Source organism: Streptomyces sp. CCM_MD2014, assembly GCF_000772045.1.
Classification (GTDB): domain Bacteria; phylum Actinomycetota; class Actinomycetes; order Streptomycetales; family Streptomycetaceae; genus Streptomyces; species Streptomyces salinarius.
In genome coordinates, this window is the sequence record NZ_CP009754.1 from 2,685,126 (window position 1) to 2,915,811 (window position 230,686).

Annotated in this window: 200 protein-coding genes, 1 tRNA gene, 4 pseudogenes and 1 riboswitch (1 of these 206 running past the window's edge); of the genes and pseudogenes, 76 read left to right on the plus strand and 129 right to left on the minus strand. The window is 71.5% G+C overall.

Annotated features, from left to right (window positions below; genetic code table 11):
* Positions 1-234 precede the first annotated feature (234 nt).
* From NI25_RS11565 to NI25_RS11600, 8 genes are all read left to right on the plus strand, one after another.
* Positions 235-4,218, plus strand: a complete 3,984-nt coding sequence (locus NI25_RS11565; protein WP_061442374.1) for a nitrate- and nitrite sensing domain-containing protein — start codon at positions 235-237, stop codon at positions 4,216-4,218.
* Between the two features lie 9 nt (positions 4,219-4,227).
* Positions 4,228-4,641: a roadblock/LC7 domain-containing protein gene (locus NI25_RS11570; RefSeq protein WP_003973453.1), complete on the plus strand. Its 414-nt coding sequence runs from the start codon at positions 4,228-4,230 to the stop codon at positions 4,639-4,641.
* 111 nt (positions 4,642-4,752) lie between these two features.
* Positions 4,753-5,151 carry a DUF742 domain-containing protein gene (locus tag NI25_RS11575; protein ID WP_007387727.1) on the plus strand — a complete coding sequence of 133 codons (399 nt, stop codon included), beginning with the start codon at positions 4,753-4,755 and terminating at the stop codon, positions 5,149-5,151.
* On the plus strand, positions 5,132-5,707 hold the full coding sequence (locus tag NI25_RS11580) for a GTP-binding protein (RefSeq protein WP_061442375.1): 576 nt from the start codon (positions 5,132-5,134) through the stop codon (positions 5,705-5,707). Before NI25_RS11575 ends, NI25_RS11580 begins: the two co-directional genes overlap by 20 nt.
* 402 nt (positions 5,708-6,109) lie before the next feature.
* Complete coding sequence (locus NI25_RS11585) at positions 6,110-9,367, plus strand: nitrate- and nitrite sensing domain-containing protein (protein WP_061442376.1); 3,258 nt, start codon at positions 6,110-6,112, stop codon at positions 9,365-9,367.
* A 10-nt stretch (positions 9,368-9,377) separates the two neighbouring features.
* The gene (locus tag NI25_RS11590; protein WP_004983065.1) at positions 9,378-9,791 is read left to right on the plus strand and encodes a roadblock/LC7 domain-containing protein; all 414 of its coding nucleotides are present in this window, start codon (positions 9,378-9,380) and stop codon (positions 9,789-9,791) included.
* Positions 9,792-9,885: 94 nt separating this feature from the next.
* Entirely contained in the window at positions 9,886-10,458 is a 573-nt protein-coding gene (locus NI25_RS11595) for a DUF742 domain-containing protein (protein ID WP_061442377.1), read from the plus strand.
* Positions 10,439-11,020, plus strand: coding sequence for a GTP-binding protein (locus NI25_RS11600; RefSeq protein WP_030216560.1), 582 nt, complete (start codon positions 10,439-10,441; stop codon positions 11,018-11,020). The genes NI25_RS11595 and NI25_RS11600 overlap by 20 nt, the downstream gene beginning before the upstream one ends.
* A 285-nt stretch (positions 11,021-11,305) precedes the next feature.
* Here the strand turns inward: NI25_RS11600 and NI25_RS11605 are convergent, their stop codons facing one another.
* From NI25_RS11605 to NI25_RS11615, 3 genes are all read right to left on the minus strand, one after another.
* Complete coding sequence (locus tag NI25_RS11605; RefSeq protein WP_061442378.1) at positions 11,306-11,503, minus strand: acyl-CoA carboxylase epsilon subunit; 198 nt, start codon at positions 11,501-11,503, stop codon at positions 11,306-11,308.
* A 17-nt stretch (positions 11,504-11,520) separates the two neighbouring features.
* Entirely contained in the window at positions 11,521-13,104 is a 1,584-nt protein-coding gene (locus NI25_RS11610) for an acyl-CoA carboxylase subunit beta (protein WP_061442379.1), read from the minus strand.
* A gap of 154 nt (positions 13,105-13,258) precedes the next feature.
* The gene (locus tag NI25_RS11615) at positions 13,259-15,634 is read right to left on the minus strand and encodes a polysaccharide lyase 8 family protein (protein WP_061442380.1); all 2,376 of its coding nucleotides are present in this window, start codon (positions 15,632-15,634) and stop codon (positions 13,259-13,261) included.
* Positions 15,635-15,781: 147 nt separating this feature from the next.
* Here NI25_RS11615 and NI25_RS11620 point away from each other — a divergent pair, with 147 nt between their 5' ends.
* Positions 15,782-16,339, plus strand: a complete 558-nt coding sequence (locus tag NI25_RS11620; protein ID WP_061442381.1) for a YceI family protein — start codon at positions 15,782-15,784, stop codon at positions 16,337-16,339.
* Here the strand turns inward: NI25_RS11620 and NI25_RS11625 are convergent.
* On the minus strand, positions 16,326-16,901 hold the full coding sequence (locus NI25_RS11625; RefSeq protein ID WP_061442382.1) for a cysteine hydrolase family protein: 576 nt from the start codon (positions 16,899-16,901) through the stop codon (positions 16,326-16,328). The two genes, NI25_RS11620 and NI25_RS11625, sit on opposite strands and share 14 nt — an antisense overlap.
* Positions 16,902-16,905: 4 nt before the next feature.
* Positions 16,906-17,526, minus strand: coding sequence for a TetR/AcrR family transcriptional regulator (locus NI25_RS11630; protein ID WP_061442383.1), 621 nt, complete (start codon positions 17,524-17,526; stop codon positions 16,906-16,908).
* 83 nt (positions 17,527-17,609) lie between these two features.
* Between NI25_RS11630 and NI25_RS11635 the strand changes: the two genes are divergently transcribed.
* Positions 17,610-18,578 (plus strand): DMT family transporter, encoded by a 969-nt coding sequence (locus tag NI25_RS11635; RefSeq protein WP_061446877.1) that lies wholly within the window; start codon positions 17,610-17,612, stop codon positions 18,576-18,578.
* Positions 18,579-18,593: 15 nt separating this feature from the next.
* Here the strand turns inward: NI25_RS11635 and NI25_RS11640 are convergent, their stop codons facing one another.
* The 6 genes from NI25_RS11640 to ureA all read right to left on the minus strand — a co-directional run bounded on the left by NI25_RS11640 (position 18,594) and on the right by ureA (position 26,153).
* Complete coding sequence (locus tag NI25_RS11640) at positions 18,594-19,958, minus strand: hypothetical protein (RefSeq protein ID WP_061442384.1); 1,365 nt, start codon at positions 19,956-19,958, stop codon at positions 18,594-18,596.
* Between the two features lie 156 nt (positions 19,959-20,114).
* The gene (gene cimA / locus NI25_RS11645; protein ID WP_061442385.1) at positions 20,115-21,719 is read right to left on the minus strand and encodes a citramalate synthase; all 1,605 of its coding nucleotides are present in this window, start codon (positions 21,717-21,719) and stop codon (positions 20,115-20,117) included.
* Positions 21,720-22,028: 309 nt separating this feature from the next.
* Positions 22,029-22,631, minus strand: a complete 603-nt coding sequence (locus NI25_RS11650; RefSeq protein ID WP_061442386.1) for a TetR/AcrR family transcriptional regulator — start codon at positions 22,629-22,631, stop codon at positions 22,029-22,031.
* 17 nt (positions 22,632-22,648) lie between these two features.
* On the minus strand, positions 22,649-23,668 hold the full coding sequence (locus NI25_RS11655) for an agmatine deiminase family protein (RefSeq protein WP_061442387.1): 1,020 nt from the start codon (positions 23,666-23,668) through the stop codon (positions 22,649-22,651).
* 77 nt (positions 23,669-23,745) lie between these two features.
* Positions 23,746-25,458 carry an urease subunit alpha gene (locus NI25_RS11660; protein WP_061442388.1) on the minus strand — a complete coding sequence of 571 codons (1,713 nt, stop codon included), beginning with the start codon at positions 25,456-25,458 and terminating at the stop codon, positions 23,746-23,748.
* Positions 25,455-26,153, minus strand: a complete 699-nt coding sequence (gene ureA, locus NI25_RS11665; RefSeq protein ID WP_061442389.1) for an urease subunit gamma — start codon at positions 26,151-26,153, stop codon at positions 25,455-25,457. The genes NI25_RS11660 and ureA overlap by 4 nt, the downstream gene beginning before the upstream one ends.
* A gap of 172 nt (positions 26,154-26,325) precedes the next feature.
* Here ureA and NI25_RS11670 point away from each other — a divergent pair, with 172 nt between their 5' ends.
* Positions 26,326-27,774, plus strand: coding sequence for a cytosine permease (locus NI25_RS11670; RefSeq protein WP_061442390.1), 1,449 nt, complete (start codon positions 26,326-26,328; stop codon positions 27,772-27,774).
* A 57-nt stretch (positions 27,775-27,831) separates the two neighbouring features.
* Here NI25_RS11670 and NI25_RS11675 read toward each other — a convergent pair whose 3' ends face one another.
* The 5 genes from NI25_RS11675 to NI25_RS11695 all read right to left on the minus strand — a co-directional run bounded on the left by NI25_RS11675 (position 27,832) and on the right by NI25_RS11695 (position 33,430).
* Positions 27,832-28,920 (minus strand): branched-chain amino acid aminotransferase, encoded by a 1,089-nt coding sequence (locus tag NI25_RS11675; RefSeq protein WP_061442391.1) that lies wholly within the window; start codon positions 28,918-28,920, stop codon positions 27,832-27,834.
* Positions 28,921-29,259: 339 nt separating this feature from the next.
* Positions 29,260-30,303, minus strand: a complete 1,044-nt coding sequence (locus tag NI25_RS11680; protein ID WP_061442392.1) for a 3-isopropylmalate dehydrogenase — start codon at positions 30,301-30,303, stop codon at positions 29,260-29,262.
* 75 nt (positions 30,304-30,378) lie between these two features.
* Positions 30,379-30,510 carry a hypothetical protein gene (locus NI25_RS40485; RefSeq protein ID WP_061442393.1) on the minus strand — a complete coding sequence of 44 codons (132 nt, stop codon included), beginning with the start codon at positions 30,508-30,510 and terminating at the stop codon, positions 30,379-30,381.
* Positions 30,511-30,816: 306 nt separating this feature from the next.
* A complete protein-coding gene (gene pruA / locus NI25_RS11690; protein WP_061442394.1) occupies positions 30,817-32,457 on the minus strand; it encodes an L-glutamate gamma-semialdehyde dehydrogenase in 1,641 nt (546 codons plus the stop codon).
* A 46-nt stretch (positions 32,458-32,503) separates the two neighbouring features.
* Entirely contained in the window at positions 32,504-33,430 is a 927-nt protein-coding gene (locus NI25_RS11695) for a proline dehydrogenase family protein (RefSeq protein WP_061442395.1), read from the minus strand.
* Positions 33,431-33,595: 165 nt separating this feature from the next.
* Here NI25_RS11695 and NI25_RS11700 point away from each other — a divergent pair, with 165 nt between their 5' ends.
* A complete protein-coding gene (locus tag NI25_RS11700) occupies positions 33,596-34,855 on the plus strand; it encodes a PucR family transcriptional regulator (protein ID WP_061446878.1) in 1,260 nt (419 codons plus the stop codon).
* On the opposite strand, the gene NI25_RS11705 is transcribed toward NI25_RS11700, so the two are convergent.
* Positions 34,836-35,426, minus strand: coding sequence for a TetR/AcrR family transcriptional regulator (locus NI25_RS11705; protein ID WP_061442396.1), 591 nt, complete (start codon positions 35,424-35,426; stop codon positions 34,836-34,838). The genes NI25_RS11700 and NI25_RS11705 overlap by 20 nt on opposite strands.
* Before the next feature lie 84 nt (positions 35,427-35,510).
* Here NI25_RS11705 and NI25_RS11710 point away from each other — a divergent pair, with 84 nt between their 5' ends.
* A complete protein-coding gene (locus tag NI25_RS11710) occupies positions 35,511-37,058 on the plus strand; it encodes an MFS transporter (RefSeq protein ID WP_199560885.1) in 1,548 nt (515 codons plus the stop codon).
* A 54-nt stretch (positions 37,059-37,112) separates the two neighbouring features.
* Here NI25_RS11710 and serA read toward each other — a convergent pair whose 3' ends face one another.
* The 6 genes from serA to NI25_RS11740 all read right to left on the minus strand — a co-directional run bounded on the left by serA (position 37,113) and on the right by NI25_RS11740 (position 47,202).
* Positions 37,113-38,702, minus strand: a complete 1,590-nt coding sequence (gene serA / locus NI25_RS11715; protein WP_061442398.1) for a phosphoglycerate dehydrogenase — start codon at positions 38,700-38,702, stop codon at positions 37,113-37,115.
* Between the two features lie 262 nt (positions 38,703-38,964).
* Positions 38,965-39,963 carry a ketol-acid reductoisomerase gene (gene ilvC, locus NI25_RS11720; RefSeq protein ID WP_019329769.1) on the minus strand — a complete coding sequence of 333 codons (999 nt, stop codon included), beginning with the start codon at positions 39,961-39,963 and terminating at the stop codon, positions 38,965-38,967.
* Between the two features lie 159 nt (positions 39,964-40,122).
* Positions 40,123-40,647: an acetolactate synthase small subunit gene (ilvN, locus tag NI25_RS11725; protein WP_003973483.1), complete on the minus strand. Its 525-nt coding sequence runs from the start codon at positions 40,645-40,647 to the stop codon at positions 40,123-40,125.
* Between the two features lie 21 nt (positions 40,648-40,668).
* Positions 40,669-42,510 (minus strand): acetolactate synthase large subunit, encoded by a 1,842-nt coding sequence (locus tag NI25_RS11730; RefSeq protein WP_061442399.1) that lies wholly within the window; start codon positions 42,508-42,510, stop codon positions 40,669-40,671.
* A 241-nt stretch (positions 42,511-42,751) separates the two neighbouring features.
* Entirely contained in the window at positions 42,752-45,844 is a 3,093-nt protein-coding gene (locus NI25_RS11735; RefSeq protein WP_061446879.1) for a putative bifunctional diguanylate cyclase/phosphodiesterase, read from the minus strand.
* 413 nt (positions 45,845-46,257) lie between these two features.
* Entirely contained in the window at positions 46,258-47,202 is a 945-nt protein-coding gene (locus tag NI25_RS11740; protein WP_061442400.1) for a 2-hydroxyacid dehydrogenase, read from the minus strand.
* 74 nt (positions 47,203-47,276) lie between these two features.
* On the opposite strand from NI25_RS11740, the gene NI25_RS11745 reads away from it, so the two are divergent.
* Both NI25_RS11745 and NI25_RS11750 read left to right on the plus strand, forming a co-directional pair.
* Positions 47,277-48,275 carry an aldo/keto reductase gene (locus NI25_RS11745; RefSeq protein ID WP_061442401.1) on the plus strand — a complete coding sequence of 333 codons (999 nt, stop codon included), beginning with the start codon at positions 47,277-47,279 and terminating at the stop codon, positions 48,273-48,275.
* A gap of 76 nt (positions 48,276-48,351) precedes the next feature.
* Positions 48,352-49,563, plus strand: a complete 1,212-nt coding sequence (locus tag NI25_RS11750; protein ID WP_061442402.1) for a PQQ-dependent sugar dehydrogenase — start codon at positions 48,352-48,354, stop codon at positions 49,561-49,563.
* An 8-nt stretch (positions 49,564-49,571) separates the two neighbouring features.
* Here NI25_RS11750 and NI25_RS11755 read toward each other — a convergent pair whose 3' ends face one another.
* The 12 genes from NI25_RS11755 to NI25_RS11810 all read right to left on the minus strand — a co-directional run bounded on the left by NI25_RS11755 (position 49,572) and on the right by NI25_RS11810 (position 61,742).
* Positions 49,572-49,769: a DUF6191 domain-containing protein gene (locus NI25_RS11755; protein ID WP_061442403.1), complete on the minus strand. Its 198-nt coding sequence runs from the start codon at positions 49,767-49,769 to the stop codon at positions 49,572-49,574.
* 38 nt (positions 49,770-49,807) lie between these two features.
* Positions 49,808-52,930 (minus strand): helix-turn-helix transcriptional regulator, encoded by a 3,123-nt coding sequence (locus NI25_RS11760; protein ID WP_061446880.1) that lies wholly within the window; start codon positions 52,928-52,930, stop codon positions 49,808-49,810.
* 104 nt (positions 52,931-53,034) lie between these two features.
* Positions 53,035-53,220, minus strand: coding sequence for a hypothetical protein (locus tag NI25_RS11765; protein WP_061442404.1), 186 nt, complete (start codon positions 53,218-53,220; stop codon positions 53,035-53,037).
* Positions 53,221-53,415: 195 nt separating this feature from the next.
* Positions 53,416-54,009 carry a hypothetical protein gene (locus tag NI25_RS11770; protein ID WP_061442405.1) on the minus strand — a complete coding sequence of 198 codons (594 nt, stop codon included), beginning with the start codon at positions 54,007-54,009 and terminating at the stop codon, positions 53,416-53,418.
* A gap of 35 nt (positions 54,010-54,044) precedes the next feature.
* On the minus strand, positions 54,045-54,629 hold the full coding sequence (locus NI25_RS11775) for a GNAT family N-acetyltransferase (RefSeq protein ID WP_061442406.1): 585 nt from the start codon (positions 54,627-54,629) through the stop codon (positions 54,045-54,047).
* Positions 54,607-56,859, minus strand: a complete 2,253-nt coding sequence (locus tag NI25_RS11780) for an MMPL family transporter (RefSeq protein WP_061442407.1) — start codon at positions 56,857-56,859, stop codon at positions 54,607-54,609. The genes NI25_RS11775 and NI25_RS11780 overlap by 23 nt, the downstream gene beginning before the upstream one ends.
* 249 nt (positions 56,860-57,108) lie before the next feature.
* Entirely contained in the window at positions 57,109-58,623 is a 1,515-nt protein-coding gene (gene gatB, locus NI25_RS11785; RefSeq protein ID WP_061442408.1) for an Asp-tRNA(Asn)/Glu-tRNA(Gln) amidotransferase subunit GatB, read from the minus strand.
* Positions 58,624-58,638: 15 nt separating this feature from the next.
* Complete coding sequence (locus NI25_RS11790; RefSeq protein WP_030188427.1) at positions 58,639-58,878, minus strand: hypothetical protein; 240 nt, start codon at positions 58,876-58,878, stop codon at positions 58,639-58,641.
* Entirely contained in the window at positions 58,875-60,368 is a 1,494-nt protein-coding gene (gene gatA / locus NI25_RS11795; RefSeq protein ID WP_031039303.1) for an Asp-tRNA(Asn)/Glu-tRNA(Gln) amidotransferase subunit GatA, read from the minus strand. The genes NI25_RS11790 and gatA overlap by 4 nt, the downstream gene beginning before the upstream one ends.
* Before the next feature lie 3 nt (positions 60,369-60,371).
* Entirely contained in the window at positions 60,372-60,668 is a 297-nt protein-coding gene (gene gatC / locus NI25_RS11800) for an Asp-tRNA(Asn)/Glu-tRNA(Gln) amidotransferase subunit GatC (protein ID WP_003973500.1), read from the minus strand.
* A gap of 118 nt (positions 60,669-60,786) precedes the next feature.
* Complete coding sequence (locus NI25_RS11805; protein ID WP_061442409.1) at positions 60,787-61,305, minus strand: cupin domain-containing protein; 519 nt, start codon at positions 61,303-61,305, stop codon at positions 60,787-60,789.
* Between the two features lie 65 nt (positions 61,306-61,370).
* The gene (locus tag NI25_RS11810) at positions 61,371-61,742 is read right to left on the minus strand and encodes a DUF4267 domain-containing protein (RefSeq protein WP_061442410.1); all 372 of its coding nucleotides are present in this window, start codon (positions 61,740-61,742) and stop codon (positions 61,371-61,373) included.
* Positions 61,743-61,827: 85 nt separating this feature from the next.
* On the opposite strand from NI25_RS11810, the gene NI25_RS11815 reads away from it, so the two are divergent.
* Positions 61,828-62,418 carry a TetR/AcrR family transcriptional regulator gene (locus tag NI25_RS11815; RefSeq protein ID WP_061442411.1) on the plus strand — a complete coding sequence of 197 codons (591 nt, stop codon included), beginning with the start codon at positions 61,828-61,830 and terminating at the stop codon, positions 62,416-62,418.
* A 259-nt stretch (positions 62,419-62,677) separates the two neighbouring features.
* Here the strand turns inward: NI25_RS11815 and rmdB are convergent, their stop codons facing one another.
* The 5 genes from rmdB to NI25_RS11840 all read right to left on the minus strand — a co-directional run bounded on the left by rmdB (position 62,678) and on the right by NI25_RS11840 (position 69,794).
* Positions 62,678-64,906, minus strand: a complete 2,229-nt coding sequence (gene rmdB, locus NI25_RS11820; protein ID WP_061442412.1) for a cyclic Di-GMP phosphodiesterase RmdB — start codon at positions 64,904-64,906, stop codon at positions 62,678-62,680.
* Between the two features lie 255 nt (positions 64,907-65,161).
* Entirely contained in the window at positions 65,162-67,369 is a 2,208-nt protein-coding gene (ligA, locus tag NI25_RS11825; RefSeq protein WP_078884597.1) for an NAD-dependent DNA ligase LigA, read from the minus strand.
* A 14-nt stretch (positions 67,370-67,383) separates the two neighbouring features.
* Positions 67,384-68,379, minus strand: coding sequence for a methionine synthase (locus NI25_RS11830; protein WP_061442413.1), 996 nt, complete (start codon positions 68,377-68,379; stop codon positions 67,384-67,386).
* 158 nt (positions 68,380-68,537) lie between these two features.
* Entirely contained in the window at positions 68,538-69,227 is a 690-nt protein-coding gene (locus tag NI25_RS11835; RefSeq protein WP_061446882.1) for an SDR family oxidoreductase, read from the minus strand.
* A gap of 27 nt (positions 69,228-69,254) precedes the next feature.
* A complete protein-coding gene (locus tag NI25_RS11840) occupies positions 69,255-69,794 on the minus strand; it encodes a TIGR00730 family Rossman fold protein (protein ID WP_061446883.1) in 540 nt (179 codons plus the stop codon).
* Positions 69,795-69,889: 95 nt separating this feature from the next.
* On the opposite strand from NI25_RS11840, the gene NI25_RS11845 reads away from it, so the two are divergent.
* Both NI25_RS11845 and NI25_RS11850 read left to right on the plus strand, forming a co-directional pair.
* Positions 69,890-70,222 carry a DUF427 domain-containing protein gene (locus NI25_RS11845; protein ID WP_061442414.1) on the plus strand — a complete coding sequence of 111 codons (333 nt, stop codon included), beginning with the start codon at positions 69,890-69,892 and terminating at the stop codon, positions 70,220-70,222.
* A 37-nt stretch (positions 70,223-70,259) separates the two neighbouring features.
* Entirely contained in the window at positions 70,260-71,039 is a 780-nt protein-coding gene (locus NI25_RS11850; RefSeq protein WP_061442415.1) for an alpha/beta fold hydrolase, read from the plus strand.
* A gap of 37 nt (positions 71,040-71,076) precedes the next feature.
* Here the strand turns inward: NI25_RS11850 and mnmA are convergent, their stop codons facing one another.
* Positions 71,077-72,207 carry a tRNA 2-thiouridine(34) synthase MnmA gene (gene mnmA / locus NI25_RS11855; protein WP_061442416.1) on the minus strand — a complete coding sequence of 377 codons (1,131 nt, stop codon included), beginning with the start codon at positions 72,205-72,207 and terminating at the stop codon, positions 71,077-71,079.
* Positions 72,208-72,267: 60 nt separating this feature from the next.
* Between mnmA and NI25_RS11860 the strand changes: the two genes are divergently transcribed.
* Positions 72,268-72,981, plus strand: coding sequence for an N-acetylmuramoyl-L-alanine amidase (locus NI25_RS11860; RefSeq protein ID WP_061442417.1), 714 nt, complete (start codon positions 72,268-72,270; stop codon positions 72,979-72,981).
* A 28-nt stretch (positions 72,982-73,009) separates the two neighbouring features.
* Here NI25_RS11860 and NI25_RS11865 read toward each other — a convergent pair whose 3' ends face one another.
* The 3 genes from NI25_RS11865 to NI25_RS38470 form a co-directional block, all read right to left on the minus strand.
* Complete coding sequence (locus NI25_RS11865; RefSeq protein WP_061442418.1) at positions 73,010-74,179, minus strand: cysteine desulfurase family protein; 1,170 nt, start codon at positions 74,177-74,179, stop codon at positions 73,010-73,012.
* Positions 74,180-74,269: 90 nt separating this feature from the next.
* Positions 74,270-74,563, minus strand: a complete 294-nt coding sequence (locus tag NI25_RS11870; protein WP_061442419.1) for a hypothetical protein — start codon at positions 74,561-74,563, stop codon at positions 74,270-74,272.
* A 49-nt stretch (positions 74,564-74,612) separates the two neighbouring features.
* Positions 74,613-74,780 (minus strand): hypothetical protein, encoded by a 168-nt coding sequence (locus tag NI25_RS38470; RefSeq protein WP_061442420.1) that lies wholly within the window; start codon positions 74,778-74,780, stop codon positions 74,613-74,615.
* A gap of 135 nt (positions 74,781-74,915) precedes the next feature.
* Between NI25_RS38470 and NI25_RS11880 the strand changes: the two genes are divergently transcribed.
* Positions 74,916-75,542 (plus strand): TetR family transcriptional regulator, encoded by a 627-nt coding sequence (locus NI25_RS11880; RefSeq protein ID WP_061442421.1) that lies wholly within the window; start codon positions 74,916-74,918, stop codon positions 75,540-75,542.
* Positions 75,543-75,554: 12 nt separating this feature from the next.
* Here the strand turns inward: NI25_RS11880 and NI25_RS11885 are convergent, their stop codons facing one another.
* Both NI25_RS11885 and NI25_RS11890 read right to left on the minus strand, forming a co-directional pair.
* On the minus strand, positions 75,555-76,415 hold the full coding sequence (locus NI25_RS11885; protein WP_061442422.1) for a thioesterase family protein: 861 nt from the start codon (positions 76,413-76,415) through the stop codon (positions 75,555-75,557).
* Between the two features lie 25 nt (positions 76,416-76,440).
* Positions 76,441-77,184 (minus strand): TioE family transcriptional regulator, encoded by a 744-nt coding sequence (locus tag NI25_RS11890; RefSeq protein ID WP_061442423.1) that lies wholly within the window; start codon positions 77,182-77,184, stop codon positions 76,441-76,443.
* Between the two features lie 58 nt (positions 77,185-77,242).
* Between NI25_RS11890 and NI25_RS11895 the strand changes: the two genes are divergently transcribed.
* Complete coding sequence (locus tag NI25_RS11895; protein WP_061442424.1) at positions 77,243-78,454, plus strand: erythromycin esterase family protein; 1,212 nt, start codon at positions 77,243-77,245, stop codon at positions 78,452-78,454.
* A 10-nt stretch (positions 78,455-78,464) separates the two neighbouring features.
* On the opposite strand, the gene NI25_RS11900 is transcribed toward NI25_RS11895, so the two are convergent.
* The 9 genes from NI25_RS11900 to NI25_RS11940 form a co-directional block, all read right to left on the minus strand.
* Positions 78,465-79,124: a trimeric intracellular cation channel family protein gene (locus tag NI25_RS11900; RefSeq protein WP_003973517.1), complete on the minus strand. Its 660-nt coding sequence runs from the start codon at positions 79,122-79,124 to the stop codon at positions 78,465-78,467.
* Between the two features lie 78 nt (positions 79,125-79,202).
* Positions 79,203-80,684 carry an ABC transporter ATP-binding protein gene (locus NI25_RS11905; RefSeq protein WP_061442425.1) on the minus strand — a complete coding sequence of 494 codons (1,482 nt, stop codon included), beginning with the start codon at positions 80,682-80,684 and terminating at the stop codon, positions 79,203-79,205.
* Between the two features lie 23 nt (positions 80,685-80,707).
* The gene (locus NI25_RS11910; protein ID WP_061442426.1) at positions 80,708-81,805 is read right to left on the minus strand and encodes an ABC transporter ATP-binding protein; all 1,098 of its coding nucleotides are present in this window, start codon (positions 81,803-81,805) and stop codon (positions 80,708-80,710) included.
* Positions 81,802-82,800: an ABC transporter permease gene (locus NI25_RS11915; RefSeq protein ID WP_061442427.1), complete on the minus strand. Its 999-nt coding sequence runs from the start codon at positions 82,798-82,800 to the stop codon at positions 81,802-81,804. Before NI25_RS11915 ends, NI25_RS11910 begins: the two co-directional genes overlap by 4 nt.
* 108 nt (positions 82,801-82,908) lie before the next feature.
* Positions 82,909-84,711, minus strand: a complete 1,803-nt coding sequence (locus NI25_RS11920) for an ABC transporter substrate-binding protein (RefSeq protein WP_061442428.1) — start codon at positions 84,709-84,711, stop codon at positions 82,909-82,911.
* A 70-nt stretch (positions 84,712-84,781) separates the two neighbouring features.
* The gene (locus NI25_RS11925; RefSeq protein WP_061442429.1) at positions 84,782-85,789 is read right to left on the minus strand and encodes an ABC transporter permease; all 1,008 of its coding nucleotides are present in this window, start codon (positions 85,787-85,789) and stop codon (positions 84,782-84,784) included.
* A 311-nt stretch (positions 85,790-86,100) separates the two neighbouring features.
* Positions 86,101-86,898, minus strand: coding sequence for an enhanced serine sensitivity protein SseB C-terminal domain-containing protein (locus NI25_RS11930; protein ID WP_061442430.1), 798 nt, complete (start codon positions 86,896-86,898; stop codon positions 86,101-86,103).
* Positions 86,899-87,090: 192 nt separating this feature from the next.
* Positions 87,091-87,858, minus strand: coding sequence for an enhanced serine sensitivity protein SseB (locus NI25_RS11935; RefSeq protein ID WP_061442431.1), 768 nt, complete (start codon positions 87,856-87,858; stop codon positions 87,091-87,093).
* 101 nt (positions 87,859-87,959) lie between these two features.
* Entirely contained in the window at positions 87,960-88,628 is a 669-nt protein-coding gene (locus NI25_RS11940; protein WP_061442432.1) for an AAA family ATPase, read from the minus strand.
* Between the two features lie 177 nt (positions 88,629-88,805).
* A riboswitch (glycine riboswitch) is annotated at positions 88,806-88,899 on the plus strand.
* Positions 88,900-89,053: 154 nt separating this feature from the next.
* Here NI25_RS11940 and gcvT point away from each other — a divergent pair.
* The 5 genes from gcvT (at position 89,054) to NI25_RS11965 (ending at position 94,976) form a co-directional block, all read left to right on the plus strand.
* Positions 89,054-90,172, plus strand: a complete 1,119-nt coding sequence (gcvT, locus tag NI25_RS11945; protein ID WP_061442433.1) for a glycine cleavage system aminomethyltransferase GcvT — start codon at positions 89,054-89,056, stop codon at positions 90,170-90,172.
* A 138-nt stretch (positions 90,173-90,310) separates the two neighbouring features.
* A complete protein-coding gene (gene gcvH, locus NI25_RS11950) occupies positions 90,311-90,688 on the plus strand; it encodes a glycine cleavage system protein GcvH (RefSeq protein WP_061442434.1) in 378 nt (125 codons plus the stop codon).
* Positions 90,689-90,702: 14 nt separating this feature from the next.
* Complete coding sequence (gene glyA / locus NI25_RS11955; protein ID WP_061442435.1) at positions 90,703-91,965, plus strand: serine hydroxymethyltransferase; 1,263 nt, start codon at positions 90,703-90,705, stop codon at positions 91,963-91,965.
* Between the two features lie 102 nt (positions 91,966-92,067).
* Positions 92,068-93,435: an L-serine ammonia-lyase gene (locus NI25_RS11960; protein WP_061442436.1), complete on the plus strand. Its 1,368-nt coding sequence runs from the start codon at positions 92,068-92,070 to the stop codon at positions 93,433-93,435.
* 122 nt (positions 93,436-93,557) lie between these two features.
* Positions 93,558-94,976, plus strand: coding sequence for an MFS transporter (locus tag NI25_RS11965; protein ID WP_061442437.1), 1,419 nt, complete (start codon positions 93,558-93,560; stop codon positions 94,974-94,976).
* Between the two features lie 66 nt (positions 94,977-95,042).
* Here NI25_RS11965 and NI25_RS11970 read toward each other — a convergent pair whose 3' ends face one another.
* A complete protein-coding gene (locus NI25_RS11970) occupies positions 95,043-95,777 on the minus strand; it encodes a D-Ala-D-Ala carboxypeptidase family metallohydrolase (protein WP_061442438.1) in 735 nt (244 codons plus the stop codon).
* 182 nt (positions 95,778-95,959) lie between these two features.
* On the opposite strand from NI25_RS11970, the gene NI25_RS11975 reads away from it, so the two are divergent.
* Entirely contained in the window at positions 95,960-96,517 is a 558-nt protein-coding gene (locus tag NI25_RS11975) for a glycoside hydrolase family 25 protein (protein ID WP_061442439.1), read from the plus strand.
* Positions 96,518-96,526: 9 nt separating this feature from the next.
* Here the strand turns inward: NI25_RS11975 and NI25_RS11980 are convergent, their stop codons facing one another.
* Genes NI25_RS11980 through NI25_RS38475 form a run of 3 tightly spaced genes read right to left on the minus strand, consistent with a single transcriptional unit; the run spans position 96,527 to position 97,760 of the window.
* Complete coding sequence (locus NI25_RS11980; RefSeq protein WP_267485594.1) at positions 96,527-97,363, minus strand: NADPH-dependent F420 reductase; 837 nt, start codon at positions 97,361-97,363, stop codon at positions 96,527-96,529.
* Positions 97,342-97,554: an EF-hand domain-containing protein gene (locus tag NI25_RS11985; protein ID WP_061442441.1), complete on the minus strand. Its 213-nt coding sequence runs from the start codon at positions 97,552-97,554 to the stop codon at positions 97,342-97,344. The genes NI25_RS11980 and NI25_RS11985 overlap by 22 nt, the downstream gene beginning before the upstream one ends.
* A 47-nt stretch (positions 97,555-97,601) precedes the next feature.
* Positions 97,602-97,760: a hypothetical protein gene (locus tag NI25_RS38475; protein WP_228955451.1), complete on the minus strand. Its 159-nt coding sequence runs from the start codon at positions 97,758-97,760 to the stop codon at positions 97,602-97,604.
* Positions 97,761-97,832: 72 nt separating this feature from the next.
* Here NI25_RS38475 and NI25_RS11990 point away from each other — a divergent pair, with 72 nt between their 5' ends.
* The gene (locus NI25_RS11990; protein ID WP_061442442.1) at positions 97,833-98,474 is read left to right on the plus strand and encodes a GNAT family N-acetyltransferase; all 642 of its coding nucleotides are present in this window, start codon (positions 97,833-97,835) and stop codon (positions 98,472-98,474) included.
* Between the two features lie 16 nt (positions 98,475-98,490).
* Here NI25_RS11990 and NI25_RS11995 read toward each other — a convergent pair whose 3' ends face one another.
* The 5 genes from NI25_RS11995 to NI25_RS12015 all read right to left on the minus strand — a co-directional run bounded on the left by NI25_RS11995 (position 98,491) and on the right by NI25_RS12015 (position 103,450).
* Entirely contained in the window at positions 98,491-99,105 is a 615-nt protein-coding gene (locus NI25_RS11995; protein WP_061442443.1) for an ADP-ribosyltransferase, read from the minus strand.
* 97 nt (positions 99,106-99,202) lie between these two features.
* Entirely contained in the window at positions 99,203-99,706 is a 504-nt protein-coding gene (locus NI25_RS12000; protein ID WP_061442444.1) for an ATP-binding protein, read from the minus strand.
* Positions 99,707-100,012: 306 nt separating this feature from the next.
* The gene (locus NI25_RS12005; RefSeq protein WP_061442445.1) at positions 100,013-100,780 is read right to left on the minus strand and encodes an enoyl-CoA hydratase/isomerase family protein; all 768 of its coding nucleotides are present in this window, start codon (positions 100,778-100,780) and stop codon (positions 100,013-100,015) included.
* 67 nt (positions 100,781-100,847) lie between these two features.
* The gene (locus tag NI25_RS12010; RefSeq protein WP_061442446.1) at positions 100,848-102,044 is read right to left on the minus strand and encodes a L,D-transpeptidase; all 1,197 of its coding nucleotides are present in this window, start codon (positions 102,042-102,044) and stop codon (positions 100,848-100,850) included.
* A gap of 155 nt (positions 102,045-102,199) precedes the next feature.
* Positions 102,200-103,450 carry a L,D-transpeptidase gene (locus NI25_RS12015; RefSeq protein WP_061442447.1) on the minus strand — a complete coding sequence of 417 codons (1,251 nt, stop codon included), beginning with the start codon at positions 103,448-103,450 and terminating at the stop codon, positions 102,200-102,202.
* Positions 103,451-103,605: 155 nt separating this feature from the next.
* Here NI25_RS12015 and glgX point away from each other — a divergent pair, with 155 nt between their 5' ends.
* On the plus strand, positions 103,606-105,900 hold the full coding sequence (glgX, locus tag NI25_RS12020) for a glycogen debranching protein GlgX (protein ID WP_061442448.1): 2,295 nt from the start codon (positions 103,606-103,608) through the stop codon (positions 105,898-105,900).
* 33 nt (positions 105,901-105,933) lie between these two features.
* On the opposite strand, the gene NI25_RS12025 is transcribed toward glgX, so the two are convergent.
* From NI25_RS12025 to NI25_RS12040, 4 genes are read right to left on the minus strand one after another with little or no spacing between them, the layout of a single operon-like run.
* Entirely contained in the window at positions 105,934-106,635 is a 702-nt protein-coding gene (locus NI25_RS12025; protein WP_324610071.1) for a response regulator transcription factor, read from the minus strand.
* The gene (locus tag NI25_RS12030; protein ID WP_228955447.1) at positions 106,625-107,878 is read right to left on the minus strand and encodes a sensor histidine kinase; all 1,254 of its coding nucleotides are present in this window, start codon (positions 107,876-107,878) and stop codon (positions 106,625-106,627) included. The genes NI25_RS12025 and NI25_RS12030 overlap by 11 nt, the downstream gene beginning before the upstream one ends.
* A 26-nt stretch (positions 107,879-107,904) precedes the next feature.
* Positions 107,905-108,666, minus strand: coding sequence for an ABC transporter permease (locus NI25_RS12035; RefSeq protein ID WP_061442451.1), 762 nt, complete (start codon positions 108,664-108,666; stop codon positions 107,905-107,907).
* The gene (locus tag NI25_RS12040; protein WP_061442452.1) at positions 108,663-109,565 is read right to left on the minus strand and encodes an ABC transporter ATP-binding protein; all 903 of its coding nucleotides are present in this window, start codon (positions 109,563-109,565) and stop codon (positions 108,663-108,665) included. Before NI25_RS12040 ends, NI25_RS12035 begins: the two co-directional genes overlap by 4 nt.
* Before the next feature lie 192 nt (positions 109,566-109,757).
* Here NI25_RS12040 and NI25_RS12045 point away from each other — a divergent pair, with 192 nt between their 5' ends.
* The 7 genes from NI25_RS12045 to NI25_RS12075 all read left to right on the plus strand — a co-directional run bounded on the left by NI25_RS12045 (position 109,758) and on the right by NI25_RS12075 (position 121,977).
* Positions 109,758-111,674, plus strand: a complete 1,917-nt coding sequence (locus NI25_RS12045) for an ABC transporter ATP-binding protein (protein ID WP_061442453.1) — start codon at positions 109,758-109,760, stop codon at positions 111,672-111,674.
* The gene (locus NI25_RS12050; protein WP_061442454.1) at positions 111,671-113,560 is read left to right on the plus strand and encodes an ABC transporter ATP-binding protein; all 1,890 of its coding nucleotides are present in this window, start codon (positions 111,671-111,673) and stop codon (positions 113,558-113,560) included. Before NI25_RS12045 ends, NI25_RS12050 begins: the two co-directional genes overlap by 4 nt.
* On the plus strand, positions 113,557-115,395 hold the full coding sequence (locus NI25_RS12055; RefSeq protein ID WP_061442455.1) for an ABC transporter transmembrane domain-containing protein: 1,839 nt from the start codon (positions 113,557-113,559) through the stop codon (positions 115,393-115,395). Before NI25_RS12050 ends, NI25_RS12055 begins: the two co-directional genes overlap by 4 nt.
* Positions 115,392-117,149, plus strand: coding sequence for an ABC transporter ATP-binding protein (locus tag NI25_RS12060; protein WP_061442456.1), 1,758 nt, complete (start codon positions 115,392-115,394; stop codon positions 117,147-117,149). Before NI25_RS12055 ends, NI25_RS12060 begins: the two co-directional genes overlap by 4 nt.
* 294 nt (positions 117,150-117,443) lie before the next feature.
* Positions 117,444-119,492: a M4 family metallopeptidase gene (locus tag NI25_RS12065; protein WP_061442457.1), complete on the plus strand. Its 2,049-nt coding sequence runs from the start codon at positions 117,444-117,446 to the stop codon at positions 119,490-119,492.
* Between the two features lie 254 nt (positions 119,493-119,746).
* Complete coding sequence (locus NI25_RS12070; RefSeq protein WP_061442458.1) at positions 119,747-121,396, plus strand: M4 family metallopeptidase; 1,650 nt, start codon at positions 119,747-119,749, stop codon at positions 121,394-121,396.
* Positions 121,397-121,467: 71 nt separating this feature from the next.
* Complete coding sequence (locus NI25_RS12075; RefSeq protein WP_061442459.1) at positions 121,468-121,977, plus strand: DUF1990 family protein; 510 nt, start codon at positions 121,468-121,470, stop codon at positions 121,975-121,977.
* Between the two features lie 40 nt (positions 121,978-122,017).
* On the opposite strand, the gene NI25_RS12080 is transcribed toward NI25_RS12075, so the two are convergent.
* Positions 122,018-124,636, minus strand: a complete 2,619-nt coding sequence (locus NI25_RS12080) for a glycosyltransferase family 1 protein (protein ID WP_061442460.1) — start codon at positions 124,634-124,636, stop codon at positions 122,018-122,020.
* A 369-nt stretch (positions 124,637-125,005) separates the two neighbouring features.
* Between NI25_RS12080 and NI25_RS12085 the strand changes: the two genes are divergently transcribed.
* The 4 genes from NI25_RS12085 (at position 125,006) to glgB (ending at position 132,655) form a co-directional block, all read left to right on the plus strand.
* Complete coding sequence (locus tag NI25_RS12085; protein WP_061442461.1) at positions 125,006-127,069, plus strand: alpha-1,4-glucan--maltose-1-phosphate maltosyltransferase; 2,064 nt, start codon at positions 125,006-125,008, stop codon at positions 127,067-127,069.
* A complete protein-coding gene (gene treS / locus NI25_RS12090) occupies positions 127,066-128,766 on the plus strand; it encodes a maltose alpha-D-glucosyltransferase (protein ID WP_061442462.1) in 1,701 nt (566 codons plus the stop codon). The genes NI25_RS12085 and treS overlap by 4 nt, the downstream gene beginning before the upstream one ends.
* Before the next feature lie 96 nt (positions 128,767-128,862).
* Positions 128,863-130,257 (plus strand): maltokinase N-terminal cap-like domain-containing protein, encoded by a 1,395-nt coding sequence (locus tag NI25_RS12095; RefSeq protein ID WP_061442463.1) that lies wholly within the window; start codon positions 128,863-128,865, stop codon positions 130,255-130,257.
* Positions 130,258-130,297: 40 nt separating this feature from the next.
* Positions 130,298-132,655 carry a 1,4-alpha-glucan branching enzyme gene (gene glgB / locus NI25_RS12100; protein ID WP_078884598.1) on the plus strand — a complete coding sequence of 786 codons (2,358 nt, stop codon included), beginning with the start codon at positions 130,298-130,300 and terminating at the stop codon, positions 132,653-132,655.
* Between the two features lie 3 nt (positions 132,656-132,658).
* On the opposite strand, the gene NI25_RS12105 is transcribed toward glgB, so the two are convergent.
* The 4 genes from NI25_RS12105 to NI25_RS12120 form a co-directional block, all read right to left on the minus strand.
* Complete coding sequence (locus NI25_RS12105; protein ID WP_061442464.1) at positions 132,659-134,926, minus strand: HelD family protein; 2,268 nt, start codon at positions 134,924-134,926, stop codon at positions 132,659-132,661.
* 148 nt (positions 134,927-135,074) lie between these two features.
* The gene (locus NI25_RS12110; protein ID WP_061442465.1) at positions 135,075-135,389 is read right to left on the minus strand and encodes a thioredoxin family protein; all 315 of its coding nucleotides are present in this window, start codon (positions 135,387-135,389) and stop codon (positions 135,075-135,077) included.
* Positions 135,390-135,400: 11 nt separating this feature from the next.
* Positions 135,401-135,799 carry a MerR family transcriptional regulator gene (locus tag NI25_RS12115; RefSeq protein WP_061442466.1) on the minus strand — a complete coding sequence of 133 codons (399 nt, stop codon included), beginning with the start codon at positions 135,797-135,799 and terminating at the stop codon, positions 135,401-135,403.
* 160 nt (positions 135,800-135,959) lie between these two features.
* The gene (locus tag NI25_RS12120; protein ID WP_061442467.1) at positions 135,960-137,360 is read right to left on the minus strand and encodes a cation:dicarboxylate symporter family transporter; all 1,401 of its coding nucleotides are present in this window, start codon (positions 137,358-137,360) and stop codon (positions 135,960-135,962) included.
* 154 nt (positions 137,361-137,514) lie between these two features.
* On the opposite strand from NI25_RS12120, the gene NI25_RS12125 reads away from it, so the two are divergent.
* Positions 137,515-139,179 (plus strand): sensor histidine kinase, encoded by a 1,665-nt coding sequence (locus NI25_RS12125; protein ID WP_061442468.1) that lies wholly within the window; start codon positions 137,515-137,517, stop codon positions 139,177-139,179.
* On the plus strand, positions 139,176-139,868 hold the full coding sequence (locus NI25_RS12130; RefSeq protein WP_061442469.1) for a response regulator: 693 nt from the start codon (positions 139,176-139,178) through the stop codon (positions 139,866-139,868). The genes NI25_RS12125 and NI25_RS12130 overlap by 4 nt, the downstream gene beginning before the upstream one ends.
* Before the next feature lie 18 nt (positions 139,869-139,886).
* Here NI25_RS12130 and NI25_RS12135 read toward each other — a convergent pair whose 3' ends face one another.
* Entirely contained in the window at positions 139,887-140,426 is a 540-nt protein-coding gene (locus tag NI25_RS12135) for a hypothetical protein (RefSeq protein ID WP_061442470.1), read from the minus strand.
* A gap of 34 nt (positions 140,427-140,460) precedes the next feature.
* Here NI25_RS12135 and NI25_RS12140 point away from each other — a divergent pair, with 34 nt between their 5' ends.
* From NI25_RS12140 to NI25_RS37550, 3 genes and pseudogenes are all read left to right on the plus strand, one after another.
* The gene (locus NI25_RS12140) at positions 140,461-140,739 is read left to right on the plus strand and encodes a hypothetical protein (protein ID WP_078884599.1); all 279 of its coding nucleotides are present in this window, start codon (positions 140,461-140,463) and stop codon (positions 140,737-140,739) included.
* Positions 140,736-140,960 (plus strand): helix-turn-helix domain-containing protein, encoded by a 225-nt coding sequence (locus NI25_RS12145; protein WP_199560886.1) that lies wholly within the window; start codon positions 140,736-140,738, stop codon positions 140,958-140,960. The genes NI25_RS12140 and NI25_RS12145 overlap by 4 nt, the downstream gene beginning before the upstream one ends.
* 89 nt (positions 140,961-141,049) lie before the next feature.
* A pseudogene (locus NI25_RS37550) lies at positions 141,050-141,343 on the plus strand (tyrosine-type recombinase/integrase); the annotation flags it as partial.
* 89 nt (positions 141,344-141,432) lie between these two features.
* Here NI25_RS37550 and NI25_RS12155 read toward each other — a convergent pair.
* The 3 genes and pseudogenes from NI25_RS12155 to NI25_RS12165 all read right to left on the minus strand — a co-directional run bounded on the left by NI25_RS12155 (position 141,433) and on the right by NI25_RS12165 (position 144,255).
* Entirely contained in the window at positions 141,433-141,825 is a 393-nt protein-coding gene (locus NI25_RS12155; protein WP_061442471.1) for a hypothetical protein, read from the minus strand.
* 113 nt (positions 141,826-141,938) lie between these two features.
* A pseudogene (locus NI25_RS12160) lies at positions 141,939-143,489 on the minus strand (polymorphic toxin-type HINT domain-containing protein); the annotation flags it as partial.
* Positions 143,490-143,751: 262 nt separating this feature from the next.
* Positions 143,752-144,255 carry a sensor histidine kinase gene (locus NI25_RS12165; RefSeq protein ID WP_061442473.1) on the minus strand — a complete coding sequence of 168 codons (504 nt, stop codon included), beginning with the start codon at positions 144,253-144,255 and terminating at the stop codon, positions 143,752-143,754.
* A 282-nt stretch (positions 144,256-144,537) separates the two neighbouring features.
* Between NI25_RS12165 and NI25_RS12170 the strand changes: the two genes are divergently transcribed.
* From NI25_RS12170 to NI25_RS12195, 6 genes are all read left to right on the plus strand, one after another.
* A complete protein-coding gene (locus NI25_RS12170) occupies positions 144,538-145,389 on the plus strand; it encodes a helix-turn-helix domain-containing protein (RefSeq protein WP_061442474.1) in 852 nt (283 codons plus the stop codon).
* Positions 145,390-145,405: 16 nt separating this feature from the next.
* Complete coding sequence (locus NI25_RS12175; protein WP_061442475.1) at positions 145,406-145,603, plus strand: hypothetical protein; 198 nt, start codon at positions 145,406-145,408, stop codon at positions 145,601-145,603.
* Between the two features lie 92 nt (positions 145,604-145,695).
* Positions 145,696-147,072, plus strand: a complete 1,377-nt coding sequence (locus NI25_RS12180) for an extracellular solute-binding protein (RefSeq protein ID WP_199560888.1) — start codon at positions 145,696-145,698, stop codon at positions 147,070-147,072.
* A complete protein-coding gene (locus NI25_RS12185; RefSeq protein ID WP_061442476.1) occupies positions 147,069-148,016 on the plus strand; it encodes a carbohydrate ABC transporter permease in 948 nt (315 codons plus the stop codon). Before NI25_RS12180 ends, NI25_RS12185 begins: the two co-directional genes overlap by 4 nt.
* A gap of 1 nt (position 148,017) precedes the next feature.
* Complete coding sequence (locus NI25_RS12190) at positions 148,018-148,884, plus strand: carbohydrate ABC transporter permease (RefSeq protein ID WP_061442477.1); 867 nt, start codon at positions 148,018-148,020, stop codon at positions 148,882-148,884.
* Between the two features lie 139 nt (positions 148,885-149,023).
* Positions 149,024-149,737, plus strand: coding sequence for a helix-turn-helix domain-containing protein (locus tag NI25_RS12195; RefSeq protein WP_061442478.1), 714 nt, complete (start codon positions 149,024-149,026; stop codon positions 149,735-149,737).
* Between the two features lie 14 nt (positions 149,738-149,751).
* On the opposite strand, the gene NI25_RS12200 is transcribed toward NI25_RS12195, so the two are convergent.
* Complete coding sequence (locus tag NI25_RS12200) at positions 149,752-150,777, minus strand: ATP-dependent 6-phosphofructokinase (protein WP_030402682.1); 1,026 nt, start codon at positions 150,775-150,777, stop codon at positions 149,752-149,754.
* A gap of 257 nt (positions 150,778-151,034) precedes the next feature.
* On the opposite strand from NI25_RS12200, the gene pta reads away from it, so the two are divergent.
* The 3 genes from pta to pyk all read left to right on the plus strand — a co-directional run bounded on the left by pta (position 151,035) and on the right by pyk (position 155,853).
* The gene (gene pta, locus NI25_RS12205) at positions 151,035-153,128 is read left to right on the plus strand and encodes a phosphate acetyltransferase (protein ID WP_061442479.1); all 2,094 of its coding nucleotides are present in this window, start codon (positions 151,035-151,037) and stop codon (positions 153,126-153,128) included.
* A complete protein-coding gene (locus tag NI25_RS12210; RefSeq protein WP_061442480.1) occupies positions 153,125-154,348 on the plus strand; it encodes an acetate kinase in 1,224 nt (407 codons plus the stop codon). Before pta ends, NI25_RS12210 begins: the two co-directional genes overlap by 4 nt.
* A gap of 74 nt (positions 154,349-154,422) precedes the next feature.
* Positions 154,423-155,853 carry a pyruvate kinase gene (pyk, locus tag NI25_RS12215; protein ID WP_061442481.1) on the plus strand — a complete coding sequence of 477 codons (1,431 nt, stop codon included), beginning with the start codon at positions 154,423-154,425 and terminating at the stop codon, positions 155,851-155,853.
* 117 nt (positions 155,854-155,970) lie between these two features.
* On the opposite strand, the gene NI25_RS12220 is transcribed toward pyk, so the two are convergent.
* The 4 genes from NI25_RS12220 to NI25_RS12235 form a co-directional block, all read right to left on the minus strand.
* Positions 155,971-157,365 (minus strand): hypothetical protein, encoded by a 1,395-nt coding sequence (locus NI25_RS12220; protein WP_061442482.1) that lies wholly within the window; start codon positions 157,363-157,365, stop codon positions 155,971-155,973.
* Complete coding sequence (locus NI25_RS12225) at positions 157,355-158,002, minus strand: DUF6114 domain-containing protein (protein ID WP_061442483.1); 648 nt, start codon at positions 158,000-158,002, stop codon at positions 157,355-157,357. Before NI25_RS12225 ends, NI25_RS12220 begins: the two co-directional genes overlap by 11 nt.
* A 117-nt stretch (positions 158,003-158,119) precedes the next feature.
* Entirely contained in the window at positions 158,120-158,752 is a 633-nt protein-coding gene (locus NI25_RS12230) for a DUF6230 family protein (RefSeq protein WP_061442484.1), read from the minus strand.
* A 653-nt stretch (positions 158,753-159,405) separates the two neighbouring features.
* Positions 159,406-160,386, minus strand: coding sequence for a co-chaperone YbbN (locus tag NI25_RS12235; RefSeq protein WP_061442485.1), 981 nt, complete (start codon positions 160,384-160,386; stop codon positions 159,406-159,408).
* A 253-nt stretch (positions 160,387-160,639) separates the two neighbouring features.
* Here NI25_RS12235 and NI25_RS12240 point away from each other — a divergent pair, with 253 nt between their 5' ends.
* Positions 160,640-161,284 carry a TetR/AcrR family transcriptional regulator gene (locus NI25_RS12240; protein ID WP_061442486.1) on the plus strand — a complete coding sequence of 215 codons (645 nt, stop codon included), beginning with the start codon at positions 160,640-160,642 and terminating at the stop codon, positions 161,282-161,284.
* A 158-nt stretch (positions 161,285-161,442) separates the two neighbouring features.
* On the opposite strand, the gene NI25_RS12245 is transcribed toward NI25_RS12240, so the two are convergent.
* From NI25_RS12245 to NI25_RS12265, 5 genes are all read right to left on the minus strand, one after another.
* On the minus strand, positions 161,443-163,143 hold the full coding sequence (locus NI25_RS12245) for an acyl-CoA mutase large subunit family protein (protein WP_061442487.1): 1,701 nt from the start codon (positions 163,141-163,143) through the stop codon (positions 161,443-161,445).
* Between the two features lie 93 nt (positions 163,144-163,236).
* On the minus strand, positions 163,237-163,578 hold the full coding sequence (locus NI25_RS12250; RefSeq protein WP_059301499.1) for a DUF3817 domain-containing protein: 342 nt from the start codon (positions 163,576-163,578) through the stop codon (positions 163,237-163,239).
* A 99-nt stretch (positions 163,579-163,677) separates the two neighbouring features.
* A complete protein-coding gene (locus NI25_RS12255) occupies positions 163,678-164,187 on the minus strand; it encodes a MarR family winged helix-turn-helix transcriptional regulator (protein ID WP_030402693.1) in 510 nt (169 codons plus the stop codon).
* A 76-nt stretch (positions 164,188-164,263) separates the two neighbouring features.
* Positions 164,264-164,557: an MTH1187 family thiamine-binding protein gene (locus tag NI25_RS12260; RefSeq protein ID WP_003973587.1), complete on the minus strand. Its 294-nt coding sequence runs from the start codon at positions 164,555-164,557 to the stop codon at positions 164,264-164,266.
* Positions 164,554-164,898: a DUF3817 domain-containing protein gene (locus NI25_RS12265; protein WP_003973588.1), complete on the minus strand. Its 345-nt coding sequence runs from the start codon at positions 164,896-164,898 to the stop codon at positions 164,554-164,556. The genes NI25_RS12260 and NI25_RS12265 overlap by 4 nt, the downstream gene beginning before the upstream one ends.
* A 184-nt stretch (positions 164,899-165,082) precedes the next feature.
* On the opposite strand from NI25_RS12265, the gene NI25_RS12270 reads away from it, so the two are divergent.
* The 4 genes from NI25_RS12270 to NI25_RS12285 all read left to right on the plus strand — a co-directional run bounded on the left by NI25_RS12270 (position 165,083) and on the right by NI25_RS12285 (position 167,716).
* Entirely contained in the window at positions 165,083-165,715 is a 633-nt protein-coding gene (locus NI25_RS12270) for an AIM24 family protein (protein WP_061442488.1), read from the plus strand.
* On the plus strand, positions 165,715-166,365 hold the full coding sequence (locus NI25_RS12275; protein WP_061442489.1) for an AIM24 family protein: 651 nt from the start codon (positions 165,715-165,717) through the stop codon (positions 166,363-166,365). Before NI25_RS12270 ends, NI25_RS12275 begins: the two co-directional genes overlap by 1 nt.
* On the plus strand, positions 166,362-167,138 hold the full coding sequence (locus NI25_RS12280; protein ID WP_061442490.1) for an AIM24 family protein: 777 nt from the start codon (positions 166,362-166,364) through the stop codon (positions 167,136-167,138). Before NI25_RS12275 ends, NI25_RS12280 begins: the two co-directional genes overlap by 4 nt.
* A gap of 101 nt (positions 167,139-167,239) precedes the next feature.
* Positions 167,240-167,716 carry a MarR family winged helix-turn-helix transcriptional regulator gene (locus NI25_RS12285; RefSeq protein WP_003973592.1) on the plus strand — a complete coding sequence of 159 codons (477 nt, stop codon included), beginning with the start codon at positions 167,240-167,242 and terminating at the stop codon, positions 167,714-167,716.
* A 25-nt stretch (positions 167,717-167,741) separates the two neighbouring features.
* Here NI25_RS12285 and NI25_RS12290 read toward each other — a convergent pair whose 3' ends face one another.
* Positions 167,742-169,151: a sensor histidine kinase gene (locus tag NI25_RS12290; RefSeq protein WP_061442491.1), complete on the minus strand. Its 1,410-nt coding sequence runs from the start codon at positions 169,149-169,151 to the stop codon at positions 167,742-167,744.
* Positions 169,148-169,867 carry a response regulator transcription factor gene (locus tag NI25_RS12295; protein ID WP_061442492.1) on the minus strand — a complete coding sequence of 240 codons (720 nt, stop codon included), beginning with the start codon at positions 169,865-169,867 and terminating at the stop codon, positions 169,148-169,150. Before NI25_RS12295 ends, NI25_RS12290 begins: the two co-directional genes overlap by 4 nt.
* 134 nt (positions 169,868-170,001) lie before the next feature.
* Between NI25_RS12295 and NI25_RS12300 the strand changes: the two genes are divergently transcribed.
* Entirely contained in the window at positions 170,002-170,742 is a 741-nt protein-coding gene (locus NI25_RS12300) for a PepSY domain-containing protein (protein WP_061442493.1), read from the plus strand.
* On the opposite strand, the gene NI25_RS12305 is transcribed toward NI25_RS12300, so the two are convergent.
* The 3 genes from NI25_RS12305 to NI25_RS12315 all read right to left on the minus strand — a co-directional run bounded on the left by NI25_RS12305 (position 170,679) and on the right by NI25_RS12315 (position 174,389).
* Entirely contained in the window at positions 170,679-171,971 is a 1,293-nt protein-coding gene (locus NI25_RS12305) for an MFS transporter (RefSeq protein WP_061442494.1), read from the minus strand. The genes NI25_RS12300 and NI25_RS12305 overlap by 64 nt on opposite strands.
* A gap of 171 nt (positions 171,972-172,142) precedes the next feature.
* Positions 172,143-173,099: a methylmalonyl Co-A mutase-associated GTPase MeaB gene (meaB, locus tag NI25_RS12310; RefSeq protein ID WP_061442495.1), complete on the minus strand. Its 957-nt coding sequence runs from the start codon at positions 173,097-173,099 to the stop codon at positions 172,143-172,145.
* 57 nt (positions 173,100-173,156) lie between these two features.
* Complete coding sequence (locus NI25_RS12315) at positions 173,157-174,389, minus strand: acetyl-CoA C-acetyltransferase (RefSeq protein WP_061442496.1); 1,233 nt, start codon at positions 174,387-174,389, stop codon at positions 173,157-173,159.
* A gap of 149 nt (positions 174,390-174,538) precedes the next feature.
* Here NI25_RS12315 and mce point away from each other — a divergent pair, with 149 nt between their 5' ends.
* From mce to NI25_RS12350, 7 genes are all read left to right on the plus strand, one after another.
* Positions 174,539-174,979: a methylmalonyl-CoA epimerase gene (gene mce, locus NI25_RS12320; protein WP_061442497.1), complete on the plus strand. Its 441-nt coding sequence runs from the start codon at positions 174,539-174,541 to the stop codon at positions 174,977-174,979.
* A 233-nt stretch (positions 174,980-175,212) separates the two neighbouring features.
* A complete protein-coding gene (gene scy / locus NI25_RS12325) occupies positions 175,213-179,193 on the plus strand; it encodes a polarized growth protein Scy (RefSeq protein WP_061442498.1) in 3,981 nt (1,326 codons plus the stop codon).
* A gap of 207 nt (positions 179,194-179,400) precedes the next feature.
* Entirely contained in the window at positions 179,401-180,333 is a 933-nt protein-coding gene (locus tag NI25_RS12330; RefSeq protein WP_061442499.1) for a hypothetical protein, read from the plus strand.
* A 109-nt stretch (positions 180,334-180,442) separates the two neighbouring features.
* On the plus strand, positions 180,443-181,432 hold the full coding sequence (locus NI25_RS12335; RefSeq protein WP_061442500.1) for an ABC transporter ATP-binding protein: 990 nt from the start codon (positions 180,443-180,445) through the stop codon (positions 181,430-181,432).
* Positions 181,433-181,434: 2 nt separating this feature from the next.
* Complete coding sequence (locus tag NI25_RS12340) at positions 181,435-182,205, plus strand: ABC transporter permease (RefSeq protein WP_199560893.1); 771 nt, start codon at positions 181,435-181,437, stop codon at positions 182,203-182,205.
* Between the two features lie 125 nt (positions 182,206-182,330).
* Positions 182,331-183,611 (plus strand): ABC transporter ATP-binding protein, encoded by a 1,281-nt coding sequence (locus tag NI25_RS12345; protein WP_061442502.1) that lies wholly within the window; start codon positions 182,331-182,333, stop codon positions 183,609-183,611.
* Positions 183,608-184,477, plus strand: coding sequence for an ABC transporter permease subunit (locus NI25_RS12350; RefSeq protein WP_061442503.1), 870 nt, complete (start codon positions 183,608-183,610; stop codon positions 184,475-184,477). The genes NI25_RS12345 and NI25_RS12350 overlap by 4 nt, the downstream gene beginning before the upstream one ends.
* A 17-nt stretch (positions 184,478-184,494) precedes the next feature.
* On the opposite strand, the gene NI25_RS12355 is transcribed toward NI25_RS12350, so the two are convergent.
* Positions 184,495-184,827 carry a hypothetical protein gene (locus tag NI25_RS12355; protein WP_061442504.1) on the minus strand — a complete coding sequence of 111 codons (333 nt, stop codon included), beginning with the start codon at positions 184,825-184,827 and terminating at the stop codon, positions 184,495-184,497.
* A gap of 256 nt (positions 184,828-185,083) precedes the next feature.
* Here NI25_RS12355 and NI25_RS12360 point away from each other — a divergent pair, with 256 nt between their 5' ends.
* On the plus strand, positions 185,084-186,112 hold the full coding sequence (locus tag NI25_RS12360; protein WP_061442505.1) for an LLM class flavin-dependent oxidoreductase: 1,029 nt from the start codon (positions 185,084-185,086) through the stop codon (positions 186,110-186,112).
* 82 nt (positions 186,113-186,194) lie between these two features.
* Here the strand turns inward: NI25_RS12360 and NI25_RS12365 are convergent, their stop codons facing one another.
* Positions 186,195-186,587 (minus strand): SCO5389 family protein, encoded by a 393-nt coding sequence (locus tag NI25_RS12365; protein ID WP_003973607.1) that lies wholly within the window; start codon positions 186,585-186,587, stop codon positions 186,195-186,197.
* Positions 186,588-186,877: 290 nt separating this feature from the next.
* On the opposite strand from NI25_RS12365, the gene nucS reads away from it, so the two are divergent.
* The gene (gene nucS / locus NI25_RS12370; RefSeq protein WP_061442506.1) at positions 186,878-187,549 is read left to right on the plus strand and encodes an endonuclease NucS; all 672 of its coding nucleotides are present in this window, start codon (positions 186,878-186,880) and stop codon (positions 187,547-187,549) included.
* A gap of 101 nt (positions 187,550-187,650) precedes the next feature.
* Here nucS and NI25_RS12375 read toward each other — a convergent pair whose 3' ends face one another.
* The 4 genes from NI25_RS12375 to NI25_RS12390 form a co-directional block, all read right to left on the minus strand.
* A complete protein-coding gene (locus NI25_RS12375; protein WP_061442507.1) occupies positions 187,651-190,266 on the minus strand; it encodes an ATP-binding protein in 2,616 nt (871 codons plus the stop codon).
* A 233-nt stretch (positions 190,267-190,499) separates the two neighbouring features.
* Positions 190,500-190,823, minus strand: a complete 324-nt coding sequence (locus tag NI25_RS12380; protein WP_003973611.1) for an STAS domain-containing protein — start codon at positions 190,821-190,823, stop codon at positions 190,500-190,502.
* Positions 190,824-190,992: 169 nt separating this feature from the next.
* Positions 190,993-191,841 (minus strand): 3-hydroxyacyl-CoA dehydrogenase family protein, encoded by an 849-nt coding sequence (locus NI25_RS12385; protein ID WP_061442508.1) that lies wholly within the window; start codon positions 191,839-191,841, stop codon positions 190,993-190,995.
* A gap of 136 nt (positions 191,842-191,977) precedes the next feature.
* Positions 191,978-192,619 (minus strand): TetR/AcrR family transcriptional regulator, encoded by a 642-nt coding sequence (locus NI25_RS12390; protein ID WP_061442509.1) that lies wholly within the window; start codon positions 192,617-192,619, stop codon positions 191,978-191,980.
* Between the two features lie 93 nt (positions 192,620-192,712).
* Between NI25_RS12390 and NI25_RS12395 the strand changes: the two genes are divergently transcribed.
* Genes NI25_RS12395 through NI25_RS12405 form a run of 3 tightly spaced genes read left to right on the plus strand, consistent with a single transcriptional unit; the run spans position 192,713 to position 194,851 of the window.
* Entirely contained in the window at positions 192,713-193,498 is a 786-nt protein-coding gene (locus NI25_RS12395) for an ATP-binding cassette domain-containing protein (RefSeq protein ID WP_061442510.1), read from the plus strand.
* Between the two features lie 17 nt (positions 193,499-193,515).
* The gene (locus NI25_RS12400) at positions 193,516-194,265 is read left to right on the plus strand and encodes an ABC transporter permease (RefSeq protein WP_061442511.1); all 750 of its coding nucleotides are present in this window, start codon (positions 193,516-193,518) and stop codon (positions 194,263-194,265) included.
* 13 nt (positions 194,266-194,278) lie between these two features.
* Positions 194,279-194,851, plus strand: a complete 573-nt coding sequence (locus NI25_RS12405) for a cob(I)yrinic acid a,c-diamide adenosyltransferase (RefSeq protein ID WP_061442512.1) — start codon at positions 194,279-194,281, stop codon at positions 194,849-194,851.
* On the opposite strand, the gene NI25_RS12410 is transcribed toward NI25_RS12405, so the two are convergent.
* Positions 194,848-195,036 (minus strand): DUF5708 family protein, encoded by a 189-nt coding sequence (locus tag NI25_RS12410; RefSeq protein ID WP_061442513.1) that lies wholly within the window; start codon positions 195,034-195,036, stop codon positions 194,848-194,850. The two genes, NI25_RS12405 and NI25_RS12410, sit on opposite strands and share 4 nt — an antisense overlap.
* Entirely contained in the window at positions 195,033-195,617 is a 585-nt protein-coding gene (locus NI25_RS12415) for a hypothetical protein (RefSeq protein WP_061442514.1), read from the minus strand. Before NI25_RS12415 ends, NI25_RS12410 begins: the two co-directional genes overlap by 4 nt.
* A 152-nt stretch (positions 195,618-195,769) precedes the next feature.
* Between NI25_RS12415 and NI25_RS12420 the strand changes: the two genes are divergently transcribed.
* The 3 genes from NI25_RS12420 to NI25_RS12430 all read left to right on the plus strand — a co-directional run bounded on the left by NI25_RS12420 (position 195,770) and on the right by NI25_RS12430 (position 199,581).
* Positions 195,770-196,966 carry a sensor histidine kinase gene (locus NI25_RS12420; protein WP_061442515.1) on the plus strand — a complete coding sequence of 399 codons (1,197 nt, stop codon included), beginning with the start codon at positions 195,770-195,772 and terminating at the stop codon, positions 196,964-196,966.
* Positions 196,963-197,604: a response regulator gene (locus tag NI25_RS12425; RefSeq protein ID WP_061442516.1), complete on the plus strand. Its 642-nt coding sequence runs from the start codon at positions 196,963-196,965 to the stop codon at positions 197,602-197,604. Before NI25_RS12420 ends, NI25_RS12425 begins: the two co-directional genes overlap by 4 nt.
* A 147-nt stretch (positions 197,605-197,751) precedes the next feature.
* A complete protein-coding gene (locus NI25_RS12430) occupies positions 197,752-199,581 on the plus strand; it encodes a glycoside hydrolase family 18 chitinase (RefSeq protein ID WP_061442517.1) in 1,830 nt (609 codons plus the stop codon).
* A gap of 42 nt (positions 199,582-199,623) precedes the next feature.
* Here NI25_RS12430 and NI25_RS12435 read toward each other — a convergent pair whose 3' ends face one another.
* From NI25_RS12435 to NI25_RS12560, 26 genes are all read right to left on the minus strand, one after another.
* Positions 199,624-200,070: a DUF2550 domain-containing protein gene (locus NI25_RS12435; RefSeq protein ID WP_061442518.1), complete on the minus strand. Its 447-nt coding sequence runs from the start codon at positions 200,068-200,070 to the stop codon at positions 199,624-199,626.
* Positions 200,071-200,212: 142 nt separating this feature from the next.
* Entirely contained in the window at positions 200,213-200,587 is a 375-nt protein-coding gene (locus NI25_RS12440) for a F0F1 ATP synthase subunit epsilon (protein ID WP_061442519.1), read from the minus strand.
* A 131-nt stretch (positions 200,588-200,718) separates the two neighbouring features.
* Positions 200,719-202,155: a F0F1 ATP synthase subunit beta gene (gene atpD, locus NI25_RS12445; protein ID WP_061442520.1), complete on the minus strand. Its 1,437-nt coding sequence runs from the start codon at positions 202,153-202,155 to the stop codon at positions 200,719-200,721.
* On the minus strand, positions 202,155-203,072 hold the full coding sequence (locus NI25_RS12450) for a F0F1 ATP synthase subunit gamma (protein WP_061442521.1): 918 nt from the start codon (positions 203,070-203,072) through the stop codon (positions 202,155-202,157). The genes atpD and NI25_RS12450 overlap by 1 nt, the downstream gene beginning before the upstream one ends.
* Before the next feature lie 21 nt (positions 203,073-203,093).
* Positions 203,094-204,683 carry a F0F1 ATP synthase subunit alpha gene (gene atpA / locus NI25_RS12455; RefSeq protein ID WP_061442522.1) on the minus strand — a complete coding sequence of 530 codons (1,590 nt, stop codon included), beginning with the start codon at positions 204,681-204,683 and terminating at the stop codon, positions 203,094-203,096.
* A gap of 174 nt (positions 204,684-204,857) precedes the next feature.
* Complete coding sequence (locus NI25_RS12460) at positions 204,858-205,673, minus strand: F0F1 ATP synthase subunit delta (protein WP_061442523.1); 816 nt, start codon at positions 205,671-205,673, stop codon at positions 204,858-204,860.
* A complete protein-coding gene (locus tag NI25_RS12465; protein ID WP_199560895.1) occupies positions 205,670-206,230 on the minus strand; it encodes a F0F1 ATP synthase subunit B in 561 nt (186 codons plus the stop codon). The genes NI25_RS12460 and NI25_RS12465 overlap by 4 nt, the downstream gene beginning before the upstream one ends.
* 42 nt (positions 206,231-206,272) lie before the next feature.
* The gene (gene atpE / locus NI25_RS12470) at positions 206,273-206,497 is read right to left on the minus strand and encodes an ATP synthase F0 subunit C (protein ID WP_030545783.1); all 225 of its coding nucleotides are present in this window, start codon (positions 206,495-206,497) and stop codon (positions 206,273-206,275) included.
* A gap of 74 nt (positions 206,498-206,571) precedes the next feature.
* A complete protein-coding gene (gene atpB / locus NI25_RS12475; RefSeq protein ID WP_078884600.1) occupies positions 206,572-207,396 on the minus strand; it encodes a F0F1 ATP synthase subunit A in 825 nt (274 codons plus the stop codon).
* Between the two features lie 225 nt (positions 207,397-207,621).
* Entirely contained in the window at positions 207,622-208,056 is a 435-nt protein-coding gene (locus NI25_RS12480; protein WP_061442524.1) for a hypothetical protein, read from the minus strand.
* A gap of 262 nt (positions 208,057-208,318) precedes the next feature.
* Positions 208,319-209,623, minus strand: coding sequence for an MraY family glycosyltransferase (locus tag NI25_RS12485; RefSeq protein WP_061446889.1), 1,305 nt, complete (start codon positions 209,621-209,623; stop codon positions 208,319-208,321).
* A 143-nt stretch (positions 209,624-209,766) separates the two neighbouring features.
* The gene (glyA, locus tag NI25_RS12490) at positions 209,767-211,023 is read right to left on the minus strand and encodes a serine hydroxymethyltransferase (protein ID WP_061446890.1); all 1,257 of its coding nucleotides are present in this window, start codon (positions 211,021-211,023) and stop codon (positions 209,767-209,769) included.
* A 248-nt stretch (positions 211,024-211,271) separates the two neighbouring features.
* The gene (locus tag NI25_RS12495) at positions 211,272-211,952 is read right to left on the minus strand and encodes a protein-tyrosine-phosphatase (protein ID WP_061442525.1); all 681 of its coding nucleotides are present in this window, start codon (positions 211,950-211,952) and stop codon (positions 211,272-211,274) included.
* Positions 211,949-212,596, minus strand: a complete 648-nt coding sequence (locus NI25_RS12500) for an L-threonylcarbamoyladenylate synthase (protein WP_061442526.1) — start codon at positions 212,594-212,596, stop codon at positions 211,949-211,951. Before NI25_RS12500 ends, NI25_RS12495 begins: the two co-directional genes overlap by 4 nt.
* Positions 212,597-212,646: 50 nt before the next feature.
* A complete protein-coding gene (gene prmC, locus NI25_RS12505) occupies positions 212,647-213,492 on the minus strand; it encodes a peptide chain release factor N(5)-glutamine methyltransferase (protein WP_061442527.1) in 846 nt (281 codons plus the stop codon).
* A gap of 59 nt (positions 213,493-213,551) precedes the next feature.
* The gene (gene prfA / locus NI25_RS12510) at positions 213,552-214,628 is read right to left on the minus strand and encodes a peptide chain release factor 1 (protein ID WP_059301454.1); all 1,077 of its coding nucleotides are present in this window, start codon (positions 214,626-214,628) and stop codon (positions 213,552-213,554) included.
* Between the two features lie 107 nt (positions 214,629-214,735).
* Entirely contained in the window at positions 214,736-214,957 is a 222-nt protein-coding gene (gene rpmE, locus NI25_RS12515) for a 50S ribosomal protein L31 (RefSeq protein ID WP_015657814.1), read from the minus strand.
* Positions 214,958-215,081: 124 nt separating this feature from the next.
* Complete coding sequence (locus NI25_RS12520; protein WP_061442528.1) at positions 215,082-216,230, minus strand: LCP family protein; 1,149 nt, start codon at positions 216,228-216,230, stop codon at positions 215,082-215,084.
* A 349-nt stretch (positions 216,231-216,579) separates the two neighbouring features.
* On the minus strand, positions 216,580-218,367 hold the full coding sequence (locus tag NI25_RS12525) for a trypsin-like serine protease (protein WP_061442529.1): 1,788 nt from the start codon (positions 218,365-218,367) through the stop codon (positions 216,580-216,582).
* Between the two features lie 217 nt (positions 218,368-218,584).
* Entirely contained in the window at positions 218,585-220,669 is a 2,085-nt protein-coding gene (gene rho, locus NI25_RS12530; protein ID WP_061442530.1) for a transcription termination factor Rho, read from the minus strand.
* Positions 220,670-221,101: 432 nt separating this feature from the next.
* Complete coding sequence (gene thrB / locus NI25_RS12535; protein ID WP_061442531.1) at positions 221,102-222,031, minus strand: homoserine kinase; 930 nt, start codon at positions 222,029-222,031, stop codon at positions 221,102-221,104.
* Between the two features lie 394 nt (positions 222,032-222,425).
* The gene (gene thrC, locus NI25_RS12540) at positions 222,426-223,484 is read right to left on the minus strand and encodes a threonine synthase (RefSeq protein WP_061442532.1); all 1,059 of its coding nucleotides are present in this window, start codon (positions 223,482-223,484) and stop codon (positions 222,426-222,428) included.
* A 6-nt stretch (positions 223,485-223,490) separates the two neighbouring features.
* Entirely contained in the window at positions 223,491-224,783 is a 1,293-nt protein-coding gene (locus NI25_RS12545; protein WP_031043233.1) for a homoserine dehydrogenase, read from the minus strand.
* A 171-nt stretch (positions 224,784-224,954) separates the two neighbouring features.
* A complete protein-coding gene (lysA, locus tag NI25_RS12550; RefSeq protein WP_061442533.1) occupies positions 224,955-226,346 on the minus strand; it encodes a diaminopimelate decarboxylase in 1,392 nt (463 codons plus the stop codon).
* An 18-nt stretch (positions 226,347-226,364) separates the two neighbouring features.
* The gene (gene nrtL / locus NI25_RS12555; protein ID WP_061442534.1) at positions 226,365-227,558 is read right to left on the minus strand and encodes an ArgS-related anticodon-binding protein NrtL; all 1,194 of its coding nucleotides are present in this window, start codon (positions 227,556-227,558) and stop codon (positions 226,365-226,367) included.
* Between the two features lie 89 nt (positions 227,559-227,647).
* A complete protein-coding gene (locus NI25_RS12560; RefSeq protein WP_061442535.1) occupies positions 227,648-228,115 on the minus strand; it encodes a response regulator in 468 nt (155 codons plus the stop codon).
* 181 nt (positions 228,116-228,296) lie between these two features.
* Between NI25_RS12560 and NI25_RS12565 the strand changes: the two genes are divergently transcribed.
* Positions 228,297-228,368 (plus strand) — tRNA-Arg (locus NI25_RS12565).
* A 247-nt stretch (positions 228,369-228,615) separates the two neighbouring features.
* On the opposite strand, the pseudogene NI25_RS12570 reads toward NI25_RS12565, so the two are convergent.
* The 3 genes and pseudogenes from NI25_RS12570 to NI25_RS12580 all read right to left on the minus strand — a co-directional run.
* A pseudogene (locus NI25_RS12570) lies at positions 228,616-230,017 on the minus strand (tyrosine-type recombinase/integrase).
* A complete protein-coding gene (locus tag NI25_RS12575; protein ID WP_061442536.1) occupies positions 230,014-230,226 on the minus strand; it encodes a helix-turn-helix transcriptional regulator in 213 nt (70 codons plus the stop codon). The pseudogene NI25_RS12570 and the gene NI25_RS12575 overlap by 4 nt, the downstream one beginning before the upstream one ends.
* A pseudogene (locus NI25_RS12580) lies at positions 230,216-230,686 on the minus strand (replication initiator); it runs 899 nt beyond the window's last position. The gene NI25_RS12575 and the pseudogene NI25_RS12580 overlap by 11 nt, the downstream one beginning before the upstream one ends.

Genomic DNA, 230,686 nt, shown 5'->3' on the forward strand with positions numbered 1-230,686 from the left:
CCTGCCCCACGGGCCTTGTTGGAGATCCTGCACTGTGCTGGAATTCCACGGACCGCCGCAGGATCGAGCCGGCGCACAGGGGGCGCACACCAGCGCCGAGCGGCGGCGAGAAGGGGGAACCAGCGCCGGTCACTCACGACCAACACAGGGGCGTATTCAGGGCGCCCCTTTGACGCCGACACCGTGCCCGGCCGTTCACGCGGAGGGGCGCCTGGTCCAGAGGTTGCGACGCTAGTGCAGGGACGTTTCAAGAGGGATGGCAGCGCTTCGGCGGAGCCGGAGCCGCAGGGCGGGACTGGCCCCAAGGCCGTCAGCTCCTCGCCCCAGCACGCCCAGAACCCGGGTCAGACCCAGCCCGGGGACGGCGGGGAGCGCGCCGGTCAGGCCGCCGACCCGTCCGCGCCCGGCCAGCAGCCGCCCGCCAAGCCGGCCAAGGGCCCGACCGGCCCCGGCCCGCGAATAGCCCTGCGCAACTGGCGGATCTCCACGCGTCTGGTCTCGCTGCTGGCGCTCCCGGTGGTCGCGGCGACCTCGCTGGGTGCGCTGCGCATCAACCAGTCGATCGACGACATCCAGCAGCTCGAGAACATGAAGCTGCTGACCGAGATGACCAAGCAGGCCACCGAGCTGGCGCACGCCCTCCAGGAGGAGCGCGACCAGTCCGCCGGCCCGCTGGCCCACGGCTCGAAGTCCAGCGCCATCGCCGTCAAGGGCGACCGCGAGCAGACCGACCGGGCCCTGAAGAACTTCCTCGACAAGTCCGAGCAGATCGACGCGGCCAGCAAGGACGGCCAGCTCGTCGGCGTCCGGGACAGCCTCGTCGGCATCGCGAGCGACCTGAACGACCTGACCAAGATCCGCAGCACGGCGTACACGGCGAAGGACAACTCGACCCAGACGGTCGAGTCCTACCACCGCCTGATCACCCACCTGCTCGACCTCTCGCAGGACATGGCGGAGGCGACCAGCAACTCGGAGATGATCCAGCGCACGCGCGCCCTGTCGGCCTTCTCCTCGGCCAAGGAGTACGCCTCCATCCAGCGCGCGGTCCTCGCCGCGGCGCTCCCCGCGAACAACACGGACAAGGGCGACCTCGCCGAGAACGACCGGCTGTACGCCCAGTCGGCGCTGCAGAGCCAGACCTCCGAGATCCGCAGCTTCAGCAGCATCTACGGCGAGGGCGCGGAGGACCTGCTCAAGCCGATCACCGAGGGCAACCCGGTGATCGAGGCGTCCGACCAGTACGCGGGCCGCGCCCTCGGCAAGGAACACGGTCTGGAGAGCCTGAAGTCCCGGTCCTACCAGGACTGGCTGGACGACAGCTCGACCAAGATCCAGCAGATGAAGAACATCGAGCTGAAGCTGCTGGAGGACATGGAGCAGCAGGCCCGTGAGCTGCGCAACGAGTCCGAGCGAGAGGCCATCATCTCCGGTGTCCTCATCCTGCTCGTGCTCGGCGTCTCCCTGGTCGGCGCGTTCGTCGTGGCCCGGTCCATGATCCGCTCGCTGCGCCGCCTGGAGGACACCGCGACCAAGGTCGCCCAGGACCGCCTGCCCGAGCTGGTCAAGCAGCTCTCCGAGACCGACCCGCAGGACGTCGACACCTCGGTGGAGTCGGTCGGCGTGCACTCCCGGGACGAGATCGGCCGAGTGGCCGCGGCCTTCGACGACGTGCACCGCGAGGCGGTTCGCCTCGCCGCCGAGCAGGCCCTGCTGCGGGGCAACGTCAACGCGATGTTCACCAACCTCTCGCGCCGCTCCCAGGGCCTCATCCAGCGTCAGCTCTCGCTCATCTCCGAACTGGAGTCCCGCGAGGCCGACCCGGACCAGCTGTCCTCGCTCTTCAAGCTCGACCACCTCGCGACGCGTATGCGCCGTAACGGTGAGAACCTCCTCGTCCTCGCCGGTGAGGAGCCCGGCCGCCGCTGGACGCGTCCGGTGCCGCTGGTCGACGTGCTCCGCGCCGCCGCCTCCGAGGTGGAGCAGTACGAGCGCATCGAGCTGGCGTCCGTGCCGAGCACCGAGGTCGCCGGCCGTGTGGTCAACGACCTCGTGCACCTGCTCGCCGAGCTGCTGGAGAACGCGACCTCGTTCTCCTCGCCGCAGACCAAGGTCAAGGTCACCGGCCACGCGCTGCCCGACGGCCGCGTGCTGATCGAGATCCACGACACCGGCATCGGCCTCTCGCCCGAGGACCTCGCCGCGATCAACGAGCGGCTCGCCTCGCCGCCCACCGTGGACGTCTCCGTCTCCCGCCGCATGGGTCTGTTCGTGGTCGGCCGCCTGTCCCAGCGCCACGGCATCCGCATCCAGCTGCGCCCCTCCGACTCCGGCGGTACGACCGCGCTGGTCATGCTGCCGGTCGACGTCGCCCAGGGCGGCCGCAAGCCGCAGCCCAAGCCCGGCCAGCCCGGCGCGGGCAGCGGCGGTCCGGCCGCCGCGCAGGCGGCAGCCGGTGTCGCCGCGGCCCGCCGCGGCGGTCAGGGCGGCGGCGCCCTCGGCGGTGGCGGTGCGTTCGGTGGCGGTGCTCCCGGCGCCGGTACGCCGGGCGGACGGCTCGGCGCCGGTCAGGGAGCGCGGGCCGCACTGCCCGGGCGCGACGCGGGCGGTCGCCCGGGTGCGCCGGGTGGCGCACCCGGACCCCAGTCCCCGGCGGGTCCGGGCCGGCAGAACCGTCCGGCTCCGGCCGGTGCGGGCGCCGGTGCCGGTCAGGCGCCCGGTGCTCCGCAGGGCCTGCAGGCCGCGGGCCTGAACGCGCCGCAGGGCAACGCGCCGACGAACAACGCCTCGCAGGGGCAGGACATGTTCGGCGGCACCCGCACTCCGGCCGCGCCCCCGCAGCGCGGCAAGCGCGGAACGGGCGGCGACGCCGACCAGGGCCGTCGTCCGCAGCTGCCCCCGCGCGGCGGTCCCCGGGCCGAGCTGCCCGGCGGCAACCCCCAGCCCCGCGTGCCCAGCTGGAGCGACGAGAACGCGCAGCCGCCCGTGCCGCGCGCCTCGCTGGACGCCCCGCGCGGCCACGACGAGCCGGACAGCTCCCGCACCGACCTGACCCCGCGCCTCGACGAGAGGCAGGGTCCGGGCTCGACCGCGGAGATGCCGGCGGTGCCCCGGTTCGGCGAGCCCCAGTCCCCCGCCGCCACGGCCGAGTTCGCCCGCCCCGACTTCGACGCCCCGGCGCCGCGACGGGACGAGCCGCAGGACACGGGCCAGTTCGCCCAGCCCGGCCAGAACCAGTACGACGGCCAGAACCAGTACGACGGGCGGAACCAGTACCAGGACCCGTTCGCACAGGACCGGTTCGGGCAGGGTCAGTACAGCCAGGGCGGGCCCGGCCAGGGCCAGTACGACGGGGGCCGGTACGACGGCGGCCGGTCCGGCGAGGAAGCCTCGCGGGGCGACCAGTTCGCCCGGCCCGAGCCGGCCGCTCCGCAGCAGGACGGCGGACCCTTCGTCCGCTCGGACGTCTTCGGCGGACAGCCCGGCCCGGCGGCCCCGAACGGGCCCTCGGCCGACCGCTTCGCCGGCGCCCAGGGTTACGACAACGGCTCGACCGGACAGCACGACCTGCCGGCCCGTCAGAACCCGGCGGCCACCGGGCAGTTCGAGCGTCCCCAGGTGGGCGGCACGCAGGGCGGCAACGACTTCGGCGCCCCGCGTCCACCGGCCCCGCAGCGGCCGGCCCAGCCGGAGTCCGTGGGCCAGAACACCAACGGAACTCCCCCGCAGCGGCCCCAGGACGGATGGGCCCTGCCCCCGGCCTCCGGTCCCGGTGACGGACGTACGCCGCTGTACGACACGCTGGAGACCAACTGGTTCCACGGGGACCGCGAGTCGAGGGCGCCGCAGGCCGCCCCGGCCGCCGCCCCGGAGCCGCAGGCCCCCCAGCCCCAGACCCCGGCGGCCCCCCAGCGACCGGCCACCTCCTCCTGGCGCAGCTCGCCGAACGACGATCTCGTCCGGCAGGCGGAGCGCGTCAGGCAGCCGGCCGCGGGCGGGGTCACCACCTCCGGCCTCCCGCGCCGGGTGCCCCGGGCCAACCTCGTCCCGGGGACGGCTCAGCAGCAGTCGCACCAGAGCGGTCCGGCGGTTTCGCGTGCGCCCGACGACGTGCGCGGCCGGCTGACCAATCTCCGTCGGGGAATCGCACAGGGCCGGCAGGCCGGTAACAACCAGACCGGCAGCTACCCGCGGCCCACTCACCAGCAGGAGCGTTAGTTGAGCCCGATGAGCCAGGCGGCACAGAACCTCAACTGGTTGATCACGAATTTCGTGGACAACACCCCGGGGGTGTCCCACACCGTCGTCGTGTCCGCCGACGGACTCCTCCTGGCGATGTCCGAGGGCTTCCCTCGTGACCGCGCCGACCAGCTCGCGGCCGTCGCCTCGGGGCTGACCTCGCTGACCGCCGGGGCGTCCCGGATCTTCGAGGGCGGCAACGTCGCGCAGACGGTCGTGGAGATGGAGCGGGGCTTCCTCTTCCTCATGTCCGTCTCGGACGGCTCGTCCCTGGCCGTCCTCGCGCACCCGGAGTGCGACATCGGCCTCGTCGGCTACGAGATGGCGCTCCTGGTCGACCGCGCGGGCGCGGTCCTCACACCCGACCTGCGCGCCGAACTACAAGGCAGTCTGCTCCACTGATCGGCCCCGGCACCACCCGAGTTACCAAATCACCGTCCGGCCGCCACAATCCCCCCACCGGCCTCGTCAGACGGCACGACTGACCAACCTGCTGTCCCGCCCGGAGGATTCATGACCCCGCCCACCGCCTCTCATGATCCGTACGCGGAGCCGTACGAGGACGAGGGCGACCAGCCGCTGGTACGTCCCTACGCGATGACCGGTGGCCGGACCAGGCCGCGCTATCAGCTCGCCATCGAGGCACTGATCAGTACGACGGCCGACCCGGCAGCGCTCATGGGGTTGCTCCCCGAGCACCAGCGGATCTGCCACTTGTGCCGCGAGGTGAAATCGGTGGCCGAGGTGTCGGCCCTGCTGGCGATGCCGCTGGGCGTGGCGCGGATCCTGGTCGCGGACCTCGCGGAGGCCGGGATGGTCGCGGTCCACCAGCCCGGCGGCGACGAGAACAACGGCGGTGCGCCGGACGTGACACTGCTCGAAAGGGTGCTCAGTGGACTTCGAAAGCTCTGACGGAGGGCGGGCGACCACCTCCGCGAAGATCGTGGTGGCCGGCGGCTTCGGCGTCGGCAAGACCACGTTCGTGGGCGCCGTCTCCGAGATCAACCCCCTGCGCACCGAGGCCGTGATGACCTCGGCCAGCGCCGGGATCGACGACCTCACGCACACCGGGGACAAGACGACCACGACGGTCGCCATGGACTTCGGCCGCATCACGCTCGACCAGGACCTGATCCTGTACCTGTTCGGCACTCCGGGCCAGGACCGGTTCTGGTTCATGTGGGACGACCTGGTGCGCGGCGCCATCGGTGCGGTCGTGCTGTGCGACACCCGCCGTCTGGCCGACTGCTTCCCTGCCGTCGACTACTTCGAGAACAGCGGTCTGCCGTTCGTCGTCGCGCTCAACGGCTTCGACGGGCAGCAGCCGTACACGCCGGACGAGGTGCGCGAGGCGCTGCAGATCGGTCCGGACACGCCGATCATCACGACCGACGCCCGGCACCGGGCCGACGCGAAGTCCGCACTGATCACGCTGGTCGAGCACGCGCTGATGGCCCGCCTGCGGTAGGCCCGTCAACCGTCGCAGCCAAGTCGGCGGAGCGCTACGGCACTTGTCGTAGACGGTTCGGAGCCGACTGTGTCCTTTGACACGGTCGGCTCCGCTGTTCATAACGTTTCGGCAGAGGAATCGGGTGGTACCGACACGCGACGCGGTCAGGTGGTCTCGCTGCGCGCACGAACGCCCCGTCTTTTGACGGGCCTCGCTCTTTATGACCGTTTTACGTGGGGCTTACATCACGTGTAACCCCCGCGTTCCACTGTTTGGAAGAGCGCTGGTCGCCGTGCTGGAATGCCAGAACTGCCCAATGGTCAAAGACGTACTCAGCAGTAGCGCGTACTCGATGACGGACTGGGTTCTGAGACACAGCGGCACGACACAGGTGCCGACCGCCGAGAGGTTGTTGGTCGAGTGAGGCGAAGCAAGAACAGTCCCGAGCCATCGGCCCGGGGCAACTTCACCCCGCCGCCGCGCACAGCGGCGTCCGCCCCCGCCCCCGCTGCGGAACCCCAGCCCGAGCCCGCCTCCAGTGGTGGCCGTTTCACGCCGCGGAACTGGCGGGTGACCACCCGGCTGAACGCGATCCTGCTCATACCCGTGCTGGTCGGCCTGGTCATGGGCGGCTTCCAGGTGAAGAGCTCGATCGACACCTGGCAGGACGCCGAGGACGCCGAGAGCACGGCGCGTCTCGTGCGCGCCTCCCTGGGTTACGCCACCGCCCTCTACAACGAGCGCGACGTCACGGCGGCCCCGCTGCTGCAGGGCAAGGGTGAGAAGGACGCCGCCGTCGTCAAGGCCCGCCAGGCCACCGACGAGGCGGCCGACACCTTCGACCAGGCGGCCCAGGGCATGCCCGACAAGGCGGGCCTGGAACGCCGGCTGAAGGTGTTCCGCGAGCAGGAGCCCAAGCTCCAGACGCTGCGGGCGGCCGCGTACACCTCCAAGCTCAAGGGCGTGGAGACCGAGGAGGGTTACACCGGCGTCGCCCACCCCTTGATGGAGTTCGCCAACGAGCTCGGTCTGGGCACCGGCAACATCACCTCCTACGGCCGGACCGTCTACGCGATCTCGCTGACCAAGGCCGCGCTCTCCCTCGAGCGCTCCATCGGCATGCACATGCTGGTCAAGCCGGGTCCGGAGCCCGGCCACCTCGCCAGCCAGCGCGTCGCGCTCTCCTCGTACGCCTACCTGGAGCGCATCGCGGTCGAGGAGTACATCGGCGGCGGCACCGAGGCGGACGCGCAGAAGCTCGAGGACGCCGAGGCGAAGCTCAAGGAGGACGGCGCGGCCATGGCCAAGGAGGCCAAGGCCAAGGACCCGGACTACGTGCCGCCGCCGTCCAACCCGACGACGATGATCTCCGAGCTGGCCGGACTCGAGTCCACGGACACGAGCGCGCGTGCGGAGCTGGCCCAGCAGGGCATCACGCCGGAAAACTGGTGGGCGGTCAACACCCTCAAGTTCGACGCTTACCAGAAGATCGAGTCGGACCTCGCGGACAAGGCGGTGTCCGAGGCGTCCACGATCGCCGACGACGCCGAGCGCGACGCCTACATCACGGGTGCCGCGGTCGTGACCGCGCTGCTCGCCGCGTTCGTCCTGGCCGGCATGGTGGCCCGCGGCATGAGCCGCTCCATGCGCCAACTGCGCAACGCCGCCTTCGGCATCGCCGAGCAGCGCCTGCCGATGCTGGTCGACCAGCTCTCCCGCACCGACCCGGGCCGGGTCGACACCAAGGTGCAGCCGATCCCGATCACCTCGACCGACGAGATCGGCGAGGTCGCCCGCGCCTTCGACCAGGTGCACCGGGAGGCGGTCCGGCTCGCCTCCGAGCAGGCCCTGCTGCGGGGCAACATCAACGCGATCTTCACCAACCTGTCGCGCCGCAACCAGTCGCTGATCGAGGGCCAGCTGAGCCTGATCACCGACCTGGAGAACAACGAGGCCGACCCCGACCAGCTGGAGAACCTCTTCCGGCTGGACCACCTGGCCACCCGTATGCGCCGCAACGGCGAGAACCTCCTGGTCCTCGCCGGTGAGGAGCCCGGCCGCCGCTGGGACCAGCCGGTGCCGCTGGTGGACGTGCTGCGCGCCGCCTCCTCCGAGGTGGAGCAGTACGAGCGCATCGAGCTGTCCGGTGTGCCGGAGGCCGAGATCCACGGCCGCGCCGTGACCGACCTCGTGCACCTGCTCGCCGAGCTGCTGGAGAACGCCACCACGTTCTCCTCGCCGCAGACCAAGGTCCGCGTCACCGCGACCCGGCTGCCCGACGGCCGCGTGATGGTCGAGATCCACGACAAGGGCATCGGCCTGACCGCCGAGGACTTCGCGGACATCAACCACAAGCTGGCCAACCCGCCGACCGTGGACGCCGCGATCTCGCAGCGTATGGGCCTGTTCGTGGTCGGCCGGCTGTCCGACCGGCACGGCATCCGCGTCCAGCTCCGCCCCTCGGGCGAGCAGGCCGGCACCACCTCGCTGGTCATGCTCCCGGACGCCATCACCCACGGTGGCGGTGGCGAGCAGCAGCAGCGCGACGAGTTCACGGTCTCGCAGATCATCCCGGAGCAGAACTTCCGGGGCGAGAGCTTCGCGCAGGTCGGCCAGCCCATGCGGACCGCGGCCGAACTGGGCTTCGACGACAGCCGCTACGCCGAGATCCCCGACGACATCCGCGAACTCGACCCGGTCGGCCGCTCGCTGATGCGCGAGGAGCGCCGCGCGGCCCTGGAGGCCCAGTCGCAGCCCGAGCTGCCCGGCCCCGCGGACCCGGTCGAGGGCGGGAACACCGAGGCCACCGGCTTCCAGGACCAGTTCACCGGACAGCAGCAGGGCTACGACCAGGCTCTCGACGGCTACCAGCAGCAGCCGAACGGTACGTACCAGGAGTCGCCCAACGGCACGTACCAGGAGTCGCCCAACGGCGCGTACGGGGAGTCGCCCAACGGCGCGTTCGACCAGCAGGCGTCGTACGCCGACCAGCAGCAGGCGTACCGCGAACCGCAGCAGGCGTCGTACGACGAGCAGTACTACGCGCCGAACGGCGGCCTGCCGGAGAACGGGAACCACTCCCCCTTCGAGCAGCGGCGCCACCAGGACGACTGGCCGCAGCAGGACGGATACCAGAACGGATATCCGGACCAGTACTCCGCGAGTGCCCCGCAGGCGCAATCCGCCCAGGCCGCTGACGTGAACGAGGCGGACCGCGTAGGCTTCGACCGTCCGGGGCCGGCCCCCTCCGCCGCCCACGAGCTGACCGACGCCGGTCTTCCCCGCCGCGGATCCACCGCGAGCGGCGCGGGCGATGCGGGGCACGTGGGCCAGGAGACGCCGGCCGCCGCACCGGGGGCGGGCGGCGAGGGCACCTGGCGGTCGGCCAACGACGACCGCTGGCAGCAGGCTTCGGCGCTGCGCAGGCCCAAGGCGGGCGGGGTGACCTCCTCGGGGCTGCCGCGGCGGGTTCCCAAGGCCAACCTGGTCGAGGGCGCGGCCGAGACCACTCCCCAGGGAGGCCCCCAGGTCTCCCGCGCTCCGGAGGACGTCCGGGGCAGGCTGAGCAACCTGCGGCGCGGCGTCGAACGGGGCCGCAACGCAGGCAGTGAAACGAACGGCCAGGACACAAGGAATGAGCACCGTGGTCCTGACAGCACCTACAACCAGGAGCGTTAGTGTGAGCCCGATGAGCCAGGCGGCGCAGAACCTGAACTGGTTGATCACCAACTTCGTGGACAACACCCCGGGGGTGTCCCACACGGTGGTGGTCTCCGCCGACGGACTCCTTCTGGCGATGTCCGAAGGGTTCCCCCGCGACCGAGCCGATCAGCTCGCGGCCGTCGCCTCCGGCCTGACCTCGCTGACCGCGGGTGCCTCGCGCATCTTCGAGGGCGGCAGCGTGAACCAGACGGTTGTGGAGATGGAGCGCGGATTCCTCTTCATCATGTCCATCTCCGACGGCTCGTCCCTCGCGGTTCTCGCACACCCCGAGGCGGACATCGGTCTCATTGGGTACGAGATGGCCCTTCTGGTGGACCGTGCGGGCACGGTTCTGACCCCTGATCTGCGGGCGGAGCTCCAAGGGAGCCTTCTCAACTAAAGGACAGACGGTGCGTTTTGGCGTCCCGTGGCCGTAAAGTTTCGGGACGCGGCTCCACAGCGATGGGTGCCAGGCACAGTCGGAGGAGGAAGAAGTGGCAACACCCCCAGGCGGTCCGTCAACGGGCAACTGGTCGTACGGCCCCGGTCAGGGCCAGGGCGACGGCTCGGCGAACGGGTACGGCTACCCCTCCGTGCCGAACCACCGGCAGCCGTACGCGCCGCAGGGCCCCGGCCCTTCGCCGTACGACCAGCCGCAGGCTCCGCGCATCCAGCCCGTGCAGCCGCAGCGCCGCACCCCTGAGCCGGCGCCCGCCGGGGCGTCGAACAACCCCCTGGTGCGCCCGTACGCCATGACGGGCGGCCGCACCAGGCCCCGGTACCAGCTCGCCATCGAGGCGCTGGTGCACACCACCGCGCAGCCGCACCAGATGCAGGGCCAGCTGCCCGAGCATCAGCGGATCTGCAACCTCTGCCGGGAGATCAAGTCGGTGGCCGAGGTCTCGGCCCTCCTGACGATCCCTCTCGGCGTGGCCAGGATCCTCGTCGCCGACTTGGCGGAGGCGGGACTGGTCGCCATCCATCAGCCCGGCGGCGACGAGAGCGCCGGCGGCCAGCCAGACGTGACACTGCTCGAAAGGGTGCTCAGTGGACTTCGCAAGCTCTAGCGGCGGTCCTTCCCGCTCCACCACTTCCGCGAAGATCGTGGTGGCGGGCGGCTTCGGCGTGGGCAAGACCACGTTCGTCGGCGCTGTCTCGGAGATCAATCCGCTGCGCACCGAGGCCGTGATGACATCCGCGTCGGCGGGCATCGACGACCTCACCCACACGGGGGACAAGACGACCACGACGGTCGCCATGGACTTCGGCCGCATCACGCTCGACCAGGACCTGATCCTGTACCTCTTCGGTACGCCCGGCCAGGACCGGTTCTGGTTCATGTGGGACGACCTGGTGCGCGGCGCCATCGGCGCGATCGTGCTGGTCGACACGAGGCGTCTGGCCGACTGCTTCCCGGCCGTCGACTACTTCGAGAACAGCGGCCTGCCGTTCGTGATCGCGCTCAACGGCTTCGACGGGCAGCAGCCGTACCAGCCGGACGAGGTCCGCGAGGCCCTGCAGATCGGCCCGGACACGCCGATCATCACGACGGACGCGCGGCACCGGGCCGACGCGAAGTCGGCGCTCATCACTCTCGTGGAGCACGCCCTGATGGCCCGCCTGCGCTGACGCGCCGCCGAGCCTGCGGCAGGCGTGCCGCGCCCCAGCCTGCGGGCAGTCGTGCCTCCCCCAGTGCCTTAAGGGCCTGGGAGGCGTCCCCAGGGCGGCACGGGTGGGCGCAGACGGCACCCCCCGCCCGCTGGCGCCGGGTTGCGCGACGCCCCCTGCGGCCACCGGGCTGCCGGGGGCGGTTTCTTTGCCGGGTGCGGGCAGTCCGTGGCCGGTCGCGCAGTTCCCCGCGCCCCTGAACGAGCGAGGCCCCTCCTGGCGGAGGGGCCTCGCTCGTGTCTCTGGTCAGCGCCAGCTGTGCGGCGCCCTGAAACCCGGCTCGCGTTCCAGGCGGCGCCAGCCCGCGCGGGCGCGGCCGCCGCCGTGGGCCGGGGCGATCTCGGCGGGGCGGGCGGCGGCGCGGGCCAGGAGGAGGGCCGTGATGGCGGCGACTTCCTCGGGCTCGGCGTGGCCCTTCTCGACGCGGATGTCGGCAGGGGACATGGAAGTGGCTCCTCGGGTCACTGCGGCGGGTTGCCGTGCTTGCGGGAGGGCAGGTCGGCGTGCTTGGTGTGGAGCATCGCCAGGGACTTGACCAGCACCTCGCGGGTCTCCGCGGGGTCGATGACGTCGTCGACCAGCCCGCGTTCGGCCGCGTAGTAGGGGTGCATCAGCTCGGCCTTGTACTCCTTGACCATGCGGGCCCGCATGGCCTCGGGGTCCTCGGCGTCGGCGATCTGCCGGCGGAAGATGACGTTGGCGGCACCTTCCGCGCCCATGACGGCGATCTCGTTGGTCGGCCAGGCGTAGGTGAGGTCGGCGCCGATGGACTGGCTGTCCATGACGATGTAAGCACCTCCGTACGCCTTGCGCAGGATGAGCGAGATCCGGGGCACGGTCGCGTTGCAGTACGCGTAGAGCAGCTTGGCGCCGTGGCGGATGATGCCGCCGTGCTCCTGGTCGACGCCGGGCAGGAAGCCGGGTACGTCCAGAAGGGTGATGATCGGAATGTTGAAGGCGTCGCACATCTGGACGAAGCGGGCCGCCTTCTCCGACGCCTCGATGTCCAGGACGCCGGCCAGCGCCTGCGGCTGGTTGGCGACGATGCCGACGACCTGGCCGTCCAGGCGGGCCAGGGCGCAGATGATGTTGCGGGCCCAGCGCTCGTGCACCTCGAGGTACTCGCCCTCGTCGACGAGTTCCTCGATGACCTTGGCCATGTCGTACGGACGGTTGCCGTCCGCCGGGACCAGGTCGAGGAGCACGTCCGAGCGGCGGTCCACGGGGTCCGACGACTCGTGGCGGGGCGGGTTCTCCCGGTTGTTCTGCGGGAGCAGGGAGAGGAGGTAGCGGACCTCGGCGAGGCAGGTCTCCTCGTCGTCGTAGGCGAAGTGGCACACGCCGGACGTCTCGGCGTGCACGTCCGCGCCGCCCAGGCCGTTCTGCGTGATCTCCTCGCCGGTGACGGCCTTGACCACGTCGGGGCCCGTGATGAACATCTGCGAGGTGTCGCGGACCATGAAGACGAAGTCGGTGAGGGCGGGGCTGTAGGCCGCGCCGCCCGCGCACGGGCCGAGCATCACGCTGATCTGCGGGATGACGCCGGACGCCTTGGTGTTGCGCTGGAAGATGCCGCCGTAGCCGGCGAGGGCGCTGACGCCCTCCTGGATGCGGGCGCCGGCGCCGTCGTTGAGGGACACCAGCGGGGCACCGGCCGCGATGGCCATGTCCATGATCTTGTGGATCTTCGTGGCGTGCGCCTCGCCCAGCGCGCCGCCGAAGATCCGGAAGTCGTGGGCGTAGACGAAGACCGTGCGGCCCTCGACCGTGCCCCAGCCGGTGATGACACCGTCGGTGTACGGCTTCTTGCTCTCCAGGCCGAACCCGGTCGCCCGGTGCCGTCGCAGCTGCTCGACCTCGCGGAAGGAGTCCGGGTCCAGGAGCAGCTCGATCCGCTCACGCGCCGTCAGCTTGCCCTTGGCGTGCTGCGCCGCCGTCGCCTTCTCGCTCGGTCCGGCCAGCGCCTGCGCACGGATCTCGTGCAGCTCGGCCACTCGCCCGCGCGCGTCCGTCGGCTCACCCGGCGCCTCATCCAAAACGGTCATGTAGCGACTCTACGAAGCCGACCAAGGATTGCGAGCCGTCGACTCCGTACAGTCTCCGGCCCGTTTTCCTGGTAGCACTGAACAGAACCCCCATCCCATGCAGCCCTTTCGACTGTTCAGAGGGCCTCTGGCTTGTAGGGGTCACACAAACCCGTCAGCTGAGAGTCACCTCACATTCATGGGTGGTACATGCCATCCCTGGAGTGACGCGGAGGTGCAGTCGGCGGCCCGTCGCGAGGATCTCGACCGTCTCGTCGGCCCGCGCCACCGCGCTCACCGGGTGGTCCCAGACGATCTCCAGTGGCTGTCCCGTGCGCGGCGGTTCGCTCACGCTGAGCGTAGCGGTACGGCCGCTGCGGCGGACCAGCACGCTCGCCCCGGCGGACGCGGTGAGCGGACCCGCGGTGCCGGCCTGCCAGAAGTCGGCGGCCGTGAGGCCGAGGGAGGGGACGGTGACCGCCTGGCGGCGGGCGTCGTTGGCGAGGACCTTCAGCCAGCGGTGGTCGGCGGCCCGCCGGGCCACGGCCCCCCGGGAGGCGCCCGGCATGACGATGTAGACGTAGCCGGCGTCTGCCGGGTCGGTGCCGTGGTCGAGCCAGAGGGTCTGCCAGCGCCGGGTGCGGCGCTCGGTCGTGCTGGTGGTGTTGATGTCGGACCAGGCGCCGGTGCGGTCCTCGCGCAGCGTCCGCAGGCCGCCCTCCGGCACGATCCAGCCGCCGTGGCCCTCCAGGTGGGCCCAGTGCCGGCCGCGTACGAGGGTCTGGGTGCCGCCCTCCCCCAGGTTGCGGTTGTCCACGACCGTCTCGACCGGGACGCCGTCCGCGCACGTGATCCCGGCGCCCAGACAGACCACCGCGTCGTCGAGGAAGAACCAGGACTTGCGCGCCTCGAGGGTGGAGCCGAGGCCCTTGAGGTGCTGGCCGACGGCCGCGTAGGTGCCGTCGGTCGTGCCCCCGACCCAGCGCACGTCGGGCTTGGGCTCGCCCCATTCGCCGCCCGCGCGGTCGGGCAGGCGCTTGGTGGAGACGGTGGTGCCGGGCAGCCGGTACCAGTCGACGGTCGGCCAGAACCAGTCCGTGTACTGATCGGCCCGAGCGGCCCGAGCGGCCCGAGCGGCCCGACCGGGCCGGTCCGCGCCGCTCCCGTTCGCCCACCAGGTGAGCATCCCCGCGCCGGTGTGCCAGCCGCGCGGGTTCTCGCCGTTGCCGCACTCGTAGTGGGCGATGCGGTCACTCGCCATGGCGAGGCCCGCGGTGAAGGCGGGGCGGCGGTGGACGGCGCGGTCCATGGCGGCGAAAAGACGGTGCCCGACGGGTTCGGGGGCGGCCTCGCCCGGGGTGTCGGCGATCGCGTGCAGCCGGGCCAGGTCGGCGACCGGGAACTGGGGCGCGGTGAGGAGCGGGGTGACGGTGTCCCGTTCGATCCAGCTCTTGATCCGGGCGTACCAGCGCTCGCGCTCGGCGTCGCTCGCACCGCCGGCGAGGACCGCCATGGCGGCGATGATCTGCTGGCCGTGGAAGTGGTCGCTGCGCATGACGTGCAGGTCGTCGCTCTTGAGGTAACCCCGGCTGATGGCCCGCCCGTTGACGATGTCCATGACCAGTCCGTCGTGGATCAGGGGCGCGTAGGCGTGCTCGACGCTGTCGAGGACGATCTGCCTGCCCGGGTCCTTCACCTCCCACTCGGAGCCGGCCAGCAGGGTGAACAGCCGACCCAGTCCGTCCAGCATGACCTGGCCGTACGTGCCCGAGTAGGCGACCCAGGTGTGCTGGACGAACGAGCCGTCGGCGTAGAGGCCGTCGCCCTTGGTGACGTACGGGAAGACGGGCGAGAGGGCGTCGCGAGCGAGGGCGATCTTGTCGGGGGCCCGGCCCAGGATGCCGCGCAGGGCGACGGAGCGGCACAGGTCGACGCGGTTGGCCCCGGTGGAGGTGCCGGAGTAGTCGCCGAGCATCGCGTCGGGGACGAAGTGGTCGACGGCCGCGCAGGCGGCGGTCACCCGGTCGGTGCCGAGGTGGTCGTACAGGGCGGCCGTGATGTCCATCAGGAGCCGGGGGCTGCCGATCTGCCATTCCCACCAGTTGCCGTAGCGGGTGGTGGCCGGGTTGTAGACGGTGGCCGAGAGGTGGTCGAGGCCGCGCAGGATGTCGGCGAGGAGGGCGGGATCGCCGGTGGAACCGGTGCCCTCCTGGACGTACGCCTGGGTCATCGTCCACAGGCGTCCGTAGGCGAAGGTGATGCCGGCGGGCGGGTCGAAGGGGTGGCCGGGCCACAGGGAGGTGGGAGTGGGGGCCATGGTGGCGCGGTGGTCGCGGGCGCGCCCGCCGGTCTCGGCCAGGCGGGAGGCGTACGGCTCGGCGGCCGGGTCGTAGCCGGTGCCCAGGGCGATCCCGAGCCAGCGCCGGCGGAGGGTGTCGTAGGGGTCGGCCGCGGCTGCCGCGGGGCGGGGGACGGCCGTGAGGGCGGCGGTCGCGGCCGCCGCGAGCAGGATCGCGCGGCGGGTGGGTGCGGTGGGGCGCTGTGGGGTCATGCTCATGCCATCTACCACGTCGAGGACCGGAGGGGAACGGCGCCGCGACACGTGCCGCGAAGCGGTTGATGGCGGCCTGGAATAGGTCTACAGTCGATCCCGTTGGACTGGTTGAACATTCAACTTCAAGGGTTCCCGGAGGACACCATGACCACCACCCCCGACCTCTCCACGCTGACCGGCGACTACACCGTCGACCCCGCCCACACGACGATCGGCTTCACCGCGCGCCACGCCATGGTCACCAACGTCAAGGGCAAGTTCCTCGACTTCACCGGCACCCTCCACCTGGACGGCACCGACCCGTCCCGGTCCACCGCGTCGCTCGACATCACGATGGACAGCATCGACACGGGCTCCCCCGACCGGGACGGCCACCTGAAGAGCTCCGACTTCTTCAACACGGGCGAGTACCCGACGATGACCTTCCGCTCCACCAAGGCGGAGTCCCTGGGCGGCGACGACTACCGCATCACCGGCGACCTGTCGATCCTCGGCACGACCAAGCCGCTCACGATCGACCTGGAGTTCAACGGCGCGGCCAAGGACCCGTTCGGCAACGAGCGCGTCGGCTTCGAGGGCAAGGCGGAGATCAAGCGCTCGGAGTGGGGGCTCACCTGGAACGCGGCCCTGGAGACGGGCGGCGTACTGGTCTCCGACAAGATCAAGCTGAACTTCGACATCTCGGCGATCAGGCAGGCCTGACGCCCGGTGCCCCCTCGGGGGCGGAGAAGTCCACATCGGCGGCGGCCCGGACCCGGATACGGCGGCCGGGCCAGCCGATCATGCGGTAGACGGCGTTGCACTGCGCGATCGAGCGGTCGGCCGGGACGAGGTCGACGTCCTCCTCGGTCCGCACCGACGTGGTGTGCCCGTCGGCGACGACGACCAGGTCGTAGCCCCGGCTCAGCGCCTGCCGTGCCGTGGTGTCCACGCAGACCTCCGTGGCGAACCCCGTCACGATCACCTCGGTGACGCCCAGCGCCCTCAGGGTCTCGTCGAGGCCGGTGCCGAGGAAGCTGTCCGGGGTCGTCTTGTCGACGACCGTTTCCCCCTCCCGCGGGGCCAGCGCGGGCACGATCTGCCAGCCCTCGGTGCCGGGCACCATGCCCTCGCCCCGCTGCCGCACGGTGACCACCGGCACTCCGGCCGCGCGGGCCCGCTCGCTCAGATCCGCGATCGCGGCGACCGTCTCGGCGGCCCGGTGCGCCATGGCGACCGTGGTGTTCTGCATGTCGATGACGAGAAGCGCGGCGGTGGACGGCATGCCCTCACTCTAGGGGTGCGCCCCGCCCGGATGCCGCCGCATTCTCCAGCAACTCCCGCGCCTGGCCGAGGGCCTGGCCGAACGGGTCGGGCAGGATCCCCAGCCCGTACGAGACCAGGGCGCCCTCGTGCAGCAGCATCAGGGTGCGCCCGAGGCGCTCCGCGCCGGCCGTGTCGATCTCCCCGGCCAGGCGGGTGAACAGGCCGAGCATCCACCGCTTCTGCCCCGTGATGACCGGGTACGCCGGATGGGCCGGGTCGCTGATCTCGGCGTGCGCGTTGATCATGCTGCACCCCTTGCGCCCGTACTCCCCGGCCCACGTGCGCGAGGCCTCGAACACCTCCAGGATCCGGGCGGCCGACCCCTGCTCCGCGACCGCCTCCAGCCGGCCGGCGAGCAGTTCGCGCCAGCGCTCGTCGCGTCCGGCCAGGTACTCCACGACGATCTGCTCCTTGGAGCCGAACCGGTCGTACAGCGTCTTCTTGGTCACCCCCGCCTCGGCCGCGACGAGGTCGACGCCCACGGCGTGGATGCCGTGCTCGTAGAACAGCCGCTCGGCGGCCTCCAGCACCCGTCGGGCGCCGGGCGTCATCCGGACGCGGCGCGGTTTCTCTTCTGGACCCATGACGCCAAGTATACCGGTCTGTATAGTGGGCATCCGAGGCGAGTAAACCGATCTGTCTACTCCGGACTCTGGATGTGGTCCACGTGAACGCCCTGCTCTCGGTCGCCTTCGTCCTGTGCTGGAGCTCCGGCTTCATCGGCGCCAAGCTCGGCGCGGGAACCGCCGACGCGAGCACGCTCCTGATGTGGCGCTTCCTGCCGCTCGCCGCGGTCCTGTCGGCAGCCGCGGCCTTCTCCCGCCCGGCATGGCGGGGCCTGACGATCCGTGACGCCGGCCGCCAGATCGCCGTCGGCGCCCTCTCCCAGAGCGGCTACGTGCTCGGCGTGTTCTACGCCGTCCAGCTCGGCGTCTCCAGTGGCACCACCGCCCTGATCGACGGCGTCCAGCCGCTCGTGGCCGGCGCGCTCGCGGGGCCGCTGCTGCGGCAGTACGTCTCGCGCCGGCAGTGGCTCGGTCTCTGGCTGGGCCTGGCGGGCGTCGCCACGGTCACCCTGGCCGACGCGGGGGCGGCGGGCGCGGAGGTGCCCTGGTGGGCGTACTTCGTGCCCTTCCTCGGCATGCTGTCGCTGGTGGCGGCCACCTTCCTGGAGGGCCGCTCGTGCGCGCCGGTGCCGCCCCGGGTGTCGATGACGATCCACTGCGCGACCAGCGCCGTCCTCTTCTCGGTCCTGGCGGCCTCGCTCGGGACCGCCGTCCCGCCCGCCGACTCCTCGTTCTGGCTGGCGACCGGCTGGCTCGTGGTGCTGCCCACCTTCGGCGGTTACGGCCTGTACTGGCTGATCCTGCGCCGGTCCGGCATCACCGAGGTCAACACCCTCATGTTCCTCATGGCCCCCGTCACGGCGGTGTGGGGTGCCCTCATGTTCGGCGAGCCCTTCGGGGTCCAGACCGCCCTCGGCCTGGCGGCCGGCCTCGCCGCCGTGGTCGTCGTACGGCGCGGGAACGGGGCGGACCGAACGCGTCGGCCCGCGCGGCCCGCGCGGCTCGCTCGGCCGGGACGGTCCGGCACCGACCGTCCCGCGGTCGCGAGGCCGGCGGCGGGCAGGCGCTGACGCCCTCCGGGCGCCTCAGAAGCCGCCGCCGAAGTCACCGCCTCCCCCGCCGAAGTCGCCGCCACCGCCGAAGTCACCGCCACCGAAACCGCCCCCGAAGTCACCGGGGTCGAAGTCGCCGCCCGAGACGTCACCGCCCTCGTAGCCTTGGAAGTCGCCGTACCCGGTGCCGTAACCGGCTCCGTAGGCCGGACCGGCCATCATGCTGCCCAGCATGGTGCCGACGAGCAGGCCGGGCAGGATGCCGCCGCCGAAGTAGCCGCCCGCCCAGGGGCCGTAGGCCGGACCCGCGTCCCAGTAGGGGCGGCGGCCGTACTCGGTGTCCACCTCGCGGATCATCGGGTCCCGTCCGTCGGACAACCGGGCCCGGTCGGCGGCGCAGACCGGGACCTGTCGGGTCGTGCCGCCCGGCGGGGTCCAGGTGGCGTCGGCGACCGACGGACCGTGGCGCGGGTCGAAGAAGCAGGGCGGCCGGCGTTCGGGCAGCGGCCTGCCCTCGCGGCGGGCGGCGAGCTGAGCGAGCGAGAAGCGGCCGTCCTCCACCGCCTGGGTGACGGCCCGCACGTCCTCCGGTTTGCGGGCGTCCGCCATGTACGCCTTCGCCTGCTCGTAGGCGTCGAGGGCGCGTTCGTAGTCCGCGCGCATCGCGTCGTCGGCGCCCGGTTCCGCCGGGTGGAAGTCCAGCCGGTCCAGTTCCTCGCCGAACGCCGTGATGTCCTCGTCGACCACCACCCGCAGCCGCTCCAGCGACTCCCGCTGCTCCGCCTCGCGGCGACGGCGGTTGCGCCGGGAGAGCGCGTAGACGCCCGCGCCGCCGACGACCACCACCGCACCCGCGGTGATGAGGGCGCCCGTGGGCGCGGACGTACCGCCGGAGTCCCAGGACGAGGGGGCCGAGCCGCGCACGCTGCGCAGCGCGTCGTCGACGAAGTCGTTCAACTGGGCCTTGGGGTCGCCCGCGCCCTGGACGGCGGTGACCAGGTTGTGCACGCCCTGGCGGCTCAGCACGCTGCTGTCGGCACGGGCGTCGAAGCGGTCTCCGAGGCGGATGCCGTACAGACCGGTGATGCCGGTCTCGGTGCGGAGGTTCTGGAAGAGGTCCGCGGTCGGGTAGCCGGCCGGGAGGACCGCGACGAAGACGGGTTCGCCCGCGTCCTCGATCTTGTCGGCGAGTGCGTCCGCGTCCGACTTGGACAGCAGGTCGGACGCGGCCGGGTCCACGTACACGGGACTCTCGCGCAGGGCGGCGCCGATCTCGGAGACGTCGGTCTGCGCCTGCGCGCCGGGCGCACCGGACGCGCCGGCCATCAGCACCGCCAGCGCGGCGACGACCGGCGCGACCAGGAGGCGTATGAGGAGGTGCATACGAACGCCACTCATACGATTGGCGTACCCGAATGCGCATCAATCAGACATAAGGTGCGCTCATCTCGTCGAGGGCGCCCGTATGGGGCGCACGGATACCGCGTCCACGGGTACCGCGTCCACGGGTACCGCGTCCACAGGTATCGCGTGCACGGCTGTCGAGCGCTCCGCTCACTCGGCGGGCGCGACCCCGGCTCGCAGCAGCCCGTACGTGTAGGCGTCCTCGAGGGCCTGCCACGAGGCGGCGATGACGTTCTCCGCGACGCCCACCGTGGCCCACTCCCCCGTGCCGTCCGACGTGGAGATGAGGACCCTGGTGGTGGACTGGGTGCCGTGCACGCCCTCCAGGATGCGGACCTTGTAGTCGACCAGGTCGAGCTTGGCCAGCTCCGGGTAGATCTTCTCCAGGGCGACGCGCAGCGAGCGGTCCAGGGCGTTGACCGGGCCGTTGCCCTCGGCGGTGGCGACGATGCGCTCGCCCTTGGCCCACAGCTTGACCGTCGCCTCGTTGGCGTGGGAGCCGTCGGGGCGGTCCTCGGTGATCGCGCGCCAGGACTCGACCTCGAAGTACTTCAGCGGCCTGCCCTCGGCCTCGGCGCGCAGCAGCAGCTCGAAGCTCGCGTCCGCCGCCTCGTAGGTGTAGCCCGCCAGCTCCCGCTCCTTGACGCGCTCCACGACCCGGCCGACCAGCTCGCGGTCGCCGCCGAGATCGATGCCGAGTTCCCTGCCCTTGAGCTCGATGGAGGCGCGGCCGGCCATGTCGGAGACGAGCATCCGCATGGTGTTGCCGACCAGCTCGGGATCGATGTGCTGGTAGAGGTCCGGGTCGACCTTGATCGCGGAGGCGTGCAGGCCGGCCTTGTGGGCGAAGGCGGAGACGCCCACGTAGGGCTGGTGGGTGGAGGGGGTGAGGTTGACGACCTCGGCGATGGCGTGGGAGATGCGGGTCATCTCGCGCAGCCGGCCCTCGGGCAGGACCTGCTTGCCGTACTTCAGCTCCAGCGCGGCCACGACCGGGAAGAGGTTGGCGTTGCCGACGCGCTCGCCGTAGCCGTTGGCCGTGCACTGGACGTGGGTCGCGCCCGCGTCGACGGCGGCGAGGGTGTTGGCGACGGCGCAGCCGGTGTCGTCCTGGGCGTGGATGCCGAGCCGGGCGCCGGTGTCGGCCAGCACCGTGGCGACCACGGCCTGGATCTGCGCCGGGAGCATGCCGCCGTTGGTGTCGCACAGGATGACGACGTCGGCGCCGGCCTCCGAGGCGGTGCGCACGACGGACTTCGCGTACTCGGGGTTGGCGCGGTAGCCGTCGAAGAAGTGCTCGCAGTCGACGAAGACCCGGCGGCCCTGGGCCTTGAGGTGGGAGACCGTGTCCGCGACCATGGCGAGGTTCTCGTCGAGCGTGGTGCGCAGCGCCAGTTCGACGTGCCGGTCGTGGGACTTGGCGACCAGGGTGATCACCTCGGCGCCCGACTCCAGCAGCGCCCTGACCTGGTGGTCCTCGGCGGCGGTGGCGCCCGCGCGGCGGGTGGAGCCGAAGGCCACCAGCTGGGCATGCTTGAAGTCGATCTCCTGCCGGGCCCGGGCGAAGAACTCGGTGTCCCGCGGGTTGGCGCCGGGCCAGCCGCCCTCGATGAAGCCCACGCCGAAGTCGTCCAGGTGCCGTGCGATGGCCAGCTTGTCCGCGACCGTGAGGTTGATGCCCTCGCGCTGCGCGCCGTCGCGCAGGGTGGTGTCGAAGACGTGGAACGAATCGTCGAGTTCGCTGGTTGCGGTCATGATCTGAAGGCTCCTGTATGGGATCTCGGTCTACCGGAATGACCGGTTCCACCGTTCCTCCATGATCCCTCGCGCTCTCTTCCCGGCTCGGGGTGGGCCAGGAAAGCGAAAAACCTCTCGCGGGTGCGAGAGGTCTGCGCGCGGGTCGAGGACGACGGTGTCCACCCGTACCTGGTCGTACGTGGTGGTCACTGCGGACCGGCGCGCCTGCTGCCAATAATCATGGCGAACGAGAGCACGGGGGCAGTCTGGCACATTCCGCCCCCGGCCCCACCGTGCGTCTCAGGATGCGAGCGCCGGGCGTCCGGATCAGGACACTGCCAGGAGTCCGTCGGCGAGGAACTCGCGTACGTGGCCGAGCACCTGCTCCCGGTCCGTGCCCCGCAGGCCGATCGCCACGTGGATGGCGAAGCCGTCCAGGAGGGCTCGCAGCCGGGAGGCGAAACGGTCGGGGTCGACGGCACGGAACTCGCCGCGCGAGATGCCCTCGGCGAGCAGTGCGACCAGGTCGCGGTGCCAGGCGCCCTCGATGGCGGCCTGTCGGTCGCGGGCCTCGTCGGGGGCGTTCTGTGAGCGGTTCCACACCTCCAGCCACAGTGTCCAGTGCGGGTCGCGGTGGCCGTCGGGGACGTACAGGTCGACGTAGGCGTCGAGCCGTTCCCGGGCGGTGCCGGGCCGGGTGAGCAGGCGGCCGCGCTCGGCGCCGAGGCGGCCCTCGCTCCACTCCAGGGTGCGCAGCAGCAGTTCGTCCTTGGAACCGAAGTAGTACAGGAGGTGGCCGCTGCTCATGCCGACCTCGCGGCCGAGGGCGGCCATGGTGAGCTTCTCCAGGCCGCGCTCGGCGATCATCTCCATGGCGGCGGCGAGGACGTCCTCGCGCGGCGGGGCCTGCCTGCGCCCACCACCGGCCATGTCCCCTCCCGGGTCTGCTAGATCTTCGGCTGCTGCTGCGTGATGCAGTGGATGCCCCCGCCACCCGCGAAGATCGTACGCGCGTCCACCAGGGTCACCGTGCGCTCGGGGAACAGGCGGCGGAAGACGCCCGCGGCGAGTTCGTCGTTCGGGTCGCCGAAGGAGCACAGGACGACGCCGCCGTTGCACAGGTAGTGGTTGATGTACGAGTAATCGACCCAGTCGCCGTTGTCGTCCTTCAGGACGGTCGGGGCGGGCACCTCGACGACCTCCAGGCGCCGGCCCTTGGCGTCGGTCTGGCCGCGCAGGATCTCCAGGTACGTCTGCGAGCGGGCGTAATCGGGGTGGCGCGGGTCGCGCTGGCTGTGCACGACGACGGTGCCTGGACGGGCGAAGGCCGCGACGATGTCGACGTGGCCCCGGGTGCCGTACCTGCCGTAGTCGCCGGTCAGGCCGTGCGGGAGCCAGATCGCCTTGGTGGTGCCGAGCTTGGCGTGGATCTCCGCCTCTACCTGTTCACGGGTCCAGCCGGCGTTGCGGCCGGGGCCGAGCTGGACGGTGTCGGTCAGGAGGACCGTGCCCTGGCCGTCGACGTGGATCGCGCCGCCCTCGTTGACGAGCGGGCTGCTCAGCACGGGCGTGCCGGCCAGGTCCGCGACATGGCGGGCGACCTTGGAGTCGTGCTCCCAGCGAGCCCACTCCTGTGCGCCCCAGCCGTTGAAGACCCAGTCCACGGCGGCCAGCCCGCCCTGCCCGTCCGTCACGAAGGTCGGACCGACGTCCCGCATCCAGGCGTCGTCCAGCTCGCGCTCCACCAGGTCGACGTCCGGGCCCAGCAGCTCGCGCGCCGTGTCGCCCTGGCCGGGCCCGTGCACCATCGTCACCGGCTCGAAGCGGCGCACCGCCCGGGCCACGGCCGCCCAGGCCGCCCGCGCCTCGGCCAGCTCCTCGTCGTTCGTGAACGTCGGGTTGGGGCCGGGCCAGGCCATCCAGGTGCGTTCGTGCGGGGCCCACTCGGGTGGCATGCGGAAGGTCATGGAGGTGTCCCTGAAGGTCGGGGGTCGGGGGTCGGAGGGAGATCGGAGGCAGGTCAGAGGAAGCGGAGGCGGTTGAGTCAGAGGAAGTAGAGGCGGTTGAGGGAGACCGAGTCGGCGGGTTCGCAGCGCAGGGGGTCGCCGTCGAGGGTGACCAGGCCGGTGCGCTGGTCGACGTCGACCGCGCCGGTACGGGAGTTCAGCCGCAGGTCGGCCGGTCCGATGCCGCGCGTGCCGCGCACGGCGACCCGGCGCCGGCGGGTCGGCATGGTGTCGTGTCCCTGGTCGAGGGCGGCCTGCGCGACGAAGGCCACCGATATCTCGGCCGGTGTGGCGCCGTGCGCGCCGAACTGGGGCCCGAGGACGAGCGGTTCGCAGGTGTCGGTGGCCGCGTTGGGATCGCCGACCACGCCGTACGCCGGGAAGCCCGACTTGAGGACGAGCTGCGGCTTGGCGCCGAAGTGGTCCGGGCGCCACAGCACGATGTCGGCGAGCTTGCCGGCCTCGAGGGAGCCGACCTCGTGGGCGAGGCCGTGGGCGATGGCGGGGTTGATGGTCAGCTTGGCGATGTAGCGCAGGACGCGTTCGTTGTCGTGATCCGCGTCCGGGGCTCCGAACTCGGCCTTCATCTTCCCGGCCATGGCGAAGGTGCGGCGGACGGTCTCGCCGGCCCGGCCCATGCCCTGCGCGTCGGAGGAGGTGATGCCGATGGCGCCCAGGTCGTGCAGCACGTCCTCGGCGCCCATGGTCCCGGCGCGGATGCGGTCGCGGGCCATGGCGGCGTCGCCCGGCAGGTCGGTCTTCAGGTCGTGGACGGAGACGATCATGCCGTAGTGCTCGGCGACCGCGTCCCGGCCGAAGGGCAGGGTGGGGTTGGTGGAGGAGCCGATGACGTTCGGGACGCCGGCCATCTTCAGCACGTTGGGGACGTGTCCCCCGCCGCAGCCCTCGATGTGGAAGGCGTGGATGGTGCGGCCCTCCAGGACGCGGAGGGTGTCCTCGACGGACAGGCACTCGTTCAGCCCGTCGCTGTGCAGGGCGACCTGGACGTCGTGCTCCTCGGCGACGCGCAGCGCGGTGTCGAGGGCGCGGGTGTGGGCGCCCATGTCCTCGTGCACCTTGAAGCCGCTCGCCCCGCCCTCGGCCAGCGCCTCGACCAGCGGCGCCTCGTGGGACGAGGAACCCCGGCCCAGGAAGCCGATGTTGACCGGCCAGGCGTCGAAGGCGCCGAAGGCGTGCCGCAGCGCCCAGGGCGAGTTGACGCCGACGCCCCAGACCGGGCCGAACTCCTGCCCGATGATCGTCGTCACGCCGGACGCGAGCGAGGCCTCCATGATGCGCGGGGAGAGCAGGTGGACATGGGTGTCCACGGCCCCGGCGGTGGCGATGAGCCCCTCGCCGGACACGATCGAGGTGCCCGTGCCGACGACCACGTCGACACCGTCGAGGGTGTCGGGGTTGCCGGCCCGGCCGATGGCGTGGATGCGTCCTTCGCGGATGCCGATGGACACCTTCCGGATGCCCTGCACCGCGTCGATCACGACCACGTTGCTGATCACGACGTCGCAGGTCTCGCGGACGGCGGCGGCCTTCAGGTGCAGTCCGTCGCGGGCGGTCTTGCCGAAGCCGGCGAGGAACTCGTCGCCGTGGCGCTGCGCGTCGGACTCGACGCGGATCACGAGCCCCGAGTCGCCGAGGCGGAGGCGGTCGCCGGCCCGGGGGCCGTGGGCGGCGGCGTACTCGTACGGGGTGAGGCGGCGCGCCTCGGCGGGGTGTCCTCCGGGCCGGCTCATCGCCGCCCCTCCTCTCCGGTGGCTCCCAGGTATCCGCAGACGGCGGCCCTGCGCAGCGCCTCCTGCTTCGCGCCCGGCGCGTCCAGCGGCCCGTCCACCAGCCCCGCGAACCCGATGGCGACGCGGGCGCCGCCGATCGGCACCAGCCCCACCTCGGCGCTCTCGCCCGGTCCGAAGCGGACCGAGGACCCGGCGGGGACGGCGAGGCGCATGCCGTAGGCGCGCTCCCGGTCGAAGGCGAGCCTCGGGTTGGCCTCGAAGAAGTGGAAGTGGGAGGTCACGGAGACGGGCACGGTCGCGGTGTTGGTGACCGGGAGACGCACCGCCGCCTCGGGTCCGGCGTGTTCGGGGCCCGGCAGCAGGGCACCGGGGGCGTCGGCTCCGAGTCCGCCGCCCCCGACGGGGTCGGTGACGACCGCGAGGCGGGAGCCGTCGTCGAAGACGGCCTCCACGTGCACCTCGGTGACCACGTCGGCGACGCCGGGCAGGACGTCGTCCGGGCCGAGTACGGACCGGGCGCGCTCGACGGCCTCGGCGAGCCGCGCTCCGTCGCGGGCGGCCTCGCACACGGTGTCCGCGATGAGCGCGGTCGCCTCCGGCACGTTCAGCCTGAGCCCGCGCGCCCGGCGGGCGCGAGCCAGCTCGGCCGCCCCGAAGAGCAGCAGCCGGTCACGTTCCGTGGGGGTCAGTCTCACGACGCGGCACCTCCTTGCCTTCCGATTTTAGAGCAACACTCTAAATGTAAACATCACTCTAAACACGGGATTCAGGCAACGGAACCGTTGACGAGCGCCGGGGACACACGTCACATTGAACGTCGCTCTAATCCTCGGGAACACCTCGGACGGCCGTCGAAGGAGACCAGCCATGCCGATAGAACAGCGCGGAGTCGACACCATCCCGGAAGCGGAACGCACCAGCGGCCCCCGGGATCTGGTCTCGATCCTGCTGGGGTCCAACCTCTGCCTGGGCGTGATCGTCTTCGGCTGGCTGCCGCCGTCCTTCGGCCTCGGCTGGTGGGCGTCGGTGAGCGCGGTGGTCGCGGGGACGGTCGTCGGCACGGTCTTCACGGCCCCGCTGGCGCTGATCTCCCTGCGCACCGGCACCAACCTGTCCACGTCCTCCGGCGCACAGTTCGGTGTGCGCGGGCGTCTGGTCGGCTCGGTGGTCGGATTGCTCCTGGCCCTCGGCTACACCGCGCTGACCGTGTGGATCGGCGGAGACGTGATGGCGGGCGTGCTCGGCCGGCTGTTCGGTCTGCCGCAGGGCGGTGCGACGTACGCCGTCGTCTACGGCCTGCTCGCCGCCGCGACCGTCGCGGGCGCCGTCTACGGCTACCGGGTGCTGCTCGCCATGTCCCGGGTGCTGGCCTACGGCATGACGGCCCTGCTGGTGCTCGGCCTGATCGCCTACGCCCCCGACTTCACCACCGCCGCGCTGCCGGAGGCGGGCGGATATCTGCTGGGCGGGTTCTGGCCGACGTGGCTGCTGGCCGCCGTGGCCGCGGGACTGTCCGGACCGATCGCCTTCATCACGCTGCTCGGCGACTACACCCGCTACATCTCCCCGGCCCGCCACTCCTCCCGCCGGGTGCTGCACGCGACCTGGCTGGGGCTGATGCTGGGTCTGCTGGTCCCCCAGCTCTTCGGCACCTTCACCGCGTACGCCGCCCGCGCCGCCCTGGACTACGCGGGCCCGCTGGTGGACGCCGCCCCCACCTGGTACCTCGTCCCGCTGCTGCTGGCCGCCTCGGCCGGCTCGGTCGGCAACGCGGGGCTGATGCTCTACTCGATGGGCCTGGACCTGGACGCGATCCTGCCGCGCGCCTCCCGGGCCCGCGCCACCTGCGCCGTCGCCGTCGTCGCCACGGCCTGCGTCTTCGCCGGGCACTACGCCTGGGAGGCGCAGTCGGCGATGACGTCCTTCGTGCTGCTGCTGACGGCGATCGGCACCCCGTGGGCGGTCATCACGATGATCGGTTCGGTCCGCTGCCGCGGGGTCTACGACGCGGACGCTCTCCAGGTCTTCAACCGCCGGGCGCGGGGCGGGATCTACTGGTACCGGTCCGGCTGGAACGTCCCCGCGACGTTCGCCTGGGCCGTGGGCGCGGTGGCCGGCGTACTGGCGGTCTCCCTGCCGTCGTACGAGGGCCCGCTGCTGTCCCTCACCGGCGGGGTGGACTGCAGCTTCCTGCTGTCGGGGCTGGTGGGCGGGGTGGTGTACGTGCTGTGCACACCGGGGGCCGCGGTGGCGCCGGCGCCCGAGGAGGGGCTGCTCGCTTCTTGTCCGACCGAGTCGGGTGGTGGGCGGGCGTAGGCCGGAGGTCAGGGGGCGGAGCCCCCGGCACGGCGTCCCGCCCCCACCCGGGGCGGATCACGCCAGCGTGTGCATCCACCCGTGCGTGTCCTCCGCGGTGCCCCGCTGGATGTCCAGCAGCGCGTCCCGCAGCCGCTGCGTCACCTCGCCCGTCTCGCCCCCGCTCTGCTGCCACTCCGCTCCGGTCCGCTTAACCGTGCCGACGGGGGTGATCACGGCCGCCGTACCGCAGGCGAAGACCTCGGTGAGCGTGCCGTTCTCCGAGTCGCGCTGCCACTGGTCGACCGAGATGCGGCCCTCCTCCGCCTCGTAGCCGAGGTCGCGGGCGACGGTGAGCAGGGAGTCGCGGGTGACGCCCTCGAGGATGGAGCCGGTGAGCGACGGGGTGATGATCTTGTTGCCGTACACGAAGTACAGGTTCATGCCGCCCAGTTCCTCGACCCACTTGCGCTCGATGGCGTCGAGGTAGCAGACCTGGTCGCAGCCCTTGGTGGCCGCTTCCGCCTGCGCGAGCAGCGACGCCGCGTAGTTGCCGCCGGTCTTGGCGTCGCCCATGCCGCCGGGGACGGCGCGGACCCGGTCCTCGGAGACCCAGATGGAGACCGGCTTGACGCCGCCCGGGAAGTAGGCGCCCGCCGGGGAGGCGATGACGAGGAAGAGGTACTCGTTGGCCGGCTTGACGCCCAGGCCGACCTCCGTGGCGATCATGAAGGGGCGCAGGTAGAGGGACTCCTCGCCGCCGTGCGCCGGAACCCACTTCTCGTCCTGCCTGACCAGCGCGTCGCAGGCCTCGATGAAGGTGTCCACGGGAAGCTCGGGCATGCCCAGGCGCCGGGAGGACGCCTGGAAGCGGGCGCCGTTCTTCTCCGGACGGAAGGTGGCGACGGAGCCGTCGGGGCGCCGGTAGGCCTTCAGTCCCTCGAAGATCTCCTGCGCGTAGTGCAGGACCATGGTGGCCGGGTCGAGGGAGAGCGGGGCGTACGGCACGAGCTGGCCGTCGTGCCAGCCGCGGCCCTCGGTCCACTTGATCGTCACCATGTGGTCGGTGAAGTGGCGGCCGAACCCGGGGTTGGCCAGAATCGCCGAGCGCTCGGAGTCCGAGAGCGGGTTGGCGGAGGGCTTGAGCTCGATCGTGGGCGTCGTCATGAGGTGAATGTCCTTCGCTTCCTGGCAGACGTGCGGGCGGCGTCCGTGTCCGGCCGGGGGTCCGGGGGTTGCCCCCCCGGGAGATGCAGTACCGGTATGGGTTGTGACGGGCCGCGGTCACGCCCGTACGGCCGGTGGCCGGTGCTAGGACGTCCGAGCATTCCCTCAAGTCGCGGCTTCGCGTTCGATTATCGCGCGCGGCCCACGGTGGGTGAAACGGGGTGAATGCGGCCCAGGATTCGATGGTCGCACCTGGCGGACGCAGGAGAAAGCCGCCGGGTGCCTTGTTTTTGGACCCGGCGGCTTCGAAACGGATTCGATCGAGTGGCGCGGCGGGTGTCAGCCGGCTACTCGTACGGCGAGTGCGTCGCCGATCTCCGAGGTGGAGCGGGCGGGCAGACCGCCGCGCTCGCCGAGGTCGGCCGAGACCGCGTCCTCGATACGGACCGCTTCGGCCTCGTAACCGAGGTGGCGCAGCAGCAGGGCGACGGACAGGACCGTGGCGGTGGGGTCGGCCTTGCCCTGGCCGGCGATGTCGGGCGCGGAGCCGTGCACCGGCTCGAACATCGAGGGGAAGTCGCCGGACGGGTTGATGTTCCCGCTGGCGGCGACGCCGATGCCGCCGGAGACGGCCGCGGCGAGGTCGGTGATGATGTCGCCGAAGAGGTTGTCGGTGACGATCACGTCGAAGCGGGCCGGGTCGGTGACCAGGAAGATGGTCGCGGCGTCGACGTGGAGGTAGTCGGTGGTGACCTCGGGGTACTCCGCGGCCACCTTGTTGAAGATGTCGGTCCACAGGTGGCCCGCGAAGGTCAGCACGTTGTTCTTGTGGACCAGCGTGAGCTTCTTGCGGGGGCGGGCCTGGGCGCGGGCGAAGGCGTCGCGGACGACGCGCTCCACGCCGTAGGCCGTGTTGACGGACACCTCGGTGGCGACCTCGTGCTCGGTGCCCTTGCGGATGGTGCCGCCGTTGCCCGTGTAGGGGCCCTCGGTGCCCTCGCGGACGACGACGAAGTCGATCTCGGGCTGGCCGGCGAGCGGGGTGGCGACGCCGGGCAGGAGCTTGCTCGGGCGCAGGTTGACGTGGTGGTCGAAGGCGAAGCGGAGCTTGAGCAGGAAACCTCGCTCCAGCACGCCGGACGGCACCGACGGGTCGCCGATCGCGCCGAGCAGGATGGCGTCGTGGCCCTTGAGGGCGTCGAGGTCGGCGTCGGTGAGGGTCTCACCGGTGGCGTGGTACCGCCGGGCGCCGAAGTCGAACTCCTTGGTCTCCAGCTTCACATCCTGCGGAAGGACGGCGGAGAGGACCTTCAGGCCTTCGGCCACGACCTCCTGGCCGATGCCGTCACCGGGAATCACTGCGAGATTGAGGCTGCGAGACATGACGGCACCCTATCGCTCGTCCCACGGGATGACATGCGGCGTCCGCCATGCGGACGCCGCTGCCGTCCGGGCTGCTCAGTGCCCGGTGGCGCCGCCGTTGTCGCGGCGGTCGAGGGCGCGCTGGAGGGCGGCCGCGGCGTTCTTGCGGTCGGAGTCGCTGGAACGGGAGAGGTGGCGGACTCGGCGGCGGACGGTGGTCTCGGCCATGGGAATCGACTCCTTCGGCACAGCACACGGGGGTGCGGAGAAAGGGGATTGCATGAGGCCGGAAGGGGCGGGGAGCGCGGTGCCGCAGGGGTTGCCTGCACGGGCACGGTCTCGCGGCCGCCCTTCGCTCGATCGAGCGGGACGTTCGGCTCCTACAAAGTTAAGGGAGCCCGCCGCGTCTGTCTGCACAATTACTCGGACTTCCTACTATCTGAGACGGTGCCTTCGCTCACACCGCCCCGGCCTGCGAAAACGCCCGGCGGGCCAGGTCGGTCGACCTGGCCCGCCGGGCGTTTCGCGCGGGTGTCAGCCCATGTGCGGGTAGGTGTAGTCGGTCGGCGGGACCAGCGTCTCCTTGATGGCGCGGGTCAGCGTCCAGCGCATCAGGTTCTGCGGGGCGCCGGCCTTGTCGTTGGTGCCGGAGGCACGGCCGCCGCCGAAGGGCTGCTGGCCGACGACGGCGCCGGTCGACTTGTCATTGATGTAGAAGTTGCCGGCCGCGTAGCGCAGCTTCTCCATCGTGTACGCCGCCGCCGCGCGGTCGTTGGAGATGACCGAGCCGGTGAGCGCGTAGTCCGACACCGACTCCATCTGGGTCAGCATCTCGTCGTACGCGTCGGCCTTGCTGTCGTCGTAGACGTACACGGCGAGGAAGGGACCGAAGTACTCGGTGCGGAAGACCTCGTTCTCCGGGTCGGTGCACTCGACGACGGTCGGGCGGACGAAGTAGCCGACCGAGTCGTCGTAGGAGCCGCCCGCGACGATCGTGCAGGTCTCGTCCTCCTTGGCCCGGTCGATGGCGGCCTTGTTCTTGGCGAAGGACCGCTCGTCGATGACCGCGCCCATGAAGTTGGACAGGTCGGTGACGTCACCCATGGTGAGGTAGTCGACCTCGGCGGCGAACTCCTCCTTGAACCCGTCGTTCCAGATGGACGCCGGGATGTACGCGCGGGAGGTGGCGCTGCACTTCTGGCCCTGGTACTCGAAGGCACCGCGGGTCAGCGCGGTCTTGAGCACGGCGCGGTCGGCGCTCGGGTGGGCGACGAGGAAGTCCTTGCCGCCGGTCTCGCCGACCAGGCGCGGGTAGGTGCGGTACTTCTCGATGTTGTTGCCGACCGTCTTCCACAGGTGCTGGAAGGTCTTGGTCGAGCCGGTGAAGTGGATGCCCGCGAGGTCCCGGTGCTCCAGGGCGACCTCGGAGACCGCGATGCCGTCGCCGGTGACCAGGTTGATGACGCCCTTGGGCAGCCCGGCCTCCTCCAGGAGCTGCATGAGCAGCACGGCGGCGTGGGTCTGCGTCGGGGACGGCTTCCAGACCACCACGTTGCCCATCAGGGCCGGGGCGGTGGGCAGGTTGGCGGCGATGGCGCTGAAGTTGAACGGCGTGATCGCGTAGACGAAGCCCTCCAGCGGGCGGTGGTCCATGCGGTTCCACACGCCCGGCGAGTTGGCCGGGGGCTGCTCGGCCAGGATCTGGCGGGCGTAGTGGACGTTGAAGCGCCAGAAGTCGACCAGCTCGCAGGGGCTGTCGATCTCGGCCTGCTGGGCCGTCTTGGACTGGCCGAGCATGGTGGAGGCGGCGATGGTCTCGCGCCAGGGACCCGACAGCAGCTCGGCGGCGCGCAGGATGATCGCCGCGCGGTCGTCGAAGGACATCGCGCGCCACGCGGGGGCGGCGGCCAGGGCGGCGTCGATCGCGTCCTGGGCGTCCTGCCGGGTGGCGTTGGCGTAGGTGCCCAGGCGCGCCTTGTGGTTGTGCGGCTGCACGACGTCGAAGCGCTCACCGCCGCCCATCCGCTTCTCGCCGCCGATGGTGCAGGGCAGGTCGACGGGGTTGTCGGCCAGCTCCTTGAGCTTGGCCTCCAGACGGGCGCGCTCGGGCGAACCGGGCGCGTAGCCGTGCACCGGCTCGTTGACGGGGGTGGGGACCTGGGTCACAGCGTCCATGGGTTCCGTAACTCCTTTAACTGAGCGGTCTTGCGAGAGGGTGGGCTCAGCCCTTGCTGACCATCGAGCGGGCGAAGAACCGGAGGTTGGCCGGCTTCTCCGCGAGACGGCGCATGAAGTAGCCGTACCAGTCGGTGCCGTACGCGGTGTACACGCGCATGCGGTGGCCCTCGGCGGCCAGGCGCAGGTGCTCGTCGCCCCGGATGCCGTACAGCATCTGGAACTCGTACTCGTCGAGCTTGCGTCCGGCCGTGCGGGCCAGTTCCTGTGCGATGGAGATCAGGCGCGGGTCGTGCGACCCGATCATCGGGTAGCCCTCGCCCTCCATCAGGGTGCGCAGAATGCGCACGTAGGCCTTGTCGATCTCGTGGCGCTGCTGGTACGCGACCTCGGCGGGCTCCTTGTAGGCGCCCTTCACCAACCGTACGCGAGAGCCGCTGTCGGCGAGGCGGCGCGCGTCGGCCTCGGTGCGGAAGAGGTAGGCCTGGATGACGCAGCCGGTCTGCGGGAAGTCCTTCCGCAGCTCCTCGTGGATGGCGAACATCGAGTCGAGGGTCGTGTGGTCCTCGGCGTCGAGGGTGACGGTGGTGCCGATCTCGGCGGCGGCCTCGACGACCGGGCGGACGTTGTTCAGGGCCAGCTCGTGGCCGCCGGCCAGCGCCTGGCCGAACATGGAGAGCTTGACGGACATCTCGGCGCGGGTGCCGAGCTCCAGGGGCTTGAGCCGGTCGATCAGCTCCAGGTAGGCGTCGCGGGCGGCCTCGGCCTGCGCGGGGGTGGTGATGTCCTCGCCGACGACGTCCATCGTCAGTTCCAGGCCCTGATCGGTGAGCTCCCGGATGATCGGCACGATCTGGTCGACCGTCTCGCCGGGGATGAACCGGTCGACGACCGGCTTGGTCACGGGCGCGGCCGAGACGAGACGACGCATCCGGTCGCTGCGCGACGCGGCGAGAATCACGGGACCCAGCACGGGGCACCTCCACTTACCAACCAACACAGGGGCCGCTGCCCGACGTAAGGGGAACGGCACGGAGAACCACCGTGAAATCTAAGGACGACCCCGATCGTCGGCCATCGACAGCTGTCACGCATCCGTGCCGAGGATCTCAGACAGATGTATGAAGGGGGCGCACGAATACGGCAGAATGCCCGGGTGACGTCCGATTCCAGAGGTGCCACAGGATCCGGCTCCGGCGGGGCCCGCGGCGACTACCAGGAGCTGGTCGACGAGCTGTCCGAGCTGCTGGGCGCGCCCGCGACCCTGGAGAACCGCGACTTCGAGCTGATCGCGTTCGGCGCCTACGACAGCGAGGGCGACCTGGATCCCTCCGCCCTGGACCCGGTGCGCACCCGCTCGATCCTCACCCGGCGCTCCACGGCGGCGGTCCGGGCGTGGTTCGAGAGCTTCGGCATCACCCGGGCGACCGGCCCGGTCCGCATCCCGCCGACCCCCGAGGCGGGCGTGTACCGGGGACGCACCTGCCTGCCGGTACGCCATCGGGGTGTGGTCCTCGGCTACGTGTGGCTCCTGGACACCGACCCGGGCCCGACCGAGCCGCAGCTGGCGGCGGCCATGGCGGTGACGGCGCGGATCGGGGCGCTGCTCGCCGACGAGGCGCAGCACGGCGCGGACCTGAGCCGGGAGCTGCGGGCGGTGCTGACGGCCGAGCGGGACTGGCAGCGGGACATGGCGGTGGCGGAGCTGCGCAGCGCGCTCGGCTCCCGGGCCGAGACACCGCACGCGGTGGTCTGCGTGGCGCCCTGGCCCTCGGCCGATCCCGACGACGCGCCGTCGGTCCGTACGGTGCCGGGCGCCACGGCACTGTGCACGGTGCCGTGGGGAGGCTCGGGCGTGTCACTGGCGCTGCTGGTCCGGCTGCGCTCGGCGGACGTGCAGACCCCGGCGACCTCGGCGGCGGGCCGGCTCCTGGAGCGGGCGGGGGCGGCACGGGGCGGCGCGGGCGGCTCCGCGGGTACGCCGGGCGGCGTCGCGGCCGGCGTCTCCGCGCCGCGCACGGGTCTGGCGGACCTGGGGACGGCCTGGGCGGAGGCGTCGGCGGCGGCCCGGGCGGCGCGCGCCGAGTCGCGGTTCGGGCCGGTCGCGCAGTGGACGTCGATCGGGGCGTTCCGCCTGCTGACCTCGCTGCCCGCGCGCTCCGCCGACGATCCCGCCGTACGGGCGCTGCTCTCCCCCGCCCACCGCGAACTCGCCCGCACGGCCGAGGTGTACCTGGACTGCGCGGGCCAGGCCGGCCGGACCGCCGCCGAGCTGGGTGTCCACCGTCAGACGCTGTACTACCGCCTCTCGCGCGTCGAGCAGCTCACCGGTCTGGACCTGGACGACGGCGAGGACCGGCTGCTGCTGCACATGGCGCTCAAGGCGCGTCGCCTGTAGCGGCCCCGATCACCCGGCGGAGGCCCTCGGTCAGCGCGTCCGCGTCGGGCGCGCTCTTCGGGTCGAAGGTCCACTGGGCGATGAGACCGGTCATCAGGGTGACGTAGAACGCCCCCAGGGTGTCCGTCGTCTCGTCCGTGACGTCCTCCTCCCTGCCGCCCATGAGCAGGGGGATGATGCCGCGTCCGGCCTCGCGCTGGGCACGGCCGAGGTGGTCGCGCAGCTCGGGCATCCGGTCACCCATGACCAGCACTTCCATGCTGAGGCGCCAGACGGAGCCGGGCTCCCGCATGGTGCCGATGATGTTGGACCACACGTGCCGGAACCGCTCGATCGAGCCCGGTTCGGTGTCGCCGAGTGCTGAGCCCTCACCCTCGAAGGCGCCCCCCATCCCCTCGATCAGCTCGATGTACGCCTGTGCGAGCAGGACGTCCTTCGAGCCGTAGTGATAGCCGATGGACGCCAGGTTGGTCCCCGACTCCTTGACGATGTCGCGGGCCGTCGTGCGGGCGAACCCCTTGGCCAGCAGGCAGCGCTTGGCGCCTTCGAGCAGATCCTCACGGTGTCCCATGACGCCAGCCTAGCCATCCGCCCAGACGCACGTCTTATACAAGCGTTCTAGACAGGCGTATAAGACGTGCGTACAGTCTCCGACATGACAACGAACCCGTCCCGGGCCGGCCGCCGCGAGTGGACCGCGCTGGGCGTACTGATGCTTCCGCTGCTGCTCGTCTCGATGGACGTCTCCGTCCTCTACTTCGCGATCCCGCAGATCAGCGCCGACCTGGACCCGAGCGGCACCCAACAGCTGTGGATCTTCGACATCTACGGCTTCGTCCTGGCCGGTCTGCTGATGACGATGGGGGCGCTGGGCGACCGCATCGGCCGGCGCAGGCTCCTCCTCTTCGGCGCGGTGGCCTTCGGCGCAGCCTCCGTACTCGCCGCCTACGCGCACACCGCCGAGACCCTGATCGCCGCCCGCGCGATCCTCGGCATCGGCGGCGCCACCCTGATGCCGTCGACGATGGCGCTGGTCCGCACGATGTTCACCGACCCCGCCCAGCGGGCGAAGGCGATCGGGCTGTGGTCCGGGGTGATGACGGCCGGGATCGCGCTGGGCTCGGTGATGAGCGGCGTCCTCGTGGAGCACTTCTGGTGGGGCTCGGTCTTCCTGGTCAACCTGCCCGCGATGGCCCTGCTGCTGATCCTCGGCCCAGTACTGCTCCCCGAGTCGAAGAGCCCGTCCCCCGGCCGCTTCGACTGGCTGAGCGTCCCGCTGTCGATGGCGGCGGTCCTCCCCGTGGTCTACGGCCTCAAGGAGCTGCCCTCCGAGGGCTGGAACGTCCGCTACGTCGTCTCGATCACCGTCGGTCTGCTCTTCGCGGCGCTGTTCGTGCACCGCCAGCGCACCTCGGCCTCGCCGATGATCTCGCCCGCCCTCTTCCGCGGGCACGGGTTCACCCCGGCACTGGTCCTCAACACCCTGTCGGCCTTCGGCATGCTGGGCTCGGCGTACTTCACCACCCAGTACCTGCAGTCGGTCCTGGGCAAGAGCGCGCTGGAGGCCGCCCTGTGGAGCCTGCTGCCGTCGGTGCTCATCGGCGCCGCCGCACCGGTCGCCGCCCAACTCGCCCAGCGCGGTGTCGAGCGCGCGTACCTCGTGACGGCCGGATTCACCATCGCGGCGGGCGGCTACGGACTCCTCGCCCTGGCCGGTTCGGACTCCCTGTGGCTGGTGCTGGCCGCGTGCGGCGTCCTCGCCGCCGGCATCGTCGTGGTGATGTCCCAGCTCACCGACCTGGCCCTGAGTTCCGCCCCGGTCGAGAAGGCGGGCGCGGCCTCCTCGCTGCTGGAGACCGGGACCGAGTTCGGCGGCGCCCTCGGCATGGCCGCCCTCGGTTCCATCGGTACGGCCCTCTACCGCCACGGCATGCCCTCGGACGCGCCCGCCCCGGCCCGGGAAACCCTGGGCGGCGCACTGGCCGTCGCCGCCGAACTTCCCGGGCGCGCGGGAGACGCCCTGGCCACGGCGGCACGCGAGGCGTTCATCGACGGCATGCGGGGCGCCGCGATCGCGGGAGCGCTGCTGCTCCTCGCGGCGGCGGTGCTGGCGGCGCTGGGCCTGCGGCACATCCGGATGCGCCCGGAGACGGAAACGGCAAACGCCGGAGAGGCTGACCGACTCAGCCCGTCCGGCGTTTGAGGACGGGGCCCGTTCAGGGCCGCAGCGGGGGTCCGGGGGCAGCGCCCCCGGGCCTCACACCAGGTTGACGGACCGCGCCGACGTCGCCCCGATCTCCGCCGAGACCTCGGCCAGCACCCCGGCGGGCACCGTGTCGTCGACGGTCAGGACGGCCAGCGCCTCGCCGCCGACCGTCGCACGGGCGACCTGCATGCCGGCGATGTTGATGCCGGCCTCACCGATGACGCGGCCGACGGTGCCGACGACGCCGGGACGGTCCTCGTAGCGCAGGACGACCATGTGGTCGGCGAGGGCGAGGTCCACGTCGTACTCGCCGACGGCGACGAGCTTCTGGAAGTGCTTGGGGCCGGCCAGCGTGCCGGAGACCGACACCTCCTCGCCGTCCGCGAGGGTGCCGCGCACGGTCACCACGTTGCGGTGCTCCGGGGACTCCGAGCTGGTGGTCAGCCGGACCTCGACGCCGCGCTCCTGGGCGAACAGCGGGGCGTTGACGTACGACACCGTCTCGTCGACGACGTCCTCGAAGACGCCCTTGAGGGCGGACAGCTCCAGTACCTTCACGTCGTGCTGGGTGATCTCGCCGTAGACCTCGACGTCGAGGCGGACGGCGACCTCGCCGGCGAGCGCGGTGAAGATGCGGCCGAGGCGCTCGGCGAGCGGCAGACCCGGCTTGACGTCCTCGGCGATGACGCCGCCCTGGACGTTGACCGCGTCGGGGACCAGCTCACCGGCGAGGGCGAGGCGGACCGACTTGGCGACGGCGATGCCGGCCTTCTCCTGGGCCTCGTCGGTGGAGGCGCCGAGGTGCGGGGTGCAGACCACCTGGTCGAACTCGAACAGCGGCGAGTCGGTGCAGGGCTCCTTGGCGTACACGTCGAGGCCGGCACCGGCGACGCGGCCCTCCTTGAGCGCCGAGTACAGCGCCTCCTCGTCGACGATTCCGCCGCGTGCGGCGTTGACGATGCGGACGCTCGGCTTGACCTTGCGCAGCGCCTCGTCGCCGATCAGGCCGAGGGTCTCGGGCGTCTTCGGCAGGTGGACGGTGATGAAGTCGGAGACCTCGAGCAGTTCGTCGAGGGACAGCACCTTGACGCCCATCTGCGCGGCCCGCGCGGGCTGCACGTACGGGTCGTAGGCGACGACCTTCATGCCGAAGGCCGACATGCGCTGGGCGACCAGGGCGCCGATGCGGCCGAGGCCGACGACGCCGAGGGTCTTCTCGGCCAGCTCGACGCCGGTGTACTTGCTGCGCTTCCACTCGCCGTTCTTCAGCGCGGCGTTGGCCTGCGGGATGTTGCGGGCGGTGGCGATGATGAGGCCGCAGGCCAGTTCGGCGGCGGTGACGATGTTGGAGGTCGGGGCGTTGACCACCATGACGCCGGCCTTGGTGGCGGCGGAGACGTCCACGTTGTCCAGGCCGACCCCGGCGCGGGCGACGACCTTCAGCTTCTTGGCGGCGGCGATGGCCTCGGCGTCGACCTTGGTGGCGGAGCGGACCAGGATCGCGTCCACCTCGGCGATGGCGGGGAGCAGTTCGGCCCGGTCCGCGCCGTTGCACTGGCGGATCTCGAAGTCGGGGCCGAGCGCGTCCACGGTCGCGGGCGACAGCTCTTCGGCGATGAGTACGACGGGTTTCGAGCTCACGTGAGTCCTCACAAGTCCAATGCGGACGGCCGTCCCGACGGCCGCATTCGGTGTCGCTGAGCCGCGTGGAAGACGCACGACGCTGTGGGCCTGACGCGTATGTTGTGCAGCAGTCTAGTGGCGTGACGCGGGTCGTCCTGCGCCTCTGCGGAAGGATCACCCGTCCGTGGCCGGACGGGATGGACAACACCGTGACACCGGCGTTGTCCCGGGTTCGCCGAAGGGGCCGGAGCGGCATCGCCCCGGCCCCCGGCAGTGAGACTTACGCCTCCTCGTCGACCCAGCTCATGAGCTTGCGCAGCTCCTTGCCGGTGGTCTCCAGCAGGTGCTCGGAGTCCTGCTTCTTGTACTCGTTGTACTTCTTCAGGCCGCCGTGGTACTCGTCCATCCAGTTCTTGGCGAAGGTGCCGTCCTGGATCTCGGCGAGGACCTTCTTCATCTCGGCCTTGGTGGCGTCGGTGATGATCCGCGGGCCGGTGACGTAGTCGCCCCACTCGGCGGTCTCGGAGATCGACCAGCGCATCTTCTCCAGGCCGCCCTCGTACATGAGGTCCACGATCAGCTTCAGCTCGTGCAGGCACTCGAAGTAGGCGATCTCCGGCTGGTAACCGGCCTCGGTCAGGGTCTCGAAGCCCGCCTTGACCAGCGCGGCCGTGCCACCGCACAGGACGGCCTGCTCGCCGAAGAGGTCGGTCTCGGTCTCCTCGGTGAAGGTCGTCTTGATGACGCCGGCGCGGGTGCCGCCGATGCCCTTGGCGTAGGACAGGGCGAGCGCGAAGGCGTTGCCGGAGGCGTCCTGCTCGACGGCGGCGATGCAGGGAACGCCGCGGCCCTCCTCGTACTGACGGCGCACCAGGTGGCCCGGGCCCTTGGGGGCGACCATGCAGACGTCCACGCCGGCCGGGGGCTTGATGAAGCCGTAGCGGATGTTCAGGCCGTGGCCGAAGAACAGCGCGTCGCCGTCCTTCAGGTTGTCCTTGATGTCCTTCTCGTAGACCTCGGCCTGGATCGGGTCCGGGACCAGGATCATGATGACGTCGGCCTCGGCGGCGGCCTCGGACGGGCTCACCACGCGCAGGCCCTGCTCCTCGGCCTTGGCCTTGGACTTGGAGCCCTCGTGCAGACCGACGCGCACGTCGACACCGGAGTCGCGCAGCGACAGGGCGTGGGCGTGGCCCTGGCTGCCGTACCCGATGACCGCGACCTTGCGGCCCTGGATGATGGACAGGTCGGCGTCGGCGTCGTAGAACAGCTCGGCCACTGGGTTATCTCCTTGTGTGCAGGTGTTGCGTCCCACCGTATGCCGGTGAGGGGAAGGGAAGTTTCGGGGTCTCGGAATGCGGGCGGCCGGGGTGTCCGCGGCCGCCCGATTCCGTCGTGGTGCGGACCGTCTCCGTCGCAGTACGGACGGTTTCCGTTGTCAGGCGGACCGGTCGAGTGCGCGCAGCGAGCGGTCCGTGATCGAACGGGCGCCGCGGCCGATGGCGATCGTGCCGGACTGGACGAGTTCCTTGATGCCGTACGGTTCCAGCATCCGGAGCATGGCGGTCAGCTTGTCGCTGCTCCCGGTGGCCTCGATGGTGACGGCCTCGGGTGAGACGTCGACGGTCTTGGCGCGGAACAGCTGGACGATCTCGACGATCTGGGAGCGCGTCTCGTTGTCGGAGCGCACCTTCACCAGAACGAGTTCGCGCTGGACGGCCTGGGTGGGCTCCAGCTCGACGATCTTGAGCACGTTGACGAGCTTGTTGAGCTGCTTGGTCACCTGCTCGAGGGGGAAGTCCTCGACGCTCACCACGATGGTGATGCGGGAGATGTCGGGGTGCTCGGTGACGCCGACGGCGAGCGAGTCGATGTTGAAGCCGCGGCGCGAGAAGAGGGCGGTGATCCGCGCCAGGACGCCGGGGGTGTTCTCCACCAGGACGGAGAGCGTGTGCTTGGACATGGTCTCTTCGGTCTCTCTCGCTCAGTCGTCTTCGTTGTCGCCGAAGTCGGGGCGGACGTCCCGGGCGGCCATGATCTCGTCGTTGGAGGTGCCGGCGGCGACCATCGGCCAGACCATCGCGTCCTCGTGGACGATGAAGTCGACGACGACGGGGCGGTCGTTGATGGAGTTGGCCTCCTCGATCACCTTGTCGAGGTCGGCGGGGTCCTCGCAGCGGATGGCGTAGCAGCCCATGGCCTCCGACAGTTTCACGAAGTCGGGGACGCGGGTGCCGCGGGCCTCCGGGTTGACGTCGTCGGGGCCGGAGTGCAGCACCGTGTTGGAGTACCGCTGGTTGTAGAACAGGGTCTGCCACTGGCGGACCATCCCGAGGGCGCCGTTGTTGATGACGGCGACCTTGATCGGGATGTTGTTCAGGGCGCAGGTGGTCAGTTCCTGGTTGGTCATCTGGAAGCAGCCGTCGCCGTCGATCGCCCAGACGGTGCGGTCGGGCATGCCGGCCTGGGCGCCCATGGCGGCCGGGACGGCGTAGCCCATGGTTCCGGCGCCGCCGGAGTTCAGCCAGGTGGCGGGCTTGTCGTACTGGACGAAGTGGGCGGCCCACATCTGGTGCTGGCCGACACCGGCCGCGAAGATCGTGCCCTCGGGTGCGAGCTGTCCGATGCGCTCGATGACCTGCTGCGGGGAGAGCGAGCCGTCCTCGGGCTGGTCGTAGCCGAGGGGGTAGGTCTCGCGCCAGCGGCTCAGGTCCTTCCACCAGGCGCTGTAGTCGCCCTTGTTGCCCTCGTCGTGCTCCTTCTGGACGGCCTGCACGAGGTCGGCGATGACCTCGCGGGCGTCGCCCACGATCGGGACGTCGGCGGCGCGGTTCTTGCCGATCTCGGCCGGGTCGACGTCGGCGTGGACGATCTTGGCGTGCGGGGCGAAGCTGTCCAGCTTGCCGGTGACGCGGTCGTCGAAGCGGGCACCGAGGGCGACGATCAGGTCGGCCTTCTGCAGCGCGGTGACGGCGGTGACCGCACCGTGCATGCCCGGCATCCCCACGTGCAGCGGGTGGCTGTCGGGGAATGCGCCGAGCGCCATCAGGGTGGTGGTGACGGGCGCTCCGGTGAGTTCGGCGAGGACCTTCAGCTCGGCGGTGGCCCGCGCCTTGAGGACGCCGCCGCCGACGTAGAGCACGGGGCGCTTGGCGGCGGTGATCAGCTTGGCCGCCTCGCGGATCTGCTTGGCGTGCGGCTTGGTGACCGGGCGGTAGCCGGGCAGGTCCATGACCGGGGGCCAGGAGAAGGTGGTCTTCTTCTGGAGGATGTCCTTGGGGATGTCGACCAGGACGGGCCCGGGGCGGCCGGTGGAGGCGATGTGGAACGCCTGCGCGATCACCTGGGGGATGTCCTCGGCCTTGGTGACCAGGAAGCTGTGCTTGGTGATCGGCATGGTGATGCCGACGATGTCCGCCTCCTGGAAGGCGTCCGTGCCGATCGAGGAGGACACCACCTGTCCGGTGATCGCGACCAGCGGCACGGAGTCCAGGTTGGCGTCGGCGATCGGGGTGACCAGGTTGGTGGCACCCGGGCCCGAGGTCGCCATGCAGACGCCGACCTTGCCGGTGGCCTGCGCGTACCCGGTGGCCGCGTGGCCGGCGCCCTGCTCGTGGCGGACCAGGACGTGGCGCACCCGGGTGGAGTCCATCAGCGGGTCGTAGGCCGGAAGGATCGTCCCACCGGGAATGCCGAATACGGTGTCGGCGCCGACCTCCTCGAGAGAGCGAATGAGGGACTGCGCACCCGTGACGTGCTCGGGGGCGGACTGTCCTCCGGATCGGGGCCGGGGCTGCGGGTGAGCCCCGGTGGCCTGCTCGGTCATCGGCGTTCTCTTCTCGATGCTGAGGGTTTTTGCGAGGTTTGGGCGATCTGTGCTGTTGCTCGGCAGGTGCCTGTGCAACAAAAAACCCCTCGTGCCATAAGGCAAGCGAGGGGAGCGCGTCGGTGGGGGTCGCGGGGAGTCCGGGTCGGTCCGGACGTCACCAGCTTCAGCCGACGCGCTTTCCAAGTACGAGAATTCGGGTGCGCATGGCACTGACCTTCCCTCCGGCGCACACTCACTGTCAAGTGGGTGGGACGGGAGTCTCATTATGTGAGCGCAGGGCCGTGCCACCACTCAGGACGGCCGGCAGCCCGGAGGCGACGCCGCCGGCGACCTGGCCGGCGGCGGGGCCGCCGACGCTCTTGGTGTACACCCCGGCGCCACCGCCCGCGAAGACTGGTTCGGCCGGACCGTGCGGCACCGGGTAGTGGCCGGTTCCGAGCGCTCTGCGCAGCCGGTACTCGTCCAGCGCGCCGGAGAACGCCATGCCCTGGCCGTGCGTGCAGCCCATCGCGCGCAGGGCGACGATCTGCTCCGGCAGGTCGACGCCGTCGGCCACGGACTTCAGCCCGAGGTCGGTGGCGATGCGCAGCAGCCCGCTGGTGATCTTGTGCAGGCGCGCGGACTCCACCACGCCCTCGACCAGGCTCCGGTCGAGCTTGAGGACGTCCACGGGCAGGCGCCGCAGTGCGGTGATCGCCGCGTAGCCGCTGCCGAAGCCGTCCAGCGCGATGCGGACGCCGACCCTGCGCAGGGCGTTCAGCCGGCGGTCCAGCTCGTCGAGGCCGACCCGTGGGTCGATGTCCGACAGCTCGATCACCAGAGAACCGGGGGGCAGTCCGTGGCGGGTCAGCAGGGCCTCCACGGAGCCCAGCGGCATGGAGCGGTCCAGCAGGCGGCGGGCGCCGATGCGTATGGCCACGGTCACGGAGAGCCCGGCCGCCGCGCGCTCGGCGGCCTGTTCGACGGCCTCGCGGAGCACCCAGCGGTCCAGTTCGGCGGTTCTGTCGCCGTCCTCGGACACGCGCAGGAACTCGGCGGGGGTGAACAGCACGCCCTGCGAGGAGCGCCACCGCGCCTGGGCGCAGACCGACGCGATCCGGCCGTCCGTCAGGGAGACCACCGGCTGGTGCAGCAGCGCGAACTCCCCGTCGTGCAGCGCGGCCCGCAGGCGCGTGGCCAGCTCGGCCTTGCGCACGACGTCCTGCTGCATCTGGGGCCGGTACAGCTCGACGCGCCCCTTGCCGCCCGCCTTGGCCCGGTACATGGCGAGGTCGGCGTTGCGCAGCAACTCGCCCGCGCCGAGGCCCGGCTCGGCGAAGGCGACGCCGATGGAGGCGTTGACCCGCACCTCGTTGCCGTCGATGAGGTAGGGCTGGGAGAGGGTCAGTCTGAGGCGGTCGGCCAGCTCTCGGATGTGGCCCTCGCGGGCGGCCCGGTCCCGGGTGCCGTCCCCGACGATCAGGGCCGCGAACTCGTCGCCGCCGAGTCTGGAGGCGGTGTCGCCCTGGCGGACGGCCTCGTGGAGTCTGCGGGCGGCCTGGACGAGCAGCTCGTCCCCGGCCTGGTGCCCAATGGTGTCGTTGACGCCCTTGAAGCCGTCGAGGTCGATGAAGAGCACCGCCGTGCCGCGCAGGGCGGCGCCCCGGTCGGAGGCGCGGCGGCCGGAGAGGGCCTGCTGGACACGCCGGGTGAACAGGGCGCGGTTGGGCAGGTCGGTGAGCGGGTCGTGTTCGGCGTTGTGCTGGAGCTGCGCCTGCAGGCGCACCCTTTCGGTGACGTCCCGGCTGTTGAAGATGAGGCCGCCGTGGTGCCGGTTGACGGTCGACTCGACGTTGAGCCAGCCGCCCCCTCCGGAGCGGAAGCGGCACTCGATGCGCGTGGTGGGCTCCTCGACCGGGTTGGCGGCCAGGAACCGGCGTACCTCGTGCACCACGCAGCCGAGGTCCTCGGGGTGGATGAGACCGGCCAGTTCGCTGCCCACCAGTTCCTCCGCCGGGCGTCCGTAGACCCCGGCGGCGGCCGGGGAGACGTAGCGCAGGATGCCGTTGGGCGCGGCGATCATGATGACGTCGCTCGAACCCTGGACCAGGGACCGGAAGTGGTTCTCCTTCTGGGCCAGTTCCTGGGTGAGGACGATGTTGTCGAGCAGCATGATGCCCTGCCGGACGACGAGCGCGAGCACGACGGTGCCGCCGGTCAGCAGCACCACGCGGTCGACGCTGCGGCCGTTGAGCACGTTGTAGAGGATGCCCAGGGTGCAGACGGCGGCCGCGAGGTACGGGGTGAGCGCGGCCAGCGACCCGGCGATGGGCCGTGCGGCCGGGTAGCGGCCCCGCTCGCCGCCCTGTCCGGGTCCGGGCAGGGCGGGGGGTGCGGCCGTCGGCACGGTGGGAGGCGCGGGCTGGTGCCCGGCGCCGCGCTGGCCGGGCACGTGTTCGCGCACCACGCGGGTGTGTCCGCCGGAGCCCTCCTCGTCCGGCGCCCGCCGCCCGCGCCGGGAGGCGGCCCAGGGGGCGTAGGCGAGCAGCAGGGAGCCGGCGAACCAGCCCGCGTCGAGCAACTGCCCGGAGCGGTAGCTGTTGTGCAGCAGCGGTGAGGTGAACAAGGCGTCGCACATCACCGTCAGGGCCAGCGCGCCGATGGCCGTGTTGACGGCGGATCTGCAGACGGGCGACCGTCGGAAGTGCAGCGCGAGCACCATGCTGACCAGGGCGATGTCGAGCAGCGGATAGGCCACCGAGAGCGCGGAGTGGGCGACGCTCGACCCGCCCTCGGCCTTCGCCGCCTGGGCGAGCGCCAGGCTCCAGGCCAGGGTCAGCAGCGAACCGCCGATGAGCCAGGCGTCCAGGCCCAGGCAGATCCACCCGGCCTTGGTCACCGGCCGCTTGGCCAGCACGAGGAGTCCGACGATGGCCGGCGGGGCGAAGCACAGGAAGAACAGGTCCGCGTAGCTGGGGCTGGGCACCGGCACCCGCAGCACGACCTCGTACCACCCCCAGACCGCGTTGCCGAGGGAGGCCATCGCCGAGGAGAGGGCGAAGAGCAGCCAGGCCGGTCGAAAGCGGACGCGGCGCCCGCGGGCGTAGAGGAAGCAGGAGACGGCGGCGGCGGCCGCGGCGGCGCTCAGCCCGAAGTCGCCCATGATCTTGGCGATGTACTCGGAACCCCAGCCGAGCGCGGCACCGACGGCGTAGCCCGCGCAGACCAGGGCCAGCACGAGCTGGCGGACCAGGGGCGTCGCGCCGGAGGCGGACGGCCGGGTCAGCAGCGGCCCGGGCGAGGCCTGGCCGCGCAGCGTTCCGTCCAGCGTGGGAACGGGGGGCGGACTCACCGCGGCCTCCCGGTCCGCGCCGCTCCCGCGTCCCGCGCGCACCGGCACCGGCGGACCGGCCGCTCCTGCCTCCCGCGCTCGCCCGGCCGACGCGGGTGGGGGCAGGGCCGGTCCGGTCGGCCGGGGTGGCTGTGCCGACCCCGTTCGCGCGCGGTCGTCGCCGTCGTGCGGCAGGGTCGCCGGCGGCGGTTCCGCCGCGTCGGATCGTTGGTCCATAGGCCGTGCATCGCCCGTCGCCCCCCTCACAGTCTGAGATGTCCATCCCCGGCGCCGTACGGTGCGCGGCGCATCCCCTGTCGGACGATACACCAGTCTCGTCACTCAGGGACATAGGTTCTCTACGCTCCGTGACGACCAGCGGATATGCGCGCACCCACCGCAGCCGGGGGGTTGCGGAGGGTGCCCGGGACGGGTTACGCGCCCGTCGTCAGGATCACGTTGCGCAACGGCTCCCGGTTCACGAATCGGTTCAACTGGTCCACCAGCAGCCGCTTGGCGCGCGGCAGGAAGGCCGAGGTCGGCCCGCCCGCGTGCGGGCTGACGACCGTGCCGGGAGCATTCCACAGGGGATGGCCCGGCGGCAGCGGTTCGGGGTCGGTCACGTCCAGGGCCGCGGTGAGGCGCCCGCTCTCCAGTTCGGCGAGCAACGCCTTCGTGTCCACGACCGGTCCGCGGGCCACGTTGACGAGCAGGGCGCCGTCCTTCATGCGGGCCAGGAAAGTGGCGTCGACCAGGCCCCGGGTGGCCTCGGTGAGCGGGGTGGCCAGGACGACGACGTCGGCCCGCGGAAGCAGGGCGGGGAGTTCGGTGAGCGGGTGCACGGGGCCGCGCTCCGTGGCACGGGCGGAGCGCGCGACGCGCACGACCGGCGCGACCTCGAACGGCACGAGCCGGTCCTCGATCGCGGCGCCGATCGATCCGTACCCGACGATCAGGACCGTCCGGTCCGCGAGCGCGGGCCGGAACCCGCCGCCGGTCCACTCGCCGCGGTCCTGCGCCCGCACGAAGTCCGGGATGCCGCGCAGCGAGGCCAGGATCAGCGCGAGGGTCAGCTCCGCCGTGCTGGCCTCGTGCACGCCGCGCGCGTTGCACAGCCGTACGCCCGCGGGCAGGTGCTTCAGGCCGGGCTCGACGTGGTCGATGCCGGCCGAGAGGGTCTGGACGACCTGGACGGAGCGCATCTCGGGCAGCGGGCGTACGCCGATCCCGGTGGGCTTCATGTAGGGGACGACGTAGAAGGCGCAGTCGGCCGGGTCGGCGGGGTAGGTCTCCTCGCCGTCCCAGTGGCGGTAGGCGGGGCCCTCGGGAAGGCCCTCGATCTCGTCCGGGGGGATGGGCAGCCACACGTCAGCAGTCATGGTCAGGAGGCTATGTCAGGGGGCGAAGAGGCAGAGGTTAGGTTGGGTGGCCTGACGAGGGAGGGTCACGACCGGTGGAGCGCAGGACGATCGGCGCGACGGCACTCGCGGTGGGGGCCGTCGGACTCGGGTGCATGCCGATGAACTGGGCGTACAGCGCCTCGCGGCAGCGGGGCGACGAGTCGCTCAAGGCCGTGCACCGGGCCCTGGACCTCGGCGTCTCCCTGCTGGACACGGCGGACATGTACGGCCCGTTCACCAACGAGCTGCTGTTGGGGCGGGTGTTGAGGGAGCGGCGGTCCGAGGCCTTCGTGTCGACCAAGGTCGGTCTGCTGGTGGGCGAGCAGCACATCGTGGCCAACGGCCGTCCCGGCTATGTGAAGCGGGCCTGCGACGCGTCCCTGCGCCGGCTCCAGACGGACGTCATCGACCTCTACCAGCTGCACCGCGCCGACCCCGAGATACCCGTCGAGGAGACCTGGGGCGCGATGGCGGAGCTGGTGCGGGCCGGGAAGGTGCGGGCGCTCGGCCTCTGCGCGGTCGGCGCGCGGTCGGCCCGGCGTCCGGGGGCGCGGCTGCACGACGCGACGATCCGTCAGCTGGAGCGGGTGCAGCAGGTGTTCCCGGTGAGCGCGGTGGAGGCCGAGCTGTCGGTGTGGTCGCCGGAGGCGCTGCGGACCCTGCTGCCGTGGTGCGTCTCGCGCGGCGTCGGTTTCCTGGCCGCGATGCCGCTGGGCAACGGCTACCTGACCGGCACACTGACGCCGGGCCAGGGTTTCGAACCGGAGGACCTGCGGGCCCGCCACCCCCGCTTCACCGCCGAGATGATGGCCGCCAACCAGCCGATCGTGGCCACGCTGCGCCGGATCGCCGCCCGGCACGGCGACGGGGTGACCGCGGCGCAGGTGGCGCTGGCCTGGGTGCTGGCGCAGGGGCGGCACGTGGTGCCGGTGCCGGGCACCAAGCAGGAGCGCTGGGTGACGCAGAACGCGGGTGCGGCGGAGTTGCGGCTGACCGAGCGGGATCTGGCGGAGCTGCGGGCGCTGCCGCCGGCGCAGGGGTCGTGGGACTGAGGCGTACGGCGCCTCGTGCGGGCCGCCGCCGGATTCGGGATTCGCCGATCGGGAACCTGGGGAGCTCCTGCGGTGTATGACAGGGAGAACCCGCCGCGTCGAAGGGACCAAGATGGTGCGACGTCGAGCCGTGCCGGCCGTGCTGGCCGCCGCTCTCCTGCTGACGGCCGGCTGCTCCTCCGACGGCGAGGGCCCGTCCGGAGCGGACGGCGGCACCACCCCGCCCGGTACGGCGGCGCGGTCCTCGCCCGCCGGTTCCCCCAGCGGATCGCCCACCGAGGAGGCACCGCCCGCGAAGGGCTCGGTGAAGGTGCTCCGCACGGTCGCCACGGGGCTGGACAGCCCGTGGGGTCTGGCCCCGCTGCCGGGCGGTGACCTGCTGGTCTCCTCACGCGACGAGGCCACGATCACCCGCGTCGACGCGAAGACGGGCAAGAAGACGGAGCTGGGCGAGGTGCCCGGGGTCTCCCCGTCCGGCGAGGGCGGCCTCCTCGGCATCGCGCTCTCCCCCGGCTATGCCTCGGACCACATGATCTACGCGTACTTCACCTCGGCCTCCGACAACCGCATCGTGCGCATGCTGTACGACGCCAAGAAGCCGGCGGGCGAGCAGCTGGGGGCGCCGGACACGGTCTTCCGGGGCATCCCCAAGGGTGTGATCCACAACGGCGGGCGGATCGCGTTCGGCCCCGACAAGCTGCTCTACGCGGGCACGGGCGAGAGCGGCGACACGGGCCTGTCGCAGGACAAGGACTCCCTCGGCGGCAAGATCCTGCGGATGACCCCGGACGGGGAGCCGGCGCCGGGCAACCCCTTCCCCGACTCCCCCGTGTACTCGTACGGCCACCGGAACGTGCAGGGGCTGGCCTGGGACGACAAGCAGCGGCTGTTCGCCTCGGAGTTCGGTCAGGACACCTGGGACGAGCTGAACGCGATCAAGCCGGGTGACAACTACGGCTGGCCCGAGGCGGAGGGCAGGGGCGGAGGCTCCGGGTTCCACGACCCCCTCGCCCAGTGGCACACCGACGAGGCCTCCCCCAGCGGCATCGCCTACGCCGAGGGCTCCGTATGGATGGCGGGGCTGCGCGGTGAGCGGCTGTGGCGGATCCCGCTGAAGGGCACGGAGGCCTCGGCCGAGCCGCAGGCCTTCCTGGAGGGCGAGTACGGACGGCTGCGCACGGTGGCCCCGGCGGGCGGCGACAAGCTGTGGCTGGTCACCAGCAACACGGACGGACGCGGCGACGCGAAGGGCGACGACGACCGGATCCTGGAGCTGGAGGTGAAGTAGGCGACCGGCTACTCGTCCTCCGGGGCCGTGCTCTCCGCCCGGTCGGCGCGCGGCCGGTGGACGACGACCTTGCCCGAGCTGAGGTCTATCGGGCCGTGGCCCGGGTCGCCGTCGCCGACGTCCTCGCGGGTCAGTTCCAGGCGGTTCTGCTCGTCGCGGGTGTGTTTCCGGCCGGGGTTGAACAGTTCCTCGAACGCGTTGAACACGGTGCCTCCGTCGCTCGGCGTCCCTTACAGCGTAAGCCTCACTCCGGCGAACCGGACGTGAGCCGTTCGGCGGGGAACAGCGCCAGCCGGTGGGCCACGGCCGCCGCCTCGCCGCGGCCGGAGACGCCGAGCTTGGCCAGGATGTTGGAGACGTGGACGCTCGCCGTCTTGGGCGAGATGAAGAGTTCCCCGGCTATCTGGCGGTTGGTGCGGCCCTCGGAGACCAGCCGCAGCACGTCGCGCTCCCGTCCCGTGAGGCCCAGGGCCTCGGCCGGGTCCGTCGGCCCGGACGGGGCCGCCGGTTCGCCGGCGTGGCCCAGCGTGAGGCGGGCGCGGCGGCCGAGCAGGGCGACGGCGTCGGACAGCGGGCGGGCGCCGAGGTGGTCGGCGACGGTACGGGCCAGCCGCAGCAGCTCCGTGGCGCGGGCCCGCTCGTCCTCGCCGCCGGTGGCCAGGAGGGCGCCGGCCAGTCGGTGCCGTACGCGGGCGAGGTCGTAGGGACGCTCCAGGCACTCGAAGGCCGTGACGGCCTCCGACCAGAGCTGCGGGGTGTCGCGGCCGTGGGCCCGGAGGAGTTCGGCGCGGACCCACCGCTCGTGGGCGGCCCAGACCGGAGCTCCCGTCGTCAGGTGCTTCGCGGCCCCGGCGAGGCGCTCGAGGATGTCGGCGCGGCCCTCTTCGGCGGCCGGCAGAGCGCGGGCGTCGGCCTCCGCCGCGGCGGCGGACAGCAGCAGGGGCCAGCCGTAGCGCTGGGTTCCGGGCGGGAAGCCCGCGTCCAGGACGCGGACGAGTTCTGCGCGGGCGTCTGCGAGGCGGCCCTCGGCCGCGGCGATGCCTATGGCGAGGGCGGCCAGCGGCAGTTGGTACTGCGGCATGGGGTCGTGGGTGCCGTAGGCGGCGCGGGCCTCGGCGAGCAGCCGGGCGGCCTCGGCCCGCTCGCCGCGGGCGAGGGCGACGGCGGCGCGTTTGAGCGCGGCGCCACCGCGGGGTGCGGGGCTGCGGCCCGGCGCCCCGGCCCGGTCCGCCGCTTCGAGGGCCTCGTCCCAGCGGCCCAGGGAGATCAGCGACTCGGCGAGGTTCCCCCAGACCCAGGCCTCGGACTCCAGCAGGCCCATCCGCCGGGTGAGGTCGACGCCCTCGCGCAGGATGCCGAGCGCCTCCCGGGAGCGGCCGACGCTCTCCAGGGACGAGGGCAGGTTGACGTGGCTGCGGGCCACCACGACGGAGCGGTCCTGCGCCACCACCAGGTCCCTGACCTGGAACATCTCGGCGAGTCCCGCGTCGATCTGCCCCGCGTCCACCATTAGGCCGCCCAGCGTGAGCCGGGCGTTGAGCTCGATCTCGTCGGCGCCCACCATGCGCGCGTACTCGACGGCCCGTTCGGCGGCCGTCATCGCGTCGGGGCCGGGCGAGTGGAGCATCGACCAGTTGGCCGCCATGGCCAGCACCTCGGCGTGCACCTGGGAGGGCGGCAGCCCGCGGACCAGTTCCTGGGCGATGCCGAGCTCCCGCCAGCCGTCGCCGCGGCCCTGGGCCTGGACGAGGAGCGAGCGCTGGGTCCAGAACCAGGCGGCGCGCTGCGGGTCCCGGCCGCTCGCGCCCGTCCCGGCGGCCGGGTCCTGCTCGTCCTCCAGCAGACGCAGGGCCCGCTTGGTGATCTTCATCGCGCGCTCGCGCTCCCCGCACAGCCGCCCGGCGACGGCCGCCTCGGCCATCAGGTCCAGGTAGCGCAGGGGTGTGGTGGCCGGGTCACAGCCGCAGGGAGGGTAGACCTCGGTGTAGTCCACGGGGCGCAGGGTGGCGCGTACGTCGTCGGGGACGGAGTCCCACAGCTCCATCGCGCGTTCCAGCAGCCGCAGCTGCTCGGAGTAGGCGTGCCGGCGGCGGGCCTCGACGGAGGCGTCCAGGACGGCGGGCAGCGCCTTGGCGGGGTCGTGGGCGTGGTACCAGTAGCTGGCCAGGCGCATCACGCGCTCGGCGGCGGGCACCAGCGTGGGATCGGCGTCCAGGGCCTCGGCGTAGCGCCGGTTGAGGCGGGAGCGTTCGCCGGGGAGCAGGTCGTCGCCGACGGCCTCGCGGACCAGGGAGTGGCGGAAGCGGTAGCCGTCGCCGTCGGGCGCGGGGAGCAGGATGTTGGCGTTGACCGCGGAGCGCAGCGCTTCGATGAGGTCGTCCTCGGCGAGCTGCGCGACGGCGGCCAGCAGCCGGTACTCGACGGTGGAACCGCCCTCGGCGACGATCCGGGCGACCCGCTGGGCGCTCTCGGGCAGGGCTTCCACGCGGACCAGGAGCAGGTCGCGCAGGGAGTCGGTGAGACCGGTGCAGCTGCCCTCGTGGGCGGCGACGGCGAGTTCCTCGACGAAGAACGCGTTGCCGTCGGAGCGTTCGAAGATCGCGTCCACCTGGAGCGGGTCGGGTTCGTGGGCGAGGATCCCGGCGATCTGGCGGCCCACCTCGTCGCGGGTGAAGCGGCCGAGTTCGAGGCGGCGGACGGTGCGCAGCCGGTCCAGCTCGGCGAGCAGGGGGCGCAGCGGGTGGCGGCGGTGGATGTCGTCGGAGCGGTAGGTGGCGAGGACGACGAGGCGGCCGGTGCGCAGGGTGCGCAAGAGGTAGGCGACCAGGTGGCGGGTGGAGGCGTCGGCCCAGTGCAGGTCCTCCAGGACGAGGACGACGGTGCGCCGGGCGGCCACGCGTTCCAGCAGCCGTGCGGTGAGTTCGAAGAGCCGCGCCATGCTCTCCTCGTCGTGCCGGCCGCCGCCGGTGACCGGGGCGCCCTCGGCCAGTTCCGGCAGCAGCCGGGCCAGCTCCTCCTCCTGCCCGGCGGCCGCGGCGGCCAGCTCCTCGGGCAGGTGGCGGCGCAGGGCGCGCAGGGCGGTGGAGAACGGCGCGAAGGGCAGCCCGTCGGCACCGATCTCGACACAGCCGCCCAGTGCGACCACGGCTCCCTGCCGGCCCGCGGCGGCGGCGAACTCCTCGACGAGGCGGGTCTTGCCGACGCCTGCCTCGCCGCCGAGCAGCAGCGCCTGCGGCTCTCCTTGGGATGCGGACGCCCCGGGGGCGCCGCCGGCGGCGCGGGCGAGCGCGTCGTTCAACGTGTCCAGTTCGCCGGTGCGGCCGACGAACACGGGACTGACGGACCTGGTCTCCACGGAGCCGAGCATCGCACGGGGGTACGACATCGGGTCACCGGTTTTCGGCAGGCGGACGGCGACGGGAACGACGGCGGGGAGGGAGGCCGTGCGGCCTCCCTCCCCGGCTCCCCCGTTCACGCGACCCGGGCGAACCGGGGCCGGCGCTGTCGCGGCGTATGGCTCTCGGCCTCGACGGCGCCCTGCCGTTCCCGGCGGCGGGCGGCGCGGCGGGCCCGGACCACCTCGCGGGCCAGCCGGGCCTCGTCGGCACGGCGGATCAGCTCGGCGGAGCGGTACTGCTGGATCTCGTACTCGTACACGGTGTGTCCCCTCGGTGAGTGCCGGTTTCGGCTTCGCTCGTTCGCGATGCCTCAACCTTCGTCTCCCAGGGGGTGTCGCCGCATCGGGCAAGTTCCGCATCTTCGGCACCGCTCGGGGCCTTAGACGTGGGTGAGGGGTCTTAGGGCGCCCGTCGCGGGGGTGCGCTTGCCCTAAGACCCCTCGGATGTGCCTGGTCAGCCGGTGGAGGGCAGCCCCAGCAGGACGTCCGTGTACTTCAGGACGGCCAGGAGCAGACCGATGACGCCGAGCGCGACGCCCGCCCAGGCGACCGACTTGATCCACGGGGCCTGCGGGCGGCCCGGCGCGCCGAACGCGGGGCGGGCCAGCACGACGACGCCGACGATCAGCGCCACCAGGGCGAAGACGCCGCCCCACATCGCGGTGGCCTGCCAGGCGTTGCCGTAGCCCTTCTCGATCAGCGTGCCGACGTTCGAGGACGAGGAGGTCTGCAGCTGGCCCATCAGCGACTCGCGCGCGGAGGCCACGGTGCCGACCCAGCTGCCGGTCAGGGAGACGATGCCGAGACCGGCGGAGACGACGGCGCCCGCGCCCTGGCCCACCCCGGTGGGCCCGGCCCCGGCCGCGTCGGCGTCGTCGGTCTTGTCGGTGACGTCGGCGTCCGCTTCCGGGCCGGCACCGTCGGGGGTGCCGGCCTCGGCCGCTTCGGGGGCTTCAGCGGCCTCGGCGGACTCGGCGGCGTTCGTCACCTCGTCGGTCTTGTGCTCGTCGGTCTTCACGCCGGTCTGGTCCACTGTCTTCGTTCCCATGCCTCGCACCGTACGGACGCTGTCTGAGAGGTCCCTTAATGATCCTTTTGAGCGGCACGCTCGCGTGCCTCGCGGGCGGCCCGCCACTCGGGTGCGAGCACCGCCCACACCTCGATGTCCTGACGGACGCCCCGGTAGGGGGCGCTCTCGCGCAGCACGCCCTCACGCATCATGCCGAGTCGCCGCGCGGCGTTGACACTCGGGGTGTTCGCGGACGAGGCGTGCCACTCCACGCGGTGCATGCCGCGCTCGTCGAAGGCCCAGTCGATCAGGACGCGGGCACCTCGGGTGACCAGGCCGCGGCCCGTTCCGGCGGGCTCCAGCCAGCAGCCGATCTCGCAGACCCCGGTGGCGGCGTCGAAGACGCGGTAGAGCAGACCGCCGACGAGCACGCCGTCCAGCCACAGCCCGTGCAGGAAGCCGCTGTCGGCGGCGTGCCGGTCGGCGTAGGACTGGAGCACCTCGCGGGCGGAGTCGACGTCGGTCGCCTTCGCGCCGAAGGGTATGTGCCGCGTGATGAACTCCCGGCCCCGGTCCAGGTGGGCCAGGAACTCCTCGGCGTGCCAGGTCTCCAGGGGTCGCAGTTCGGCTCCGTCGTCACCCAGTGATATCGCGTACATCGCGCTGCCGTTCCTCCTCCGCCTCCGCGAGGACGTCCGCCACTTCGGCGTCCGTCGCCGCGGCCAGCCTCTCATGGGCGGCCCGGCACTCGGGCGGCTCGATGCTGATGCGCGGCAGGAGGGCGTCCAGGCGGCGCGGCAGCCACCAGTTGGCGCGGCCGAGCAGGTGCATCAGGGCGGGCACCAGGAGGGTGCGCAGCACGAAGGCGTCCAGGGCGACGGCGGCGGCGAGCGCGATGCCGAACATGGCGATCACCCGGTCGCCGCTGAGGACGAAGGCGAGGAAGACCGAGATCATGATGACGGCGGCGGAGTTGATCACGCGGCCGGTCTCCGCGAGCCCGACCCGGACGGCGCGGCGGTTGTCGCCGGTCTCCAGCCACTCCTCGTACATCCGGCTGACGAGGAAGACCTGGTAGTCCATGGAGAGCCCGAAGAGCACCGAGACCATGATCACGGGCAGGAAGGGTTCGACCGGGCCCGCGCTGCCGAGGCCGAGCAGTTCGCTCCCCCAGCCCCACTGGAAGATCGCCACGACCACGCCGAAGGCGGCGGCCACGGCGGCCACGTTCATGGCGGCGGCCTTGAGCGGGATGCCGACGGACCGGAAGGCCAGCAGGAGCAGCAGACACCCGAGGCCGATGACGACGCCGACGAAGAGGGGCAGCTTGCCGACGATGACGTCGGCGAAGTCGTCGTAACCGGCCGTCACTCCGCCCACGTGCACGTCGAGCGCGGTCCCGGCCTCGGCCCGCGGCAGCACCTCGGAGCGCAGCCGCTCGACCAGGTCGCTGGTCTGCTGCGACTGGGGAGCCGACTCGGGTACGACGGTGAGGTACGCGGCGTCGCCGCCGGAGTTGTACATCACCGGCGTCACCGAGGAGACGCCCTCGGTGGTGCGCAGGGTGGCGTCGAGGTTGTCCAGGGCGAGGCGGTCCTCGGCGCCGCGGACCTCGGTGACCAGGGTGAGCGGGCCGTTGACGCCGGGGCCGAAGCCGTCGGCGAGGAGGTCGTAGGCCTGGCGGGTGGTGCTGCCCTTGGGGTCGTTGCCCTGGTCGGAGGTGCCCAGGCGCAGGCCGAGGGTGGGCAGCGCGAGGACGGTGATGACGACGAGGGCGAGGGCGCCGAGCAGCTTGGGCCGGCGCTCGACGAAGGCGGACCAGCGGGCGGCGAACCCGGTCGGCACCTCCGGTTCGGGTCCGTGCTCGGCGAGCCGGCGCCGCTCGCGCCGGCTCAGGGCGCGCGGGCCGATGTACGACAGCAGGGCGGGCAGCAGCGTCACGGAGGCCGCGACGGTGAGGACCACGGTCAGCGAGGCGGCTACCGCGACGCCGTTGAGGAAGCTCAGCCGGAGGATCAGCATGCCGAGCAGGGCGATGCAAACGGTGGCACCCGCGAAGACGACGGCTCGTCCGGTGGTCGCCACGGCCTCGGCGGCGGCGTCCGCCACGGACAGGCCGCGTTTCAGTCCGCGCCGGTGTCTGGTGACGATGAACAGGGCGTAGTCGATGCCCACGCCGAGCCCGATGAGGGTGCCCAGCATGGGCGCGAAGTCGGCGACGGTCATGGCGTGACCGAGCAGGGTGATGCCGGCGTAGGCGGTGCCGACGGAGACCAGTGCGGTGGCGATGGGCAGCAGGGCCCCGGCGACGGTGCCGAAGGCGAGGAACAGGACGACCGCGGCCACCGCCACGCCGACGGCCTCGGCGAGGTGGCTGCCGCCGGACTCGGTGAGCGCTATGGCGCTGCCGCCCAGTTCGACCTGGAGTCCGTCGGTCTCGGCCGCCTCTGCGGTGTCGACCACGGCCCGCGCCTGGTCGGGGTCGATGTCCTGGGAGGCGGCGTCGAAGGTGACGGTGGCGTAGGCGGTGTCGGCGTTCTCGCTGACGAGGGGCGAGTCGGGGTCGTGGTAGGGGTTGGTGACCGCGGCCACCCCGGGCAGGTCCGCGACGCGGTCCAGGGTGCGGGTCATGGTCTGTTCGACGTCGGGGGCCCGGACGGTGCCGGACGAGGTGTGCCAGACGATGGTGTCGCTGTCGCCGCCGAGGTCGGGGAAGCGGGATTCGAGCAGCCGGTAGGCGCGGTCGGAGCCGGTGTCCGGGATGCCGTAGTCGTTGGAGTACGCGGAGCCCGCGACCGTCGCGGCCGTTGCCACACCCCCGAAGGCGAGCAGCCAGAGCAGGACGGCTGCGAGGCGATGCTGTACACACCAGCGTGCGAGGGCTGCCACGAACGTGCTCCCAGGGGTGTCTGATTGTCGATCTTTGACCGGGAACACCCGGAAAGCCGGGAACACCGGGAAGGGACGTCCATGGTGTGAACGGTCCGCAAAGAACGCATGAGCAATGCGGAATCACTCTTGCAGGCAGAAGAGATCCTTTGCGGACTTAGTGTCGTTCTTCACAACAACGGCCCTGGGGGAACTCGCCGTGCTCGGCGCGTTCCCCCAGGGCTCGTCGTGGACCGGGTCGACCGGGTGTCAGCCTTCGGTGACGCCCAGCTTCTCCAGGATCAGCTCCTTGACGCGGGCCGCGTCCGCCTGGCCCCGGGTGGCCTTCATGACCGCGCCGACCAGGGCCCCGGCCGCCGCCACCTTGCCGCCCCGGATCTTGTCCGCGACGCCCGGGTTGCCGGCGATGGCCTCGTCGACGGCGGCGGTCAGCGCGCCCTCGTCGGAGACGACCTTCAGGCCGCGCTTGTCGACGACCTCGTCCGGCGTGCCCTCACCGGCGAGGACGCCCAGGATGACCTGGCGGGCCAGCTTGTCGTTCAGCTCACCCTTCGTCACCAGTTCGGCCACGCGGGCCACCTGCACCGGCGTGATCGCCAGCTCGTCGAGCGCCTTGCCCGACTCGTTGGCGCTGCGGGCCAGCTCGCCCATCCACCACTTGCGGGCGGAGGCCGCGTCGGCACCGGCGTCGATGGTGGCGACGATCGGGTCCAGCGCTCCGGCGTTGAGGATGGACTGCATGTCGTTGCCGGAGATGCCCCACTCCTCGCGGAGCCGGTTGCGGCGCACCAGCGGCAGCTCGGGCAGCGCGGAGCGGATCTCCTCGACCCACTCGCGGGACGGGGCGACCGGCACCAGGTCGGGCTCCGGGAAGTACCGGTAGTCCTCGGCCTCCTCCTTCACACGGCCCGAGGTGGTGGACCCCGTGTCCTCGTGGAAGTGGCGGGTCTCCTGGACGATCGTGCCGCCGGAGGAGAGCACCGCCGCGTGGCGCTGGATCTCGAAGCGGGCCGCGCGCTCGACGGAGCGCAGCGAGTTGACGTTCTTGGTCTCGCTGCGGGTGCCGAACTTCTCGGTGCCGTGGGGGCGCAGCGACAGGTTCACGTCGCAGCGCATCTGGCCCATCTCCATGCGGGCCTCGGAGACGCCGAGGGCACGGATGAGCTCGCGCAGCTCACGGACGTAGGCGCGGGCCACCTCGGGGGCACGCTCGCCCGCTCCCTCGATCGGCTTGGTGACGATCTCGATGAGCGGGATGCCGGCGCGGTTGTAGTCGAGCAGGGAGTGCGAGGCGCCGTGGATGCGGCCCGTGGCGCCACCGACGTGCAGCGACTTGCCGGTGTCCTCCTCCATGTGGGCGCGCTCGATCTGGACGCGGAAGGTCTCCCCGTCCTCCAGCTGCACGTCGAGGTAGCCGTCGAAGGCGATCGGCTCGTCGTACTGGGAGGTCTGGAAGTTCTTCGGCATGTCCGGATAGAAGTAGTTCTTCCGGGCGAAGCGGCACCACTCGGCGATCTCGCAGTTCAGCGCGAGACCGATCCTGATCGCCGACTCGACGCCGGTCGCGTTGACGACCGGGAGCGCGCCGGGCATGCCGAGGCAGACGGGGCAGGTCTGGGTGTTCGGGTCGGCGCCGAGCGCGGTCGAACAGCCGCAGAACATCTTGGTCTTGGTGCCGAGTTCGACATGGACCTCGAGGCCCATGACGGGGTCGTACGACGCGAGTGCGTCCTCGTACGACACCAGGTCGGTCGTGGTGGTCACGGTGTAACTTCCCTCTCAGCCCAGCAGGACGTCGTCGTCGCCGAGGCGCTTCAGCTCGCGGTAGAGGATGGCGAGGTTGGTGACGACGGCGGCGCCGGTCACGACGGCGTCGAGCAGCCGCAGCGTGTCGCTCTCGCCACGCGCCTTCTTGATCTGCTTGTAGACCCCGACGGCGCCGAACGCCGAGGTGGCCATCGAGACGTACAGACCGGACTTGGACTTCTTGAAACCCTTGGCCTTGGACAGTGCGCTCACAGCGACGGTGCCTCCTCGATCAGCGGGTGGCCCCACTTTTCCACGAAGGCGGCCTCGACGGCGGCGCCGACCTTGTAGAGCCGGTCGTCCTTCATGGCGGGGGCGATGATCTGCAGACCGACCGGCAGGTTGTCCTCCGGCGCGAGGCCGCAGGGCAGCGACATGGCCGCGTTGCCCGCCAGGTTGGTGGGGATGGTGCACAGGTCGGCCAGGTACATCGCCATCGGGTCGTCGGCGCGCTCGCCGATCGCGAAGGCGGTGGTCGGGGTCGTCGGGGAGACGATCACGTCGACCTGCTCGAAGGCCCGCTCGAACTCCTGCTTGATGAGGGTGCGGACCTTCTGGGCGCTGCCGTAGTACGCGTCGTAGTAGCCGCTCGACAGGGCGTACGTGCCGAGCATGATGCGGCGCTTGACCTCGGGGCCGAAGCCGGCCTCGCGGGTCAGCGAGGTGACCTCCTCGGCGGAGTGCGTGCCGTCGTCGCCGACGCGGGCGCCGTAGCGCAGGCCGTCGAAGCGGGCGAGGTTGGAGGAGCACTCGGAGGGCGCGATCAGGTAGTACGCGGAGAGCGCCAGGTCGAAGGACGGGCAGTCCAGCTCGACGATCTCGGCGCCCAGCGACTTCAGCAGCTCGACGGACTCGTCGAAGCGCTGCACGACGCCGGCCTGGTAGCCCTCGCCGCGGAACTGCTTGACGACGCCGACGCGCATGCCGTCCACGCTGCCGTTGCGGGCGGCCTCGACGACCGCGGGGACCGGGGCGTCGATGGAGGTGGAGTCCATCGGGTCGTGCCCGGCGATCACCTCGTGCAGCAGGGCCGCGTCCAGGACCGTGCGGGCGCAGGGGCCGCCCTGGTCGAGGGAGGAGGAGAAGGCCACCATGCCGTAGCGGGAGACACCGCCGTAGGTCGGCTTGACGCCGACCGTGCCGGTGACGGCCGCGGGCTGGCGGATGGAGCCGCCGGTGTCGGTGCCGATGGCGAGCGGGGCCTGGAAGGCCGCGAGCGCCGCGGAGGAACCGCCGCCGGAGCCGCCGGGGATCTTGGTGAGGTCCCACGGGTTGCCGGTCGGGCCGTAGGCACTGTTCTCGGTGGAGGACCCCATGGCGAACTCGTCCATGTTGGTCTTGCCGAGGATGACGACGTCGGCGTCCTTGAGGCGCTTGGTGACGGTCGCGTCGTACGGCGGGATCCAGCCCTCGAGGATCTTCGAGCCGACGGTGGTGGGGATGCCCTCGGTGGTGAAGATGTCCTTGAGCGCGAGGGGGACGCCGGCCAGCGGACCGAGCTTCTCGCCGCGCTCGCGCTTCTCGTCGACGGCGCGGGCCTGGGCCAGCGCGCCCTCGCGGTCGACGTGCAGGAAGGCGTGCACCTTCTCGTCGACGGCCTCGATGCGGGCCAGGTGGGCCTCGGTGACCTGGACGGCGGTCAGCTCGCCGGAGGCGATCTTCGCGGCGATCTCGGCCGCGGTGAGCTTGATGATGTCGCTCATGGCTTACTCCTCCCCCAGGATCTGCGGCACCTTGAAACGCTGCTGCTCCTGGGCCGGGGCGCCGGAGAGCGCCTGCTCGGGCGTGAGCGACGGACGGACCTCGTCCGGCCGCATGACGTTCGTCAGCGGGAGCGGGTGCGAGGTCGGCGGTACGTCTTGGTCGGCGACCTCGCTGACGCGGGCGACCGCGCCGATGATGTCGTCCAGCTGTCCCGCGAAGTGCTCGAGCTCTTCGGGCTTCAGCTCCAGACGCGCCAGCCGGGCGAGGTGGGCGACCTCCTCGCGCGTGATGCCAGGCATGCAGCGTTCCTCTGGGTGAGTGTGTGGTCGGGGCGAATCGGCCGGGGCAAGTCGCTTGTCCGGGTCGGTGTGGCCCAATGGGTTTGGCCCAATCCTATGGGGCCGGGCCCCCGGGCCGTTAAACGGTTTCCCCCGGAGCGCCCGCGCGGCGTCGTGCGTCCCAGGCGGGGCTGCTCAGGAAGTGGTTGTCGTACAGCTCCTGGACCTCCAGCAGACTCTCCCGGGTGGCCTCGCCGAGGGCGATGCGCCGGAGGTGGCGGAAGTACTCGAAGCGCTCCACACCCGGCGTCAGGACGATGAGCAGATCGGCGTCGGCTCCGGGCACGGCGGCGAAGGCGTGGGGCTTGCCGGGCGGGACCACCACGAGGTCGCCGGGGCCGGCGGTGAGGACCTCGTCGCCGGAGAGGATGTCGGCGGCGCCGTCGAGGAGGAAGAACATCTCGGCGGAGTTGTCGTGCCAGTGCGGCGCGGCTCCGTCGGCGCCCGCGGCGAGGGTCACGCGCTGGGTGGACAGGGCACCGCCGGTGGCGCTGCTGTCGGCCAGCAGGCGCACGGTGGCGGGCGCACGGCCGACGACTTCGGCCTCGGCCTCGCGGACGACCACGGACTCGTCGAACTTCGGAACGAACAGCGACATTCTGGAACCCCCTCGGACGGAACTGCGGATGGACCTACCGGGTGCACCGGGTGCAGCGGGTGCGCTCAGACCGCGAAGAGCAGTCCGGCACTGATCAGGACAACGACCGCGGTGGCGAAGTGGATCCCGAAGGCCACCGCCTTCGTACCCCCGTGGCGCAGCACTATGAGCGTGTCGGCGAGTGGGATCAGGGCGACGCAGAGCATGAACCACGCCTCGGGCCGGGCGCCGGCGAAGGCGAGCAGCGCCAGCCCCACCACGCCGAGCACACCGTCCCTGACGCCCTTGATCCTCAGGTAGGCGGAGGCGTCGCCGCCCGGGTCGGCCGGGACGCCGTAGCCGGTGGCGGCCGGGCCGGGCTGGAACAGGAAGCGGTACCCCAGGAACAGGCAGAACAGGTTGAGCACGACGGCCAGGGTGTACGCGGTGACGGTCACGGCTTCTCCTTGCTAGCAACGCTAGGGACGAGAACGACGCTAGCAGAGCGACGACAGCATGGCTAGCGCTGCTAGAATCACGGTCATGTCGATTCAGACGCGCCGGGAGCGCGAACGAGCGGAGCGCGAGCGGCTGATCGTGACGGCCGCGCGGGACCTGGCCGAGGCGGAGGGCTGGGACGCGGTCACCACCCGCCGGCTGGCCGCCGAGATCGAGTACAGCCAGCCCGTCCTGTACAGCCACTTCAAGGGGAAGGGCGCGATCATGGCGGCGGTCGCGGTGCGGGGCTGCGAGGAGCTGACGGCCGATCTGCGGGCCTCGACCGCCTCGGCCGAGGGCGCGTACGGGCGGATCGCGGCGGTCGGCCGGGCGTACACGGACTTCGGACGGCGGCGGCCCGCGCTCTACGACGCGATGTTCACGCACCTGGTCGACCTGCCGTTCGCCACGCCCGAGGCCCCGGCCCCCCTTCAGGAGGCCTTCGGCGAGCTGCTGCGGTCCGTCGAGCCGTTCGCCCGCGAGGGCGAGGACCGGGCGCTGCTCACGGAGACGTTCTGGGCGGGCCTGCACGGCCTGGTGACCCTGATGCGCAGCGGCCGCCTCCCCGAACAGGCCCACGACCGCCGCCTCGCCCTGCTGGTCGAGCGGTTCGCGCCGCAGGACCCGATGGCCTGAACGGAGCACCGGGGTGCGGGCGGAGCGGGCCTGAGCCGGACGGCCGGGCAGGCGAGCCGGCCCCGGGCGAGCGCCCACCGGGCGGCGCGGCCGCACGGTGGGCGGGGGAGGGTGAAGGAGTGGCGCGCAGGGCAGGACGAGGCGGTCCGGGCGACGCGCGAGCGACGGGGTGCCCGGACCTGGCGAGCCGCGCGGCGGGACCGCGGGCGGGAGGGCAGGGCGCCTCGGCCGACGGCGCTCGGGCGCTCAGGCGCTCAGGTCACTCGTCGCTCGCTGCCGCGGGCAGGGCGGCGGCGGCCCGGACCCAGCCTCGGGATCCGCGGGCGAGCAGCCAGGCGGTGGTCTCCTCCGGGGGCATCGCGGCCGCGACCAGCCATCCCTGTACGGCGTCGCAGCGCAGGTCCCGCAGCCGCTCCCACGTCTCGTCGTCCTCCACACCCTCGGCGACGACGAGCAGACCGAGGGAGTGGGCGAGGTCGACGGTGCAGCGCACGATCTCGGCGTCCTCGTTGTCGATGGCGAGCCGGGCCACGAACGAGCGGTCGATCTTCAGCTCGCTGACGGGGAGCCTGCGCAGGTGGACGAGGGAGGAGTAGCCGGTGCCGAAGTCGTCGAGGGACATCTTGACGCCGTGCCCGGTCAGCGCGTTGAGGGTGTCGGCCGCGCGCTGCGGGTCCTCCAGCAGGACGTGTTCCGTGATCTCGAGTTGGAGCGCTCCCGCGGGGACGCCGTGCCGGGCGAGCCGCGCGGCCACCGAGCCCGCGAAGCCGGGGGTGTGCACGTCACGCGGGGAGACGTTGACCGCGACCGGCACGAAGAGGCCCTGGGAGCGCCAGCGGGCGACCTGCCCGAGCGCCGTCTCCAGTACGTACTCGGTGAGATGGGGCATCAGCCCGGAGGACTCGGCGATGGCTATGAACTCGTCCGGCGGCACCTTGCCGCGCTCGGGGTGCACCCAGCGCACCAGGGCCTCCAGGCCCGCCACCTGTCCGTCGAAGCGGACCTTGGGCTGGTAGTGCAGCTCGACCTCGTGGGCGTCCAGGGCCCGGCGCAGGTCGCCGAGGAGGCCGAGCCGGTCCGGCGTGTTGGAGTCCCGCTTGGACTCGTAGACCTCTACGCCGGTGCGGTCCCGCTTCGCCTGGTACATCGCCACGTCCGCGCGGCGCAGCAGCCCTTCGGCGTCCAGCGCGTGGTCCGGGAAGACGGCGACGCCGGCGCTGGCCTCCAGGACCAGGGTGAGTCCGTCCAGGTCCATCGGGGAACTGAGCGCGGACACGAGACTCCGGGCGACCCGGGTCGCCGACGTGGTGGAGTCGGCGACCGGCAGTAAGACGGCGAACTCGTCACCGCCGAGCCGCGCGGCCTCCGCCCCGCGCGGCAGGGCCTGCCGCAGCCGGTCGGCCGTCTGCAGCAGCAGCCGGTCGCCTGCGAGGTGTCCGAGCGTGTCGTTGACCGACCGGAAACGGTCGAGGTCGATCAGCATCAGGGCGGCCCGGGCGCCGATGCGTTCGGCGTCGTCCAGCGCGCTCCAGGTGCGCTCCAGGAGCCACTGCCGGTTGGGCAGGCCGGTGAGCGGGTCGCGCAGCTGCTCCTCGGCGCGGGCGCGGGCGATCCACAGCGTGGAGTCGAGGGCGATGAGCGGGATGGCGAACAGCGGCAGCAGCAGCGGCTTGGCGACGGCGACGACGCAGACCAGCGGGGCGATGCCGAGCAGGGCGACGGCGACCAGGCCCTGTCGGACCAGGGCGGTGCGGGCGGCGGTGGGCAGGCCGGGGCGCGGGGTCTGCAGGTACCACAACAGGGCGCGGGTGACGGCGAGGTAGGCGACGGCGACGAGCACCACCTTGGGCGCCGCGTACACCCCCCAGGTGCCGGGGTCCCAGGGGTGCTCGACGGACGGTACGGAGCCGCAGACACCGAGGAGCAGCGCACCCGCCGCGATGCCGAGGATGTCCACCGCGCCGTGCAGGACGCCCTGCCGCCAGCGGCCCCGGCGGGCTATGCCGACCAGGACGACGACGGTGAGGCTGACCATGCCGGCCGCAACCCAGCCGTACAGCAGCAGGACGGCGAGGGTGAGGGCGGCGCCCGAGCCGGTGCCGCCCCACCAGCGGGAGCGGCCGAGCATGACCAGGTGGCCGACGACGATGCCGGACAGCACGGCCAGCGACCAGCCGACGGTGCCGGACGGGAAGAGGGCGTGGCCGTCGCTGAACGCCCGGTAGAAGCCGGCGCCCAGGACGAAGGCGGCGGTCGCGACGATCGCCGCGGGCAACGCGGGCCAGGACAGGTGCCGTTCGGCGTCCGCGTCGGCCGGGCCGTTGAGGTGTCCGGTGGTGTGGCCGGTGGCCTGCGGCATGCGGGTGCCCGTCGTGGGAGGCGGGGCGCCGCCATCGCGTTGCCCGTGCCACCGGCTCACGTGCCACGCGCCCACCATGCGACGCAGGCGCAGCCGTGAGCCCGCGGCGGCGCTCTCGGTCGGTTCCATTCCCGTCCCTCTCACAGCCGGCGGTGCCCACGCCACGCGGCCCCCGCCTCGACCACCTTCAACGGCTCCGCCTGGGAGACCCCTTCCCCTGTCACTCGGGGCAGGGGGTGCCCCGACCGCAGCTGGTACGGCGGGCGCACACCTCAACAGTAGGCCGCGGAAGGCTTCCAGGGGCACTGGTCGTCGACGGTTGCCCGAATGCCACCCGGCCACCCGTATGCATCTGATATGCGCCGATCGGGTGGCCTTCAACCGCTATTCCTCAGCCGAAAGCGCCACACCCGCCGCCGCTTCGGCTCCTTGTTCGAGCAGCACGGCGAAACCGTCCTCGTTCAGAACCGGCACCTTCAGTTGCATCGCCTTGTCGTACTTCGAACCCGGGTTGTCACCGACCACGACGAACGACGTCTTCTTGGACACCGATCCGGTCACTTTCGCGCCCCTGCTCTGGAGGGCGTCCTTGGCTCCGTCCCGGGTGAACTTCTCCAGGGTGCCGGTGACGACGACGGTGAGCCCTTCGAGCGGGCGCGGCCCCTCGTCCTCCCCCGTCGACCGGTCCTCCAACGGCACCCCGGCCGCCTTCCACTTGCGGACGATCTCGCGGTGCCAGTCCACCGCGAACCACTCCTTGACCGCGGTGGCGATGGTGCCGCCGACCCCGTCCGTGCTCGCCAGCTCCTCCTCGGTGGCCTGCTCGATGCGGTCGATGGAGCGGAACTCGCGGGCGAGGGCCTGGGCGGCGACCGGTCCGACGTAGCGGATGGAGAGGCCGTTGATGAAGCGGGCCAGCGGGCGGGTCTTGGCCTCCTCGATGTGCCTGAGCAGCGCGAGGGTGTTCTTCTTCGGCTCGCCCTCCTTGTTGGCGAAGACCGTGGCGATCTTCTCCTCGCCGGTCTTGGGGTCGCGCTTGGGCAGCCCGCTGTCGGGGTCGAGGACGTACGCCTTGATGGGCAGCAGCTTCTCGACGGTGAGGTCGAAGAGGTCGCCCTCGTCCACCAGGGGCGGCTCGGACGGCTCCAGCGGGCCGGTGAGCGCGGCCGCCACGACGCCGCCGAAGTGCTCGATGTCCAGGCACTCCCGGCCCGCGAGGTAGGCGACGCGCTCGCGCAACTGGGCCGGGCAGGCGCGGGCGTTGGGACAGCGGAGGTCGATGTCGCCCTCCTTCATGGCCTTCAGCGGCGTCCCGCACTCGGGGCACTTCGCCGGCATCACGAACTCCCGCTCGCTGCCGTCCCTGAGGTCGGCGACCGGCCCCAGGATCTCCGGGATCACGTCACCGGCCTTGCGCAGCACCACGGTGTCGCCGATGAGCACGCCCTTGGCCTTGACGACCTCCTGGTTGTGCAGGGTGGCGAACTCCACCTCGCTGCCGGCCACCGTGACCGGCTCGACCTGCGCGTACGGCGTGACGCGGCCGGTGCGGCCGACGCCCACCTTGATGTCGACCAGCTTGGTGTTGACCTCCTCCGGCGCGTACTTGTAGGCGATGGCCCAGCGGGGCGCACGGGCGGTGGAGCCGAGCCGGCCCTGGAGGCGGATCTCGTCGAGCTTGACGACGACTCCGTCGATCTCGTGCGCGACGGAGTGGCGGTTCTCGCCGTAGTACGCGATGAACTCCCGTACGCCGTCCAGGCCGTCGACCACCCTGTTGTGCGGGGAGGTGGGCAGGCCCCAGGTCTTGAGCAGGTCGTACGCCTGGGAGAGGCGGGTCATGCCCGAGTACCCCTCCAGGATGCCGATGCCGTGGACCACCATGTGCAGTGGCCGGGAGGCGGTGACGCGCGGGTCCTTCTGGCGCAGGGAACCGGCCGCGGCGTTGCGCGCGTTGGCGAAGGGCTTGTCCCCCGCCTCGTTCAGCCGGGCGTTGAGCTCCTGGAACTTCTCCATCGGGAAGTAGACCTCGCCGCGGATCTCCACGAGGTCGGGGACCTTGTCGCCCGCCAGCCGATCGGGGATCTCGGCGATGGTGCGGACGTTGGGCGTGATGTCCTCGCCGGTGCGGCCGTCGCCGCGGGTGGCGGCGCGGACGAGACGGCCGCGCTCGTAGGTGAGGTTGACGGCGAGTCCGTCGACCTTCAGCTCGCACAGGAAGTGGTACTCCTGCTCGCCCAGCTCCCGGGCGATGCGGTCGAACCAGGCGGCCAGTTCGTCGTCGTTGAAGGTGTTGTCCAGGGAGAGCATCCGCGTGGGGTGCTGCACCGCCGTGAACTCGGTCGCGTAGGAACCGGCGACCTTCTGGGTCGGGGACTCGGGGGTGCGCAGCTCGGGGTGCCGCTCCTCCAGCTCCTCCAGGGTGCGCAGCAGCCGGTCGAACTCCGCGTCACTGACGACGGGGGCGTCGTTCACGTAGTACCGGAAGCGGTGCTCCTCGATCTGCTCGGCGAGCCGCATGTGCCGCTCCCGCGCCTCGGCGGGCACGCTGGTCGTCTCCGCCTGCTTGTCGCCCTGCTTGTCGCCGGCCACCGTATGTCCTCCCGTTACTCTGGGTTGTCCGCGAGGGATTGTGCCGCCCGGACGCAGTGGGCGAGCGCGCGCCGGGCGTACTCCGGGGACGCGCCCGCGAGTCCGCACGCGGGGGTGACGGTGACCGCCTCCGCGAGCAGCTCCGGACGCAGCCCCAGCCTGCGCCACAGCGTCCTGACACCCATGACGCTACCGGCAGGGTCCGACAATGCGGTGTCCGTGCCCGGCACGACACCGGCGAACAGCCGGGTGCCGCCCTCGACGGCCTCGCCGATCGCGTCGTCGTCACGCTCGGTGAGGAGCGAGAAGTCGAAGGAGACGCCGGCGACGCCCGCCCGGCGCAGCAGGGCGAAGGGCACGTCCGGTGCGCAGGAGTGGACGACGACCGGGCCGCCGTCGTGCACCCCGGCGACCTCGCGGAGAGCCGCCTCCACCACCTGGCGGTCGACGGCGCGGTGGGTGCGGTAGCCGCTGGCGGTGCGGATCTGTCCCCGCAGGACGGCGGTGAGGGACGGCTCGTCGAGCTGGAGCACCGGGCGGGCGCCGGGGACGCGGCGGCGGATCTCGGCCAGGTGCAGGCGCAGGCCCTCGGCGAGCGAGGCGGCGAGGTCGCGGCAGGCGCCGGGGTCGGAGAGGACCGCCTCGCCGCCCCGCAGCTCCAGGGCGGCGGCGAGGGTCCACGGGCCGACCGCCTGGACCTTGAGCGGGCCCTCGTAGCCCTGGGTGAACTCCTCCAGGGCGTCGAGGTCCTCGCCCAGCCAGGCGCGGGCGCGCTTCGTGTCCCGGCCCGGGCGGTCGCCGAGCCGCCAGCCGCTGGGCTCCACGCGCGCGTACAGCTCGACGAGCATCCCGGCGGTACGGCCGATCATGTCGGCGCCGGGGCCGCGGGCGGGCAGCTCGGCCAGGAAGGGGAAGTCCTCGAAACTGCCGGTGGCTGTCTTGGCGGCCTCGCGGGCGTCGTGGCCCGGGAGGCTGCCGATGCCGGTGGCGGGGGCGAAGGTGTCGTTCACGGGGCAAGCGTACGCAGGGGTGCGGGGCTTGTTTTCGCCCCCGCCGCCCCTTCCCTGTCCCGTCCCCGGGGGCTGCCGCCCCCGGACTCCCGGCCTGGACGGCCTCGTCCTCAGACGCCGGACGGGCTGGACATTCCACCGGCGTCTCGAGGAAGCCCCTACCGTCCCGGGCGCACCGTCAGGTCGTTGACCTCCGCGTCCCTCGGGAGGTCGAGGGCCATCAGGATCGTGGTGGCGACGGACTCGGGGTCGATCCACTTCGCGGGGTCGTACTCCTTGCCCTCCTGCTGGTGGACCTTGGCCTGCATGGGGCTGGCGGTGCGGCCGGGGTAGACCGAGGTGACGCGGACGCCGTTGCCGTGCTCCTCCTGGCGCAGGGCGTCGGCCAGGGCCTTCAGGCCGTGCTTGGAGGCGCCGTACGCGGCCCAGCCGGCGTGGGCGTTGAGGCCCGAGCCGGAGTTGACGAAGAGCACGTGGCCCTGGGCGACCCGGAGCTGGGGCAGGAGCAGGCGGGTCAGCTCGGCGGGGGCGACCAGGTTGACGTTGAGCTGGTTGATCCAGGTTTTCGGGGTGAGGTCGCCGACCGCGCCAAGGTCGACGACCCCGGCGATGTGCAGCAGCGAGTCCACCCGGTCGGGCAGCGACTGGTGCGAGAGCGCCCAGGACAGCTTGGCCGGATCGGCGAGGTCGCCGACCAGGGTCTTCGCGCCGGGGAGCGCGGCGGCCAGCTCCTTCGCGCGGCCCGCGTCGCGCGCGTGGAGCACGATCTCGTCGCCGCGTTCGTGCAGGCGGCGGGCGACGGCCGCGCCGATGCCGGAGCCCGCTCCGGTGATCACATGTGTAGCCATGCCCGCCATGCTCGCACCACCGGCGTCCTACTCGATGCCCTGGCTCTCCTCCAGGTAGGCGAGCGCGCCGACCGGCTCCTCGGCGAAGAAGACCAGCTCGGTGAGGGGGCGGGGCAGGAAACCCTCGTCCTCCATGCGGCGGAACTGCTCCCTGAGTCCGTCGTAGAAGCCCGCGGTGTTGAGCAGGACGACCGGCTTGTCGGTGTGCCCGTGCTTCTTCAGCTCCAGGATCTCGGTGGCCTCGTCGAGGGTGCCGGTGCCGCCCACCATGATGACCACGGCGTCGGCCTTCTCCAGCAGCAGCCGCTTGCGCTCGGCCAGGTCCTTGGCGATCACCATCTCGTCGGCGCCCTCGCGCGCCCTGGCCGCCAGGAAGTCCACCGAGACGCCGAGCAGCCGTCCGCCGGCCTCCTGCACGCCGTCGGCGACGACCTTCATCAGGCCGACGTCGGAGCCGCCCCAGACGAGGGTGTGCCCGCCCTTGCCGAGCAGTTCGGCGAACTCCTTGGCGGGGCCCGTGTAGCGCTCGTCGAGGTCGGCGGCGGAGAGGAAGACGCAGATGTTCATGGCGTCCACCGTACGGCCCGGTCCGGAGGGGAAGAACCCGGCCTACGGGGACGCTGTAGTACGTGACGCAGACCACTGCCACCAGGAGGACGACCGTGACCAAGGGACTCAAGGGACACGTCATCACCGTCGAGCCGAGCGACCGGCACGTGCGCGTGGTGCACGACGGGCAGGTGCTGGCGGAGAGCGACGGGGCGCTGGTGCTGCACGAGACGGGCTGTCCCGACCGGTACTACATCCCGCCCCAGGACGTGCACCTCGACCTCCTGACCCCGTCCGACACGCACACCCACTGCCCCTTCAAGGGCGACGCCTCCTACTGGTCGCTGCCGGACGCGGCGGACCTGGTCTGGGCGTACCCGGACCCGAAGCCGGAGGTGGCGGAGATCAAGGACCACCTCTGTTTCTACGACGTCGAGGTGTCCTGAGCGATGAATCCGGTGCCGTAGGGCAGTCTGCACAGGCATGGAGATGACGACTGTTTCGCGTGACGGCGCCCGCATCGCCTACGAGCGCTCCGGGCGGGGCCCGGCGGTCGTGCTCGTCAGCGGCGCCATGTCGACCGGTGCGACGACGGCGCCGCTGGCCGCCGAGCTGTCGGACCGTTTCGACGTCGTCGTGTACGACCGCCGGGGGCGCGGTGAGAGCGGTGACACCGCGCCCTACGCGGTCGAGCGCGAGATCGAGGACCTGGCCGCGCTGGTCGAGGCGGTGGGCGGCGAGGCCTCGCTGTACGGCATGTCGTCGGGCGGCGCGCTGGTGCTGCGGGCGGCGGCGAGCGGTCTGCCGGTGCGCCGGGCCGCCGTGTACGAGGTGCCGTACGCCATGGACGACGAGGCCGTGCGGGCCGCGGCCGAGTACACCGAGCGGCTGACCGAGGCGCTGGGGCAGGGTCGGCACGGGGACGCCGTCGAGCTGTTCCTGCGCCACACCGGACTGGGCGAGGACATGATCCGGGGCGCCCGGCAGTCCCCCATGTGGGCGGGGATGGAGTCGGTGGCGCCGAGTCTGGCGTACGACGACGCCGTGCTGGGCGACGGCCGGGTGCCCCGCTCCGAGATCGCCGCGATCACCGCGCCGCTGCTGGTCCTCGCGGGCGGTGCGAGCGACGCGTGGTGGCACGAGGCCGCCCGCGCGGTCGCGGACGCCGCCCCGGAGGGCACCTACGGCACGGTGGACCGGCAGACCCACATGGTGGAGCCGGGCGTACTGGCGCCGGTGCTGGCGGAGTTCCTCGCCGGATGAGCCGGAGCCGTCGTACGCCCCGGCGTCGGCTCGGGGCTCAGGCGGCGCCGGCCGTCGCGCGCTTCGTGGACGCGATCGTCGCCGAACCCACCACGCGCGTGCCGTCGTACAGCACGATGGCCTGGCCGGGGGCCACACCCCGCACCGGCTCGGTGAAGGTCACCTCCAGGGTGCCGTCGACCAGTTCGGCCCGTACCTCGGTCTCGCCGCCGTGGGCGCGGAGCTGGGCGGTGTAGGTGCCGGGGCCGGTGGGGGCGGTGCCGCACCAGCGGGGCTTGACGGCGCTGAGGGCGTCGACGTCGAGGGCCTCGGCCGGGCCGACCGTCACGGTGTTGTCCACCGGGGAGATGTCCAGGACGTAGCGGGGCTTGCCGTCGGGGGCCGGGGTGCCGATGCGCAGGCCCTTGCGCTGGCCGATGGTGTAGCCGTAGGCGCCCTCGTGGGTGCCGAGCCGGTTGCCCGCCTCGTCGACGATGTCGCCCTCGGCCTTGCCGAGGCGCTTGGCGAGGAAGCCCTGGGTGTCGCCGTCGGCGATGAAGCAGATGTCGTGCGAGTCGGGCTTCTTGGCGACCGCGAGGCCCCTGCGCTCGGCCTCCGCGCGGATCTCGTCCTTGGTGGTGACCGTGTCGCCGAGCGGGAACATCGCGTGGGCGAGCTGCCGGTCGTCGAGGACGCCGAGGACGTAGCTCTGGTCCTTGGCCATGTCGGAGGCGCGGTGCAGCTCGCGGGTGCCGTCCTCGCGCAGGATCACCTGGGCGTAGTGACCGGTGCAGACGGCGTCGAAGCCGAGCGCGAGGGCCTTGTCGAGGAGGGCCGCGAACTTGATCTTCTCGTTGCAGCGCAGGCACGGGTTGGGGGTGCGGCCGGCCTCGTACTCGGCGACGAAGTCCTCGACCACGTCCTCGCGGAAGCGGTCGGCGAGGTCCCACACGTAGAAGGGGATGCCGATAACGTCCGCGGCGCGACGGGCGTCCCGTGAGTCCTCGATGGTGCAACAGCCCCGGGCGCCCGTGCGGAAGGACTGCGGGTTCGCGGAGAGCGCCAGGTGGACGCCGGTCACGTCGTGCCCCGCCTCGGCCGCGCGGGCGGCGGCGACGGCGGAGTCGACCCCGCCCGACATGGCGGCGAGGACGCGGAGGGGACGGGTGCGCTGCGGAGTGTCAGTCATAGCCCCTCCAGAGTACGGGGAGGCGGGAACCGGAGCGCGCGAGTATGCGTTGAAGATCGTATGGGGGCGAAGCAGGGATCCGCGGGCGGGTCCGCGAGCGGCGGGTCCGGGGACGGCGACCGGCGCATCGGGCGGCGGGCGCTGATCGTCGGCGGTGCGGCTGCGGCCGTGGGCACCGGTGTGCTGGCCCGCGACGAGCTGTCGCGCCTGTGGTGGCGGATGCCCGGCGTCGAGCGGCCCCGTGAGCAGGGCGCCGTCGACTACGCGGGCGCCCGCTGGGTGGCGGCGTCCGAGGCGAACTGGCGGCGGGCGGACCGCCCGGACGACTTCGGCATCGACATGGTGATCGTCCACGTCACCCAGGGCAGCTTCGACAGCGCCGTGCGCGCCTTCCAGGACCCGGGGCACAAGGCGGCCGCGCACTACGTCGTGGGGCAGGACGGCCGGATCACCCAGATGATCCGCGAGCTGGACGTAGCGTACCACGCGGGAAACCGCGACTACAACGAACGCAGTGTCGGCATCGAGCACGAGGGTTTCGTGGACCGCCCGCAGGACTTCACGGACGCGATGTACGCCGCCTCCGCGCGGCTGACGGCGGGCATCTGCGCGCGGTACGACATACCAGTGGACCGCGAGCACGTCCTCGGCCACGTCGAGGTGCCGGGCACCGACCACACCGACCCGGGACCGCACTGGGACTGGGACCGGTACCTGAAGCTGGTGCGGCGGGCGGCCACGAGCGGCCCGTCGAAGCCGCCGACAAAGGCCTGAGCCCCGACGCCGGCACTCGCGGCGGCGCCTACGACAGCCCGGCCGCCCTGGCGCGTTCCACCGCGGGGCCGATCGCCTTGGCGAGTGCCTCCACGTCGGCCTCGGTCGAGGTGTGGCCGAGTGAGAAGCGCAGGGTGCCGCGGGCCAGGTCGGGGTCGGTCCCGGTGGCCAGCAGGACGTGGCTGGGCTGGGCGACGCCCGCGGTGCAGGCGGAGCCGGTGGAGCACTCGATGCCCTGGGCGTCCAGCAGGAGGAGGAGGGAGTCGCCCTCGCAGCCCGGGAAGGTGAAGTGGGCGTTGGCCGGCAGGCGGCCCCCGGGTGTCGGGTCGCCGCCGAGGATGGCGTCCGGCACGGCCGCACGGACCGCCTCGACCAGGTCGTCGCGCAGGGCGCCGATCTCCCGGGCGAACCACTCGCGCTGCTCGGCGGCGAGACGGCCGGCGACGGCGAAGGAGGCGACGGCGGGGACGTCGAGGGTGCCGGAGCGCACGTGGCGTTCCTGCCCGCCGCCGTGCAGGACGGGCACCGGGGCGTACTCCCGGCCGAGCAGGAGCGCGCCGATGCCGTAGGGGCCGCCGATCTTGTGGCCGGACACGGTCATCGCGGCGAGCCCGGAGGCGGCGAAGTCGACCGGCAGCTGGCCGAAGGCCTGGACCGCGTCGGCGTGCAGCGGCACGTCGAACTCGGCGGCCACGTCGGCCAGTTCGCGGACCGGCATGATCGTGCCGATCTCGTTGTTGGCCCACATGACGGTGGCGAGGGCGACGTCGCCGGGATCGCGGGCGATGGCCTCGCGCAGCGTCTCGGGGCGGACGCGGCCGTACGCGTCGACCGGCAGGTATTCGACGGTCGCCCCCTCGTGTTCGCCGAGCCAGTGGACGGCGTCCAGGACGGCGTGGTGCTCGACGGGGCTGGCCAGGACCCGGGTGCGGGCCGGGTCGGCGTCGCGGCGGGCCCAGTACAGGCCTTTGACGGCGAGGTTGTCGGCCTCGGTGCCGCCGGAGGTGAGGACCACTTCGCTGGGGCGGGCGCCGAGCGCCTCGGCGAGGGTCTCGCGGGCCTCCTCCACGGTGCGCCGCGCCCGGCGGCCGGACGCGTGGAGGGAGGAGGCGTTGCCGGTGACGCTCAGGTGCGCGGTGAGTGCCTCGACTGCCTCGGGAAGCATCGGGGTCGTCGCGGCGTGGTCGAGGTAAGCCATGGTGCGGCCGATTCTACGGGGCGGTTCCGCCCCGCCCGGGACCAAGGTTGGCCTCGTCGCGCAGCGGCCCCGGAAGGGCGGTGCGGCGGCTCACAGGCTCCAGGACATCGTGTTGTCCGCGGACATGAACGCCACTAGGACCAGCAGGTCGGCGACGCCCAGGCCGAGACCGAGGAGGGCCCGGCCTCGGCGGGCGGTGCCGCGCCACAGGGCGATGCTCGCGAGGGCGATGGCGATCGGGCCCAGGAAGACGTTGAGCACGAGCAGGCCGAGGAGGCCGAGGACGAAGGAGGCGACGGCCATGCCGTCGGTGTCGTGGATGCCGGTGCGACGGGTGGTGCGGGGGCCTTCGGTGGTGCGGTCGGCCGGTGCGGTGAGCTGCATGGTGTTCTCCCTGCCGTGCGTCGGTGGACCGTGCGTCGGTGGTGGTGCGTCAGTGGGCGGAGGTGCTCCGTCGGCGGCCGTGCCGCTCGCGGAGGGCGAAGATGCCGAGCCAGACGGCGATCACCAGGCCGGCCGCGACCGAGAAGGCGAGCGGGGCGTGGGCGACGGTGCCCATGACCAGCCCGAGGATCAGGAGTGCGACGACGAGAAACAGCATGGAACGGGTCCCCCAGACTTCCGGACTTCCTTCCGGACTTCGGTGAACGGTTGTAGTTACAGTTGTTCACTGACTTCTCAGTCTAGCGCGCCGTCCGGCTTTTCAATTCCGGAGAACAGTTGTTAACTGCATGGCATGAGTCACACCCCCGGCGTTCGGCAGGCGCAGAAGCAGAAGACCCGGCAGGCGCTCCTGGACGCGGCGCTGGGCCTGCTGGAGGAGCAGAGTCTGAGCAGCCTGGGGCTGCGTGAGGTCACGCGCGCCGTGGGGGTGGCGCCGACCGCCTTCTACCGGCACTTCCGCTCCACGGACGATCTCGGCGTGGCGCTGGTCGAGGAGGCGCTGGGCAGCCTGCACCCGATGATCCGCACGACGATGTCACCGGCCGAGGACGACGACGAACGCATCGCCCGCGCGGTCGAGTTGATCGCCGGGCACGTGGCCGCGCACCCGGCCCACGTCCGCTTCATCGCGCGGGAGCGGCACGGCGGGGTGCAGCCGGTGCGCAGGGCGATACGGGAGCAACTGGCGCGGTTCGCCGAGGAGGTGAAGGCCGAGCTGGCCACGGACGCGTCGGCGGCGGGCTGGAGCGACGCCGACCTGCGCATGCTGGCGGGCCTCTACGTCGACCAGATGCTGATCACGGCGTCTTACTTCCTGGAGACACTGGACGCCCCGGAAGAGGAGCGCCGCCGGGCCGTCGGGACGGCACGGCGGCAACTGCGGCTGATCAGCGTCGGCCGCAGGCACTGGCTGGACTGAGGAGCAGCCGGGTCAGCCGAGCCGCACCCGGGCCAGCTGGCGGGACTGGGCGACCAGCCGGTCGGCGCTGTCCCAGACCTCGGCGTCCTCCTCCAGGAAGCCGCCGGCGAGGTTGCGCGTGGTGATGGAGACCCGCAGCGGGCCCGGCGCCGGACGGCACCGCACGTGCGCGGTCAGCTCGACCGTCGGCACCCAGCCCTTGAGCCCCAGCTCGAAGGCGGTCGGCGGCAGCGCGTCCACCGCGAGGAGCAGCGAGAGCGGGTCGGCGTCGCGGCCGTCGGCGAGGCCGAACCAGGCCCGCATCTCACCCCGGCCCGAGGGCTGCCCGAGCGCCCAGCCCAGGGTGGCGGGGTCCAGCTTGAGCATCAGCCGGTCGGTGATGGCCGAGCTGCCCTCGACGGGGGCGGGACCGTCCTGGGGGCCGAAGCACTGGTCCGTCGGCGGTATCGCGGGCGGCGTGGCCGAGGTGCGGACGTCGTCAGGCAGCGCGTCGAGGTCGCCGTAGGAGGCGAGGACGCGGATGCGCTCCACCTCGTTGCCCTCGTCGTCGTACTGGAAGAGGGAGGCCTGGCCGGTGGAGAGGGTGCGTCCCGTGCGGACGGTCTCGGTGCGCACGAGGGCCGGGCCGGGCTGGGAGGCGGTGAGGTAGTGCGCCGAGATGGTGAAGGGGTCGGGGTGCGGGAGGGCGTCGCCGAGGGCCCGGCCCAGGACGGCCAGCAGATAGCCGCCGTTGACGGCGTTGATGATCGTCCAGCCGGCGGACAGGTCGATGTCGTAGACGCCGGGGGCGCGCCGGGTGACGGCGGTGTCCCGGTCGAACTCGCTGTCGCCGATGGTGGCCCGTACGGCCGCTGCGGAGGCTGCTTCTGGCATGACTGCACGGTACAACAGGCAACTACTAAGCGGTAGCTTTTCGCGACCGTTCCCAGGCGCGCAGGTACGCGTCGAGTTCCGCCGCCCCGGCCACCATCGCCCGGCCACGGGCCGACACCCGGTCGTGCCACTCCCGCAGGGCGGCCTCCAGCGGCTCCACTCCCCCGGCCGCACGCACCTGGGCGATCACGGACGCGATCCGCTCCAGCGGGTAGCCGCCGCGCCTGAGCTGGTGGGCGAGGCGGGCGTCCCGGACGTCGGCCTCGTCGTAGCGGCGGTACCCGGTCACCGGGTCGCGCCGTGGGCGCACCAGGCCGGCCCGCTCCCAGGCGCGCAGGGTCGCGGGCCGGACGCCCAGCTCCGCCGCGAGGGACCCGATGAAGCCGCCCGCCGAACCCGGCACGTCCCCGGCGGCCTCGGGCACCAGGTCCCGCAGTGCGCCTTCCACGGCCTCCAGCGTCCGCCGGTCGTCGAGCAGCCGGGCGTGGCTCTCGTCGATCAACCGGAGCCCCTCGTCCACCGCGTCCTCGTTCACGGCCCGCATCACCGAGCCCGCCGTCCGGTGACCGTGGCCCGCCAGCAGGGCGAGGAACGCGTCCAGGGCCCGGGCGTGCAGCGCGGTGTAGACGCGGTAGCCGTGGGCCGTGCGCTCGGCGGCCGGGAGGATGCCGGCCGCCTCGTAGTTCCTGACGGCCTGCGCCGACAGACCGTGCGCGCGAGCCAGGTCGACCGGTCTGAGCTTCCCCGTGCTTTGAGGGTTCGCGGCCATGTTTCCCATGTTTTCACGACGAAGTTTCAACCGAAACTTCAACGATACCGTTGAAGCCATGGCCGAACGCATCGAGACCACAGCCGACATCGCCCAGCCCCTGGACGCGGCCGCTGTCATGCGGTTGTTCCCCGCCCCGCCCCGGCTGCTCGCCCTGGGCGAGCCCACGCACGGCGAGGACGCCCTGCTCGACGTGCGCAACGCCGCCTTCCGGCAACTCGTCGAGCGGCACGGCTACCGGACGATCACGATCGAGAGCGACTGCCTGCGGGGACTGTTCGTGGACGACTACGTCACCTGGGGCGCCGGCACCCTCGACGAGGTCATGGCACGCGGATTCAGCCACCCCTGGGGCCCGAGCGCGCCCAACCGGGAACTCGTGCGCTGGATGCGCGCGTACAACGAGGGCCGGCCCGCGCGGGAGCGGATCCGTTTCGCCGGCTTCGACGGCCCGCTGGAGATCACCGGTGCCGAGAGCCCCCGGCAGGCGCTCACCGCCCTGCACGGCTGTCTCTCGGCGTGGGTGGACCCGGACCTGCTCCCCTGCACCGCGAAGACGTTGGACCGCCTGCTCGGCGCCGACGACCGGTGGACCGAGCCCGAGGCCATGATGGACCCCGCCCGGTCCGTGGGGCGGTCGGCCGAGGCCGGCCGGTTGCGGACACTCGCCGCCGATCTCGCGTCGCTGTTGGACGAGCAGACGCCGCACCTGATCGCGTCCGCCTCGCGGGACGACTGGGAGCGGGCCCGCCTGCACGCACGTACCGCCACCGGCCTGCTGGCGTACCACTACGCGATGGCCGACGACTCCCCCGCCCGTATGACCCGGATGCTGGGCGTGCGGGACCGGATGATGGCCGACAACCTCGTCGCGCTCGCCGAGCGGGGGCCGACGCTCGTCCACGCCCACAACGCCCACCTCCAGCGCGAGAAGAGCTCGATGCGGATGTGGCAGGGACCGCTGGAATGGTGGAGTGCGGGGGCCCTCGTCAGCGCCCGACTCGGCGGGGAGTACGGCTTCGTGGCCACGGCTCTGGGCACGATCCGGCACCACGGCGTGGACACCCCGCCGCCGGAGACCGTCGAGGGGCTCCTGTATGCGCTCCCCGACAGCCCCTGCGTGATCGAGCCCGCACAGCTGGCCGGCGTCCTCGGCGACCCGCGGCCCGAACCCCGGGTGTCCCCCTGGTTCGGCTACGCCCCGTTCGATCCCGGCCACCTGGACACGGTCGACGGCCTCGTCTTCGTCAAGGACATGCCGCGTCCGTAGCGGGTCCGGGTCAGTCCCCCTCCACCACCGTCGACCTGCGGTTCCAGGCGCGCGGCGCCCGCCAGTGGAAGCGCAGCGCGAGCAGCCGCAGCACGAAGGCCGTGACGACCGCGAGTCCGCTGGTGAACGGGGTGAGCGCCTCGTAGCGGATGCACAGGGCGACCATCGCGGAGCCGACGATCGCCGGGACGGCGTACAGGTCGCGGTCCCAGCGCAGCAGTGAGGGCACCTCGTTGGCGAGCACGTCGCGCAGGACGCCGCCGCCGACCGCGGTGGTCAGGCCCAGGCAGGCGGAGGCGGTCAGGCCGAGGCCGTAGTCGTACGCCTTGGTGGTGCCGGCGACGCAGAACAGGCCGAGGCCCGCCGCGTCGAAGATGTTCACGCCGGTCTGGAGCCGCTCCACGTGGGGGTGGAGGAAGAAGACCAGCAGCGTCGCGAGCAGCGGGGTGAGGAAGTACCCGAGGTCGGTGAAGGCGGCGGGCGGCACCGCGCCGATCACCAGGTCCCGGAACAGCCCGCCGCCCAGCGCGGTGACCTCGGCGAGGACGGCGATGCCGAAGACGTCGAAGTTCTTGCGTACGGCCAGCAGCGCGCCGGAGATGGCGAAGACGAAGATGCCGACCAGGTCCAGCGTGTGCTGGACGGTGGGGCTGAAGAGTTGCTCGTACACCCTTCCATTCTTACCTGCCAGCGAGCCCCTGCCTTACAAACAAAGGCAGGGGCTCGCTGGCAGTGCGGGTGAGTGAGGTCACTTCCCCTTGGCGGGAGGCTCCTCCTCGGCGGCGGGCTCGTCGCCGCTCCCGGCGGAGGGCTGGTCACCGTCCGACGCGGCGCCTTCAGCGGCCTCGCCCTCAGCGGCCTCGCCCTCAGTCTCGCCCTCAGCGGCCTCGGTGGACTCGCTCTCGGTCGACTCGCTCTCGGTCGACTCGCTCTCGGTCGACTCGCTCTCGGTCGACTCGGCCTCGGCCGACCCGGCCTTGGCCGACTTGGTCTCGGCGGACTCGGTCTCGGCCGACTCGGTCTCGGCCGACTTGGTCTCGGCCGACTTGGTCTCGGCCGACCCGGCCTCCGTGCCCTCGACCTCCGCGGCCACGGCCGCCGAGGTCGCCGCCGACTCCGCCAGCGCCTCCTCCGACACCAGCTCCGCCGCCTCCTTCGCGGCGGAGAGCAGGACGACGTCCTGCGGGGCCTGGTCCTCGAAGTTCTCCGGGTGGTGGCAGGCCACCTGCTGGCCGGGCCGCAGCTCCTTCAGCGGCGGCTCGGTGGTGGCGCAGATCTGCGTCGCCTTCCAGCACCGGGTGTGGAAGCGGCAACCGCTCGGCGGGGCGATCGGCGAGGGCACGTCGCCCTTGAGCAGGATGCGCTCGCTCTTGGCCGCCTTGCGGGCCGGGTCCGGGATCGGGACGGCCGACATCAGCGCCTTGGTGTACGGGTGCATCGGCGACTTGTAGAGCAGGTCGCGGTCGGCCAGCTCCATGATCTTGCCGAGGTACATCACCGCGATGCGGTCCGAGACGTGCCGGACGACCGACAGGTCGTGCGCGATGATCACGTACGTGAGACCGAGCTCACTCTGCAGGTCGTCGAGCAGGTTGACGACCTGGGCCTGGATCGACACGTCGAGCGCGGAGACCGGCTCGTCGGCCACGACCAGCTTCGGGTTGAGCGCGAGCGCGCGGGCGATGCCGATGCGCTGGCGCTGGCCGCCGGAGAACTCGTGCGGGTAGCGGTTGTAGTGCTCGGGGTTGAGACCGACCACCGACAGCAGCCGCTGGACCTCCTTCTTGACCCCGCCCTCGGGCTCGACGCCCTGGAGCTTGAACGGGGCGCTGACGATAGTGCCGATGGTGTGGCGCGGGTTCAGCGAGGAGTACGGGTCCTGGAAGATCATCTGCACGTCGCGGCGCAGCGGACGCATGCCGCCGACCCCGAGGTGGGTGATGTCCTTGCCCTGGAACTCGACCTTGCCCGCGGTCGGCTCCAGGAGCCGGGTGATCAGCCGGCCCATGGTCGACTTGCCGCAGCCGGACTCGCCCACGACGCCCAGCGTCTCGCCGGCCCTGACCTCGAAGTCGATGCCGTCGACGGCGCGGACCGCGCCGACCTGGCGCTGCAGCAGGCCCTTCTTGATCGGGAAGTGCTTCTGCAGCCCGGTGACCTTCAGCAGGGTGTCACCGGGGGCGGCGTCCTTGGTGAGGGTGGTGCCGCTGGTCTGTGCGGGGATGGTCACCGCTTTGTCCTCTGCCTGGTCGCTCACAGCTTCGGCGCAATCTCTTCGGTCCAGATACGCTCCCGCTGCTCCTGCGACATGTGGCAGGCGGCCCAGTGCTTGCTGCCGACCTCGGTCAGCTCGGGGCGGACCGTGCGGGTGACGTCGTCCTTGGGCACGTCGGCGTACGGGCAGCGCGGGTTGAAGGCGCAGCCGGACGGGAGGTTGATGAGGGAGGGCGGCGAGCCCTTGACCGGGATGAGGCGTTCCTGCTGGTCGCGGTCGAGCCGCGGCATCGAGCCGAGCAGGCCCCAGGTGTAGGGGTGCCGGGGCTCGTAGAACACCTTCTCCGCCGGACCGCGCTCGACGCACCGGCCGCCGTACATCACCAGGAGGTCGTCGGCCAGCTCGGCGACGACGCCCAGGTCGTGGGTGATGATGATGACCGCGGAGCCGAACTCCTTCTGCAGGTCCCGGATGAGGTCCAGGATCTGCGCCTGGACGGTGACGTCCAGGGCGGTGGTCGGCTCGTCCGCGATGAGCAGCTCGGGGTTGTTCACCAGCGACATCGCGATCATCGCGCGCTGGCGCATACCGCCGGAGAACTCGTGCGGGTAGCTGTCCACCCGCTTGTCGGGCTGCGGGATGCCGACCCGGTCGAGCATCTCCACCGCGCGGCGCTTGGCGGTCTTCTTGTCCACCTTGTGGTGGATGCGGTACGCCTCCACGATCTGCTGGCCGATCGTGTAGTACGGGTGCAGCGCGGAGAGCGGATCCTGGAAGATCATCGCCATCTCGCGGCCGCGCAGCTTGCGCACGTGGTCGGGGTCGGCGGACAGCAGCTCGGTGCCGTCCAGCCAGATCTCGCCGGATATCTGCGCCTTGCGCTTGCCGTACTGGCCGGCGGTGTGCAGGCCCATGATGCCCAGCGAGGTCACCGACTTGCCGGAGCCGGACTCTCCCACGATGCCGAGGGTCTTGCCCTTCTCCAACTGGAAGGAGAGCCCGTCGACGGACTTGACCAGGCCGTCGTCGGTCGGGAAGTGGACCTTGAGGTCGCGTACTTCCAGGAAGGCGGTCGGCGCGGGCGAGGTGGCGGTGGGCTCGCCCACCGCTGCCCCGCTCTTGCTCAGTTCGGTCATGCGAGCCTCACTCGGGGGTCGATCACGGCGTACAGGACGTCCACCACGAGGTTGGCGATCAGCACCGCGAGAGAAGTGATCAGGACGACGCCCAGGATAAAGGGCAGGTCGTGGTTCTGGATCGCGTCCAGCACCTTCTGGCCGAGGCCGGGGAGGCTGAACGTGGTCTCGGTCAGGATCGCGCCGCCCATCAGGGCGCCGAGGTCCATGCCGAGCATGGTGAGCAGCGGGGTCAGGGTCGAACGCATCGCGTGCTTGCTGATGACGACCTGTTCCTTGAGGCCCTTGGCCCGCGCGGTGCGGATGTAGTCCTCGCCGAGGATCTCCAGCATGGTGGCGCGGGTGATCCGGGCGTACATCGCGGCGTAGAGGAAGGCCAGCGTGATCCAGGGCAGGATCATGCCGCCGAACCATCCGCTGAAGCTGTCCTCGAGCGGTACGAACTCACCGTCGATCCAGCCCAGTCCGTAGGAGAAGATCGCCAGGCTGAGCAGACCGGTGAAGTAGATGGGGAGGGAGACACCCGCCAGGGCGACGACCATCGCGCCGCGGTCCCACAGCGTGCCGCGCTTGAGGGCGGAGAGCACACCGGCGGCCACGCCGAAGATCAGCCACAGCACGGCGGCGCCGAGCGCGAGAGCCAGGGTCACCGGGAAACGCTCGGTCAGCACCGGCCAGACCGACTGCTCGGTCTTGAAGGAGTAGCCGAAGCAGGGCGCGGCGCACTGGGTCACGTCGCCGCCGGCCGCGTAGGTGCGACCCGCGAAGATGCCCTTGAAGAACTCCCACGCCTGCACGAGGACCGGGTCGCCCAGACCCAGCTTCTCCCGCACACCCTCGACGGCGGCGGGGTCCGCCTGCTTGCCGACGAAGTTCAGGGCGATGTCGACCCCGGCCCACTTGGGGACGAGGAAGAAGATGCAGAAGACCACCAGGATGATGACCACGAGCATCACTGCGGCGGCGAACAGCCGCCTGATGAGGTAAGCGAGCACGGGTTGCGGCCCGCTGCGCCCCGCGGGCCGCCGGAGGTTGTCCGGCGGCCCGCGGTCACGCCGCGCCGGCCTTCACCTGCCTTTCGTGCCGTACGGCGGGTGTACCGGTTACTTCTTGGGGTTCTTCAGGCCGATGTTCACGAAGTCGTACATACCGCTGTAGGCGTCGGTGGTGTACACGTTCGCGATGTTGCTGGAGCGCCAGTTGATGAACTTCTCGAAGACGAAGGGCAGGTAGTACGCGCCCTCCATCACCTTGTGGTTGATCTCGGTGGCGATCTTCTCCTTGGCCGCGTCGTCCTTGGCGGTCAGGTAGTCGGCGAAGAGACCGTCGATCTTCGGGTCGTCGATCATCGCGAAGTTGTTGTTCGCGCTGTCGAGGATGTAGTCGCTGTGCCACAGCGGCAGACCGTAGCCCTGCACGGACGGGAAGTCCGGGCCCCAGCCCATGATGATGATGCCGTAGCCCTTCTTCTTCACGTTCGTGGGGCTACCGATGACGCTGGCGTACTGCGAGCCGTCGTACTGGTCGATCTCGACGTTGATGCCGACCTTCTTCAGCGAGGCCTGGAGGGACTCGGCGGTGGCGACCTCGACCGGCTTGTTGTTGCGGACCGCGATGGTGGTCTTGAAGCCGTTCGGCTTGCCGCAGGCCTTCAGCTCTTCCTTGGCCTTCTCGACGTTGCCCTTCTTGTTGGCACCGGCCATCTCGTACGGGTCGTACTTCTGGCCCTCGGAGCCCGGGACGGCGGGCGGCAGCATGTTGGTGCCGATGTCACCACCGGCGATCGGGCCGCCGCGCGCGGTCTGCAGGGAGACGTGGTCGGCTCCGTAGAGCACGGCCTTGCGGCAGTGGAGGTTGTTGAACGGCTCCACGTTCTGCGGGAACGCGGCGTACCGGATGTAACCCGAGACCGGGTTGTCCAGGTTCTCCTTGTGCTCCTTCAGCGCCGTGGTGCGGCCCTGCGGGGACAGACCGGTCTGGGCCAGGTCGATGTCGTAGTCGCCGGCGATCAGGCGGGCGTCCATGTCGTTGGCGTTGGTGAAGAACTTGATCGTGATCTTGTCCGGGTACGCCTTGCGGACCGGGTCCGAGCTCTGCTTCCACTCGGTGTTGCGGACCAGGGTCAGGTCCTTGCCCGGGTTGTACGACTCGAACTTGTACGGGCCCGAGGAGAACGGGTGCAGACCGTACTTGGACTTGGTGTCCTTGTCCTGGCGGACCGGGGACGCCGAGGTCAGCGCGAGCATCTCCTCGAAGTCCGAGTTGGCCTTCGGCAGGTGGAAGACGATGGTCTTGTCGTCCGGCGTCTCGATCGCCTTCAGACCCAGCTTGTCCTTGGACTTGTCCTTGTACGGGCCCTTGTACTCGTCCTTGGGGTCGAGCACCTCCTTGAGGTACGTCGGACCGCCGGACAGCACGTCCTGCGCCCACACGCGCTCGATGCCGTACTTGACGTCCTTGGAGGTGATCGGCTTGCCGTCCTCCCAGGTGATGCCGTCACGCAGGGTGTACGTGTAGGTCTTGCCGTCGTCCGAGACCTTGGCGACGTCGGTGGCGAGGTCGGGGGTGACCTCGGCGCCGGTCTTGCCCGGCTCCGTCTTGTTCGTGACGAGCTGGCGGCTGTAGTAGCGGGAGAAGTTCCACATGAAGCCGTAGTAGCCACGCGTGGTGTCCCACGAGTCGGCGTCCTGCGTGCTGGCGAACTTCAGCGTCCCGCCCTTCTTGGCCTCGGAGGCCTGGGCGACCTTGTTGTTGGCGGCGTCGAAGCCGGCCGCGCCGTTCTTCGAACCGCTGCCGCCGTCGTCGTCGCCGCCGCCGCCGCACGCCGCCGTGGTCAGCAGCGCGGCGACCACTGCGGCAGCGGCCAAAGCCTGCTTGCGCCGCCCTGAGGTGCGTTGGGTAGTCACGATCTCGGATCCTCCGGATTAGATGAGAGACCCCGTGCAGGTGCCACGGGTCGCTTTGCGGTACGGCAGGTCAGCGGGATCCCTTCGGGTCCAACGCGTCGCGCACGCCGTCACCGAAGAGGTTGAAGGCAAGAACGGTGATGAAGATCGCCACACCGGGGACCACCATGTACATCGGGTCCGACTTGTAGTAGTCGATCGCGCTCGAGAGCATCTGCCCCCAGGACGACGTGGGCGGCTTGACGCCCACGCCCAGGAAGCTGAGCGCCGCCTCGGTGAGGATGTTGGTCGGGATCATCATCGTCGTGTAGACGATGATCGGCGCCACCAGGTTGGGCAGCAGTTCCTTGAACAGGATGTAGAACCGCCCGGCCCCCAGCGACCGGGCCGCCTCGACGTACTCCCGTTCACGCATCGAGAGGGTCTGGCCGCGGACCACGCGGCCGATGTAGGGCCAGCCGAAGAAGCCGATGACCACGATCATCATGAGCAGGCGCACACCCGTGCCGCTCAGCCCCAGCATGGAGTCCGGCATCACGGAGACCAGCGCGATGATGAACAGCAGCTGCGGGAAGGCCAGCAGGCCGTCCATGATCCGGCTGATGAGGGAGTCGACCCAGCCGCCGAAGAAGCCGGCGAGGACACCCAGAACGGTGCCGATGACCACGGCGACCATGGCGGACAGGAAGCCGACGAGCAGCGAGATCCGGGCGCCGTGGACGATGCGGGCGAAGATGTCACGGCCGTTGACCGGCTCCACACCGAGCCAGTGCTCGCCGCTGACGCCGCCCAGGGAGCCCGTGGGGGTGCCGAAGAGCGGGTCGATCATGTCCTCGTTGTACGCGTTGGGCTCCTGCCCGTACAGGGAGGTGATCAGGGGCGCGAAGACGGCGACCAGGATGAGGAGCAGCACCACGATGCCGCCCGCGAGGGCCAGCCGGTCCTTCTTCAGGCGCTCCCAGGCGATCCGGCCCAGGGAGCGGCCTTGTACCGACTTGGCCTCGGCGCCGGCGACCGCCGCTTCCTCTGCCGCACTCGGGGCCGCTTCCGCGGTCGGCTCGTGCAATGGTGCCGTCATCTGGCAGGGACCCCTCTCAACCGGCGGTAGCCGGCCCGCACTTGCCGCTGTAGCGGCGTGATCAGTCCGTCGTACAAAGGGGCGAGCATCCACCCCTTGTTGCGGGAGTCTTCAACGCTTTGGCGATCTGTAGCCAGAGCTGACGGGGAATGGATGCGCAACCGTGATGCTGTTCGAGGTGTTCCGTTATCCGGACAGTGGGTAACGGGGGCCGGACGGGGGCGAGTTGGACATCGGGGACATGAGGGCGCTTTGCGCCTTCATCTACGCGCGAAGATCCCCTCTTCCGACGGGCGGACGGCCCCCCGCCGTCAGTACCGGCTACCGGCCGGAGGGTATCCGTACCCGCCCGCCGGTGCCTGGGCGGGGGCACCCGCGTGGGCCTCGCGGTCGTAGAACGGGCGGGCGTTGGCGCGCAGCCACAGGGCGACCGGATCGTGGGTGTCGGTCATCGCCACCGTCGACACCGGCAGCCCGTCCGGCACCGCGCCGACGGACTGCTGCATCATCGCGCGCACCGCGTCGACGGCCGGCGGGGAGGTGTCGTACACGTCCAGGCCGATGGCGAGATACGGCGCCCCGAGCGCCGGCTGCACCCAGGCGCGGCGCAGCGCGCGGACCGCCGGGGTGCGGTGGGCGTTCTGCGCGAGCAGGGCGTAGAACTGGGGAATCTCGATGGCCGGTTCGGACAGCCGCAGCGGACCGGCCGGCTGGCGGTCCAGGCCGGAGGCGATACGGCGCAGGTCGAGCCAGGGGATGCCGACGCCGCCGCCGGGGGCGTGCGGGTTGAGCCACAGGCCGTAGTGGTCCGGGTAGAGGGCGCGCGCGACCTCCAGGCCGTCGACCACCTCGTACGACCGGTTCCAGCCGCTGGCCGACAGCTCCTGGGCGGAGGTCACGCAGGGCGCGTAACCGTAGCCCTCGACCTCCATGTTCCCGTACTGGGCGTCCGGGGAGCCGGCCTGTCCGTGCCACAGCAGCATCCAGACCTGGCCGGAGGCGGGGGTGGCGAGGGCGCGCAGCAGGGCCTCGTAGGCGTCGTAGCGCCCGGGCGTCACCTGGCGCAGCATGTGCTCGACCTGTCCGGTCGTGGTGCCGCTGGCGCTCACGCGTATCGCCCCTTCGAGAAGTTCCCCCGGTGTCGGGTCCAGCTTACGGCTCCACCGGGTGCGGGGGGCCTATGAGCTCGGCGCTCCTCGCCCTCCGGCGGGTACGGGTCCGTCGTGGTCGACCGCGCCCGCGCGACGGTGCCGGCACGTCTCGGCCCCGCGCCCCTTCGGGGCGCTCACCCCGGCCGGCGTTTACAAGTCCCGGTCGTAGAAGGGGCGGACCCGTTCCCGCATCCAGTCGCAGACCGGGTCCTGGGCCGCCTCCAGGAGGACCAGGTTGACCGGGTAGCGCAGGGGGGACTTGGCCAGGGCGCGGCCGAGGGCGTCCAGGGGGAGGGCTCGGGCGTCGCCCTCCCAGTGGGTGAGTTCGACGCCGACGTACAGGACCGGGTCGGCCGTCTCGACGGCGGCCAGGCAGCGGCGTGCGGTGCGGACCACGCCGCTGGCGGCGAACTCGGCGGAGGCGGCGGCCAGGAAGTCCACCGGGTCGTCCTGCCAGTCCGGCTCGAAGAGGCGGACCCGGCCGCCGGACGCGGGCCCGTCCAGCGGGGTGCGTCCGGCCCGGCACAGCTCGGCCACGGCGGGCGGCGGCAGCGGGATGCCCACCACACCCTCCGGGTTCACCGCGATGCCGACCTGCGGGGGCAGGCCGCGGGCGAACTCCACGGCGGGGGCGATGGTGTACGCCATCTGCGCACCGGCGACCTGGCGGAACTGCTCCTCGGAGCTGAACACCGGTACGTAGGCCTGGCCGTCGATCTCCAGCGAGGGCAGGTCGAGGGGGCCGCTGTGCGGGCCGCCGCCGTTGGGCAGGGGTATCCACAGGAAGCTGCGGCCGAGGACCTCCACGATCCGGCCGCCGGCCGTCGGGACGCCGAGGGAGGCGGACAGCACCTCCTCCAGCTCGTTGCCGGGCCACCCGCCGTGCGGATGGGGGTGCGCCTGTGCCGGGAAGTCCATCTGCCTACCTACCGCCTGCCTGGTACCGCCGTTCACGGCCGCCTCGTGGCCGCTTCGTGGCTGAAAGGCTAACCCGTTCGGCCCCGCGGCCCTACCGTGCGTCACCCCGTGAAGGCGATCCGGCGCAGGGTGTCGGCCGCCGCCCGGTCCAGGACGACCGCCGAGGCGCAGCCGGCGGGCAGGGTGCCCCCGGTCACCGCGCGCAGCAGGCGGGAGTTGGCCGCGCGGTGGCGCAGGAACGCGTACCGCGACACGCCCCGGCCGCGCTCGCGCTGGCCGGCCAGGGCATCGCCGGGAGCGACGTCGAGGAGCAGCAGGTGGAGGGTGCCGTCCCGGCGGCGGGCCTCGCGGGCCAGCCAGCCGCGCACCCAGGCCTGGGTGCCGCAGTCGTGCACGACGACGCCCTCGCCGGAGCGCAGCGCGCGGCGCAGTCCGGCGTAGTGGGCGAGGCGGACCAGGGGGCGGTAGAGCGCGTACGGCAGCAGGCGCGGCATGCGCCGGTCCCAGCGGTCGCGGGTGTCCTGGGAGTCGATGCGGCGGCCGCGCACGGTGCGCCGCATCAGCGTGGACTTGCCGCTGCCGGGCAGGCCGGTGATCACCACCAGGTCGCGGGGCCCGAAGAGGAGGGCGTGCGGGCTGCGGCCGTCGCGGTCCCTGAGGTCCCGGACGACGGGTGCGGGCAGTGGGGCGCAGGCCTCCGGAGCGGGAGAGACGGGCTGCTTGGGCAGCGGGAGTCCCGAGGTCGTGGCGTACGCCGTGGTCCTGTTCACCGTGATCGTCCTCCCCTGGGGCGGTACACGAGTACCTCCCCGTCGAGTGTAAAGAGAAGGTAATGCGCGGGTCTCGCGTTTTCGTTCGCTTACTGCCACAAGCCGGTTACAGATCACGGTCTGCCACGGATGGGCCGGGCGTGCAATGATGGCGGCGCCAACTGCATACCGGCCGTTTGAATCCGCGCGGGAGAGTCCCCGGCCGCGCCGGGGCGCCGAAGGAGCAAGTCCCTCCCTTGAATCTCTCAGGCACCGTTACCGCGCGGGCGAGGCACATCTGAAAAGCGGACCGCCCCGACGGCGGTCCCACCCAAGGTGCAAGCCCTGATCGCCGTACTCCGGTGGCCGTGGCGAACCTCTCAGGTTCCGATGACAGATGGGGAGGACCGACCTCGCCACGTCCTGTCCTGGGAGACGACCGACCGATGAGCAGTTCCGAACTCCGCCGTACCGCGCTCGATGCCACGCATCGCGCGCTGGGCGCGACGATGACCGACTTCGCCGGCTGGGACATGCCGCTGCGCTACGGCTCCGAGCGCGAGGAGCACGTCGCGGTGCGCACCCGTGCCGGTCTCTTCGACCTCTCCCACATGGGCGAGATCACCGTCACCGGGCCGCAGGCGGCCGAGCTGCTGAACTTCGCGCTGGTCGGCAACATCGGCACCGTGAAGCCGGGCCGGGCGCGCTACACCATGATCTGCCGCGAGGACGGCGGCATCCTGGACGACCTGATCGTCTACCGGCTGGGGGAAGTCCGGTACATGGTCGTCGCCAACGCCTCCAACGCGCAGGTCGTGCTGGACGCGCTGACCGAGCGCGCGGCCGGCTTCGACGCCGAGGTGCGCGACGACCGCGACGCCTACGCGCTGCTGGCGGTGCAGGGCCCCGAGTCCCCGGGCATCCTCGCGTCGCTCACCGACGCCGACCTGGACGGCCTGAAGTACTACGCCGGTCTGCCCGGCACGGTCGCGGGCGTCCCGGCGCTGATCGCGCGCACCGGTTACACCGGCGAGGACGGCTTCGAGCTGTTCGTGAAGCCCGAGCACGCCGTCGAGCTGTGGCAGGCCCTGACCAAGGCGGGCGAGGGTGCCGGTCTGGTCCCGTGCGGCCTGTCCTGCCGGGACACGCTGCGCCTGGAGGCGGGCATGCCGCTGTACGGCAACGAGCTGACGACCTCGCTGACGCCGTTCGACGCCGGTCTGGGCCGTGTGGTGAAGTTCGAGAAGGAGGGCGACTTCGTCGGGCGCGCGGCGCTGACGGAGGCCGCCGAGCGTGCCGCTTCGGAGCCTCCCCGCGTCCTGGTCGGGCTGGTCGCCGAGGGCCGCCGGGTCCCGCGCGCCGGGTATCCGGTCGTCGCCGGCGGCGAGGTGATCGGCGAGGTCACCTCCGGCGCCCCGTCCCCGACGCTGGGCAAGCCGATCGCCATGGCGTACGTCGACCCCGCGCACGCGGCCCCGGGCACGGAGGGCGTCGGCGTGGACATCCGGGGCAGCCACGAGCCGTACGAGGTCGTGGCGCTGCCGTTCTACAAGCGCCGGAAGTAGACACTGGGCGGCACCGGCCCCAGGGACCCGGGCGGCGTCGGCGCCCGCAGCCCCGGGGCGGCGTCGCCCCCCGTGTGACGTGTTTCGCCCACCACCCCCTTCACCAGCCACTTCCTCGCGTACAGGAGAATTCAGGCCATGAGCAACCCCCAGCAGCTGCGCTACAGCAAGGAGCACGAGTGGCTGTCGGGCGCCGAGGACGGCGCCTCGACGGTCGGCATCACGGAGCACGCGGCCAACGCGCTCGGTGACGTCGTCTTCGTGCAGCTTCCCGACGTCGGCGACTCGGTGACCGCGGGCGAGACCTGCGGCGAACTGGAGTCGACCAAGTCCGTCTCCGACCTCTACTCCCCCGTCTCCGGCGAGGTCACCGAGGTCAACGAGGACGTCGTCAACGACCCGTCGCTGGTGAACAGCGCCCCCTTCGAGGGCGGCTGGCTGTTCAAGGTGCGGATCACGGACGAGCCTGCCGACCTGCTCTCCGCCGACGAGTACACCGCCTTCACCGCCGGCTGAGGAGTCCCGACCCCATGTCGCTTCTGAACACACCCCTGCACGAGCTGGACCCGGACGTCGCCGCCGCCGTCGACGCCGAGCTGGACCGCCAGCAGTCCACCCTCGAGATGATCGCCTCGGAGAACTTCGCCCCCCTCGCGGTCATGGAGGCCCAGGGCTCGGTCCTCACCAACAAGTACGCCGAGGGCTACCCGGGCCGCCGCTACTACGGCGGCTGCGAGCACGTCGACGTGGTCGAGCAGATCGCCATCGACCGGGTCAAGGCGCTCTTCGGCGCCGAGCACGCCAACGTGCAGCCGCACTCGGGCGCCCAGGCCAACGCCGCCGCGATGTTCGCGCTGCTCAAGCCCGGCGACACGATCATGGGTCTCAACCTCGCCCACGGCGGGCACCTGACCCACGGCATGAAGATCAATTTCTCCGGCAAGCTCTACAACGTCGTCCCCTACCACGTCGGCGACGACGGCCAGGTCGACATGGCCGAGGTGGAGCGCCTCGCCAAGGAGACCAGGCCGAAGCTGATCGTGGCCGGCTGGTCGGCCTACCCGCGTCAGCTGGACTTCGCCGCCTTCCGCAAGGTCGCGGACGAGGTCGGCGCGTACCTGATGGTCGACATGGCGCACTTCGCCGGTCTGGTCGCGGCGGGCCTGCACCCGAACCCGGTGCCGCACGCCCACGTCGTCACCACGACCACGCACAAGACGCTGGGCGGCCCCCGCGGCGGTGTGATCCTCTCCACGGCCGAGCTGGCCAAGAAGATCAACTCCGCCGTCTTCCCCGGTCAGCAGGGTGGGCCGCTGGAGCACGTGGTGGCCGCCAAGGCCGTCGCCTTCAAGGTCGCCGCGAGCGAGGACTTCAAGGAGCGCCAGACCCGTACGCTGGAGGGTGCCCGCATCCTGGCCGAGCGCCTGGTGCGGGACGACGCCAAGGCGGCGGGCGTCTCCGTCCTGACCGGCGGCACGGACGTCCACCTGGTCCTGGTGGACCTGCGTGACTCCGAGCTGGACGGCCAGCAGGCCGAGGACCGTCTCCACGAGGTCGGCATCACGGTCAACCGCAACGCCGTCCCCAACGACCCGCGTCCGCCGATGGTGACCTCCGGTCTGCGCATCGGTACGCCGGCCCTGGCGACCCGCGGCTTCACCGCCGAGGACTTCGCCGAGGTCGCGGACGTGATCGCCGAGGCGCTGAAGCCGTCGTACGACGCCGAGGCGCTCAAGGCCCGGGTGAAGGCCCTGGCCGACAAGCACCCGCTGTACCCGGGTCTGAACAAGTAGACACCGCTCCCGAGGTGGGGCGCCGCGCCCGTCACAAGCGGAGCCGGCGCCCCGCCCGAAGCACCTTCCCCTCTGCACCACCCCCGTTCTGAGGAGTCCTCCGTGGCCATCTCGGTCTTCGACCTGTTCTCGATCGGCATCGGTCCGTCGAGCTCGCACACGGTCGGCCCGATGCGCGCGGCCCGCATGTTCGCCCGCCGCCTGCGCAACGAGAAGCTGCTGGACTCCGTCGCCTCGGTCCGCGCCGAGCTGTACGGCTCCCTCGGCGCCACCGGCCACGGCCACGGCACCCCCAAGGCGGTGCTGCTCGGCCTGGAGGGCGACTCGCCGCGCACGGTGGACGTGGAGACGGCCGACACCCGCGTCGAGGCGATCCGGTCCTCGGGCCGCATCCGTCTCCTGGGCGAGCACGAGATCGCCTTCTCCTACGACGACGACATGATCCTGCACCGCCGCAAGGCCCTCCCCTACCACGCCAACGGCATGACGCTGTGGGCGTACGACGCCGAGGGCGCCGAGGTGCTGACCAAGACCTACTACTCGGTCGGCGGCGGCTTCGTCGTCGACGAGGACGCGGTGGGCGCGGACCGCATAGTCCTGGACGACACCGTCCTGAAGTACCCCTTCCGCACCGGCGACGAGCTGCTGCGCCTGGCCCGCGAGACGGGCCTGTCCATCTCCGCCCTGATGCTGGAGAACGAGCGGGCCTGGCGCGACGAGGGCGAGATCCGCGAGGGCCTGCTGGAGATCTGGCGTGTGATGCGGGCGTGCGTGGAGCGCGGCATGACCCGCGAAGGCATCCTGCCGGGCGGCCTCAAGGTCCGCCGCCGCGCCGCCAACACCGCGCGCAAGCTCCGCTCCGAGGGCGACCCGCAGGCCCTGGCCATGGAGTGGATCACGCTCTACGCGATGGCCGTGAACGAGGAGAACGCGGCCGGCGGCCGGGTCGTCACCGCCCCCACCAACGGCGCGGCCGGCATCATCCCGGCGGTCCTGCACTACTACGTGAACTTCGTCCCCGGCGCCGACGAGGACGGCGTGGTCCGCTTCCTCCTCGCGGCCGGCGCCATCGGCATGCTCTTCAAGGAGAACGCCTCCATCTCGGGCGCCGAGGTCGGCTGCCAGGGCGAGGTCGGCTCCGCATGCTCCATGGCGGCCGGCGCCCTCGCCGAGGTGCTCGGCGGCTCCCCGGAGCAGGTGGAGAACGCCGCCGAGATCGGCATGGAGCACAACCTCGGCCTCACCTGCGACCCGGTCGGCGGCCTCGTCCAGATTCCCTGCATCGAGCGCAACGGCATGGCCGCGGTCAAGGCCGTCACGGCGGCCCGCATGGCGATGCGCGGCGACGGCTCCCACAAGGTCTCCCTCGACAAGGTCATCAAGACGATGAAGGAGACCGGCGCCGACATGTCGGTCAAGTACAAGGAGACGGCCCGGGGCGGGCTGGCGGTGAACATCATCGAGTGCTGACCGGCCGACGCGACGGGGAGGGAGCAGGAAGCGGGCGTCTCACATCGTGACATCCGCTTTCCGAAAAACAAGACGCCTGAGATCGTTGCAGGGCCCATGTTTCGCACGTGAAAGACCGAGCCATGCCCGCACCGGCCTCCGGCCCAGCATCCCAGACACCCGTCAACCCCCGGTCACGGGTCCTCGTCGCCAGCCTCATGGGCACGACGATCGAGTTCTACGACTTCTACATCTACGCGACCGCCGCCGTCCTCGTCTTCCCGAAGCTCTTCTTCCCGAGCAGCGACCCCACCACGGCACTGCTGTCGTCGTTCGCGGTCTTCGGCGCCGCGATGGTCGCCCGGCCGATCGGCGCCGTCTTCTTCGGGCACCTCGGTGACCGGCTCGGCCGCAAGAAGACGCTGGTCGTCTCGCTGCTCACCATGGGCATCGCCACCTTTCTCATCGGCGTGCTGCCCACCTACGCGCAGGCCGGCTGGGTCGCCACCGCGCTGCTGGTGCTGATGCGGCTCGCGCAGGGCTTCGCGCTCGGCGGCGAGTGGAGCGGGGCCGCGCTGGTCGCGACCGAGAACGCGCCCCGGGGCAAGCGCGCCCTGTACGGCACCTTCCCGCAGCTCGGCGCACCGCTCGGCTTCATCATCGGCAACGGCCTGTTCCTGATCATCGGGGCCCTGCTGCCGTCCGCAGGCGGCGCGGACCCCACGCAGCCGTCCGATGCCTTCACGAGCTGGGGCTGGCGCATCCCGTTCCTGTTCTCCGCCGTGATGGTCGCGATCGGCCTGTGGGTGCGCTCGCGGCTCGTGGAGTCGACGGTGTTCGCCAAGACCCGGCAGGCCGGCAAGGTGCGGAAACTGCCGCTGGCCACGGTCGTCCGGGGCCACTGGAAGGAGCTGGTCCTCGGCACCTTCATCATGCTGGCGACGTACGTGCTCTTCTACCTGATGACCACGTTCTCGCTGAGCTACGGGCGTGCGGCGAAGGACGCCGACGTGCCGGGACTGGGGTACGGCTACACCACGTTCGTCCTGATGATGATCTTCGGCGTGCTGTTCTTCGCCGTGTTCACCCTGGTCTCCGGTCCGCTCGCCGACCGGTACGGGCGCCGTGCCACGCTGGTCTGGATCACCGCCGCGATCGTGGTCTTCGGTCTGGTCTGGGTGCCGCTGATCGGCCTGGGCACGCTCGGCGTGGTGCTGTGGCTGGTGCTCGGTTTCACGCTGATGGGCATGACCTTCGGCCCGATGGGCGCGCTGCTGCCGGAGCTGTTCCCGACGAGCGTGCGCTACACCGGCTCCGGCATCTCGTACAACGTCAGTTCGATCCTCGGCGCGGCCGTCGCCCCGTTCATCGCGGTGGCCCTGTGGGAGGCCGGCGACGGCTCGCCGTGGCTGGTCGGCGTCTATCTGTCGGCGATGGCCCTGCTGACGCTGACCGCCCTGCTGCTCGGCAAGGAGACCAAGGACGTCTCCCTGGACGAGGGCGAGCCCGACGCCGCCGAGGAGAGCCCCCGGGCGGACACGGTCGCCTCCTCCGCCCCCTGATCCGTCCGGCGTTCACCACCGCCGTACGCCGGGCGCCCGCACGCCCGGCGTACGGTCGCCGGTGGCTCAGATCCCGCAGTTCGGGGCCGACCAGTACGGCGACGGGTCGAAGGCCACGTGGGTGTGGTCGTTGTGGCCGGGGTAGCCCGGGCCGAGGATCTCCGAGAAGCCGTGGGTCCTGGCCTGCTGGGCGAGCCGGCAGAAGCTGGGCGAGCCGGTGAGGTCGGCGGCGTCGCCGTAGAGGTGGCGGCTGGTGGACGAGCCGCCGACGGCGTTGTTGCAGGCGCGGGAGCGGAAGCCGCTGGAGATGGTGATCGGCACGTCGCCGAGGGCGTGCCGCATCGCCTCCAGCTTCCACATGGTCTTCAGGGCGTTCGACTTGGCGGTGGCCGCGGAGACCGCGCCGCCGGACCAGTCGGAGTTGCACTTGTTGAGTTCCGCGTAGGTGAAGTGGACCGGGGTGCAGTCGGCGTCCTGGAGGGCGTAGATCTTGCTGAAGGTCGCGGGGCCCGCGACGCCGTCCGCGGCCAGCCCGTAGGCGGCCTGGAACTTCTTGACGGCGGCGGCGGTGCGGGCGCCGTACTGGCCGTCGTAGGCGAGCCGTTCGCCGGAGGTGACCCAGCCGGCGACGCGGATCTGCAGCTGCGTCACGTCGCCGCCGGAGGAGCCCTGGGAGAGGGTGCGGTTCCAGGTGTAGCAGGAGTCGGCGTGCGCGGCGGTGGCGGTGGCACCCACCCCGACCGCCATTCCAGCCATGAGCATGACAAATGAGAGAAGCAGGCGTGACACGCGTCTGAACATCCCGGCCTCCCGACCGTCGAGTCGTCGTCCTGAACCGGAGCCCAGCGTGCGGCACCCGCGCTACGCGCGTCAATGGCGCCCGGGCGAAGGGAAGTCGACGTTTCCGCCACCGACGGGGATCGCCCGTGTCATCGTGGGGAATAACCAACTCCCGTCCCCCCACAGCTCCTCAGGGAGGCCCCATGCTGCGTGGCATCGATGTCAGCGCCTACCAGTCCTCCAGCTACGACACCGACGGCCTCTCCTTCGTCTTCGTGAAGGCGACGGAGGGCCGTTCGTACGTCAACCCCAAGCTCTCGGCCCAGACGAAGCGGGCCCGTGACGCCGGACTCGTCGTCGGCTTCTACCACTTCCTGTGGCCGGGCAACCTCAGCGCCCAGGCCGAGTACTTCGTCTCCAAGGCCCCGGACCGCAAGGGCGACATCCTCGCCGTCGACTGGGAGACCAACGGCGAGGGCACGCACCCGAGCAACGCGGAGAAGGACAGCTTCATCAGGAAGGTGAAGGCGCTGCGGCCGGACAACCGGGTCGTCCTCTATGCCAACCGGCATTTCTGGCTCAACATCGACACCACCTCGTATGCCGGTGACGGTCTCTGGATCGCCGACTACGTCTCGGCGGGCAAGCCGCGCATCCAGGCGAAGTGGCGCTTCCACCAGTACACGGACGACCCGGTCGACACCAACGTGGCGGACTTCGCGAGCAAGGCCGCGCTCAGGGAGTGGGCCGAGAGCGCCTGAGGGCGGGCCTCAGCCCCGGAAGCCCGCGGGTCGCTCCGGGGAGGCCTCCGCCAGCGCCTTGGTGACGCCGTCGATGCCCTCGCGCAGGCCGTAGACCGGGGTGTCCGGCTGCTGGCGCCAGGAGTCGTCGATGCCGCCGGCGTCGACGGTGTCGAAGCCCAGCTCGTCGATCAGGGCACGGACCTTCGCCTTGGCCGCCTCGTCGTCGCCGGCCACCGGGAGCGCCATGCGGTCGGGTGCGCCGGCCGGACGGGGGCGGTCGAGGATGTCCTGGGCGTAGGTGCCGTTGAAGGCCTTGACCACCGGGTGGCCGAGGTGGCGCTCGGTCCAGCGGCTCTCGGTGAGCCCGTCGTCCTCGATGGCGGCGATCCTGCCGTCCCGCTGCTGGGGGTAGTAGTTGCCGGTGTCGATGACCGCGACGCCGTCGGCCGCCCCGTCCAGGACGCCGGACGGCAGGTCCGGGATGCGCTTCAGCGGGATCGTGACGACCACGATCTCGGCGCCGCGCGCCGCCTCCTCCACCGGTACCGGGGTGGCCCCGGTCTCCTCGGCCAGTGCCGTGAGCGTGTGGGGTCCGCGCGAATTGGCGACGGAGACGTGGTGTCCGAGGGCGGTGAGCCGCCTGGTGAGGTTGCCGCCGATGTTCCCCGCGCCGATGATGCCGATCTTCATGATGCTGACTCGCCTGGCCCTTCGGAGGTCGTGTCGTGCGGAGCCCGTCGGCTCGCGCCCATGACCCGCACCAACCTCCGGCCGGTTTGCCGTATTCCGGGAGGGGCGCCCGTCCGGGTGACCCGGCGGGCGCCCCTCCCGGCACGTCGTCGCTACTTGTTCAGGTGGGCCCAGAACTCGTCGAACGACAGCTTCTTGTCACCGTCGAGGTCACGGCTGGCGATGATCACCTCGGCCACCGACTCGGTGACGTTCCAGTCGCCGCCCTGGGCGAGCGCGGTCTTGAACTCGGCCGCGGTGATGAGGCCGTCACCGTCCGTGTCGATCCGCTCGAACTGCTTGCGTGCTTCCTCGATGTCGGCCACCGGTCCGCCCCTCGTTTCGTGCATGGGTCCATCTGACGCAGGTCAGATTAACCGGCCGCCCGAGCGCCCAGCTCGGCGACCACCCACCCGAACCGTTCCTCGTGGGCCGACGGCGGCTGCGCGCCGTTCACGATCGCCGACGACTTCCGGCAGCGGGCGAGCCGGACGTCGGTCACCGCGGTGAGGCGTGGTGCGCCGATGGTCATGAGGCCGGTGCCGTCCTGGGTCAGGTCTGGGAGTCTGTGCTAGCCAGTGGGGGGAGACTCAAGGAGCGCGGTGTGGCGGAGAGCCTGCGGGACATTCTGGACGCGGCGGCGCGGGGCGTGTTCCCGGCGGCGGACGGCGGGACGAGCGTCGTGCCGCAGCACGGCCCACGGGACGCGGGGGTCGTCGCCTTCACGGCCCACTCGGTCGTCTTCACCGACGACGCGGAGGAGGGGTGGGTGCGCAGGACGCTGGCGTCGCTGGACTGCGACCCGCTGGCCGCGACCATGAACTCCCGGTTCCTGACGGCCTTCGCGGAGCGCACCGGGCGGACGACGGACACGATCGACGTGCTGCTGACCGGGGCGCCGCTGACCGGGCGCCCCGAGGTGGCCCTGGAGGAGGTGGCCGATCCCGGGCATCCCCGCGTGGTCGCGGCCCGGCGGCGGCGCGACGAGGTACGGGTGTGGGCGGCGGACGGCGGGGTGCTGGTGCTGGGCCGCGGGGTCGGCGGGCGCCTGGAGGTCGCCGTGGAGGTGGCGGAGGGCGCCCGGCACCGGGGGCTGGGGCGGCGGCTGGTGACGGCGGCGCGGCGGCTGACCGGGGGTGAGGTCGTGTGGGCGCAGGTTTCGGCGGGGAACGCCCGCAGTCTGCGGGCGTTCCAGGCGGCGGGTTACCGGCCCGTGGGGTCGGAGGCGCTGTTCCTGCGCCCCTGAGGCGGGGCGGTCGGCGTCAGTGCCAGGGCTGGTAGTGCGGGTTGCTCTCGCACTCGCTCATGATCTCGGTCTTGGTCTGCCGGTCCACCGGACAGACGCCGATGATGTACTTCCGCTGGATGCCGCCGGGGAAGGCGACCTCGACCTGGTCGGCCCACTTGTGGGTGTCGCCGATGGTCTTGTTGACGTCGATGCCGCCGGGGGCGTCGATGTAGTAGTTGTAGCCGGACTTGTACCAGGTCTTGTAGAGGTCGTGGTCGTAGGTCGTCGAGACGAACGGCGAGGGCTGGTTGACCAGGACGTACTTCTCGACGTCGTACTGGCCGTTCTCGACGTCCTTGGCGTGGAAGCCCTCTTCGAAGACGACCTGGGGGCCGCGGCTGTCGCTGCGGTAGAGGGTGCCGCAGGTGGTGCGCCAGACCGGCTCCGGGGTGATGCGGTCGACGTCGACGCCCCGGTCGGCGGCGGCCTTGGTCTTGTCCTCGAACTGGGGGCAGGCCGGGGCGGCCTTGGCAACGGCGCCCGACGGAGCCGGGGCGGCTGCGGGGGCGGTGGCGGCGGTGGTGGCGAGGACCGCGGAGAGCGACAGGACGGCGGCGGCGGTCCGTCGGCGCAGGCGAGTGGTGATCATGCGGATACGATCCCGGCTGCGGAGCGACGCGTTCCGGATTCTCACCCGTAGGTGGCGTGTCCGGTGAACGGACTTGCCTTCCGCGGCAGATGGGCTCTCAGCGGTCCACGACCCGCATCTCGAACCACGTGGTCTTCCCGCGCGGCAGCAGGTCCACGCCCCACCGGTCGGACAGCTTGTCGACGAGGAAGAGGCCGCGTCCGCTGATGTCCGTCTCCTGCACCGGCATCAGGCAGGGCAACCCCCGGGAGGGGTCGCGGACCTCGACCCGGATCCAGCCGGGGCGGCGGCGCATCTGGAGGCCGAAGACGCGGGCACCGGTGTGCCGTACGGCGTTGCCGACCAGCTCGGAGACGAGCAGGACGGCGTCCTCCGTGACCTTGGGGCCGAGCTTCCACTGGCGCAGGGCGACGACCTGGGCCAGCCGGCGGGCGGTGGCGGCGGACTCGGGGCGGGAGGGTAACGGAACTTCACGCTCCGTCGGGTTGCCGAACAGTTCCAGCGCCTTGAGCGCGCGCTCGTCCTCGACCGCCGGCGACCAGCGCGCCGCGGTCGCACGTCCGGCTCCCCGCGGCTGTTCCGTACCATCCAGCCCCGCCATTCCCCCATCATGGCCGCCTTCGGGGGGCTCCGGGGCCGTTCCCGGGGAATAGGCCCCTGCGGGGACCGGGCGGGGTGACGGTCGATCGGCATATGCCACAGGCAGTTCGTGGCCCGAAACAGGCCCATTGACCTGCGGGAACGGCTCGGCCGGAGACAAGCGACGGACTCCCTCGACAAGGCGCGCTTAATGGTGCGTTAAGGCTGCCATAAACCGCCCCATCGAGGGACCCGGATCAGACATCGCGTCAACTGCAAGAGGTGCGGCGCGACTTCCCGGAAGACGGACGCCTCCCCCGCGCCGTCGTCAGAGGAACTTCGCCTTGCCGGGACCCTCTTCGACGAAGCTGCGCATCCCGCGCTCGCGGTCCTCCGTGGCGAACAGGCCCGCGAACCAGTTGCGCTCCACGGCGAGGCCGGTCTCGATGTCCGTCTCCAGTCCCGTGTCGATCGCCTCCTTCGCCGCGCGCAGGGCGATGGCGGGACCCTTCGCGAGCCGTGCGGCCCAGGCGTGCGCCTGCTCGTAGACCTCGGCGGCCGGGACCACCCGGTCCACCAGGCCGAGCGCCAGCGCCTCGTCGGCCCTCACCTGACGGCCGGTGAAGATCAGGTCCTTGGCCTTGGAGGGGCCGATCAGCCGGGACAGCCGCTGGGTGCCGCCCGCGCCCGGGATCAGGCCGAGCAGGATCTCCGGCTGGCCCAGCTTGGCGTTCTCGCCGGCGATGCGGAAGTCGGCGCAGAGTGCGAGCTCGCAGCCGCCGCCCAGGGCGTACCCGGTCACCGCGGCGACCACCGGCTTGGGGATGCGGGCCACCGCGGTGAAGGAGTCCTGCAGGGCACGGGACCGCGCGATCATCGCCGCGTGGTCCATCACCTGCATCTCCTTGATGTCCGCGCCCGCCGCGAACACCTTCTCGCCGCCGTGGATCACCACGGCGCGTACGTCGTCGCGCCGGGTGACCTCCTCGGCCAGCTCCTTCAGCCGGTCCTGGGTGGCGACGTCCAGTGCGTTCATGGGCGGGCGGTCCAGGCGCAGCGTGCCGACGCCGTCCGCGACTTCGAGATGTACGGTCATGCTCCGCAGGTTAGCGGGCGTTCACGTGCGGTGGGGTTGCGGGTGCCGCCGGGCTTTGGGCGCGTTGTTACGCCTTCCACTTCTCCCAGGACATGTTCCAGCCGTTGAGGCCGTTGTCCGGGGCGATGGTGGCGTCCTCGGAGTTCTTGACCACGACCACGTCGCCGATGAGCGAGTTCTCGAAGAACCAGCGGGCCGGAGCGTCCTTGTCCCAGCCGCCGCGCACGTCGCGCAGGCCGATGCAGCCGTGGCTGGTGTTGCGGTTGCCGAAGGCGTCGCCGCCCCAGTAGTTGCCGTGGATGAAGGTGCCGGAGGTGGACAGCCGCATCGCGTGCGGGACGTCCTTGATGTCGTACTCGCCGCCGTAGCCGACGGTGTCGCCGTTCATGCGGGTCACCGCGAGCCGTTCGGTGATGACCATCTGGCCGTTCCAGGTCTCGTAGCCGGGGGCGCCGGTGGTGACGGGGATGGTCTTGACGGTCTTGCCGTCCCGCACGACCTTCATCGTGTGCTTCTTGGCGTCCACGACGGAGACCTGGCTGCGGCCCACGGTGAAGGAGACCGTCTTGGCCTGCTTGCCGTAGACGTCGTCGCGGCCCTCGACGCCGTCGAGGTTGAGGTCGACGGTGACCTTGGTGCCGGCCTTCCAGTACTTCTCGGGGCGGAAGTCGAGGCGGTCGTTGCCGAACCAGTGGCCCTCGACCTCGACGGCCGGCTCGGTCTTGACGGTGATGGCCTTCTCGACGTCCTCCGGGTTGGTGATGCCCCGGGTGAAGCGGATCGAGAACGGCATGCCGACGCCGACCTTCGAGCCGTCCTCCGGCGTGAAGGTGCCGATGAAGGTGTTCTTCGGCGTCAGGGTGGTGAAGCGGGAGTCCTCGGCGGCCGTGCGGCCCTCGGAGTCCTTGGCGACCGCGTGCACGGTGTACGTCGTGGAGGCGGCCAGGTGGGTGGACGGCGTCCAGGTGGCGCCGTCCCCGGATATCTTCCCGTCGACCTTCGCGCCCTTGCCGTCCTTGACGACGACCTCGGTGAGCCTGCCCTTCGACGCGCCGACCTTCAGGGCGCCGCTGGTGTCGACCGCCTCGGCGCCGTTCTTCGGCGCGATGGTGACGACGGCCTCGGACTGCTTGCTCTGTGCGGCGGTGGCGTCCTTGGCCTTCTCTCCCCCGCCGTCCCCGGCCCCCGAGCCGCTCCCACCGCATGCGGTGACGGTCAGCATCAGCAGCCCGATCGCCGCCCCCGCTATCGGACGCACCTTCACTTCGTCTCCCCTCGCCGGGCCTGGTCCGGCCCCCGCCCCAGTGCGCTCGCGCGCGCACTGGCGCATCGTAACCGCAGGCCAAAGGGTTGCGGGACAGGTGAATTGTCACCGTTCCGTACCGAGTTGGCGGCCGGGGGACGAGAGGGGCGGCCGCGTCACTTCACCGCGCTGCCCGCCTTCCACTGCTTCCACTTCATGTTCCAGCCGCCCAGCCCGTTGTCGGGGGCGACCGTCTTGTCCTTGCTGTGGACCACCTCGACGACGTCGCCGACGAGGCTGCGGTCGAAGAACCAGCCCGCCGGGGTGTCGGAACCACCGCCCTTGTCGTCGCGCAGCCCGATGCAGCCGTGGCTGACGTTGGCCCGGCCGAAGGTGTCGGCGGGGGCCCAGTAGTTGCCGTGCAGGAACGTGCCCGAGCTGGTCAGGCGGATGGCGTGCGGGACGTCGGGGATGTCGTACTCGCCGCCGAAGCCGACCGTGCGGCTGTTCATGCGGGTGACCTCGAGCATCTCGGTGATCACCATCCGGCCGTTGTAGGTGGGCGTCGTCGGCGCGCCCGCGGTGATCGGCACGGTGGCCAGCAGTGTGCCGTCGCGGCGCACCTCCATGGTCCGTTCGAGGGCGTCGACGCGGGAGACCTGGCTGCGGCCGACGGTGAAGGAAACCTTCTTGTGCTGGAGTCCGTAGACCCCCTTCGCGCCCTCGACGTCCCGCAGCCTCAGGTCGACGGTGACCTCGGTGCCGGGCTTCCAGTAGCCCTTGGGGCGGAAGTCGAGGCGGTCCTTGCCGAACCAGTGGGGACGGATCTCGACGGCGGGCTCCGCGGTGACCGTGACGGCGCGTTCGACGGCGGCGCGGTGGGTGATCTCGCGGTTGAACTCCAGCGAAACGATCATGCCGGTGCCGACGACCGAGCGGTTCTCGGGGGCGACGTAGGCGATGAAGCGTTCCTCGGGGACCTTGGTCGTGAAGGTGGTGTGCCGGGCCGAGCGGTGACCGCCGCCGTCCAGGGCGACGGCGTCGACCGTGTACTTGGCGGCGAGGGCGAGCCGGTCGTCGTCGGGCCGCCAGCTCAGGCCGTCCTCGGAGATCCGGCCGGGCACCGGGGTCTCCTGCGCGTCCTGCGACCTGACGACCTTCACCGACTCCAGGCGTCCGTCGGGCACCCGCACCGACAGTTTCCTCTCCGGCGGGACGGCCTTGCTCCCGTCGTCCGGGGTGACGCGGATGACGTCCTCGGCGGCGGGTTGTTTGCCGAACATCTCGCCGATGCCCGAGCCGATGCCGGACCCGATGCCGTCACCGTCCGAGGTGCATCCGGCGGCCCCGGCCAGCAGTCCTGCCCATGTCAGTAGGGCGGCCAGAGCGGCGCCCGCGCGCCGTGCGCGCCCGTGTACGTGCCTCACATCCACCCGTAACGACCGGTCCGCCCTGGGGAAACGTGAGTGCGAGCCACCCGGTGGGCAGAACTGTGGGGAGGACGACGCGACGGGGAGCAGCGGCCGGGACGCCGCACGCCCTCCTGCCGGACGTCGTTCCACGAGCCGTGGGAGGCTGACAGGTGTCCAGCGCAGCCGAGCAGGAGGCGGTGGCCGGGGAGCGGCCCGCCGGTGACGGGCGGGCCACCGCGGACCATCGGGGCACCGCGGACGGGCGCCCGGCCGTCGTGGTGAACGGCGCACGGCGTGCCGCCCCGCCGCCCGCCGTGCCGGCCCGGCCGGGCGCCCCGGTGCCGCTGGGCGCCCGCTTCCGGACCGGACCGGACCAGGTGGCGGGGACCAACTTCGCGCTGTGGGCGGGCGGGGCGGAGGCGGTGGAGCTGTGCCTGTTCGACGGGCCGGGTCCCGGTGCCGGCGAGCGGCGGGTGCGGCTGACCGAGCTGACGCACGAGATCTGGCACGGCTTCGTGCCGGGCGTCCTGCCCGGGCAGCGCTACGGCTATCGGGTGGACGGCCGCTGGGACCCGTGGACCGGCGCCCGCTGGAACCCGGCGAAGCTGCTCCTGGACCCGTACGCCCGCGCCGTGGACGGCGAATTCGGCCTGCCGCCCGAGGTCTACGGCCATGTGCGGGACTGGCCGGAGCAGCACGTGGCGGACACCGTCCGCGACGACCGGGACTCGGCGCCGTACGTCCCGAAGGGCGTCGTGGTCCATGACGACGACGACTGGTCGGACGACCGCCGGCCCAAGACGCCGTGGGCGGACTCGGTCATCTACGAGCTGCACGTGCGCGGTTTCACCAAGCTCCACCCGGACGTCCCGCCCGAGCTGCGCGGCACCTACGCGGGCCTCGCACACCCGGCGGCGATCGCGCACCTGACGCGGCTGGGCGTGACGGCGGTGGAGCTGCTGCCCGTCCACCAGTTCGCACACGAGAGCCATCTGCTGGAGCGCGGCCTGCGCAACTACTGGGGCTACAACTCGGTCGGCTACTTCGCCCCGCACGCCGCCTACGCCGCCTCCGGCACCACCGGGGAGCAGGTCGGCGAGTTCAAGCGGATGGTGCGCGCGCTGCACGCGGCCGGCATCGAGGTGATCCTCGACGTGGTCTACAACCACACGGCGGAGGCGGGCGAGCTGGGCCCGACGCTCTCCCTGAAGGGCATCGACAACCGCGGCTACTACCGCCTCCAGCCGGACGCCCGCCGGTACGCCGACTACACCGGCTGCGGCAACACCCTGCACGTCGTCCAGCCGCACGTGCTGCGTCTGATCACCGACTCCCTGCGGTACTGGGTCACCGAGATGGGCGTGGACGGCTTCCGCTTCGACCTGGCGGCGGCGCTGGCCCGCTCGATGCACGACGTCGACATGCTCTCCCCGTTCCTCGCGGTGATCGCGCAGGACCCGGTGCTGCGCCGGGTGAAGCTGATCGCCGAACCGTGGGACGTGGGCTCGGGCGGCTACCAGGTGGGCGCCTTCCCGCCGCTGTGGACGGAGTGGAACGACCGCTACCGCAACGCGGTGCGGGACTTCTGGCGGCACGCGCTGCCGGACGTGCGGGAGATGGGCTACCGCCTGTCGGGCTCCAGCGACCTGTACGCGTGGGGCGGGCGGCGCCCGTACGCGTCGGTCAACTTCGTCACCGCGCACGACGGCTTCACGCTGCGCGACCTCGTGTCGTACGAGCGCAAGCACAACGAGGCCAACGGGGAGGGGAACCGGGACGGCACGGACGACAACCGGTCCTGGAACTGCGGCGCCGAAGGCGAGACGGACGACCCGGCGGTGCGGGCGCTGCGCCGCCGCCAGCTCCGCAACCTGCTGACCACGCTGCTGCTGTCGACGGGGGTGCCGATGCTGGTCGCGGGCGACGAGATGGGCCGCACCCAGCGCGGCAGCAACAACGCCTACTGCCAGGACAACGAGATCGGCTGGGTGGACTGGAGCCTGCGGGACGACCCGGAGTGGCGCCCGCTGTTCGAACTGGCCTCCCGGCTGATCGCCCTGCGCCACCGGCACCCGGTACTGCGCCGCCGGGCCTTCTTCTCCGGCCGCGCGCACTCCGCGGACGGCCTGCGCGACCTGGCCTGGTTCACCGCGGGCGGCACGGAGATGACGGAACGGGACTGGTACGCCCCCGCGGCCACCCTCGGCATGTACCTGTCCGGGCGGGACATCCCGGGCCGCGACGAGCGCGGCGACCCGGTCACCGACGACAGCTTCCTGGCCGTCCTGCACGCGGGCGGGGAACCGGCCGGGTTCGTGCTGCCGGGCGCTCCGTGGGCCGAGCGGTACGAGGTGGTCGTCGACACCGGCCGGGAGGAGCAGGACGAGGCACCGGGCGCCGTGCACCCGGCGGGGGCGGAGATCACGGTGCCGGGGCGGACGGTGCTGCTGCTGCGGGCGGGGTGAGGACCCTCCCCCTGAGGGGGCGGCGCGGCCGGTTCAGCCGAGGATGCGCCGTTCGTACGCCGTCGCGACGGCCGCCGCGCGGTCGTTCACGCCGAGTTTGGCGTACAGGTGGGTGAGGTGGGTCTTGACGGTCGCCTCGCTGATGAACAGCTCCCGGGCGATCTCCTTGTTGGAGGTGCCGCGCGCCACCAGGGCGAGCACCTCGCGCTCGCGGGCGGAGAGGGGCTCGCTGCCGGGGGCCTTCGGGGCGCGGACGGCGGAGACCAGCCGGGAGGCGACCGCCGGGGAGAGGACCGTGCGCCCCTCGGCCGCCGCCCGCACCGCGGTGAACAGCTCGTCGCGGGGCGCGTCCTTGAGCAGGTAGCCGGTCGCGCCCGCCTCGATCGCGGGCAGGGTGTCGGAGTCGGTGTCGTAGGTGGTCAGCACGAGCACCCGCGCGCGGGCGCCGCGCCGGGTCAGCTCGCGGATGGCGTCCACGCCCGAACCGCCCGGCATCCGCAGGTCCATGAGGATCACGTCGGGGTCGAGCGCGGCGGCCCGGTCCAGCGCCTCGGCACCGCTCGTCGCCTCACCGAGGACGCGGAAGCCGGGCGCGGACTCGAACATGCCGCGCAGGCCGTCGCGGACCACGGGGTGGTCGTCGACGACGAGGAGGGTGATCACGGCGTCATCGGGCGTCGCGCCGCCGGTCGTTGCGTCGTCGGGCGCGCCATCGGGCGTTGCGTCATCGGTCATGGCGGACCAACGGTACGCGAGCGGAGACCGCCGTGCCGTGCCCCGGTTCCGCCTCCACGGTGAGGGAACCGGCGATGCGCTCGGCGCGGGCCCGCATGCCGTCCAGGCCGAAGCCTCCCGCGGAGGTGCGCTGCCGCGCGGCGAGCGGGTCGAAGCCCCGGCCGTCGTCGCGGATGTCGAGGGTGACCTCGTCGCCCATGTAGGAGAGGGTGACGCCCGCCCGGTCGGCGGCGGCGTGCCGGGCCGTGTTGGACAGGGCCTCCTGGGCGATGCGCAGGAGGGTGGCGGCGACCTCGTCGTGGAGCTGCTCGGCGGTGCCGGTGACGGTGAACCGGGCCTGGACGCCGGTGCGTTCGGCCCACTCCGTGACCGTCTTCTTCAGCGCGTCCGGCAGCCCGTCGTCGGCCAGCGCGACCGGTGAGAGGTTGTGCACGGAGCGGCGGGCCTCGCCGAGGCTGTGCCGGGCCAGGGCGAGCGCCCGGTCCAGGTGCTCGCGGCCGAGGGCCTGGTCCGGGGTGGCCGCCACGACCTGGAGCTGGGCGATGATGCCGGTCAGCCCCTGGGCGAGGGTGTCGTGGATCTCGGCGGCCAGCCTGCGGCGCTCGTCGGCGACGCCCGCCTCCCGGGCCTGGACGAGGAGCTGGGCGTGCAGCGCGGCGTTCTCGTCGAGGGCCTGCTGCAGGGCGGTGTTGGTGCGCTCGAGTTCGGCGATGGTCTCGACCCGGGCCCGGCTGCGGGCCTCCTCCGCCTCGGCGAGGCGGGCGAACACCACGAGGAGTATGACGTTGACCGCGAGGATCGCGCCGAACAGCATCCACCCCGTGGTGTCGTCCGGCGGCATCCCGCCCGACTGCGAGCCGGCGATCGTCACCGCCGTCAGGAACAGTCCCGGCTTGCGCAGCCGGGGCGGCAGCAGCCGGTCCACCCCGAAATAGCCGGCGTACGCGTAGAAGCCGAAGAGCGGGTTGAGCCAGGCCAGGACGAAGGCGACGGCGCAGCGCACGAAGTAGAGGCAGACACTCGCCGGGGCCGGTCCGGGCCGGGTGCGGGCCGTTGTGCTCCACCCCACTTGCGCGACGACCGCGACCGCGATCAGGGTGCCCGCGAGGTACCACTCGTGCGCGGTCATGCCGATCAGGTCGGAGGCGGCCGCCGCGACCGCCGTGCCGACGGCGAGCAGACCGTACGGCCCCCACTGGTGGAACGCCGTCCACTGGCGCTCGACGGTGCCCACGTCGGTCATCGGGCCAGTGTGGGCCATCGGTGCGCTCATTCCCAGCGGAACCAGCGCGAGGCCGCCGCCGTGAGCAGCACCGTCCAGCCCACCAGCACCGCCAGGCGGGACCAGCCCGGCCAGTCGCCCGCCGCCGCCTCGTTGAGGGCCTGGGCGGCGGCGCCGAAGGGGGTCCAGCCCACGATCCGGCCCAGCAGGTCCGGCATGGCCTGCACCGGCAGCCATACGCCCGCGCAGAACATCGCCGGGAACAGCGCGGCCGACCCTACGGCACCGGCGATCTTGGTGGTGCGGGACAGTGCGGAGAGCACGGCGCCCAGGGACAGTGCGGCGAGCACGGCCAGCAGCAGCGCCAGGAGATAGCCGAAGGGCTGCTCGGGCAGCGCGACGTCGAAGGCGAGCCGGCCGACGGCGAGCGCGAGCAGTGCGGAGACCAGGGCGGCGGCGCCGCACACCACCATCTGCGCGGACAGCAGCGCCGCCGGACGCACCGGCGTGACGGCCATCCGCCGCAGGATGCCGCGCTCCCGGTAGCCGGTGAGGACCTGCGGCATGCCCTGCAGCCCGCCGACGGTCAGGCCGAGCAGCACGGCCACCGGCACGTAGGCGTCGACCGGGCGCAGCCCGCCGAAGGAGGCGTCGGCCTCGCGGAAGGACGGGATGGAGCCGAGGATCGCCAGCAGCAGCGTCGGGAAGACCAGCATCCAGAACAGGGCGCCCGGTTCGCGCCGGAACAGCCGCAGTTCGGTCCGCAGTACGGCGGTGTCGAAGACGTCGGTGGTCGTGCCGGCCCTCATGCGGAGGCCTCCGTGAGGTCGAGGAAGGCGTCGTCCAGCGTGGTGTCGGTGACCCGGAGCTGGTGGGCGGTGACGCGGGTGCGGGCGAGCAGGGTGATGACGGCGTTGACCGTCTCGTCGGTGCCGGACAGGGTGACGCGGCCGTCCTTGAACCCGGCGGAGGCGAGTCCGGGCAGCGCCCGCAGGTCGGCCTCGTCCAGCGGCGCGGACGGGGTGAAGCTGATGACGGTGGCGCCCGCCGAGCGCCGGATCAGTCCGGCCGGGGTGTCGAGGGCGGCCACCCGGCCCCGGTCGATCACCGCGATCCGGTCGCACAGGCGCTGGGCCTCCTCCATGAAGTGCGTGACCAGCAGGACGGTGACGCCGCCCGCGCGGATGTCCTCGATCAGCTCCCAGGTCTCCCGGCGGGCGCGCGGGTCGAGGCCGGTCGTCAGCTCGTCGAGGACGACCACACGGGGGTCGCCCACCAGGGCCAGCGCGATGAACAGGCGCTGCTTCTGACCGCCGGAGAGCTTGCCGAAGCGGGTGTTCAGCATCGGGACGAGGCCGAGCCGCTCGGCGAGCGGGCGCCAGTCGGCCGGTTGCGGGTGGAAGGCGGCGTACAGCTCAAGGGCCTCGCGGACGGTGAGCTTGGCCTGGAGTTCGCTCTGCTGGAGCTGGGCGCCGAGGACCTCGGCGACCCGCCGGTGGTCGGCGACGGGGTCGAGCCCGGTGACCCGGACCCGGCCGGCGTCGGGGACGCGCAGCCCCTCGACGCACTCGACGGTGGTGGTCTTGCCGGCCCCGTTGGGGCCGAGGACGCCGAAGATCTCGCCCTCCTCGACGGCGAAGGACACACCGTCGACGACGGGACGGCCCCCGTAGGACTTGCGCAGGTCGGTGACTTCGATGACGGGCATGGCACCAGCGTCCCGGCAGCCGGGCGCCCGGCACATCGGCCGACGCGCTCGAAGGCGCATCAGCCGATCGGTCGATGCGCCGGTACGACCCCGCGGGGCTCCCGTACGACCCCGGCGAGGCTTCCGTACGACCCCGGACGGGCGCGAAAACTCGGTGGGCAGTGTCAGTGGCGAACCGTAGGCTCGCTGCTGATGCCCACGAAACCTGCCCCCGCCACGGATCTCGCCCCGGACGCCGCCGAGAAGCGTTCCACCGTACATGCCCTGCTGCGGCTGTGGCCCTATGTGCGCCCCGTCCGCGCGCGCTTGGGCACGGCCGCGGTGATAGCGATCCTCGCCTCCTGCGTCGGGCTGGTGATCCCGCTCGTCCTGAAGTGGATGGTGGACGGGCCGGTCGCCGACGGCGACCCGGCGGGCGTGTGGCTCGGGGCGCTGTACCTGCTGCTCCTCGGAGTGGCGGAGGCGCTGCTGTTCGGGCTGCGCCGGTGGCTGGTGGCCCGGCCGCTGGCGGGGGTCGAGGCGGGGATGCGCGCGGACCTGTACCGGCATCTGCAGCGGCTGCCGGTGGCCTTCCACGACCGCTGGGCGTCGGGGCAGTTGCTGTCGCGCGGGACGACGGATCTGATGCTGCTCCGCATGTTCCTCGCCTTCCCTCTCACGTTCCTGCTGGTCAACGGCGTCACGATCCTGGTCGGCATCGGCATCATGCTGGTGCAGGACTGGACGCTGGGGCTGGTCATCCTCGGGCCCGCCATCCCGGTGATGATCATGTGCGGGATCTTCGAGAAGAAGTACTCCGCGGTGGCGCGGCGCGCGCAGGACCAGGTCGGGGACCTGACGACCGTGGTCGAGGAGAGCGTCCTCGGCATCCGGATCATCAAGGGCTTCGGACGGCACCGCAGCCAGGCCCGTGCCTTCCACGAGCTGTCGCACACGCTGCGGGGCACGGAGCTGCGCAAGGCGCGGCTGCTGGCGGCCATCTGGGCGGTCATCGTGACGCTGCCCGAGGTGGCGATCGGGGCGGCGCTGGTGGTGGGCGCGGTGCAGGTGGCCGACGGGACGCTGTCGGCGGGGACGCTGGTGGCGTTCTTGTCGACGGCGCTGGCGCTGCGGTGGCCGGTGGAGTCCATCGGCTTCCTCCTGGCGATGAGCCAGGAGGCGGCGACGGCCACGGACCGGTACTTCGAGGTGATGGACGCGGAGGTTGAATCGCAGGGTCGTGCCGGTGACCCGGCGCCGGCGCGAGGCGGCGGGGAGCGCGGCCCGGCGGAGCGGGGTGCCTCCCAGGCCGTTCAGGCACTGGGGAAGGCACGACTGCCCGCGGCGGCGGAGGCCGACGGCCTCCGGTTCGAGCACGTCCTGTTCCGCTATCCCGACGCCGCCCCCGACTCCCCGCCCCTGCTGACGGACGTCAATCTGCACATCCGCTCCGGGGAGTCCATGGCCCTCGTCGGTGCCACCGGCAGCGGCAAGACGACGCTGACCGCGCTGGTCCCGCGTCTGCACGAGGTGACCGAGGGACGGATCACGCTGGACGGCGAGGACATCACCGCCCTGTCCCGCGAGGAGCTGCGCTCGATGGTCGCCGTGGCCTTCGAGGAGCCCACCCTCTTCTCGGCCACCGTCGGTGAGAACGTGCTGATGGGCGCGGGTGAGGGCGCCGGCGGCGAGGAGCTGGACCGCGCGCTCGCCGTCGCGCAGGCCGACTTCGCGCACGCGCTTCCCGAGGGCACCGGTACCCAGGTCGGCGAGCAGGGCCTGAGCCTCTCCGGCGGCCAGCGTCAGCGCCTCGCGCTCGCGCGGGCGGTGGTCGGCAGGCCGAGGTTCCTCGTCCTGGACGACCCGCTGTCCGCGCTGGACGTGCACACGGAGGCCGCCGTGGAGGCCGCCCTGCGCCACGTCCTCGCGGACACCACCGCGCTGATCGTGGCCCACCGCCCCTCCACCGTCCTGCTCGCCGACCGCGTCGCCCTGCTCTCCGAGGGCCGGATCACCGCCGTCGGCACCCATCACGAACTGCTGCGCACCAGCCCCGAGTACGCCCATCTGATGTCCGGGCTCGACGGGCACGACGATCCCGAGGGCTCCCAGGAAGGGGACGGCCGATGAGCGCGCCCACGGCCACCGCGCCGAAGAGGGACCAGCCGGAGGACCCCGGGCACGGCGACCCGGACGAGACCGGCACCGGCACCCGCGCCGCCGACGGCGACTCGTTCGACCGGGACGTCCTGCCCAGCCCGCCGGGCGCGACCGGTGCCCTGCTGCGCTCGCTGCTGGCGCCGATGAAGGCACGCGTCGCCCTCACCGGCCTCCTCCTGCTGCTCCAGCAGGCGGCCGTGCAGGCGGGGCCGCTGCTGGTGGCGTACGCCATCGACCGCGCCGTGCCGGCCCTGCGGGACGACCACCACGGCCCGCTGATCGCGGTGGGCGCCGGCTACCTGCTGTGCTCGCTCGCGGCGGGCTCGCTCCAGTACGCCTTCATCGCCGCCGCGGCCCGGGTCAACCAGGACGCGTTGCTGGACCTGCGCGGGCGGATCTTCCGGCACGCGCAGGCCCTGAGCGTCGACTTCCACGAGCGCTACACCTCGGGCCGCCTCATCTCCCGCTCCACCACCGACGTGGAGGCCCTGCGCGAGCTGCTCGACGAGGGCCTTCAGGAGCTGGTGACGGTCATCCTGTCCTTCGTCTACATCGCCGCGCTGCTGCTCTGGCTCGACCTGGGCCTGGGCGCCGTCGCGGTGGCGTCGTTCGTGCCGCTGTACGGGCTGGTGCGGCTCTATCAGCGCCGCGCGGGACGGGTGTACCGGCAGCGGTCCACGGCGATCGCGGCGGTGATCGTGAAGTTCGTGGAGACCATGAACGGGATCCGGCCGGTGCGCGCCTTCCGCCGGGAGGCCGCCAACGACGCCGACTTCGCGGTCCTGAACCACCGCCACGAGCGGACCAACGGCGACGCGCTGCTGGAGATGGCCCGTTACGTCGTCGGTTCCCGCCTGGTCGCCAACACGGCCGTCGCGGGGATCGTGCTGTGGGGGGCCTACCGGGTCGCCGACGGCACGCTGGCGCTCGGTGTGCTGGCGGCGGCGGTGCTGTACCTGCGCCGGCTGTACGACCCGATCGACCGGCTCGGCATGTTCCTGAACTCCTACCAGTCGGCGGCGGCCTCGCTGGAGAAGATCGCCGGGCTGCTGGCCCAGACGCCGTCGGTGCCCGAGCCGGCCGCGCCGAAGGAGCTGCCGCCGCTGAGGTCGGAGCACCCCGGCCGCGAGGTCGTCTTCGAGTCGGTGAGCTTCGGCTACCGCACCGGCGGCGAGGTGCTGCCGCGCTTCGAGCTGACGCTCCCGGCCGGGCAGACGGTCGCCGTTGTCGGCTCGACCGGCGCGGGCAAGTCGACGCTGGCCAAGCTGCTGGCCCGGTTCTACGACCCCTCCGCCGGGCGGGTCCTGCTGGACGGCACCGACCTGCGCGACCTGGCCGTGCCGGAGCTGCGGCGCGGGGTGGTGATGGTGACGCAGGAGGCGTTCCTGTTCTCCGGCACGGTCGCCGACAACATCGCCATCGGCCGTCCCGAGGCGACGCGGGAGGAGATCGAGCGGGCCGCGAAGGCGATCGGCGCCCACGACTTCATCGCCGCGCTGCCCGACGGCTACGACACCGACGTGCGCAAGCGGGGCGGCCGTATCTCCGCCGGCCAGCGGCAGCTCGTGGCGTTCGCGCGGGCGCTGCTCGCGGACCCGGCGGTGCTGATCCTGGACGAGGCGACCAGCTCGCTGGACATCCCCGGGGAGCGGGCGGTGCAGCGGGCGATGGCGACGGTGCTGAAGGGCCGTACGGCGGTCGTGATCGCGCACCGGCTGTCCACCGTGGAGATCGCCGACCGGGTACTGGTGATGGAGCACGGCCGGATCGTCGAGGACGGTGCCCCGGACGAACTCATCGCCGGTACGGGCCGGTTCGCGGACCTGCACCGGGCCTGGCGGGACAGCCTGGCGTGAGCATCGACGCGTACGCGGACCCGGGTACGCCGGACCGCCGGGGCGGCTGGCGGTACCTGGCGTGGCTGGTGCGGCGGCAGTGGCCGCGCTGCCTGGCGGGGGCGGTGCTGGCCAGCGTCTGGATGGTGCTGCTGGCGGCGACCCCGTACCTCATGGCCCGAGCCGTCGACCAGGGCCTGGAGCCCGGCGACCTGGGCGCGCTGGCGGGCTGGACGGGTGCCATGGTCGCCGTCGGCGGGGTCAACGCCTGGCTGGGCATGATGCGGCACCGCACGATGACGAAGGTGCGGATGGACGCCAACTTCCGCACCGTCAAGGTGGTCGTCGCCCACGCGACCCGGCTCGGGGCGGCCCTGCGCGCCCAGGTGGGCACGGGCGAGGTCGTCACCATCGGGGTGGGCGACGTCCAGACCATCAGCGGGTCCCTGACGGCGGTGGGGCCGGGCGTCGGGGCGGTCGTCGCCTACGCGACGGTCGGCGGACTGATGCTGTCGGTGTCGACCCGGCTCGCCCTGGTGGTGCTGCTCGGCGTGCCGCTGCTCGCGGTGGCCCTCGGCCCGCTGATGAGCCGTCTGCAGGGCAGGGAGACCGAGTACCGGGAGCGGCAGTCCGTCCTGACCGCGCGGATCGGCGACCTGGCGGGCGGGCTGCGGGTCCTGAACGGACTGGGCGGCAAGGGCCTGGTCGCGGACGCCTTCCGCCGGGACTCGGGCCGGCTGCGCGGGCAGGGCTACCGGGTCGGCGCGGTGACCAGCTGGATCCAGGCCCTCGGTATGGGGCTGCCGATGCTGTTCCTGGCCCTGGTGACCTGGATGGGCGCGCGGCTGGCCGCCCAGGGGCACATCAGCGTGGGCGAACTGGTGTCGGTGTACGGCTATGTCGTCGCGCTGGGCTGGCCGGTGGCGTTCATCATCGAGATGGGCCACCAGCTCAGCCGCGGCGTGGTGGCCGCCCGCCGCGTCGTCGCCTTCCTCCGCCTGGAACCGGCCCCGGACGAAGGCACCCGGGACGCCCCCGCGGAACCCTCGGTGCTCCACGACCCGGCCTCGGGCGTCCGCGTCCTCCCCGGCCGCCTCACCGCCCTGGCCACGTCCCGCCCGTCCGACGCCGCCGAGATCCTGGACCGCCTGGGCCGCTACACCCCGTCGGACGCGACCTGGGGAGACATCCCGCTGGCCGACATCCCCCTCCCCCAGATCCGCTCCCGCATCCTGGTCGCCGACCCGGAGGCCGACCTCTTCGCAGGCCCCCTCAGCACTGTGGTCGGCGCTCAGGAGATGCCGAGCAGGGGCGCGGGCAGTGTCGATCTGCGGCTCCGCCGCGTGGGCGCGACAAGTCACAACGCACCCGCAGACGCGGAACCACCGCCCGGGGCGGGCGAGCCGGCGAGTCTCACCGCAGCCCTCCACGCGGCCGCGGCCGAGGACATCGTCCGCGCCCTCCCGGACGGCCTGCAAACCCACGTCGCGGCCCAGGCCCGCGACCTGTCCGGCGGACAACGCCAACGCATCCGCCTCGCCCGCGCCCTCCTGACCGACCCCGAAGTCCTCCTCGCCGCGGAACCCACCTCCGCACTGGACGCCCACACGGAAGCCACCGTGGCCGACCGCCTCAAGCAGGCCCGCCAGGGCCGCACCACCGTCCTCGCCGCCACCTCACCGCTGCTCCTCGACCGCGCGGACGTCGTGCACCACCTGGTCGACGGCAAGGTCGCGGCCACCGGCACGCACCGGGAACTGTTGGAGACCGAACCCGGCTACCGCGCCCTGGTCGCGCGGGACGACGAGGGCGCCGCGGACACCGAGGGCGCCGAAGAAGGGGCACCGGCCCGATGACACAGCTGCCGGTCGCCGACCGCACCGACGTCCGCCGCGCCGCAGTCGGCCTCGTGCGCGCCGACCGGAGGTCCTTCGCCGTCGTCCTGGGCCTCAACGCGCTGGCCGCGCTGGCCGGTCTCGCGGGGCCGTGGCTGCTGGGCCGGATCGTCGACGAGGTGCGCGCCGGGGGCGGGGTGGACGCGGTGGACCGGATGGCCGTCGCCATTCTCATCTGCTCGCTGGCCCAGTTGCTGCTGGCCCGCTGGGCGCGCTACGTGGGGTACCGGTTCGGGGAGCGGACGCTCGCCCGGGTGCGCGAGCGGTACGTGGACCGGACGCTGGCGCTGCCCGCGTCGGTGGTGGAGCGGGCGGGGACCGGGGACCTGACGACGCGCGGCACCGCCGACGTGACCGCCGTCGGGACGACGTTGCGCGACGCGGGCCCGGAGCTGCTGGTCAACGCGGTGCAGGCGCTGTTCCTCACCGCCGCGGTCTTCGTCCTCGACCCGCTGCTCGGTCTGGTCGGGGTGCTGGGGCTGACGCCGGCCTGGCTCGCCCTGCGCTGGTACCTGCGCCGGGCGCGGGCGGCCTATCTCGCCGAGGGCGCGGCCAACTCGGACGTCGCGGAGAGTCTGGCGGCCACGGTGTCGGGGGCCCGCACCGTCGAGGCGTTCGGGCTGGCCGGGCGGAGGGTCAGGGCGAACCGCGAGGCGCTGGAGGTCTCGCGGCGCGCCCGGTTCCGCACGCTGTTCCTGCGCAGCGTGTTCTTCCCGGCGGTGGACGTCTCCTACGTCCTTCCCGTGGCGGGTGTGCTGCTGCTCGGCGGGGTGCTGCGGGCGCACGGGTCGGTGAGCCTCGGCGCGGTGGTGTCCTGCGCCGTGTACCTCCAGCAGCTGGCCGGGCCGCTGGACGAGGTGCTGATGCGGGTCGAGCAACTGCAGGCCGGTGCCGCCTCCTTCGCCCGGGTCGAGGGGCTGGCGGGGGCGCCGCGCGCGGGGGCTGACGAGTCGGCGGTCCCGGCGGACGACCGTATCGACGTGTCCGGCGTGCGGTACGCCTACGAGCGGGGCGGAGAGGTGCTGCGCGGGGTGGACCTGACGGTGCGGCCGGGCGAGCGGCTGGCGGTGGTCGGTCCTTCGGGGGCCGGGAAGACCACGCTGAGCCGGCTTCTCGCGGGCGTCGACGCGCCGACGGAGGGATCGGTGACGGTGGGCGGGGTGCCGGTGGTCGCCCTGGGTCCGGAGCGGCTGCGCCGGCAGGTGGTGCTGGTCACCCAGGAGCACCATGTGTTCCTGGGCACCGTCCGGGACAATCTGCTCATCGCCGAGCCCGCCGCCACGGACGAGGAGTTGTGGGCGGCGCTCGCCGTGGTGGGCGCCGAGGAGTGGGTGCGGGAGCTGCCCGGGGGCCTCGACGCCGAGCTGGGGGCGAAGGAGGGCGCGCACTCCACGGACGGTTCGCAGGCCCAGCGGCTCGCCCTGGCCCGGGTGGTGCTGGCCGACCCGCACACGCTGATCCTGGACGAGGCGACCGCCCTGCTGGACCCGACGACGGCCCGCCACACGGAGCAGGCGCTGGCCGCCGTGCTGAAGGGCCGTACGGTCGTCGCCATCGCACACCGCCTGCACACCGCGCACGACGCCGACCGGGTGGCGGTGATGGAGGGCGGCCTGGTGACCGAACTGGGCACGCACGACGAACTGGTGGCGGCGGGCGGGGCGTACGCGGCCCTGTGGGGTTCCTGGCACGGGGAGCCGTCCGCCGGGTACTGACCGGCCGGACAGTAACCGGCCCCGGACGGCAACGATTCCGTTTATCGAACGTGAACGCCCGGTCAACGAACCATTTCCAGCCAACTTAGTGACGCGCTCCTGACAAGTAGCGCCTTCTCCTGCCACTCTTCCGTCGGCCCCTTCACAGTGCCCCCACAGCTTCCCCACGAGCGCTGTGCCGAGGCCAGCTCCTAGCACCAGGTTTCTGCGTACCGCACAGTTCCGCCCGGCCGGCCACCCGCCGACCGGTCTCCCCTGGCCGCGTGACCCGCGGCCACGCAGAAGGAGTCAGTGTTGAGCAGCAGTACTCCCCACAGACGCACCTCCCACACCACCTCCCGCCGCGCCACGCACCGGCGTGCCGCGGCGGTCGCGCTGGCCGGTGTCGCCGCGCTGATCGCCACGGCGGTCCAGTCCGGCACCGCCACCGCGGCCCCGGACCCGTCGCCCGCGAAGGGCAGCGAGCTGGTCAGGCTCAGCCCGGCCCAGCGCGCCGAGCTGATCCGCGACGCCAACGCCACCAAGGCGAAGACGGCCGACGAACTGGGCCTGGGCGCCAAGGAGAAGCTGGTCGTCCGGGACGTGGCCAAGGACCGCGACGGCACCCTGCACACCCGCTACGAGCGCACCTACGACGGCCTGCCGGTCCTCGGCGGCGACCTCGTGGTGACCAGTGACGCGGGCAAGACCGAGCAGGTCGTCAAGGCCACGGCGAAGGCGATCAAGCCGGCCTCCGTGACGCCGAAGATCTCCGCCGCGAAGGCCGAGTCGCAGGCGGTGTCCGCCGCGAAGGCCGCCGGCGCCGAGCAGCCGGACGCCGACCGCGCCCCGCGCAAGGTGATCTGGGCGGGCAGCGGCACTCCGGTCCTGGCGTACGAGACGGTCGTGGGCGGCCTCCAGGAGGACGGCACCCCGAACGAACTGCACGTCATCACCGACGCCGCCACCGGCGCCAAGCTGTACGAGTACCAGGGCATCGAGAACGGCACCGGCCACACCACGTACAGCGGCACCGTGACGCTCGGCACCGCGCAGTCCGGGTCGTCGTACACGCTGACCGACACCGCGCGCGGCAACCACAAGACGTACAACCTGGGCGGCCGGACCTCGGGCACCGGTTCGCTGTTCACCAACTCCGACGACGTGTGGGGCAACGGCACCTCCTCCGACCCGGAGACCGCCGGCGCCGACGCCCACTACGGGGCCGCGCTGACCTGGGACTACTACAAGAACGTGCACGGCCGCTCGGGCATCCGCGGCGACGGTGTGGCGGCGTACAGCCGGGTCCACTACGGCAACGCCTACGTCAACGCGTTCTGGTCGGACAGCTGCTTCTGCATGACCTACGGCGACGGGATCAACAACTCCAACCCGCTCACCGCCATCGACGTGGCCGGGCACGAGATGACCCACGGCGTCACGTCCAACACCGCGGGACTCAACTACAGCGGCGAGTCCGGCGGTCTGAACGAGGCCACGTCCGACATCTTCGGCACGTCGGTCGAGTTCTACGCCAACAACTCCTCGGACGTCGGTGACTACCTCATCGGCGAGGAGATCGACATCAACGGCGACGGCACCCCGCTGCGCTACATGGACAAGCCCAGCAAGGACGGCGCGTCCTACGACAACTGGTTCTCGGGCATCGGCAACTCCGACGTGCACTACTCGTCGGGCCCGGCCAACCACTTCTTCTACCTGCTGAGCGAGGGCAGCGGCACCAAGACCATCAACGGTGTCACCTACAACTCGCCCACCTCGGACGGCCTCCCGGTCACCGGCATAGGCCGCGCCAAGGCCGAGAAGATCTGGTTCCGCGCGCTGACCACGAAGTTCACGTCGACCACCAACTACGCGGGCGCCCGCACCGGCACCCTCGCGGCGGCCGGTGAGCTGTACGGCACCGACAGCGCCGAGTACACCGCGGTGGCGAACGCGTGGGCGGGCATCAACGTCGGCTCGCGGCCCGGTGGCGGCGACCCCGACCCCGGGGACGGCAGCACCTTCGAGAACGACACGGACGTGAACATCCCCGACTACGGGTCGGCGGTCACCTCGTCCATCACGGTCACGGGCCGCTCCGGCAGGGCACCGAGCAACCTCCAGGTGGGCGTGGACATCGTGCACAGCTGGCGCGGTGACCTGCGGATCGACCTGGTCGCGCCCGACGGGTCGACGTACCGCCTCAAGAGCAGCGGCTACGACCCGGCGGAGGACGTGCACGAGACCTACACGGTCAACGCCTCCTCGGAGACGGCCAACGGCACCTGGAAGCTCCGCGTCCAGGACCAGGGCCCGGCGGACACCGGCTACATCGACGCCTGGCGGCTCACCTTCCCGTAGGCCGGCCGGCCCACGGGCACACCACCCCGAGCCAGGGCGCCGCTCCGGAGGTTCGACTCCTCCGGGGTGGCGCCCTCTTCATGTCCTTCACATTTCGCACGCACACAACCGGCCGACTATTTTCGGCCAACATCATCGGGCCCTCCTGACATGTACGCGCCTTCGGTGTCAGTCTTCCGTCACCCGCCGCACAACTTCGCAGCAACCGGCCGGACACCCCACGCCGACCGGATCCCCCCACCGAAGGAGCTTGTGTGTCTTCCCTCTTCGCGCGCCACAAGCGCACCACGCTGGCCCTCGCCACCGCGGTCGCAGCCGGAGCGATGCTCACCACCGGTCTGACCGCGGGCAGCGCCGCCGCCGACAGCACCGCGCCGTCGGCGCTCGCGGGCGCCCCGGTCCTCCTGTCGGACACCGCCCGCAGCGCGCTCATACGGGAGCAGCAGGCCGGCGCGGCCGACGCCGCCCGTCGGATGGGCCTCGGCGCCAAGGAGAAGCTGGTCGTCAAGGACGTGGTCAAGGACCGCGACGGCACCGTGCACACCCGCTACGAGCGCACCTACGACGGCCTGCCCGTCCTCGGCGGCGACCTCGTCGTGCACCAGTCGAAGTCCGGGGCCACCAGAGGCGTCACCAAGGCGACGAAGGCCGCCATCAAGGTCGCCACGGTCACGCCGAAGGTCAAGGCGGCCAGGGCCGAGCAGCAGGCGCTGTCCGCGGCCGAGGACGCCGGGTCGTCGAGGACCGCGGCCGACTCCGCGCCCCGCAAGGTGATCTGGGCCGCCGAGGGCAAGCCCGTCCTCGCCTACGAGACCGTGGTCGGCGGCCTCCAGGACGACGGCACCCCCAACGAACTGCACGTCATCACCGACGCCGCCACCGGCGCCAAGCTGTACGAGTACCAGGGCATCGAGACCGGCTCCGGCAAGAGCCTCTACTCGGGCACGGTCGAACTCGGCACCACCAAGTCCGGCTCGTCGTACCAGCTGTACGACACCGGGCGCGGCGGCCACAAGACGTACAACCTGGCCCGCAAGACCTCCGGCACCGGCACCCTGTTCACCGACGCCGACGACGCCTGGGGCACCGGCACCGCCTCCAGCGACCCCCAGGACCAGACCGCCGCCGTCGACGCCGCCTACGGCGCCCAGGTCACCTGGGACTTCTACAAGGAGAGCTTCGGCCGCAACGGCATCAAGAACGACGGCAAGGCGGCCTACTCCCGCGTCCACTACGGCAGCAACTACGTCAACGCCTTCTGGTCGGACAGCTGCTTCTGCATGACCTACGGCGACGGCTCGGGCAACACCAACCCGCTGACCTCGCTGGACGTGGCCGGGCACGAGATGAGCCACGGCGTCACCTCCAACACCGCGGGCCTCGAGTACAGCGGCGAGTCCGGCGGCCTCAACGAGGCGACCAGCGACATCTTCGGCACCGGCGTGGAGTACTTCGCGAACAGCTCCACCGACAAGGGCGACTACCTCATCGGCGAGGCCATCGACATCAACGGCGACGGCACCCCGCTGCGCTACATGGACAAGCCCAGCAAGGACGGCGCGTCCAAGGACTACTGGGACTCCGGTCTCGGCGGCGTGGACGTGCACTACTCGTCCGGTCCCGCGAACCACTTCTTCTTCCTGCTGGCCGAGGGCAGCGGGGCGCGGACGGTCGACGGGGTGGACTACGACTCGCCGACCCACGACGGCTCCACCGTCACCGGCATCGGCCGGGAGAAGGCCCTGCAGATCTGGTACAAGGCGCTGACCGAGTACATGACCTCGACGACCGACTACGCCGACGCCCGCGCGGCCACCCTGAGCGCGGCGTCCGACCTGTACGGCGCCGACAGCACCGAGTACAAGACGGTGGGCGCGGCCTGGACCTCGGTCAACGTGAACTGACCGTCCCGCCCGACACGGCCCGCGGCACCCGGAACCATCGGTTTCCGGGTGCCGCCCTACCCTTGGTCCCCATGTCCTTCACGTACGACGACGTCGGCGCCACCCGCGAGCAGGACCACTGCCCGCCCGGCTTCCGCCCCATGCACGTACGCACCCGCCTCGGGGAGGGCGAACCGGTGTTCCGGCGGGCCGCCGAGGCCCTGCTCACCTGGGAGATGCACCGGGAGATGGGCGTCGGCATCGAGGCGAGCGCGGAGCGCGCCGCGCCGGGCGTCGACGTCACCGTCACCCTCGCCGGCATGATCAAGGCACCCTGCCGGGTGGTGTGGACCCTGGAGGAGCGCCGCCGGGCGGGCTGGGCCTACGGCACGCTGCCCGGCCACCCGGAGTCCGGCGAGGAGGCCTTCGTGGTGGACCGCACGGGCGACGGCACGGTCTGGCTGACCGTGCACGCCTTCAGCCGCCCGGCCAAGTGGTACGCCAAGGCCGGCGGGCCTGCCGCCCGCGCCTTCCAGCACGCGTACGCCCGCCGCTGCGGCACCGTCCTCAGGCGGCTGAGCGGCGGCGACGAGGAGAACTGAGCCCTCCTCGTCGCCGTCCGCCGTCCCGCCGTCGCGGGGCTCACCGCATCAGCAGCCCCGCCGCCTCCACCAGGTCGCCCGAGGGCACCGCGACCAGACCGGTCTCCACGCCGGAGGCCAGCAGCCGGTGCGCGGGCAGGACGCGGACCGTGTAGCCGAAGGGGCCGGTGCGGTCCAGGGCGAGCGGGCCCTCGTAGGCCCAGCGGCCCTCCAGATCCGGGCCGCCCACCGGCTTCAGCGGCACCTTCGCCGCGTCGGTGATCCGGTCCTCGGAGTCCACCCGGCCGGAGACCGCCTGCACCTCCACGTCCTCCGGCGCGAGGTCGCCGAGCTTGACCCGCACCCGCAGGGCGAGCGTGGTGCCGAGTTCGGCGCTTGCCGTGGCGGCGGACGTCTCCACGTGGTCGACGCTCACCCCCGGCCAGGCCGCCCGCACCCGCGCCTTCCACTCGGCGAGCCCGCGCGCGGAGTCCGGGTCCATCGCGCGGTGCGCCTCCGCGGCGGGGGCGTAGAGCCGTTCGACGTACTCGCGGACCATGCGGCCGGCCAGCACCTTCGGGCCGAGCAGGCTGAGGGTCCTGCGGACCATCTCCAGCCACCGGTCGGGCAGCCCGCTCGCGCCCCGCTCGTAGAAGCGCGGGGTGATCCGCTGCTCCAGCAGGTCGTAGAGGGCGTCGGCCTCTATGGCGTCGCGCCGGTCCGGGTCGGTGCCGACGCCGTCGGCGGTGGGGATCGCCCAGCCGAAGTCGGGCTGGTACCACTCGTCCCACCAGCCGTCGAGCACCGACAGGTTGAGGCAGCCGTTGAGCGCCGCCTTCATGCCGGAGGTGCCGCAGGCCTCCAGCGGCCGCAGCGGGTTGTTCAGCCAGATGTCGCAGCCGGGGTACAGCTTCTGCGCCATCGCCATGCCGTAGTCCGGCAGGAACACGATGCGGTGGCGCACCCGCGGGTCGTCGGCGAACCGCACCAGCTCCTGCACCAGCCGCTTGCCGCCGTCGTCCGCCGGGTGCGCCTTGCCCGCGACGACGATCTGGACCGGCCGCTCGGGATGCAGCAGCAGCTCGGTCAGCCGCTCCCGGTCGCGCAGCATCAGCGTGAGCCGCTTGTACGACGGGACGCGCCGCGCGAAGCCGATGGTGAGCACGTCCGGGTCGAGGGCGTCGTCGATCCAGCCCAGCTCGGCCGTCCCGGCACCGCGCTGCCGCCAGGAGGCGCGCAGCCGCTCGCGCACCTCCTCGACGAGCTGGGCGCGCAGGGTGCGGCGCAGCTCCCAGATGTCCTGGTCGGGGATGTCGGCGACCGAGTCCCAGCGGTCCGAGCCGCCGACGGCCAGCGCGTCCTCGGCCCGCTGCACACCGATCTGCCGGGCCCCGAGCCGGAACACCTCGGGGGCCACCCAGGTCGGGGCGTGCACGCCGTTGGTGACGGAGGTGATGGGCACCTCCTCGGCGTCGAAGCCGGGCCACAGTCCGGCGAACATCCCCCGGCTGACCCCGCCGTGCAGCAGGGAGACGCCGTTGGCGCGCTGGGCGAGCCGCAGGCCCATCACGGCCATGTTGAAGAGGTTCGGCTCGCCGCCGGGGTAGGTCTCCATGCCGAGCCGCAGAACGCGTTCGACGTCGATGCGCGGGAGTTCGGCGTCGGGGCCGAAGTGGCGGGCGACCAGCTCGCGGTCGAAGCGGTCGATGCCGGCCGGGACCGGGGTGTGGGTGGTGAAGACGGTCCCGGCCCGCACCGCCTCCAGGGCTGGACCGAACTCCAGGCCCTCGTCGCACAGTTCGGCGATGCGTTCCAGCCCGAGGAACCCGGCGTGCCCCTCGTTGGTGTGGAACACCTCCGGCGCGGCGTGGCCGGTGAGCCGGCAGTACGTGCGCACCGCCCGGACACCTCCTATGCCGAGCAGCATCTCCTGGAGGAGCCGGTGTTCGCTTCCGCCGCCGTAGAGCCGGTCGGTGACGCCCCGTTCGCCGGGGTCGTTCTCCTCGACGTCGGAGTCGAGCAGCAGCAGCGGCACCCGGCCGACCTGGGCCAGCCAGATGCGGGCCCGCAGCTCCCGGCCGCCGGGCAGCGCGAGCGCGACGTGCGCGGGGGTGCCGTCGCTCTCCTTGAGCGGCGCCAGCGGCAGCTCGTGGGGGTCGAGGACGGGGTAGTGCTCCTGCTGCCAGCCGTCCCGGGAGAGGGACTGCCGGAAGTAGCCGTGCCGGTAGAGCAGGCCCACGCCGACGAGCGGCACCCCCAGGTCGCTGGCCGCCTTGAGGTGGTCGCCGGCCAGGATGCCGAGGCCGCCGGAGTACTGGGGCAGCGCGGCGGTGATGCCGAACTCGGGCGAGAAGTAGGCGACGGCGGCGGGCAGTCGGCCCGGCTGGGCCTGGTACCAGCGGTCGCCGGTCATGTAGTGGTCGAGGTCGTCGGCCACCGCGGTCAGCCGGCGCCTGAAGCGCCGGTCCTCGGCCAGCTCCGCGAGGCGCGCGGGCCGCACGGTGCCGAGCAGCCGTACCGGGTCGCGGCCGGACGCGGTCCAGCACTCGGGGTCGACGGACTGGAAGAGGTCGCGGGTCTCCGGGTGCCAGGACCAGCGCAGATTGCGGGCCAGATCACTGAGCGGCCGGAGGGGGTCGGGGAGTACGGGACGGACGGTCAGTCGACGGATCGCCTTCACCCTGACGACGTTACCGCGCGATGTGTCCCTTGTTGGGGCCTTCGCCCTGATGCGTCGGCCGGAAACCAACACGCACGGCGTGTCGATATGGCCGGATCTTTCCCCCTCGGCCTTCTTGTGGCGCTTCGGCCCGCGAGGAAAGCTGCACATGTCGCGACGCGCACTGATTGCGGGAGCGACATCCGGGAAAGCGACGGTCAGATCGCCGCGTGTGTCGTGTTGTCGACATACGCGCGAGTAGTTAACAAAGTGCCGGATTGCCCACCGGAAGAGTGTGGGAAGGCTCCTGCGGTACGCCCCGCACGCACCTCGCAGGACCCACCTCCCCAGAGTCATCCGCCCACCCAGTTGACGCGGACAGGAGCGGTCATGCCCGCCACGCACCACTCGTCAGCATCCCCCGCATCCCCGGCTGCCGGCGCCTCCCCGGCGTCCTCTGCGGAGCCCCGCACCGTCGTCGGGCGCATCCCCGTCCTGGACATCCGTCCGGTCGTCCAGCGCGGGCGCAGGCCGGCCAAGGCCGTCACCGGCGAGTCGTTCGAGGTCTCCGCCACCGTGTTCCGGGAGGGGCACGACGCGGTGGCCGCCAACGTCGTCCTGAGAGATCCGCGGGGCCGGCCGGGTCCCTGGACGCCGATGCGGGAGCTGGCCCCGGGCACCGACCGCTGGGGCGCCACCGTCACCGCGGGCGAGACCGGACTGTGGTCGTACACCGTGGAGGCCTGGAGCGATCCGGTCACCACGTGGCGGCACCACGCGCGGATCAAGATTCCGGCCGGGATGGACACCGACCTCGTGCTGGAGGAGGGCGCCCGGCTGTACGAGCGGGCCGCCGCCGACGTGCCCGGGCGGGCGGACCGGCGTGCGCTGCTGGCCGCCGTCGACGCGCTGCGGGACGAGGACAGGCCGGCCGCGTCCAGGCTGGCGGCGGCGTTGACGCCGGAGGTGGACGCGGTCCTGGCCCGGCATCCGCTGCGGGACCTGGTCACCTCCTCCGAGCCCCTGCCGCTGCTGGTCGAGCGGGAACGCGCCCTCTACGGCGCCTGGTACGAGTTCTTCCCCCGCTCCGAAGGCACCCCCGACCGGCCCCACGGCACCTTCCGCACCGCCGTCCGACGCCTGCCCGCCATCGCCGCCATGGGCTTCGACGTCGTCTACCTCCCCCCGATCCACCCCATCGGCACCACCCACCGCAAAGGCCGCAACAACACCCTGACCGCCACCGCCGACGACGTCGGCGTCCCCTGGGCCATCGGCTCCCCCGAAGGCGGCCACGACAGCGTCCACCCCGCCCTCGGCACCCTCGACGACTTCGACCACTTCGTCGCCGAAGCCGCCCGCCACGGTCTGGAGATCGCCCTCGACTTCGCCCTCCAGTGCTCCCCCGACCACCCCTGGGTCCACAAACACCCCGAGTGGTTCCACCACCGCCCCGACGGTTCGATCGCCCACGCCGAGAACCCGCCCAAGAAGTACCAGGACATCTACCCGATCGCCTTCGACACCGACCCCGACGGCCTCCACGCGGAAACGGTGCGCGTCCTGCGGCACTGGATGGACCACGGCGTGCGGATCTTCCGCGTCGACAACCCCCACACCAAACCCGTCGCCTTCTGGGAACGCGTCATCGCCGACATCAACGCCGCCGACCCAGACGTCGTCTTCCTGGCCGAGGCCTTCACCCGCCCCGCGATGATGCACACCCTCGCCCAGATCGGCTTCCAGCAGTCCTACACCTACTTCACCTGGCGCAACACCAAACAGGAACTGACGGAGTACCTCACCGAACTGACGGGGGACGCCGCCTCCTACATGCGGCCGAACTTCTTCGCCAACACCCCCGACATCCTCCACGCCTACCTCCAGCACGGCCACCGCCCCGCCTTCGAGGTCCGCGCCGTCCTCGCCGCCACCCTCTCCCCCGCCTGGGGCATCTACAGCGGCTACGAACTCTGCGAGAACACCCCCCTGCGCGACGGCAGCGAGGAATACCTCGACTCGGAGAAGTACCAGCTCAAACCCCGCGACTGGGCCCGCGCCGACCGCGAGGGCACCACCATCGCCCCCCTCATCACCCGCCTCAACACCATCCGGCGCGAGAACCCGGCGCTCCGCCAACTGCGCGATCTGCACTTCCACACGACGGACAAGGAGGAGGTGATCGCCTACTCGAAGCGGCAGGGGTCGAACACGGTTCTGGTGGTCGTGAACCTCGACCCCCGCCACACCCAGGAGGCGACGGTCTCGTTGGACATGCCGCAACTCGGCCTGGACTGGCACGAGTCGGTGCCGGTCCGCGACGAGCTGACCGGCGAGACCTACCACTGGGGCAGGGCCAACTATGTGCGCCTGGAGCCGGGCCGTTCGCCCGCGCACGTCTGCACGGTTCTGCGACCGTCCCACCCGCAGATCGGAGGGTCACCCACCACATGATCGTCAACGAGCCCGTGCCGGACACCTTCGAGGACACCCCCGCCAAGGACCGGGACCCGGACTGGTTCAAACGAGCCGTCTTCTACGAGGTCCTCGTCCGTTCCTTCCAGGACAGCAACGGCGACGGCGTCGGCGACCTCAAGGGCCTGACCGCCAAGCTGGACTACCTGCAATGGCTGGGCGTGGACTGCCTGTGGCTCCCGCCCTTCTTCAAGTCGCCGCTGCGCGACGGGGGCTACGACGTCTCCGACTACACCGCCGTCCTGCCCGAGTTCGGCGACCTCGCCGACTTCGTGGAGTTCGTGGACGCGGCGCACCAGCGCGGGATGCGCGTGATCATCGACTTCGTCATGAACCACACCAGCGACCAGCACCCGTGGTTCCAGGAGTCCCGCAAGAACCCGGACGGCCCCTACGGCGACTACTACGTCTGGGCCGACGACGACAAGCAGTTCCAGGACGCGCGGATCATCTTCGTCGACACCGAGGCGTCCAACTGGACCTACGACCCGGTGCGCAAGCAGTACTTCTGGCACCGCTTCTTCTCCCACCAACCGGACCTCAACTACGAGAACCCGGCCGTCCAGGAGGAGATGATCTCCGCGCTGAAGTTCTGGCTGGACCTGGGCATCGACGGGTTCCGGCTGGACGCGGTGCCGTACCTCTACCAGGAGGAGGGCACCAACTGCGAGAACCTGCCGCGCACGCACGACTTCCTGAAGCGGGTGCGCAAGGAGATCGACGCGCAGTACCCGGACACGGTGGTGCTGGCGGAGGCCAACCAGTGGCCGGAGGACGTCGTCGACTACTTCGGCGACTTCGCCGCGGGCGGCGACGAGTGCCACATGGCCTTCCACTTCCCGGTCATGCCCCGCATCTTCATGGCGGTCAGAAGGGAGTCGCGCTACCCCGTCTCCGAGATCCTCGCCAAGACCCCCGCGATCCCGTCCGGCTGCCAGTGGGGCATCTTCCTGCGCAACCACGACGAGCTGACCCTGGAAATGGTCACCGACGAGGAACGCGACTACATGTACGCGGAGTACGCCAAGGACCCGCGGATGCGCGCCAACATCGGCATCCGGCGGCGGCTGGCCCCGCTCCTCGACAACGACCGCAACCAGATCGAGCTGTTCACGGCCCTGCTGCTGTCCCTGCCCGGCTCGCCGATCCTCTACTACGGCGACGAGATCGGCATGGGCGACAACATCTGGCTCGGCGACCGCGACGCCGTGCGCACGCCGATGCAGTGGACCCCGGACCGCAACGCCGGCTTCTCGTCGTCCGACCCGGGGCGCCTGTTCCTGCCCACGATCATGGATCCGGTCTACGGCTTCCAGGTGACGAACGTCGAGGCGTCCATGGCCTCGCCGTCGTCCCTGCTGCACTGGACCCGGCGCATGATCGAGATCCGCAAGCAGAACCCCGCCTTCGGCCTCGGCACCTACACCGAGCTGCCCTCCTCCAACCCGGCGGTGCTGGCGTTCCTGCGCGAGTACGGGGACGACCTGGTGCTGTGCGTCCACAACTTCTCGCGGTTCGCGCAGCCCACGGAGCTCGACCTCAGTGCCTTCGGCGGACGCCACCCCGTCGAGCTGTTCGGCGGGGTCCGCTTCCCGGCGGTCGGCGACCTGCCGTACCTGCTGACCCTCGGCGGGCACGGCTTCTACTGGTTCCGGCTCCGCAAGGAAGCCGTCTAGACACCGGCCCCGTCCCCGGGCGGCGCGGTTTCCACCGTTCCGCCCGGGGCACGCATCAGTAACCACCCCGAGTCTCCGGGGAAAGGACGCGACGCCATGTCGGAAGCCGTCATACGCACCGTCTCGAGCCCGCCGGGTCTCCTGGCGTCCCTCGACCCACTGCTGCGGGAGTGGCTGCCGCGGCAGCGCTGGTTCGCCGGCAAGGGGCGTCCGGTGACCGGCTTCTCACTGGTCGCCGCGACCGAACTGCTGCCCGCCGACTCACGCCTCGGCCTCCACCACGTCCTGGTCCGCGCCCACCAGCAGCACGCTCCGGCCGGGGGCTCGGCCCAGGAGCCCGGCGACTGCTACCAGCTCCTGATAGGCACCCGCGAGGCACTGCCGCCCCGGCTCGCGCCCGCGCTGATCGGCCATGTGACCGAGGGCCCGGCCGCCGGCCGCACCGCCTACGACGCCCTGTACGACACCCGCCCCGCCGAGGTGCTGCTGGAGGCGCTGCGCACGCGGGCCCGTATCGGGGGGCTCCGCTTCGAGGCACCGGACGACGACGCCATCCGCGCGGGGCTGGTGCCGCGGCTGATGACCGCCGAGCAGTCCAACTCGTCGGTCGTGTACGGAGATACGTTCATCCTGAAGGTGCTGCGCCGGATCGTTCCCGGTGTCAACCCCGACCTGGAGCTGCCGCTGGCCCTGGCCCGCGAGGGCTGCCCCCGGGTGCCGGCACCGGCCGGGTGGATGGTGGCGGACCTGGCCGGCCGGTCCTGGGTGCTGGGCGTGCTCCAGCCCTATCTGCAGGGCGCGACCGACGGCTGGGAGCTGGCGCTGCGCGAGCTGGCCAAGGGCGGGGACTTCGTCGCCGAGGCCCGGGCGCTCGGACGGGCCACCGCCGAGGTGCACACCGCGCTGGCCCGCGCGCTGCCGACCGTCACCCTCGGCCACGCCCGGGCGCGGCAGCTCGCCGAGGGCATGACCGGGCGGCTGGAGGAGGCCGCGCGGGCCGTGCCCCTGCTCCGGCCGTACGCGCCCGCGCTGCGGACCGCGTTCACGGCGCTGGCCGACCTGGCCGCCGAGGGCGGTACCTGGACCGCCCAGCGGGTCCACGGCGACCTGCACCTCGGCCAGTGCCTGCGCTCGCCCGACGGGGAGTGGTCGCTGATCGACTTCGAGGGCGAGCCCGCGAAGCCCCTGGCCGAGCGGCGGCTCCCGCAGCCGGCGGTGCGGGACGTCGCGGGGATGCTGCGCTCCTTCGACTACGCCGCGCACTCGGCCGACGTGCGCGTGCCGGGCTGGGCCGAGTCCTGCCGGGCCGCGTACTGCACCGGGTACGCGGAGGCCGCCGGCCACGACCCGCGCACCGACCCGGTGCTGCTGCGCGCCTACGAGACGGACAAGGCGGTCTACGAGGTCCTGTACGAAGCCCGGCACCGGCCCGACTGGCTCGAGGTGCCCCTGGCGGCGGTGCGCCGCCTGTCCGTGCCCGAACCCGCATGACGCCCCCGCCCGCTCCCGTCCCGCCCAGGAGGCTCCTCCCGTGACCCCCCGCCCCTCGTCCAGCGGCCCCGACCCGAAGAAGACGACCGGGAAGAAGAAGACGGCCGGTTCCGGTTCTGGTTCCGGTTCCGGGAAGAGGCCCGCCAAGGCCGCCGCGAAGAAGAAGGCGCCCCGGAAGGTGACCGCCGGTTCGCCCGGGACGGCCGTCGCCGGCTCCCCCGCCCTGGACGCCGCCGACCGGGAGCGGCTGCTCGCCGGCACGCACCACGATCCGCACGCGGTGCTCGGCGCCCACCGGGTGCCCGGCGGGGTCGCGTTCCGGGCGCTGCGGCCGTACGCCCGTGCGGTGACCGTGCTCGCCGGGGAGCTGCGGGTCGAGCTGCACGACGACGGGGACGGGTTCTTCTCCGGCCTCGTGCCGCTGGAGGAGGTCCCGGCCCACCGGCTCCTGGTGGCGTACGACGGGACGGAGCAGGAGGTCGAGGACCCGTACCGCTTCCTGCCCACCCTGGGCGAGCTGGACCTGCACCTGATCGGCGAGGGCCGGCACGAGCAGCTGTGGCGGGCGCTCGGCGCGCACCCGACGACACACGACGGGGTGGCGGGCACCCGGTTCGCGGTGTGGGCGCCGAACGCCCGCGGGGTCCGGGTGGCCGGCGGCTTCAACTTCTGGGACGGCACCGGACACCCGATGCGCTCCCTCGGCTCGACGGGGGTGTGGGAGCTGTTCCTGCCCGGTGTCGGGGCGGGCGAGCTGTACAAGTTCGAGATCACCCGGCCCGACGGTTCGCGCACCTTCCGCGCCGATCCGCTGGCCCGCCGTACGGAGGTGCCGCCCGCCACGTCCTCCGTCGTGCACGCCTCGGACTACACCTGGGGCGACGCGGAGTGGCTGGCCCACCGCGCGGACGCGCCCGCGCACGAGGCGCCGATGTCGGTGTACGAGGTCCACCTGCCCTCCTGGCGCCCCGGGCTGACCTACCGCGAGCTGGCGGAGCAGCTCCCGGCCTACGTCTCCGACCTGGGCTTCACCCACGTCGAGCTGATGCCGGTCGCCGAACACCCCTTCGGCGGCTCCTGGGGGTACCAGGTCACCGGTTTCTACGCGCCCACGGCCCGGCTCGGCGACCCGGACGACTTCAAGTACCTGGTGGACCGGCTGCACCGGGCCGGCATCGGCGTGCTGATGGACTGGGTGCCGGCGCACTTCCCGCGCGACGACTGGGCGCTCGCCGAGTTCGACGGGCGCCCGCTGTACGAGCACTCCGACCCGCTGCGGGCGGCGCATCCGGACTGGGGGACGCTGGAGTTCGACTTCGGCCGCCGGGAAGTGCGCAACTTCCTGGTCGCCAACGCCGTGTACTGGTGCGAGGAGTTCCACATCGACGGGCTGCGGGTGGACGCGGTCGCCTCGATGCTCTACCTGGACTACTCGCGCGAGCCGGGCCAGTGGACGCCGAACGAGCACGGCGGCCGGGAGAACCTGGACGCGGTGGCCTTCCTCCAGGAGATGAACGCCACCCTGTACCGGCGGGTGCCCGGCGTCGTGACGATCGCGGAGGAGTCGACGGCCTGGGACGGGGTCACGCGGGCCACTCACCACAAGGGCCCGAGCGGCTTCGGCGGGCTGGGCTTCGGGCTGAAGTGGAACATGGGCTGGATGCACGACTCGCTGGAGTACATGAGCCACGATCCCGTGCACCGCAAGTACCACCACGGGGAGCTGACCTTCTCCATGGTGTACGCCTACAGCGAGAACTACGTGCTGCCGATTTCGCACGACGAGGTGGTGCACGGCAAGAAGTCGCTGGTCTCGAAGATGCCCGGCGACTGGTGGCAGCAGCGGGCGAACGAGCGGGCGTACCTGGGCTGGATGTGGGCCCACCCCGGCAAGCAACTGCTGTTCATGGGCCAGGAGTTCGCCCAGGGCGCCGAGTGGTCGGAGGCGCACGGCCCCGACTGGTGGCTGCTCGACCCGGAGTACGGCGCGGCGGCGGACCACCGGGGCGTGCGCGACCTGGTCCGGGACCTGAACACCGTCTACCGGGCCACGCCCGCGCTGTGGCGGCGCGACACCCACCCCTCCGGGTTCGCGTGGGTGGTCGGCGACGCGGCCGAGGACAACGTCCTGGCGTTCCTGCGCCTCGACGCCGACGGCACCCCGCTGCTCGCGGTGTCCAACTTCGCCCCGGTGGTCCGCTCCGACTACCGCCTCGGCGTCCCCGACGAGGTCCCGGCCTGGCACGAGGTGCTCAACACCGACGCCGCCCGGTACGGCGGCGGCGACGTGGTCACCCCGCACCCGGTCAAGCCGGAGGCACGGGGGTGGCACGGCCGGCCGGCGAGCATCCGGCTGACCCTGCCGCCCCTGGCGACGGTGTGGCTGCGTCCGGCCTGAGCGTCACCCGGCGTCGGCCAGCCCCTTCGGCAGCGGCTCGCTGTGCAGGACGCCGAGGTGCTGGGTGGCGCGGGTGAGGGCGACGTACAGGTCGCTGGTGCCGTAGCGGCCGGGCTCGACGACCAGGACGGAGTCGAACTCCAGGCCCTTGGACTGGCGCGGGTCGAGCAGGACGACCCGGTGGGTGAGGTCCGGCTCGGCGCCCGCGGTCACGCCGTCGAGCCGGGGCGCGAGCACCCGGTGCAGCTCGCGCGGGGCGATGACCGCGAGGCGGCCCTCCTCGGGGGTCAGTTCGCGGGCGGCCTCGGCGACGGCGGCCGGGAGGTCGCCGGTGGCGCGGATCCAGGGCCGTACGCCCGTGGACCGAACCGAACTCGGCGGGGTGAAGGACGGATCCTCGGCCCGGACCACGGCCGCCGCGAGGTCCATGATCTCGGCGGGGGTGCGGTAGTTGACCCCGAGCCGGGTGTGCTCCCAGCGGTCCTCGACGTACGGGGCGAGGATCTTCGACCAGGAGCCGACGCCGGCCGCCTCGGCGGTCTGCGCCGGGTCGCCGACCAGGGTCATCGAGCGGGTCGGGCAGCGGCGCATCAGCAGCCGCCAGGCCATCGGCGACAACTCCTGCGCCTCGTCCACGATGATGTGCCCGAACGCCCAGGTGCGGTCGGCCGCGGCGCGTTCGGCGGCGCTGCGGTGGTCGTCCTCCTCCTGGCGCTCGGCGAACCGCTCGGCGTCGATGATGTCGTGCGCCGACAGGACCTCGGCGTCCTCCTCGTCCTTGTCCTCGAACTCGTAGGTCCGGGAGGCGTACGACACGTCGAGCACGCCCTGGGCGTAGGCGATCTGCTGCTCCCGCTCGCGTTCGGCCCGGGTGCGGGCCACCCGGTCGTCCACGCCGAGCAGTTCGGCCGCCTCGTCCAGCAGGGGCACGTCGGCGACGGTCCAGCGCCGGGTGACCGGGCGGCGGACGGCGGCGGCGTCCTCGGCGGGGAGGAAGTCCTCGGGGGCGGCGAGGAAGTCGGCGACCAGGCGGTGCGGGGTGAGCCGGGGCCAGAGCCGGTCGATGGCGGACCAGACCTCGGGGTTCTCGGCGAGTTCGTCGCGGATCTGGGTGATGTCGCTGGGGTCGAGGAGGTTGGTGCCGTCGTAGGGGTCGGTGCCGATGCGTTCGGCGACCATGTCGGTGAGGGTGTTGAGGATGTGGCCCTCGAAGTGCTCGCGCGCCGCGTTGTGCGGGAGTTTCGCGGCGCGGGTGCGCTCGCGGGCGACCCTGACCAGGTCGTCGTCGAGCATGAGGATCTCGCGGTCGTGCTCGATCGCGATCACCGGGTCGGGCAGCGCCTGCCGCTCGCGGACCACCTCGGCGAGCACGTCGGCCATGTCGGCCCGGCCCTTCACGGCCGCCGCCTCCGGGGTGTCCGTCGCCGTGGCCTTCACGCCGGGGAACAGCTCGCCGACGGTGGAGAGGAGGACGCCGGTCTCGCCCAGCGAGGGCAGCACCTCGCCGATGTAGCCGAGGAAGGCCGGGTTGGGGCCGACGATGAGGACGGCGCGCTTGGCGAGCAGTTCGCGGTGCTCGTAGAGGAGGTAGGCGGCGCGGTGCAGGGCGACGGCGGTCTTGCCGGTGCCGGGGCCGCCCTCGACGACGAGGACCCCGCGGTGCGGGGCGCGGATGATGCGGTCCTGGTCGGCCTGGATGGTCTGCACGATGTCGCCCATGCGGCCGGTGCGCGCGGAGTTGAGCGCGGCGAGCAGCACGGCGTCGCCGGAGGGGTCCTCGTGGCCGGTACGGGTCTCGTCGCCGAGGTCGAGGATCTCGTCGTGCAGCGCGGTGACCGTGCGGCCCTCGCTGGTGATGTGCCGGCGGCGGCGCAGTCCCATCGGGGTGTGGCCGGTGGCCAGGTAGAAGGGGCGGGCGACACCGGCCCGCCAGTCGATGAGCACGGGGGTGCGTTCGGCGTCGTCGGCGCGCAGGCCGATGCGGCCGATGTGGTGGCCCTCCCCGGAGGTGAGGTCGATCCGGCCGAAGCACAGGGAGCCGTCCACCGCGTTGAGCGCGGCGAGCAGCCCGGAGCGCTCCGCGACCAGGATGTCCCGTTCCAGCCGGGCCTGCTGGGGGGTGTTGCCCTGCGCGAGCGCCTCGGTCACCGAGACCTCGGCGTCGCCGCGCAGCGCGTCCACGCGCGCGTACAGCCCGTCGATGAATTCCTGCTCGTGCCGCAATTCATCGTCCGGAAATTCGGTGTTTGACAATTCCACTCCCGGCCGCATATACTGTCCCTACTGAACTTCTTCGCGACCTCATTCATGTGAAGTCACGAATCATCGAATATACGCAGAGAAATCCCCCGAGCGCAATTGCTCAGGGGATTTTTTCGTATGCCGGGCCGGCCGGTCGGCCCGCGCCTCAGACCACGTCTCACACGACCTCGGACAGCTCCTCCAGGAGCCGCCGCTTGGGCCGGGAGCCGACCATCGACTTCACCGGCTCACCTCCGCGGAACACCAGGAACGTCGGCATCGACAGCACCTTGTACGCGTTCGTGGTCACGGGGTTCCGGTCGACGTTCAGCTGCACCACCCGCAGCCGGTCGCCCTCCTCCTCGGCGAGTGCGCTGAGCACCGGCGCCATCTGCCGGCACGGCGGGCACCAGTCGGCGGTGAACTCGACCAGCACGGGCAGGTCCGACCCGATCACCTCGGCCGCGAAATCCGCGTCGGTCACCTCGGGCACCCCGTTGCTCCTCATCCGTGTCCTCCCAGTTCGCACTTGGGTTCCGGACCCCCCGGAACCGCCGCCTCGGCCCGCGTCAGCTGCGCGGCGACCTGCGCACGCACCGACGTGAGCTGCTCGATCAGCGTGTCCAGCTCCGCCAGCTTGCGCCGGTAGACCACCAGGGACGCCGGGCAGGAGTCGCCCTCGGGGTGCCCGGCGCGCAGGCACTCCACGAAGGGGCGTGTCTCCTCCAGGTCGAACCCGAAGTCCTGGAGGGTCCTGATCTGCCGCAGCAGCTTCAGGTCCTCCTCGTCGTAGGTCCGGTAGCCGTTGTCGCCCCGCCGCGCGGGCAGCAGGCCCCGCGATTCGTAGTACCGCAGCGTCCGCGTGGTGGTCCCGGCCCGTGCGGCCAGCTCGCCGATTCGCATGGGGACGAACGTAAGCCTTGACGCGGACGTCAAGGCAAGAAGTCCCGCGAAGGCGGAAGCCCCGCGCCGGGGGGAGGCGCGGGGCTTCTTCGGGGGACCGGGCGGCTGAGCAACGGGGGGAGCCCTCAGCCGCCCGGCGTGTGCGGGCGTCGTACGGCCGTCAGGCCCGCGCCAGCTCCTTCTCGCCGCCCTGCTCGGGCAGGTCCGGGGTGTCGTCGCCGTCGGCGTCGCCGGCGCCGTGCCCGTCGTCCAGGAGGGTCTTCTCGTCGAACGGGATCCGTCCGGCGAGGACGTCGTTCACCCGGTCCTTGTCGATCTCCTTGGTCCAGGTGCCGATCAGGACGGTGGCCACCGCGTTGCCGCCGAAGTTGGTCAGGGCGCGGGCCTCGCTCATGAAGCGGTCGATGCCGACGATCAGGCCGATGCCGTCCACCAGGGCGGGCTTGTGCGACTGGAGGCCGCCGGCCAGCGTGGCGAGACCGGCGCCGGAGACACCGGCGGCGCCCTTGGAGGCCACCAGCAGGAAGAGCAGCAGCGGGATCTGCTCACCGATCGACATCGGCGTACCCATGGCGTCGGAGATGAACAGCGAGGCCATGGTCATGTAGATCATGGTGCCGTCGAGGTTGAACGAGTAGCCGGTCGGGACGGTGATGCCGACCACCGGCTTGCTGACGCCCAGGTGCTCCATCTTGGCGATGAGGCGCGGCAGCGCGGACTCCGAGGAGGAGGTGGACAGGATCAGCAGGAACTCGCGGCCCAGGTACTTGAAGAGCGAGAAGACGTTGATCCCGGAGACCAGGCGCAGCACCGTGCCGAGGACCAGGAAGAGGAAGAGGACGCAGGTCACGTAGAAGCCGAGCATCAGCACGGCCAGGCTCTTGAGGGCGTCGACGCCGGCCGAGCCGGTGACGGCGGCGATGGCACCGAAGGCGCCGACCGGGGCCGCCCACATGATCATCGCCAGGACGCGGAAGACCAGCCGCTGGATGTGCTCGATGCCGCGCAGGACGGGCTGGCCGGCGTTGCCCATGGCCTGCAGGGCGAAGCCGCAGAGCAGGGCGACGAGCAGGGTCTGGAGCACCTCGCCCGCGGTGAACGCCGAGACGATCGTCGTCGGGATGATGCCGATCAGGAAGTCGACGGTGCCCTTGGCCTCCGCGTCGACCTGCGCCTGTCCGGTCTCCTTGACGGCGTCGGTGACCGCGAGGCCCGTGCCCGGGTCCAGGATGTTGCCGACGATCAGACCGATGGCGAGCGCCACCAGGGACATCACGAAGAAGTAGACGAGGGCGATGCCGCCGACCGCGCCGACCTTGGCGGCCTTGCGCACCGAACCGATGCCCAGCACGATCGTGCAGAAGATGATCGGCGAGATCATCATCTTGATCAGGTTCACGAAGCCGGTGCCGAGCGGCTTCAGCTCGGTGGCGAAGTCCGGGGCGATCAGACCGACGGCGATACCGAGGGCGACCGCGATGATCACGGCGATGTAGAGATAGTGCGTGCGGTCCCGCTTGGCTTTGGGTGCGGCCGGTGCGGTAGCGGCGTTGCTGGTCACGGCTGCCCTCCTTGACGACGTCGTCGGTAATCACCGGCGTGCGGCTCACGTCCGGGGTGTGTATCGGGGATGCGGTGACTATCTCCCGGCATGTGAGCGCGGTCACCCTTGCGTTCATTTAGTTCACAATCCAGCCAAGAGGGAGACTGGCGGCATGCACCTCCGCGTTCCGAGACCCCGCCCGCGCTCTCTGGCCGGGCAGCTCTTCGCCATGCAGGCCGTACTGATAGCGGTCGTCGTGGTCGGGTACGCGCTGTTCACCTACCTCAACGACCGGGGGCAGGCGGAGGAGGCCGCCGGGCGCCAGGCCAGGGCGGTGTCGCTGGCGATCGCCGACTCGCCGTCCGTGGCGGAGGCGATCCGCACCCCGGACCCGACGGCCCGCCTCCAGCCGTACGCGGTGCGGGTCATGGAGGACACGGACGTGGACTTCGTGACGATCATGGATCCGCAGGGCATCCGCTGGACCCACCCCGACCCGAAGCAAATCGGCCACCGCTTCCAGGGCCACATCGAGCGCGCGCAGCGGGGCCAGACCTTCACCGAGACCTACACGGGCACGCTCGGCCCCTCGGTACGGGCGGTGACACCCATCGTGGACGACGGCCGGATCGTCGGTCTGGTCAGTGCGGGGATCAAGGTCGAGGAGATCAGCAAACGGGCGCAGGAGCAGCTCACGGCCCTGTCGGGGGTGGCGGCCGGGGCGCTGCTGCTCGGCGCGGTCGGCACGTACGTGATCAACGCGCGGCTGCGCCGGCACACGCACGGCATGAACGCGGACCAGCTGAGCCGGATGCACGACTACCATCAGGCCGCGCTGCACGCGGTGCGGGAGGGGCTGCTGATGCTGGACGGGCAGTACCGCGTCGCGCTCATCAACGACGGCGGACGGGAGCTGCTCGGCGTGCACGGTGACGTGATCGGGGCCTCGGTGGCGGACCTGGGGCTGCCGTCGCAGCTGACGGGGGCGCTGCTGGCGTCGGAGCCACGGGTGGACGAGGTGCACCTGGCGGCGGACCGGGTGCTGGTGGTGAACACCTCGCCGGTCTCCGGCGGTGAGCGCCGGGGCACGGTGGTGACCCTGCGGGACGTGACCGAACTGCAGTCGCTGACGGGCGAGCTGAACTCGGAGCGCGGTTTCACGCAGGCCCTGCGTTCGCAGGCGCACGAGGCGGCGAACCGGCTGCACACGGTCGTCTCGCTGATCGAGCTGGGGCGGGCGGAGGAGGCCGTGGAGTTCGCGACGGCGGAGCTGGAGCTGGCGCAGGCCCTCACCGACCAGGTGGTGGCGGCGGTGAGCGAGCCGGTGCTCGCGGCGCTGCTGCTGGGCAAGACGGCGCAGGCCAACGAGCGGGGAGTGGAGCTGGTGGTGTCGCAGGACAGCCGACTGGACGACGGACTGCTGCCGCCGTCGCTGCCCGCCCGGGACCTGGTGACGATCCTGGGCAACCTGGTGGACAACGCGGTGGACGCGGCGCAGGGCGCGGTGCCGTCGCGGGTGACGGTGGCGGCGTACACGGAGGACGCCGGGCGCGACGGGTCGGAGCTGGTGCTGCGGGTGTCGGACACCGGCGCCGGGGTCGATCCCGCCCACGCGGACCTGGTCTTCGAGCGGGGTTTCTCGACCAAGCCGGCCGGCGAGGGCGGGCGCGGACTGGGCCTCGCCCTGGTCCGGCAGGCAGTACGGCGGCACGACGGCACCCTGACCGTGACGGAGGCCGAGGGCGGCGGCGCCCGCTTCGAGGCCCGGCTGCCGCTGGGCGCCGCAGCGGCACCCGTCACCCCGGCGGGCAGACCGGGCGCCGGGGGTGCGGTGTGAGCACAGCCGACACCCAGCCCATCCGGGTCCTGGTCGTCGAGGACGACCCGGTCGCCGCCGACGCGCACGTGATGTACGTCGGCCGGGTGCCGGGGTTCACGGCGGTGGGCAAGGCCCACACGGGCGCGGAGGCCCGCCGCATGCTGGACCGCACGCCGGTCGACCTGCTCCTGCTCGACCTGCACCTGCCGGACGTGCACGGACTCCAGCTGGCCCGCTCGCTGCGGGCGGCGGGACACCACACCGACGTGATAGCGGTGACGTCGGCACGGGACCTGACGGTCGTACGGGAGGGAGTCTCCCTGGGCGTCGTCCAGTACGTCCTGAAACCCTTCACCTTCGCCACCCTCCGCGACCGCCTGGTGCGCTACGCGGAGTTCCGGAACGCCGCCGGGGAGGCCAGCGGCCAGGACGAGGTGGACCGCGCGCTCGCCACCCTGCGCGCTCCGAGCCCGGCGGCCCTGCCCAAGGGCCTGAGCGGCCCGACCCTGGAGCGGGTCACGGGCGCCCTGCGCGGCTCGGAGGAGGGCCTCACGGCGGCCGGGGTCGCGGAGGCGGTGGGCATCTCCCGCATCACGGCCCGGCGTTACCTGGAGCACCTGGTCGACGCGGGCCGGGCGGGGCGCAGCCCGCAGTACGGGCAGGTGGGACGGCCGGAGTTGGTGTACCGGTGGGTGCGGGGCCGTTGAGCCACGTCGGCTGGCCGCTCACGCGCCCTGCGTGTACCACACGACCATCGAGGCGAGCCCCACGACGGCCAGCGCCTCCAGCGCCGAAAGCCCGACGAGCAGCCCGCCGGCATCGCCGTTCGACCAGAAGACGACCAGCGCCGCGAGCGGCACCGCGCAGAACGCCGTCAGGTCGATCACCGTCTGTATCACCTTGCGGGACCGGCGCCGGGTGTCGGTCCGGTGGTACGCCTCCCACCCGAAGGTCGCGAAACGACCCCCGTGCGCGGCGAGTTCGGCCAGCCGGGGCCCCAGATCGTCCCGGACGTAGAGTCCGATCGCCGAGATCTTCTCGTCGTTGACGAGGTACGTCCACCCGAGCACGACGCACACCGGCGGCAATGCCAGCAGCATCGAGGGCTGCTTCGCCTGCGCCGCGGCGGCGATGACGGCGGCCCCGACGGCCAGCGTCACGTAGAGGAGATTGTCCCGGAACCCGATCCTCGCCCGCTGCTCACCCTTCACACTCTCGTACTCGGCGAGCAGCAACTGGCCCACGGTGACGTCCTGTTCCGGCACGCGATCCCCTCTCTCCCGACGGTGGCTCCTGACTATGCCGGATGTCCGGCTGCCTCATCCCCGGCCTGAGCGAGGGAAGGCCCAGCAAGCTCGCCGCCACGGACATCCGCGCGCCGCCCGCCGCGCCTGGCGCACCGAACAGGCCCACGCCCACGCCGACCTGCCCGAGCACGACCCGGACACCACCCTCGTCGTCGGCCACTGGGACTACCAGGGCTCGGGCTACAGCCCCGACGCTGCCCTCCTCGCCGCCCACGTCTGGCACCGCGGGGAACTGGAACGCCGGTTCATCGCCGAAGGAGGCTGCGGATGAACGCGCAGGAACCCGCCCCGACCTGGCGGGGACTGAGGGCGTCGGAGGAACTGCTGACCGTGCCCCAGGTCATGGAACGCCTCCAGCTCGGCCGTTCCGCCGTCTACGACCTGCTCCGCACCCGCCAGCTCGCCTCGATCACCCTCGGACGCGCCCGCCGCATCCCCGCCCACGCGCTGGCCGACTTCATCCGCACCCGCCTCGACCAGGAAGCCGCCTGATGACCACGCCCCGCGACACCCCCGCCTCCCGCCGCAGCCGTGCGAACGGCGACGGAACCGTTTACCAGCGCAAGGACAGCCGCTGGGAGGCCGCTGGATACGTCCTCGCCCCCGGTAACACCCGCAGCTTCCTCGACCGGGCCGGTCTGCGGCGGGTCCGATTCCACGACCTTCGGCACTCGACAGCCACCCTGCTCCTGGAACAAGGCATCGACCTCGTGGTGATCAAGGAACTCCTCGGACACTCCCACATCGGCGTCACCGCCGACGTCTACGCCCACGTAAGGCTCCGCCTCCAACGTCAGGCGATTGACGCCCTCAACGCCGCTCTGGGAGGGCACACCCACCCTGACAACCCGCCTCCCACCACAACTGCGCGGTGACACGCCGAAGACGCCCGCGGCCCCACGAGGTTTCTCGTGGGGCCTCGGGCGTCCGGCTGCGTTGCCGTCAGCGTTGCCGTCGACCGACGTTACGCAGAACTCCGGTCATCAGCGTCCACAGGCACGCGCGCCACAGTCACTACGCCCGAAAACGAAACCTCCACCACAATCCGATCACCGGGAGAATAGATCCAGAGTTCCGGCACAGATTCCGTTATCTCTGGCAGGTGAGAGATAGAGGATTCGAGCCCCATCTCCACACTCGGAACTGCCAGGCTCTCCCAGAAGAAGATGAGGCTGTCAGCTTTCGGGACGAACTGCTGAATTACGGTGCTCAGCTCGATGGGATCCGACTCCATCGAGCAGAGCACCAAATCATCAGCCACCGCGCCCCATTCGATCCCACCATCAGATTTGCGCGGGTAACGGCTAAGACTTTCACGCTCGTACTGGAGATGCTGGACCAGGCTCAGCAACTGCACCCCTGGTCGCCCAACCCAAGTCAGCCGTCGATCACCCTGCTTATCTGCACGAACCACTCGGACCATGGATCGAGGCAAAAGGTCCGGTCTGGTTCCGTATACACCTTCGAGCGTCACGAATTACCGCCAAGCATTCTCGCGAAGTCGTCTTCTGTGCCATTCCATGGCACGGCCCACTTACGCGCAGAGTCACCTTTACCGACTTCCACGTTGATATGCGGACCCTTCACCGGGTCATAGTCCATCCTGAACCTCTTGAATTCACCGTTCACCCGAGTGGTGAACCCCACTACCTTGCCGTAGGTCGTCGGCGAAGATTCGAGGCGGCCAATGTACGGCTGCCGGGTCGCCGGATCGATATCACCCAGCAGGTCGAGCGCCTTATTCCGGGCTTGTTCGAAGCTGCCAAAGCTATCCAGGGCAACTTCCTTACATGCCCCTCCGGCATTGTGCACCAATACCGGAGTCTCGCCCGCCAGCACATAGTACGTGTGTAGGTCTTCGACCGTGAGGTTGTACGTGCGAGCGTGCTTGGTGTACGCCCGGTTGCTGATGACTCGGACGGTGGTGCCGTCAGGTGTTCTGAGGGTCATGCCGGCGGCAAGATTGCGGGCCTCGACCCAGGCTCCGATCTCTGGGACCCAGAAGGGGTGTTCGTGTGTGGCGGTGAGTTTTCCTGCTCCGTCGGGTGTTTCGATGGTCAGTTCGTTGAAATGCTTGTCGTCCTCGGTGACGATCAGGCGGGTGACCTTGCGGAGGCGGGTCTGCCCTGACTCCGGGTCTGTGGCAACGACCTCGTCGCCGACCTCGATCTTCTCGATTTCCTTGGTCTTGCCGTCGGCCATGAGGACTTCGGTGCCGGCAAGGAAGCACTTACATCCGGAGCTGTATTTATTGAGCCACTTCTGGACGGCCTCCTTGCCCTTTTTCACAACCGAATCAGGCACCAGTTTCGCTACCTTCGCGAACGGGAGGTCCGAGACGATGCCGAAGTAGTCCCAGCCGTTGGCCTCTCCGGAAAGCCCCTTCTTCCATGACTCCACGTCAGGAATGACGATGGACCCTATGAACTTGAGGGCTGCATTCTGAACCGACAGGTCGTACGGCTTGATGATTTCCGTTGCACCCATCGGCGGATGGAAACTGCCACTTCGGGTGATGCTGTGGACGTCACCCTCCGCGTCATAGAGGTAAACGGATGTTTCGTGACGGTAGGTCCAAGTTCCGTCGCCGTTCGATTGCATCCAGTCCCGGTAGGTACTGTCGCCGTCCTGGCAGCCCCTCTCGCAATCGGTGACCGGTCTGAGGCCGTCGGGATCGCTGGTGCTGATGGGGCTGTTCTTGGCGTAGGAGTAGCCGTTCATCTGCAACGGGTCCGTGATGTCCAGGAGCGGATCCGCGCTGATGAAGCGACCGTTGGCCTGGTCGTACTCACGTGCGCCGATGTGTGTCAGTCCGGTGGCGGTGTCGTCGATGCCGGTGCCCAGGTAGCTGCGCCTGTCCGGCCAGGCGGTGGGCTGGGGGCCGCGTGCCTCTCCGAAGGGTTTGAAGGACCGCCTGGTCACCGGCTGGTTGGCGGCCATCTGGATGGTGGTGTTGGCGGTACCCAGGTGGTCGGCCAGTTGGATGTTGCGGGTGTGGCCAGTGCTGGTGCCGTTCGAGGTGCGGACGACACGTCTGGACCGTTCGCGCAGACGGCTCGGTCCGGATTTATGCTGGAAAACCCGACGTACTCCCTGGCGCAGGATCCGAGATCATCACATCCCGCTCCTACTGGAAGGACCGCATCGCCATCGGATGACCCGTCGACGCCGAGCGCCCGGACCACTTCCCTGGATTGGCGGGATGGTTCGGGCGCCCTGCGCTCAGAACGACGGCGCCGAGCAAGCTGTCTGAGACGTGGCTGGCCCACAACTCGCCTAAGCACTACCAACCCACGTACCGCCCAGCCCCACCCCGAGGCACCACCGCCCACATCCGCGTCCCACCCCCGGGCTCCCGCGCCTCACCGAACCCCCATTCCCCCTCGCACGCCCGCACCACGCACCCCAGCACCCGCAACGCCGCCCGCCTGCGCGCATCGCAGGCCGCGAGCAGTCGGGGGTGCTCGTGACGTCGGTGCCCGTCGTAGAACACCACCCGCAGGGCACCCTCGCGGTACCGCAGTGACACGTACACCTCGTCCCTCGGCGTGAACCGGCAGGCACAGGCGGCGAGTTCCCCGACCACCTGGACCACGGCGTCCGTCATGTCGTCCAGCCCGTGGCCGTGCAGCACGGCCCGGGTGGCGACCCGCGCGATCCGCGGGCTGGTCGGACCGGCGGGCAGCGTGAAGCTGTACGTGAGCGTGTCGGGCGAGGGCGGCGCGATGTCCGGCTCCTCGGCGAATACGGGGCAGGCGAAAACGGCTCCGGGCGCGAGCGCGGGCATGGGCAACTCCCAGGTTGGCTGCGGGTGTTCGGTAGCGCGCCGCCACTCGACCGGTGGTGGCCTGTCTCCCTGGCGCGGGTCCGCCCCTCCCAGGGAAGGAGGACGCGGGCAGGCTCGCGCGATGCACTTCCAACGGCGTCGGACCGTAAGCGGCGCATCACTGACTGTACGGCTCCACGTGGCACATGTGCCACCTACTCCCACACGTTGCCCACTTCACGTTGGACTCGTGTGACGCACCCGGTGCAGACTGACCCCGTCAGTCACGAAGAAGGGGCATCGATGCCGACACGGCCCGCGCCGACGGAACGTCAGAAGCGCCTCGGTGCCGAGCTGCGCGCTATGCGCCTCGCCGCCGGGCGGACGACGGAGTACGCCGCCGGGCTGCTGGGACTGGACCGCACCAAGGTGTCCAACATGGAGTCGGGCGTCCGGTCCATCTCACCGGAGCGCGTACGCATACTCGCCAGCAACTACGAGTGCGCGGACGAGCAGTACGTAGAAGCCCTGGTCGCCATGGCCGACGTAGGCAAGCGGGGCTGGTGGCAGCAGTACCGGGGGAGCCTCCCCCAGGGGCTGCTGGACGTTGCCGAGCTGGAGTGGTTCGCCACCCGGCTGCGGAGCTACCAGACCGTGCACGTACCGGGGCTGCTGCAACTCGGCGAGTACGCCCGCGCCGTCTTCGCGGCAGCACCTCCGCCCCTGCCCGACTCGGAGGTCGAGCTACGCGTCGTGCAGCGCCTGCGGCGTCAGCAGGTTCTGGACCGCGACAGTCCGGTCGCGTACGTGGCGTACGTGCACGAGTGGGCCCTGCGGATGCAGTTCGGCGGGCGTCGCGTCATGCGCGAGCAGTTGCACCATCTCTGCCGGGTCTCCGAGCGCGACAACGTCGAATTGCGCGTGCTCCCCGTCGAGGCCGGCGCCTTCCCCGGCGCCGGGCACGCCGTGCTCTACGCGGACGGCCCGGTCTCCCGGCTCGACACAGTCCAGCTCGATTCCGCCCACGGCGGCGAGTTCACCCACTCCGAGGCCCAGCTCGCCAAGTACCGGACGCACATGGACTGGTGGCAAAGCCACACACTCGCTCCCGAGGACTCACGCGACCTCATCCATTCCATCGCCCGACAACTCTGACCACCGAGAGGCCACCATGCCCGACATCACCTGGGAAGACCCCTTCTGTGCCGAGGGCAACAACTGCTTCCGCATAGGCACCGACCCCGAAGGCAACGCCTACATCGCCGTCGCCGGGCAGGAGGACCGTTACCTCACCGACACCCGCGAAGCGCTCCGGACCCTCATCCGGGACATCAAGGCCGGCAAGGCCGATCACCTCCTCCAGGGGTAATCCCGCGCACACGCATTGACCTGACTAGACCACTCCTCTTACGTTCGCCGAGCAGCCGTCCAGGCCACAGTGTCGTGCGCCCGTAGGAGGTCATGCCCGTGCGCCCCACCGTCCGGTTCACCGTCCTGTTCGCCCTCACCGCGCTCGCCTCCACCTCGCTCGCCGCCTGCGGGAGCGGCTCCGGCAGTGATCCGGACACGGTGAAGGTCTCCTTCAAGCAGTCGACGGACAACTCCATCAAGGTGATGGACACCTACCTCGGCGACATCAAGAAGCAGTTCGAGAAGGCCAACCCCGGCAAGAAGGTCGAGCTGGTGCCGATCAAGGCGCCGGACTCGGAGTACTACACCAAGCTCCAGCAGATGCTCCGCTCCCCCAAGACCGCACCCGACCTGGTCTACGAGGACACGTTCCTCATCAACTCCGACATCACCAGCGGGTATCTGAAGCCGCTCGACGACTACCTGGCCGACTGGAAGGACTGGGACCAGTTCATCGACACGGCGAAGGCGGCCGCGAAGGGCGAGGACGGCAAGACGTACGGCGTGCCGGACGGGACGGACACGCGGGGGCTGTGGTTCAGCAAGGACGTGTTCGCCAAGGCGGGGCTTCCCGCCGACTGGCAGCCGAAGACCTGGGACGAGGTCCTCGACGCCGCCCGCACGATCAAGGAGAAGGTCCCCGGCGTCACCCCGATCAACGTCTACACCGGCAAGCCCGCCGGCGAGGCGGCCACCATGCAGGGCTTCGAGATGCTGCTGTACGGGACGGGGGACGGCGGCGCCGATCCGCTGTACGACAAGGGAAGCAAGAAGTGGATCACGGCGGGGCAGGGGTTCAAGGACTCCCTCGCCTTCGTCGAGACCGTGTACAAGGAGAAGCTCGGCCCGGAGGTCTCCGACGCGCTCGACCCCAACTTCGGCACGAAGGTGCGCGGTGAGCTGCTGCCGCAGGGCAAGCTCGGGATCGCGCTCGACGGCTCCTGGCTGCCGCAGGACTGGCTGGAGGGCAGCGGGCACGAGTGGCCCGAGTGGTCGAAGGAGCTGGGGCTCGCGGCCATGCCGACGCAGAACGGCCAGGCACCGGGACGCGTGAGCATGTCCGGCGGGTGGACCTGGGCGATTCCGGCCAAGGCGGGCAACCCCGACCTCGCCTTCGAGTTCGTCAAGACGATGCAGACCAAGGCCAACGCCCAGAAGTGGTACATCGCCAACTCCGGCATCGCGGTCCGCAAGGACGTCGCCGACGACCCCGCCTACGTCGCGGCCCAGCCCGGCATCAAGTTCTTCACCGACCTCGTCGCCGACACCCACTACCGGCCCGCCTACCCGGCGTACCCGAAGGTGTCCGTCGCCATCCAGGAGGCGATGGAGGGCGTCACGACCGGTGACAAGTCGGTCGCGGAGGCGGCGCGCGACTACGACGAGGCGCTCAAGGAGGCCACCGACAACCAGGTGGTGAGCAAGTGACGGCGACCGCGCCGCAGCACGCGGGGCGGGGGGTGCGGAAAACGCCGGCGCCCCCGGCCGCCGGTTCCGGCGGGCGGTCCGGTACCGTCCGCCGGTCCCTCTTCCGGGCCCTGCCCGTCTCCCCCGCCCTCGTCCTGCTGCTGCTCTTCCTCGCCGGTCCGATCGTCTACTGCGTCGTCATCGCCTTCACGGACCTCCAGCTCACCGGGCAGGCCCAGGAGTCCTTCGTCGGCTTCGACAACTTCACCCGCGCCTTCCGGGACGAGGCCTTCCTCAACGCCGTGTGGCTGACCCTGGTGTTCACCGTGCTGTCCTCGCTGATCGGGCAGAACACCCTGGGGCTGGCGCTGGCCTCGCTGATGCAGCGGGCGTCGAAGCCGGTCCGTACGCTCACCGGTGGCATCGTTGTCACGGCCTGGGTGCTGCCGGAGGTGGTGGCGGGCTTCCTGCTCTACGCCTTCTTCCGGCGCGAGGGCACCCTGAACGCCATCCTGGACTGGCTCCATCTCCCCTCCCAGAACTGGCTGTTCACGCTGCCGATCCTGGCGGTGTCCTTCGCCAACGTGTGGCGGGGCACGGCGTTCTCGATGCTGGTGTACTCGGCCGCGCTGAACGAGATCCCGAAGGAGATCACCGAGGCCGCCGAGGTGGACGGCGCGAGCGGCTGGCGCCGGATGTGGCACATCACGCTGCCGATGATCCGGCGCTCCATCGGCACCAACCTCATGCTCAACACCCTGCAGACCCTGTCGGTCTTCGGGTTGATCTGGGTGATGACGCGGGGCGGGCCGAGCGGCAAGAGCCAGACGCTGCCGCTGCTCATGTACGAGCAGGCCTTCCAGAACAGTCTGATCGGGTACGGCACGGCGGTGGCGCTGCTGCTGTTGCTGATCGGCTCGCTGTTCTCGGTCGTGTACCTGCGTCTGCTGCGGACGGAGGTCTGAGATGGCATCCACGGTCACGTCCCGTACGGCCCGTCGCACCCCCGCCTCCCGGCGCAACCGGCGCCGTGCGGCCGCCGACGCCGGGCTCCTGGTGGCCGCCGCGGCCTTCGTGCTGCCGTTGGCCTGGGTGGTGCTGTCCGCCCTCGACCCGCACGCGAGCCTGCGGGTCAAGGTCCCCGACGGGGTCACGCTGGAGAACTTCGACGCGATCCTCACCCCGGAGATCACCTTCACCCCGCTGCTCAACAGCCTGGTCCTGTGCGGCGGGGCGACGCTGCTGACGGTGGTGTGCGCGGCGCTCGCGGCGTATCCGCTCTCCCGCTTCCGGTCGCGGCTGAACCGGCCGTTCCTGCTCACGATCCTGTTCGCGACCAGCCTCCCCATCACGGCGATCATGGTGCCCGTCTACGCGTTGTTCGTCCGCGTGAACATGATCGACACCATGCAGGGGACGATCTTCTTCTTCGCCGCCTCGCAACTGCCCTTCGCGATCTGGCTGATGAAGAACTTCATGGACGGGGTGCCGAAGGAGCTGGAGGAGGCGGCGTGGACGGACGGGGCGTCGTCGTTCCAGTCGCTGCTGCGGATCGTGCTGCCGCTGATGGGGCCGGGTGTGGCGGTGGTGACCGTCTTCTCGTTCGTGATGATGTGGGGGAACTTCTTCGTCCCCTTCATGCTGCTGCTCTCCCCGGACCAGATGCCCGCCTCGGTCAGCATCAACGACTTCTTCGGCAACCGGGGCATGGTGGCGTACGGGCAACTGGCGGCGTTCTCGATCGTCTACTCCACGCCGGTCGTGCTGCTGTACGTCCTGATCTCCCGGCGGCTGGGCGGCGGGTTCGCACTGGGCGGGGCGGTGAAGGGGTAGGGCGCGGGGATCACCGAGGAGGGGGCGCGCGCGAGTCCGCTTGCGCCCGTATATTCCTCGTGGGTCCCCCCCCGTACGTTCCTACAATACGTATCGCTGGCCGAACAGCCCGTAGTCAGCATCGCCCCGGACCCCTACGGTGTGGCGCGTGCGCCGACCCTCACCTCACCCGAGCCATTCGGGCCCTCCGTTCAACGCCCTCGCCGCCCGCCGGCTGCGTGCCGCCCTCAGCATGGGGCCCGAGCACGTCGCCCACGGCATACGGGTCTCGTACGGCCTGCCGTACGTCACCCCCGACCTCGTCATCGCCTGGGAACGGGGGACGGCCTCCCCCGAGGGCCCGGAGCTGACCGCGCTCGCGGGGGTGCTGTGGTGCTCGCCGGGCGAGCTGATCGGACGGCCGCAGTCGCTGCGCGAGCACCGCGTCGCCCGCGGGCTGGCGCCGGAGGACGTGGCCCGGGCGGTCGGGCTCGGGCTCTCCGCCTACCAGCGGATGGAGGAGGCGGACGACTGGCGCGGCACCGACCGGCAGTCGGCCCAGCTCGCCGACGTGCTCGGCCTCACGCTGCCCGACTTCGTGACGGTCACCGGGCGCGAGGAGAAGCTGGCCGAGCTGCTGACGAGCGCGGTGACCACCCGCTGGCAGGGGTGTGTGCGCCCGATCGCCAAGCTGGCGCCGCTGGACCGGCGGGTGCTGGAGAACGTCCTCCAGGTGCTGCACCAGGACTACCAGGGTCGGATGGCCGCCACCCTGAGCTGGGGCGGCGGCGCCCCCGACTCCAGCGCCGGGGGCCGGGACTTCCTCGACCGGATCGTGGACCACTTCTGGTCGGCGGTGGAGAAGCACCCGTAGAGGTGCTTCGGTGCTTAGAAGACGGACTCCGCCTCGTCCATGCGGTCCTTCGGGACCGTCTTCAGCTCGGTGACGGCCTCCGCCAGCGGCACCATCACGACGTCCGTGCCGCGCAGCGCCGTCATCCGGCCGAAGTCGCCCCGGTGCGCGGCCTCCACCGCGTGCCAGCCGAAGCGGGTGGCGAGGACGCGGTCGTACGCGGTCGGGGTGCCGCCGCGCTGGACGTGGCCGAGGATGACCGGCTTGGCCTCCTTGCCGAGGCGGCGCTCCAACTCGAACGCGAGCGCGGTGCCGATGCCCTGGAAGCGCTCGTGGCCGAACTTGTCGATGGCACCCTTGCCGTAGTCCATGGTGCCCTCGGCGGGGTGGGCGCCCTCGGCGACGCAGACGACGGCGAACTTCTTGCCGCGGGAGAAGCGCTCCTCGACCATCTTGACCAGGTCGGCGGGGTCGAAGGGGCGCTCGGGCAGGCAGATGCCGTGGGCGCCGGCGGCCATGCCGGACTCCAGGGCGATCCAGCCGGCGTGCCGGCCCATGACCTCGACGACCATCACGCGCTGGTGGGACTCTGCGGTGGTCTTGAGACGGTCCATCGCCTCGGTCGCGACACCGACGGCGGTGTCGAAGCCGAAGGTGCGGTCGGTGGAGGAGATGTCGTTGTCGATGGTCTTCGGTACGCCGACGACGGGGAGGCCGGCGTCCGACAGCATCCGGGCGGCGGTGAGGGTGCCCTCGCCGCCGATCGGGATCAGGGCGTCGATGCCGAAGTTCTGGATCATGTCGCCGGCGTTCTCGCAGGCCTCGCGGAGCCGGTCGCGCTCCAGGCGGGAGGAGCCGAGGATGGTGCCGCCGCGGGCGAGGATGCCGCTGACGGCGTTGAGGTCGAGGGTGCGGTACCGGCCGTCCAGCAGGCCCGCGTAGCCGTCCTCGAAGCCGATGACCTCGTCGCCGTAGTTGTCGACCGCTCGGTGCACGACCGACCGGATCACTGCGTTCAGGCCGGGGCAGTCGCCGCCTGCGGTGAGTACGCCGATACGCATCGTGCTGTGTCTCCTGCTCGCTGTTGACACCGGTGAGCCGATCCAATTCTTTCACGGCCCGGGCGGCGACGGACGACCGGCGGACGACCGACTCGCGACCGGCGGACGGCGGTGGACTTTGACGGGCGCCCTAACCGTCGCCGGAGGTACTGTCAAGAGGGTTCCGGCCACCCGCTCAGCCCGGCGGAACAGCCGGCCGAAGCAGCCCGGCGGAACAGCCCGAGGCAACGCTCACCCCGAGGAAACGGAGAGCCCGCGTGACGCGCAGCGTGTACGTGACCGGTATCGACCGCGGCGACGGCCGCCAGGTCGTCGAGCTGGGGGTGATGGAGCTGCTCACCCGGCAGGTCGACCGGGTCGGCGTGTTCCGTCCCCTGGTGCACGACGGGCCCGACCGGCTCTTCGAGCTGCTGCGCGCCCGCTACCGGCTCTCGCAGGACCCGGCGACGGTCTACGGCATGGACTACCAGGAGGCCTCCCTCCTCCAGGCCGAGCAGGGCGTGGACGAGCTGGTGTCCGCACTGGTCGACCGGTTCCACCTGGTGGCGCGGGACTACGACGTCGTCCTCGTCCTGGGCACCGACTACGCCGACACGCAGTTCCCGGACGAGCTGTCGCTGAACGCGCGGCTGGCGAACGAGTTCGGCGCCTCGGTGCTTCCCGTCGTCGGCGGCCGCAGGCAGACCGCCGAGTCGGTGCTGGCCGAGACCCACAACGCGTTCCGCGCCTACGACGGCCTGGGCTGCGACGTGCTGGCCATGGTGACCAACCGGGTCGCGCGCGAGGACCGGGACGAGATCGCCGAGCGGCTCGCGCACCGGCTGCCGGTGCCGTGCTGGGTGGTGCCGGACGAGCCGGCCCTGTCCGCGCCGACGGTCTCGCAGATCGCACACACGCTGGGCGCCCGGGTGGTGCTCGGGGACGACTCCGGGCTCGCCCGCGACGCGCTGGACTTCGTCTTCGGCGGGGCCATGCTGCCCAACCTGCTGACCGCGCTGACCCCGGGCTGCCTGGTGATCACGCCGGGCGACCGTGCCGACCTGGTGATCGGCACACTGGCCGCGCACAGCGCCGGCACCCCGCCGATAGCCGGCGTGCTGCTGACCCTGGACGAGGTGCCCGGCGAGGGCATCCTCACCCTCGCCGACCGGCTGGCCCCGGGCACGCCGGTGCTGTCGGTGACCGGCACCAGCTTCCCCACCGCCGAGCAGCTCTTCTCCCTGGAGGGCAAGCTCAACGCCGCCACCCCGCGCAAGGCGGAGACCGCCCTCGGCGTCTTCGAGCGGTACATCGACACCGCCGAGCTGAACAAGCGGGTCTCCGCGCCCAGCAGCGACCGCGTCACGCCGATGATGTTCGAGCACAAGCTGCTCGAACAGGCCCGCTCCGACCTGCGCCGGGTCGTCCTGCCCGAGGGCACCGAGGAGCGGGTGCTGCACGCGGCGGAGGTGCTGCTGCGCCGGGGCGTGTGCGAGCTGACGCTGCTCGGCCCGGTCGAGCAGATCCGCAAGAAGGCCGCCGACCTCGGCATCGACCTGGCCGGTGCCGAGCTGATCGACCCGGCCGCCAGCGAGCTGCGCGACTCCTTCGCCGAGAAGTACGCCGCCCTGCGCGCCCACAAGGGCGTGACCGTGGAGCTGGCGTACGACGTGGTCTCGGACGTGAACTACTTCGGCACGCTGATGGTGCAGGAAGGGTTCGCCGACGGCATGGTGTCGGGGTCGGTGCACTCGACGGCGGCGACCATCCGCCCGGCCTTCGAGATCATCAAGACCAAGCCGGACGCGGCGATCGTCTCCTCCGTCTTCTTCATGTGCCTGGCCGACAAGGTGCTGGTCTACGGCGACTGCGCGGTCAACCCGGACCCGGACGCGGAGCAGCTCGCCGACATCGCGACGCAGTCCGCCTCCACCGCCGCGCAGTTCGGGGTGGAGCCGCGGATCGCGATGCTGTCGTACTCGACGGGCACGTCCGGTTCCGGCGCGGACGTCGACAAGGTGCGCGAGGCCACCGAGCTGGTCCGCTCGCGCCGCCCGGACCTCAGCATCGAGGGGCCGATCCAGTACGACGCGGCGGTCGAGCCGTCGGTGGCCGCGACCAAGCTCCCGGGCTCGGCGGTCGCCGGGCAGGCCAGCGTGCTGATCTTCCCCGACCTGAACACCGGCAACAACACCTACAAGGCGGTGCAGCGCTCGGCCGGCGCCATCGCGGTGGGCCCGGTGCTCCAGGGCCTGCGCAAGCCGGTCAACGACCTGTCGCGGGGTGCGCTCGTGCAGGACATCGTCAACACCGTCGCCATCACGGCGATCCAGGCCCAGCAGTCCCCGACCGAGAAGGCGTCCGCCCAGTGAGCTCCACGCGTGTCCTCGTCCTCAACTCCGGCTCCTCGTCGGTGAAGTACCAGCTGATCGACATGCGCGGGGGTGAACGGCTGGCGGTCGGGCTGGTCGAACGCATCGGCGAGCGGACGTCGCGGCTGATCCACACCCACGTGGCCGCCGGCGACACCCGGGAGCAGAACGGCCCGATCGCCGACCACGAGGCCGCCCTGAAGGCGGTCGCCGCGGAGCTGGGCCGGGACGGTCTGGGCCTGGACTCCCCGGAGCTGGCCGCGATCGGGCACCGGGTGGTGCACGGCGGCGAGTTCTTCAGCGAGCCCACCCTCATCGACCAGACCGTGCTCACGGAGATCGAGCGGCTGATCCCGGTCGCGCCGCTGCACAACCCGGCCAACCTCACCGGCATCCGCACGGCGCAGGCGCTCCGTCCCGACCTGCCCCAGGTGGCGGTCTTCGACACCGCGTTCCACACGACGATGCCCGAGTCCGCGGCGCGCTACGCGATCGACCCGAAGATCGCCGACCGGTATCGCATCCGCCGCTACGGCTTCCACGGCACCTCGCACGCGTACGTCTCGCGCGAGACGGCGCGGCTCCTGGGCCGGGCGCCCGAGGACGTGAACGTGATCGTGCTGCACCTGGGCAACGGGGCGTCCGCCTCGGCCGTCCGGGGCGGGCGGTGCGTGGACACCTCCATGGGGCTCACGCCTTTGGAAGGGCTCGTGATGGGTACGCGCTCGGGAGACATGGACCCGGCCGTCATCTTCCATTTGATGCGCGTTGGGGGAATGTCCGCCGACGAGATCGACACTCTTCTCAACAAGAGGAGCGGCCTGTTCGGTCTGTGCGGAGACAACGACATGCGGGAGATCCGCCGCCGGGTGGACGAGGGCGACGAGCAGGCGGGGCTGGCCTTCGACATCTACATTCACCGGCTGAAGAAGTACATCGGCGCCTATTACGCCGTTCTCGGACGGGTGGACGCGGTGGCGTTCACGGCCGGGGTCGGTGAGAACGCGGCGCCGGTGCGGGAGGCTGCCGTGGCGGGCCTGGAAGGACTGGGCCTCGCGGTGGACGGCGAACTGAACGCCGTACGCGGCGACGAGGCGCGCCTGATCTCGCCCGCTGACGCGCGGGTGGCGGTGGCGGTGGTGCCGACGGACGAGGAAATGGAGATCGCGACGCAGAGCTACGCACTGGTGAATGAGCCGGGGAATCAGAATCTCACCTGAGCGGCATCCCGCCCTTTTGTATTTTCCGCCAGACGGAATATTCCGCGCCGAAACAAACCGATAGGATGGCACCCATGCGCCGTTCGAAAATCGTCTGTACTCTCGGCCCCGCGGTCGACTCCCACGAGCAGCTCGTCACGCTGATCGAAGCCGGCATGAACGTGGCCCGCTTCAACTTCAGCCACGGCACCCACGCCGAGCACCAGGGTCGTTACGACCGGGTGCGGGCCGCCGCCAAGGAGACCGGCCGGGCCATCGGTGTCCTCGCCGACCTGCAGGGCCCGAAGATCCGCCTGGAGACCTTCGCGGAGGGTCCCGTCGAGCTGGTGCGCGGTGACGAGTTCACCATCACCACCGAGGACGTCCCGGGCGACCGGACGATCTGCGGCACGACGTACAAGGGCCTGCCCGGTGACGTCACCAAGGGCGACCAGGTGCTCATCAACGACGGCAACGTCGAGCTGAAGGTCACCGAGGTCGAGGGCCCCCGGGTGAAGACGATCGTCATCGAGGGCGGCGTCATCTCCGACCACAAGGGCATCAACCTGCCGGGCGCCGCGGTGAACGTCCCCGCGCTGTCCGAGAAGGACGTCGAGGACCTGCGGTTCGCGCTGCGCATGGGCTGCGACCTGGTCGCCCTCTCCTTCGTCCGGGACGCCAAGGACGTCGCCGACGTGCACCGCGTCATGGACGAGGAGGGCCGCCGCGTCCCGGTGATCGCCAAGGTGGAGAAGCCGCAGGCGGTCGAGAACATGGAGGACGTCGTGCTGGCGTTCGACGGCGTGATGGTCGCCCGTGGCGACCTGGCCGTCGAGTACCCGCTCGAGAAGGTCCCCATGGTGCAGAAGCGCCTGATCGAGCTGTGCCGGCGCAACGCCAAGCCGGTGATCGTGGCGACCCAGATGATGGAGTCGATGATCACCAACTCCCGTCCGACCCGCGCCGAGGCCTCCGACGTGGCCAACGCGATCCTGGACGGCGCCGACGCGGTCATGCTCTCCGCCGAGTCGAGCGTGGGCGCGTACCCGATCGAGACGGTCAAGACGATGTCGAAGATCGTCACCGCCGCCGAGCAGGAGCTGCTCTCCAAGGGCCTCCAGCCGCTGGTGCCGGGCAAGAAGCCGCGCACGCAGGGCGGTTCGGTGGCCCGTGCCGCCGCGGAGATCGCCGACTTCCTGGGCGGCAAGGGCCTGGTGGCCTTCACCCAGTCCGGCGACACCGCCCGCCGGCTCTCCCGCTACCGCGCCTGCCAGCCGATCCTGGCCTTCACCACCGACGAGGCCACCCGCAACCAGCTGGCGCTCAGCTGGGGCGTGGAGCCGCACGTGGTGCCGTTCGTGAACAGCACGGACGAGATGGTCGACCTGGTGGACCAGGAGACGATGCGCCTGGGCCGGTTCAACGACGGCGACATCGTCGTGATCACCGCCGGTTCGCCCCCCGGCGTGCCCGGCACCACCAACATGGTCCGCGTGCACCACCTGGGCGAGACCCGGCGCGGCTGACGTCACCCCGCGGCCCCGTGGGGCCCTTGTACGGCGCTGAGGGCGCCCCCTGTCGCAGGGGGCGCCCTCGGGCGTTGTACGGCGCGTTGCGGCGCCCGACGGGGCGCGCGGGCGTCGTCAGTCGGTCACGTACTGGTGCAGCCCCGGGATGTGGAGCGTGCCGCCGAACTGGCCGGCCTGGACGACCGTCACCTTGGTGAAGTAGATGAGCGGGATGTCCAGCGGCGGCGGGTTGTCGGGGTCGAAGGTGACCGGGATCAGCCCGAGCAGGTTGCCCGAGATGCTCTCGGTGTACATCACCGTGTCGCCGTCGCGGATCGTGGACGTCGAGCCCTTGGCCGCCTGCACGTGGTACGTCTTGCCGGCCTGCTTGTCCTTCACCGTCTGGTGCAGGTCGCCGATGTCGGTGCCGTCGGAGATGACGTACTTCAGCACCTTCTTGGTGGTGCCGTTGGCCGTCTTCACCTGGACGATCCCCTCGTAGGAGGCGCCCTTCAGCAGCAGCGAGCTGGCGTTGAGGTACCAGGGGTCGTCGGGCAGCGGCACCTTGTTGTCGACGCCGCCCTCCTCGTCGGTGGCGACCGGGCAGTCGTCGACGTTCGTGCCGGTGCTCTCGGAGGCGCCGGGGGTGCGCGTGGCGGTGGCGGCGTCCTCCTTGGCCCTCGCCGCGTCCTCCTTCGCCTTCTCCGCCGCCTCCTTGGCCGCCTCGGCCGCCTTGTCCACCGACTTCCCGGTGTCCTCGGCCGCCTTCGACGCCGTGTCGGTGGCGCCCTCGACGGTGTCCTTCGCGGCGCCGGTGACCTCGTCGGTGGTGTCCTTCAGCGCGCCGGTCGCACCGGACGCGCTCTCGGACGCCGAGGGGGTCGGCGTGGGGCTCGGGCTCTCGTCGGCCTTCTTGCCGCCGGTGAAGATGTCCTCGAGGGTGTCGCCGATGCCCTCCAGCAGACCGCCCTTGGACTCCGACTCGGAGGGGGACGGCGCGGCGGTCGAGCCGGACGCCTCCTGACTCTGCGAGGGGGAGGGGCTCGGTGCGGCCTGCTCGTCCTTGGCGCCCTTGTCGTCGGAACCTGAATCCGACGAAGAGGAGTCGCCCCGGTCCGTGCCGGCGTCCGTGTCCGCGTCCTCGCCCGAGTCCCCGGTGGAGGCGGAGGGGTCGGGCTCCTTCGCGTCGTCCTTGCCGTCCTCGGCCCCGTCGGTCGCCGAGGGCGAGGGGGTGGGCGACTCGGACGGGTCCTTCTCGGCGTCCTCGATGGCCGCCACGCAGTCCTTGTACTCGTCGGCCGTCAGGCTGTTGGAGGGCGGCGACGCGTCGTTGCCGTCGGCGAGGGCGAGCGTCGGCGTGAACCCCATCCCCATGAGCACGGCCGTCGGCATCGCCGCGATGGCTATCGCCTTGCCGGCCGGCATGTGGAACCTGGTGAACAACGGCTTCTTGGGTGCCGCGTGGCGCGGCCCGGTTCTCACACGGGACGACTCCACGTCAGTCCCGCGGGTCACCTCGTCAGCCGGCACTGTGCCTCCCGTTCGCCCCGTTGGCCGGGCTCGTTCCTGACAGATCGTGCGCCCCCGGTGCCGTGAGGGCCTGGGAGGGCTTCCCGTCGTCCAGCCCGCCCCGCGGGCCCGGCACCGCGGGGCCGGACGCCTGGGTCCCGGGCTCCGGGAAGCCGGGGAACGCGGTGTCGTCGGCGGTGGGGACCGCGCCCTCGGGCGCGTCGTCCGTGCCCTTGCCCTCCAGCGGCGGCTCGGCCTGCGGCGGCTCACCCGGCACCCACGACACGGCCATGGCCCCGCCGACCAGTGCGAAGAGGAAGCCGATGAGGAAGCCGCCGAGGTTGGAGACGGGGATGGACACCAGCGCCAGCAGGATCGCCGCGACGCCCGCGAAGACCCTGACGTGCTTCTGGAACCACAGGCTGATGCCCAGGACGACCAGCAGCACGCCGATGATCAGGGACCCGGCGCCCGCGGTGGTGGACATCGCCAGCGTCAGGTGACCGATCTGGAGGTTCGCGTACGGGAAGTAGGCGATGGGAAGTCCGCCGAGGGCGACGAACAGGCCGGCCCAGAACGGCCGCGCGCCTCGCCAGGCGCGGAACTGCAGCCTCCGGCGGGTGAACTGGCCGGCTGCGGCAGGAGTCTCGGCGCTCATGGAAAACAGCTCCCTGGTACGGCTTTGCTGTGGTGGAGATGCGGTCCGCGTGTGAAGGCGCGGCCGGAGAGTGGACGGGCGGGGGCGCCACCGGCTCCCCCGCCCGTCAACGAGTGCTTAGTAGCACTCCTTGACACCCTTGGACAGCGACATCTTCAGACCGCTGAGCTTGAAGGTTCCGGCGGTGGTCGCCCACGCCGTCTGCTTCACGTTGGTCAGCGTGGCCGAGTCGGCCTGCTGCGCGAACCCGTTGGGGTTGGTGGTGTCGCCCTTCTTGATGCCGGGACCCTTGTTGGCGTCCTTGGCGGCCACACCGATGTCGATGCCGCGGAACGTGGCATCGGCCTCGAGGTCCTCGACGTCGATGTACAGGTTCTCCGCCTTGACCGGGGTGCTGCCACCGCCGGCCTTCAGCATGAGGCTGACCGAACCGATCAGCGGGATGTCCGGGGTGACCACGGACTGGCACATGTTCTTGATCTGCGCCGAGTCGAACGCCGAGACCGCGACGGGGTGAGCCGTCTTCTCGCCCTTCAGCGTGTAACCCGAGTCGATCGCGCCGTACTGCATAAAGCCCGTGCCGTCGAGGCGGTCCGCCGTCACCTTGAACGACTGACCCGACACGCTGAACGACGCGGCGAGGGCGCCCTGCGCGAGCGCGACGCCTATCGCAGCCGTGGCGGCGACGCTGGGCACCATGACCACAGCGAACCGCTTCCATCTGGTCCCGCCACGCACCTGGGACTCCATATTTCCTCCTTCTCGGACGTACATCTCCTGGCCTCGGCCGGCCGCCGGTTCGGCGGCCCGGTCTGGCAGGGATGGGAGAAGTGCTACGTCCTCGGGAAGGAGAGCGCCCGCACTCGGCGGCACGTACAACGCGCCCGAATAACCGGCGATCACCCCCGAGCGACAACCACTGGTCGCGCCTGACACGCATCACGCACAACCCTGCTGGACAGGCTTCGCCGGATGAGCGAAGACCCCCCTGCCCAAAGGGCCGGCATCACTGCCGCCGACCCTGCTCGGTGGGGACCCAGGAACCCCCGCGACCCGACCGGCTGTCGGGGTACGGGAATGGACCGAGCGTCGCCGATCGTGGTGCATTCTCGCCGCCGACACAAGGGGGTTCGTTACTGGCTAGTAGCGGCCGTGTGACCGCGGGGCGACGCACCGGGCCCGAACGGCGACGCTGGGTGTGCCCTGAGGGCGGAACAAAACTATTGATCGATGGACAGAGTCCGACAGATCGACGCCGTCGACTTACTGGCAGTAACAGCGGCCGCGATTACCAAGTTTTGGTAAAGCGCGGCCGCGGTGACGCCACTTCGACAGCTCCTTCACACGCGCCACACGTGTATGGCGTTTAGCGCGCCGATTCCGGAGCGCCGGCCGGAAGCCGCCTAGAACAGGGCCCGGGCGAGTGCCCGGCGCGCCGCGGTGACCCGCGGGTCGTCGGCGCCGACCACCTCGAACAGTTCGAGCAGCCGCAGCCGTACGGCGTCGCGGTCGTCGCCCGCGGTGACGCGCACCGTGTCGATGAGCCGCCCGAAGGCGTCCTCGACGTGACCGCCCACCAGGTCCAGGTCGGCGGCGGCGATCTGCGCCTGGGCGTCGCCCGGCTTGTCGGCCGCGTCCTGACGGACCTTCTGCGGATCGGCGTTCTGCACCCGCTGGAGCAACTCGGCCTGCGCCAGGCCCAGTTTCGCCTCCATGTTGCCCGGCTCCTCGGCCAGCACGTTCTTGTACGCCTGGACGGCACCGCCCAGGTCACCCGCGTCCAGCGCCTGCACGGCGGCCTCCAGTGCCGCGTCGTGCGGCCCCGCCGGGCGCTCGGGGGCGGCGGAGTGCGCGGCGCCCGGCTCCGCCTCGGGGTCGACGACGAGACCGGTCAGACCGAAGCGCTCCTCGCCGACCTGCACCAGCTGGTCCAGGGTCTGGCGGATCTGCGCCTCGCTCGCGGCCCCCTGGAAGAGCGGCAGCGCCTGTCCGGCGACGACCGCGAACACGGCCGGGATGCCCTGGACGCCGAACTGCTGCATCAGCATCTGGTTGGCGTCGACGTCGATCTTGGCGAGGAGGAAGCGTCCGTTGTACTCGACGGCGAGCCGCTCCAGGACCGGGCTCAACTGCTTGCAGGGCTCGCACCACTCGGCCCAGAAGTCGATGACGACCGGGACCTCGGTGGACCGCTGCAGGACGTCGCTCTCGAAGCCGGCCTCGTCGACGTCGATCACGAGGTCGGCCGGGGAGACGGCACCCGTCCCGCCGCCCTGGCGGGCCGCCTCGGCACGCGCCTGCTCCGCCTTCGCCTTGGCCTCCTGGGCCTGCTTCACCGCGGCGAGGTCGACGACCCCGCTCATGGACATGTTCCGTGGCTGCATGGGTCTATCCTCCCCCGTACGGCGCGCGCGTGTGAAAACCGGGTCGAAAGCCCGCCCGGATGTGTGCTGTTCGACGTGTGTACTGCTCGGCGCCGGGTCCCCACCCCACGCCCGTGGTCGTCGCTGGGGCGCGGGCGGACCCGCGCTTTCGCTACGCGTCGTAGCGTAATGCCATGAGGGCCCGCGGGAACACCCCGCCCCGGTGATCTGTCTCACGGGGGACCCCGTGTTACCCGCCGGTTAAGGTCGGGGGATGCAGAGCAGCACCCCCGCCGGCCGTGCCGGACGCCCGCGCAGCGCCGCGGCGGACACCGCGATCCTGGCCGCGACGCGGGCCGCCCTGGTCGACCTCGGCTGGTCGAAGCTCACCCTGGGAGACGTCGCCACGCGGGCCGGGGTTGCCAAGACGACGCTGTATCGCCGCTGGGCGGGGAAGAACGAGCTGGTCGTGGACGCGGTGGCGGAGCTCTTCGACGAGCTGGAACTGCCCGACCGCGGCTCCCTCGCCGACGACATCGAGGGCGTGGTGCTCCAGTTCGCGGCGATCCTGGCCCGTCCGGAGGCCAGGAGCGGCCTGATGGCGGTGGTCGCGGAGTCCACCCGCGACGACGCGCTGCGCGAGCGCATCCGCACGTCGATCGTCGAGCGGCAGAAACGGCTGGTCCTGGAGGGCAGGGCGCGGGCCCAGACCCGGGGCGAGCTGCCGCCGGAGCCGGACGCGGCGGAGGCGGCCCGCACGGCGGACCTGATCTTCGACATGGTCGCGGGAGCGGTGGTGCACCGCACCCTGGTCAGCGCGGAGGCCGCGAACGGCGACTGGGTGCGGAGCCTGACCCAGGTCCTGCTGTGGGGCCTCACCTCCCGCCCGACCGACCCGGCCGACCCCGATGACGCGTGACCTCGCGACCGACCGAGCCGGGTGACGCCTGACTTCCCGACCGACCGAACCGACCGACGGGTGACCCCTCGGCCGACCCAGTCGGGTGGTGGGCGGGCATGAATCCGGGGGTCCAGGGGGCGGAGCCCCCTGGTGACACCCACCGGAACACGCGGCGCCTAGAACCCCGCAGGCTCCGTGTACACCCCCCACTCGTCCCGCAGCACCCCGCAGATCTCCCCCAGCGTCGCCTCCGCCCGCACCGCGTCCAGCATCGGTTCGATCATGTTGCCGCCCGACCGCGCCGCCGCCAGCATGGCGTCCAGGGCGCCCCTCACCGCCGCGTCGTCACGCGCGGCCTTCCGCTCGCCCAGCACCCGGACCTGCTCACGCTCGACCTCGTGGCTGACCCGCAGGATCTCCAGGTCGCCGGTGACGGAGCCGGTGTGGACGTTGACGCCGACCACCTTCTTGTCGTCCTTCTCCAAAGCCTGCTGGTAGCGGAAGGCGGACTCGGCGATCTCGCCGGTGAACCAGCCGTCCTCGATGCCCCGCAGCAGACCGGAGGTGATCGGCCCGACGGGGTGCTGCCCGTCGGGGTGGGCACGCAGCCCCCGTTCCTTGATCTGCTCGAAGATCTTCTCCGCGTCGACCTCGATCCGGTCGGTGAGCTGCTCGATGAACCAGGAACCGCCCAGCGGGTCGGCGACGTTGGCGACGCCGGTCTCCTCCATCAGCACCTGCTGGGTGCGCAGGGCGATCTCCGCGGCCTGCTCGCTGGGCAGCGCCAGGGTCTCGTCGAGCGCGTTGGTGTGCAGGGAGTTGGTCCCGCCCAGTACCGCCGCGAGCGCCTCCACCGCCGTACGCACCACGTTGTTGTACGGCTGCTGCGCGGTCAGCGAGACACCGGCGGTCTGCGTGTGGAACCGCAGCCACTGCGCCTTCTCGCTCTTGGCCCCGTACACGTCGCGCATCCACCGCGCCCAGATCCTGCGCGCCGCGCGGAACTTGGCGATCTCCTCGAAGAAGTCGACGTGCGCGTCGAAGAAGAAGGAGAGGCCGGGCGCGAAGACGTCCACGTCGAGACCGCGCGAGAGCCCCAGTTCCACGTACCCGAAGCCGTCCGCCAGCGTGTACGCCAGCTCCTGCGCGGCCGTGGCCCCGGCCTCGCGGATGTGGTAGCCGGAGACGGAGAGCGGCTTGTAGGCGGGGATGCCGGCCGCGCAGTACTCCATGAGGTCGCCGATGAGCCGCAGGTGCGGCTCGGGCTGGAAGAGCCACTCCTTCTGGGCGATGTACTCCTTGAAGATGTCGGTCTGCAGCGTGCCGTTGAGCACGGACGCGTCCACGCCCTGCCGCTCCGCGGCGACCAGGTACATGCAGAACACGGGCACGGCGGGCCCGCTGATCGTCATGGAGGTCGTGACGTCGCCGAGCGGGATGTCCTTGAACAGCACCTCCATGTCGGCGGCCGAGTCGATGGCCACCCCGCAGTGCCCGACCTCGCCGAGCGAGCGGGGGTCGTCGGAGTCGCGGCCCATGAGCGTCGGCATGTCGAAGGCGACGGACAGGCCGCCTCCCCCGTTCCGGAGGATCATCTTGTAGCGCTCGTTGGTCTGCTCGGCGTTGCCGAACCCGGCGAACTGCCGGATGGTCCACGTACGCCCCCGGTACCCGGTCGGATACAGGCCGCGGGTGAAGGGGTACTCGCCCGGCCAGCCGATCCGCTCGAAGCCCTCGTACTCGTCCCCGGGGCGTGGCCCGTACACCGGCTCCACGGGGTCTCCGGAGAGCGTGGTGAAGTCCGCGTCGCGCTTGCGCGCCGCGTCGTACCGGGCCTGCCAGCGACGGCGGCCCTCTTCTATGGCGTGAGCGTCCATACCCTCGAATTTACTAGGACGTCCAAGTAAATGTCGATGGGCTACCGCCGTACGGGTGTCCGTACGGCGGCGGGACGGCTCGCGAAGGGCCGGTTACGCCTTGACGGGGGCGGGCGCCTCGGTGGCGGCGACCTTGGCGTCCAGCTCCCGGCTGATCCGCCGCTCCACGAAGAACGCGGCCGTCGGAACGGTCCCGGCGAGCAGCACCCAGAGCTGCTTCTTCACCGGCCACTTCGCCTTGGAGCCCAGGTCGAACGCGAAGACCAGGTAGATCACGTACAGCCAGCCGTGGGCGATGCTGACGACCTGGGTGAAGTCGGCGGCGCCGCCCAGATCCAGCACGTACTTGGCGATCATGCCAAGGCACAGCGCGATCAGCAGCACACCGGTGACGTACGCCATGACCCGGTAGCGGGTCAGCACGCTCTTTTTCATGGCTACGAGCGTAACCGCCCGTTTCGCGCGATCTTCGACCGGGTCGGGCGACCCGCCGGGCCCGCCCGCCGGCCCTCGCCCGGCCCCCGGAGCCGCCGCTCAGTCCTCCTTGAAGTCCCCCGCGGCGACCCGCAGCGGCCTGAGCATCGCGAAGATCTCGCCGCACTCCTCGGCGTCGTACGCGCCCAGGCCGAAGTCCATCGCCATCAGCTCGCGGGTGGCCGCCTCGACGACCTCGCGGCCCTTGTCGGTGATGGTGGCCAGGGTGCCGCGGCCGTCGTTGGGGTTGGGGCGCTTGGCCACCAGACCGGAGCGCACCAGCCGGTCCACGGTGTTCGTCACGGAGGTGGGGTGCACCATGAGGCGCTCGCCGATCTTGGACATCGGCAGCTCGCCCGACTTGGAGAAGGTGAGCAGCACCAGCGCCTCGTACCGCGCGAAGGTCAGCCCGTACGGCTTGACCACGGCGTCGACCTCGGCCAGGAGGATCTGCTGGGCCCGCATGATCGAGGTGATCGCGGCCATGGAGGGCACACCGCCCCAGCGCTGTGCCCAGAGTTCGTCGGCTCGGGCGATGGGATCGAAGGAGAGACTGAGGGGCTTCGGCACGCCCACAGACCTTACCGGCCGGTCATATGCCGGTCAGCCCCGTCTCGCCTTTCGATACCACCGCCCGCCGGCACGGTCAGGGAGCGAGGTGGCGCTCGACCGTCTCGACCTTGGACGTGAGGCCGTCCGTCACACCGGGACGGATGTCGGCCTTGAGGACCAGGGAGACCCGCGGCGCGCGGGCCTCGACGGCGGCGACGGCCCGCCGGACGACGTCCATGACCTCGTCCCACTCGCCCTCGACGGACGTGAACATCGCGTCGGTGCGGTTCGGCAGCCCGGACTCGCGGACCACCCGGACGGCGTCGGCGACGTACTCCCCCACGTCCTCGCCGACGCCGAGCGGCGTCACGGAGAAGGCGACGATCATGCGTTGACGATCCCTTCCTGGCGGGCGCGGGAGGCGATGACCGCGCTCTCGGCCTCGCGCTTGAGCTTGCGCTCGGCGAAGAAGCCGCCGGTCGGCAGGACCGAGAGGACGAAGTAGAGCGCGGCGGTCTTCAGCGGCCACTTGGCGCGGTTCCAGGCGTCCGCCCAGAAGATCACGTACAGCACGAAGAGGACACCGTGGATCATGCCCATCGCCGGCACCGCGTTGAAGTCGGTGGTCCGCTTCAGTACCGAGCAGACGAGCAGGAGGAGGAACGAGATCGCCTCGGGGGCCGAGACCAGGCGGAGGCGGCGGAGGGCGGTGGCGGTCTTGAGGTCCACGGGTCACCTTCGGGAGGGAGGGATGCGCCGTCGGCGCGGGCGGCGTGCGGTCCGCCTTGTGAACGGAAGCACAATCGTCGCCCCATTGTGGCAAACAACGCCCCAAGGGATGGACTCAGGGTCGTTCTCCGCCCGTGGGACCTGTTCCGTCCACCCGTGGCGGGTCTACTTTCACCACGTGGCGATGTTCCGACTTCAAGGCAGCAAGGTCCTCGCCGTCGACATGACCGGAGACGCCGTCAAGGCGAAGAACGGCTCGATGGTCGCGTACGACGGGGAGATGGCCTTCAAGAAGCTGAGCGGCGGCGGTGAGGGCATCCGGGGGATGGTGACCCGGCGGATCACCGGCGAGCAGATGACGGTGATGGAGGTGAAGGGGCACGGGACCTGCTGGTTCGCGGACCGGGCCTCGGAGATCAACCTCGTGGGTCTCCAGGGCGACAAGCTGTACGTCGAGTCGAGCAACTTCCTGGCGGCCGACGCCGGGCTGCGGACCGGCACCAGTTTCACGGGCACGCGCGGCGCCTCCCAGGGCAACGGGCTGTTCACCACGACGATCGAGGGACACGGGCAGGCGGCGATCATGTCCGACGGTCCCGCGGTGGTGCTGCGGGTCAGCGCGCAGTACCCGCTGACCGTCGACCCGGGGGCGTACGTCGCGCACCAGGGGAACCTGCGGCAGTCCTTCCAGTCGGGTGTGACCTTCCGCACCCTGTTCGGGGAGGGCGGCGGGGAGGCCTTCCAGATCCGCTTCGAGGGCGACGGGTTGGTGTACGTGCAGCCGAGCGAGCGGAACACGATCGCGGGGGATGTGTGATGGCCTTCGAGGAGATCAATTCCAAGATGGTCCGGGCGACCGTCGCGCCCGGACAGCGGCTGTTCAGCCAGCGCGGGGCCATGCTCGCCTACCGGGGCGAGGTGTCCTTCACCCCCAATCTGCGCGGCGGCCAGGGCGGGGTCATGTCGATGATCGGCCGCCGGGTGGCGAACGAGGACACGCCGCTGATGACCGTGGAGGGCAGCGGCACCGTGTTCTTCGGGCACGGCGGCCACCACGTGCAGGTGATCAACCTGTCGGGCGACACCCTGTACGTGGAGGCGGACCGCCTCCTCGCCTTCGAGGGCACCCTGGAGCAGAGCACCGTGTTCCTGGGCTCGCAGGGCGGCGTCATGGGCATGGTGCGGGGCCAGGTGAGCGGGCAGGGGCTGTTCACCACGTCCCTCAAGGGGCACGGCTCGGTGGCGGTGATGGCCCACGGCGGCGTCTTCGAGGTGCCCATCACCCCGCAGCGTCCGGTACGCGTCGACCCGCAGGCCTACGTCGCCCACCACGGGGACGTGCGCAACAAGCTGTCCACGGCGCTGGGCTGGCGGGACATGGTGGGACGCGGCTCCGGCGAGGCGTTCCAGCTGGAGCTGAGCGGCAGCGGCACGGTGTTCGTCCAGGCGTCCGAGGAGAAGCTGTGAGCACGGTCCACCACGACCCGGCGACGCTGCCGGCCGACGACAACGTCAACGCGTACACCTTCTGCGTGGAGCTCAAGGGGAGCCAGTGGTTCCTGCAGAAGGGGAAGATGATCGCCTACTACGGGACGATCGACTTCAACGGCATCGGGCACGGCCGGCTGGACCGTCTGGTGCGCACGTCGTTCCATTCGCCTCTGCACGCGAGCGACTGGGTCGTGGCCGAGGGCTCGGGCAAGATGCTCCTCGCCGACCGGGCCTTCGACGTGAATTCGTACGACCTCGAAGACGGCAACCTGACCATTCGCTCGGGCAACCTGCTCGCTTTTCAGCCAAGCCTCGCACTCAAGCAGTCGATCGTGCCCGGCTTTCTGACGCTGATCGGAACCGGGAAGTTCGTCGCCGCGTCCAACGGTCCGGTGGTGTTCATGGAACCGCCGCTCCGGGTCGACCCGCAGGCCCTGGTCGGCTGGGCGGACTGCCCGTCCCCGTGCCACCACTACGACCACGGGTACATGACCGGCCTACTGGGCGGTCTACGTGCGATGACGGGGCTCGGCGGCGCCTCCGGGGAGGAGCACCAGTTCGAGTTCGTGGGGGCGGGGACGGTGCTGCTGCAGTCGAGCGAGGCGCTCATGGCGGAGCAGGCCGCGGGGGCTCCGCCGCAGCAGCCGGGCGTGCCCGGCGGCGGGCCCTCCGGAGCGCCGGGAGGCCGCTCGGGGGTACCGGGGCTTCCCGGACAGCTGGGGGACCTCCAGCGCCGCTTCGGGCTGTGAGCGGTAACCTGCGGAGTGTGACATCGAACGCGTGCGCACCGTCACCGTCACGGCAAACCCCTCACTAGTTCGCCTTTCAACATTTTAGGTAGACTTCATTCATGGAGACCGAGACGGCCACTCGCTGGCTGACCGATACGGAGCAGTGTGCTTGGCGCACCCACCTGGAGGTCAACAGGCTGTTGACGCACCAGCTCGAGAAGGACCTGCAGCCGTTCGGCCTGACGATGAACGACTACGAGATTCTGGTGAACCTCTCCGAGTCGGAGGGCGACAGAATGCGGATGAGCGATCTGGCCACCGCCACGATGCAGTCCAAGAGCCGCCTCTCCCACCAGATCACCCGCATGGAGAACGCGAACCTGGTCCGGCGGGAGAACTGCGAGTCCGACCGCCGGGGGCTCTTCGCCGTCCTCACCGAGCACGGCCTGGAGACGATGCGGAAGGTCGCACCGCACCACGTGGCCTCCGTCCGCCGGCACTTCATCGACCTGCTGGCCCCGGAGGACCTGACGGAGCTGGACAAGGCGCTCAAGCCCATCGCCGAGCACCTGCGCGGGCAGCGGGGACGTCCCTGATCACGTCCTCGACGACCGTGAAGGTCTAGGCACCCGGCAGGCGGAGCTCGAACAGGGCGCCGCCTGCCGGTGCGTCGTGCACCGTGAGCGTGCCGCCGTGCCGCACGGCGACGTCCCGGGCGATGGCCAGCCCCAGACCGGCCCCGCCGTCGTCGCGGCTGCGGGCGGCGTCGAGCCGTACGAACCGCTCGAAGATCCGCTCCCGGTCGGCCGCCGGCACGCCCTCGCCGTCGTCGGCCACGGCGACCACCGCCGCCTCCCCGTCCCGGCGCACCGAGACCTCCACCGTCGAGCGGGCGTGCCGCTGGGCGTTGTCCAGCAGATTGGCCAGCACCCGCCCCAGCTGCCCCCGCGACCCGGCCACGTGCACGGCTGCGTCCCCGCGCACGCCCACACCCGCACGGCCCTCGGCCGCCTCCCGCGCGAGCGCCGCGAGGTCGACCCGGGCGTCGGCGGGCCGCTCCCCCGCGTCCAGCCTGGCCAGCAGCAGCAGGTCGGCGGCGAGCCGCTGGAGCCGCACGGTGTCCTCCACGGCGCCGTCGAGGTCCAGCAGCTCGGGATGGGCGGCGGCCACCTCCAGCTGGGTGCGCAGCGAGGCGATCGGGCTGCGCAGCTCGTGCGAGGCGTCGGCGACGAACCGGCGCTGCCGCTCCACCGAGGACTCCAGCGCGGCCAGCGTCTCGTTGGTGGTCGAGGCGAGCCGGGCCACCTCGTCGTGGGTGCCGGGCACCGGAACCCGGCGGGCCAGGTCCTCGCTGGCGGTGATCGCGGCCATCTCCCGCCGGATGCCCTCCACCGGGCGCAGCGCCCGCCGGGTGACCAGCCAGGTCACCCACGCGACGACCGCGAGCAGCAGCGGGAAGCCGATCAGCATGACCGTCAGCGCGGTGTTCACGGCGCCGTGTTCGGCGGAGAGCGGGGCGCCGGCGTAGACGGTGAGCCGGTCTCCGCGCCGGGTCTCCACGGGGACGGTGACGAAGCGGTAGTCCTCCGTGTCGCCGTCGACGGTCGCGGTGCCGTCGCCGACGGTGGCCGGCTCGCCGATCTCTCCGGCCTCGAGCGACTCGCCGGAGTCGTCATCGTCGCCGTCGTCGTCGTCGTTCGGGGAGGCGGACGGCCGGGGGGTCACCGCGTCGACGCCGGTACCGGTGATCCGCTCCAGGTCCTCGCTGGCGGCGACGAGCGTTCCCTCCTCGTCGACGACCTGCACGGGGCGGTCGTCGTCGTCCAGGTTCAGTTCGGTGTACCGCGTCCCGACGGCCAGGGCGGTCGCCACGTCCCGCGCCGAGCGCTCCGCCTGGGTGCCCGCCTCGCCGAGCAGGTTGGAACGCAGGGACAGCAGGACGGCGGTGCCGGCCGCGACGAGGGCGACGGCGACCACGAGGGTCGCGGCGAGCGTGGCGCGGGCCCGCACCGAGGCGAAGAGGCGGCTCATCGCCCGGTCTCCAGCCGGTAGCCCGCGCCGCGCACGGTCCGGATGAGCCCGGCGCGCAGCTTGCGCCGCAGCGCGCTGACGTACACCTCGACGATGTTGGGGTCGCCGTCGTAGGCGAAGTCCCAGACGTGCTCCAGGATCTCCGCCTTGGACACGACCTGTCCGGCCCGCACCACGAGCTGCTCCAGGACGGCGAACTCCTTGGCGGTGAGGGTGACCTCGTCCTCGCCGAGGAAGACCCGGCGGGCGGCGGTGTCGACCCTGAGGTCGCCGTGGACGTGGACGGGCGAGGCCCCGGCGCCCTGCCGCCGTCGCAGCAGGGCCTTCACCCGGGCGACGAGGACGACGTACGAGAAGGGTTTGGTGAGGTAGTCGTCGGCGCCGGTGTCCAGGCCCTCGGCCTCGTCGTACTCGCCGTCCTTGGCGGTGAGCATCAGGATCGGCACGTCGTGCCCGGCGGCGCGCAGGGCGGCGCAGACCCGGTAGCCGTTGAGGCCGGGCAGCATGATGTCGAGGATGACGAGGTCGTAGGCGCCCTCGCCGGCCCTGTGCAGTCCCTCCAGGCCGTCGTGGACGACGTCCACGGCGTACCCCTCCGCGGTGAGGCCCTTGGCGAGCGACACGGCGAGGCGCTTCTCGTCCTCCACGATCAAGAATCGAGAGGGGCGGCGCGAAGCGCCTCGGGCAGGGTGGTGGTGGGCGACGGGTGGGCGCATGTGTAGAGGGTCCCAAAGCCGAGCTGAAGATCCCTTCAGGCGGCTTCAGCCTGGCCTCAGCGTCGGTCCGCGACAGTGAAGTCACCGAAAGCCACTGGACTGTGGACGAGGTCCGACGACTCGGAGGAAACCGCATGAAGCGCAACATCGTGATCGCCGCCGTCACCGCCGCCGCACTGGTCGGAGGCGGTACGGCGACGGCCCTGGCGACCGCAGGGGACGACGACCGGGGGACGGCACCCAGGGCTGACGTGAGCGTGTCGGACGACGGCGGCGTACGGGACGAGGCCGACGACCGTGACGACGACGCCGCCCGTGCCGCCTCCGCGAAGGTGACGGCGGCCGACGCCGTCGCCGCCGCGCTGGCGGACACGCCGGGCACCGCCGTCTCCGCCGAGCTGGACGACGGGGACGACGACGGGGACGACGACGGCGACGACCGCCGGGAGCGCGCGGCCTGGGAGGTCGACGTCCTCTCCGGCGACGGCACCTGGCACAGCGTCCGGGTCGACCCGGCCACCGGCAAGGTCCTCGGCGCGGAGCGGGACGACGACGAGGACGACACCGCCGAGGTGCGGGCGGCCCTGAAGGGCGCCTCCGTCGACGCCGCCGAGGCCGCGAAGGCGACGGCGGCGGCCGGGCACGCCACCGTGACCTCGGTCGAGCTGGACGAGGACGGCCACTACGGCGACGGCAAGCCCGCCTGGGAGGTCGAGACGCAGGCCTCCGGCAAGGGCGAGCAGGACTGGCGGGTCGACCCGAGGACCGGCAAGGTCACGGCCGACCGCTCGCACGACGCGCACGGCTCTCGCTACTCGGACGACACCGACGACGCCGGAAACGCCGACGACGCCGACGACGCCGACGACGACTGACCGGCCCCTCCGGCGCGTCGGGCGGCCCCGAAGCGGCGCCCCGGCACCAGTGCCGCCGCCGCGGCGACCGCGCCGGACACCGCGAAGCACACCGGCACGGGCAGCCGTTCCACCAGCAGCCCCACGGCGGCGGCCCCGGCGGAACCTCCGGCGTTCACCGCCGTGTTGCACCAGGTGCCCGCCCGGACCCGGAAACCGGGCGCCGCGCTCTCGTCGGCGACCAGGTACGCCGTGGTCAGGGCCGGGGCCACGAACAGGCCCGCGCACATCACGGCCGCCAGCAGCGTGCCGAGGCCGGGCGCGAGGCCCGCGGCGGCGAGGCAGAGGCCGAGTCCGGCCGCGAGGTACGGGAGCCGGGCGCGGGTGGGCGAGCTCCAGGCGACGGCGCCGTTGACGAGACCGCCGACCGCGCTGCCCAGCGACAGTGCCGCGAGCACCCAGGCGGCGGCGCCGTCCCCGAGGCCGCGCTCCCCCGCGTAGGCGACGACGAGGAGATCGACGGCGCTCACCGAGACGCCGACGCCGGCTGCGACGAGGACGGGCTGCAACAGCGCCCGGGCCTGCCCGTCGGCACGGCCCTCCGCGGCGGGGCCGTCGTTCTTCTCCCGCCCCGCCGGACGCAGCGCGGCGGCCGCCGGCGAGGTGACGAAGGCGAGGGTGCCGACCGCCACCAGCACCGCGCTGAGCACGACGCCGGCGGTCGGCGGGGCCACGGCGACGATGCCGCCGACCAGGAGCGGGCCGGAGACGAAGAGCAGTTCCTCGGCGACGCCGTCCAGGCTGTAGGCGCGCTGCAGCAGGGCCCGGTCGGGCAGCAGCTCCGCCCACACCGCGCGCATCGTGGGGCCGAGCGGGGGCGTGCAGGCGCCCGCGAACGCGGCGATCACCGCGAGGGCTGCCTCGGACGTGCCGGGACGGCGGCAGGCCGCCGCCAGCGCGCAGAGCAGGGCGGCGTACAGCAGGGCCATGGGCAGCAGGGCCCGGCGCGGACCGTGCCGGTCGACGAGGGAGGCGCGGTAGGGCGACAGGAAGACGCCCGTGGCGCCGAAGAGCGCCATGACCAGCCCGGCCACGGCGTACGACCCGGTGGACCGGGTCAGGGAGAGCATCAGGGCGAGGGAGACCGTGCCGTACGACAGCCGCCCGACGAGGGCGGCCGCGAACGTACGGCGGGCATGGGGGACACGGAGCAGGGCGGCATAGGAGGGCCGCGGAGAGCGCGTGGACACGCGGAAGTTCCTCACGGGAGGGCGACAAGGGGACGCCGATGCGCGCGACGGCCGGATCCGGCGGTCGCGTGCGGGGCGTGCCCTATGCCAAGAGGAGGAACATGCGCGTCACTTTAGCCCGTGGGGTCCGGCTCCGCGGGGAATTTCCGTCAGGACCGTCAGCCCGGCCCCTCAGCCCTCCGTCAGCCCCGCCACCAGCTCGTCCGCCGCCCGGTAGGGATCCAGCTCCCCCGCGACGATCCGCTCCGCCAGCGCGCCCAGCCGCCGGTCCCCGTGCAGGTCTCCGATGCGTTCCCGCAGCGTGGTGACCGCGATGGTCTCGACCTCGCGCGCCGCACGGGCCCGCCGGCGCTCGGCCAGCACGTCCCGCTCCTCCATCCACGCCCGGTGCTTCTCCAGCGCCTCGACGACCTCGTCGACGCCCTCGCCGCGCGCGGCGACCGTCTTGACGATGGGCGGGCGCCAGTCACCGGCGGCGCGGGCCTCGCCGAGGCCCAGCATGTGGTTCAGCTCGCGGGCGGTGGCGTCGGCGCCGTCCCGGTCGGCCTTGTTGACGACGTAGACGTCGCCGATCTCCAGGATTCCGGCCTTGGCGGCCTGGATGCCGTCGCCCATGCCGGGGGCGAGGAGGACGACGGAGGTGTCGGCCTGGGAGGCGATCTCGACCTCCGACTGGCCCACGCCCACCGTCTCGACGAGGACCACGTCGCAGCCGGCCGCGTCCAGGACGCGGATCGCCTGCGGCGCGGCCCAGGCGAGGCCGCCGAGGTGGCCGCGGGTGGCCATCGAGCGGATGTAGACGCCCGGGTCGGAGGCGTGCTCCGACATCCGCACCCGGTCGCCGAGCAGGGCGCCGCCGGAGAAGGGCGAGGACGGGTCGACGGCGAGAACGCCGACCCGCTTGCCCTGCTTGCGGTAGGCCGTCACCAGCGCCGAGGTGGAGGTCGACTTGCCGACGCCCGGCGAACCGGTCAGACCGACGACGTACGCGTTGCCGGTGAGCGGCGCGAGGGCTTCCATGACCTCCCTGAGCTGCGGGGACGCCCCCTCCACCAGGGAGATCAGCCGGGCCACGGCCCGCGGCCGGCCTTCTCGGGCCTGGGCCACCAGTGAGGAGACGTCCTGCATCACAGCTCCGTTCAGCTCCGTTCAGCTCTGTTCCGTGAGAAGTCGTGGCTCCCGGGGTCAGGCCCCGGGCACCCGCACGATCAGCGCGTCGCCCTGGCCGCCGCCGCCGCACAGCGCCGCCGCGCCGACCCCGCCGCCGCGCCGCTTCAGTTCCAGCGCCAGGTGCAGCACCAGCCGGGCGCCGGACATGCCGATCGGGTGACCCAGGGCGATGGCACCGCCGTTGACGTTCACCTTTTCGGTGGAAACACCGAGATCCTTCATTGACTGGACGGCGACGGCCGCGAACGCCTCGTTGATCTCGATGAGGTCGAGGTCGCCGACCTCGAGCCCTTCCTTCTTCAGGGCGTGCCGGATGGCGTTCGACGGCTGCGACTGCAAAGAGTTGTCCGGACCCGCGACGTTGCCGTGCGCGCCGATCTCCGCGATCCACTCCAGGCCCAGCTCCTCCGCCTTGGCCCGGCTCATGACCACCACGGCCGCCGCGCCGTCGGAGATCTGCGAGGAGGAGCCCGCGGTGATCGTGCCGTCCTTGGCGAAGGCCGGGCGCAGCTTGGCCAGCGACTCGACGGTGGTGTCGCCGCGGATGCCCTCGTCCTTGCCGAACAGCACCGGGTCGCCCTTGCGCTGCGGGATCTCGACCGGGGTGATCTCGGCGTCGAAGACGCCGTTCTTCTGGGCGGCCGCGGCGCGCTGGTGGGACAGGGCGGCGATCTCGTCCTGGGCGGCGCGGTCGATGCCGAGCCGGGTGTTGTGCTTCTCCGTAGACTCGCCCATGGCGACGTTCTCGAAGGAGTCGGTCAGGCCGTCGTAGGCCATGGCGTCGATCATCTGCACCGCGCCGTACTTGTAGCCCTCGCGGGACTTGGGAAGCAGGTGCGGGGCGTTGGTCATGGACTCCTGACCGCCGGCGACGACCACGTCGAATTCACCCGCGCGAATGAGCTGGTCGGCGAGTGCGATGGCGTCGAGGCCGGAGAGGCAGACCTTGTTGATCGTGAGCGCCGGGACGCTCATGGGGATGCCGGCCTTGACGGCGGCCTGGCGGGCGGGGATCTGCCCGGCGCCGGCCTGGAGCACCTGGCCCATGATCACGTACTGGACCTGGTCGCCGCCGATCCCCGCGCGGTCGAGGGCGGCCTTGATCGCGAAGCCGCCGAGGTCGGCCCCGGAGAAGGACTTCAGGGAGCCGAGCAGCCGCCCCATCGGGGTGCGCGCACCCGCGACGATGACGGACGTCGTGCCGTTCTTGCCGGAGGTTCCGGACGTTCCAGAAGCTGCAGAGGTCATGGGCTGCGATCCCCTTTTCCGGCCCGCACAGGCCGCGGAGTGAACGAGGGTTTACTCGAATGTACTGAGCGGTATGCCGCCCGTCACCCGGCGGTCGGTGTGATCGCGCGCACGTTGCGTAACCACCTCCGGGGCGCTGCACTGAATCCATGCTGACGCGAATCGACCACATCGGAATCGCCTGCCACGACCTGGACACGACCGTCGAGTTCTACCGTGCCACGTACGGCTTCGAGGTGTTCCACACCGAGGTCAACGAGGAGCAGGGGGTCCGCGAGGCCATGCTCAAAATCAACGAGACCTCGGACGGCGGCGCCTCCTACCTCCAGCTCCTCGAGCCGACCCGCGAGGACTCCGCGGTCGGCAAGTGGCTCGCGAAGAACGGTGAGGGCGTCCACCACATCGCCTTCGGCACGGCGGACGTGGACGCGGACGCCGCGGACATCCGCGAGAAGGGCGTACGCGTTCTGTACGACGAGCCGCGGCGCGGTTCGATGGGATCGCGGATCACCTTCCTGCACCCCAAGGACTGCCATGGCGTACTGACAGAACTGGTCACATCGGCGGCCGTTGAGTCACCTGAGCACTGACCCTCGTACATAAGGGCCGGTAGGGTTGGGTGCGGTCGCCGCTCAGTCCAGGGTGACCCGGTCCTGTCGCCCTGGGCGCCGGGACCGCCGGGGTCGTGTTTCGGGGGGTCGGCGACGGGGCAGCAGCACATGCTCCGCCGTTGATCTGACACCATTCCCCGGGGGCACCGTCCGGCGGACGGACGGAGCTCGTTCGGGAATATTTGCGACCAGGGGACGGATGGGACCGCGCAGTGCGGGGCTACGAGAGCCAGGAGCGAGAGCCGGCGGCTGACGTCGACCACCTCTCTCGGTTCGAGGCCGAGATGAAGCGGCTGAAGACCGAGCGGGAAAAGGCGATCCAGCACGCCGAGGACCTCGGCTACCAGGTCGAGGTGCTGCGCGCCAAGCTGCACGAGGCGCGGCGCACCATCATGTCCCGGCCCGCCTTCGACGGCGGCGACATCGGGTACCAGGCCGAGCAGTTGCTGCGCAACGCGCAGACGCAGGCCGACCAGCTGCGCGCCGACGCCGAGCGGGAGCTGAGCCAGGCCCGCGCGCAGACCCAGCGCATCCTCCAGGAGCACGCGGAGCAGGCCGCGCGGCTCCAGGCCGAGCTGCACCAGGAGGCGGTGACCCGCCGCCAGCAGCTGGACCAGGAGCTGGCCGAGCGCCGGCAGACCGTCGAGTCGCACGTCAACGAGAACGTGGCGTGGGCGGAGCAGCTGCGCGCCCGCACCGAGCAGCAGGCCCGCCGGCTGCTCGACGAGTCCCGCGCGGAGGCCGAGCAGGCCATGAGCGCCGCCCGCGCGGAGGCCGAGCGGCTGACCGCCGAGGCCCGTCAGCGGCTGCGCAGCGAGGCGGAGAGCGCCCGCGCGGAGGCCGAGCAGATCCTGCGCCGGGCCCGCACCGACGCGGAGCGGCTGCTGAACGCCGCCTCCACCCAGGCCCAGGAGGCCACCGACCACGCGGAGCAGCTGCGCAGCTCCACCGCCACCGAGTCGGAGTCCGCCCGCCGCGAGGCCCAGGAGCTGAGCCGGGCCGCCGAGCAGCGCATGGCGGAGGCCGAGGAGGCGCTGCGCAAGGCGCAGGCCGAGGCCGAGAAGGTGGTCGCCGAGGCCGAGGAGGCCGCGGCCAAGGCGCTGTCGAGCGCCGAGGCGACCAACGAGCAGCGCACCCGTACCGCCAAGGAGCAGGTCGCCCGGCTGGTCGGCGAGGCCACCAAGGACGCCGAGAACACCAGGTCCGAGGCCGAGCAGGTGGTCGCGGACGCCCGCGCCGAGGCCGAGCGGATCGTCGCCGAGGCGGCCGAGAAGGCGCGTACGGTCACGGCCGAGGAGTCGGCCACCCAGCTCGCCAAGGCGGCCAGGACCGCCGAGGAGGTGCTGAACAAGGCGTCGGAGGACGCCAAGCGCACCACGAAGGCGGCCACCGAGGAGGCCGAGCGGATCCGTTCCGAGGCCGAGGCCGAGGCGGACCGGCTGCGCGGCGAGGCGCACGACATCGCCGAGCAGCTCAAGGGCGCGGCGAAGGACGACACCAAGGAGTACCGCGCCAAGACGGTCGAGCTGCAGGAGGAGGCGCGCCGGCTGCGCGGCGAGGCCGAGCAGCTGCGGGCCGACGCGGTCGAAGAGGGCGAGAAGATCCGCGCCGAGGCCCGCAAGGAGGCCGTGGCGCAGATCGAGGAGGCGGCGAAGTCCGCCGAGGAGCTGCTCGCCAAGGCCAAGGCGGACGCGGACGAGCTGCGGCAGAGCGCGACGGCGGACGGCGAGAAGGTCCGCGCCGAGGCCATCGAGCGGGCGACGACCCTGCGCCGGCAGGCCGAGGAGACGCTGGAGCGCACCCGCGCGGAGGCCGAGCGGCACCGCACGGAGGCCGCCGAGCGCGTGGCGGAGCTCCAGGCGGAGGCGGAGCGTGCCGCCCGTGAGCTGCGCGAGGAGGCCGAGCGCGCCGTCGAGGCACGGCAGGCGGAGGCCGCCGAGGAGCTGACGCGGCTGCACGCCGAGGCCGAGGAGCGCCGTACCGCCGCCGAGGAGGCGCTGTCCGGGGCCCGCGAGGAGGCCGAGCGGATCCGTCGCGAGGCCGCCGAGGAGAGCGAGCGGCTGCGCACCGAGGCCGCGGAGCGGATCCGTACGCTCCAGCAGCAGGCCGAGACGGAGGCCGAGCGGCTGCGCACCGAGGCCGCCGCGGACGCGTCCGCCTCCCGCGCGGAGGGCGAGGCCGTGGCCGTACGGCTGCGCTCGGAGGCGTCCAGCGAGGCGGAGCGGCTGAAGTCGGAGGCGCAGGAGAGCGCCGACCGGGTGCGGGCGGAGGCGCAGAGCGCCGCCGAGCGCATCGCGGCCGAGGCGTCGGAGGCGCTGGCCGCCGCCCAGGAGGAGGCCGCCCGGCGCCGCCGCGAGGCGGAGGAACTGCTCGGCTCCGCGCGGCAGGAGGCCGACCAGGAGCGCACGCAGGCCCGCGAGCAGAGCGAGGGGCTGCTGGCCTCGGCGCGCAATCGGGTGGAGGAGGCGCAGGCCGAGGCGGTGCGGCTGGTCGAGGATGCCGACCGCCGGGCGACCGAGATGGTGTCGGCCGCCGAGCAGCACGCGCAGCAGGTCCGCGAGTCGGTCGCCGGGCTGCACGAGCAGGCCCAGGAGGAGATCACCGGGCTGCGCAGCGCCGCCGAGCACGCCGCCGAGCGCACCCGGACCGAGGCGCAGGAGGAGGCGGACCGGGTCCGCGCCGACGCCTACGCGGAGCGGGAGCGGGCGAGCGAGGACGCCGGACGCCTCAGGCGCGAGGCGCAGGAGGAGACCGAGGCCGCCAAGACACTGGCCGAGCGGACGGTCTCGGAGGCCATCGCGGAGGCCGACCGGATCCGCGCGGACGTCGCCGAGCACGCCCAGCGGGTGCGCACCGAGGCCTCCGACGCCATCGCCGAGGCCGAGCAGTCCGCGTCGCGCACCCGGGCGGACGCCCGTGAGGACGCCAACCGCATCCGGTCCGACGCGGCGACGCAGGCGGACACCCTGATCACCGAGGCGCGTTCCGAGGCGGAGCGGCTCACCGCCGAGACGGTGGCCGAGACCGACCGGCTCCGCACGGAGACCCTCGCGGAGGCGGAGCGCGTCACCACCGAGGCGGCGAGCGAGGCCGAGCGGGTACGGACCGAGGCGGCCACCGAGGCCGAGCGGCTGCGCACCGAGTCGACCGCCGAGGCCGAGCGGGTGCGCGCCGAGGCGAGCGCCCGGGCCGAGCAACTGGTCTCGGATGCCACCGGGGAGGCGGAGCGGCTGCGCGCCGAGGCCGCCGACACGGTGGGCTCCGCCCAGCAGCACGCGGAGCGGATCCGCGCCGAGGCCGAGCGGGTGCGGACCGAGGCGGCGGCGGAGGCCGAGCGGGTCACCACGGCCGCCCGCGAGGAGGCCGAGCGGACCCTCGACGAGGCCCGCAAGGACGCCAACAAGCGGCGCTCGGAGGCGGCCGAGCAGGTCGACACGCTCATCACGGAGACCACCGCCGAGGCCGACAAGCTGCTCACCGAGGCGCAGAAGCAGGCCCAGAAGACCACCGCGGACGCCGAGTCGCAGGCCGACACGATGGTCGGGGCGGCCCGTGCGGAGGCCGACCGGATCCTCCAGGAGGCGACGGTCGAGGGCAACACCCGGGTGGAGAAGGCCCGTACGGACGCGGACGAGCTGCTGGTCGGCGCCCGGCGGGACGCGACCGCCATAAGGGAGCGCGCGGAGGAGCTGCGCGAGCGGCTCACCTCCGAGATCGAGGAGCTGCACGAGCGGGCCCGCCGCGAGGCCGCCGAGACGATGAAGTCGGCCGGCGACCGCTGCGACGCGCTCGTCAAGGCGGCCGAGGAGCAGCTGGCCAAGGCGGAGGCGAAGGCCAAGGAGCTGGTGTCGGAGGCCAACTCCGAGGCCGGCAAGGTGCGCATCGCCGCCGTCAAGAAGGCCGAGGGGCTGCTCAAGGAGGCCGAGCAGAAGAAGGCCACCCTGGTCCGCGAGGCCGAGGAGCTGAAGGCGGAGGCCGTCCGCGAGGCCCGGGCCACGGTCGACGAGGGCAAGCGCGATCTGGAGGTCCTGGTCCGGCGCCGCGAGGACATCAACGCGGAGATCTCCCGGGTGCAGGACGTGCTGGAGGCACTGGAGTCGTTCGAGGCGCCCGGGGGCGCGAAGGACAACGGCGTGAAGGCCGGAGCCACGGTGGGCGCCCCACGTTCGGGTGGCAAGTCGTCAGACGGCTAGCATCCGGAGTGATTTGGGTGTCTGCTGGAGATCTTTGGCCGAGTCCCGACGGGACCCTTGCCCAAGGCTTTGGCAAGCCATCCGAGGGTCAGCCACTCAAAAGAGGTGTCATTCTCCGTATCAAACGTGCATCCGCTCGATGACACACCGCATTGGCGCCTAGGATTCCCTCTATCACCTCACCCGGTCTCTTTCGACAGGAACCCCATGAGCGACACTTCCCCCTACGGCTTCGAGCTTGTGCGGCGTGGGTACGACCGCGCTCAGGTGGACGAACGTATCTCCAAGCTCGTCTCCGACCGTGACAGCGCTCTCACCCGCATCACCGCTCTGGAAAAGCGCATCGAGGAGCTCCACCTCGAGACTCAGAACGCCCAGGCCCAGGTCAACGACGCCGAGCCGTCGTACGCCGGCCTCGGTGCCCGGGTCGAGAAGATCCTGCGGCTCGCCGAGGAAGAGGCGAAGGACCTGCGCGAGGAGGCCCGGCGCGCGGCCGAGCAGCACCGCGAGCTGGCCGAGTCGGCCGCCCAGCAGGTGCGCAACGACGCGGAGTCGTACGCCGCCGAGCGCAAGGCCAAGGCCGAGGACGAGGGCGTCCGGATCGTCGAGAAGGCCAAGGGCGACGCCTCCCAGCTGCGTTCCGAGGCGCAGAAGGACGCGCAGTCCAAGCGCGACGAGGCGGACGCGCTCTTCGAGGAGACCCGCGCCAAGGCCGCGCAGGCCGCCGCCGACTTCGAGACCAACCTCGCCAAGCGCCGCGAGCAGTCCGAGCGGGACCTGGCCTCCCGTCAGGCCAAGGCCGAGAAGCGGCTCGCGGAGATCGAGCACCGCGCGGAGCAGCTTCGCCTGGAGGCGGAGAAGCTGCGCACGGACGCCGAGCGCCGGGCCCGCCAGACCGTGGAGACGGCCCAGCGCCAGTCCGAGGACATCGTGGCCGACGCCAACGCCAAGGCCGACCGGATCCGTTCGGAGTCCGAGCGCGAGCTGGCCGCCCTCACCAACCGCCGCGACTCCATCAACGCGCAGCTGACCAACGTGCGCGAGATGCTGGCGTCCCTCACGGGCGCCGCGGTGGCCGCCGCTCCGGCGGTCGAGGACGAGTCGGTCTCCCGCGGGGTGCCGGCCCAGCAGTCCCGCTGAGGCGGTCCGGCCCACGCGGGGCGGACGCCTGCTGAATACGTACGAAGAAGGACGAGGCCTTCTGTCACTGGGGTGGCAGCGGGCCTCGTCCCGTTCTAGCGTGGGCGCCATGATCGAGCTCGAGGGGCTGACCAAGCGGTACGGCGAGAAGGTGGCGGTCAACAACCTCTCCTTCACCGTCAGACCCGGCATCATCACGGGCTTCCTCGGCCCCAACGGCGCGGGCAAGTCGACCACCATGCGGATGGTGCTGGGCCTGGACCGGCCCACCGCCGGCGACGTGCGGATCGACGGCAAGCACTACGACGAACTCGCTGATCCGCTGACGTACATCGGCGCGCTGCTCGAGGCCAAGGCGTGGCACGGCGGGCGCAGCGCCTACAACCACCTGCTGTGCCTCGCGCAGAGCAACGGCATTCCGGCGAAGCGGGTGCGCGAGGTCCTGGACACGGTCGGGCTGTCGGCGGTCGCCCGGAAGAAGACCAAGGGCTTCTCCCTCGGTATGGGGCAGCGGCTCGGCATCGCCGGCGCGCTCCTCGGCGACCCGCGGATCCTGATGTTCGACGAGCCGGTCAACGGGCTCGACCCCGAGGGCATCCACTGGATCCGCAACCTGATGAAGACCCTGGCCTCCCAGGGCCGGACGGTCTTCGTCTCCTCCCATCTGATGAGCGAGATGGCGCTGACCGCCGACCATCTGGTCGTCATCGGCCAGGGCAGGCTCCTCGCGGACACCTCGATGGCCGAGTTCATCGCGGAGAACTCCCGCAGCTACGTCCGGATCCGCACCCCGCAGCGCGAGCAGCTGCTCGACGCGCTGCACGACGCCGGGGTCCCGGTCGTCGAGGCGGGCGACGGGGTGCTGGAGGTGGACGGCGACAAGTCCGAGGCGGTCGGCGAGCTGGCGGCGCGGCGGCAGATCGTGCTGCACGAGCTGAGCCCGCAGCGCGCCTCGCTGGAGGAGGCGTTCATGCAGCTCACCGCGGAATCCGTGGAGTACCACGCCCACGACGGGCAGCCGCCCGGCACGCTGCCGCAGCAGCAACAGCCACCGGGGCAGCCGCCGCGGCAGTGGGGCAGCGACTGGAAGAGGGGTTGAGCATGGCGGCGACACAGGTCCTCCGATCCGAGTGGACCAAGATCCGGTCGGTCGCATCCACGGTGTGGACGCTGGGCCTCGCCGTGGTCGTCACCATCGCCCTCGGCATGCTGATCTCGGCCCTGTCGAAGAACGAGTTCTCCGACATGAGCCGGCGGGACCAGCTCTCCTTCGACCCGACCTTCATCAGCTTCGCGGGCACGAGCCTCGGCCAGCTGGCGATGATCGTGTTCGGAGTGCTGGTGGTGGGCAACGAGTACAGCACCGGCATGATCCGCACCTCGCTGGCCGCCGTGCCGAAACGGGGCACGTTCCTGTTCAGCAAGATCGCGGTGGCGACCGCACTGGCGCTGGTCGTGGGCATGGTCACCAGCTTCGCCACGTTCTTCCTCGGTCAGGCGATGCTCGGCGACCTGAAGGCGTCGATCGGCGACCCCGGCGTGCTCCGCGCGGTGTTCGGCGGGGGCCTCTACATGACCCTCATCGCGATGTTCTCGATGGGCGTCGCCGCGATGCTCCGCTCCCCCATGCTGTCGCTGGGCATCCTGATGCCGTTCTTCTTCCTGATCTCCAACATCCTGGGCAACGTCCCCGCGACGGAGAAGGTCGGCCGGTTCCTGCCCGACCAGGCCGGCAGCAAGATCATGCAGGTGGTCACGCCGATCGACGACGACGTGCCGTACGGGCCGTGGGGCGGCCTCGGGATCATGGCACTGTGGGTGATCGCGGCACTCGTGGGCGGGTACGCGGTGCTGAAGCGCAGGGACGCCTAGAAGAGACTCCTCGGCGCGTCGGATTTTGCCCGGGCTTGAACGGAACCGTCAGCGCGTGGATATCCTCCTAACCCTTACGGGGGCGTGTGCCCTGCTGTCCCTGAACCTTCCGATGGGTGCGGAGCATGATCGAGGCAGTCGGCCTGACCAAGCGCTACGGCGACAAGACCGCTGTGTACAACCTTTCCTTCCAGGTGCGGCCCGGTGCCGTCACCGGCTTCCTGGGGCCCAACGGCTCGGGCAAGTCGACGACGATGCGGATGATCCTGGGCCTGGACAACCCCACCTCGGGGCACGTGACGATCGGCGGCCACCCGTACCGCAAACTGCCCAACGCCGCACGCCACGTCGGCGCGCTGCTCGACGCCAAGGCGGTGCACGGCGGCCGGGCCGCCCGCAACCACCTGCTGAGCCTCGCCCAGCTGTCCGGCATCCCCGCCCGCCGGGTGGACGAGGTGCTCGGCGTGGTGGGCCTCCAGGACGTGGCCAAGCGGCGTTCCAAGGGCTTCTCCCTCGGCATGGGCCAGCGGCTCGGCATCGCCGCCGCGCTGCTCGGCGACCCCCAGGTGCTGCTCTTCGACGAGCCGGTCAACGGCCTCGACCCGGAGGGCATCCACTGGGTGCGCAACCTGATGAAGGCGCTCGCGGCGGAGGGACGCACCGTCTTCGTCTCCTCGCACCTGATGAGCGAGATGGCGCTGACCGCCGACCACCTGATCGTCATCGGGCGCGGCCAGCTGCTCGCCGACATGAGCGTGACGGACTTCATCTCGGCCAACTCCGCGGACTTCGCGCGCGTGCGCACGCCGGACACCGAGCCGCAGCTGCGCGAGAAGCTGACCTCCGCGCTGACCGAGGCGGGCGGCCACGTGCTGCCCGAGCAGGACGGCGCGCTGCGGGTGACGGGCCTCGCCCTCCCCCGGATCAGCGACATCGCGCACGAGTCCGACGTACGGCTGTGGGAGCTGTCGCCGCACCAGGCCTCGCTGGAGGAGGCGTACATGCGGATGACGCAGGGCGCCGTGGACTACCGGTCGACCGCCGACCAGAAGGCGGGGCTCCAGCAGCCCCTGCCGCCCGGTGCGCAGCCTCCGATGCCGGTGCCCGGGCAGGGTCAGCCGGGGTGGTACGCCCCGCCGCCGCCCCAGCAGGGCGGTCAGCCCTTCGCCGCGCCGCAGGGCGCCCCGGGCCAGGCCCCGGCGGGCCCGTACGGCGCCCCGCAGGCGCCCGGCGCGCTGCCGGGCGGTCAGCCGGCCAACCCGTACACGGCGCAGCAGGCGCCGCAGGCCCAGCCGGCCCCGCAGACGCCCCAGCCGCCCGCCGCGGCTCCCGCACCCCCCACCGCCGCCCCGGCGCCCGCCTCCGCGCCCGTCACCGACCCGACCAAGCCCGAGGACGCCCGATGAGCACCCCCCAGCCCCCGACGCAGCAGGCCGCGCCCGACTGGCACGCGGCGCCCGGTTCGCCGTACCCGACCTACACCTCGCCGATCCCGGTGGTGCGCACGACCCTCCTGCACGCCCTGGCCTCCGAGTGGACGAAGATCAAGTCGGTGCGCTCGACGATGTGGACGCTGGGCGTGTTCGTCCTGCTGGTCCTCGGCATCGGGCTGCTGACCGGCGCGGTGGTGGCGAGTTCGGACTCCGACCTGGCCGGCGAGAGCGCGCTGAGCCTCGGCTTCTTCGGGCTGCTGCTCGGCAGCATCTGCGTGATCACCCTCGGCGTGCTGACCACGGCGTCCGAGTACGGCACGGGCATGATCCGCACGACGATGACGGCCTGCCCCAGCCGCGGCCGGGTGCTGGCGGCCAAGGGCATCGTGTTCTTCCTGGTCGCCTTCGTGGTGACCCTGGTGTCGGCGACGCTGATCGGCCTCGTCCACGTGTCCATGCTGGAGGGCCACGGCGCCGGCGATCCCACCGGCGAGGAGTGGCTGAAGGGCACCGTCGGCGTCTCGCTCTACGTCGCGCTGCTCGGGCTGCTCTCGCTGGCCGTCGGTTCGATCATCCGGCACTCGGCGGGCGCCATCACCATCATGATCGGCGTCCTGCTCGCGCCGCTGGTGATCGCCCTGTTCATGTTCTCGGAGTCGCTCAAGGACGTGCAGCAGGCCCTGTTCGAGTACTCGATCCCGAACCAGATGAGCATCTTCTACGCCAACTCGCTCTCCGAGTCCGGGCCCTCGGGCTGGGACCCGCTGTGGATCGTGCTCGGCGTGACGGCGGCCGTGTTCGCCGCCGCCTTCGTCCTGCTGGAGAAGCGGGACGTGTAGGGCGGCCGGACCGGCCCTCAGAACCTCGGCGCGTTACGGGACCGCTGCACCCGCGTGGTGCGGCGGTCCTTCGCGTTCCAGCACGCCTTGTGCCAGTGCCGGCGGTCGTCGACGCCCGCGTGGGCGGGCCAGGCCACCACGTGCGGGACTCCGTCCGGAATGAGCTGGTCGCACCCCGGGCAGCGGTACGACTTCCCCTGCGCGCTCGCGCCCGCCACGTGCCGGACGCTCCACTCCTCGCCCTGCCAGCTCTCCGAGGACTGCCAGCCGCCGTAGCGGCCGGAGCCGTCCTCCTCGGCGCTCCGGCCGGAGGAACCGGCTCCCTTGGGTCGGTTGCGACGCGGGGACACAGGACACCTCACGGAGCTATACAGGAAGCAGGGCGGCATCCAGCCTACGCGGCACGGACACGGGTACGCATACGCCGTCGAACACCGCAACTCCCCCCGCGCGGGGATTCCGACCGGGCCCGGGGCACCGTCCCACAACGGCCGATTCTGCAGACAATCCGCAAAGTCCTTCGTCCGGCCGTGTCCTCGGCACGTGTCAGGCGGTTATGCCCTGTGGGGGAGCTCCGTGTCGGGGCCGAGGAAGCAGGAAAAGGCAATGCGCGTAGGAAGTTTCGTGTTGGGGGCCCAGTTCCCGGGCCAGGGCCAGGGCGAGGCGCTGCACCGCGCCGTCCGCTCGGCCGAGGTCGCCGAGGAGGCCGGGCTCGACTCGGTCTGGCTGGCCGAACACCACTTCGTGCCGTACGGCACGTGTCCGTCGGCCGTGACCCTGGCCGCACTGCTGCTGGGCCGCACCCGGCGCCTGAGGGTGGGCACCGCGGTCAGCGTGCTGCCCACCGTCCACCCCGTGGCGCTCGGCGAGCAGGCGGCACTGCTGCACGTCACGAGCGGCGGCCGCTTCTCGCTGGGCGTGGGCCGCGGCGGTCCGTGGGTGGACCTGGAGGTGTTCGGCGCGGGTCTGGAGGCGTACGAGACGGGGTTTCCGGAATCGCTCGACCTGCTGCTGCGCTGGCTGCGCGAACCGGCCGTCGGCGCCTCGGGGGACCGCTACCGCTTCCGCGAAGTGCCCGTCGTGCCGCGGCCGTCGGAGTCCCTGTCCGAGGAACCGGGCCCGGAGGTCGTCGTCGCCTGCACGTCGCCGTCGAGCGTGCGCATGGCGGCCGAGCGGGGGCTGCCGATGCTCCTCGGGATGCACGTCGGCGACGAGGAGAAGGCGGAGATGGTCGCCCTGTGGCGCCGGCACGCCCGCGAGGCCGGGCGGACGGCCGCGGAGGTCCACGCAGCCGCCCATGTCTCGGCCGGTGTCTGCCAGATCGCGGACCGGCGCGCGGACGCGGCGGAGACCCTGCTCAAGGCGATGCCGGGCTGGCTGCGGCAGGGGCTCGGCGCCCATGTCACGGTGGACGGCCGGGAGCGGCGGATGCGCGACCCGCACGCGTACACCGAACTGCTCTGCGGGCTGCACCCGGTGGGCACGCCCCGGCTGTGCGCGGACCGGCTCGCGGCGACCGGCGAGCGGACCGGCATCTCCCGCTTCGCCCTGCTCGTCGAGGGCTCGGGAGACCTCGCGGCGACCGAGGAGAACGTACGGCGGCTCGGGGCCGAGGTACTCCCCCAGCTCGGCTGAACCGTCGGGCGCGGAGCTTGCCGCTCCGGTACAAAAGCTGCACCTCCCACGTACGGAGCGGCAAGCGGGCGGTCTGGGTGCCTCAGCAGTCGCGCAGTTCGGGCGACTGGTTCAGCAACTGGCTGCGCACCGAGGTGAATTTGGTCAGCGTCTCGTCGACGGAGGAGTCCAACGGGAACACCGCCACCCGGTGGCAGTTCTGGAAGGCCAGCCGCACCCCGAAGTGCCGCTGCAGTGCACCGCGTATGGCGTCACTCGCGAGCGCACGCAGGAGCTGACCGCGCGCCTGCTCGTCCGGCGGGGGCGTCTGGTTGTCGGCGAAGGCTCCGCCGTCGACCTTCAGCTGTGCCACCAGGGAGCTGACCATCTCCCATGCGTAGGGCAGGGAGGTCCGGACGCAGTCGACGAAGTCTGCTTCGTCGACCTCGCCTCGCTCGGCCTGTTCGAGTAGGGCCGGTGAGACGTCGAGCGACATGGGTTCTCCTCTCGCACCCCCGACCAGCAGGGGTTGCCGGACAGTTAAGGGAGTGCGCGATTCCGAACACGCTGCGTACACAGTTCGCGACCTCCCGTTCAATACCGTAAGCAACCGATCGTGACGGCACCAGGAGAATGCCCAGATGGACACCATCCGGTAGGCCCACAATCGGCCAGTGCGCACAACGGGGCCAATGGGAGAAGTGGGACAGCGTGCGGGTGCGCCGCGGGGCGCTCGGGCACGGGCGAATCGCGTCGGGCCGGGCGCGTCGAGTAGCGTTGCCGACCATGCGTCTCGTCATTGCCCGCTGTTCCGTCGACTACGCCGGACGGCTCACCGCCCACCTGCCCTCGGCCCCCCGGCTGATCCTGGTCAAGGCGGACGGCAGCGTCTCGATCCACGCCGACGACCGGGCCTACAAGCCCCTCAACTGGATGTCGCCTCCGTGCACCCTCAAGGAGGGCGCGGGCGACGAGGAGGGCGTCTGGACCGTCGTCAACAAGGCGGGCGAGAAGCTCATCATCACGATGGAGGAGATCCTGCACGACTCCTCGCACGAACTGGGTGTCGATCCCGGCCTGATCAAGGACGGCGTGGAAGCGCACCTCCAGGAGCTGCTCGCCGACCGCATCGAGACCCTGGGCGAGGGCTACACCCTCATCCGCCGCGAGTACATGACCGCCATCGGCCCCGTCGACATCCTGTGCCGGGACGCCCAGGGCGGGACCGTCGCGGTCGAGATCAAGCGGCGCGGCGAGATCGACGGCGTGGAACAGCTCACACGCTACCTGGAACTGCTGAACCGCGATCCGCATCTCGCGCCGGTGCGGGGCGTGTTCGCCGCCCAGGAGATCAAGCCCCAGGCCCGCGTGCTCGCCACGGACCGCGGCATCGGCTGCCAGGTGCTGGACTACGACGCCCTGCGGGGCATCGAGGACGACAAGCTGCGGCTGTTCTGAGGCGGCGTCACGTCCTGCGACGCGAGGAGGGCCGGGTCCGTCGGGTGGACCCGGCCCTCCTTCGTGCGGCGGTTTCGTGTGTCGGTGCTCGACCGGCAGGATCAGATGATCTGACCGGCCTCGGGGTCGTCCGCGCCGGACGCGCCGGTGCCGGTGCTGCTCTGGGTGGCGGTGGGGGTGGCCACGGGGGAGCTGGCCGCTGTGGGCGCGATGGTGTCGCCGGCGCTGGTGGAAGTCTCGGGGAACGTCGTCCCGGTCGAGTCGCTTTCCGACGGCTCGGGATCCGTCGGTGCACTGGTCGTGGGGCTGGGGGGCGGCGAGCTGGAGGAAGACGGCGGAGTGCTGGGGCCGGTGGGCGTAGGAGTCGGCGAATCACTCGGCTCGTCCGGCGACCCCGGATCGTCCGGGCTCTCGTCATCGCCGGGGGCGCTGCTGCCCGTACTGCTCGGCCCGTCCGAAGGCTCCCCCGACCCCGTCGGCGCCGGGTCGTCGGACGTGCCGGGCGTGCCGTCCGGGCCGGAGTCGGCCGGGCTGCCGGGCGTCTCCCGGTCCTTGCCGTCGTCGGTGGGCCGGTCCGCGCCGAGGCTGCCGTCGTCGATGCCCTGGCTCGCCGAGGGGGTGCCGCCGACCTCGTTGGACGGGTCGCCCGCGTCGTTCTCGGAGGTGGCCCCGAGGGTGACCACCGTGCCGAGCACGGCGACGAGCAGCGCGCCCGCTCCGGCGGCCACCAGGTTGCGCCGGGCGAAGCCCTTGATGCCGCCCGCGACCGTGCGGGACGGCTCGTCGTCGGGCTCCCGGCGGGTGACGAGGGTCGGGGACTGGGGCGGCGGCTGGAGCGGCGGGAAGGGCGCGGGGACGCCCGCGGACGGCGACACCGACTCCTCGTTGCGGGCGTCGGGCACCTCCTCCCCCACCGTCGGCCCGAGCCCGGCACCGAACCCGGCGACGGCGCCCGCGCCACCGAAGGCGCCCGCACCGCTGCTGCCCAGCCCCGGGGTGTCCCCGGTGCGGTCGGCGACCAGCGCGAGGGCGCGGCGGCCCGCCACGGCGCCGCGCTTGTCGGAGAGGGCGCCGCGCAGGCCGATGGAGGCCTCCAGCTCGGCGCGCGCCCGGTCCAGCTGGTCCTCGCACAGGGCGAGGACGCCGAGTTCGTGGTGGAAGTAGGCCTGTTCGGCGACGTCGCCGGCGAGCCGGGCGGCCTCGGTGCCCGAGCGCAGCGCCCGCTGCCAGGCGCTCCAGTGCAGTCCGGCGGCGAACGCGGGCGCCGCGGTGCGGGCCAGCTGGACGGCCGGGCTGTCCTCGTCCTCGGCGGTCGGGGTCGTCGCGGGCACCAGGGCGGCGAGGGCGGCCAGTACGGCGTCGGCCTCCGCGCAGACCCGCTCGGGGGTGACCGAGGGGTGCCCGGCCCACCAGGCGTAGTGCTGGGCCGCGGAACGCGCCCGCTCCCGCAGGCCGTCGGTGTATCCGGCGCTCTCCAGCTGGGTGAGCACCCCGGCGGCCAGCCGGTAGCGGGAGCCGACCGGGGAGACCAGTCCGCAGTCGGCCAGCTCGCCGAGGGCGGCGTCCGCGTGGGTGTCGCCGACCAGGGCGGGCAGGTGGGCCTGGTGCGGCACCTCGCCGCCGAGTGCGACGGCGAACTCCAGCGTGGCGCGGGCGGAGGCGCTGAGCCGGGAGGCGAGCAGCGGTGCGGGCGCGGCGGCCTCGCCGAGGGACGGCAGGGGTACGTCGTCGGCGTCGGTGGCGTCGTAGGGGGTGTCGTCGTCCGGGCGGGCGTCGGCGAAGACGCCGAACTCGTCGACGGCGTCGGCGCCGGCCCGTTCCCGGTCCCGGCGGCGCAGCAGGGCGCCGGCCTGGACGAAGCGCAGCGGCAGGCCCTCGGACTCGAACCAGAGGTCGCCGGCCCAGTTCGCCTCCTCCTCGGTGAGCGTCCGGCCGGCGGCGCGCTCCAGCAGTTCCACGCCGTCCGCGCGGTCCAGGCCGGTGAGGAAGACCTCCTCGACGGCGGAGTCGGCGGAGGGCGCGGGCACGTCCGGGGTGGCGCCGAGGAGGAAGGCGCACTCGGGGGTGGCGTCGAGGAGCTCGTCGAGGGCGCTGCCGCCGAACTCGACGTCGTCCAGGACGACGACCGCGCCGACCTCGCGCAGATGTGCGAGGAGTTCCGTCCGGTCCGGGCGGTGCAGGGGCGCGCGGTGGACGGCATGGAAGAGGTCGTGGAGCAGGTCGTCGGCGGTGCGGTGGTGGCCGCTCAGGCGGACGACGCCGTCGGGTGCGAGGCCCGCGCAGTCCTCGGCGACGACGTCGAGGAGGCTGGTGCGGCCGGAGCCGGCGGGGCCGGTGAGGCGGACGGAGCGGCCGCGGGCGAGGAGCCGGACCAGGCGTTCGCGTTCGTCCTCGCGGGCCAGCAGGCCCAGGACGGTGCGGACCGGTCCCGGCGGGACGGGCGGCCGTGCGGCTCGCTCCGCCTCGGCGCGCTCGGCCGCGGTGAGCTTCTCGGGCCGGGCGGGCCGTTCCGCGGGCGGGCAGACCTCGATCTCGCTGCCGTCGACGGGGTTGACGGTGAGCAGGAAGTCGCCGGACACCAGTCGCACCGTGCGGGCGAGCGCGGGCGCGTGCTGTCCGAAGTCGGAGGTGATGGGGTCCCTGTGCGGGCGCGGGCGCGGCGCCTGGTGGTCGCCGTCCTGGCCGTACTCCTCAGGGCCCCGGTTGTTCGGGTCCATTGGTTCAAGCCCCCCAAAAGCGTCGTGTGCAGGGCCCCGGCAGGGACCACCCTCCCGGCCTTGCCGCACACCGCGCTGTCGCTTCTGGTCCGGGCCCGCCGGCGGGTTTGCAAAGGCAGCGGGCAGCCAGACCCTAAACCTTCGCTCAGTATCTCCGACAGTCCGGGGTGCCGGACCGTCCGAGAGGTCACGGTCTCGTGAGGATTGCGTGTGTCGGAGGTGTGAACCCTCACTTACACCCGGGGCAGAGTCTCCACACCGATCCCGCCCTCGATGGCCAGGATCCGGTGCAGCCGGGTGGCCACCAGCAGGCGCTGCATCTGCGGCGGCACGCCGCGCAGCACCAGGCGCCGGCCGCAGCGGCCGGCCCGCCGGTGGGCTCCCATGATCACGCCGAGTCCGGTGGCGTCCCAGGAGTCCAGTTCGGACAGGTCGAGCACCAGGTCGCCGACTCCGTCGTCGACGGCCGAGTGCAGGACCGTACGGGCGTCCGCCGCGCTGCGGACGTCGAGGCGGCCCCCGACGACCAGCTCGACGTGGTCGCCCCTGATGTGCATATGCGCTCCCCGGCGTGGGTCTTCTCTTCGTCGTCTCTGCGTGGTGGTCTCTCGGCGATATCAGGTGTTGCACCCTCTGACTGGCCGAAACGACCGGAGGTTGCCGCCTGTAAGCGAACCGATACCGAATTCACCCCGGCGTGTGATGTCTGCCGGGGCCGACGCGACCTCAGTGCTTGTAGAAGCCCTGCCCGCTCTTGCGGCCGATGTCACCGGCGTCCACCATCCGGCGCATCAGCTCCGGCGGGGCGAACTTCTCGTCCTGGGACTCGGTGTAGATGTTGCCCGTGGCGTGCAGCAGGATGTCGACGCCCGTGAGGTCGGCGGTGGCCAGCGGTCCCATGGCGTGGCCGAAGCCCAGCTTGCAGGCGAGGTCGATGTCCTCGGCGGTGGCGACGCCCGACTCGTACAGCTTCGCGGCCTCGACGACGAGGGCGGAGATGAGACGGGTCGTCACGAAGCCGGCGACGTCGCGGTTGACGACGATGCAGGTCTTGCCGGTGGACTCGGCGAACTCCCGCGCGGTGGCGAGCGTTTCGTCGCTGGTCTTGTAGCCGCGCACCAGCTCGCACAGCTGCATCATCGGGACCGGCGAGAAGAAGTGGGTGCCGACGACCCGCTCGGGGCGCTCCGTCACGGCCGCGATCTTGGTGATCGGGATCGCGGAGGTGTTGGACGCGAGGATCGCCCCGTCCTTCACCAGCTTGTCCAGGGTACGGAAGATCTCGTGCTTGACTTCCAGCTTCTCGAAGACGGCCTCGACGACGACGTCCGCGTCGGCGGCGGCGTCCAGGTCGGTGGTCGCGGTGATGCGCCCGAGCGCGGCCCCGGCGTCGTCGGCGGTGAGCTTCCCCTTGGCGACGAACTTGTCGTACGACGCCTTGATGCCGTCGGTGCCGCGCCGCAGCGCCTCGTCGGTGACGTCGCGCAGGACGACGTCCCAGCCCGCCTGGGCGGAGACCTGGGCGATGCCCGATCCCATGAGACCGGCTCCGATGACGGCGAGCTTCCGTGCCACTGTGCGACTCCCCTGATACGCGCTGATTCTCGTCTCTCGGCCGGAGATTAGCGGGCGTGAGGCGCTGTGTGACCGGTTAGTAACGCGCGTCACGTCTCAAATGACGGACGTCACACCGAGGGGTGCCATTCGGGTGTCACTCGGCGCCTCGTACGGCGTAGTTGAGCACCTTCTCGCTCAACAGGTCCTCCATCTCGTCCAGCAGCAGGAGCACCTCGCGGGAGACCTCGGAGGGCTTTCCGCCGGCGACCATGCGGTGGCCGATCTCCACCATCACGGTGCCGTGCAGCCAGTTGATCTGACCGGCCATCAGGGTGGGCAGCGGGTCCTCGCCGGGTGCGCCGGTCTCCTCCCTGAGGGTCTGCTCCAGGTTGACGAGGACTTCCTGGCCGATGGCCCACATCCGGGACCGCAGGGCGGGCGACTCGTGGACGACCTTCATGAACCCGGCGTATCCGTCCATCAGGCCCATGCGCGGCGACACCGACTCGACCTCCTCGCGCAGCTCCCGCAGGACGGCGTACGCCGCCGACTCCCCGTCGCGCCGCCCGCGCACCCAGCGCGACAGCCGGTCGACGACCCCTTTGGAGCGGTCGAGGAACAGGTCCTCCTTGGCCGGGAAGTAGTTGTAGACCGTGTTGACGGAGACGTTCGCGGCGTCCGCGACCTCCGCCACCGTCACGGCCTCGAAGCCGCGCTCCAGGAACAGCCCCGTGGCGACATCCGAGATGTACTGCCGGGTCTGCCGCTTCTTCCGTTCCCTGAGTCCCTCGGCCATCCCCGCATCCTAGCCGCGCCGGCACCACTGACTGGTGCCGGTGAAAACTTGGTGTCATTGCAAAATTTCAGCGTCTCTGTTTTTCTGGGGTGCATGGCAATCATCAGTACGGCCGGACTGGCCCGTACCTTCGCGACCAAGCGCGGTCCGGTCGAGGCGGTGCGCGGTATCGACCTCACCGTCCGCGAGGGCGAGATCCTGGGCTTTCTCGGCCCCAACGGCGCCGGCAAGACCACCACCCTGCGGATGCTCACGACCCTGCTCGCGCCCACCGGCGGGGCGGCCACCGTCGCCGGGCACGACCTGGCGACCGACCCGGCCGGAGTGCGCGCGGCGTGCGGGTACGTGGCGCAGTCGGGCGGGGTGGACACGCAGATCACGGCCCGGGAGGAGCTGGTCACCCAGGGCCGCCTGTACCGGCTGTCCAGGGCGCGGGCGGTCGAGCGCGCCGACGAGCTGGCCCGCGACCTGGACCTGACCGGACTGCTCGACCGGAAGTGCGGCGCGCTCTCCGGCGGGCAGCGGCGCCGGCTGGACATCGCGATGGCGCTCACCCACCGCCCGAAGGTGCTCTTCCTGGACGAGCCGACGACCGGCCTGGACCCGGGCAGCCGCGCCGGCCTGTGGGACCTGGTCCGCCGGCTGCGCGACGAGCACGGCACCACGGTCTTCCTGACCACCCACTACCTGGACGAGGCCGACGCCCTCTCCGACCGCCTGGTCGTCGTGGACGACGGTGTGGTGGTCGCCGAGGGCACCCCGGCCGCCCTGAAGCTCGAGTACGGCGGCTCGCCCGACGCGTCCCTCCAGGACACCTTCCTGGCCGTCACCGGCCGCAGCGCGGCTCCGGCCGCCGACGCCGCCCCCGTCGCCGTCTGACCTCTCGAGGATTCCCGATGCTGCTCCACGACACCGGCCTGATCTACGGCCGCTATCTGCGCCAGTCCCTGCGCTCCCGCTTCGCGCTGCTGTTCGGCGTGCTGATGCCGCTGCTGTACCTGCTCTTCTTCGGCCCGCTGCTGACCGACCTGCCGCTCGGCGGGCGGGGCAGCTCCTGGCAGGTGCTGGTCCCCGGCCTGCTGCTGCAACTGGGCCTCTTCGGCGCGTCCTTCGCGGGCTTCTCGATCATCATCGAGAACAGCCAGGGCGTGGTCGAGCGGATGCGCGTCACGCCCGTCAGCCGCCTGGCACTGCTGCTGGGCCGGGTCCTGCGGGACGCCACCGTCTTCGCCTTCCAGGCGGTGCTGCTGGTCCTGGCGGCGCTGGTGATGGGTCTGCGGGCGCCGCTGCCCGGCGTGCTGATCGGCTTCGCGTTCGTCGCGCTGCTCACGGTCTCGCTGGCGTCGCTGTCGTACGCGCTGGCGATGAAGGTCCGCACCCCGCAGGAGTTCGGGCCCACGATCAACGCCCTGACCATGCCGTCGATGCTGCTGTCCGGCCTGATGCTCCCGATGACGCTGGGCCCGGTGTGGCTGGACGTGCTCTCGCACCTGATGCCCTTCCGCTATCTGGTGGACGCGGTGCGGGACGCCTACGTCGGCTCCTACGCGACGGCGCACATGCTCTACGGCGTCCTCGTCGCCCTGGGCTTCACCGCGCTGGCCGTGACGGTGGGCACACGCGTGTTCCGCACCGCCGGCGCGTAACTACGCTGGCCCCATGGTCAACCTGACGCGCATCTACACCCGCACCGGCGACAAGGGCACCACCGCCCTCGGCGACATGAGCCGGGTGCCCAAGACCGATCTGCGGATCTCCGCGTACGCCGACGCCAACGAGGCGAACGCGGTGATCGGCACCGCCATCGCCCTGGGCGGGCTGTCCGAGGACGTCGTCAAGGTCCTCGTCCGCGTCCAGAACGACCTGTTCGACGTGGGCGCGGACCTGTCCACACCGGTGGTGGAGGACCCGGAGTACCCGCCGCTGCGGGTCGAGCAGTTCTACGTCGACAAGCTGGAGGCGGACTGCGACCGCTACCTCGCGGAGGTGGAGAAGCTGCGCTCCTTCATCCTCCCCGGCGGCACCCCCGGCGCGGCCCTGCTGCACCAGGCGTGCACGGTGGTCCGCCGGGCCGAGCGCTCGACGTGGGCGGCGCTGGAGGCCCACGGCGAGACGATGAACCCGCTCACCGCCACGTACCTGAACCGGCTGTCCGACCTGCTCTTCATCCTGGCCCGGGTGGCCAACAAGGAGGTCGGAGACGTGCTGTGGGTGCCGGGCGGGGAACGTTAGAGCGACCGGCGCGCGGCGCCGTACACGCCCCACGCGGTCTGCGCGCCGCCGACGCACATCAGTACGGCGCCCACCTTCGTCAGGGTGACGACGGGGACCTCCACGTCCCCCGTGAACAGCCACAGGGCCAGGCCGGCGAGCAGGGTGACGGCGCCTTCCAGCAGATTCTTGGACGTCCGGGTCACCGGTGTGCCTCCTGCTTCCGCCGCTCGGCCGGGGCCCCGGGTGTGCTCGCCGGACCCTTCTTCGGCCAGATCAGGTACGTCAGGGCGATCAGGCCGTGGATGCCGACGACGCGCAGGGCCGTCCACTGGAAGGAGCGCAGCGACGAGACGTCGCCGTCGTCGCCCACGTACCAGACCGCGCCCTGGAGCAGCGCGCAGGCCACGGCGGCGCCGAGCACCGTGCGCAGCCACAGCCGGCCCTCGTGCCGGGCCCGGGCCATGCCGTAGCGCGGCGGCTTGACCGGGGGCGGGCCGCCGGCCAGGCGGTGGGCGGCGTGGCCGTCGAGCCAGCGGATCGTGTAGTGGCCGTAGGCGACGGTGTAGCCGATGTACAACGCGGCCAGACCGTGCTCCCAGCCGGGCTCGGCACCGTTCTTCAGGTCGTACGCCGTCACGGCGAACAGCACCAGTTCGAGGACGGGCTCGCACAGCAGCAGGACGACACCGGTGCGCCGCCACTTCAACAGGTAGCGGGCGCCCAGCCCCAGGGCCAGCAGGACCCAGAAGCCGACCTCGCAGGCGATGATCAACGCGACGACCACGACGCACTCCCTTCGTTCACCCTTCCAGGCTCCCGTCGGAATCCGCCGGGTTCGTCGTCGGCGGTGACGAACCTCCGGTACATCGAAAGATGCAGTGCGGGACCCTCCCCCGGGATCAGGCGGGCGGGGCGCGGGCCGTGTTGGATGGTGGCATGGCCGCACGACTCCCCCGCCCGCCCCGCTTCGACCTGTGGGCCGCGCTCGCCGGGCTCGCCGGCGGACTGCTGCTGTGGGGATCCGGGCTGGGCCTGCGGGGGCCGGGCGATCCCCAGGTCCTCTTCGACGGCGGCGGACCGCTCCTCGTGCCGCTCGTCGTGGTCTCCGGCTGCGAACTGCTGCGCCGCACCGCCCCGCGCACCGCCCTGCTGACCGGCACGCTGGCGCTGGCCGCAGACCTCACGACGCAGGGCAGCATCGCCACGATCGTGATGTACACCGACCTGATGTACGCCGCCGTCCTCTACGGACCGCCCACCACGGCACGCCGTCTGCCGTGGGTCACCGGGATGCTGTCGATCGCGGCGACGTTGATCCCCTTCGCCGTGCTGCGGGTGCCGGAGGCGCTGCTGATCGGGGTGGTCATGGGCGCCGTGACGTTCGCGCCGGCGTCCACGGGCCTCATCGTGCGCAACCACCGCGAGGCCGCCGACGCCGCGCTGCTGCGGGCCGAACAGACCGCCCTGCTCGCCGAGATGGACCGGGCGCAGGCGGTGACCGCCGAGCGCGCCCGGATGGCCCGCGAGCTGCACGACATGGTCGCCAACCACCTCTCCGCGATCGCCATCCACTCCACGGCCGCGCTCTCCCTCGACGACCGGGCGACCACCCGGCAGGCGCTCGGCGTGATCCGCGAGAACAGCGTGGCGGGACTGGCCGAGATGCGACGCCTGATCGGCATCCTGCGGGACGACGGAGGGGACACCGAGCCCGCCGCCGCACCCACCCTCGAAGGACTCGGCACACTGGTCGAGGGCGCCCGCGCCAACGGGCTGGACGTCACCCTGGACGCCTCCCCCGGCGAGAACCTGCCCGCCCCGGTCGAGCTGGCCGCGTACCGGATCGTGCAGGAGTCGCTCACCAACGCGCTGAAGCACGGCTCGACGGGCGCCGTCCGGGTCCGCCTCGACCGGCACGACGACGCCCTGCGCATCCGGGTGACCAGCCCGTACGGTGACCGGGACACCCCGCGTGCCCCGGGCTCCGGCGCCGGTCTGGTCGGGATGCGGGAGCGGGCCGCGCTGCTGCACGGCACGTTCGAGGCGGGGGTGGTGGCGGACCCCGCCTCGCCGGGCGACAGGATCTGGGCCGTACGCGCCACCCTTCCCCTGACCGAAGGAGACCTCGCATGATCCGCGTCCTCGTCGCCGAGGACCAGTCCGCCGTCCGGGCGGGGCTGGTGCTGATCCTGGGCAGCGCGCCGGACATCGAGGTGGTCGGGGAGGCCGCGGACGGGGAGCGGGCGGTGGAGCTGGCCCGCGAGCTGCGGCCCGACCTGGTGCTGATGGACGTGCAGATGCCGCGTCTGGACGGGGTGTCGGCCACCCGGATCGTGGTCGGCGAGCAGCTCGCCGACGTGCTGGTGCTGACCACCTTCGACCTGGACGAGTACGTCTTCGGGGCGCTGCGGGCGGGGGCCGCCGGGTTCCTGCTGAAGAACACCGAGGCGAACGACCTGATCTCGGCCGTGCGCACGGTGGCGGGCGGCGAGGGGATCGTCGCGCCGGCCGTCACGCGGCGGCTGATCGCCGAGTTCGCCGCGAAGCCGGTGCGGGAACCGGCCACCGACCCGGCGGTGCTGCGGGATCTGACCCGGCGTGAGCGCGAGGTGCTGTCCTGCCTCGGCGAGGGTCTGTCCAACGCCGCGATCGCCGAGCGGCTGGAGATGGCCGAGGCGACGGTGAAGACGCACGTCAGCCGGCTGCTGGGCAAGCTGGGCCTGCGCAGCCGGGTGCAAGCGGCGGTGCTGGCACAGGAGTTGGGGATCTAGTTTTCCCTGTCGATCAAGGGTTCAACCACTGGCCGCCACATTGGTCCAGACCTATTGACCTGTGGTCCAGACCTTTCTATTCTCGCCGCACTGCGGGCATGAGGCTCAGTCATGCCCTCGACAACATCCCCATAAAAGGAGGCGCACATGCGCTTCAGACACAAAGCCGCGGCACTCGCTGCGACCCTGGCGCTTCCCCTCGCCGGTCTGGTCGGCCTCGCGAGCCCGGCCCAGGCGGCCACCAGCGCGACGGCCACCTTCCAGAAGACCTCTGACTGGGGCACGGGCTTCGGCGGCAAGTGGACGGTGAAGAACACCGGCACCACTTCTCTCAGCTCCTGGACCGTCGAGTGGGACTTCCCCTCCGGCACCAAGGTCACCTCCGCGTGGGACGCCACCGTCACCAACTCCGGCGACCACTGGACCGCCAAGAACGTCGGCTGGAACGGGACGCTCGCCCCCGGCGCCTCGGTCTCCTTCGGCTTCAACGGCAGCGGCCCCGGCTCCCCGTCCAACTGCAAGCTCAACGGCGGCAGCTGCGACGGCACCTCGGTCCCCGGCGACGAGGCCCCCTCCGCGCCCGGCACGCCCACCGCCTCCAACATCACCGACACCTCGGTGAAGCTGTCCTGGTCGGCGGCGACCGACGACAAGGGCGTCAAGAACTACGACGTCCTGCGGGACGGCGCGAAGGTCGCCACCGTCACCGGCACCACCTACACGGACACGGGCCTCACCAAGGGCACCGCCTACTCGTACAGCGTCAAGGCCCGCGACACCGCCGACCAGACCGGTCCGGCCAGCGGCTCCGTGAAGGTCACGACCACCGGCGGTGGCGACGGCGGCAACCCCGGCACCGGTGACGAAGTCAAGATGGGCTACTTCACCAACTGGGGCGTCTACGGCCGCAACTACCACGTGAAGAACCTGGTCACCTCCGGCTCCGCCGACAAGATCACGCACATCAACTACGCCTTCGGCAACGTCCAGGGCGGCAAGTGCACCATCGGCGACGCCTACGCCGACTACGACAAGGCCTACACCGCCGACCAGTCCGTCGACGGCGTCGCCGACACCTGGGACCAGCCGCTGCGCGGCAACTTCAACCAGCTGCGCAAGCTGAAGGCCAAGTACCCGCACATCAAGATCCTCTACTCCTTCGGCGGCTGGACCTGGTCCGGCGGCTTCCCCGACGCCGTGAAGAACCCGGCCGCGTTCGCCAAGTCCTGCCACGACCTGGTCGAGGACCCGCGCTGGGCCGACGTCTTCGACGGCATCGACCTGGACTGGGAGTACCCGAACGCCTGCGGTCTCAGCTGTGACGAGACCAGCGCCCCGAACGCCTTCAGCAGCATGATGAAGGCCATGCGCGCCGAGTTCGGCCAGGACTACCTCATCACCGCGGCCGTCACCGCCGACGGCTCGGACGGCGGCAAGATCGACGCCGCCGACTACGGCGAGGCCTCGAAGTACATCGACTGGTACAACGTGATGACGTACGACTTCTTCGGCGCCTGGGCGAAGAACGGCCCGACCGCTCCGCACTCGCCGCTGACCGCGTACGACGGCATCCCGCAGCAGGGCTTCACCACCGCCGACGCGATGGCGAAGTTCAAGGCCAAGGGCGTGCCGGCCGACAAGCTCCTGATCGGCATCGGCTTCTACGGCCGCGGCTGGACCGGCGTCACGCAGTCCGCGCCCGGCGGCACCGCAACCGGCCCGGCGGCCGGCACCTACGAGGCGGGCATCGAGGACTACAAGGTCCTCAAGAACAGCTGCCCGGCCACCGGCACCGTCGCCGGCACCGCGTACGCCCACTGCGGCACCAACTGGTGGTCCTACGACACCCCGGCCACCATCAAGTCCAAGATGGACTGGGCCGAGCAGCAGGGCCTCGGCGGCGCCTTCTTCTGGGAGTTCAGCGGCGACACCGCCAACGGCGAACTGGTGAGCGCCATCGACAGCGGCCTCAAGTAGGACCGGCCGCAAGAAGTGCGGTAAGAACAGCGGTAAGAGCCGCTAAGCGACGTTGACGCGCTGACCGGGCGGGGCTGCCTCCAGCCACGCGAGGAATCCGGTCAGCGCGTCTTCGCTCATCGCCAGTTCGAGCCGTGTGCCCCGGTGCAGACAGGCCAGGACCACGGCGTCGGAGAGCAACGCCAGTTCCTCCTCGCCGTCCGGCAGCCGGCGGCCGACCACCTCGATCGCGGAGCGTTCCAGCACACGGCGTGGGCGCGGCGAGTACGAGAACACCCGGTACCACTCGACCCGGTCGCCGTTGTAGCGGGCCACGCCGTAGGCCCAGCCCTTGCCGGCGGTGTCGTCCTCCTGCGGGGCGTCCCAGCGCAGCGAGCAGTCGAAGGTGCCGCCCGAGCGCTGGATCAGCCGGCGGCGCAAACCGAAGACGAAGAGCCCGATCACCACCAGGGCCACAACGATTCCGCACACAGTCAGAGCGAGGGCCATCGACACCGACCTCCTCGTCTCCTAGGTAACGGAACGGAAAAAACACCCGGATCTGCCTCAGCCGCGGCCGGGTCCGGATGGCTCCGGTCCCAGCCGCGGCTGAGTGACGTCATGGCACGACGCTATCGCACTGTGCTGTGGATCAGCGTCCCGCCGCAGCGCGCAGTCGGACGTCCGCGCGGCGCTCGGCGTGGGCGTCGCCCTCCGCCTTCGCGCGCTCGAGCTCGCGCTCCACGCGGTGGACGTCGATCTCGTCCGCCAGTTCGGCGGTCTCGGCCAGCAGCGACAGCTTGTTGTCGGCGAACGAGATGAAACCGCCGTGCACCGCGGCGACGACCGTCCCGCCGTCACTCGTACGGATGGTCACCGGGCCCGACTCCAGCACACCGAGCAGCGGCTGGTGACCGGGCATGACGCCGATGTCGCCGGACGTGGTGCGCGCGACGACCAGGGTGGCCTCGCCGGACCAGACCTCTCGGTCGGCCGCGACCAGCGCGACGTGCAGATCAGCAGCCAAGGTGGCTCCTCGGGTCACCACCCGGCCGGTCAGCCGGGTGTTGGTTACAAGTCTAAGGGGCGTGCCGGAGGGGACGGGACGCGCCCGCCCCCTCCGGGTGGTGAGCCGTGCGGCTCACCGCGAGCCGAGGCTCAGGAGACGCCCAGCTCCTTGGCGTTGTTCTTCAGGTCCTCGATGCCACCGCACATGAAGAACGCCTGCTCCGGGAAGTGGTCGTACTCGCCGTCGCAGATCGCGTTGAAGGCCGCGATCGACTCGTCCAGCGGGACGTCCGACCCGTCGACGCCGGTGAACTGCTTGGCGACGTGGGTGTTCTGGGACAGGAAGCGCTCCACGCGACGGGCGCGGTGGACGACGAGCTTGTCCTCTTCGCCCAGCTCGTCGATACCGAGGATCGCGATGATGTCCTGCAGGTCCTTGTACTTCTGCAGGATGTTCTTCACGCGCATCGCGGCCTGGTAGTGGTCCGCCGCGATGTACCGCGGGTCGAGGATGCGGGACGTCGAGTCCAGCGGGTCCACGGCCGGGTAGATGCCCTTCTCGGAGATCGGACGGGACAGAACCGTCGTCGCGTCGAGGTGGGCGAAGGTGGTGGCCGGGGCCGGGTCGGTCAGGTCGTCCGCGGGGACGTAGATCGCCTGCATCGAGGTGATCGAGTGACCCCGGGTCGAGGTGATGCGCTCCTGGAGGAGGCCCATCTCGTCGGCCAGGTTCGGCTGGTAGCCCACCGCGGAGGGCATGCGGCCGAGCAGGGTCGACACCTCGGAGCCCGCCTGGGTGAAGCGGAAGATGTTGTCGATGAAGAACAGCACGTCCTGCTTCTGGACGTCGCGGAAGTACTCGGCCATGGTCAGGCCGGCCAGCGCGACGCGCAGACGGGTGCCCGGCGGCTCGTCCATCTGACCGAAGACCAGCGCGGTCTTGTCGATGACGCCGGACTCGCTCATCTCGTCGATGAGGTCGTTGCCCTCACGGGTGCGCTCACCGACACCGGCGAACACGGAGACACCGTCGTGGTTGTTGGCGACGCGGTAGATCATCTCCTGGATGAGCACCGTCTTGCCGACGCCGGCGCCGCCGAACAGACCGATCTTGCCGCCCTTGACGTACGGGGTCAGCAGGTCGATGACCTTGACGCCGGTCTCGAACATCTCGGTCTTCGACTCGAGCTCGTCGAAGTTGGGCGCCTTGCGGTGGATCGGCCAGCGCTCGCCGTCGTACTGCTCGTCGACGTTCAGCACCTCACCGAGGGTGTTGAACACCTTGCCCTTGGTGAAGTCGCCGACGGGGACGGAGATGGCCGAGCCCGTGTCGGTCACCGGGGCCTGGCGGACCAGGCCGTCGGTGGGCTGCATGGAGATGGTGCGGACCAGGCCGTCACCGAGGTGCTGGGCGACCTCGAGGGTCAGCGTCTTGAGCTCACCCTCCTTGGCCGGGTCGGCCACCTCGACGTGCAGCGCGTTGTAGATGTCCGGCATCGCGTCGACGGGGAACTCCACGTCGACGACCGGGCCGATGACCCGGGCGACGCGGCCCGTGGCCGTCGCGGTCTCAACAGTGGTGGTCATTAGTTGTCACTCCCCGCGTTCGCGTCGGCCAGGGCACTGGCGCCACCGACGATCTCGCTGATTTCCTGGGTGATTTCGGCCTGGCGGGCCGCGTTGGCAAGACGGGAGAGCGTGTTGATCAGCTCGCCCGCGTTGTCGGTGGCCGACTTCATCGCGCGCCGGGTGGCGGCGTGCTTGGAGGCAGCCGACTGCAGCAGCGCGTTGTAGATACGGCTTTCGACGTAGCGCGGCAGCAGGGCGTCGAGGACGTCCTCCGCCGACGGCTCGAAGTCGTACAGCGGAAGGATCTCGTCCTTCGTGCCGGACTCGTCCGCGACCTCGTCGAGGCTCAGCGGCAGCAGCCGGGAGTCGACCGCCGTCTGGGTCATCATCGACACGAACTCGGTGTAGACGATGTGGAGCTCGTCCACGCCGCCCTCCGCCGTGTCCTTCTCGATGGCCTCGATCAGCGGTGCCGCGACCTTCTTGGCGTCCGCGTACGTCGGCTCGTCGGTGAAGCCCGCGAACGACTCCGCGACCTTGCGCTCGCGGAAGTTGTAGTGGGCCAGACCGCGCCGGCCGACGATGTACGTGTCGACCTGCCGGCCCTCACGCTCGAGGCGCTCGGTCAGCTGCTCCGCCGCCTTGATGGCGTTGGAGTTGAAGGCGCCGGCCAGACCGCGGTCGCTCGTGAGGAGCAGGACCGCGGCACGGGTCGGGTTCTCCGCCTCCGTGGTGAGCGGGTGCTTCGTGTTCGACCCGGTGCCGACCGCCGTGACCGCGCGGGTGAGCTCCCGTGCGTACGGCGTGGAGGCCGCCACCTTGCGCTGCGCCTTGACGACGCGCGAGGCGGCGATCATCTCCATCGCCTTGGTGATCTTCTTGGTCGCGGTGACGGATCGGATGCGACGCTTGTAGACCCGGAGCTGGGCTCCCATGAGTCAGGTCCCTTCCTTACGTCACTTGGCGACGGACGGGGCGTCCTCGCCGAGCAGCTTGCCGTCCGAGGTCTCGAACTGCTTCTTGAACGCGGCGACGGCGTCGTCGATGGCCTGGATGGTGTCGTTCGACATCTTGGCGCCCTCCTTGATGGAGGTCATCAGGCCCTGCTCCTGGCGGTGCAGGTACTCCAGCAGCTCCTTCTCGAAGCGGCGGATGTCACCGACCGGAACCTCGTCCATCTTGCCGTTGGTGCCGGCCCAGACGGAGACGACCTGGTCCTCGGTGGCCATCGGCTCGTACTGGTTCTGCTTGAGCAGCTCGACCATGCGCTGACCGCGCTCCAGCTGCGACTTCGAGGCCGCGTCCAGATCGGAACCGAAGGCGGCGAACGCCTCCAGCTCGCGGTACTGGGCGAGGTCCACGCGCAGTCGGCCGGAGACCTGGCGCATCGCCTTGTGCTGGGCGGAGCCACCGACGCGGGAGACCGAGATACCGACGTTCAGGGCCGGACGCTGACCGGCGTTGAACAGGTCGGACTCCAGGAAGCACTGGCCGTCGGTGATGGAGATGACGTTGGTCGGGATGAACGCCGAGACGTCGTTGGCCTTGGTCTCGACGATCGGCAGACCGGTCATCGAGCCGGCACCCATGTCGTCGGAGAGCTTCGCGCAGCGCTCCAGCAGACGGGAGTGCAGGTAGAAGACGTCGCCGGGGTAGGCCTCGCGGCCCGGCGGGCGGCGCAGCAGCAGCGACACGGCACGGTAGGCGTCGGCCTGCTTCGACAGGTCGTCGAAGATGATCAGGACGTGCTTGCCCTCGTACATCCACTGCTGGCCGATGGCCGAGCCGGTGTACGGCGCCAGGTACTTGAAGCCGGCCGGGTCGGACGCCGGGGCGGCGACGATGGTCGTGTACTCCAGCGCGCCGTTCTCCTCCAGCGCGCGGCGGACCGACGCGATGGTGGAGCCCTTCTGACCGATGGCGACGTAGATGCAGCGGACCTGCTTGTTCGGGTCGCCGGTGCGCCAGTTGTCGCGCTGGTTGATGATCGTGTCGACGGCCAGGGCGGTCTTGCCGGTCTGACGGTCGCCGATGATCAGCTGACGCTGGCCGCGGCCGATCGGCGTCATGGCGTCGACGGCCTTGTAGCCGGTCTCCATCGGCTCGTGCACCGACTTGCGCTGCATGACCGTGGGGGCCTGCAGCTCGAGGGCGCGGCGGCCCGAGGTCTCGATCTCGCCGAGGCCGTCGATCGCGTTGCCGAGGGGGTCGACGACGCGGCCGAGGTAGCCCTCGCCGACGGCCACGGAGAGGACCTCACCGGTACGCGAGACCGGCTGCCCCTCCTCGATGCCGCTGAACTCACCGAGGACGATGGCACCGATCTCGCGCTCCTCGAGGTTGAGGGCGAGGCCGAGGGTGCCGTCCTCGAACTTCAGCAGTTCGTTGGCCATGGCCGAGGGCAGACCCTCGACCTTCGCGATGCCGTCGCCGGCAAGGGTGACCGTACCGACCTCCTCGCGCGAGGCCGCGTCCGGCTTGTACGACTGGACGAAGTTCTCCAGTGCGTCCCGGATCTCCTCCGGCCGGATCGTGAGCTCCGCCATCTGAGTTCCCTGCTCTCCTTGTTGGGCCCGAAGTTTCACTTGGGGGGTATTCCACGAGTCGGGACTCCCCCCAATGAGAGGTGAATCCTCTGCACGGCCCAACCAGGGCCGTCGTAAGTACGTACTGCTACTGCTGTTGCTTTGCTGTTGTCGCGACTGCCGTCGCGGGAAGCGTCAGCCCGCCAGGCGGCGGCCGGCGTCCTCCAGGCGGTCCGCGATGGAGCCGTTGATGACCTCGTCACCGACCTGCACCCGGATTCCGCCGAGGACCTCGGGGTCCACGTCGAGGTTGAGGTGCATCGGACGGCCGTAGACCTTCGCGAGGGCGGCGCCGAGGCGCTGCTTCTGCGTGTCGCTCAGCGGCACCGCCGAGGTGACCACGGCGACCATCCGGTCGCGCCGCTCGGCGGCGAGCTTGGACAGGGACTCCAGTCCCGACTCCAGGCTACGTCCCCGGGGCGCGGTGACAAGGCGCGTCACCAGACGCTCGGTGGTCCGCTCCGCCCGGCCGCCGAGCAGGCCGCGCAGCAGCTCGCTCTTGGCCGCGGTGGTGGCCGACCGGTTGGTGAGCGCGGCGCGCAGCTCGGTGTTGGAGGAGACGATCCGGCCGAACCGGAACAGCTCGTCCTCCACGTTGTCGAGCCGGCTCCGCTTCTGGGCGGCGGTGAGGTCGGCGGTGTTCGCCAGCTCCTCCAGCGCGTCCACCAGGTCGCGGGACTGCGACCAGCGGGAGCGCACCATGCCGGCCACCAGGTCGACGGCCTGGCCGCTGACCTGGGTGCCGAGGAGACGCTGGGCGAGTTCCGCCTTGGCCTCGCCCGACTGCGCCGGGTCGGTGAGGACCCGACGCAGCGACACCTCGCGGTGGAGGAGCGCGGTGACGGCGGCCAGCTCGTCGGCGAGCGAGCCGGCGTCCACGGACGTGGAGTCCGTCAGCGCGTCGAGACGCTCACGTGCGGCGGCAAGGGCCTCGCGGCTCGCTCCGTTCATCGCGTTGCCTCTGCCTTCGTCGCCTTGTCGTCCAGCTCGTCCAGGAAGCGGTCGATCACACGGCTCTGGCGGGCGTGGTCCTCGAGGGACTCGCCGACCAGCTTGCCGGCCAGCTGGGTCGCCAGCTGTCCGACGTCCTGGCGCAGCGCGGACGCGGCGGCCTTGCGGTCGGCCTGGATCTGGGCGTGACCGGCGGCGATGATCTCCTCACGCTGTCGCTGGCCTTCCGCGCGCATCTCGGCGATGAGCGTGGCGCCCTGCTCCTGCGCCTCCTGACGCAGTCGCGCGGCCTCGTGCCGGGCCTCGGCGAGCTGCGCCTTGTACTGCTCGAGGACGCTCTGGGCCTCGGTCTGCGCGGCCTCGGCCTTCTCGATACCGCCCTCGATGGCCTCGCGACGCTCTTCCAGAACCTTGTTGATGTTCGGGAGGAGCTTCTTGGCGAGGAAGCCGAAGACGATGACGAAGGCGATCAGGCCGATGACGAGCTCCGGCCACGGCGGGATGAGGGGGTTCTCCTTCTCACCCTCAGCCGCCAGGAAAACCAGGGCGGATGTCACATCAATGCCTTTCGTCGAAAGGGTCGGTCGTCAGTCTTCGTCTTAGTAGACGAAGGGCATGACGAGACCGATCAGGGCGAGCGCCTCACAGAAGGCGAAGCCGAGGATCTGGTTGGCGCGGATCAGGCCGGCCGCCTCGGGCTGACGGGCGAGGGCCTGGGTGCCGTTACCGAAGATGATGCCGACGCCGACGCCGGGGCCAATGGCGGCCAGGCCGTAACCGACGGAGCTGAGCGAACCTTCGACGGCAGCAAGGGTCTGGGACATGCCAGTTCTTCCTTTTCTTTACGGACCGGTGGGGGTTGGCCACCGGACGGCTGGGGTGTGAGGCCGGGCGGGACTCAGTGGTGCTCGGCGAGCGCGCCCTGGATGTAGGTGCAGGTGAGGAGCACGAACACGTACGCCTGCACGGCCTGGATGAAGAGCTCGAAGGCCGTCATGAGGATCGTCATCACGAACGAGACGCCTGCGTAGGCGATGCCGATGCCGTTGAGCAGGTACCAGCTCGCGATGGTGAAGAGCAGGAGCAGCGTGTGACCGGCGAACATGTTCGCGAAGAGCCGGACGGCGTGCGTGAAGGGGCGGACCAGCAGGTTCGAGAAGAACTCGATGGTCATCGACAGCGGCAGCACCGCGCCGAGGCTCTTGTCGTAACCCGTGACGTTCTTGAAGAAGCCGACGAAGCCCTGGCGCTTGAAGGTGAGGGACACCCACAGCACGTAGACGATCAGGGCGAGGACCATCGGGTAGGCGATGATCGAGGTCACCGGGAACTGGGCGACCGGGATGATCGACCAAAGGTTCATCATCCAGACGAAGAAGAAGAGCGTCACGACGAGCGGGACGTACTTCTCGCCTTCCTTCTTGCCGATCGTCTCGTAGACCACGCCGCGGCGGATGAAGTCGTAGCCGGCCTCGGCGACCATCTGGAGCTTGCCCGGGACAACCTTCGGCTTGTTGAAGGCGGCCCAGAAGAAGCCCACGATGATGAGCGAGCCGAGCAGAGCCAGCAGCATCGGCTTGTTGAAGTACAGGCCGTTGCCGTCTGCGTTGCCCCAGAGCGGCTCGAAGAGGAACGAGTGCAGGCCGGGAGCCGGGAAGCCACATCCGTCGAAGATGTGGCAGTCGGTCTCGAAGGCGAGCACCTGCGTCGGGTCAGCACTCACCGCGGGCTCCTTCAGCGTGGCGCATGGATACGGCAACCTCGTTGTGTCGGCGCGGCGCGGGGCCGCTGTTCGGCACGGGACTGGTGTTTCGGGTGTGGGGGCGGCTGTGGGGCATCTCGCCTCGCGATTCGTCAGGCGTCAGCTCGGATGCCCGCGCCCGCGATGCCGCAGTTGGCACCGGACGATAGCAGGACTTCACATGCCTCTTTATCCCGGCCCTACCCCTCACGACGGGTGGCCCGTCTTCTCGGGCTTCCCGCTCGACGACTCGGGCTCGACGTAGAGGATTTTGGCCTTCATGTGCGCACGCGTCTGCGCGGCGATCCACGCGAGCGTGACGGCGACCAGAGTGATCGCGAAGGACCGGGGGTTGAACAGCGTCGTGTTCTTGAACGCGGCGAGGAAGACGAACAGCAGCAGGATCTGTGCCGCGTAGAGCATCAGGCCCATCGCCTGGAAAAGGTGCGGAAGCGATTTGGCGGTGCGCTGCAGGACGTAGAGCCCGATTCCCATGAACAGCATCGCCACCACGGTCGCGACGACGGCTCCGATCGCGCCCTTGCCGCCGGCGAGCACGGCGCTGACGACGGCGGCTACGGCGCCGACGGCAGCCGTGGGCACGGCAGCCTGAAGCAAGGTCCGGACGTCATTGGACGGCATGGCGGCAACTCCGCTTTCAACACACAGGGGGCAGGTGTCGTCATGGACGAGCGTAGCCCCGAGCCGGACGAGGTCCTCACTTACAAGAGACCGTCGCACTACGGTCCTTGGGCTCTACCCGGGGGATACTCGTGAACCGTATCACAAACTATTTGATGAGGTCTTTACCTCTGGGTGTGCTTGCTGTCACACGTGAGAGTGACCGTGCGCGTTTGTGCAATTACAACGCCAACTTGTCTGGTAATGCGGCATTTAGCCGTGCTTACCTCGTCCGCGAACGGGATCCGAGGGCGGTCGCTCCGTTGACGCCCGAGGCGCCCGCGGCGACGGGAACCCGCTCCTCATCCGCGAGCTCGTTCGCGACCGCCTCGGTCTCGCGAGCGGTGACGGTGGCCGCCCTGCGGCGCCGGTAGCGCGGGGGCACGAAGCTCTCGGCCCAGCGGGGGGCGCGCGGGGTGAACCGCGGCAGCAGGAGCAGGACCAGGCCGATCGCGCTGAGGAAGACGACGCCCAGCACGATCCACATCGACGCCGCGTTCACGGAGTAGGCGAGCGCACCGAACGCGATCAGCGCCGAGAAGAAGTACATGATCAGCACCGCGCGGCTGTGCGAGTGGCCGATCTCCAGCAGCCGGTGGTGCAGGTGCCCCCGGTCCGCGGCGAACGGCGACTGGCCACGCCAGGTGCGGCGCACGATCGCGAGGATCAGGTCGGCGGCGGGGATGGCGATGATGGTCAGCGGCATCACCAGCGGGATGTAGACCGGCACCATCTGGTGGACCGCGTTGCGCTCCGAACCGGAGAACAGGTTCATCAGGTCGGGGTCGACCTGCCCGGTGACCGAGATGGCGCCGGCGGCCAGCACGAGCCCGATCAGCATCGAGCCGGAGTCGCCCATGAAGATCCGGGCCGGGTGCATGTTGTGCGGGAGGAAACCGAGGCACATGCCCATGAGGATGGCCGCGAAGAGCGACGCGGGCGCCGCGGCCTCGATGCCGTACGAGTACCAGATCCGGTAGGCGTACATGAAGAACGCCGCCGCCGCGATGCACACCATGCCCGCCGCGAGACCGTCCAGACCGTCCACGAAGTTGACGGCGTTGATGGTGATGACGACGAGGGCCACCGTCAGCAGGGTGCCCTGCCACTGGGTGAGCGCGACCGTGCCGACGCCCGGCAGCGGGATCCACAGGATGGTCAGGCCCTGGACCACCATGACGCCGGCGGCGATCATCTGGCCGCCGAGTTTGATCAGGGCGTCGATCTCGAACTTGTCGTCCAGGACGCCGATCAGCCAGATCAGCGCGGCCCCGGAGAGCAGGGCGCGCGGCTCGTTGGACTTCTCGAAGACCTCGCTGAGGTTGGTGAGGTGGTCGGCGACCAGCAGGCCGGCGCACAGCCCGAAGAACATCGCGATCCCGCCGAGCCGCGGAGTGGGTTCCCGGTGCACGTCACGTGCCCGGATCTCCGGCATCGCTCCCGCCACGATCGCGAACTTCCGTACCGGCCCTGTCAGCAGATACGTCACCGCGGCCGTGATGCAGAGCGTCAGCAGGTATTCACGCACGGGCTTCCCCACAGGTCTCGCTGGCCATCCTCAACCTCACACCCTAGCGATGCACATGGCAATGCAACGCATACGGTTGAGGACTTCCGGGTAGCGACGATGGTTGCACGTGTGGCCGGGTACGCCTCTACGCCTACCCGTCCTCAGTCCGGGTACGGGGGGAATTCCGCGGTCAGATCCCGTACGTCGGCCCGTGCCGCGGCCGGGTCCGTGGTGCCGCGCAGCACCCCGGCGAGCAGCGTGGCCACCGCCCGCATCTCCCGCTCCCCCATGCCCTGCGTGGTCACCGCCGCCGTGCCCAGGCGCAGGCCACGGGCGTCGTCGTGCGGGAGTGCGCAGCAGTCGAGGACGATCCCGGCCGCCGCCAGCCGCCCCCGAGCGGTCTTCCCGTCGACGCCGAGCGGGGCGGGGTCGGCGGTGAGGAGGTGGGTGTCGGTGCCGCCGGTGGTGACGGCCAGGCCCTCGGCGGCCAGGTGGGCGGCGAGCGCGCGGGCGTTGGCGACCACCTGGTGGGCGTAGGCGGCGTACGCGGGGGTGGCCGCCTCGCCGAAGGCGACGGCCTTGGCGGCGATGGTGTGCATCTGGGCGCCGCCCTGGGTGAACGGGAAGACGGCCCGGTCCACCCGTTCGGCCAGTTCGCTACCGCACAGGATCATGCCGCCGCGGGGTCCGCGCAGCACCTTGTGCGTGGTGGCGCAGACGATGTCGGCGTACGGCACCGGGCTGGGCGCCGCTCCCCCGGCGACCAGTCCGATCGGGTGCGCGGCGTCCGCGATGAGGTGGGCGCCCACTTCGTCGGCGATGTCGCGGAAGGCGGCGTAGTCGAGATGGCGGGGGTAGGCGATGGAGCCGCAGACGATCGCCTTGGGCCGGCGGGCGCGGGCCAGGGTGCGGACCTGGTCGTAGTCGATCAGCCCGGTCTCCGCGTCCACGCCGTAGCCGACGAAGTCGAACCAGCGGCCGGAGAAGTTGGCGGGCGAGCCGTGCGTGAGGTGACCGCCGTACGGCAGGCCGAGGGCGAGGACGGTGTCGCCGGGGCGCAGCAGGGCGGCGTAGGCGGCCAGGACGGCGGAGGAGCCGGAGTGGGGCTGCACGTTGGCGTGCTCGGCGCCGAAGAGGGCCTGGGCGCGCTCGGCGGCCAGCCGCTCGGCGACGTCGACGATCTCGCAGCCGCCGTGGTGCCGGGCGCCCGGGTATCCCTCCGCGTACTTGTTGGCCAGCGGGGAGCCGAGGGCGGCCAGCACGGCGGGGGAGGTGAAGTTCTCGGCGGCGATCAGCTGCAGGGTGGTCGACTGCCGGCGGCCTTCGGCGTACAGGATCTCGGCCAGCTCGGGATCCTGACGGGGCAGGACTCCGAGCGAGCTGTCATCGGCCTCGAGGATGTCGTGGGTGACCGACATGGTGCGCTCCGGGCGTGCGTCGACGGTGACGTAGGACCAATGTAGGCCCGGCACGGCGAAGCCGCCCGGCGTGCGCACGGGGTTCCGCACGGCCCCGGGACGGCGCGGGGCGCTCTCGGCGGCGCGGGCGTCGCGACCGGGCACCCGGCGCGTCCCTCGCACGCGCTCGGTCCCGGCGGGCCTCCCGGGCGCCGGCGCTCTGCGACGGACTCCGCCCGCCGGTTCACCGGCCCCCTGCCGGTCCCGCCCTACGCTCGCGCCGGAACGCCCGTCAGCGCCGTCACCACCGGGTCCAGCGCCTGGTGTATCTCGTCGCCGATCGAGCGGAAGAACGTCAGCGGGGCCCCGTACGGGTCGTACACCTCGTCCGCCTCCGCCGTCGGGGCCAGCAGCCACCCGCGTAGAGCGGCGGCCGCGCGGACCAGGGCGCGTGCGCGGGTGACCACGCCGTCCTCCAGGGGCGGCAGCGTCGCCGGGTCGATGGCGTTGACCAGGCGGGTGAACTCCTTGAGGGTGAAGGTGCGCAGGCCCGCCGAGTGGCCCATGGAGATGACCTGGGCCCGGTGGTCCCGGGTCGCGGTGAGGACCAGGTCCGCACGGATCACGTGCTCGTCGAGCAGCTCGCGGCCGGTGAACCCGGCCGGGTCGGCGCCGAAGTCCGTGAGGACGGTCTCGGCGTTCGCTTCCATGGGGGCGCCCTCGTGGCCCCAGGTGCCGGCGCTCTCCACGATCAGCCCGCCGCCGAGGACGCCCAGCCGCTCCTGCACCGCGTGCCGGGTCAGCCGCTCGGTGATGGGCGAGCGGCAGACGTTTCCGGTGCTGACGTGGAGGATGCGGAAGCTGTCGCGCGGAAGTCCGACGAACGTGGTCGTGATCTCCGCGGCGCGTTCCCCGTTGCCTATGCCACGCCCCGTCCCAGGGGCCGTCAATTCGCCACCTCGAGGTCGGGTACTACCTTCCGCAGCTCCTCCGCCGACAGCGCGCCCGCGCGCAGCAGGACCGGCACCTCGCGGGTGACGTCGACGATGGACGACGGGACGTTGCCGGGGGTGGGGCCGCCGTCGAGGTAGACGGAGACGGAGTCGCCGAGCATCTGCTGCGCGGCGTCGCAGTCCTCGGGGGCCGGGTGGCCGGTCAGGTTGGCGGAGGAGACGGCCATGGGGCCGACCTCGGTGAGCAGCTCGATGGCGACGGGGTGCAGCGGCATCCGCACGGCGACCGTGCCGCGGGTCTCGCCGAGGTCCCACTGCAGGGACGGCTGGTGCTTGGCGACCAGGGTCAGCGCGCCGGGCCAGAAGGCGTCGACGAGTTCCCAGGCCAGCTCGGAGAAGTCCGTGACCAGGCCGTGCAGGGTGTTGGGCGAGCCGATGAGGACCGGGGAGGGCATGTTGCGGCCGCGTCCCTTGGCCTCCAGCAGGTCGCCGACGGCCTCCGCGGCGAAGGCGTCGGCGCCGATGCCGTACACGGTGTCCGTCGGCAGCACCACGAGCTCGCCACGGCGGACGGCGGACGCGGCCTCGCGCAGACCGGTCACTCGGTCGGTCGCGTCGTTGGTGTCGTAACGCCGTGCCATTTAGCTGGCCTCCTCGTACACGTACTGCGGGTTGGGGGTCGTCGGGGTGTTCACGGCAGCGCCTTGCGGGCCGTCGCGAACCTGGGCCGGTTGTTGAGGTCGGGGTGGTCGGCCGCGTCGGCCCAGCCCCGCTCCTCGGTGAAGATCCAGGGCACCTGGCCGCCCTGGGTGTCGGCGTGCTCGACGACGACCACGCCGCCGGGGCGCAGCAGGCGGTGCGCGGTGCGTTCCAGACCGCGGATGAGGTCGAGGCCGTCCTCGCCGGAGAACAGGGCCAGCTCGGGGTCGTGGTCGCGGGCCTCGGGGGCGACGTACTCCCACTCGGTGAGCGGGATGTACGGCGGGTTGGAGACCACCAGGTCGACCTGGCCGTCGAGGTCCGGGAAGGCGGTCAGGGCGTCGCCCTGGCGCAGTTCGACCCTGGACCCCTCCATGTTCTTGCGCGTCCACTTGAGGGCGTCCTCGGACAGCTCCACGGCGTGCACGCGCGAGCGCGGCACCTCCTGGGCGAGCGCGAGGGCGATGGCGCCCGAGCCGGTGCACAGGTCGACGATGCAGGGCTCGACGACGTCCATGGCGCGCACCGCGTCTATGGCCCAGCCGACGACCGACTCGGTCTCGGGGCGGGGTACGAAGACGCCGGGGCCGACCTGGAGCTCCAGGTAGCGGAAGTAGGCGCGGCCGGTGATGTGCTGGAGCGGCTCGCGCGCCTCCCGGCGGGCCACGACCTCCCAGTACCGGGCGTCGAAGTCCGCGTCCGGCACGGTGTGCAGCTCGCTCCGCTTGACGCCGTGGAGATGCGCGGCGAGCTCCTCCGCGTCGGTGCGCGGCGAGGGCACGCCGGCGTCGGCCAGCCGCTGGGTGGCCTGGGCCACCTCCGCGAGCAGCAGGTTCACGCTGGTCCTCCGGGGCTGAGCTGTTCGTCCGGTACGGGCGTACGGTGCGGCTACGGGGTTTACGCGGCGGCGAGCTTGGCCGCCGAGTCCGCGTCGACGCACGCCTGGATCACCGAGTCGAGGTCGCCGTCCAGGACCTGGTCCAGGTTGTACGCCTTGAAGCCGACGCGGTGGTCCGAGATGCGGTTCTCCGGGAAGTTGTACGTGCGGATCTTCTCGGAGCGGTCGACGGTGCGGACCTGGCTGCGCCGGGCGTCCGCGGCCTCCTTCTCCGCCTCCTCCTGCGCCGCCGCGAGCAGCCTGGAGCGCAGGATACGCATCGCCTGCTCCTTGTTCTGCAGCTGGCTCTTCTCGTTCTGGCAGGAGGCGACGACTCCGGTCGGGATGTGCGTGATGCGCACGGCGGAGTCGGTGGTGTTGACGGACTGGCCGCCGGGTCCGGAGGAGCGGTAGACGTCGATGCGGAGGTCGTTGGGGTTGATCTCGACGTCGATCTCCTCGGCCTCGGGGGTCACGAGGACGCCGGCCGCGGAGGTGTGGATCCGGCCCTGGGACTCGGTCGCGGGCACGCGCTGCACGCGGTGCACGCCGCCCTCGTACTTCAGGCGCGCCCAGACGCCCTGGCCGGGCTCGGTGGCGCCCTGGCCGCCCTTGGTCTTCACGGCGACCTGGACGTCCTTGTAGCCGCCCAGCTCGGACTCGGTGGAGTCGATGATCTCGGTCTTCCAGCCGACCCGCTCGGCGTAGCGCAGGTACATGCGCAGCAGGTCGCCGGCGAAGAGCGCCGACTCGTCGCCGCCGGCGCCGGCCTTGATCTCGAGGATGACGTCCTTGTCGTCGCTGGGGTCGCGCGGGACGAGCAGCAGGCGCAGCTTCTCGGTGAGCTCGTCGCGCTGCTTGTCCAGCTCCTTGACCTCGGCGGCGAAGTCCGGGTCGTCGGCGGCGAACTCGCGCGCGGTCTCGATGTCGTCGCCGGTCTGCTTCCAGGAGCGGAACGTGGCGACGATCGGGGTCAGCTCGGCGTACCGCTTGTTCAGCTTGCGCGCGTTCGCCTGGTCGGAGTGGACCGACGGGTCGGCGAGCTTCTTCTCCAGGTCGGCGTGCTCGGCGACGAGTTCCTCGACGGCCTCGAACATCTTGGGCTCCTGCTACTGCGTGGGAAGGGAAGACGGGCGACCAAAAACGCCGGTCCCGGCGCTCCCCGGGCAGGGGATGCGGCCGTGGACCGGCGGTTGGAGGCTCGCTACTTCTTGGAGCCGGCGGCCTTGCCGAAGCGGGCCTCGAAGCGGGCCACGCGGCCACCGGTGTCGAGGATCTTCTGCTTGCCCGTGTAGAACGGGTGGCACTCGGAGCAGACCTCGGCGCGGATGGTGCCGCTCTCGATGGTGCTGCGGGTGGTGAACGACGCGCCACAGGTGCAGCTGACCTGCGTCTCGACGTACTCGGGGTGGATGTCGCGCTTCAAGGTGTCTCCTACTGTTCCGGGAGGGCGCCGGGTCGCAGCCGCGGGATGCGGGAGCGTGAACCGGAGCCGACGTACCAGTCTGCCAGGACTGGCGCCATCCCCCAAAACCGGGGGGCGCCGGGAACTATTCCCCGGTGTTCACGACGCCCTTGGCCTCACCGGTGGCCGTTCCCTCCGTCGCCGACTTCGGGATCGGACGGTCGTTCTTCAGGGCCGTCCAGACCTGGTCGGCCTTGGTCTTCTCCAGGAGCACCCGGTTCGGGTCGGCGGGGTCGTAGACCACCGGCATGGTGACCATGTGCATCTTGTCGGGGCCGATGCCCTTCAGTCCGGTCGCGAAGGACATCAGGGAGTTCACCGAGCCCAGGTCGGAGTCGGTGGTCACGGTCTTGGTGGCGGTGTCGGCGATGTCGTACAGCTTCTTGGGGTTGCCGAGCAGGCCGATGTCCTTGACCTGGTGGACCAGGGCCTTGACGAAGGCCTGCTGGAGCTGGATGCGGCCGAGGTCGGAGCCGTCGCCGACGCCGTGCCGGGTGCGGACCAGGCCGAGGGCCTGCTCGCCGTCGAGCCGGTGGGTGCCGGCCCGGAGGTCGAGGTGGCTGTCGGGGTCCTTGATGTCCTCGGTGGTGGTGACCTCGACGCCGCCGAGGTCGTCGATGAGGTTCTGGAAGCCGCTGAAGTCGACCTCCAGGTAGTGGTCCATGCGCAGGCCGCTGATCGACTCGACGGTCTTCACGGCGCAGGCGGCGCCACCGGTGGAGTAGGCGGAGTTGAACATCACGCCCTCGGCGGCGGGGTGGTCGGTGCCGTCGGTGTCGGTGCAGTCGGGGCGGTCGATGAGGGTGTCGCGCGGGATGGAGACCACGCTGGCCTTCTTGTGGCCCTTGTAGACGTGCACGATCATCGCGGTGTCCGAGCGGGCGGTGCCGTCGTCGGTGCCGCCGCCGAGCTTCTTGTTGCCGCCGGAGCGGGTGTCGGAGCCCAGGACCAGGATGTTCTCGGAGCCGTTGTCGGCCTTCTCGGGCCGGTCGGCGCCGAGTGCCGCGTCGATGTCGACGCTCGTGAGGTTGCCGTTGAGCTTGAAGTACAGGAATCCGGCTCCGGTGCCGCCCAGGACCACGATGCCGGCGGCGCTCCAGGCCGCGACGAGCAGGGCCTTGCGGCGGCCCGTTCTGGGCCTGCGGCGGCGGCCCTTGCCCCGGTGGCCGGGTCCGGTGGTGCGGGACTGGCCGGGGCCGGGTATCGCGGGATCCGGCGTGCTCTCGGCGGACATGGGCTCCTCGGTGTTCGTCCGGTCGGTTACCCCCTGCGCTCAGGGTCGGGGCGGTCGGTTCCGGCGGCGGGTTCGGCGCCGGTCCTCACCATGGTCCCTCCGTAGCTCAGACGGCGGAACTCGGGACAGGGTTACACAACGGACTGTGGCGAACCGGTGCAAAAACGGTGACGGAGCGTGTTCGCGGTGCGGGGGTCCGGGGCGCTGACCTGGGTGTCCACGGGCACCGGCCCCATCCCGCCGGGACGCCGCCCGGGGCGTCCCGTGTGGCGAAGGTCGCAGCCGCGGTCCCGGTGAACGGCGAAGGGGCCGCCCCCGAGGTGGGGGCGGCCCCGGCGGGGAGCTTCGCTCAGCCGAAGAGATTGAACGCGTTCCAGCCGCCGCCGACCCGGGCGCGGGTGTGGAACGTGGCCGTGCCGGACTTCCCGGTGCCCTTGTACAGCCACATCACACCGGAGCTGTCGCGGGCCAGCAGGTCGGGCCTGCCGTCACCGGTGGTGTCACCGGCGGTGGCGAAGGCGCTGTAGGCGTTCCAGCCGCCGCCGACCCTGACCCGGCTGCCGAGGGCCGGTGCGGCCTTCCCGGTGCCCGGGTACAGCCACAGGACGCCGGAGCCGTCGCGCGCCAGCAGGTCGGGCCTGCCGTCGCGGTTGTAGTCGCCCTTGCCGGTGATCGTGTACGTGGCCCAGCCGCCGCCGATCCGGACGCGGCTGCCGAACGTGCCGTCGCCCTTGCCGGGGTAGAGCCACAGGACGCCGTCCTTGTCCTTGGCGACCAGGTCGGGCAGGGCGTCGCCGGAGAGGTCGCCCGGGACACGGAGGTCCTTCATCGCGTTCCAGCCGCCGCCGACGCGGATCGACTCGTAACGGTCCTCCCCGTTGAAGGCGAGCGTGTACAGCACGCCGTCCGAGGCGCGGTACACGTAGTCCTGCCAGGAGTCGCGGTCCAGGTCGCCCTGGCGCACCAGGCTCACCCCGCTCCAGTCCCCGAGCGAGAGGCGGTTGCCCAGGTAGGGCCACTGGTTGCCGAGCGAGTAGTACTCGTACGCCTCGCCGCCCGGGGTGCGGGCGAAGAGGTCCGCCAGGCCGTCGAAGTCGAGGTCGGTGTCGTCGACGCGGGAGTTGACCTCGCCGACGTACGAGCTGACCTTGGCGTAGACGGCGTAGGCGCCCGAGGCGACGCAGTCCTCGACGCCCCAGGAGACCACGCCGGCGATCCGGCCGTTGACCACGAGCGGGCCGCCGGAGTCGCCGTTGCACGGGGAGACCGTACCGGCGTCCTGGCCGGAGGCCGCGTCGCCGGCGCAGGCCATCTGGCCGGGCACGAAGTCGGAGCCCCAGTACGAGGTGCAGGAGGCGTCCGGGCGCATCGGCACGGTCGCCTTCTTCAGCGTCGGCGAGATGTCCTGGCTGGTGGAGCTGGTGCGCCCCCAGCCGTACACCGTCGCCGGGGTCCCGTTGGAGTAGGAGGCGGTGTCGTCGCTCGTCGTCGGCCGGAGCGTCTTGTACGGCAGGGCCTCGGCCAGCGTGAGCACGGCCAGGTCGCCGCCCGAGGTGGTGCTCGGCCGGTACGTGGGGTTGACCCACTGGCTCCACACGCCGGCGACCCGGCCGCCGTGCAGGTCGGTGCCGTCGGGCAGTTGGGCGGTGCCGGCGAGGACGGCTCCGTTCTCCGCCCAGTCCAGGCCGTACACGCAGTGGGCGGCGGTGAGGACCTTCGCCGGGGCGACCAGGGTGCCGCCGCAGAAGTAGCCCTCGTCGTCGGCGGTGTCGTCGGTGCCCTTGTCGTCGTAGTAGTGCAGCTGCACCATCCACGGCGCCTCGGAGATCGACGCGTCCTTGCCGCCGATGATCTTCGGGTCGATCCTGCCGGAGGGCGCCTGGGCGCTCTCGGTGGCCTTCGGCTGCGTGCCGGGGGCGGTGTCGCCGTCCTTGAGGGCGGCCCCGGAGTCCTCGACCCGCTGCGCCAGCTCGGCCGGGGACGCGGTGGCGGGCCGTTCGGTGACGGCCGGCCGGGGCGGGACGGGGGTCCCGCCGGACGCCTGGGCGGGGGCGGCCGCGAGGACCGCGCCCGACAGGGCGAGTGCGGCGGTGGCCGCGGGAAGAGCCAGCCGGGCTCTTCGAGGGGTAGATGTCACTCAGGTCTCCTGTCGCTGTAGACGCAGGCAGGAGAGAAGCGCCCGGCGGGCGGCAGGGTCCGTGAAGGCAGCACGGACCGCCGGTCGCCCCGTGGGCGTATCCGAAAATACGTTCCCCCCCACTGCGGTGCGCTGATCCTACAAGCCAGAGGTCCCGCCCCGTCACCGGTGTGACGAAGCGGGACCTCGGGCTGCGATCCGGAGGACCGGCGGTGGCTCAGTCGCCGTTGCCGGGCGTCGGGGTCGTCTTCTGGATCTGCATCAGGAACTCGACGTTCGACTTGGTCTGCTTCATCTTGTCGAGGAGCAGCTCGATCGCCTGCTGCTGGTCGAGGGCGTGCAACACCCGGCGCAGCTTCCAGGTGACGGCGAGCTCCTCGTTGCCGAGCAGGATCTCCTCCTTGCGGGTGCCGGACGCGTCGACGTCCACCGCCGGGAAGATGCGCTTGTCGGCGAGCTTCCGGTCGAGCTTGAGCTCGGCGTTGCCGGTGCCCTTGAACTCCTCGAAGATGACCTCGTCCATGCGGGACCCGGTGTCCACCAGGGCGGTGGCGAGGATGGTCAGCGAACCGCCGTCCTCGATGTTGCGGGCCGCACCGAAGAAGCGCTTCGGCGGGTACAGGGCGGTCGAGTCGACACCACCGGACAGGATGCGGCCGGAGGCCGGGGCGGCGAGGTTGTACGCACGGCCCAGACGCGTGATCGAGTCGAGCAGCACGACGACGTCGTGACCCAGCTCCACCAGGCGCTTGGCGCGCTCGATGGCCAGCTCGGCGACCGTGGTGTGGTCCTCGGCCGGGCGGTCGAAGGTCGAGGAGATGACCTCGCCCTTCACCGACCGCTGCATGTCGGTGACCTCTTCCGGACGCTCGTCGACCAGGACGACCATCAGGTGGCACTCGGGGTTGTTGTGCGTGATCGCGTTGGCGATCGCCTGCATGATCATGGTCTTGCCGGTCTTCGGCGGGGCCACGATCAGACCGCGCTGGCCCTTACCGATCGGCGCGACGAGGTCGATGATGCGGGTGGTGAGGACGCCGGGGTCCGTCTCCAGGCGGAGGCGGTCCTGCGGGTACAGCGGGGTGAGCTTGTTGAACTCCGGGCGGCCGCGGCCGTGTTCGGGGGCCATGCCGTTGACCGAGTCCAGGCGCACCAGCGCGTTGAACTTCTCGCGGCGCTCGCCCTCCTTGGGCTGGCGCACGGCACCGGTGAGGTGGTCGCCCTTGCGCAGGCCGTTCTTGCGGACCTGGGCGAGGGAGACGTACACGTCGTTGGGGCCGGGCAGGTAGCCGGAGGTCCGGATGAACGCGTAGTTGTCGAGGATGTCGAGGATGCCGGCGACCGGGATGAGGACGTCGTCCTCGTTGATCTGCGGCTCCTGGATCTCGTCGCGTCCGCGACGGCCCCGGCGGTCCCGGTAGCGGCCCCGGCGCCCGCGGCGGCCGCCGCCGTCGTCGTCGTAGCCGTCGTCGTGCTGCTGACGGTCCTGGCGTCCGCCGCCCTGCTGCTGGCGGTCCTGACGGCCGCCGCCCTGGTTCTGGTCGTCGCCCTTGTTGCGCCGGTCGCGGCCGCCGCGGTCACCGCGGTCGCCCCGGTCACGGCGGTCGCGACGGCGGCCCTCGCCACCCTCGCCGTCGGAACGGGCGTCGCCCTGGCCCTGCTGCTGGCCCTGACCCTGCTGCTGCGACTGCTGCTGGCCCGACGCGTCCGCCTTCTGCTCGGTGCGCGACTCGACGGTCACCGTGTCGGTGCCGCCGGACGGGCTGCCCGCGTCGGCGGTGGCCCGGCGACGACGGCGCTCGGAGGGGGCGTCGTCGGCGGGGGCGGCCTGCTCGGCCGCGGTGTTGACCTTGGGGGACGGCTGACCGGGGATCTCGATCTGCTGCTGGGCGGCGGCCTTGTCGGCGTCCGCCTTGTCCGCCTTCTTGTCGGCCTTGCCGGCCTTCTCCGCCCGCTCCGCCTTCTCGGCGGGGGCCTCGTCGCCCGTACGGGCCCGGGAGGTGCTGCGGCGCTTCGGCTTGGTCTCGCCGGCGGTGTCCGCGGGCGCGGCCTTGGCGGGGGCACCCCCGGCGGCCTGCGCCTCCTTGATGACCTCGATCAGCTGGCTCTTGCGCATCCGCGCGGTGCCCCTGATGCCGAGGCCGGATGCGACCTGCTGCAGCTCGGCCAGCACCATGCCCTCGAGGCCGGTACCGCGGCGCCGCCGGGAGCCGGCACCGGTGGCAGGCGCGGAGGCGTCCGTGGCGGGCGCGGCAGCGGTCTCCTCGACACGTGCGCCCATCAGATCGGTGGTGTCGCTCACGAAGGGTCCTTCCCTGGAGCGGACGTCGGCCTGTCTGGCTCGGCGACCGGTTGTGCTGTCCGGCTTCGGTCCTTGCTGTGCGAACCGTGCCGGGGCGGTGGTCCGCCTGAACGGCGGAAGAGATATCTGGTGATGGCGCTTCCCCTAGCCGTGGCACCCGGTGTCTGTGTCATGCGGCGTGGTCGCACCGGTTCCGAAACTCCCCCAGAGGGGGTGACCCCCACCGGCGGGCCGCTCAATGCCCGTGTCGGCCGTACTGATCACGTACGACATCCACTGCACGATGCGGCTTGGGGGGCTCCCGGAAGAATGTCTGTCCCGGACGGGGACACGAGGCACCTCGCCATGGTGGGGTCGGGTGCAGACTTGAGGTTAACACTACCGGATCCAACAAACATTCCCCCTCTCGAAATCCGGCAACCGCTTGCGCGTCTAGATGTCGCCGGACGTCGCCAGCGGCAGGACGCTGGCGCCCTGCCCGTCCAGGCTGAGCCGGTTGGCCGCCCAGTCCGTTCCGGCCAGCGCCTCGACCTTGTCGGCCGTGTCGGCGTCGGCCAGGGCCATCACCGTGGGCCCCGCGCCCGAGATCACCGCGGGGATGCCGTCGCCGCGCAGCCGCTCCACCAGCGCCGCGCTCTCCGGCATGGCCGGTGCGCGGTACTCCTGGTGGAGGCGGTCCTCGGTGGCCGGCAGCAGCAGCTCGGGGCGCCTGGTGAGGGCCTCGACGAGCAGCGCGGCGCGGCCGGCGTTGGCGGCGGCGTCGACGTGCGGGACGCTGCGCGGGAGCAGTCCGCGCGCCGTCTGGGTCAGTACCGGCTTACCGGGTACGAAAACCACCGGAACGATGGAATCGGCGGGCTCCATCCTGATCGCCCGGGCCGCGCCGGACTCCATCCAGGACAGGGTGAAACCGCCGAGCAGACAGGCCGCCACGTTGTCCGGGTGGCCCTCGATCTCGGTGGCGAGGTCGAGCAGCGCGGCGTCGTCGAGGCGGGCCTCGCCGCCTATGGTCACCGCGCGCGCGGCGACGATGCCGGCGCAGATGGCCGCGGAGGAGGAGCCGAGGCCGCGGCCGTGCGGGATGCGGTTGGCGCAGACGATCTCCAGGCCGCGCGGCTGTCCGCCGAGCAGGTCGAAGGCGGTGCGCAGGGAGCGCACGAGGAGGTGCTTCTCGTCGCGCGGGAGGGTCTCGCTGCCCTCACCCGCGATGTCGATGTGCAGCCCGGAGTCGGCCACCCGGACGACCACGTCGTCGTAGAGACCCAGCGCGAGGCCCAGGGCGTCGAAGCCCGGACCGAGGTTGGCGCTGGTGGCGGGGACGCGCACCCTGACGGCGGCGGCGCGGAACGCTGGACCGGCCATCGCTAGATGACTCTCCTTGAGCTGCGGGACTGTCGAAACTGTCGAGCTGTCGAAATTGTCGGGACCTCGGGACCGCCCGGACCGTCGAACGACATTCGACGACGTACGGAATCCTGGGGCTCGCCGCTTCCTGTCGAACGGTCGGCCCGTACCGACCGCGGAGACGGCGCGGCCCCGCGGCATATGCGGCAGGCGGATGAGGTACAGCCTATCGAAGGAAGGTTCTGTGGCGACATAGGGCGCACAGGAGGCGCACGATGCGTGTCGTAAGCCCCCTGTGCACCCCCCGTATGTGGCTTTCCCGGCTGGGCGTCGCTTACGCCCTCATACGCCGGTCGCGTTCATACGTCGGTCGCGTTCATACGCCGGTCACGCGTCACGCGCCGGCCGCATGTCACACGAGGCCGAGCCGCTCGGCCGCCGTCGCCGCGTCGACCGGGACGGTGACCGGCTGCGGGGCACCCGCGACGGCCCAGTCCGGGTCCTTGAGCCCGTTGCCGGTGACGGTGCACACGATGCGCTGCCCCGGGTCGACCTTGCCCTGCTCGGCGGCCTTCAGCAGACCGGCCACCGACGCGGCGGACGCGGGCTCCACGAAGACGCCCTCCTGGGAGGCCAACAGCCGGTAGGCGCGCAGGATCTCACGGTCCGTCACCTCGTCGATGGCGCCGCCCGACTCGTCCCGCGCGGCGAGCGCGAAGTCCCAGGAGGCGGGGTTGCCGATCCGGATGGCGGTGGCGATGGTGGAGGGGTCCTTGACGACCTCGCCGCGCACGATCGGGGCGGAGCCGGAGGCCTGGAACCCCCACATGCGGGGCCGCTTCGTACTGACCCCGTCGGCGGCGTACTCCCGGTACCCCTTCCAGTACGCGGTGATGTTGCCCGCGTTGCCCACCGGGAGGACGTGGATGTCGGGCGCGTCGCCGAGCATGTCGACGATCTCGAAGGCGGCCGTCTTCTGCCCCTCGATACGCACCGGGTTGACCGAATTGACCAGGGCCACCGGGTAGTTGTCGCTGAGCGCGCGGGCCAGGGTGAGGCAGTCGTCGAAGTTGCCGTCGACCTGGAGGATCTTGGCGCCGTGCACGAGGGCCTGGCCCATCTTGCCGAGCGCGATCTTGCCCTGCGGCACGAGCACCGCGGAGACCATGCCGGCCCGCACACCGTACGCGGCGGCGGAGGCGGAGGTGTTCCCGGTGGACGCGCAGATGACGGCCTGCGCGCCCTCCTCCTTCGCCTTGCTGATGGCCATGGTCATGCCGCGGTCCTTGAAGGACCCGGTCGGGTTCGCGCCCTCGACCTTGAGGTGGACCTCGCAGCCCGTGCGCTCGGAGAGCACCTGCGCGGGCACGAGCGGGGTGCCGCCCTCACGGAGCGTCACGACGGGCGTGCTGTCGGAGACGGGCAGCCGGTCCCGGTACTCCTGGATGATTCCGCGCCACTGGTGGGTCATTGCTGGTTACTCTCCTTCAACCCGCATGATGCTGGCGACACCCCGCACGGTGTCGAGCTTGCGCAGCGCCTCGACGGTACCGCCGAGGGCGGCGTCGGACGCGCGGTGGGTGACGACGACGAGGGAGGCCTCGCCGTCCTTGCCGGACTGCCGCACGGTGTCGATGGAGACACCGTGCTCCGCGAACACGGTCGCCACCTGGGCGAGCACGCCCGGTTTGTCGGCCACGTCGAGGCTGATGTGGTAGCGCGTGACGACGTCTCCCATCGGGGAGACGGGCAGCGCGGCGTACGCGGACTCACCGGGTCCGGTCGCTCCGCCGATCCGGTTGCGGCAGACGGCGACGAGGTCGCCGAGCACGGCGGAGGCGGTCGGGGAGCCGCCCGCACCGGGCCCGTAGAACATGAGCTGGCCGGCGGCCTCGGACTCCACGAAGACGGCGTTGTAGGCCTCGCGCACGTTGGCCAGCGGGTGGCTGAGCGGAATCATCGCGGGATGCACGCGCGCGGTGACCGATCCCCCGTCCGCCGCCCGCTCGCAGATGGCGAGCAGCTTGATGGTGCAGCCCATCTCCTTGGCGGAGGCGAAGTCGGCGGCGGTGACCTCGGTCATGCCCTCGCGGTAGACGTCGTCGAGCCGCACGCGCGTGTGGAAGGCGATCCCGGCGAGGATGGCGGCCTTGGCGGCGGCGTCGAAGCCCTCGACGTCGGCGGTCGGGTCGGCCTCGGCGTACCCGAGGGCGGTGGCCTCGTCGAGCGCCTCCTGGTAACCGGCCCCGGTCGAGTCCATGGCGTCGAGGATGAAGTTGGTCGTCCCGTTGACGATGCCGAGCACCCGGTTGACCTTGTCGCCGGCGAGGGACTCGCGCAGCGGCCGGATCAGCGGGATGGCACCGGCGACGGCGGCCTCGTAGTAGAGGTCCTTGCCGTGCTCGTCGGCGGCGGCGTGCAGGGCGGCGCCGTCCTGCGCGATGAGCGCCTTGTTGGCGGAGACGACGGAGGCGCCGTGCGCGAAGGCGGTGGTGATGAGCGTCCGCGCGGGCTCGATCCCGCCGATCACCTCGACGACGACGTCGATGTCCCCCCGCTTGACGAGCGCGGTGGCGTCGGTGGTGACGAGGGCCGGGTCGATGCCCTCGCGCACCTTGTCGGGCCGCCGTACGGCCACGCCCGCGAGCTCCACGGGAGCCCCGATCCGGGCGGCGAGGTCGGCGGCGTGCGTCGTCATGATGCGCGCCACCTCTGAGCCGACCACTCCACAGCCCAGCAGCGCCACCTTCAGCGGACGCGTACGCATCATCCGACCTCGTTTCCTCTTACCGTCTACGGTTGGACCAGTCTCACGCACCGGACGGGATTTTCTGCCTTTCGTCCGGATCGTGAGACGTTTATTTCATTTTCGGACGGGGTATGGGCCGAAGGATCTTCACGAAGGATCTCCGCCCGCCCCTCCCTTGCTCCCCCCGGAGTGTCACCCCACGTCGAGACGCAGCAGATCCTCCTCGGTCTCCCGCCGCACGATCACCCGCGCCTCGCCGTCCCGCACGGCGACGACCGGCGGGCGCAGCACGTGGTTGTAGTTGCTGGCCATGGAGCGGCAGTACGCCCCCGTCGCCGGTACGGCGATGAGGTCGCCGGGCGCCAGGTCCCCCGGCAGGAAGGCGTCCTTGACCACGATGTCCCCGCTCTCGCAGTGCTTGCCGACGACGCGCACGAGCATCGGCTCGGCGTCGGAGGTGCGGGAGGCGAGGGCGACGCTGTACTCGGCGTCGTAGAGCGCGGTGCGGATGTTGTCCGACATCCCGCCGTCGACGGAGACGTAGGTCCGCAGTCCGTCGAGCGGCTTGACGGTGCCGACCTCGTACAGGGTGAAGGCGGTCGGCCCCACGATGGCCCGTCCGGGCTCGACGGAGATGCGCGGTGTGGCGAGCCGGGCGGCCTCGCACTCGCGCGTCACGATCTCGGTCAGCGCCTTGGCGATCTCGTGCGGCTCGCGGGGGTCGTCGTCGCTGGTGTAGGCGATCCCGAGCCCGCCGCCGAGGTCGATCTCGGGCAGCTCGACCCCGTGCTCGTCCCGGATGTCCTTGAGCAGCCCCACCACCCGGTGCGCGGCGACCTCGAACCCCGACATGTCGAAGATCTGCGACCCGATGTGGGAGTGGATCCCGATGACCTCGAGCCCGTCGAGCTGCAGCGCCCGCCGCACGGCCTCGGCGGCCTGCCCGCCGGCCAGCGGAATGCCGAACTTCTGGTCCTCGTGCGCGGTGGCGATGAATTCGTGCGTGTGCGCCTCGACGCCGACGGTGATCCGGATCTGCACCCGCTGCCGCTTGCCGAGGGTCTGGGCGACGTGAGCGACCCGCACGATCTCCTGGAAGGAGTCGAGCACGATCCGCCCGACCCCGGCCCGGACGGCGCGCTCGATCTCCTCCGGCGACTTGTTGTTCCCGTGGAAGGCGATCCGCTCGGCGGGCATCCCGGCGGAGAGCGCGGTGGCCAGCTCGCCCCCCGAGCACACGTCGAGGTTGAGCCCTTCCTCGTGCAGCCACCGCACGACGGCGCGCGACAGGAAGGCCTTGCCGGCGTAGAACACGTCGGCGTCCGCGCCGAAGGCGGTGCGCCAGGCCCGCGCCCGGTCCCGGAAGTCGGCCTCGTCGAGGACGTAGGCGGGGGTGCCGTACTCCTCGGCGAGCTGCGTGACGGCGATCCCGCCGACGGTGACGACACCGTCCGCGTCCCGTCCGACGGTGTGGGCCCAGACCTTGGGGTCGAGGGCGTTCAGGTCCTCCGCCGGGGCGGTGTAGTGCCCCTCGGGGAGGACATCGGCGTGACGGGCCCCGGCGGGGTGTGCGGAACGGCTCATGGCGTCTTCTGCGCTCTCTCAGAGGTGGTCGGGTGCGTCGATGCCGAGGAGGTCCAGGCCGCCGGCCAGCACCGCCCCGACGGCTTCGGCAAGCGCCAGCCGGGCACGGTGGGCGGCCGAGGGTTTCTCCCCGCCGCGCGGCAGCACGGTGAGCAGGAAGGGCAGCGCGGCATCGGCGACGGCCACGAGATGCCGGGCGAGCCGGTCGGGGGCGCGGTGCTCCGCGGCGGCGGCGAGGACGCGGGGGTGGTCGGCGAGGGCGGCGAGGAGTTCGGGCGCCGCGTCTGCGAGGGGGGTGGGGGCGGTGCCGGCCGGGGTGCCGGTGGCGGGGCCGGCCGGGGTGCCGGAGCGGGTCGGGGTGCCGGTGTCGCTACCGGTGCCGGCCGGAGTGCCGGAGCCGGTCGGGGTGCCGCAGCCGCTACCGGTGACGGGGCCGGGTTCGGCGGTGAAGCCGAGGTCGGCGGCGTTGCGCGTGGCGGCGCGGGCGCGGGCGTGGGCGTACCTCACGCGGAAGAGGGGGTTGCTCTCCCGCTGGACGAGGAGCTCGTCGCCGGTGCGGGGGCGGTCGTGGGCCGCGGGGTGGAGCAGGGCCCAGCGTCCGGCGTCGCGGCCGAGGGACATCAGGTCGGCGGCCTCGGAGGCGGGGACGGGCACGGGCCGGACGTTGACGGGGAGCGCGGCGGGAGCGACCCCGACGGCGTCGACCGTCACCCCCAGGACGGAGGTCCAGACGTCCTCGAACCCCTCGGCGGTCACGCGGACGAGGGCGCCCTGGGAGCGGAGCAGCCGTGCGGACGCCTCGGCGACGACGACGGCACGCAGGTCGCGGGGGCAGTGGAGCTGCACGACACGCCCGTCCGGCTGCTCGGCGTACCCGTACCGGGCCCCACGGCGCAGGATCTCGCCGACGAGCCCGACGCCTGCGGCCGCCCGGTCGAGGCTGATGTTGAGGAACCCGGGCCCGGTGAGGACCACGTCGGTGATCCCGTCCGTCCCCACGAGGTAGGGCCGCAGCACCTCGGCGACCCGGACCGGCGTCTGCCCGGCCGGCCGGGCCAGCTGGAGGGCGATGCTGGTGGCGTAGTCCCCGCACCCTCCGGGCCCCGGCGGCGCGACCACGGCCCGCGTCGGCACGGCCACGCTCAGCTCCCCCGCGTCAACGGCGCGACGCACGGCGTGCAGCACGGTGCGGGAGAGCTCGACGGGGGTCACGGGACAAGCGTATGGGAGGAGGGGGGTGACCAGGCGAACCGTTTCCCGGGAGTCCCGGGATGTGGACGCAACCGGGTGCGGCTGCGGTTTCACGCCTGAGCGGGCGTCTCACTCTCCCCGGCGACCCCATGCACCCGCGGCAAGGAGTCGCCGACGGCCCCCGCCCCGGGCTCGGAGCGGGCCCCCCGCTCGGCCAACTGCCGTACGAGCCCGATGAGCTCGGCGGGCTCGAACGGCTTGGACAGAAACGCGTCGGCCCCCGCGGCGAACCCGGCCTCGACCTCGTACTGCGTAGAGGCGCTGACGATCGCGATCGGAAGATCCCGGGTACGCGGATCGGCACGCAGCCGAGCAGCGGTCCTCAACCCGTCCAGCCGAGGCATGACCACGTCCAGCGTGACGACGTCGGGCCGCACCTGATGGACGACTTCCAGACACTCGGCACCATCGCCCGCGGTCACCACCTCGAAGCCCTCCAGCTCGAGGTTGACCCTGATCAGCTGCCGGATGACCTTGTTGTCGTCCACAACAAGAATCCGGCCGGACGCCCTAGGCACAACTCGAGAGTAGGTCGCCCTCGGCCACCGCGTCCGGGTTTTCCCCACTTCCACCCCGCGCGAGGGACAACGCCCGACGCCACCCTCCCCCCACGACCCGCCAAAACCCGTTCATGACCACCCCGGGCGAGCTGGTAGTGTTCTACCCGTCGCCGCGAGCAACACCGACCGCGACGGACACGCCCCCGTAGCTCAGGGGATAGAGCAACGGCCTCCGGAGCCGTGTGCGCAGGTTCGAATCCTGCCGGGGGCACTACGCAGTAAGTGCCTAAAGACCCCGCCATCAGCGCGTTTGCTGAGTGCGGGGTCTTGTCGTGTGTGCAGGCGAATGCCGTCGAAAGCAGCTGTTTGCCAGTGATCACGTTGTAATAGCGTGTTGATTTTGGAGGGCCTCGCTGCTGGTCACATGCCGTTTCGCCGGACTTGAGAGTAGCCCTGTGGACCACCCGTGGACAGGCCGAAGCCCGGACCTCTTACGGTCCGGGGCTTGGGTCGGTCTGTCATGGTCGGCTGTCAGTCCGTAGGTTCGTCCCCTCCCCCAGCCCTTGCATGATGCGGTCCTTCATCTCCTGCTCCTGGCCGTCGATGCACTTGGCGTAAATCTTCAGCAGCACGTCCACCGAGTGGCCCGCACGAGCGGCGACCTCCGGCGCCGGCGCTCCGGAGTTGAGCCACTGGGAGACGCCCGCGTGCCGGAGGTCGTACGGCCGGAAGGCCAGGACCGAGGACACTTGATCGGGCACGAGCGCCAGTTCCCGCGCCTGTTTCCACGCTCGGGAGTACGAGGACGCCGCGATCACGTTGCCCGGCTCACTGGAGAACAGTCGGCCGTCCGTCGCCGTGCCGAACTCCTCCAGGTGCTCGCGAAGCAGCCGCACCAGCGGAGGCGGAATCGGCACGGTCCGTACCTCGCCGTGGGACCGCTGCTTCAGGCCGCGCCGATCGTGCGCCTCCCCGGAGTCCGTCCACGCCTTACCCGCCGTGGGGCGGGTCTCCGCCAGCTCTATGCGGCCCCAGCCTGACGCCGGAACCGTGCAGTCGGAGCGGCGAAGGCCGAGGGCCTCCCCAGGTCGCGTGGCCGCGTAGTACAAGCACCCGAAGAACGCCCGTAGCCGCCGGCCACTCGCCCGGTCGTAGCCACCCACGTACGTGAGCGCGGTCAGCAGTTCCCGTGCCTGCCGAGGGTTGACGACCACCCGGCGGTCAACCTCCTGCAACGCGCGCTTGCCCCGCTTACGCCGAACCCTGCTCAACGGGTTGGAGGGCAGATACTCCAGTTCCACGGCGTACTCAAGCGCGTTGAAGACCACGGCGCGCCGCCGCCGGTAGGTCTGCGTCGCCGCAGGCTTGCCGTCGAGCCGCCGACTCAGCGCATCGATCAGGTCGTGCGCACGGGTGATCTCCTGCAACTCCGCCACCGGCAGCGACGCCTTCTCAATCCACTTCACCGCCGTACTGATCTCCTCAGGCCTCTCACGCTCCCTACGAGGCACAGGCAAGACGTACGACCGCAGCGCACGCCGCAGCACCTCGGGAGCGGGCCGCCCCCCGCCCCGGCTTCACCAGAACGGGAACGACCGTCGCCAGCGCATCGGTCATGCTGTCCCACTGCTTGGCCGACGCCTCCGCCCACCGGGCATCCACGTACCTCACTGCCAGGTCAAGGAAGGACATCGCCGCCTTGCCGCCGCGCAGCGAGTCGGGCAGACCGGTGACGGTGTCGAACGGCTCGCCCTTGTCGAGAGCGCGCACCAGCTTGGCCCGGAAACGGTCGGCCAGTGTCTTGGTCTTGTACGACTCGCTGAACGGTTGTCCGTCGACCGCCCAGCGCACCAGGTAGGTCGGCTTCTTGGTGGTCTTGTTGACCGACAGCTTCCAGACGGAAGCCTTGTACGACTTCACGACGCCGCCCCCTCTGCCCGCTCCTCCAGCCACTCATCGAGCACGTCACGGCGAACTCTCAGCTCCCCGTTCGGCAGCCGGATACAGACGGGAGCGAGGCGCAGTTCCCGCCAGCGGTAGAAGGAGCGGCGGGAGACGCCGCCCAGTTCGTCGAGCACCTGCCGGACCGTGAGCAGCTCTGCCGACTTCGCACTGCTGTCACGTGCCATGGAGACCACCGCCCTCCCGCACCGAGGCAGCCAAGAGAGCCGCTTCCGGTGAGTAGCCGCGCCCGGCGTAGCGCCACTCGCCAATCGTGACCGTGGGGCAGTCGGCCAGGCCGAGGGCGGTCCGCTGTTGCTCCGCACGATGGTCGGCACGGGCCTGCCGAAGCGCGGTCAACGTCGTCGAGTACCGACGCGACTTGGTGGAGAAGTCGCCGCCGTACCCGAGCATGTGGGCCCAGCGGCGCAGCCCCAGCGGCTCGAACTCCGGCAGGCCGCCGAGCCACCAACACGTGCTGATCATGCGCAGCACGTGTGAGCGCACGGGCAGCGTGACCATGTCTCGCGCGTGATGGATGCGGCCGTCCACCGCGCCGGCGGCCTCCGCCCCCTTGGTCGCGTACTTGGAGATGTAGCCCGCCACGGCCCCCGCAGAAGCGGGCCGCTCCCCCGGGCTCCGTCCGTA

Bases quoted from the DNA above. Each gene is read 5' to 3' on its own strand.
- NI25_RS11570 (WP_003973453.1), top strand. From the start codon at position 4,228: ATGAGCCAGGCGGCACAGAACCTCAACTGGTTGATCACGAATTTCGTG.
- NI25_RS11575 (WP_007387727.1), top strand. From the start codon at position 4,753: ATGACCCCGCCCACCGCCTCTCATGATCCGTACGCGGAGCCGTACGAG.
- NI25_RS11590 (WP_004983065.1), top strand. From the start codon at position 9,378: ATGAGCCAGGCGGCGCAGAACCTGAACTGGTTGATCACCAACTTCGTG.
- NI25_RS11605 (WP_061442378.1), bottom strand. From the start codon at position 11,503: ATGTCCCCTGCCGACATCCGCGTCGAGAAGGGCCACGCCGAGCCCGAG.
- NI25_RS11610 (WP_061442379.1), bottom strand. From the start codon at position 13,104: ATGACCGTTTTGGATGAGGCGCCGGGTGAGCCGACGGACGCGCGCGGG.
- NI25_RS11615 (WP_061442380.1), bottom strand. From the start codon at position 15,634: ATGACCCCACAGCGCCCCACCGCACCCACCCGCCGCGCGATCCTGCTC.
- NI25_RS11620 (WP_061442381.1), top strand. From the start codon at position 15,782: ATGACCACCACCCCCGACCTCTCCACGCTGACCGGCGACTACACCGTC.
- NI25_RS11625 (WP_061442382.1), bottom strand. From the start codon at position 16,901: ATGCCGTCCACCGCCGCGCTTCTCGTCATCGACATGCAGAACACCACG.
- NI25_RS11630 (WP_061442383.1), bottom strand. From the start codon at position 17,526: ATGGGTCCAGAAGAGAAACCGCGCCGCGTCCGGATGACGCCCGGCGCC.
- NI25_RS11640 (WP_061442384.1), bottom strand. From the start codon at position 19,958: ATGAGTGGCGTTCGTATGCACCTCCTCATACGCCTCCTGGTCGCGCCG.
- cimA (WP_061442385.1), bottom strand. From the start codon at position 21,719: ATGACCGCAACCAGCGAACTCGACGATTCGTTCCACGTCTTCGACACC.
- NI25_RS11650 (WP_061442386.1), bottom strand. From the start codon at position 22,631: ATGGCCGGTGGTGGGCGCAGGCAGGCCCCGCCGCGCGAGGACGTCCTC.
- NI25_RS11655 (WP_061442387.1), bottom strand. From the start codon at position 23,668: ATGACCTTCCGCATGCCACCCGAGTGGGCCCCGCACGAACGCACCTGG.
- NI25_RS11660 (WP_061442388.1), bottom strand. From the start codon at position 25,458: ATGAGCCGGCCCGGAGGACACCCCGCCGAGGCGCGCCGCCTCACCCCG.
- NI25_RS11670 (WP_061442390.1), top strand. From the start codon at position 26,326: ATGCCGATAGAACAGCGCGGAGTCGACACCATCCCGGAAGCGGAACGC.
- NI25_RS11675 (WP_061442391.1), bottom strand. From the start codon at position 28,920: ATGACGACGCCCACGATCGAGCTCAAGCCCTCCGCCAACCCGCTCTCG.
- NI25_RS11680 (WP_061442392.1), bottom strand. From the start codon at position 30,303: ATGTCTCGCAGCCTCAATCTCGCAGTGATTCCCGGTGACGGCATCGGC.
- NI25_RS40485 (WP_061442393.1), bottom strand. From the start codon at position 30,510: ATGGCCGAGACCACCGTCCGCCGCCGAGTCCGCCACCTCTCCCGTTCC.
- pruA (WP_061442394.1), bottom strand. From the start codon at position 32,457: ATGGACGCTGTGACCCAGGTCCCCACCCCCGTCAACGAGCCGGTGCAC.
- NI25_RS11705 (WP_061442396.1), bottom strand. From the start codon at position 35,426: ATGGGACACCGTGAGGATCTGCTCGAAGGCGCCAAGCGCTGCCTGCTG.
- NI25_RS11710 (WP_199560885.1), top strand. From the start codon at position 35,511: ATGACAACGAACCCGTCCCGGGCCGGCCGCCGCGAGTGGACCGCGCTG.
- ilvN (WP_003973483.1), bottom strand. From the start codon at position 40,647: ATGTCCAAGCACACGCTCTCCGTCCTGGTGGAGAACACCCCCGGCGTC.
- NI25_RS11730 (WP_061442399.1), bottom strand. From the start codon at position 42,510: ATGACCGAGCAGGCCACCGGGGCTCACCCGCAGCCCCGGCCCCGATCC.
- NI25_RS11740 (WP_061442400.1), bottom strand. From the start codon at position 47,202: ATGACTGCTGACGTGTGGCTGCCCATCCCCCCGGACGAGATCGAGGGC.
- NI25_RS11750 (WP_061442402.1), top strand. From the start codon at position 48,352: ATGACAGGGAGAACCCGCCGCGTCGAAGGGACCAAGATGGTGCGACGT.
- NI25_RS11760 (WP_061446880.1), bottom strand. From the start codon at position 52,930: ATGCTCGGCTCCGTGGAGACCAGGTCCGTCAGTCCCGTGTTCGTCGGC.
- NI25_RS11770 (WP_061442405.1), bottom strand. From the start codon at position 54,009: ATGGGAACGAAGACAGTGGACCAGACCGGCGTGAAGACCGACGAGCAC.
- NI25_RS11775 (WP_061442406.1), bottom strand. From the start codon at position 54,629: ATGTACGCGATATCACTGGGTGACGACGGAGCCGAACTGCGACCCCTG.
- gatA (WP_031039303.1), bottom strand. From the start codon at position 60,368: ATGAGCGACATCATCAAGCTCACCGCGGCCGAGATCGCCGCGAAGATC.
- gatC (WP_003973500.1), bottom strand. From the start codon at position 60,668: ATGCCTGGCATCACGCGCGAGGAGGTCGCCCACCTCGCCCGGCTGGCG.
- NI25_RS11805 (WP_061442409.1), bottom strand. From the start codon at position 61,305: ATGTCGCTGTTCGTTCCGAAGTTCGACGAGTCCGTGGTCGTCCGCGAG.
- NI25_RS11815 (WP_061442411.1), top strand. From the start codon at position 61,828: ATGTCGATTCAGACGCGCCGGGAGCGCGAACGAGCGGAGCGCGAGCGG.
- rmdB (WP_061442412.1), bottom strand. From the start codon at position 64,906: ATGGAACCGACCGAGAGCGCCGCCGCGGGCTCACGGCTGCGCCTGCGT.
- NI25_RS11835 (WP_061446882.1), bottom strand. From the start codon at position 69,227: ATGGCTACACATGTGATCACCGGAGCGGGCTCCGGCATCGGCGCGGCC.
- NI25_RS11840 (WP_061446883.1), bottom strand. From the start codon at position 69,794: ATGAACATCTGCGTCTTCCTCTCCGCCGCCGACCTCGACGAGCGCTAC.
- NI25_RS11850 (WP_061442415.1), top strand. From the start codon at position 70,260: ATGGAGATGACGACTGTTTCGCGTGACGGCGCCCGCATCGCCTACGAG.
- mnmA (WP_061442416.1), bottom strand. From the start codon at position 72,207: ATGACTGACACTCCGCAGCGCACCCGTCCCCTCCGCGTCCTCGCCGCC.
- NI25_RS11860 (WP_061442417.1), top strand. From the start codon at position 72,268: ATGGGGGCGAAGCAGGGATCCGCGGGCGGGTCCGCGAGCGGCGGGTCC.
- NI25_RS11865 (WP_061442418.1), bottom strand. From the start codon at position 74,179: ATGGCTTACCTCGACCACGCCGCGACGACCCCGATGCTTCCCGAGGCA.
- NI25_RS11870 (WP_061442419.1), bottom strand. From the start codon at position 74,563: ATGCAGCTCACCGCACCGGCCGACCGCACCACCGAAGGCCCCCGCACC.
- NI25_RS38470 (WP_061442420.1), bottom strand. From the start codon at position 74,780: ATGCTGTTTCTCGTCGTCGCACTCCTGATCCTCGGGCTGGTCATGGGC.
- NI25_RS11880 (WP_061442421.1), top strand. From the start codon at position 74,916: ATGAGTCACACCCCCGGCGTTCGGCAGGCGCAGAAGCAGAAGACCCGG.
- NI25_RS11885 (WP_061442422.1), bottom strand. From the start codon at position 76,415: ATGCCAGAAGCAGCCTCCGCAGCGGCCGTACGGGCCACCATCGGCGAC.
- NI25_RS11890 (WP_061442423.1), bottom strand. From the start codon at position 77,184: ATGGCCGCGAACCCTCAAAGCACGGGGAAGCTCAGACCGGTCGACCTG.
- NI25_RS11895 (WP_061442424.1), top strand. From the start codon at position 77,243: ATGGCCGAACGCATCGAGACCACAGCCGACATCGCCCAGCCCCTGGAC.
- NI25_RS11910 (WP_061442426.1), bottom strand. From the start codon at position 81,805: ATGACCGAACTGAGCAAGAGCGGGGCAGCGGTGGGCGAGCCCACCGCC.
- NI25_RS11925 (WP_061442429.1), bottom strand. From the start codon at position 85,789: ATGACGGCACCATTGCACGAGCCGACCGCGGAAGCGGCCCCGAGTGCG.
- NI25_RS11935 (WP_061442431.1), bottom strand. From the start codon at position 87,858: ATGGACTTCCCGGCACAGGCGCACCCCCATCCGCACGGCGGGTGGCCC.
- gcvT (WP_061442433.1), top strand. From the start codon at position 89,054: ATGAGCAGTTCCGAACTCCGCCGTACCGCGCTCGATGCCACGCATCGC.
- gcvH (WP_061442434.1), top strand. From the start codon at position 90,311: ATGAGCAACCCCCAGCAGCTGCGCTACAGCAAGGAGCACGAGTGGCTG.
- glyA (WP_061442435.1), top strand. From the start codon at position 90,703: ATGTCGCTTCTGAACACACCCCTGCACGAGCTGGACCCGGACGTCGCC.
- NI25_RS11965 (WP_061442437.1), top strand. From the start codon at position 93,558: ATGCCCGCACCGGCCTCCGGCCCAGCATCCCAGACACCCGTCAACCCC.
- NI25_RS11970 (WP_061442438.1), bottom strand. From the start codon at position 95,777: ATGTTCAGACGCGTGTCACGCCTGCTTCTCTCATTTGTCATGCTCATG.
- NI25_RS11975 (WP_061442439.1), top strand. From the start codon at position 95,960: ATGCTGCGTGGCATCGATGTCAGCGCCTACCAGTCCTCCAGCTACGAC.
- NI25_RS38475 (WP_228955451.1), bottom strand. From the start codon at position 97,760: ATGACCATCGGCGCACCACGCCTCACCGCGGTGACCGACGTCCGGCTC.
- NI25_RS11995 (WP_061442443.1), bottom strand. From the start codon at position 99,105: ATGATCACCACTCGCCTGCGCCGACGGACCGCCGCCGCCGTCCTGTCG.
- NI25_RS12000 (WP_061442444.1), bottom strand. From the start codon at position 99,706: ATGGCGGGGCTGGATGGTACGGAACAGCCGCGGGGAGCCGGACGTGCG.
- NI25_RS12005 (WP_061442445.1), bottom strand. From the start codon at position 100,780: ATGACCGTACATCTCGAAGTCGCGGACGGCGTCGGCACGCTGCGCCTG.
- NI25_RS12025 (WP_324610071.1), bottom strand. From the start codon at position 106,635: ATGACCGATGACGCAACGCCCGATGGCGCGCCCGACGACGCAACGACC.
- NI25_RS12030 (WP_228955447.1), bottom strand. From the start codon at position 107,878: ATGACCGACGTGGGCACCGTCGAGCGCCAGTGGACGGCGTTCCACCAG.
- NI25_RS12035 (WP_061442451.1), bottom strand. From the start codon at position 108,666: ATGAGGGCCGGCACGACCACCGACGTCTTCGACACCGCCGTACTGCGG.
- NI25_RS12040 (WP_061442452.1), bottom strand. From the start codon at position 109,565: ATGCCCGTCATCGAAGTCACCGACCTGCGCAAGTCCTACGGGGGCCGT.
- NI25_RS12045 (WP_061442453.1), top strand. From the start codon at position 109,758: ATGCCCACGAAACCTGCCCCCGCCACGGATCTCGCCCCGGACGCCGCC.
- NI25_RS12050 (WP_061442454.1), top strand. From the start codon at position 111,671: ATGAGCGCGCCCACGGCCACCGCGCCGAAGAGGGACCAGCCGGAGGAC.
- NI25_RS12060 (WP_061442456.1), top strand. From the start codon at position 115,392: ATGACACAGCTGCCGGTCGCCGACCGCACCGACGTCCGCCGCGCCGCA.
- NI25_RS12075 (WP_061442459.1), top strand. From the start codon at position 121,468: ATGTCCTTCACGTACGACGACGTCGGCGCCACCCGCGAGCAGGACCAC.
- NI25_RS12085 (WP_061442461.1), top strand. From the start codon at position 125,006: ATGCCCGCCACGCACCACTCGTCAGCATCCCCCGCATCCCCGGCTGCC.
- treS (WP_061442462.1), top strand. From the start codon at position 127,066: ATGATCGTCAACGAGCCCGTGCCGGACACCTTCGAGGACACCCCCGCC.
- NI25_RS12095 (WP_061442463.1), top strand. From the start codon at position 128,863: ATGTCGGAAGCCGTCATACGCACCGTCTCGAGCCCGCCGGGTCTCCTG.
- NI25_RS12105 (WP_061442464.1), bottom strand. From the start codon at position 134,926: ATGCGGCCGGGAGTGGAATTGTCAAACACCGAATTTCCGGACGATGAA.
- NI25_RS12115 (WP_061442466.1), bottom strand. From the start codon at position 135,799: ATGCGAATCGGCGAGCTGGCCGCACGGGCCGGGACCACCACGCGGACG.
- NI25_RS12125 (WP_061442468.1), top strand. From the start codon at position 137,515: ATGCACCTCCGCGTTCCGAGACCCCGCCCGCGCTCTCTGGCCGGGCAG.
- NI25_RS12140 (WP_078884599.1), top strand. From the start codon at position 140,461: ATGCCGGATGTCCGGCTGCCTCATCCCCGGCCTGAGCGAGGGAAGGCC.
- NI25_RS12145 (WP_199560886.1), top strand. From the start codon at position 140,736: ATGAACGCGCAGGAACCCGCCCCGACCTGGCGGGGACTGAGGGCGTCG.
- NI25_RS12165 (WP_061442473.1), bottom strand. From the start codon at position 144,255: ATGCCCGCGCTCGCGCCCGGAGCCGTTTTCGCCTGCCCCGTATTCGCC.
- NI25_RS12170 (WP_061442474.1), top strand. From the start codon at position 144,538: ATGCCGACACGGCCCGCGCCGACGGAACGTCAGAAGCGCCTCGGTGCC.
- NI25_RS12175 (WP_061442475.1), top strand. From the start codon at position 145,406: ATGCCCGACATCACCTGGGAAGACCCCTTCTGTGCCGAGGGCAACAAC.
- NI25_RS12180 (WP_199560888.1), top strand. From the start codon at position 145,696: ATGCCCGTGCGCCCCACCGTCCGGTTCACCGTCCTGTTCGCCCTCACC.
- NI25_RS12190 (WP_061442477.1), top strand. From the start codon at position 148,018: ATGGCATCCACGGTCACGTCCCGTACGGCCCGTCGCACCCCCGCCTCC.
- NI25_RS12200 (WP_030402682.1), bottom strand. From the start codon at position 150,777: ATGCGTATCGGCGTACTCACCGCAGGCGGCGACTGCCCCGGCCTGAAC.
- pyk (WP_061442481.1), top strand. From the start codon at position 154,423: ATGCGCCGTTCGAAAATCGTCTGTACTCTCGGCCCCGCGGTCGACTCC.
- NI25_RS12225 (WP_061442483.1), bottom strand. From the start codon at position 158,002: ATGAGCGCCGAGACTCCTGCCGCAGCCGGCCAGTTCACCCGCCGGAGG.
- NI25_RS12230 (WP_061442484.1), bottom strand. From the start codon at position 158,752: ATGGAGTCCCAGGTGCGTGGCGGGACCAGATGGAAGCGGTTCGCTGTG.
- NI25_RS12235 (WP_061442485.1), bottom strand. From the start codon at position 160,386: ATGCAGCCACGGAACATGTCCATGAGCGGGGTCGTCGACCTCGCCGCG.
- NI25_RS12240 (WP_061442486.1), top strand. From the start codon at position 160,640: ATGCAGAGCAGCACCCCCGCCGGCCGTGCCGGACGCCCGCGCAGCGCC.
- NI25_RS12245 (WP_061442487.1), bottom strand. From the start codon at position 163,143: ATGGACGCTCACGCCATAGAAGAGGGCCGCCGTCGCTGGCAGGCCCGG.
- NI25_RS12250 (WP_059301499.1), bottom strand. From the start codon at position 163,578: ATGAAAAAGAGCGTGCTGACCCGCTACCGGGTCATGGCGTACGTCACC.
- NI25_RS12260 (WP_003973587.1), bottom strand. From the start codon at position 164,557: ATGATCGTCGCCTTCTCCGTGACGCCGCTCGGCGTCGGCGAGGACGTG.
- NI25_RS12270 (WP_061442488.1), top strand. From the start codon at position 165,083: ATGTTCCGACTTCAAGGCAGCAAGGTCCTCGCCGTCGACATGACCGGA.
- NI25_RS12275 (WP_061442489.1), top strand. From the start codon at position 165,715: ATGGCCTTCGAGGAGATCAATTCCAAGATGGTCCGGGCGACCGTCGCG.
- NI25_RS12285 (WP_003973592.1), top strand. From the start codon at position 167,240: ATGGAGACCGAGACGGCCACTCGCTGGCTGACCGATACGGAGCAGTGT.
- NI25_RS12290 (WP_061442491.1), bottom strand. From the start codon at position 169,151: ATGAGCCGCCTCTTCGCCTCGGTGCGGGCCCGCGCCACGCTCGCCGCG.
- NI25_RS12295 (WP_061442492.1), bottom strand. From the start codon at position 169,867: ATGCGCCCACCCGTCGCCCACCACCACCCTGCCCGAGGCGCTTCGCGC.
- NI25_RS12300 (WP_061442493.1), top strand. From the start codon at position 170,002: ATGAAGCGCAACATCGTGATCGCCGCCGTCACCGCCGCCGCACTGGTC.
- meaB (WP_061442495.1), bottom strand. From the start codon at position 173,099: ATGCAGGACGTCTCCTCACTGGTGGCCCAGGCCCGAGAAGGCCGGCCG.
- NI25_RS12315 (WP_061442496.1), bottom strand. From the start codon at position 174,389: ATGACCTCTGCAGCTTCTGGAACGTCCGGAACCTCCGGCAAGAACGGC.
- mce (WP_061442497.1), top strand. From the start codon at position 174,539: ATGCTGACGCGAATCGACCACATCGGAATCGCCTGCCACGACCTGGAC.
- NI25_RS12330 (WP_061442499.1), top strand. From the start codon at position 179,401: ATGAGCGACACTTCCCCCTACGGCTTCGAGCTTGTGCGGCGTGGGTAC.
- NI25_RS12335 (WP_061442500.1), top strand. From the start codon at position 180,443: ATGATCGAGCTCGAGGGGCTGACCAAGCGGTACGGCGAGAAGGTGGCG.
- NI25_RS12340 (WP_199560893.1), top strand. From the start codon at position 181,435: ATGGCGGCGACACAGGTCCTCCGATCCGAGTGGACCAAGATCCGGTCG.
- NI25_RS12345 (WP_061442502.1), top strand. From the start codon at position 182,331: ATGATCGAGGCAGTCGGCCTGACCAAGCGCTACGGCGACAAGACCGCT.
- NI25_RS12350 (WP_061442503.1), top strand. From the start codon at position 183,608: ATGAGCACCCCCCAGCCCCCGACGCAGCAGGCCGCGCCCGACTGGCAC.
- NI25_RS12360 (WP_061442505.1), top strand. From the start codon at position 185,084: ATGCGCGTAGGAAGTTTCGTGTTGGGGGCCCAGTTCCCGGGCCAGGGC.
- NI25_RS12365 (WP_003973607.1), bottom strand. From the start codon at position 186,587: ATGTCGCTCGACGTCTCACCGGCCCTACTCGAACAGGCCGAGCGAGGC.
- nucS (WP_061442506.1), top strand. From the start codon at position 186,878: ATGCGTCTCGTCATTGCCCGCTGTTCCGTCGACTACGCCGGACGGCTC.
- NI25_RS12375 (WP_061442507.1), bottom strand. From the start codon at position 190,266: ATGGACCCGAACAACCGGGGCCCTGAGGAGTACGGCCAGGACGGCGAC.
- NI25_RS12380 (WP_003973611.1), bottom strand. From the start codon at position 190,823: ATGCACATCAGGGGCGACCACGTCGAGCTGGTCGTCGGGGGCCGCCTC.
- NI25_RS12390 (WP_061442509.1), bottom strand. From the start codon at position 192,619: ATGGCCGAGGGACTCAGGGAACGGAAGAAGCGGCAGACCCGGCAGTAC.
- NI25_RS12395 (WP_061442510.1), top strand. From the start codon at position 192,713: ATGGCAATCATCAGTACGGCCGGACTGGCCCGTACCTTCGCGACCAAG.
- NI25_RS12400 (WP_061442511.1), top strand. From the start codon at position 193,516: ATGCTGCTCCACGACACCGGCCTGATCTACGGCCGCTATCTGCGCCAG.
- NI25_RS12405 (WP_061442512.1), top strand. From the start codon at position 194,279: ATGGTCAACCTGACGCGCATCTACACCCGCACCGGCGACAAGGGCACC.
- NI25_RS12420 (WP_061442515.1), top strand. From the start codon at position 195,770: ATGGCCGCACGACTCCCCCGCCCGCCCCGCTTCGACCTGTGGGCCGCG.
- NI25_RS12425 (WP_061442516.1), top strand. From the start codon at position 196,963: ATGATCCGCGTCCTCGTCGCCGAGGACCAGTCCGCCGTCCGGGCGGGG.
- NI25_RS12430 (WP_061442517.1), top strand. From the start codon at position 197,752: ATGCGCTTCAGACACAAAGCCGCGGCACTCGCTGCGACCCTGGCGCTT.
- NI25_RS12435 (WP_061442518.1), bottom strand. From the start codon at position 200,070: ATGGCCCTCGCTCTGACTGTGTGCGGAATCGTTGTGGCCCTGGTGGTG.
- atpD (WP_061442520.1), bottom strand. From the start codon at position 202,155: ATGACCACCACTGTTGAGACCGCGACGGCCACGGGCCGCGTCGCCCGG.
- NI25_RS12450 (WP_061442521.1), bottom strand. From the start codon at position 203,072: ATGGGAGCCCAGCTCCGGGTCTACAAGCGTCGCATCCGATCCGTCACC.
- atpA (WP_061442522.1), bottom strand. From the start codon at position 204,683: ATGGCGGAGCTCACGATCCGGCCGGAGGAGATCCGGGACGCACTGGAG.
- NI25_RS12460 (WP_061442523.1), bottom strand. From the start codon at position 205,673: ATGAACGGAGCGAGCCGCGAGGCCCTTGCCGCCGCACGTGAGCGTCTC.
- atpE (WP_030545783.1), bottom strand. From the start codon at position 206,497: ATGTCCCAGACCCTTGCTGCCGTCGAAGGTTCGCTCAGCTCCGTCGGT.
- NI25_RS12480 (WP_061442524.1), bottom strand. From the start codon at position 208,056: ATGCCGTCCAATGACGTCCGGACCTTGCTTCAGGCTGCCGTGCCCACG.
- glyA (WP_061446890.1), bottom strand. From the start codon at position 211,023: ATGTCGGTCACCCACGACATCCTCGAGGCCGATGACAGCTCGCTCGGA.
- NI25_RS12500 (WP_061442526.1), bottom strand. From the start codon at position 212,596: ATGGCACGGCGTTACGACACCAACGACGCGACCGACCGAGTGACCGGT.
- prfA (WP_059301454.1), bottom strand. From the start codon at position 214,628: ATGTTCGAGGCCGTCGAGGAACTCGTCGCCGAGCACGCCGACCTGGAG.
- NI25_RS12520 (WP_061442528.1), bottom strand. From the start codon at position 216,230: ATGTCCGCCGAGAGCACGCCGGATCCCGCGATACCCGGCCCCGGCCAG.
- thrB (WP_061442531.1), bottom strand. From the start codon at position 222,031: ATGGCCGGTCCAGCGTTCCGCGCCGCCGCCGTCAGGGTGCGCGTCCCC.
- thrC (WP_061442532.1), bottom strand. From the start codon at position 223,484: ATGACCCACCAGTGGCGCGGAATCATCCAGGAGTACCGGGACCGGCTG.
- NI25_RS12545 (WP_031043233.1), bottom strand. From the start codon at position 224,783: ATGATGCGTACGCGTCCGCTGAAGGTGGCGCTGCTGGGCTGTGGAGTG.
- lysA (WP_061442533.1), bottom strand. From the start codon at position 226,346: ATGAGCCGTTCCGCACACCCCGCCGGGGCCCGTCACGCCGATGTCCTC.
- NI25_RS12575 (WP_061442536.1), bottom strand. From the start codon at position 230,226: ATGGCACGTGACAGCAGTGCGAAGTCGGCAGAGCTGCTCACGGTCCGG.